Here is a 222,626-nt window from a genome sequence, read left to right as displayed (position 1 = left end):
GGCAGCACCAGCACCAGCATCCACATCAGGCCCCAGAGCGGGCGCAGCTTCCACAGCCAGGAGGCGTCGCGGTCCTGGATCGCCAGCGCGACGATGGTCAGGCCGGCGAACATCAGGATCAGCGGCCCCTTGATCAGGATGCCGACGGCGAGCGCGGTCCAGAAGATCGCGGGCCAGCTCCAGGGCGGATGCGTCTCGTCCTCGGCGCGCTGCCACGACAGATAGGCCCGCGCCATCGCGCCCATCGCGGCGGTCACGCAGAACAGCAGCATCGCGTCGGTCTTGGCGAGCCGCGCCTCGACGCCGAGCAGCACCGAGGCGCACATCAGGAGCGCCGCGAGCACCGCAGCGCGCCGCGTGACGAAGCCGAGCGCCGCCCAATAGGTCATGAGCACGGCGCCGATCGCCCCGATCAGCGAGGGCAGCCGATAGACCCAGATCCGCAACTCGGCCTTCGGCAGCTTGAGTGCCGCGGCGGTTTCGACCGCAGCGGATTGCAGCCAGTAGATGCCGACCGGCTTCTTGTAGCGGACGTCCTCCTGGAAGCGGATGTCGACATAGTCGCCGCTCTCCACCATCTGCTTGGTGGCCTGCGCAAAGCGCGCCTCGTCGCGGTCGACAGGCGGAATCGTGAAGAAGCCCGGCAGGAACAGCAGCAGCGCGCAAAGCACGAGAAAGGCCACCGCGCGGCCGTGGCTAGCCGTGACGACATCGAGCATCGACACCAGCCGGCTACCCGGATTTACGGGCGATTTCGGCTCGCGGGGGGCTCCAAAACGGGGGGTTGGGTAGGTCTCGGCCATTGGTTCCGCTTACGCTGAAACCGTCATTCCGACAACCGCTTAAGGCCGGGTCATTGAATTCGAATGACAACTGTGTCCGCGGCGCCAGTGGCATCGATCACGGTGAGCCGCGCAAAGCCCGGACCGGGCGGATCAATCAGCCGCTGGCGGCGCCCGTCGATCTCGCCGAGCGCCGTGCCGTTAACCATGACGGTCATGGGCAGAACGCCGCCGGCGACCTTGACCGGCATGGCGGCGGCCTCGGTGCCACCCGACCGGTCGACGTCGATCCGCGAGCCGTTCAGCGGGAACTGGATGTGCAGCGCCTGCTCGCCGCCGGTCCGCACCAGTTCCCCGACCGGGCGGAACCGTTTCAAGGGCAGCGGCAGTTTGGCGTTGCTGGCCACCAGGGTTCCCTTGGGCGGCTTCGGCAACGGGGCCAGCGTCTTGCCGGTCCGGGCGAACGCGTCGAACAGGATGGGCGCAGCGGCGACGCGCCCGATCAGGCCGGGAACCGGCGCGCCGTCGGGCCGGCCGACCCAGACGCCGATGGTCATGCGGCCATCGAAGCCGACCGACCAGGCGTCGCGATAGCCGTAGGAGGTGCCGGTCTTGAAGGCGATCCGGTTGTGGGCGGCATTTTCCGGCGGCGGCGTGCCCAGCAGCACGTTGCCGACCTGCCAGGCCGCGACCTGATCCAGCAGCCGCAGCGGCTCGCGGTCGTCTTTGGCAGCCACGACCTCGCGCAGCGGCTTGGTGGTGCCGAGCCGGGCGAAGCCCGCATAGAGCTGGGCGAGGTCCTGGAGCGTCACGCCGACGCCGCCGAGCCCCATGGCGAGCCCGGGCGCTTCGTCCTTGGGCAGGATGAGATTGCCGCCGGCCTGCCGCAGCCGCGACGCCAGCCGGTTCGCGCCGACGCGATCGAGCAGCACGATCGCCGGCACGTTCAGCGACAATTGCAGCGCCTTCTTAACCGGCACCGTGCCCTGGAACGTCATGTCGAAATTTTCCGGCGCGTAGGAGCCGAAGCGGACGGGCCGGTCGTCGATCAGGCTGTCGGGGTGGACGAAGCCGTCCTCGAAGGCGAGGCCGTAGATGAAGGGCTTGAGCGTCGATCCCGGCGAGCGAATGGCGCGCGTCATGTCGACCTGCCCTGCCCGGCTCTCGTCGAAATAATCCGCCGAGCCGACGCGCGCGAGTACGTCGCCGCTCTCGTTGTCGACCACGATGATGCCGACCGAGATGTTCGCACCCAGCGCAACGGCGCGGTCGCGCGCCAGCGGCTCCAGCACCTTCTGGAGATTGGCGTCCAGCGTCAGCTTGATGACGGGCGTATCCTTGACCGTCGCAAGCGCGGTGTCGGAAGCATGCGGCGCCAGGATCGGCATTGGCTTGCGCAGCTTCGGCACGGGCACGGCCTTGGCCTGCTTTGCGTCCTCGAGGCTGACCACATGCTCTTCGACCATGCGGTCGAGCACGCGGTCGCGGGCCTTGAGCGCCGCATCAGGATAGCGGTCGAGCCGGCGCGTCTCCGGCGATTGCGGCAGCGCAACCAGCAACGCCGCCTCGGCCAGCGACAGCCGCTTCGGCTCCTTGCCGAGATAGGCAATCGAAGCGGCGCGGATGCCTTCGAGATTGCCGCCATACGGCGCCAGCGCGAGATAGAGGTCGAGGATTTCGCTCTTGCTGAGGGTCCGCTCGATCTCGATCGCGCGCACCATCTGCCGCAGCTTTGCATAGAGCGAGCGCTGCCGCCGCGGCTCCATCAAACGTGCCAGCTGCATCGTGATGGTCGAGCCGCCGGACACGATGTGGCCGCGCGTCGAAAGCTGCAACGCGGCACGGCCCAGCGCCAGCGGATCGATGCCGTCATGGGCGTGGAAGCGCTGGTCCTCATAGGCGAGCAGCAGTTTGAGATAGATCGGATCGACGTTCGCTTTGGCGTCGACCGGAAGCCGCCAGCGCCCGTCCGCCATGGCATAGGCGCGCAGCAGCTTGCCGTTGCGGTCGACGATCGTGGTGGAGACCTGGCGGGACTCGTCGAGTGGGAGAGGACCGAGGGAGTAGACCCACGCGACGAAGCCGGTGATAGCGAGGATAAATGCGAGTGCTGCTGCCGAGACGATGTGGCGACTCCTGCCCAGCACTCCGTCATGGCCGGGCTTGTCCCGGCCATCCACGTTCTTGCCCGCGGCGCCAAAGTCCGTGGATGCCCGGGACAAGCCCGGGCATGACGACTGAGAATGTGGCGCCGCTTCGCTCATACAATTCCGCTTACGTTCGAGCCCATCTCACTTCGCCGCCCGCACCTCGACAGTGCCCGTCCCCGTCCGCCCATAGCGCGAGGGATTGTACATGTCCTCGACATAGGCCTGCGGCAATACGTATTTACCCGGCGAAACGGCGCGGACAACGTAGGCAACGGTGAACACCGACTTGGAGTCCGAGGCCCGGTCAACGGCCGCCGTGAAGCGGTCATCGCGGAACTCGGTATTCTCGGGCTCCTCGCCGTCCTCGATCCAGTCCAGCGTACCGCTGTCGCCGGACGAGACCAGCTTCGGATTGTCGATCTCCAGCCCCGCCGGCAGATAGTCGGACACCATGATGTGGCCGTACTCGGGCTTGGCCTCGGTGATCTTCAGCACCACCGCGAAGCGCTGGTTCTGCTTGACCTTGCTGATGTCGGCGGGCTTGCCGTCAAGCGTGAAGTAATTGCGCTCGATCTTGAAGCCGTTCGATGCCGCCGGCTCCGGCGTCACCGGCGAGCCCGACACCGAGACCACCGCCTGCACCGGCGCATCGCCGGTGTTGGTGATCTTCAGCGGCTTGCCGCTCAGCGTGTCCGCCTTGTAGCTGCGATAGAGCGCGGTCTTGACCGGCTGGCCGTCGACCTCGATCGAGAGGTTTTCCTTGGCGAGCGCCCGCGCCGCCAGCACCAGCCACGCGTTCTCCTGCGTGGAGGTGTAGGGCGTGAGCCCGCGCGCGGTCTCGACCCGCGACACCGCCTGCGTCAGCGTCGCCCTCGGCGCGTTGCCTTCGCTGGCCAGCGAGACCAGCGCCGCCGCATCGCGAAGCTGCGAGCCATAGTCAGTGCGGCCGAACTCCAGCACGGGCTTTGGCGCAAGCGAGTCGAGCGCGGCACCATAGACCCGCTCCGCACGGTTGCGGTCGCCAACCAGGGCCAGTGCCGCAGCAAGCTGCGACTTCGCGATCGGCGTCGCGAGGTTGGAGAGCTTGGTGTCGGCGAGATAGCGGAGGTCGCCGATCGGAGCTGCGCCATTGCGCGCGAGCACGTAGAGGCCATAGGCGAGATCGCGCCCGCCGTCCTTCTCCGGCTCGTTGCCGTTGACGACGGAGTTGCGGACGCGGTCGAGCGCGTTCTTGAACAGCACGTCCGGCACCGCAAACCCCTTTTCGCGGGCGCGGGTCAGGAAGTCCGTCACATACGCATCGAGCCAGGCGTCGTCGCCGCCGGCCGACCACAGGCCAAACGAGCCGTTCGAACCCTGGCGCGCCAAGAGCCGCTCGATCGCGTCGCGGATGCGCTGGTCGACCTCGGTGTCCATGGCCAGATGCGCGCCGGCCGCGAGCTCGTTGACATAGAGCAGCGGCATGGCACGGCTCGTGATCTGCTCCGAGCAGCCATAGGGATAGCGATCGAGCGCTTTGAGGATCGTCGCCGCATCGAGCGCGGTGGACAGGCTCGCCGAGACCGAGACGCTGCCGGTACCCGGCACGAGGTCGGAGAACATATCCGAGGTCAGCGTCAGGCTCTCGCCCTTCGCAAGCGTCCGGATCGAACGCCGCGCCAGCACCTGCGTGGCCGCCTTGACGTCGAGCGCATAGTGGCGTGCGAGGGCAAGCCCGTTCGGCCCCTTGATGTCGACGTCGAGCGTCGCCTGCCCCGCCGCGGTCGCATCGAGCGCGAGCGAGAACGAGTTGCGCTGCTTGGCGGCGAGCTTGACCGTGGTTGCGGGATTGCCGGTCATCTTCACCGGACCGCCCGTCTTCACGTTGATGACGTAGTCGCCGGCCTGGCCCTCGACATTGTCGATCTCCAGGTTGACCGTGCCGTGGTCGCCATTGAGCAGGAAGCGCGGCAGAGTCGTGGTCAGCACGACGGGATCACGGATCACGACGTCGGTGTTGGCGCGGCCAAGCTTGGTCGCGGTCCACGCCACCGCCATCACGCGCGCGGTGCCGGCGAACTCCGGAATGTCGAAGCTCACCTCGGCGGTGCCGTCGGCGGCGACCGTGACGATGCCGGAATAGAGCGCGAGCGGCTTTTGCGCGGGCGGCGAGCCCTGCAATTCGCCGGCTCCCGCGTCGCCGCCGGACTTGATCTGGCCGCGCGTGCCCGACATGCCGTCGATGAGCTGGCCGTAGAGATCGCGGATCTCCGCGCTCAGGCGGCGCTGGCCGAGATAGTAATCGTCCGGTGCCGGCGGCTTGTAATTGGTGAGGTTGAGGATGCCGACATCGACCGCGGCGATGACGACCTTGGCGTCCTCGCCGGGATTGAGCCCGTCGAGCCTGACCGGGATCTTCAGCATCGCATTCGGCCGGATCAGCGCCGGCGGCGTCAGCTTCACCTGAAGCGTGCGGGTCTGCTTGTCGATGCCGAACCATTTCAGGCCGATGGCGCGGCCCGGCATGCGCTGGGCGGCGGCATCGAGCGGACGGCGCAGCGTCGCCACGACATAGGCGCCGGTGCCCCAGTCCTTGCCGACCGGGAGCTTCACCTGCGCAGTGCCTTCTTTGACGTCGATGGTCTGCGTCGTCAGCAGGCGGTCGCCGAGCACGTTGATGGTGAGCTTGCCGGCGGTGCGCACGTTCACCGACACCGTCATGGTGTCGCCGGAGGCGTATTGCGCCTTGTCGATCGAGGTCTCCAGCAGGTCCGGCGTGTCGGCGCTGCCGTCGGAATACCAGCCGACGTCGAACTGCACCGAGGTCACCGGGCCGTCAGCGTCGTTCGACTTGACGTCGAGCCGGTAGCGGCCGGGCTGCGGGCTGAGTGAGACCCGCGACGGCTTGTCGGCGGCGATGGTGAGATCGCCGTCGGCGACGCGCGAGGTCGACTTGACCGGCTCGTACTCCCAGTAATTGTTCTGGCGATACCACTGATAGCGCGATTCCATCTTCAGGAGCTCGTAGCGCAGGCCGTCACGGCGCAGCCTCTCGCCCTCGGGCGAGACGAACACGACGTCGAATTCGGCCTTGTCGCCTTCGGCGACGTTCTTGTCGCCGAACAGCGGCTTGATGCCGATCATCGCGGTCGCGGGCGCGACCGGCAGCACGATCTTGCGCTCGACGGCGCGGCCGCCGGTCTCGACCATGCGGACGAAGATCTGCGCTTCCTGCGGGCGGGTCGAAGCCGGCTGCTTGTCCAGCGTCACCGGGAAGGTGGCAACGCCATTGGCGTCGGCCTCGGGCAGGTTCTCCAGCGGCGTGCGCTCGTTCGAGGTGGTCTCCTCGTCGGCAACGCCGAATTGATATCCGGGAAAACCAGGGCGCTCGGAAGCGGGCGCGATCAGCATGTCGCCTTCGAGCTGGAGGCCCGAGGCCGGTGCGCCGTAGAGGAAATGACCGTCGGCCTTAAGCTCCACTGGAGCGTTAGCTTTGATCAGCTTGTCCTTGGCGGACAAGTCGAATTCGATCCGGTCGGGGACGTAGTCCTCGACCATGAAGGTGGTTTCGCCCACTGAGGAGCCCTTCGGGTCGGTGAAGGCGCGCACCCGCCAGGTCCCGGTCGGCACAGCCGAGTTGAGCGGCAAGGACAGCGTGCGGCCGCCGGCGCCCTGGTCGGACAGCACGGCGCGGCGGTATTCGACGCCGTCAGGGCGCTCGACCACCAGGGTCATCGGCCCGCCGGTGATGGCATTCCCCTGCCCGTCGCGGAGCAGCGCGGTGAGATAGACGGTCTCGCTGGAGCGGTAGACGCCGCGCTCGGCATAGACGAAGGCGTCGGCGCCAACAGGCGCTGCGCGGCCCGCCACGCCACGGTCGGACAGATCGAAGGCGCTCGTCTTGAGGCTGAGGAAGGCGTAGTCGGCCTTCTCGCCCGTGACCGTCAGCATCGCCGGCGACAGGCCGCCCTCGCCGCGCGCAAGGCCGGCCTCGAACAGCACGTGACCGGATTCGTCGGTCTTGCGGGTGGCCAGGATCTCGTTGTTGCGCGCGACCAGCCGCACATCGGCTTTGCCGACTGGATCGGTCGAGGCCAGCGAGTTGATGAACACGTGGATGCCGTCATTGCCGGAATAGGCCGACACCCCGAGATCGGAGACGATGAACCATTGCGTGGCGAGCTGGGACTCGTCGTCCGAGCCCGGGCCCTTGGCCGCGGCGGTCATCACATAGACGCCCGGCTGAAGCTCGCCGAGCGCCTGGTCGACCGGGAACGCCGTGGTGACGTCCTGGTTCAGCGTCATCGCGGTCGCGAGCTCGCCGGACCAGACCTTGACGCCGCGCTCGGCGCCGAGATCCGAGAGCTGGTAGCGCGACAGCGTCTTCTGGAAATCGCTGTCGACCACCGTGTTGATCAGGTTGCGGTCGCCGATCCGGAAGACGTTGACGTTGACCGCGGGCGTGTTGACGCTGACCACGGGAATACCGCGCTGGCCGGTCTTCGGCAGCACATAGGCGCGGCTGGTGAAGCGCACGAAGGGCTTTCGGTCGCGCACATAGACGTTGAACTCGGCCGATTTCGGCAGCCCCTCCTTCACTGTGGACGGCAGGCCGGCGCGCAAGTTGATGTTGTAGCGCTCGCCGTGCTTCAGGCCGTCGACGCAGAGCTGCTTGCCTTCGGCCGACAGCGCCGGCTTGTCCTGGCCCGCCAGCGCGAGGAACGGCGCGAAATCGGTGCGCTTGGCGAGTTCTTCCGAGAACTGGAAGCAGGCCCGCGGACTGGCCGAATCCGAATCCACGGTATAGTCGAGCAGGCGGAAGCCGTGCTCGTCGCGCATCTTCTCGTATTGGCCGCGGACGTCGGCGACCTCGCGCATGTCCAGCGACAGCCGCAGCGCGTCCAGCGCCGGCCGCCACAGCTTGCGCTCGGCCAGCGACTTGCCAAGCACCGCAAGCGCGTCGGCCTCCTCGCCCGGATTGCCCGCGCGCATATAGGCGATGTAGGCGGCGGTCGAGGCGCGCTCCAGCAGGAACGTCTGCTCGCTCGAATTCTTGGGCAATATCTGGAAGATCACCTTGGCAAGCCGCAGCCAGTTGCCGGCATCCTCAGGCGTCGTGGCGGCGATCTGGCCGAGCACGGACAGGCCGGCACGGAAATCACTGCGCTTGAAAGCGGCGTCGGCGTCCGTGCGCAGCGTCGCGCCGGTCTTGGCGACCGGCCCCGCCTCGCTCTTGATCTGGGCCTCCAGCTTGATCGAGGAATCAGCGAGATCGTCGCGCTTGAAGGCCTTGTCAGCAGCTTGCGCGGCACTAAGGCCGAGCGCCAGCGCGGCGCAGAGTGTGACGGCGCGAACCAGACCGATCATGATGGACTCCCGGAAATCGCGGACGAACGCCGCGGCGGCAAATGAAGTGCGCGGAAAGGTGACGGACTCAAGGCGATGGAACCAGAGGTGCAAATCGTCGCATTCGCCATGACAAGGCAAGCCCAGAGGAGACCGATCAAGATATCACCGCGCACGCCGTCCTGATGGCGCAGCCATACCCGACCAATCGACCGGCGGCGGTGTCCCGGAAGCTGACCAGCGTTCCCGGCGATGTGATCCATCGTCCAGTCCGCTGCCGCTCAACCCGGCACCCTGACACCCCACCGTTCCGCTTTGTCGCGGCTTTGAGGAAAACGGTTCGGTTCAGGCTTGGCGAACGCGCGGATTTTTCATATCTGGCGTGATAGAAGACCGGCAGGCGGTAGCCGAGACCGGCCCAAGACCGGCCTCAAGACCCAGCCTCAAGACGGTCCCATAGCTCAACTGGATAGAGTAGCGGATTTCTACTCCGCGGGTTGCAGGTTCGAGTCCTGCTGGGATCGCCAGTTTTTCAACCCGTAAATCAATGACTTGCTGCCGTATTGACTTCATTCTCGATGCCAAACCGTGTTGCGCGGCGCTCCGGAGGCGGCCAATGACCGCGCGCATCGGGCTGATGATCGGGACGCTGCTCGGCATCGCGCGTCGAGATCTTTGTGCATGGGGCCGCCAGAGGCGTTAGGCGCAAACGCGAATCGGATCATCTGCGGATGGTGCGCACCATTCTGACAGGACAGCTCGCGGCAATGAACGAGGCGGGAGATGCGCGTGGCGTCGCTTACGTTGCCGGCCGGCTCACGTCGGTGCTCGAGACGATCGCCCGCGTTACTGGCGAACTGGGCTCGATGGCCCAAAGCATCAACATCGAGGACGCTGTCACCCTCGCTGGCCGCCTTCTCCGCAAGCTCGGCTGACTGCGCCGGGCCGCAGAGGTAGGTTGCCTTGGTTTCGTCCGGGACGTGCTTCGACCGATGGCGCCAGATCGCGTCACGATCTAGGCCGAACTTGTCGGCTAGAGCATCGAGAGACGCGCCGCCAGCACGCAATAGCTCGACGCGCCATCGTTCTGGATGGCGGCAAACTTGGCAACGGTGATTGGCGATACGTTCGCCCATGCGCAGTGCCTCCGTGTTGAACCCGGAAGCCCGCTGCCGCGCGATCCACGCGACCCATGAGCACATTGAAGCAAATCAATGATACGAATAAGCGCGATGAAACGTAGTGGTTCAAGCACTGCGATTACAAATCGGCTACAAGCGACGCAACACGGGCGCAACACGCTCTGCAATTGATAGAGTGCAGCGATTTTGCGACGTGCGGATACGATATCCGCTGCTCATGCCGAATGCTTACTGCACGACCGGCGCGAACCGCCGTCGCGCGAGCGGATTCGATTTGGCAAGCGGCCGCGCGATGGAAGATGGAAGATGGAAGAGACCCTGATCGAAATGAAAGTGCCTAGCCAACCGCAGGGGTGAGGTTGGCTAGGCGATCGTTCCGATGCATCCAGGGGGATCAATCCAAGAATGCGGGAATAGAATAGCAAAGCATATCAGAAGTTGAATATCTCTTTGGGGTTAGGAAATCGTGGCATACAGCTTCCGGTAGCGCGCGGCGGCGACCTGCCCTTGATCACGTTGTGGATGTCTCCGAGCACTGCAGGTTCGAGTCCTGCTGGGATCGCCAGTCTTGCTCTTCGAGCGGATTGGCTTCATTCGGGCTTGGCCGAGCCGACGGCAGAGCCGCAAATCATCCCGGCCCGCGATCTCCGTGGCAACGTGATTTGCAAATCTGTCACACTTCAAGAAAGCGTGCGCAGGCCTGTCCAGGCGACGAGAGAGTCCTATCTATCCGGCATGCCGAAATGGTGTCGAAGATTTCTGTGATGCCGTCATCTGAATGGACAGGAATGGCTATCGCGTCCGGAATTGCCGTCGCTGCAATGTCGTTCTTGGCGATCGATGCCGGCGTGGACTTGAACTCCGGCGAGATGGCAAAACACCTCGAGAAGGCACAAGCATCCATTATGAACGTCGCGGCGAGCCAGCATCAGCTGGCCTTCGCCGTTCGTTCGCTGGCGGGCGGGAGCGACCAGAACCGCCGTTCGGCGGATCGACCATGCATCCTGGACTACGTGCACCGGCCGAAACCGGTCGGCATCGATCGCGGCGTTTGACAGCAGCAGCCTGGAACGGGATCACGGTCAACACGTTGGCTGCAGCTCATGCAGCGCGAGGCGAGCAACGCTTGCGGTGGATCGAAGGCGAAAGGATTCGGCCGGCGATCGTCGGCTGAATCCGACTAGTCCGTCGGTTCATCGTCGCGCCGGTCGCGGGCCAGCTGATGCCAGGCAATGGCGAGCTCGATGAGTCTTTGCCGGTCCGGGCCTTCTGATGCCGCGGCGCGCTTCATTGCCGCCTCGGCTTCGTGCTGTGGATCGTACGTGTTACACATGGGGCGGATTCTAGCCGTCCGATCTGGACAAGTGCATGGCAATTTCGTCCGTATGAATGCGGATAACCAGCGTTGTCGCCAGCTATTTCAACACGCTGAAATTGTACACGATATGAAACTGCACCCGCGGTTTCAGAACGCCCACGCCGACCGTGCGACGCCCATACTGCACGAAACCGTGAGACCCGGCGTCATTCAGACGGATGTGAACTGCGTCACAGCCTGCGCCCGGCGTCTCGGCTAGAACATCTCAGTGCTCCCAAAGGCGGGAGAAAGCACGAGTGGTCTTGCGGTCATGACACGAGAAGCTGCAGCCGAAGCTCACGTCCCCACACAGCGGAAAAGGACCGACGTGTTCGGCGTCACCTTTCTTGCGACCATCGGCATCGTGATGCTGGCGTGGATCGCGGGCCTGGTCTGGGGCCTCATGGCGTTCATGACCTGGCTGGTGTCTTGAGGCGCGAGGCGATCAGTCATTCTGCCGCGACGCCAAGCCAAGACGACAAACCCGGACAAAAAAGAAGCGGGCCTTTCGCCCGCCTCTCCGTTCCAGAGCTGTCCGGAATCTCAGTAACACGCGCGGGGATCGGCCTGCACATACTGGCCGCTCGGATAGCGGTAGTAGCAATTGCCCTCGGCCAGATAGTAGCCGGGACGCGAGGCAGCGGTCGCACCGGCGATCGCGCCGGTAGCGCCGCCGATCACGGTGCCTGCGGCCGCGCCCGACGCGTTACCCGAGATCAGGCCGCCGAGCACACCGCCGACAATGGCACCGCCAAGCGCGCTCGCACCGGGATCGGCCGGCGGCGGCGGAGGCGGCGGTTCGTAGGCGACGGGCGGCGGGGCGTAGGCCACCGGCACGTCGTCGTAATACTCCTCCGAGATATAGCCGGGCGGACCGGCCATCCGCTGCGGATAATAATACCAGACGCCGCCGACGTCCCACCACCAGCCGGAGCGGCCGTTGTGGACCTCGTGGCGCCAGCGACCGCCATCCCAGGCAACATTACCGCGATAGGCGTGTCCGCCCCAGTCGCGCGCCGGTGCGGGACCCCTGGCGTAATTACGACCGGGCGGCGGACCGCCCGCATTGCGCGGGCCAGGAGCCGGACCGGCGGCTGGGCCGGCACCAGGACCCGCATGACCGGGTCCCGCATGGGGCTGGCCGCCGGGCTGCGGCGCAGGCCGGGCCGCCTGCTGCGGCGGCGGGCCCTTGCGCATGTTCTGATTGTTCTGGGGCGGTGCGCCCGCGGCTGGCCCTGCCGGCGATTGGCCGGGGTCCTTCGGCGGCCGGGCCTCCTGCGCCTGCGCCGAGAGCGCGAGCAGCGACATGGCCGAAACCAAGGGAATGATGATCTTCATGTGGCTGGACGCACTCATGCGTGCTTGACCCCCTACTCTTTCGATTGCCGTGGTCCCAGCGCGATAGACGATTCGCCGCGCGCTGGGCTGATGCCGGCTGACATAACTGACCTGCCTGATCGGCGAAGTCGCGTTACAAATGATTAAGATCACGGCATTTTTTGGCTCTACCGGACGTGTTTGAGCGCTGCTAGCGGGCCGGCTCGATCACGTTGCAATTGCTCCGCCCCGACATCAGGCAGTCCTGCATCTTGCTGGCGGCGGTGAGATCGCGGGCAAGCCACCAGCCGACGCCGAGGATCACGATCGCGATGATCAGGCCGGCGATCGCGCCGCGGCGGTTGTCACCGGATTGAGGTCCTGGCGCGGATCTGGGCTTTTCACCCGGTCCGGGGCTTGGCTTGGGATTGGACTCAGACTCGGGCTTGGTCATGACGGACTGATCGCGGGGGCGAGCCGGCTTTAACACCTCTGCGGCGTCGCGTCACATCGCAATCAGTTCCGGTTCAGCCGCGGGTCGCCCGGATCGCATCCTTGCGCGAGGTTTCGACGGCGGGGACCGCTTCACGAACGCGTGGTGCGCAGGTCGTGAGCACGAATGCGGTCTGGCTGCACTCCCAGCCGGCGCCGAGCACGGCGCTTTCGATCGGCCGCGGACGAGCGAGCAGCAGCGCGGCGGCGGCCACAGCGACCACCACGACGGTAATTGCAAGCGCCTTCAGGCCCAATCGGAAGGTAGTCATGCCCGTGCTCCGTCTTGCTGGCGCGGACGCTAGGCGCCGCTCCACATGCTCCCTTATGAGGGACATCACAATTCGGCAGTTTTTCCGGGCTACGAGAGATCGTCGGTGGGCGATTTTCGTCTACCTGATCGGCTGCGAATTGGGTGGCGTTGCGGCGCACGGCGATGTACACGCATGTGCGTCGCGTGGCGCCTGCTATGCCCAGCCGACGTACCAACACGCAGTGATGTAGGGTCGAAAGCGAGGAAGACAAGGCTCGTCGATGAGTGGATTCAGGGAACCCGGTTTTGCAGACCGGCAAAAGGCGGCGCAAGACGCCCGCAAAAATCTTTTGAACAAATTCAAATCCCAGCCCGGGCCAGATGATCCGTCGGTTGCGGCGAAGCGTGCCGAGCGCGAGGCGCTCGCGGCCAAGCGCGCCGAGGCAAAGGCTGCGCGCGAGGCCGAAAGGGCCGAGCAGAAGCGACTTGAGGAAGAAGCCAAGGCCGCCGAAGCCGCGCGGCTTGCGCGCGAGGCCGAGGAAGCGGCCGCCAACGCGGCTGCGCTCGAGGCCGAACAGAAGGCCAAGCGCGACGCCCGCTACGCCGCCCGCAAGGCCAAGCGCAAGTAACGTTCAAAAATCACGTTCAATTGAACTTGAACCGAGACATTGCTCCGGGGCGGTCCACCTGACCGCCCCGGACGTTCGAGAGCGCGCGTCTGCCTTGCACAAACGCCTCTCGCGACGACCGAAGATCAGTTCTTCTTCATCATCCCGTCGTCTTTCTTCATCCCGTCCTTCGACATGTGATCCTTCTTCATGCCGTCGTCCTTGGTCATGGCATCCTTCTTCATGCCGTCCTTGGACATGGTCTCCTTCTTCATCATACCGTCCTCCTTGCCCATCTTGTCCTGGGCAAAGGCGGCCGGCGACAGCGCCAGGCCAAGCGAGAGAGCGGCAGCCGAGACGCCGAGCGTGATGCGGGTGCGAATGGTCATGACTAGTCTTCCCTTCGAGATGGTGTTTGTCAGCGACGGACGCCGCTACTCAATCTCGACGGATTGCCACGCGACGTTGTTACGCGGTCGCTGATAAATTTCTGCGCGCCCGCCGCGGTCCGTCGTTCGGCATAGCCTGCGGGGATCGGAAGTGTGCAGCGCAGCACGGTCGACACTTGCCGCGGCATTCGGTCTCGAACTATCAGATGAGAGAACATCGGGCGAAAGACCGGATAGGATGGGCCTATGCGGCGGTCTCACAAGGCCCGACCCAAATCACACCAAACAAGAACCGTTCAAAGAAACGTTCAAGGGGATCACACCATGCTCACGCGCCGCCACCTGATCGCGACCGCCGTCGCCGCACCCGCCATTCTCCGCTTCGGCACCGGCACCGCGCATGCCGCCACCACGCTGAAGATCTCTCATCAATTCCCCGGCGGCACCATCGACAAGGGCGATTTCCGCGACCGGCTCTGCCGCATGTTCGCCGCCGAAGTCGCCAAGCGCAGCAATGGCGACATTGCCGCTGAGATCTATCCGAACTCCTCGCTGATCAAGACCAACGCGCAGTTCTCCGCGATGCGCAAGGGCGCGCTCGACATCAGCCTCTATCCGATGCCTTACGCCGGCGGCGAACTGCCGGAGACCAATATCGGCCTGATGCCGGGCCTCGTCACCACCTACGACCAGGGCATGCGCTGGAAGAAGGAGCCGGTCGGCAAGGCGCTCTCCGACTTCCTCGCCGACAAGGGCATCATCCTGCTCACCTGGGTGTGGCAGGCCGGCGGCCTCGCCAGCCGCTCCAAGCCGATCGTCGCGCCTGAAGACGCCAAGGGCATGAAGGTGCGCGGCGGCTCGCGCGAGATGGACATGGTGCTCCAGACCGCCGGCGCCTCGGTGCTGTCGGTGCCGTCGAACGAAATCTACGCGGCGATGCAGACCGGCGCGTGCGACGCCGCTCTCACCTCCTCCACCAGCCTGATCTCGTTCCGGCTCGAAGAGGTCGCGAAGTCGCTGACCTCGGGCGCGGGTGCCTCCTACTGGTTCATGCTCGAGCCCTTGATGATGTCGAAGGCGATCTTCGACAAGCTGCCGAAGAACCAGCAGGACGTGCTGCTCGCAGTCGGCGCCGAGCTCGAAGCCTTCGGCCGCAAGGGCGCGCAGGACGATGACGTCGAGGTCGCCAAGGTCTACGAGAAGGCCGGCGCCAAGGTCTCGGTGCTCGATGCCGCGACCGTCGGCAAGTGGCGCGACATCGCCCGCGACACCGCGTGGAAGGACTACGGCGCCAAGACCGCGACCGCCGCGAACCTGCTCAAGCTCGCCTCCGACGTCTCGGCATGAGCCACGGTCCGCTTCCGGATCGTGACGACCAGGCAAACGCTGCCGCAAGGACCGGCCTTGCGGCGGCGATCGATCGCGGTCTCGCCATCCTCAACAGCATCATCATCGTGTTCGCAGCGATCGCGCTGGTCGCGGCCTGCGCCATCCTGAGCTATAGCGTGCTGAGCCGCGCCTTGTTCAAGGCCGCCAACTACTGGCAGGACGAGGCCGCCGTGTTCCTGCTGGTCGGGGCGACCTTCATGACGGCCGCCTATGTGCAGCAGAACCGCGGTCATATCGGCATCGAGGCCTTCGTCGGCCTGCTCTCGCCGCTGGCGAACCGGATCCGGCTCTGGCTGGTCGATGCCGCGACATTCCTGTTCTGCGCCTTCTTCACCTGGAAGTCCTGGACGCTGGCCCATGAGGCCTATGTCGATGGTCAGGTCTCGAACTCGATGTGGTCGCCGCCGCTCGCCATTCCCTATTCGCTGATGGCGCTCGGCATGAGCCTGCTCTGCGTCCAGATTCTCGTGCAGCTTGCGCTGCCTTTCGCAGGAGCCAAGCGTCCATGAGCGTTTTCGGTATCGGCCTCGCCTACGCGATTGCGACGCTGCTGGTGATGTTCTCTGGCATGCCGATCGCCTTCGCGCTCGGCGCGGTCGCGGTCGTGTTCATGGGCATCTACATGCCATCGGCCTCGCTCGATACGGTGACGCAGAACGTCTACGAGGAAATGGCCTCGATCACGCTGCTGTCGATCCCACTCTTCATCCTGAAGGGCGCGGCGATCGGCAAGTCGCGCGCCGGCCAGGATCTGTACCTGGCCCTGCATGCCTGGCTGCACCGCGTCCCCGGCGGGCTCGGCGTCGCCAACGTGTTCGCCTGCGCGCTGTTCGCGGCGATGGCGGGCTCGAGCCCAGCGACCTGCTCGGCGATCGGCTCGGCCGGCATCCCCGAGATGCGCAAGCGCGGCTATTCCGGCGGCTTTGCCGCCGGAATCATCGCCGCCGGCGGCACGCTCGGCATCCTGCTGCCGCCCTCGATCACCATGATCTTGTTCGCGGTCGCGGCGGAAAAGTCCCTTGGGCGCTTGTTCCTTGCCGGCATCGGTCCGGGCCTGTTGCTCGTCAGCCTGTTCGGCGCCTATGCCGTGATCCGCTTCCGCCAGGAATATGCAGCCGCTGAAGTCATCTACAGGAATGGCGGACCGGAAGCGGCAATCCTCGCTCGCGACGACTACACACTGGCCGAACGCTTCAGCGTGCTGCCGCGCGTGATCCCGTTCGTGCTGCTGCTTACCGGCGTCATGATTGCGCTCTATGGCGGCTATGCCACGCCGTCGGAGACCGCCGGCCTCGGTGGCCTCCTGGCGCTGGCGCTGATCGCGGCGATCTACAGCGTGTGGCGGCCGAGCGACCTTGCGCCCATCATGAAGTCGACGATCCGGGAATCGACCATGCTGATGATGATCATCGGCATGTCGCTGCTCTACTCCTACGTGATGAGCTATCTGCACATCTCGCAGTCGGTCGCCGAATCCGTCGTCGCGATGCACCTGCCGCGCTGGGGCCTGTTGTTCGCGATCCTCGTCATGGTCGTCGTGCTCGGCTTCTTCCTGCCGCCGGTCTCGATCATCCTGATGACGGCGCCGATCATCCTGCCGCCCTTACGCGCCGCGAACTTCGACATCATCTGGTTCGGCGTGGTCATGACCATCGTGATGGAGATGGGGCTGATCCATCCACCTGTCGGCCTCAACATCTTCGTCATCCGCAACGTCGCGCCCGACATCCCCCTGAGCGAAGTGATCTGGGGCACGCTGCCGTTCGTGCTCCTGATGATGCTCGCGGTGCTGCTGCTCTGCTTCGTGCCGGGCATCTCGACCGCGCTGCCGGATCTCGTGATGGGACCGGACGGGAGCAGGTAGCGGCAATCGCAACTGCGGTAGGATGGGCAAAGCGTAGCGTGCCCACCAGAATATGCGACGCGTAGACGGTGGCACGGCGCTATGCGCCTTCGCCCACCCTACGAACGCTGCTCGCGCTTCTGCCGCGCACGCGGCGCGATCGCGCTGCCGGCCACCACCTGCAACAGATCCTTGCGCACGGCCTCGATGTGCCGTTCCAGGAAGCGGCAGGCCTCCTCGACTTTCTGCGCGCGGCAGAGCGCGATAAGGTGGGCGTGCTCTTTCTCGGCCGTCCCCATCGCCTTGGTGTTGGAGAGCTGGAGGCGTGTATAACGGTCGCTGGTCTGGAGCAGCGACAGCACGATTGCGCGCGTACGAGGTTGCGGCGCGTGCACATAGAGCGCCATGTGGAAGTCGGCGTTGAGCTGGCCCCATTCGCTGACGTTGCGCGCCTTGATTGCCTTCTCAAAACTCTTGTGGATGTCGTCCAGCCCCTCGAAGTCCTCCGCAGTAAAACGCGGCGCCGATTGCGCCAGGAGGCGCGGCTCGAGGATGCGGCGCAGGTCGAACACATCGTTGATCTCGTCCAGTGACAGCTCCGAGACGATGGCGCCCTTCTGCGGAACGATGCGCACCAGCCCCTCGGCCTCGAGCTGGAACAGCGCCTCGCGCACCGGAATGCGGCTGACGCCATAGGCATCGCCGAGCGCATCCTGGCGCAATTGCGATCCGGCCGGATAGGTGCCGTCGAGGATCGCCTGCCGGAGCTGGTCCACGATCGCAGCCGACAGAGTGCGATGCTTCAGAGGCTGTTTCATCTGACCTTCCGTCTTTCTTCGCGACTCGTCCGGCAGAAAGCGGTCCCTCTCTTGCATGTTGAGGCGGCCAGCAAAAGCCAGGCATCCCACAAAAGACAGGTGCCCAGCAAAGGCGCGTCCTGCCGCCGAAATGACCGCAATCTCCGTTTGACACCTCAAATGTATAAATTATACATTTTGCCTTGGCACGAGAAATCTTGCGGGGGGTTGGGGCCTTTGATGATCGAAGGGACGATGCCGGATGCGGGCGCGTTCAGCGCGCGGCGGATTGTGGTCAGGGCTTCCAGCGCCCTGCTCGCCGTCGAACGTCTCGCGCTGATGGGCCTGATGTACCTGCTCACCGGACTGATCCTGGTGAACGTCGTCACCCGCTATTCGCACTTCCCGATCTACTGGATCGATGAATCGGCTGTTTATTGCGTGGTCTGGCTGACCTTCATCGGGGCGTCCGCGATGACGCGGCTGCGGCTCGACTTCGCCGTCACGATGCTGACGGAGCGGCTTTCGCCGAGGCGCCAGAAGCTCGCCAAGGTCATCTCGACCGGCCTCGTCGTCGTGTTCGGCGTCGCCCTGATCATCACCTGCGTGCTCTGGATGGACCCGATTGGCCTCGCACGCGCCGGCTTCGACGGGCGCAAGCTCGCCGCCGAGACCTTCAACTTCCTCTACACCGAGCACACCCAGACGCTGAACTGGCCGACCTGGGTGCTCTATCTGACGCTGCCGATCTTCGCGGTGTCGATGACCATTCACGGCCTCGCCAATCTGCTCGAAGATCTCGAGCTGGTCCCGCGCACGCCACTGATCGGCTTTCAGCTCTCCGAGCTCGACGGGGTCAACTGATGATCACGTCTGCCGCCTTCGTCGCGATCATGCTGGTCGGCGTGCCGATCGGGCTCTGCCTGTGCCTCGCCGGCCTCGTCTATATCGCCGCATCAGGCAATCCGGTTCTGTTCCAGTCCTATCCGCTCCAGCTGTTCGGCGGCGTCGACAGTTACGGCCTGATCGCCATTCCGCTCTTCATCCTGATCGGCGAGATCATGAATGGCGGCGGCATCACCCGCCGCATCGTCGACATGGCGATGGCTTTCGTCGGCTCGCTGAAGGGCGGGCTCGCCTACGTCAACATCCTCGCCAACATGTTCATCTCCTCGATCCTGGGATCTGCGACCGCGCAGGTCGCGATCATGGCCCAGATCATGGTGCCGGAGATGGAGAAGAAGGGCTACGACAAGACTTTTGCGGCGGGACTGACCGCCTATGGCGGCATGCTCGGGCCGATCATCCCGCCCTCGGTGATGTTCGTGGTCTACAGCGTGCTCGCGCAGGTCTCGGTCAGCGACATGCTGATCGCCGGCATCGTGCCGGGCGTCATCCTCACCGTGATGTTCTGCCTCGTCATTGCGCTGATGGGATACATCTACAACTATCCCCGCGCCGACTATCAGACGCCGCGTCAGCGCGTCATGACGATCCTGCGGACATCGCCCACCCTGCTGATCCCGATCGTCATCGTCGGCACCATCCTCGGTGGCCTCGCCAACGCGACGGAATCCGCTGCCGTCGGCGCAGTCGCTGCGGCGCTGGTGGGAAAATACTGGACCAGGGAGTTCGAGTTCTCGCAGCTGCCGCAGATGATGCTGCGCAGTGCCATCTATTCGGCGATCGTGCTGTTCCTCGTCGCCGCCGCCGCCGTGTTCTCCTGGGTCCTGATCTTCGGCAAGGTGCCGCAGGAGACCGCCGGCTGGATCCAGTCGGCCGCCAAGGACCCGATCAGCTTCATGCTGATCTGCAACGTCATCCTGCTGGTGATCGGCACTGTGATCGACGGCATCCCCGGCCTGATCATGACGGTGCCGATCCTGCTGCCTGTTGCAACCGACGTCTACCACATCGACCCCCGTCACTTCGGCGTCGTCGTGGTGATCAACCTGGTGCTCGGCCTGTTGTCGCCGCCGGTCGGGCTCTGCTTCTTCGTCGCGGCTGCCGTCACCGGCGCCAAGCCCGGCAAGATGTTCATGGTGACGCTGCCCTTCTTCGTCATCTCCTGCGTCCTCCTGGTGCTGCTCTCGCTCTTCCCCTCGCTCTCGCTGATCCTCGTCAAATAGGCCCGTCCAAAAGGAGCCCGACCATGCCGCTTTCACGTCGCCGCTTTCTCGCCGCCAGCGCAGCCGCATCGGTGTTCGCGCCGTCGCTGGCGCTCGCCCAGGCCAAGGAATTCCGCCTCGGCCTGATCACGCCGAACGGTCATTCCTGGAACAAGGCCGCAATCAAATTCGGCGACGACCTCAAGGCCGCGACGAACGGCCGCCTGACATTGACCGTGTTCCACTCCGGCCAGCTCGGCAACGAGCCCGCGATGATGCAGCAATTGCAGTCCGGCGCACTCGACATGGGCTTCATCCAGGCCGCCGAGCTGGGCTCGCGCGTGCCGCACATTGCCGCGATCAACGCGCCCTACATCGTCCGCTCGACGCCGGCGGTCGCGAAATTCGTGCGGCATCCGGCGACGGTGAAGCTGTTCGACGTGCTGCCGCAGGAGACCGGCACGATCGGGCTCGGCTGGGGGATCACCGGCATGCGCGCGGTGTTCTCCTCCAAGGACCTGAATTCGCTCGCCGACATCAAGGGCATGAAGCTGCGAATCAACCCGACGCCGGTCTATCGCGATTTCTATTCGTCGCTGGGCGCGGCGCCGACGCCGATCCCGACGCCGCAGGTGTTCGACGCCATGGCCAACGGCCAGGTCGACGGCCTCGAGGCCGATCTCGAATTCTCCTGGAACCAGCGCTTCGACAAGGTCTCGAAGGTGATCCTCCAGATGAATGCCGTCTTCATGCCGATGGCAGCGGTGGTCTCGGGCCGGGTCTGGCAGACGCTGCCGGCCGCCGACCGCGAGCTGATCACCAAGACGATCAAAACCACACTCGACGCGCAGATCGACGAGCTCGCCGGCAACGAGCCGGCGCTGATCGAGAACTTCAAGAACGCGCCGATCCCGATCCGTCAGGTCCCGGCCGGCGACACCGAGGCCGTCATCGCCGAGTTCGACAAGATCTGGCTGCCCAAGGCTCCGGTCCTCGCCGAATTGCGCAAGGTCGGCGCCACGCTCTGATCCCACCCGCCATCCTCTTCACCACAGCCGGCGGCCCCAGCCCCCCGCCGGCCAATTCACACGCCATATTCGCTTGGAGTTAGACCATGAGCCGCCGCGTTTCCTGGGAAGGCGTCTTCCCGGCCGTCACCACGCAATTCCACGACGATCTCTCGCTCGACATCGATGCGACCGCGAAGGTGATGGACGGGCTGATCCGTGACGGCGTCTCCGGCCTGATCGTCTGCGGCTCCGTCGGCGAGAACACGTCGCTGGAGCGCAAGGAGAAGGTCGCGATCATGGAGACGGCCAAATCGGTCGCGGCCGGGCGCGTGCCCGTGCTGTGCGGCATCGCCGAGTTCACCACGGCCTTCGCGGTCGAGACAGCGAAGGAAGCCGCGCGCGTCGGTATCGACGGCGTCATGGTGATGCCGGCGCTGGTCTATTCGTCGAAGCCGCACGAGACCGCCGCGCATTTCCGCGCCGTCGCCACCGCGACGGACTTGCCCGTGATGCTCTACAACAATCCGCCGATCTACAAGAACGACGTCACCCCCGACATCCTGGCCTCGCTCGCCGACGTCGAGACCGTCGTTTGCTTCAAGGATTCCTCAGGCGATACCCGTCGCTTCATCGACACAAGGAACATGGTCGGCGACCGTTTCGTGCTGTTCGCAGGCCTCGACGACGTCATCGTCGAGAGTGTCGCCATGGGCGCGGTGGGCTGGGTCTCCGGCATGTCGAACGCCTTCCCGCGCGAGGGCGAGACGCTGTTTCGCCTGGCCAGGGCCGGTCGCTATGCCGAGGCGATGCCGCTCTACGAATGGTTCATGCCGCTCTTGCATCTCGACGCGCGCCCGGACCTCGTCCAGTGCATCAAGCTGTGCGAGCACATCATGGGCCGCGGCACCGCTCTGACCCGTCCGCCCCGGCTCGCACTGCTGCCGCAGGAGAAGGCCGAGGTCGAGGCCATGATGGTCCGCGCCCTCAAGAACCGGCCGCTCCTGCCGGACGTGGGCCTGAAGGCGGCCTGACCGCCTCCGTCGTCATTGCGAGGAGCCCTTGCGACGAAGCAATCCCAGACTTTCTCATCGGAAAGTTTCTGGATTGCTTCGCTGCGCTCGCAATGACGGAGGACTAGGAAGCGGCCCGCTTCCTCTTCGCGTTCAGCGCGGAAGCCACTCGGCTCACGGGCGGCTTGCCCAGCACGCCGCTCATCTCGTTCGTGGCCGCCAGCAGCTTCTCCATGTCGACGCCGGTGCTGATGCCCATGCCTTCGAGCATGTAGACGACATCTTCGGTCGCGACATTGCCTGTCGCGCCGGGGGCGTAGGGGCAGCCGCCGAGACCGCCGGCAGCCGCATCGATGACACGGACACCCTCCTCCAGCCCGGCGTAGAGATTGGCGAGCGCCTGGCCGTAGGTGTCATGGAAATGCATCGCCAGTTTGGCTGCGGGAACGTTGGCGCTGACCGCGCGCAGCATCTGCTTCGCCTTATCAGGCGTGCCGACGCCGATGGTGTCGCCGAGCGAGATCTCGTAACAGCCGAGGTCCCACAACGTCTTCGCAAGATCGGCAACGGCCTTCGGCTTAATCTCGCCGTCGAACGGACAGCCCAGCACGCAGGAGATATAGCCGCGCACCCTGATGCCGTCGGCCTTCGCGCGTTCCATCACCGGCTTGAAGCGCTCGATGGATTCCGCGACGGTGCAGTTGATGTTGGCCCGGGAAAAGCCCTCGGAGGCCGCCGCGAACACGGAGACCACTTTCGCGCCCGCGGCGCGCGCGGCGTCATAGCCCTTCTCGTTCGGCACCAGCACGTGGAATTCGGCGTCGGTCATGTGGGCAACGCCGCGCAGCACGGCGTCGGAGCTTGCCATCTGCGGGATCGCCTTGGGCGAGACGAAGGCGCCGACCTCCACCGTCTTGAGGCCGGCTCCGACCAGCGCCTCGACGAAGGCGATGCGGGCCTCGACGCTGACCGGAATCTTCTCGTTCTGGAGGCCGTCGCGCGGCCCCATTTCGATGATGCGGACCGGATCGCTCATCTCATTCTCCCGAAGGCTCGACCACGGCGAGCTCGACGCCTTCCTGCACGATGTCGCCGACCTTGCACTTGATCGACTTCAGCACGCCGGCATAGGGCGCACGCAGCGTCTGCTCCATCTTCATCACTTCGAGGGTGAGGATCGGCGCGCCCTTCTCCAGCGTTGCGCCCTCCTCGGCCAGCACGGCGACGACCGTGCCGGGCAAGGGTGCCGCGATCTTGTCCGCGCCGGCCTGCTCCTCGGTCTCGCCGCCGAACGGATCGACCCAATGCAGGTCGAAGCGGCCGTGGCGCGTGCGCAAATAGAGTTCATGGCCGTCGATGACGGCGGCGACGGACGATTTGACGCCATCGAGCGTGAGATCGAAGCCGCCATCCTTCGGTGCAATCGCGAATGCCAGCTCGCGGTCGCCGATCACAAGCGTCGACGGCCCGCTGCCGTAGTTGAGGGTGATCTTCTGCTCGGGCCCGTGTCCGACACGGAAGGCAAAATGACGTTGACGGCGGCCGACCGGCATCCAGCCAAACGTCTGCCACGGCGAATTCGCGTCCACTTGGGCCGCCTGCCGCTCGTCGTTGACAACAGCGGCGACCGCGGCGCAGAGCTCGAGCTCGCCGGGCGCCGGCGTAGCCTGCGTCAGCACCGCCAGTTCGCGCTCGATGAAGCCGGTGTCGATCGCATTCGCCCGCACTTTTTGATGCGTGATCAGCGCCGACAGGAACGGGATATTGGTGACGATGCCGCGGACGTCGGAGTCCTCCAGTCCGCGGTTCAGCCGCTCGATCGCGACATCCCGGGTCGGTGCCCACGCGATCATCTTGGCCAGCATCGCGTCGTAATAGGGCGAGACGCTGTCGCCTTCGCGATAGCCGGCGTCGATGCGGAGGCCGCCGGTCTCCGCGGGCAGCCGCCAGGTCGAGATCCTGCCGACCGACGGCATGAAGTTCTTGGTCGGATTCTCGGCGTAGACGCGCGCCTCGACCGCGTGGCCGTTGAGGCGGATCTCGTCCTGCCTGAGCGGCAGCGCCTCGCCGAAGGCGACGCGCAGCTGCCATTCGACGAGATCGATCCCGGTGATCAGCTCGGTCACGGGATGCTCGACCTGGAGACGTGTGTTCATCTCGATGAAGAACACGTCCTTGCCGTCGGAGACGAACTCGATGGTGCCGGCGCCGACATAATCCACCGCGCCCGCCGCCTTGCGCGCCGCGGCGCAGACCGTCTCGCGCTGTGCCGCATTGAGGGTTGGCGACGGCGCTTCCTCGATCACCTTCTGGTGGCGGCGCTGCAACGTGCATTCGCGCTCGAACAGCGAGAGCAGATTGCCGTGACTGTCGCCGATGATCTGCACCTCGATATGCCGGGGATTGTCGACATATTTCTCGATCAGCATGCGATCGTCGCCGAACGCGGCCTTGGCCTCGCGCTTGGCGCTGACGATCGCAGGGCCAAGCTCGGCGGCCGAGCGCACGATGCGCATGCCGCGGCCACCGCCGCCGGCGGATGCCTTGACCAGAATGGGAAAGCCAATCTTGTCGGCGGCCTTGGCCAGCGTCGCCTCGTCCTGGGCCTCGCCGTGATAGCCGGGCACCAGCGGCACGCCGGCCTTCTCCATCAGCGCTTTCGAGCCGGACTTCGAGCCCATCGCCGTCATCATTCCGGCCGTCGGCCCCACGAAGACCAGCCCCGCATCGAGGCAGGCATGCGCAAACTCGGCATTCTCCGACAGGAAGCCGTAGCCGGGATGCACCGCCTCGGCGCCGGTCTTGCGCGCCGCCTCGATCAGCCGCTCGACATTGAGATAGCTGTCGCGGGCCCGCGCCGGCCCCAGCAGCACGGCCTCGTCGGCGAGCGCGACATGCATCGCGTCGCGGTCGGCCTCGGAATAGACCGCGACCGTGCGCAGGCCCATGGCGCGCGCGGTGCGGATGACGCGGCAGGCGATCTCGCCGCGGTTGGCGATCAGGAGGGTGCGAAAACGCCGGTAGAGCTTTGAGCGGTCCATCGCATTACATCCTGAACAGGCCGAATTTGGTCGGCTCGATCGGCGCATTCGACGCCGCCGAGAGGCCGAGGCCGAGCACGAGGCGCGTGTCGGCCGGGTCGATCACGCCGTCGTCCCACAGACGCGCGGTCGCGTAATAGGGATGACCCTGGCTCTCATATTGGGCGCGGATCGGCTCGCGGAATTTATCTTCCTCGTCCTTGGACCAGCTATCGCCCCTGGCCTCGATATTGTCGCGCCGGACCTGGCTCAGCACCATCGAGGCCTGCTCGCCGCCCATCACCGAGATGCGCGCGTTCGGCCACATCCACAGGAAGCGCGGTGAGTAGGCGCGGCCGCACATGCCGTAGTTGCCGGCGCCGTAGGAGCCGCCGATCACCACGGTGAATTTCGGCACAGACGCCGTCGCGACCGCCGTCACCAGCTTGGCGCCGTCGCGCGCGATGCCGCCGGCCTCGTATTTCTTGCCGACCATGAAGCCGGTGATGTTCTGCAGGAACACCAGCGGAATGCCGCGCTGGCAGCACAGCTCGATGAAATGCGCCCCCTTCAGCGAGCTCTCGCTGAACAGGATGCCGTTGTTGGCGATGATGCCGACCGGATAGCCCCAGATATGGGCGAACCCGCACACCAGCGTCGTGCCGTAGAGCTTCTTGAACTCGTCGAATTCCGACCCGTCCACGACGCGGGCGATGATGTCGCGCACGTCGAACGGCTTGCGGCCATCGACCGGCACCACGCCGTAGATCTCCTCCGCCGCGAACAGCGGATCGCGCGGCGGATGCATGTTGAGGTTCGGCCGGCTCGACGGCTTCAAGGTGCCGACGATGCGCCGGGCGATGCCGATCGCATGCGCGTCGTTCTGGGCGTAGTGATCGGTCACGCCCGATTGCCGCGAATGCACGTCGGCGCCGCCGAGCTCCTCTGCGGTCACCACCTCGCCGGTCGCCGCCTTCACCAGCGGCGGGCCGCCGAGGAAGATGGTGCCCTGGTTGCGCACGATGATGCTCTCGTCCGACATCGCCGGCACATAGGCCCCGCCAGCGGTACAGGACCCCATCACGATCGCGACCTGCGGGATGCCTTGCGACGACATCTGCGCCTGGTTGTAGAAGATGCGGCCGAAATGGCGCTCGTCCGGAAAGATCTCGTCCTGGAGTGGCAGGAAGGCGCCGCCGGAATCCACCATGTAGACGCAGGGAAGATTGTTCTGCCGCGCGATGTCCTGCGCGCGCAGATGCTTCTTCACGGTCATCGGATAATAGGTGCCGCCCTTGATGGTGGCGTCGTTGGCGACGATCACGCATTCACGGCCCGAGATGCGCCCCACGCCTGTGACGACGCTCGCCGAATGCACGTCGCCGCCATAGAGGCCGTAGGCCGCCAGCGGCGACAGCTCCAGGAACGAGGTCCCGGGATCGACCAGCAGGTCAACGCGCTCGCGCGCCAGCATCTTGCCGCGCGAGGTGTGGCGGTTGCGCGAGATCTCGCCGCCGCCGCCGGCAACCTGGCTGAGCTTTTCGCGCAGGTCCGCGACAAGCGAGCGCATGGCCTCGGCATTGCGCGCAAAGTCTGATGAAGACGGATCGATGCTGGAATGGAGCGGCATGTTGTCCCGCGTTTCTGGTGATCTGGTGAGAGACCGCGGTCAGATGGGACCGCGGCAATTTCAAGTGCGCCGGACTTACGCCGTCTCGGCCATCAGCTCGCGGCCGATCAGCATGCGGCGGACCTCGGATGTGCCCGCGCCGATCTCGTAGAGCTTGGCGTCGCGCCACAGACGTCCGACCGGAAATTCGGATGTGTAGCCGACGCCGCCGAGCGCCTGAATCGCCTCGCCCGCCATCCACGTCGCCTTCTCGGCGGAATAGAGGATCGCCGCCGCGGCATCCTTGCGCAGGGTCCGCGCATGGTCGGCGCGGTCGCAGGCGCGCCCCACCGCATAGACATAGGCGCGCGTGGCCTGCCAGGTCGCATACATGTCGGCGAGCTTTCCCTGCATCAGCTGGAAGTCGCCGATCGGCTGGCCGAACTGCTTGCGCTCGTGCATGTAGGGCACCACCGCGTCCATGCAGGCCGCCATGATCCCGAGCGGGCCGCCCGACAGCACCGTGCGCTCATAGTCGAGGCCGGACATCAGCACCTTGACGCCCTCGCCCACCTTGCCGAGCACATTCTCTTCCGGCACCTCGCACTCGTCGAAGAACAAGGGATAGGTGTTGGAGCCGCGCATGCCGAGCTTGTCGAGATGCTGGCCGTGGGTGAACCCCTTGAAGCCCTTCTCGACCAGGAAGGCGGTCATGCCGCGCGGGCCGGCCTCCGGATCGGTCTTGGCGTAGACGACCAGCACGTCGGCATCGCCGCCATTGGTGATCCACATCTTGGAGCCGTTGAGCACGTAGCGGTCGCCGCGCTTGTCGGCGCGCAGCTTCATCGAGACGACGTCGGAGCCGGCGCCGGGCTCGGACATCGCGAGGGCGCCGACATACTCGCCGGAGATCAGTTTCGGCAGATAGCGCTGCCGCTGCGCGTCACTGCCGTTGCGGCGGATCTGGTTGACGCAGAGGTTGGAGTGGGCGCCGTAGGAGAGCCCCACGGCCGCCGAGCCGCGCGAAATCTCCTCCATGGCGACGATATGGGCGAGATAGCCCATGTTGGAGCCGCCATATTGCTCCGGTGCGGTCATGCCGAGCAGGCCGAGGTCGCCAAGGCGCTTCCAGAGGTCCGCCGGGAACAGATTGGCCTTCTCGATCTCGGCGGCGCGGGGGGCGATCTCCGCCTCCACGAAGGCGCGCAGCGTGTCGCGCAGCATGCTGATGTCTTCGCCCAGATCGAAATCGATGCTCGGGATGTTCAAGGCGATTCCTCCGTATTCTTGTCGGGTCCGAACCTACCCCCGCCCAGGCGTCCTGGCGGTCGAAAAGGTTGCATTTTCCGCCAAGTTTGGCGAGGATTTTTCATGCCGTTCCAAGCCGCAACCGCGACGCCCCGCCGCGCCATGACCCCAGCCGCCTTCGTCCGCGGCGTGGTTGCCGCTTATGCCCTTTATGGGCGGGATCCGGCCGAAGCGTTGGGCAAGGGGCAGGTCACCGAGGACCTCGTTCGATCCCAGGACGGACGGGTGACGGCGGCCCAGTTCGAGGCGCTGGCCGGCCACGCCATGCGCGAGCTCGACGACGAGGCGCTCGGCTGGTTCTCGCGCCGGCTGCCTTGGGGAACCTATGGCATGCTGTGCCGTGCCTCGATCACGGCCCCCAATCTCGAAGTCGCGCTAAAACGCTGGTGCCGGCATCATCGCCTGCTGACCGAGGATGTGCTGTTCGAGCTCTCGCTTGGTGATGAGACCGCGACCATCTCCCTTCGCGAACAGCGCGACCTCGGCCACTTGCGCGAATTCTGCCTCGTCACCCTGCTTCGCTATGTCCTCGGCTTCTCCTGCTGGGCCGTCGATTCCGCGATCGCGCTACGTGCGGCCGAGTTTCCCTATGCCGAGCCGGGTCACGTCTCGGTCTATCCGACGATCTTCTGCAGGCACTTGAGCTTTGATGCGAATGGCGCCCGCATCGCGTTCGACAAGCATTATCTCTCGCTGCCGCTGACGCGCAGCCCGGCCGATCTCGACAACATGCTCAAGGGCGCGCTGAGGCTGACCGTGCTGCCCTATCGGCGCGACCGGCTGCTGGTCGAGCGCGTGCGTCGCGTGCTGCGCAACGCGCGCGGACGCAGTCTCGGCGCCGAGGATGTCGCAAGCGAGCTGGCGCTCTCCACCCGCACCATGCACCGGCGCCTGCGCGAGGAGGCGACCTCGCTCCGCGATCTCAAGGAAGAAGCGAAGTTCGAGCTCGCCAAGCAGGAGCTGATGCGTGGCCGCACCCCGATCAAGCGGATCGCGGAGATCGCCGGCTTCCGCAACGAGAAGAGCTTCTCGCGCGCCTTCCGCAGCTGGACCGGCGCCTCGCCGCGTGAGTTTCGCGGAAGGTATCGCTGAGGCCTGCGCGAGGCCGCGGCCCGGCAGGACTTCCCAAATCACATGTCACAGTTAGGTGAGTTTTTAATGTGTTGGTATTCGGCTTTTGTGAAATCCCCGATCGATCCACGCAAGGAAGTCCCCTATCCTGCCGCCGCCGCGACCTCCTGCAACGGCAGCGGCACGTCCTTCGCGACGCCCAGCACCGGGAAGCTGCGGACGTTCTTGACATCAGGCATCGCGGCGAAGTGCAGCAGCTGCTGGCGCATGCTCTCGACGCTCGGCGCGACGCATTTCAGGAGATAGTCGGTGTCGCCCGAAATCCGCCAGCACTGCTGGATGCGCGGGATCGCGGCAATCGAGCCCTCGAACGCCTCCAGCACCGGCTGGGCCTGGCTGCCGAGCTGGATCGACACGAACGAGACCACCTCATAGCCGAGCAGCCGCTCGTCGATGACGGCACGCACCGCCCGGATCACGCCGCGGCTGAACAGCGACTTCAACCGCCGCAGGCAGTTGGGCGCGGACACGCCGACGCGCAGCGCCAGCTCGTTGTTGCGCACCCGCCCGTCCTGCTGCAGCTCGGATAATATCTTCAGATCGACGCCGTCGAGCTGGTCACGCCCGGCCATACCCCACCTCGCCCTGAGCCTGTCATGCCTAGTGGCAGCGAAGCATGGGGTGGAATTGCTGCCAAGGGCCTCGACGGCCGCAGCGGTCCGAAGGACGGCGTCGCTTCCGCTCGCCTATGTCCCGGCCATCCAGGTGGTTCACCCTCCCACCAAAACGGATGCCCGGGACAGGCCCGGGCATGACGACGTCTTGGACGAGAATGGCCTTTAATGCGTCCAGGGCTCGCCGCGCCGGAACGAGAAATTGTCGGCATAGGCAACCGGCCGGCGGATCGAATCCTGGGGCTCGATCACCTGGTAGGCGATGCCCTTGCGCTCGCAATAGGCGACCGCCTCTTCCTTGCTCTGGAAGCGCAGCGTGATCTGCTGCTTCATGTCGCCGGACGAGGTCCAGCCCATCAGCGGCTCGACCGCGCGCGGCTGCTCCGGCTCGTAGTCGAGCTGCCATTCCCGGGTCTTGGACCGGCCGGATTGCATCGCGTTCTTGGCGGGCTTGAAAATGCGTGCGGTCATGGGTCGTCCGGGCCTTTTCGTCTTTTCGTTCGATTTCGATGCGTCAGGGTGGCAGTTGGTGGAAACCTCAGGGATAGTATAGAGACACCGATCGGGAACTGATCGGTGATTCCGGCTCCCCGGTCGCCCTCACCGACGGTATAGTCATTATGCTGCACCGTGACAATTCCGTACCCGCCTTCCGCGCCGGGATTCTGCCCGGTCGCACTGCCTCGCCGACATCAGCATATCCGTCCCCTCCGAGAGCTCCCGTCGCATGGCCTTCCTGAACATCAACGCCACGCTCCCCGAAAAGGGTCGCGATCTCAGGCTCGACCTGTTTCGCGGCGTCGCCAACTGGGCGATCTTCCTCGACCACATCCCCGAGAACGTCGTGAACTGGATCACGACCCGCAACTACGGCTTTTCCGACGCGGCCGACCTGTTCGTCTTCATCTCCGGCTACACCGCCTCCTTCGTCTATGCGCGGATGATGCTGGACCGCGGCTTCATCGTCGGCGCCACGCGTCTGACCAAGCGGGTCTGGCAGCTCTACGTCGCCCACATCATCCTGTTCGTGATCTATATCGCCTCGATCAGCTATCTGGCGCTCCGCTTCGGCGATTCAGAGATGATCAACGAGTTCAACGTCGCCGGCCTTGTCGACAACGCCACCGAGACGCTGCGGCAGGGCCTGTTCCTGCGCTTCAAGCCGCTCAATCTCGACGTGCTGCCGCTCTACATCGTGCTGATGGGACTGTTTCCGCCGGTGCTCTGGTTCATGCTGCGCAAGCCGGACGTGACGATGGTGCTGTCGATCGTGCTGTGGCTCGCCGCGCGCCATTTCGGCTGGAATCTGACGGCCTATCCGGCCGGTCAGTGGTACTTCAACCCCTATTGCTGGCAGGTGCTGTTCGTGTTCGGCGCCTGGTGCGCGATGGGCGGGGCGCGGCGCTCGATGACGCTGATTAACGCGCCGATCACGCTGTGGCTCTGCCTTGGCTATCTCCTGTTCGCGCTGATCATGACCATGGCCGGCCGCTTCCCGACCTTCGGTGGCATGTTCCCGCAATGGCTGTTCTCGGCCTTCAACCCCAACGACAAGACCAACCTAGCGCCCTACCGCTTCATCCACTTCGTCGTGATCGTGATCCTTGTGATCCGCTTCGTGCCGAAAGACTGGCCGGGCCTGGAGTGGAAGGTGTTCGATCCGCTGATCGTATGCGGCCAGCAATCGCTCGCCGTGTTCTGCGTCGGCGTGTTCCTGTCTTTCGTCGGCCATTTCGAGCTGTCGATGAGCTCGGGCTCGCTGTTCGCGCAGCTCTTCGTCAGCATCGCCGGCATCGCGATCATGACGACGGTGGCCTATTACATCTCGTGGTCTAAGCGGCAGGACAAGCCGTTGAAGCCACCGCCGGCCAAGCCTGCGGCGGCGAAGGCCGCGTGAGCTCGGCGGCAGCGATGCCGCCTCAGGCCGCCTCTTCGCCGTCGAACTCGGTGAATTTCCTGTAGATCCAGTCGCGGCCGTCGTGCCGGCGCCAGACCTTGCCATAAACGAGCTGCCCATTGATCGAGCGGCGCGGCACGATCACGGTCCAGAGGTGCCAGATTTCGGTCCAGCTCGACTGCGGACTGACGGTTTTGAAGTTGCGATCGAAAGGCATGACGCAGAACTCACAGGATACGCGTGCCGCGACGAACTGTGATCTTGTGTGAGCACGGATTCCAGGCAGCCCATCGCGAGCCGGCACCAATCTGATAACAGCCGCCAAAGTGGCCGCAACAACCGCTCGCCCTTAACCTAACCCATCAACCTTACCTGTCGCGGACCGGTGGCCGGACTGGTTGAAAGCCGGCGCCGGTTTTTCTACAATGCAAGCGTGATTTCAGAACAAGCGCGCCGTTTTCGGGACGCGTGATGAATTTGAACTGACGACGCGTTTTTTTGAGAACCAGGACTTTTTGAAAAAGACTTACTGGGACGACCACAATGAAATTACAGTGTGCATGTCTGCGCTTGGCGGTGAGATCGACGCCGCCCGTCCCGGCCGTCAGGACGTCAGCTCATGAGCCGCCAAAGGCCGCCAACGACAACCAGACGGTCTGGCCGTTCGTGCCGTTTCCGTCCGGCTGGCACGCGTCGAGCTGATTGGCCAGTTCTGAAGAACGTGACGCCTGAAAAGCGCAACGCCGCGCAAGCGGAAAATCTTCGCTTGGCGGCGTCCGTTAGGTATTGGGCGCTGAAATCCCCAACATCCATATGTCTGTGGCGACAGCCAAAGGTTCGATGAATCTTTGGTAATTGCGCGCTGGCCCGCCCGCGCCAATGCCTTGAAAAATTGCGCGGAAGTCGAGCTGCGCAAAGAACGAGTGCCAAGGCTTCAGGCCGGGGTCAGGCGCAAGCTGAGCATGCATTTCAGCACGCATACGCTGCGGCGATCGAGCCCGGCTAGACGGCGGCGCTGACGCTGGACGTGCTGTCGGATGCGTTCGTGGCAGTGCCGAGCGATCCTTGCGCGTTGTAGGTCTGTCCAGACTGATTGCCTTACTGCCTTGCGCGCTCACGGACGTCTCGACCTCGGTCGTGCCGTCGGAATAGGTGGTCGTGGTGGCGCAGCGCGGTTGCGCGCCCTATCCGCTCCTTCAACGCGCCGGGCCTGCAAAGCAGGCGTCGGCAGCGTGAGAACGTTTGATCCGGCACGCATTTTCCGCGCCGGACGGCAGCAACCAATTGCCGCACGGCGCGTTGCAGCTTTTGCCCATCCGTCCGGGGCACCGGCGCGCGCCAACGATCGGCGCGCGTGCCGTGGATGGAAGGTCATCTCGTCTCACGTCCATGTGAGCTGGAGCGCGATCGGTGAATTTCGACGCGCGAGACGAGACCAATGAACAACGGGCCGCAAGACAGGGGGAGCTGTGAGCCAGATCGATACGACCGAGAAACTCCCGGAGGCGCCGGAGCCCGAAAGCTCGCTGTTCGCAATGTGCGGACTTGGCGTCGCGGGGATCGTCATGCTGGGCTGGATCTGCGCCCTCGCCTGGATCACCTGGCGCCTGGCCGATTGGCTGTTGTTCTGATCCGCGGCTGTGGCCTTGACGTACGCGATCCCCAATCGGTCCGACGCCGCTCATCCCCGTGCGCGCTTCCTGGCGCCCGGCATCATCGTTCTCTGTCTGGCCTGTTGCTACTTCGAATACTTCGTACACTATTATTCGACGGGCATTCGGTTGGTTGAACGGGCGCAAAACCAAGCGCTGATCCTGCTTCTTTTCGGCTCCGGCCTATCTGCTTCCTTACTGGTCCGAACCTACCGGAGTCCGCTGGAGCGGATGATTGCGCAGAGCGCGACCATCTCGTCGCTCAGCTCGGGACGCCTTCCCGTCGCCCTGGCTTGTCTTGTCGCAGCATTGCTTCTGCTTAGCAAAACGGCGTTCCTGGTCTACGCGGAAGGATCGAGCCTGTACCCGTACTGGCGGGAAACAGTCGGGCGGCACCGGCTTCTTACGACCAGCAGCGCTTCGGTCGTGACAGTGCCGAAGCATCGATGGACGCCGTCTCTGCTGCTGAGTGCCGACGTGATGGTGAATACGGGATGCATCGCCAGATATTTTGGCAAAGCCGAGCTGATCGTCGTTGAGCCCCCGGCAGATTGATCGCGCTGGCGGCGAACGATCAGGGCTGCGGCAGACGGCCTCGCCCACAGCATCTTCCCAATTCGAATTTGCCCGGGAAGGAAGGACGCTCCCGCTTTGCCGTAAGTGTTTGAAATAACTGGTCGGGGCAGCTGGATTCGAACCAACGACCTGCAGTACCCAAAACTGCCGCGCTACCAGGCTGCGCTATACCCCGAATGTCCGGCGAGCCCTGTCGATACACGCTTCCCAAAGCGCCAGCAAGCTTCCTAAGAGGCGCCAGCAAGGTGCAGGCAAGGCCTTCACGGATGGCTCTATTTGCTGCCGAACAGCGGGTGGCCGACGCGGTCGCCGGGGCGGATGCCGTATTTCTGCGCCGTTCCCGCCACCACCTCCAGAACCGCCCGCGCGGGGCCCTTGGACGAGATGATCTTGGTCGACAGCGGCTCGGTATTCTCGGCAATGCGCAGGATGCGGCCGTCGGCGCGGATGAAGATCATGTCGAGCGAGACATAGGTATTCTTCATCCACATCGAGACTTCCTGCTCGGGATTGAAGTCGAACAGCATGCCTTTGCCGTCGGCCAGCTCCTTGCGGTACATCAGGCCGGTCTGCTTCTCCTCCTCGGTCGTTGCCACCTCTACCGAGAACACCTGCACGCCGCTCTTGGTGACGATCTCGAGCGGCTGAAAGCTCGCGGCGCGGACGGATCCGCCCGCCACGACAACGCCGGCGACGACCAGGATGGCGGCAAGCCAGCCCCTCGCAACGGACCAGACAGCCTTTCGATCAAACTTCATGGGATGGCACTCAGGGCGTGGGAATGGAACAGTCCTACGCGGCGACCGCCCGAAAAGCCAGAGGCGCGCCGGTCAGCCGGCGCGCCTCTGCTCACGATTGCGGGAATTGGCGATCCTGCCGCCGCTAGTGCGACTGCAGTCCAGGTGATCCGGTCTCGGGATGGATCTCGGCCGCCATCATGCCCTTGGAGCCGGGCCCGAAGCGAACCAGCACATATTGGCCGGGGCGCAATTCGGTCATGCCGAAGCGACGCAGCGTCTCCATGTGCACGAAAATGTCGGGGGTGCCCTCGCCGCAGGTCAGGAAGCCGAAGCCGCGCAGCCGGTTGAACCATTTGACCTGGGCCCGTTCCAGCCCGCTGGTCGGGGTGACCGTGACGTGGGTGCGCGGCGGCAGCATCTGCGCCGGATGGATCGCGGTCGACTCGTCCATCGAGACGACACGGAACGCCTGGTAGCCCTTGGCGCGCTGGATGCACTCGACGACGATGCGGGCGCCCTCATAGGCGGTCTGGAAGCCGTCGCGCCTGAGCACGGTCACGTGCAGCAGCACGTCCGGCCAGCCATTGTCGGGAACGATGAAGCCGTAGCCCTTGGAAGCGTCGAACCATTTGATGACGCCGTGGACTTCGACGAGGTTGGCGCTGGCTTCGCCAAGGCCGGTGAACGGGCTGAGCCCGCTCTCGCGGCCGCTGCCGTGCTCGCCCGGCGTCATGCGCCCCGGCGAAGTGCCCTGTCCGGGAACTCCAAGCTTCTTGGACTCAAATCCGTCCGACGACCCCATAACCCCGGACCCCACACTGCCATGCAACCCGCCACATTGGCGGCGCTCGAATCACGCGTCTTAAGAGAATCTTCTCAATTCGACGCGACGCGAATCTTTCGACTCAAAAGATAACACTCCCGGTTGCGACGCATAGACAAAAAAGAGATTCGCCGGAACCTATGAACAGCTTGCACAGCCGCGAATCAAACTAACGCCTCAATTGCCGACAAAGGGTCCGAGCGTTTCGCCGATGTCGTGGCGGATGACGAGGTCGGCGATGTCGTCCTGCTCGGTCGGCTCGCGATTGATGATCACCAAACGTGCACCTGCGTTCTTCGCCATCATCGGAAAGCCCGCCGCCGGCCACACCACGAGCGAGGAACCGATCGCGATGAAGAGGTCGCAGGCGCGCGACAGCGCGGTTGCGCGCTGCATCTCCTCCTCCGGCATCATCTGGCCGAACGAGATCGTGGCGGTCTTCACCGGCTCGTCGCACACGGTGCAGTTGGGGGCGCCGTCCTCGATGAAACGGCGCTTCACCCAGTCGAGCTGATAGGCCTGCCCGCATCCGATACATCGCGCATAAGTAGTATTTCCGTGAAGTTCAATCACGTGCTCGGCGGCGAAGCCCGAGGCCTGGTGCAGATTGTCGATGTTCTGGGTGATGACCGCGGGGATCTTGCCGGCACGGTAGAGCGAAGCGAGCGCGCGATGGCCGCGGCCGGGCCGTGCCGCCGCAAAGATCTCCTCCATCGCGAAGCGTCGGCGCCAGGATTCGTCGCGCGCGTCCTGGCTCGCGACGAACTCGCCGAACTCTATCGGACGATAGCGCGTCCAAATTCCGCCCGGCGAGCGGAAGTCGGGGATGCCGCATTCGGTCGAGATGCCGGCACCGGTGAACGGTACGATGGTCTTCGCCTCGGCGATCATGTCGCCGAGACGCTCGACGCCGCTGCGAAGATCCGATGCAATCAATCGCACGCCTCCCGCTTTGGTCCTGCGCTAGCTGCAAGATGCGCAAGCGGCAAGATTGTTGACGCTGTTATCAACTGCGAACGCAATGCACTCGGCAATTTTTTCCGACCTTCGCATATCACAATCCTGCAATGCCTCCTCCCCATTGACGCCCCAATCAGAAGCGCCAATGCATGTATTGATACGACTCAAGGCCCGGTGCGGCGGCAGCGCTTGAGGACTCACGTCAACACAGCCCAGTAGGCACAGCCCAATAAACGCAACCCAATAAACGCAACCCAAGTAACATCGTCCAAGTGTGAACAGAGGGGATGGACATGACCGAAGACGAACAACGCAAGATCCGTGAACGCGAAGAGATCGCCGCCCGTGTCGCCGCCTTCCGTGCCACCCAGGAGAAATTCAAGCGCGAGCGGGAAGAGTATTTCGTCTCGACGCTCGAGAACGCCCGCAAGGTCGAGCGGCCCTCGCTCTGGCCGTAGCGCTCGCCTGATCGCCACGCATGAAAAAAGCCCGGAGCATCGCTCCGGGCTTTTCACTTAGCCCACCGTTACCAGTGACGGTAATAGTGGCGGCGATAATACGGTCCGTCGCCATAATAGGCGTACGGGCCAGGACCGTAGTAGGCCGGGCCGTCATAATAGCCGTAGCCCGGACCGTAATAGCCGTAGGGGTGGGACGCAGCGATCGCGCCCGCGGTGATCGCGCCGGCGGCTAGACCGAATGCGAGGCCCGGACCGATGCCGCGACCGCGCGCCTCGGCAGGCGCAGGCGCCGCCACCGCGGTCACGCCGACGGCTGCGACGGTGGCCAGAACTGCCAGTGTCTTCTTCATGAGCTCCTCCTTCGCGTCCAGGGGAGACAACGCGGAGGCTGTTTGATGGTTGCGCGCGGCGCGGAACCGAAGCCTGTCAAAAAAATGTCGATGCGGGCGGAACGAAATCGCCGCATGTCGGTTGGACCTGCAAGTGCGAAGCCTCCGCTATCCGGTGAAGGCCAGCACGAAAGCCCCGTCAGTATCCTCCGCGATGCTGGCGGGGTTTTTAGTTCCACGGGAGCAAATGGCAGCAGGGACAACACCTGCAACGGGCGGAGCGCCGAGGAGGAAAGATTGCCGATATCCGCTTTGCTGGCTCGTATCCGCAGGCTTGTTCCCAGATCCGGCGATCAGCATTACGACGAGATCGTCCGCAATTTCGGTGTCGGCACGCTGCGCCCGCCGCCGACGCCGATGAGCGACGGCGAACTGGCGCGGGCCATCGCCGTGTTCCTCAGGGAACAGCCCTCCTCCGAGTCCGTCGCAACCCTCGGCCGCCGGCTCGACCCCTCCTCCCGGCTCTAGGGCGGACTCCCTTTCAGCTTTTTGACGGATCTCTTTTCCGCGAGCCGGAACAAAGCGCCGCGTACGCAAGTTGAGGTTGTCTTCACGCAAGTGAGGTCCGACATGCCCGTGTGGCTTGAAGTCTTGCTCAACCTGTCCGGCTATGCCGGCTTCGTCGCGCTCGCGAGCCGCGGAACTGCGTGCCCGCGCGCGAGCGCCGACGACCGGATCTACGGTGACGAGCGCTAATTGGTGTGCGGCGCCTGGCCTGCCGTGCGCACCAGCCGGTCGGCCTTGACCGCGACGCGCGTGTCCTCGAGCTGCGGCCGCAGCGAAAAACTGATCACCACGAATGCGAGGCAGAACAGCGTGCCGACGATGGCAACGCGCCGGTAGGTGTGCCGGTCGCCTTGATAAAAGGACGGCTCTGAAAATGGTGTCATGGCAAAATGGCTTCTTGGCAAAGTCGCTTCTTGTCCTTGCCAGACACCTACTCCAACGCGCGGCAAGCGCAACGCGATTGAGCTTTTAACCTAACCGAATAGGGTTATCGCTTCCCGCGCAAGCTTTCGTTAGGAGTTGGCGCAGCGCCTTTTGAACCTCGGCGAGCCGCTTCAGCCGTTGCGCGAACGCCAAGGCCTGCGAACGCCAAGGCCTTCGAACGCCAAGGCCGGCCCGCCATCCACCGACCGGCTTTGTTCCAGCTTCGCCTGCATTTCGTTCTCAAAGAACGAATCGGAATCGAAGAAATCGGCGCGAAGCAACTCTTAACAAGCGGTGTGGATATTCCCGTCATGTCGCCTCACCGAAATCGAGCGCACCGATGGCTTGCCGCTGCGCGGCCTTGCGTATGACCTTGCGTGCCTGTCAGGCCAGAACACTGCTGCGATCTCGGCGAACCTCTCGATCAACCGGCACGCATCCATGTCGCTCTCCCGTCGCGAATGTCCTGCGCGGGAGACGAGAGCGGCACGGTGCGACACCTCACGCTGTCTCGTTCTGACACGCGCGTTCGGGTCGACGTCGAGGAGCGCAACTTGTTCTGCATCCGACTCCATTTCGTTCTCGAAGAACGAATCGGAGTCGAGAAAATCAGCGCGGAGCGATTCCTAACGATCGATGAAGCGGCGTGCCGCCACGTCTTCGCCGGCAGAAATCTTCGTCGGCGAAATCCTGGGCGGCGAAATTTCGCGACCACCGCAAACGCGGTGACGACCTCGTGCTCCATCGCGGCTGATGTCGGGCCGCGCTCTCATCAAGCCGCGCGCTTCTCTTTGCTCTTCTCGGAGAAGCATTCGAGGATCTGGATGCGCAGCTCTTCTGCCGCCGGGCCCTCGACCTTCCTGAGCTGGTTCCAGAGCCTGATCACTTCGCGCTGTTTTTCGACGGTCATGAGTCACCTCCCAAGAAATTCCAAAAGAGCGATTCCAAAAGATGATGGCCCATAGGAACAAAATGAGAACAAAATGTCCAGCCCCTCGCGCGCGATTTCCACGCACATCGTCTTGAACCTTTTGGGCGCGGCAAAGACCCATCAAGGCTGGGGATTTCAGCGCCCAGTCATACGGCAGCGCCGCCTGACGAAGATACTCCGTCACCGCGGCGCTGTTGCTTTTTGGATTTTCAACCCTAGGTTTGGACTACGGCTGACGGCCAGGCGCTGAAATCCCATCGCCGTCAGTTTGGAAAGCCCCGCGCGAAAGCGCGGGGTTTTTCTCTATCTCGTCTTCGGAGGCTGAACCTTTTGCAAGGCTCGCGCGTCTCATTCCTGAAGCTTCCCCCAGGCTTCACCCCCATCAGAAAGCCCCGCTTCCCCCAGGCGGGGTTTTCGCTTTTGCGGACGTCGCGCCGCCCAAGAAAACACAAAGAGAAAAAACCAAGAGACAAAAACAAAGAGCCCCGCTCCGACGTCATCGGAACGGGGCTCTGGGCGCAGAAGCGGTGCGCGATGGCCGGATCAGACAGCGTCCTTGGCGACCTTCAGCGGCGAGGCCTTCACCGACTTGCTGGCGGGCTTCGCCGCAAACTGCATCGGCTCCTTGGTGAAGGGATTGACGCCCATGCGGGCTTCGGTCGCCGGCTTGTTCACGACCGACATCTTCACGAAACCGGGAATGACGAACTCGCCGGACTCGTTGAGCTCCTTGTAGCCGACCGTCGCCATGTACTCGATGACCGACTTCACGTCGTTCTTCGCAAGCTGCGTGCCCTCGGCAATCGCATCGATCAATTGAGTCTTGGTCATCTTCGCCATGTCAAACGTCCTTCTGAATTGGGTGCGCGCGCGCTTTGAGGGTACCGTGCCGGGCACGCGACAAAGCCGCGCAGCGCGCTTTGTGTTCATGCCAGCGGTCAGGAAGTCACCGGGCTTAGAACCCATCGGGGCCGAAAACGCAAGCCGCAGTTTGACGTGAGTTCCGCCTCTTTCGGCGGGATAACAGCGCCTGTGTCGACACGCGACGATTCGAATTCAGCAATAACCGTAGAGGGTTCTGCCGGTTCGCCGCGAGGCAGCATCGATGCCCGTATCACCCGAAGTCGCGGAAGCCCCAGGCCAGGATTCCGAACACCAGGACAACAATGCCGGCCGAGCCGACGACGACAATGAGCACGACCCTGGTACCGGAGAGGCCTGCCTGCCTTGCCCCGGCGGCGGCATAGAACAGCAAGACGAACAGCAGCGGGCCGATGAACAGCAGCATTGCCTGCTCCCTGAGACGCGGAAAGATGAGTGATCCCAAGGCGGGTTCTCTTTCGAGAGCATTTGCTGCATAGTGCCGCCATGGCCAAAACAAAAGTGACGTTTAGAGCGGTCCGGATCGCCGATGGCGACTGGAAGATCCTGGCGGACTACCCCGACCACGAACAGCGCGAAATCACCGGATTCACCAGCAAGGCGGATGCCGACGACTGGATCAACGGCGATCGCAAGATCGCGTGGCTCCGTTCCCAGGGCTACGCCAAGTGACGTAGCTGTCGCGCGCGACCGCGGCGTTCACGGGCGGTCGCAAGATACCTCATCGTGAAACCTGTGGTTCAGACCGCGTTGTTGACACTTCAGTAACCCAACGCATCCAAGCTCCCCTTGGTATCGTTGCGTTGGAGTATCCCACAGTGCTGGATTTTCACGAGCTGCGTGAACTCGCGGCCGATGTTCGCGTGTTTGTTGATGTCGCCGAAGACAAGGCCGAGGCGCTCAAAGCCGTCATCGCGGCCTATGACGTCGTGTTGGCAATCTTCCCTTCCGAAGAGGGCATGGGCCTTCATGTCATCAAGGGCAAGGAGATCCTGGACACGATCGCAAGGTCGCGGACCCATGCGAGCTACAGCCACACGGCGATTGCGGTCCCCGACCTGCAGCATGCACAAGCGCTCAAGTACTTGACCGCGCCTGTCGAGCAGCGGATTGCAGCCTAGGACGGTGAACTCGTGTCCCGGACGCGCTGCAGCGTGCAACGCTGCCGCGCAGAGCCGGCACCAGCAAGCCACACACTGCACGGCCGATAGATAGGCCCCGGCTCTGCAGCGCACCGCGGAAGGCGCGCTGCGCTGCGTCCGGGGCAAGAACGCACAGCACGACGCACTGTCGCCGCACAGCTCCCATGGCGATGACGCCCAAGCCCGACTGGCGGGATGCCTCGGCTACTGTATGGTCGGGTGTTTCTCGCGAGGGGCTGATGAAAATTGCCATTGTTATTGCCGGCTTGATCATCGTTGCCGTTGCCGCCCTCGTGGCTATCCAGCCAGGCTTTTTGAAGCCTGCATCGCTGTCCCTGGTGAAAAAGTCCGACATCCTCGGCTTTTCCCCCGGGATGACATTCGACGAAGCAAACAAGGTCGTCACGCAACGCCGCTACCGCTGCCGCCAGCTTCGCGGGTCCTACACCCTCGAATGCGCTGTCGATGGCGCCAAGCTCACGATCGATGGCGACGACGTCGACGCCAAGCACCCCATCTGGCGCGTCCATGCGGTGCTGAGTAATCCGGGGCCGCAAGACGCCGCCGTCAAATCGATCTCCGACCAGTTCAACGCCCAGCCGACCGGGGACCCCCGAGAGGGATGGATCTGGACCGTCGGCCGCGGGCTGAAGCTTAGCTACGACGGCATCGCCTTGAAGCTCGTGGACGAGGCTGAGGAGGCCCGGCTCGGCAAAGAGGGATCAAAGCGCTAGGGACGCTGCGCTGGCGTCAATTAAGTGCACTGTCAACGTAACACTAGACTTACCCGATCACGCGTGCGCCACTGTCATTCAGCCTTGATGTTGGCGTCCTTGATGATCTGCTGATACTTCGCCATCTCGTCCTTGATGTAGGCGGCGAAATAATCCGGCGTGGAGCCGAGCGGTTCGAATCCGAGAAGCGCGAAGCGTTCCCTCACCTCCGGCCGCTGCACGATCCTGGCGACCTCGGCTTGAATTGTCGTGACGAGGTCAGCGGGCAAGCCCTTCGGGCCCCACAGGCCGTACCAGGAGCCGAAATCGAAACCCTTCATGCCGGACTCGGCCACGGTCGGAATCTCCGGAGCGATGTCGATGCGCTTGGTGCTGGTGATGGCCAGCGCCTTGATGCTTCCGGCTTTCGCCAGCGGCAGCGAGGACAGGATCGGATCGGCGATCAACTGCACCTGGCCGCTCATCAGGTCCGTCAGTGCCGGGCTTGCGCCCTTGTAGGGCACCACCAGGGTGTCGACACCGGCATCGCGCTTGAGCAGTTCGATCGCCATGTGCCCGGCCGAGCCGAAGCTCGATGTCGCGAAGGTGTATTTGTTGGGATCCTTGCGAACCAGGTCGAAGAAGTCCTTGAGAGTCTTGGCGGGCGTCTGCGCATTGGTGCTGACGATCAGCGGTCCGCTGGCCACCAGCGAAATCGGCGTGAAGTCGGTGACCACGTCGTAGGGAACGGCCTTGTGCAGGAACGGCGTCACCACATGGATCGACGCGGTCAGCATCAGCGTGTAGCCATCCGGTGCGGCCTTGGCGACATAGTTCGCCCCGACGATGCCGCCGGCGCCACCGGCGCGGTTCTCGACGATGAAACTCTGCCCGTACGACTCGGTCAGCTTTTGCGCGAGAAGGCGCGCGACGCCGTCGACTGATCCCCCGGCGGGATAGGGCACCACGACGGTCACCACCCGGCTCGGATAGGTCTCGGCCTCGACCGGCGCCGTGGCAAGCCCGAACAGGGCCGTGCCCAGCAGGGCAAGGACATCAAGTCGTTTCATCGAGGATCCTCTCAAACGTCGCGTTGGAAGATGCCCCGGGTCGCTTCCCCCGTCGAATATGTTTTGGCCGGAGACGAACCCGGCATGGAGCGGCGTATGGAGATGCCGAACCCCGCCCTGTGCAACAGCCTGAGTCCAATCAGCGAAGCCGTCAACACATGCGATGAAATAATTGTCAGCGACGGTACGCGGACATCAAAAGCCAGACAGCGCAGTGACGATCACGATTGAGGCTATAGCCGTCAGACCGAGAAGCAGCCCTATGACGACCTTCGCTGCTCGGCTCGGAATCTTAGCATCAAGCCAGGTCGCCAACTTCTGAAACAGCGCGAAGCCCCAGTCCGAAATGAAGGACCTCACAATTGGCGCCAGCAGATCGTGGACGACCTTTTCCATGCCGTTTGGTCGTCACCAAGCTGGTAGGGGTTCAAATGCCGCCAACCTAACCATTTCGGTTGGCAAGCTCTGAATTACGGTGACAGTGCACTAAATTGATTCACGATCGCCACCCTTCTGACTCCGGGGGCTTCGGCCGGCAGCTTGGCGGGAGCGCCAATTGAGTGCACTGTCACCGTAATTGCATCGCCCACCCGGCCGGCTCTGCGGGTTCAGTGCACGCTTGGCGGACAGCGCCAATTGAATGCACTTTCACCGTACTTCTTGCGGCATGGTTTGCGTGCCGTGCGACCGGCATGATAGCCAGACGGCCCAACCGAGACAATTCATGACACGCAAGAACGTCTATCCGTTCGTACTCGCAGTCCTGATGTTCGCAGGTTCGGCTCGCCTATCGGTGTTCGTCACGTGGCTGGGATTTCCCGACGGATTCATGTCTCAGCTGGACCGCGCCGAGCAGCAATTGGCTATCTGCCTGACCTGGTTCAGCCTCGCTTTCGGGATCGGATTCCTTGGCCTCGGCGCATGGTCATTCCGTGCAGATGTGAGGAAGCCGCTGACATATGCGAGTATCCTCGTCCTGCTCGTTGCTGCGGGCTCTGTCGCGCTTGATCTGCATTTTCGAAGCTACATGATGGACAGCGCCGGCGGCTGAACGTCCGTACGGTGTGAGCGAGGTATGGATCTTCGCACTACGGGAATTACGGAATTACGAGAATTGCGGTGACAGTGCACTAAATTGATTCACGATCGCCACCCTTCTGACTCCAGGGGGCTTCGGTCGGCAGGGGATAATTCACTCCCGCATGTCCCTGGTCGCGAAGTGGCATCCAAACGCCACCAGGGCCAGAGTAAACGATGAGCCGAGCAGAATTCGCAGAGCCAGTTCTGTCCCCTCGCTCACATACCTGACGTCGTGCCGGTGCGCGTAACGCTCGGGATGTGCGGCATCGGGCGCTTGAGGAGAGCTCGTCAAAAGCACAAGCCACGCGACGGTCCCGCAGATCGCTGCAACCCTCGCTATCTCTCCGATCCTTTGAAGCCAGCGTTTCATGCTGCCCTCAGCAGCTTCAAAACGCTGAGAATGGCGAAAGCACCGAGACCATAGGTCAGTGCATTCACGACCCAGGAAATAGCGATCCCTGCGAAGGCGCTGCCTCCGACCGCTCCCCAGAAAAAATAGGCTGCGGTGACGCCAGGCCACTCCAGCGAAAGAAAAGCGTAGTCGGTTAGCGGCTCCAGGACGAGCAGCCCTGACGAGATGAGCGCCCCGATGGCCAATGCGATGATGAGGTTCGCCTTCACGGAGGGCATCACAACCCCAGCAGGCCGGCGACAACAGGAATAAGGAAATAGGCGGCGATCCCGAGAACGCCGCCTACGACAAAGCGTGCGGCGCGGCCGTGAATCTTCGTATCGAGCCACGCACAAATAGCCACCGCAGCCTGTCTCAGCCAGCTACCGACGAGGCTTTTGATGAGATCAAACAGGAGTTCTGCAAGGATCGCGGCCATTGCGTTTAGTCGCCCCGCCTCCGGTGGGGTTCAACTGCCGAGGGTTCGGGCATTTTCGGTTGGCAAGCATCGGGGTACGGCGCAAGAGCGGAAATTTGGCGAGCTGGCAGCCACAAATTGAGCGCTTAGCGAAGGAGCTGCCTCAGCTTGGGATTGTGCGGTGACCGTGCATTGAGTGTATTCGCCGCCGCCGGCCATGGCTCTAGTTCAACGCTTTGCTGGTTGACCTCACAGCCCCATTTCACCCTCACGCGCATGTGCAAACGCCCCCTGCCCCTTGTCGCATTTTGCTGCTATTCATCGCCCCCGCCCGAAACCAAAAACCCTCCATCCGTTCAAGGGAGCAACAACCATGCGATATCTCCACACCATGCTGCGCGTGCGCAATCTCGATGTCGCGCTGAAGTTTTACCAGGATGCGCTGGGCTTGAAGGAGGTGCGGCGGATCGAGAACGACAAGGGGCGTTTCACGCTCGTCTTCCTGTGCTCGGCTGACGATCTCGAGGCGCTGAAGAAGCAGCCCTCGAGCCGCGGCGCGCCGCTGGTCGAGCTCACCTACAATTGGGACGAGGAGAAGTACGGCGAGGACCGCTTCTTCGGCCATCTCGCCTATGAGGTCGACGACATCTATGCCACTTGCGAGAAGCTGATGAAGGCCGGTGTCACCATCAATCGCCCGCCGCGCGACGGCAACATGGCCTTCGTCCGCTCGCCCGATCTGCACTCGATCGAGCTGCTCCAGAAGGGCGAGCCGAAAGCGCCGCAGGAGCCGTGGTCGTCGATGCCGAACACCGGCCACTGGTAGGGCCTTTTCCATAGGAACAAGCCCTCACCGCGCACGTTCACTCCTCGACAAATATGATTGGAGGAGGACGCAATGGGACGAGGATTGTTGTTGTGGATGCTGGGCGTGCCGATCCCGGTGATCATTCTGCTGTGGCTGTTCTTCGGCCACTGACGAACTGGTTCAACCTGCAATGAAAGCTCTGCCCATGGCGGAGCTTTTTGCATGAGGGGCGCGCCGCAATCGCCGTCGTCCGACACAGGAAATTCCGCTATCACCCGCACAACTGAGAACGCCGCGGGAGGAGCTTCATGCCTGACACCAAGCTGACGATCTGGGGCCGCGCCAATTCGGTCAACGTGCAGAAGGTGCTGTGGTGCCTCACCGAGCTCGGCCTGCCCTACGAGCGCATCGATGCTGGCATGCAATACGGCAAGACCCGCGAGGCCGAGTATCTCGCGATGAACCTGAATGCGCGGATCCCGACGCTGGTCGAGGGCGACTTCGTGCTGTGGGAATCGAATTCCATCATGCGCTATCTCTGCCTCGCGCATGGACGCGGCACGCCGATCTATCCGGAAGCGCCGAAGCTGCGCACGTCCGTCGACCGCTGGCTCGACTGGACGCTGTCGGCGGTGCAGCCGGTCGACCGCCCGGTGTTCTGGGGCATCGTGCGCACGGCACCCGCCGAGCGCGACATGATCCAGGTGCAGCGCGATGCCGATGCCGCCGCCGAGGTCTGGGCGATCGCCGACCGCCTGCTCTCCACGCGCCGCTTCATGGAGGGCGAGCAGTTCACGCTCGCCGATATCGCGATCGGCTCCTATGCGCGGCGCTGGCTCGGCGTCGAGGGCATCACCCGGCCGGCGCAGCCTAACCTGACGCGCTGGCTTGCCGAGCTCGGCAAACGCCCCGGATTTGCACAGTTTGTCGCGCCGCCTATGTCGTGAGCCGCTGATGCGGCTTAAGCTGCGATGAGCATGCGATGAATCGCCGTTTTGGCGCGGCCGGCCGGCGTCACGCCCGCACTTGACGGCTACTGTGCATGGGGTTGTTTTCGCATTTTTTTGTTTTGAGGGGGCGGCCTAGCCCCAGCCGCGCTCGACCAGCAGCACGCAGATGATCAGCACCAGCGTCACGACCGCGGTGGCGAGCCGCGCGGTCCAGCTCAGGCCGCGGCCGACCCACCACAGCAGCGCGCAATACATCAGCACGGGGACGACGATATCGAGGCGCAACAGATCCGGCGGCATGCGGCTCAACGCCGGACCGCGGCATCGCCGCGGATCGAGCCGCCGACCTTCACGCAGGTCCCGGTTGCCTCGATCATGGTGAAGCCAACTCCATACGAGGCGCAGGAATTCGCCTTCGCCGTCCCGCCCGTGCCCTTCAGCGGCAAGGTCTTGCCCGCCTGCGGCCGCTCGGCGGCCGGAAGGCGCGGGCGATCGGCCGCGGCCGCGGACGTGGCCAGCAACGAGATCAGGATGAGGAGCGGCGTGCGCATCCCGGCGTTCTAGCCCGGCGAGGCGGCGCGCGCCATGCGGCTAGCGCTGGCGCGATGTCAGATGAACTTGATCCCGGCCGACTTGCCGCGGCGCCAGACCACCTGGCAGTTCCGTCCGGTGCGGGCATCGCGCGCGAAGGCCAGCCGGATCACCCCCGGAAGCTGGCTCGCGTCCTCGTCCAGGGTGATCTTGGCACCCGAACTCGAGATGTCCTGGACCAGGCAATGCCGCGCCGCGAATCCGCCCTCGAGCGTGATCCAGGCGTGCTGCGACAGCAGCTTGCGGGCTGCGCGCTTCTTGGGCGGTGGCATTGGCGTGAAATCTCCCGCTCCAGCGCTATCTCAGAGCCCCCTAAGAAACCGTTGAAATCGGCTCCGAATCATCCCCTTGACGCGCTATCCACGGTTCCAAAAGACCGTTCCCGAACGGCTTGCCCACGGGCCGAAAGGCCACTATACGTTCGCCCGCTGCAAGCCGCCGGGCACGACTCGAGCGGCGGCGGCCGTGCCGTCAAAAGCGGCGGGGCTTAGCGTTTGCTCCCTTCGTCTATCGGTTAGGACGCCACCCTTTCACGGTGGAGAGAGCGGTTCGATTCCGCTAGGGAGCGCCATCCGCGCGACGGCGCGCGGCCGATGCGGCGACATTCACCGCCATACCCGTGAACTTCCCCGGCCCTCACCTCCGACCAACATCCGATCGGAACCGGTGCAGGCCCATGGAACAGCCCAAATCCCCCTCGGACGGCCAAGCCGGCGTTGCCTCGCCGGCGCCGCCGCCCTGGATGCATCGCGCGACGCCCTACGCACCGGACCGGCGCGCCAGGATGCTGGAGCACATGGCGCGGGCCAGGTCGCTTCCGCAGCGCCAGGCCGCGACCGCGCCGGAGCTCTCGCGCGCGAGCGGCAAGGACATTCTCGGCGACGCCTTCGGCAACGCGGTTCTGTTCGGGCTGATGGCCCTCCTCTTCATGTCGCGCATTCCGCTCTACCTCGGCGCCTTTCTCTTCTTCGCCGACGGTGAGCGCATCGAACGCGCGCTCGCAGCGATCGGCATCCGGTTCGAGCCCGGTGCGGTCGGACCCGACATCATCAAGAACTTCGCATACCTGTTCGGATGGTTCGCGCTGCTCGCATCCCTCAAAGACACTGTGCCGGCCTGGCTGGTGCCGTGGATACCCCCGGCCGAGTCATGGTCGTTCCTTGCCGGCATCGCCCTCGCGCTCGCCATCGTCGAAGCATTCGCAACGCGCGCGCTGCGGCGCGCATTGCCGTGGCTCGGATTGGAGATCGGTGCGGAGAGTCTGGCCTGGACGACGATCAGGCTCATCATTGCCGTGGCCTTGCTGGCTTGTCTCGTTCTGCTCGGATCTCTCTGAACGCTGCGGCCGCACCGTCGCTCTCGATGTTGTGAATTCGCGTGCCCGTAATCGGGACCTTATGCCGCTTGTCCAGGTGCACGACCGAGCCGCGCGTTTACCGGAAATTTACCCCCGCTCATGAGCGACGGTATCATTTGCTTAGACTTTGACCGCTACCGTTGAATTACGGAAATACTCCGCAACCCGATTGGCGCTGATGTCCGTCGCAGAATTCCTCAGGCAGCGTGCAGTGGAAGTCACCGTGAGCGGCAGCTACTCGCTGCCGCGCTGGTACGATTGCGAGGGTAAGCTCCGCACCTTCGCCTGCCGGACCAAGCGCGTCTCGCCGTTCCGCATGATCGTGGACGTGCCCGTCGTCGGCAAGATCGGCGAGCGCGTGACCTCCTATTTCCAGGATTTCGGCGAATTCCAGTGCACGATCAGCGCGACGCTGAAGTCGGGCTTCCTGATGGAACTCGACATGACGCGCGCGCGGCGCGCCTGGATGTCGGAGAAGCTGACCTGGCTGGAGAAAAAGCAGAAGGACGCCAACGTCCAGGAGCTGCGGAATGACGCCCGCTTCGTTCCGCAGGTCTCGCACACGTTCCTGACGCTCGCCGACGGCAGCATCCATCCCTGCTTCATCATCGACGTCTCCACGGCCGGCGTCGCCATATCCTGCGAATACGACCCACCGGTCGGAACCGCGCTTGCGGTCGGCGCCTGCGTCGGGCGCGTCATCCGCAAATTCGACAACGGCTTTGCGGTCAAATTCGCCGTGAAGCAGCAGCGGGACGACCTCGTCCGCCTGATCGTGCGCTCGCCCCTGCAACAGTCGGCCTGAGCCGGCCCGGCCTCATCTTAACTCTTTCTTAACTAAATACTGGAGGTTGCGACCCCTGCGCGATAGGGTGTGACCCAGTCCGTCCGCAATCATTGCGGGCCTAGCCTATTTGGAAGTCCCGAATGACTATCGCTGACGCTGAGTTCGTCCAGGCAGAGACCACTCAGAGCGCGCCCACCGCCGCCAAGCCGCAGCTTCCCCCCGGTGTCGTGACCGAGGGACCGCTCGTCAAAGCCAAGCTGCGCGAAAGCTATCTCCTCCTCGGCATCCTCTACGTCGGCGCGGTCGCGGGCATCGTCTGGGCCGTCACGCAGGGCATCGGCAAGGTGGAGCTGTTTACGTTTGCCTGGATGTTCGCGCTGACGACATTCGGCATCGGCGCCGGCATGCATCGCCTGTTCGTTCATCGCAGCTTCCGCACCGGCCCGATCATGCGCGTCTTCTTCTGCGCCATTGCCCAGATGGCGGTGCAGGGCTCGATCGCCAAATGGGTCGCCAACCACCGCCGCCATCATCTCTACGCCGACGACGTCGGCGATCCCCACAGCCCGCAATTCGACGGCTTCGGCAACCGCTATGTCAGCGCGTTCAAGGGCTTCCTGCACGCCCAGGGCAGCTGGGTGTTCGACCAGGCGACCACCGACAACGAATACTATGCCAAGGACATCCTGGCCGATCCGATCGCGATGTTCTTCGTGCGGACGCGCTGGGTCTGGTACGGGATGTCGGCCGTGTTCATCCCCGGCGTCATCGGCTACGTTTTCGGCGGCCTGCACGCCATGATCGGCTGCGTGCTGTTCTCCGGCCTGCTCCGCGCCTATCTCCTGATCCTCGTCAGCCAGCTCACCGGCTCGGTCTGCCACGCCTACGGCTATCGCCGCTTCGAGGTCGACGACGCCTCGACCAACGAGTTCGTGACCACGATCCTCACCTTCGGCGAGGGCCTGCACAACAACCATCACCGCTTCCCGCGGGACGCCTATCTCTCGCACGCCTGGTGGGAGATCGATCTCAACGGCCTGATCATCTTGGGCATGGAGAAGATCGGCCTCGTCCACGACGTCTTCCACGCCTCGCACCGCCAGCTTGAGCTGGCGTCCGAAGCGGAAGCGCAGGCAGCCACGACGACGCGCTGAACCGGCAGGCGGCGGCCGTCCTCCGGCCGTCTTGCCTCCGCATCGCTGCCCTATCGCGGCCCCATTGCGGGATCAGCTTTTGAGGGTCTGTGCCTCGCGCCGGACCTCATTTGCAGACTTGCGATCGGGGGACCGAATGGCAGTCGACAAGATCACCTGGGACAGGGTCGGCCGGGTTACCGAGCCCGGACGCTACATCTACACGTTCGGCTGGCTCACCATCACCGCCGGCGATCTCGAGATCTGGAAACGATATCCGCAGGCCGCGTTCACGCTGCTCGCGCAGCATGCCGAGCCGGACGAGTCCACCGGCGAGGAGTTTCACCTCGGCGCCTTCGACATCGCCCCCGAGGAGCCGCTGCCGTTCACGACGCACTGAAGGCTGCAAGCGGCCCCGACCGCCCTGCCGCCACGCGCCGATTCGAGCCCCCGCAAGCAGCGTCTGCTGGAAGGCGCGGCTGCACCGGACGCAGGCCACTGCGGGAACGCATGGCATGCACGTTGCTTAACAATCGCCATGATGCATGTCGCCGCCGTCGATCAAGCCTTCCTGCTGCTGCTGGTCGTGTTCTGCCTGGGCTCGTGCCTCGTGCGCGTCTTCTGGGAGCTCGAGCAGGTGCGGGCGCGCCGTACCGCCACATCGCCCCGCCGGCGCACAAGGAAGCATGACTAGGCCATCGACCCGGCCGCGCGTTGTCCCTGCGGACGCAACGCCGCCTGCCGGACCCGCCGTCGGAGACGTGCATCGTGAATCGAAGAAACCTGGGCATTTCCTTGATTTAACTTACCAATCGCAGCCCGATCCCGGACGTGCGATTGCAACCAACCATGACCGACACGCCCGGCAGGCAATAGATGGTACTTGCACTCGATCCCTGCGGTGGTGCGGATGAACGGGAGCTATCACGCGCGTTAAGCGAGGCGACAGCAAGCGCATGACACATGGTCGCAGCGGTAAATGTAGATAAGCGGATCAAGGGAACCTATTTTCGGCGCCGATGTATCTGATTGAAGCATTACCCACCGTTATCGGAACTGCTGCCATCGCCCCGGCGCTGCTGATGCTGTGGCTTGTCATTGCCGCCGAAGAGCGCCCGGGACCACCGGCCCAGGTCTGGACCGCGTTCCTGCTCGGCGCGGCCAGCATCTCCCTGTTGGGCCTCGCCCGCGCGCCCTTCGCCAAGATGGTCGCAGCCCCGGACAATCCCTGGGCGGCGCTGGCAATGCATTCGATCTTCGGCGTCGCGCTGCCCGAGGAAGCCGTCAAGGTGGTCGCCATCGTGCTGGTCTCCTCGACCAAACGGCGGACCTTCGCCAATCCGATGGACACCGTGGTCTATGGCGCCGCGGTCGGCCTCGGCTTCGCCGCCTACGAGAACCTCGCCTATCTCGTCCAGCATGCCGAGATGTGGCGCTCGCTGGCCGCCTTGCGCAGCGTGCTGACCGTGCCGTTCCACGGTGCGCTCGGCATCATCGCCGGCGCTTACCTGACGATCGCCCGTGCCGGCACGGCGCTGGGCGCGAACCGGCACCATCGCGACTGGGCTCGTCTCTCCAGCCGCCTGCTGATCTTCGCCGGCCCGCTCGCGCTGCATTCGGCCTTCGACTTCCCACTGCTCACCCTCCAGCGCATGCCGGATCTGGACCCGACGCTGCGGATGTGGCTGGGCGCCGCCAGCCTCCTGATCGGCTTCAGCTCGATCGCCTTCGCCATCCGCCTGGTGCGGCGGGTCGCGCGCCATCACGCGCCCCGAACGGACGTTGCGCGGGAGCGGCTCAGCCAGTTGCGCCGGATGTGGGCGCTGCTGCTCGCCGGCGGCGGCGTCGGCTTTCTCGGCCTCGCCTTCGTGCTGACCTCGATCCATCACTGGCTGATCAACCCCGAGCGCAATCTGACGTTGGCCCTGATCCCGATCGGCTTCGTCTCGATCCTGCTCGGGCTTGCGCTCCTGATCGTCACGATCGCGATCTACATTCTCGGCCGCAACCGCGTTCGCACCAGCGGCGAAGGTTTTTCGTCAGCGCACGGCGGCGGCTGAACCGCGGGATGGCAAGCGCGGCGTGCGCATACTAGATTGAGCATGCATCTTTCGATCTGGAGCCTGCCGATGCCATCGCCCGAGGATCTTTCACGGCTGCAATCCGCGATGAGCCGGACGGTGAAGGCGCATTGGAAGGCCTTCCTGTTCGAGGGCGTCCTGCTCGCCGTCCTCGGCGTCGCCGCACTGATCCTGCCGCCGCTCGCAAGCCTTGCCATCGCGATCTTCCTCGGCTGGATGTTCTTGATCAGCGGCATTGGTGGGCTGATCGTGACCTACTGGGCGCGCAGCACGCCGGGCTTCTGGTGGTCGCTGATCTCGGCCGCGCTGGCCGTGCTTGCCGGCATGCTGCTGCTGGCGCGGCCGATGCAGGCCGTGCTGACGTTGACCATCGTGCTCGGCGCCTATTTCCTCGCCGAGGGCGTCGCCACCATCATGTACGCGCTCGAGCACCGCCGCGAGCTGAGCGGCCGCTGGTCGTGGCTCCTGATCTCGGGCCTCGTCGACATCGCGATCTCGTTCATGGTGATCACGGGGCTGCCGAGCTCCGCGGAATGGGCGATCGGCGTGCTCGTCGGTATCAACCTGCTGTTCGGCGGCGCCACCCTGATCGGCATGGCGCTGGCGGCACGCGACAGCAACACCTGAGACGCCTCGTCGCGCCTGTGCCGTTTTGGGGGGTGACAACCCGCCAATGGCACGCTATATGGCCTTCCATGATCACCCTCGTCACCAGCTATTTTTGGTACTTTAGCTACGACAGCTCGCTGGCGGCAGGAGGATCGCGCTCAATCTGAAATATTGAAGCAAACGTCCGAACAGCCGCCAGACCTGGCGGCTTTTTTATTGGCCGGCAGGTTCAAACAAACAGGAGCCCGCCGTGCTGAGCACGACCGACGATCTTCGTATCCGCGAACTGAAAGAGCTGAGCACGCCCGATGAGGTGATGCGGGAGGTCCCGCGCACGCTCACCGCAACGCGTGTGGTGATGGCGGCGCGCAACGCCATCCACGCCATCCTCACCGGCCAGGACGACCGTCTGCTGGTCGTGGTCGGCCCCTGCTCGGTACATGATCCCAAGGCCGCGCTCGACTATGCCGAGCGCCTCGCCGCCCTGCGCGAAGACCTTGCCGACCAGCTCGAGATCGTGATGCGGGTCTATTTCGAGAAGCCGCGCACCACTGTCGGCTGGAAGGGCCTGATCAACGATCCCGATCTCGACGGCAGCTTCGACATCAACAAGGGCCTGCGGCTGGCGCGCAACGTGCTGTCGGCGGTGAACAATCTCGGCCTTCCGGCCGGCGCCGAATTCCTGGACATGACGACACCGCAATACATCGCCGACCTCGTGTCCTGGGCGGCGATCGGCGCGCGCACGACGGAGAGCCAGATCCATCGCGAGCTGGCCTCCGGGCTGTCCTGCCCGGTCGGCTTCAAGAACGGCACCGACGGCAACGTGCGGATTGCGGCTGACGCGGTGAAGTCGGCCTCGCATCCGCATCATTTCATGGCGGTGACCAAGCTCGGCCGCTCGGCGATCGCCTCCACCGCGGGCAACGAGGATTGCCACATCATCCTGCGCGGCGGCAGCACGCCGAACTACGACGCGGCAAGCGTCGCGGCGGCCTGCAACGAGCTGGCGAAATCCGGCGTCGCGCCGCTGGTGATGGTGGATGCGAGCCACGCCAATTCGAGCAAGAAGCCGGAGAACCAGCCGCTGGTCGTGGCCGACATTGCCGGCCAGATCTCCGGCGGCGAGAACCGCATCATGGGTGTAATGATCGAGAGCAATCTCGTCGCCGGCCGCCAGGACGTGGTTCCGGGCAAGCCGCTCACCTACGGCCAGAGCATCACCGACGGCTGTATCGACTGGGCGACCACGGCAACCGTGCTCGAGCAGCTCGCCGATGCGGTCGAAATCCGGCGCAACGCCCGGCGCGCGGGGCTGCACGAGCGCTCGGCGTAAGGTCGGGCAAATGCGGGCGGGGCGAGCTGTCGCGCCCTGCCCGCACCGACGCGGCCTAGCAGCCGCGGCAGATGCTCTTGATCTTCTTGTCGAGCGCCTGGTTTTCCTTGCTGAGGGGATCGTTCGGGTCGCTCAAATTCTTTTCGTTCGGCACGTCGCCGGCGCGCGGCTGCCGATGACCGACGGGTGCAGGCGGCAAAGAGCCCGCCGACTGTCCCGACGTGGTGGTCGATCCCTTGGAGCCGCCGGTCTGTGCAACCGCCGTGCCGCCAAGCAAGACCACGAGCGATGCTGCCACCATGATCTTCTTCATTTCCGCTCCTCCATTTTCAAACCGGCCTCCGCTCCAGCACCACTCACGTCTCGGGCGGATAGAGGTGAACGTCACCGCAATAGTCCACGATACGATACCGCGTTTCCGGCGCCGCTTCACGTGCGTCGGGTGCGGTATTTTGCACCGCCAACACGTAGTTCGGCCCCACCGGCGACTTGCCGGCGCCGCCGGGAATATCGATGACATAGTCAGGCTGACACAGTCCTGACACCCGTCCGCGCAGCTGCCGCATCAGCTCCTGCCCCTCCGCCAGGGTGGTGCGCAGATGCGCCGTGCCCGGCGCGAGATCGCCGTGATGCAGATAGTACGGCTTGATCCGGCATTCGACGAAAGCTCGCATCAAATCCGACAAAGCCGTGACGTTGTCATTGATGCCGCGCAAAAGCACCGACTGGCTGACCATGGGGACGCCGGCATCGACGAGCCGCGCGCAGGCGGCGCGCGCGGCCTCCGTCAGCTCGCGTGCATGGTTGGCATGCAGCGCAACCCAGGTGGTCGCACCCGTCACCTTCAGCGCTGCGACCATCTCGTCGCTGACGCGCGCGGGGTCGGCGACGGGCACGCGGGTGTGAAGGCGGATGATCTTGACGTGATCGATGCCGGCGAGATCGGCCATGATCTCGCTCATGCGACGCGGCGACAGCATCAGGGGATCGCCGCCGGTCAGGATCACCTCCCAGATCTCGTCGTGCGCGCGGATGTAATCAATGGCAGCACGATAAGCGCTGTCCGAGAGCGCGTTGTCCTTGCCGGGTCCGACCATCTCGCGGCGGAAGCAGAAGCGGCAATAGACCGCGCAGACGTGAACGAGCTTGAACAGCACGCGATCGGGATAGCGGTGCACGATGCCGGGCACCGGCGAGTGCGGATGATCCCCGATCGGATCGGCGCTCTCGCCCGGCTGCATCTCGAGCTCCGCGGGGGTCGGCACGAACTGGCGGGCGATGGGATCGTCGGGATCGGACGTGTCGATCAACTCGACCAGCGCCGGCGTGATCGCGACCGCATAGCGCGCGGCAACGCGCTCCAGCGCCGGCAGGGCCGCGGCAGGCGCGAGGTGCTCGGCCACGAGCTCGGCCGGCTCACGCAAGGTGCGTGCAAGATTGGTCTTCGTCATGTCTCACTTGGCGTTTCATTTGCAGGGGGTGTCCACACCACCTGATCAATCCGTGTTGCGCCGCTGGCCAGCATCACCAGGCGGTCGAGGCCGAGCGCGACGCCGCTCGCCTCCGGCATTGCGGCGACCGCGGCCAGAAAGTCCTCGTCCAGCGGATAGGCCTCGCCGTAGCGACGCTGCTTCTCCGCCATCGATTCCGTGAAGCGCCGACGCTGCTCTTCGGCATCGGTCAGTTCGCCAAAACCGTTGGCGAGTTCGACGCCGCAGGCATAGACCTCGAACCGTTCGGCGACCCTGGGATCGCCGGCCTTCACGCGCGCCAGTGCCGCCTCTGGAGATGGGTATTCGAACAGAATGGTCAAACGTCCCTGCCCCAGATGCGGCTCGACATGCTCGACCAGAACCTTGCTGAAGATGTCGGACCAGGTGTCGTCCCCGGCCACCCGGACCTTGCCGGCGGCCATTTGGGCGAGCGCTGCACGGTTACCCTCGTCACCCGAGATTGTCGACAGCAGGTCGATGCCGGCGAACCGTTGGAAGGCGCGTGCGACCGTCAGGAGCTCCGGCTCGGCGAAGGGGTCGGCGGTCCGGCCGCGGAAGGAGAAGGTCCCGATCCCGGTCGCCTGCGCCGCGCGGGCGATGACCACGACGGTGTCGGCCATGATGGCGTCATAGGGCGCACCGGCCCGGTACCATTCCAGCATGGTGAATTCGGGCAGATGCAGGTCGCCGCGCTCGCGGTCACGGAACACCCGGGCAAACTCGAAGATTCGGGGCTCGCCGGCCGCCAGCAGCTTCTTGCAGGCAAATTCCGGGGAGGTCCGCAAATAGCGGCTGGCCCGGCTGCCGTCGGGCCGCACGATCTCGGTTCGGGGGGCGTGCAGATGGGTCTCATTGCCCGGGGAGACCTGAAGAACGGAGGTTTCGACCTCCATGAAGCCCTGCTCGGCGAAAAACCCCCGTAAAGCCCCGGTCACGGCTCCCCTCGCCTGGAGGAACGGCCGCCGGTCGAGGTGCCGCTCGGGCGACCAGAACGGCGAAATCGGCTTGTCCCCAGCCATTAACCGACCACCCCAACCATCAGCAAAGTGCTGGCATCCAACGGCAAAATCAGTATGTTGCGGCCCCAAACGGGCGCCGAGGTCTGATTTGAGGCCCCAAGTCCCCCATCAATTTGACCACGTCCTGGCCGGAGCCGGGCCAAGCAAGCAGGAAATACAGCTTTGAGAGTCATCGCCAGTTCTATTCGCAAGGGCAACGTGATCGAGCAAGACGGCAAGCTCTATGTCGTCGTGAGCGCCGAGAACATCCATCCCGGCAAGGGCACCCCGGTCAGCCAGATCGAAATGCGCCGAATCTCGGACGGGGTAAAGATCTCCGAGCGTTACAAGACCACCGACCAGGTCGAAAAGGCCACTATCGAAGAGCGCAACTACACCTTCCTGTACGAAGATGGCGACGGCTACCACTTCATGAACCCGGAAACCTACGACCAGGTCCAGGTCTCCAAGGACGTCGTCGGCGACGCGTCCGCGTATCTCCAGGAGAGCATGACGGTCAAGCTGTCCCTGCACGGTACCAACCCGGTGTCGATCGCCCTGCCCCAGCGCGTGACGCTGGAAGTGGTGGACACCGAGCCCGTGACCAAGGGCCAGACCGCCTCGTCCTCCTACAAGCCCGCGGTGCTCTCCAACGGCGTGCGCACCACCGTGCCGCCGCACATCTCGGTCGGCACCCGTATCGTCGTGATGACCGAAGACGGCTCCTACTCCGAGCGCGCCAAGGACTAAGTCAGGGATCGAGGATCGGAACAGGTACCGCCGGGGGGCGAGACAGTGGGTAGGAAGAGGCTCCGCTTCGTCTCGCTTATTCTGGCGTCGCTTTCGCTCCTCGTTGCCGCTCCGCTGGCCGCGGATGAATTCCGCAGCCCCTCACTCACGGCCCTGCGCGTCGATTGGCGCGCAGCGTTCGACCAGCTCCGCACCGAGATCAACGGCCACCCCCGGGTTGCCAGCGATTTCATTTTCGTGCCTCGCCGTTCCGTGCCGCGCTACGATCCGCGCGCGATGCCGGCGCTGGTGCAGCTCAACGCGGTCTCCTCCCAGTTCTTCACCGGCATTGCCCGCAGCTCCGTGCCCGTGCTGCTGCCGTTCGACGCCGGCGCCTATCTCGAGGCCCAGCGCAACGGCGCACCGTCAAGCCTGTCGCTGTCGCGCTACCAGGCTGATTTCAACCCCGTCGACATGTTCGACGCCGGCCCCGCCGGATACAGCGCGAGCTTCTCGCTCGAGCCCGGCGCGGGCGCCGGTGACGGCATGCCGACGCGTGTCTTCGCAAGACCGGTCGAGGTGCAGATCACCGGCTCTGCGCTGCTCTATGACATCGCCGACCCCGCCGGCGGCAAGGGCGAGCCGGTCAAGCCGCTTGCTGCCCTCTATCCGGACCTGCGCAGGTTCATCCGGGAAGGCTACGTGCGCTACGCTTTCACCCGCTTCGGCGTCGCCTATGTCGTCTCCATCCAGTGCCTGGACAGCGTCGCAAAGCCGCGGCGGCTCGCCTGCAAGGAAGCCTATCCGGTTGCCGAACGTTTCCTGAAGGCGCTGCGCGTCGCCGGCGGCCAGCGCATGCGGCCGTTGATGGACGTTGCCTCCGACATCATCGATCGCCCCTCGGGGCGTTCGGCCGATTTCAGCTACCGGCCAAGCGGCGACATCATCCCGAACAGCGGCTACCGCAACAAGAGCGGCCATCCGGACGTGATGGCCTATGCGCAGATCCGCTTCCCGCTGGAGAAGGCGCCCGCTTTCGTGCGCTCGCAATCCTACGGCAAGCGCGACAAGAACGACGGTCCGACTGCCTATCCGTGGCGCGACAATTTCTGCGAGTCCCGCAGCTTCGAAGTCTGGCAATGCGGCGGCGGTTACGGCCACCAGGGCGAGGACATCCGCGCCGCCGAATGCCCGCCGCCCGGCGAGGGCCGCGCCCCCTGCGATCCCAAGCAGCGCGCCGTCGTTGCCGTGCGCGACGCCATCGTGATCCGCGCTTCCAAGGACCAGGCCGCGACGCTCGAGATCAACAGCCGCACCGAGCATATGCGCTTCCGCTACATGCACATGAACCCGCAGGCGATGAACGCCGACGGTTTGCTCAACGGCCGCATGGTGACCGAGGGCGAGAAGATCGGCGTGGTCTCGAACTATCTCGATCATCCCGCCGGCACGTCGATGCACCTGCATTTCGACGTCCAGGTGTTCACCCGCGACGGCTGGATCTGGGTCAGCCCCTACGTCACGCTGGTCTCCGCCTATGAACACCTGATCCGCGCCCGCGGCCGCGAAGTCGGCCCGGAGATCGCGGGCACTCCGCAGCCCGTGGCACATGCGCTGCCCGAGGATGTGATCAAGCCGGACCCGCGCGAGGGCTCGAGCAGCGAGGATAATTGAGGCAGCTCGCGCCTCACCGCTCGGCGCGCCTCGACGACGATCCCATTACGCCCCCTTTCGGCGCACGCGGTTTGACCGGATCGGCGTCCGGCTCTCCCCGAACGGCCTGGCCTTCTCTGGCCCCAGACTTGCTTGGCTTGCCGCAAGCAAACTGGAGAAAGGGAAGCACATGCGTTGTCTCACCGCGGCGGTCATTGCGGCCGTCGCATTCGCCGTGCCGGCTCAAGCGCAGGAATTGACCGGTACGCTGAAGAAGATCAAGGACACCGGCGCGATCACGCTCGGGGTGCGCGACAGTGCCGTGCCCTTCAGCTATATCGACGAAAAGCAGAAGACCGTCGGCTACGCCATCGACATCTGCATGAAGATCGTCGAGGAGATCAAGGCCGAGCTGAAGCTGGACAAGCTCGCGGTCAACGAGAACCTCGTGACGTCGTCCAACCGCATTCCGCTGATGGCGAACGGCACCATCGACCTCGAATGCGGCTCGACCACCAACAACGCCGACCGCCAGAAGCAGGTGTGGTTCACCAACACGCATTTCCTCACGGCGAGCCGCTTCGTGTCGAAGAAGGCTTCGAAGCTCGACCAGGTCGACGACCTCAAGGGCAAGGCCGTCGTCTCGGTCTCGGGCACCACCAACATCACCCAGCTCAACAAGGCCAACGCCGCCCGCTCGCTCGGCATCACCGTCATGAACGCAAAGGACGTCCCCGAGGCCTTCCTGATGGTCGAGACCGACCGCGCCGAGGCCTTCGTCATGGACGACATCCAGCTTGCGGCCATGATCGCTTCATCGAAGGACCCGTCGCTTTACGCGATCAGCTCCGGCGCCTTTTCCGATCCCGAGCCCTACGGCATCATGCTGCGCAAGGACGATACGGCGTTCAAGGCGGTGGTCGATCGCGCGACTGCAAGACTCTACAAGAGCCCGGAGATCGAGAAGATCTACAACAAATGGTTCATGGAGCCGGTGCCGCCGCGCGGCCTCAACTTCCACGTGCCGATGCCGGTGTCGATGAAGAAATCGTTCGAGCACCCGTCCGACAATCCCGATCCGGCGTCGTACGGGGGCTGATTAGATCGCAGAGCACCCCAATTGCGCAGCCCGGATGAGCGAAGCGACATCCGGGATTCTCACGACGACTGTCCCGGGTGTCGCGTCGCTCACCCGGGCTACGATCGCTACGAACTAATCCAGAAACGTCGTCAGCTGCGCGCCCTCGTCCGCCACGAACACCGCGATCAATTCCGCCGGCTCCGTGGCGCTGGCATTCGCCGACACCAGATGCGTCGCGCCGGGCGGCTCGAAGAAGGACTGGCCGACGCCAAACGTCTCGACCGGGCCGCCGCCGAGCTGGGAGCGGATCTCGCCCTTGGTGATGTAGGCGGTCACCGAGCCTGCGTGGCGATGTGGCCGCGTAAATCCGCCGGGTCCGTAGAAGACGCGCACGATGGTCACGCGCTTGCCCGGCACGTTCGGCAATGCGTAGGAGCCGATCGGCTCGACCTTGTCGAGCGGCGAGCTCTCGGCAGCGGTGGCGCAGAGCGGTGCCAGCGCGCCTGACACGGTCTCCATCGTCAGCGGTAGCGCCTTGCCGATCGCGAGTGCGCAGGCGAGCCCGCCGACAACGGCCAGCGCCGTTGATCGCGACGGCACCGGGCGTTGCGTGCTGGCCATACTCATTGCTGTCATGACAACCTCCCCTTGTTCCCTTATGGCAATCAGGATGCCACGGCATTCGTCGCGACCGGCCGCTTCGTCGGCGTCCAGCGATAGGCCGCGCCAAACCGGTTCCAGACGTTGATCGAGGCGACCGCCGAGGTCAGGTACATCAGCTCGGTCTCGGAGAATTCGCGCTGCACCTCGGCATAGACCTCATCGCCGAAGCCGTTCGGCAGCAGCGTCAGTGCTTCGGTCCAGGCTAATGCCGCACGCTCGCGCGCCGAGTAGATCGGTGCCTCGCGCCAGACCGCGACCAGATGGAGTTTGTCCATGGGCACGCCGAGCCGCTCCGAGAGCAGAATGTGATGCTGGACGCAGAAGGCGCAGCCGTTGATCTGCGAGGCGCGCAACTTGACCAGTTCGAGAAGCTGCTTGTCGAGGCCGGCCTTGGCCGCAACCTGGCCCAGCGCAAGCACCAGATCATAGGCATCGGGCGCGATCCGCTTGAAATCCTCGTATTCGCTGCGGGCGTGTGACATTGCCGTGCACCTCGTGTTATTGTAAGAATGCTTATATTGTATAAGAGCTCTTATATGACGCGCAAGGCCACTGACCTCACAAGATCGAAAGGCCCGCGGAAGGCCCCCGCCGCTTCCGACGGCGGCGCCGTTCGCGTGCCTGCCCCAGGGGAAGGCAAACGCGGCGAGGAAGGCTATCTTGGCTACCTGCTGCGCCAGGCCCATGCCGCGGTCCGCCTGACGATGGAACGGACGCTCGCCGATCTCGGCGTGACCTCGCCGCAATTTGCCGTACTGACGATGCTCAACGCCTATCCGGGCCTGTCAGGCGCCGACGTCGCCCGCCTCACCTTCCTCACGCCGCAGACGGTGGGCGTCATCATTCGCAACCTCGAACGCGACGGCGCGATTGCGATGACGCCCCATCCCGTCCATGGCCGCATCCAGCAATGGACGCTGACGCCGCGCGGCGCGACGCTGTTGAAGGCGTGCCGGGAGCGGGTGATTGCGCTGGAAAAGCGCCTCGCCCGGGATCTGGATAGCAAGGCGGAAACCTCGGTCCGGCGCTGGCTCGCCGGAATCGCGGCCGATTTGCAGGACGACTAGACCGCGCCGGGACTAACCCTAGTCGCCGCAGCCTCCGTCGCCGCCATCGGCATCCGAGAAGTCGCTGACGGCACCGTCGCCCTGAATGCCGCGGCCAAAGTTTTCCGCAATGATCATCAGGATCACGACGAACAGCCCTGCGCCTAACGGCCAGGGATTGGCACGGATGATGTCGAACAGCTCCTGCATGCGGGCATTTTGCAGGACAAGAGCGAACCGACCGTAAAGCGGCTGACCGAAAATGGGGGATTTGCCGCCGCGCGCCGAGGTGGCTTACCCATCCCTCAACGCTTTCTTAACCTCGCCGTCGGGCCAACTCTCGCCTGCGGCGATCACCCGGACGCGGCTCTGGTCCGTGGTGTTCACCAGCACATGCGAACTCACCCGATCGATGCTGCACTCCAGACGCAGATCGGTTTCGGGCTTCCAGCTCAGCGTGGTCGCGAGATCGCCGGGAAAGATCTGCCATTGCGATCCGTCATCGAGTTCGACGACGTGGCTTTCCGCATGCGCGCGTATCTTCATGACACCCCGAATTCTCGATGAAGTGAGTCCCGGCGCTCCAGCCGGGGCCCCGCTCCGTCAGTCGTTGTCGTGATGAATCACGGTCTTGCTGCGATTGCCGAATTCATATTCCTTCTTGATCACCATGGTTCTGCTCGATTGCGTGCAGGGGGAATGCGGGGTGCGCGGCTTTGTTCCGGGAACGCCGGGGCGATGACTGTTCCTCCTGTTCCAGGAACCGACTCACAGGAGCCTTGTTTCCCGCTACAATGTGTCCATGAAGCAAGCTGATTCCTCGGCCACGCCCACCCGCCGCGTCCTGCTGAAATCTGCGCTTGGCGCGGCAGCCTTCGTCGCATCACCCACATGCGCCCTCGCCGCACCGCCAGGCTTCGACGAGTGGCGCGAGAGCTTTCGCGCGCGCGCGATGGCGAAGGGCATTTCTGCCGCAACCTGGCAGCGCGCGATGGCGCGGGTCGAGCCTGACATGAGCGTGTTCAAGCAGATGCGCAACCAGCCCGAATTCCACGAGCAGGTCTGGCAATACATCAACCGCCGCGTCTCCGACTGGCGCATCATCAACGGCAAGATCGCGCTGAAGAACAACGAGGCCCTGCTCGCGCGCATCGAGCGCGACTTCGGCGTCGAGCGCGGCACGCTGCTGGCGCTGTGGGGCGTCGAGTCCGCCTATGGCGATCCGCTGGTGCAGCAGAACCACATGACGCCGGTGTTTCCCTCGCTCGCCGCGCTCGCCTGGAACGAGCCGCGCCGCAAGGCCTATTGGGAGACCGAGCTGATCAACGCGCTGCGCATCGTCGACAAGGGCTGGAGCACGCCGGAGGAGATGAAGGGCTCCTGGGCCGGCGCGATGGGGCATTCGCAATGGATGCCGGAAGTCTGGCTCAATGTCGGCATCGACTATGACGGCGACGGCAAGGTCTCGCCATTCGGCAAGCCCGACGACGCGCTGGGCTCGACGGCAAAGTACCTCGTCAATCGCGGCAAATGGCACCGCGGCGAGCATTGGGGCTACGAGGTGCGGGCATCAGGCGACATGAGCGGCAGCCGCACCTATGCGGCATGGCAGGCGGCCGGCGTCACCCGCGCCGACGGCCAGCCGTTTCCGCAAGCCTCCGCGACTGCGCAGATGTGGACGCCGGTCGCGGGCGGACCGACCTTTTTGCTCGGGCCGAATTTCTACTCAGTGAAGAGCTACAACCCCTCGATGAACTATGCGCTGGCGATCTGCCATCTCGGCGACCGCTGCCTGGGCGCACCGCCCTTCATCCAGCCCTTCCCCGGCTCCGAGCGCGCGCTGACGCTCGCCGAGGTGCAGGAGATGCAGACGCGGCTGACCAAGGCCGGGTTCGACACCGGCGGCACCGACGGCCGCGTCGGCAACGACACGATGAAGGCGATCAAGGATTTCCAGCAGCGCGCGGGGATCACGCCGGCGGACGGCTATGGCGGGTTGAAGGTGCTGGCGAGGCTGCGGCAGGGGTCGTAGCGCCCGCTCTCTCACTTTGTCATTCCGGGGCGCGCCACTTGGCGCGAGCCCGGAATCCATTGGTCCGCCTGGATTGCTGCGCGATGGATTCCGGGCTCGCGCTTCGCGCGCCCCGGAATGACGGCGGTTGGGGTCAGTGCCTGTACTGAGGCTCCTCAGCATCAAGCTGTCTACGAATTGCGGCCAGATGCAATCGCGCGGATTCGGAATCGCCCTCGCGCATCTGCTTGTAGGTCTCGGCCGCAATCGCGGGATCGACGGCCAGCACCTTGCGCCCCGTCGACATCGCCAGCACCTGCACCTCGGCGGCGCGTTCGAGATAATAGAGATCGTCCCAGGCTTCCGCGATGGTCGGCGCCAGCACCATCACGCCGTGATGCTTCATGAAGACGATGTCGGCATCGCCGACGGCGGACGCGATCCGCGCGCCTTCGCGGTTGTCGAGCGCAAGGCCGTTATAGTCGCGGTCGACCGCGGTGCGGCCGTAGAATTTCAGCGCGGTCTGGCCGGCCCAGATCAGCGGATCGCCCTCGGTCATCGACAGCGCCGTGGCGTAGGGCATGTGGGTATGGAAGGCGACCTTGGCGCGCGGCAGGCGCTTGTGCATCTCGGCGTGGATGTAGAACGCCGTCGCCTCGGGCACGCCCTCGCCGTCGAGCACGTTGCCGTGGAAGTCGCAGATCAGCAGCTTTGAAGCGGTCAGCTCGCGGAAGGCATAGCCATAGGGGTTGACGAGGAAGAGATCATCATGGCCCGGCACGACGGCCGAGAAATGGTTGCAGATGCCCTCCTCGAAACCGTTGCGCGCGGCCATGCGGAAGCAGGCGGCGAGGTCCTCGCGCGCGGTGCGGATCGCGTCGGAGGCGAGATCAGGCCGGTTCGAGCGGAATGGCGCTGGCGTGGATGACGAAGAGTGAAGGCTGTGCGCCATGGCGAAGGAAACCCCTGTCGGTCGGAAGCTCCTCGCCTTCTACAGGGCCGGCGCCTGCGCGTCAGCCCCTGCCGGCGCCACCCTGCCCTTCGCAGCCCGCGCGGCGGCCTATTGCCGCCGCGGCACGCCGCCGGCATTCATGCCGCCGTCGATCACGAGCTCGCTGCCGGTGACGTAGCGCGAGGCATCTGATGCCAGATACAAGACGCCGCTGGCGATCTCGGTGGCCTGCCCGGCGCGGCCGAGCGGCGTGACGACCCGGGCCCGTTCCTCCGGATCAATCGGCGCATTGCCCTGGTTGCCGGTCGCCCCCGTCGGGATCTTGCCCCAGATCGGGGTGTCGATGATGCCGGGATGAACGGAGTTGACGCGAATGCCGTCGCCCACAGCCGCGCACTCCATCGCGATCGATTTCGCAAACAGCCGCACGCCGCCCTTGGTGGCCGAATAGGCCGACAGCCCGGGCGAGCCGCGCAGGCCCGCCAGCGAGGACATCATGACGATCGAGCCGCCTCCGGTCTTGCGCATCAAGGGCAGGCAATGCTTGACCGAGAGAAACACGCCGTCGAGATTGATCGCGTTCTGCTTGCGCCAGTCACCGAGCGTCATGTCGACGATCGAGGGCACGGCAATGCCGATGCCAGCGTTGGAGACCATGATGTCGAGCCGGCCGTAGCGCTTCGCGATCTCGGCGACGATCTCGATCCACCGCTCCTCGCTGGTGACGTCCTGCTCCAGGAAGATCGCCTTGCCGCCGGCCTTGGTGATGCGCTTGGCGAGCTCGGGACCGCGCAGCTCGTCGATGTCGGTTGCAATGACCGTCGCACCCTCGCGCGCGAACAGCTCGACGATCGCCTCGCCGATGCCGGAGGCGCCGCCCGTCACCAGCGCGACCTTGCCCTCAACCTGCCCTGCCATGTTCACTCCCTTTTTTTGTTGTTTGAGGCCGCTACTTAATCACGGATGGCCCCTGGTCCGGTAGCGCCACGTCGATGACGCGGAACTGTACGCGCTCGGCGCCCTGATAGCGGTCGACCGACAACGATCCCGCGACGTGCAGTTGGTTGCCGCGATTGGCGACCAGCGCATTGCCGAGTTTTTGTCCGACCGAACGGAACGCGATGCCGTTGACGATGGCGCCGTCGCCCGACTTGAAGCGTAGACGCAGATGCGCCTGGCCGACCTCGTCGGCATAGACGAGCTGGTGCGCCGGAAGCGCCAGCACGGCTTCCGGATTGCCGCTGCCAAAGGGCCCTGCGCGGTTGAGCGTGGTCGCAAGCTCCGTCGTCACCGCGCGCGCGGAGACGGCGCCGTCGATATAGAGCTCGTTGACGTGGCGCGCCTCGGCGACGTCGCGCGCCAGCGCATTTTCGAGATAGGCGCGGAATTCGGCGAGCTTCTCCTTGCGCAGCGTCACGCCCGCGGCCATCGCGTGGCCGCCGCCTTTCAGCAAGATGCCGTCGGTGACCGCCTGCCGCACCGCCTTGCCGATGTCGACGCCGGCGATCGAGCGGCCCGAGCCGGTGCCGATGCCGCCGGGCTCGAGTGCGATCGCAAAGGCCGGCCGCGAAAACTTCTCCTTCAGGCGGGAGGCGACGAGGCCGACCACGCCGGGGTGCCAGCCTTCGGACGCCGTGACGATGACGCCGAGCTTGTCCTCCAGCCCGATCGAGGCCAGCGCCTCGGCCTCGGCCTGTGCCTCGGCGGCCTGCTCGATGACGCGACGTTCGGTGTTGAGGCGATCGAGCTCGGCGGCGATCCGCGCGGCTTCGACGCTGTCGCCTTCGAGCAAGAGCCGCACGCCGAGATCGGCGCGTCCGATGCGGCCGCCGGCATTGACGCGCGGCCCCAGCATGAAGCCGAGATGCCAGGCCTCGGGCGGGCCGTTGAGCCGCGCCACGTCCATCAGCGCGGTGTGGCCGACATGGTCGCGCCGCCGCATCGCGATCAGCCCCTTGGCGACGAAGGCGCGGTTGAGTCCGATCAGCGGCGCCACATCGGCGACCGTGCCGAGCGCGACGTGATGCAGCATGCCCAGGAGATCAGGCTCGGGCATCTCGGATGTCCAGAAGCCGCGTTGGCGCAATTCGCGATTGACCGCGACCAGCGTCACCAGCACCAGCCCAACGGCGGCGAGATGGCCAAGGCCGGAGAGATCGTCGAGCCGGTTCGGATTGACCAGTGCATCGACCTCGGGCAACTCCGTGCCGGCCTGGTGATGATCGATTACGACCACGGACATGCCGAGGCGCTTGGCTTCCGCCAGCGGCTCGATGCTGGTGGTGCCGCAATCGACGGTGACGAGCAGCGTGGCGCCCTTCGCCGCCAGCGCACGCACGGCTTCGACGTTCGGGCCGTAGCCCTCGAAAATCCGATCGGGAATGTGGATCAGCGGATCGAGCCCGCAATGGCGCAGGTGCCAGGCCAGCAGCGCCGCCGAGGTCGCGCCGTCGACGTCGTAGTCACCGAAGATCGCGACCTTCTCGCCCTTCTGTGCCGCATCCGCGATCCGCTTGGAGGCGGCCTCCATCTCCGTGACCGTGAAGGGGTCCGGCAGCAGCTTGCGGATGGTAGGGTCGAGGAAGTCGGGCACAGCGTCGATGTCGACCCCGCGTCCCGCCAGCACCCGCGCCAGCAGTTCCGGCAATTGGTGCCGCTGCACGATGGCGAGCGCCTGGGCCGCCCCGCGGGCGTCCAGCCGGTCGCGCCAGAGCTTGTCGGTGAGCGAGCGCGTCACCCCCAGGAACGCCTGGGGCGCTTCGACGGGCAAGGCGGTGGCAGGCGGCGTCATGACGAGCGGCTGTCTGTTGGGAACTCGAGGTTCGGGCGATCACGCTGGCGCCCGGTCACTGGCTTAAGGGGATTGGCCGGGAAACCCCGGCAATTTGCAACGGCCGGGCCGCACAAAGCGGTGGATGGCCGGCCGACAGGCCGGAGTGACTATCATTTGGGCATTCCGTCGAACAGCAAATTAAGCAGGCGTTAGGCGGAATCCTCGAAAAAGAATCGTATTCGATCTGTAAGCGATTGTTCCGGGTTCATTGCAGATCAGGCCTCATTGCCAAGGGAACTCCCCGATGTCTGCTGCGCTCGGTCTGAAAGCCAAGCCGACCACGTCCGAACCCGCTGACGACGATTCCGACATTTCCGCGCTGATCAACCGCCTCACCGCGGAGGTCAACCAGATCGCGGTCGACAAGACCAAGGCGATCCAGCAGATCACCAACCAGATGAAGATGCTGGCGCTGAACGCGCTGATCGAGAGCTCGCGCGCCGGTGCGCAGGGCGCGGGCTTCGCGGTGGTGGCGCAGGAGGTGCGCGGCGTCGGCCAGCAGGTCGAGACCATCGCGCGCGAGCTCGAGACCCAGCTGACGAAACGCACCGGCGATCTCGTCGCATCGATCGACCGCATGAGCCAGCGCTCGCGCGGCGAGCGCATGGTCGACCTGTCGCTCAATGCGGTCGAACTGATCGACCGCAACCTCTATGAACGCACCTGCGACGTGCGCTGGTGGGCGACCGACTCCGCCGTGGTGGATTGCGCGGCCTCGCCTGCTCCGGCCGCGGTCACCTATGCTTCGCAGCGCCTCGGCGTCATCCTCGGCGCCTACACCGTCTATCTCGACCTCTGGCTCTGCGACCTCGACGGCAACGTCATCGCCAACGGGCGCGCCGACCGCTTTCGCGTCGTCGGCCAGAACGTCGCCCACACCAAATGGTTTCGCGAAGCCCGGACCTTGCGCTCCGGCGACGACTATGTCGCCGGCGACGTCGAGAACCAGCCGCTGCTCGGCAACGCGCAGGTTGCGACCTATTGCGCCAGCGTCCGCGCCGGTGGCCAGGCCAACGGCGCGCCGATCGGCGTGCTCGCCATCCATTTCGACTGGGAGCCGCAGGCCCGCGCCATCGTCCAGGGCGTGCGCGTCGGCGACGGCGACAAGGCCCGCGTGCTGCTGGTCGACTCCAATTTCCGCGTCATCGCGTCCTCCGACGGCCAGGGCATTCTGAGCGAGCGCATCTCGCTGTCGCTGAACGGCCAGCGCTCCGGATTCTATCAGGACCGCTCCGGCACGATGGTGGCCTTCCATGCGACGCCGGGCTACGAGACCTATCGAGGGCTCGGCTGGTACGGCGTGATCATCTGCGGGGCCTGAGGCCAGCGTCCGCCTGCCCGATCAAAAACCGCGAAAACAACCCCATGCACAGTAGCCGGAGGGCTGTGTTCGCTGGTGTTTTGCGCGCGCCAACGCGCTTTGACATGATGCGGCGCGACTTACAGCCTATCCGAGATAACCAGACACTCCATCCCACAACAGCTTCAACGCCGTCACGGCCAGCAAGCCATGGCACGCTTGGTAGATCTGCCGCTGGTCCAGCTTTCCGTGCAGCCGCCAGCCGAGCCAGACGCCGCTGGGGATAGCAAAGAGGCACGCCGCCATCACGATCCAGACGTTGCCCGCCGGCCGCGCGAGCAACAGCCAAGGTACCGCCTTGATCGCGTTGCCGACGGTGAAGAACAGGCTCGTCGTTCCCGCGTAGACCTCCTTGCTGAGGCCCAGCGGCAGGAGGTACATCGCCAGGGGCGGTCCGCCGGAATGCGCGACCATGGTCGTGACACCCGAGGCAAGACCGGCAGCAACCGCCTTCGGCGAGGAGCGCGGACGAATGACCACCTTCGGATCACTCACGAGCCATATGCCAACGAAGCTCAACGTCACGACCGCAATCACGATCGCGACGGCGCGATGGTCCAATACACGGAACAAGAGATAGCCGAGGGCAATGCCGATCACGAGCCCGGGCAACAGCAGCACAAGGTCCGGCTTCGACCAAGTCGAGGGCTTCCAGTAGCGCAGCGCGAACAGGTCCATAGCGATGAAGAGCGGCGCGAGCAGGCCGCCCGCCGTGACCGGATCCATCACGCACGACAGCAACGGAATGCCGACGATGGAGAAGCCGCCGCCGAATGCGCCCTTCATGAAGCAGATTAGGAAGACGCCCGAAAAGGCGATGATCACTGTAGCGACCGTCACATCCATCTGCGCATCTCCATGACCGTCACGCTCGCACCTCGGCTCGCGTCACGCCGAAACATCGCGGGCGAGATTCGGCTCAGGTCGCCGTAACGTCGTCATCGGTTATTGTGGTGCCGGCGTCGGTCGACCTCGCTTGCGAGGTCCGAGGCGGCTCGGCCTTCCGCTGGAAAAAGAGGCCGGGCAGCACTGAAGGCAGGCCAAAGGTCATTCCGAGGAATGCCAGAAACACATCAAGATAATTCATAGTCATTCTGTTGCTCCGCTTTGTCGGGCGCGCCCCCTCTCGGTGCATTTTGATCGATGCGCCGCAATATGAACCGGCACAATTGTGAGTACAATAAGAACATTGATCTCGGTGCAATTCTGTCTCGCGACATGGCGCGCGCCGCCTCGTCACGCAGCAGGGCGCCCGGCCATCTCCGCCGCGAGCAGCAGCGCGGCGCGGCTGGCGCCGATCGATGCGATGCCCTGGCCTGCGATGTCGTAGGCGGTGCCGTGCGCGGGCGTGCAGATCGGGAATGGAAAGCCGCCGAGCAAGGTCACGCCGCGATCGAAGCCCATCAGCTTCATCGCGATCTGACCCTGGTCATGATACATCGTCAGCACCGCATCGAAGGCACCGCCCTTGGCGCGCAGGAACACGGTGTCGGCCGGGAACGGCCCCTCCGCGGCAATGCCCTCGCGCTGGCCGGCCGCGACCACCGGCGCAATCGTGTCGATCTCCTCGCGGCCGAAATTGCCGCCGTCGCCGGCGTGAGGATTGAGACCCGCAACCGCAATCCGCGGCCTGGCGAAGCCGGCGTTGCGCATGCAGGAATCGGTCAGCTTGAGCGCACGATGGATACGTTCCCTGGACAGTCGCGCGGCGACGTCTTTCAGCGGGATGTGGGACGTGACCCGTGCATTCCATAGCCGATCCAGCACGTTGAACTCGCTTGCCGCGGTCTTGAGGCCGACCACCTCCGCGGAAAACGCGATCTCGTCGTCGTACTCGGCGCGGGCAAGCCGCATCGCCTGCTTGTTGAAGGGGGTGAAGCAGACGGCATCGACGCGCCTGTCGCGGCCGAGTTCGAGCGCATGCCGGTAATTGGCCAGCGCGAATTTTCCGCCGGCGAGGGTCGCGGTCTTCGGCTCGACGTCCCTGGGATCGAGGTGGCGAAGATCGACAAACAGCGCGTCGCCCTGCTCCGATCGAAGGTCGGCCCCCTGCTCCACCATGGTCAGGTCCGGCTTGACGCCCGCGACTCGCGCGCCCTCGTCGAAGATGCGGCGGTCGCCGATCACCACGAGCCGGCTGCGGGCGCGGATGTCGTTCTCCGCCACGAGCTTCGCGGTCAGCTCCGGGCTGATGCCGGCGGGATCTCCCATCGCCAATGCAATGAGCGGCTTTGCGGTCATATGATCACCTTCTCCTGAGCTGTCGTCTCATTCCTGGCGGATGGCGTGGGCCTGCGCAGCAAACGCGCGAGCTGCAACGCGAGCGGAAGCAGCAGCAGCGCGATGCCGGCCACGATCAGGCACGTCACCAGCTTGTTCGCAAAGAAGATCCCGAGCGATCCCTTCGACATCAGCATCGACTGCCGGAACGCATCCTCGGCCTTGTCGCCGATGACGATCGCGAGCACCAGCGGCGCCAGCGGATAGAACAGCTTCTTGAAGAGATAGCCGACGATTCCGAAGCCGAGCATCATCACCACGTCGAGATAGGAGTTCGACACCGAATAGGCGCCGACGACGCAGATGATCACGATCAGGGGCGCGATGACCACGAACGGAATTCGCATCAGGGCGGCGAAGACCGGAACGGTCAGCAGCACCAGCGCAACCGCGACGATGTTGCCGACATACATCGAGGCGATCAGGCCCCAGACAAAATCCTTCTGGTCGACGAACAGCATCGGCCCGGGATTGAGGCCCCAGATCATGAGCCCGCCCATCATGACGGCCGCGGTCGCCGAGCCGGGAATGCCGAGCGAGAGCATCGGCAGCAGCGCGCTGGTGCCCGCGGCATGATCGGCCGTCTCCGGCGAGATGATGCCTTCGACCTCGCCGGTGCCGAAATATCGGCCGCGGCGCGAGAAGCGGCGGGCGATGCCGTAGCTCATGAAGGATGCGGCGGTCGGGCCGCCCGGCGTGATCCCCATCCAGCACCCGATCGCGGCGCTCCGCAGCAGCGCAACGCTATGCCGCGGCAGGCGGCCGACCGCACGAAACACCTCGCGCCAATCGATCTTCGAGGAGACGGCGCGGGCATGAAATTCCTCCTCGACGGCGACCAGCAGCTCGCCGATGCCGAACAGGCCCATCACCGCGACGACGAAGTTCACCCCCTTGACCAACTCGTCGATGCCCATGGTCAGGCGGACGCTGCCCGAGACCGTGTCGATGCCGATGGCGGCGATCGCAAAACCGATCGCCAGCGCCACGACGGTCTTGATCGGGGCCGCCCCGCCCATGCCGACGAAGCTCGCAAAGGCGAGGAAATAGACCGCAAAATATTCCGGCGGCCCGAAGGCGAGCGCGACCTGCGCCACCCAGGATGCGAGGAAGGTGATCAGGATGACGCCGACCAGCGCGCCGAACGCAGCCGAACCGAAGGCGGTCGCGAGCGCCGTCGTCGGCCGGCCGTCGCGCGCCATCGGATAGCCGTCGAAGGTGGTTGCAACTGAGGACGGCTCGCCGGGGATGTTGAACAGGATCGAGGTCACGGAGCCGCCGAACAGCGCGCCCCAATACATGCTGGAGAGCAGGATGATCGCCGACACCGGCTGCATGCCGAAGGTCAGCGGCAAGAGCAGCGACACCCCGTTCGGCGCGCCCAGCCCCGGCAGCACGCCGACGAGAATGCCGAGCAGCACGCCGACCGCCATCAGGAGCAGATGCGGCACGGTGATCGCGATGGTGAAGCCGTGCAGGAGTTCCTGGAGGTTATCCATCGGCCTCTCCGTCAGATGCCGAACGCGGCAGCGAGCGCGCCATGCGGCAGGCTGACCTGGAACATGCGCTCGAACACGACGTAGAGCGCCAGCGCCGTTGCCGCTGCCATCGCCAGCGCGCGTGGCACGGTCTGGTGCCTCGGGATCGCCAGCACCGCGAAGACGTACAGGCTTGAGGCGACGTACATCCCGACCAGCGGGATCGCGGCCACGAAGATCGCGGCCGGCACGAACAGGCCGGCAAGCCGGCGCAGCTCGATCGGTGTGATCGCGACGGGAACGCTTGCGAGCGTCGTCGCCGGCAGAAGGCCCCGCACCAGATTGTAGAGGCTTCCGAGCACGATGATGATGCCGGTCAGGAACGGGAACGTGCCGGCGTCCACCCCCGCGCTCGACCAGCCGATGCCGTTGTCGAGGCTGGACACGACGACAGCCACACCAAAGCTGCCGGTGAGGACGGCGGTCGCAAATTCAAGAACGCGGCGCGATATCATCGCGTGGTACCTCTGAGGGCTGGGCTATCACATGTGCAGTGGGGAGCCTGCCGAACGTGCGCGGCCTGCATGGTTCGAGACGCCCGCTTTGGCGGGCTCCTCACCATGAGGGTCTGATATCTCGCCGCAAAGCGCGACCTCATCCTGAGGGCCCGCCGCAGGCGGGCGTCTCGAAGGATGGCCGCAGGCGACCTTCCCGCCACGTTATTCGTCATCTGCATCCGCCCTGCCGCTGAAGGGGTTTGCCTGCCTCACTTGACCAGCCAGCCCTGCTCGCCCGCAACCTGCTTGACGTGCTCGAGGTCCTCCTTGATGAACCTGTCGAGCTCGGCGCCGGTCAGGAACGTGTCGACCTGCGAAGTCTTCTCGATGTAGTCCTTCCATTCCGGCGTCGCCTGCACCTTCTTCATGAGGTCGACATAGAACGCGGCCTGGTCCGGCGTGACCTTGCCGGGCAGCCACACCGTCCGCGGCTGCTCATATTGCTTGATGTCGAGCCCCTGCTCGGTGCAGGTCGGAACGTCGCTCCAGCCTTCGGTCGCGGTGACCTTGGGGCCCTGCGGCAGCCGCTTCGGGCTGAAAACGCAAAGCGGTCGCTGCGTGCCGCCACGCCATTGCCCGAGGCTCTCGCTGGGATTGTTGACGTGGGAGTCGAGATGTCCGCCGGCGAGCTGCACGGCGGTCTCGGCGCCGCTCTTGAAGGGGATGTAGGTTAGCTTGACCTTGCCGGCCTTCTCGATCATGCGGGTCAGCACCTCGTCGGTGTCCTTCGACTGCGCACCGCCCATCTTGAATTCGCCCGATGCGGCCGCCTTCAGATAGTCTCCCGCATTCTTGTAGGGCGCGTCCTGCTTGACCCAGAGCAGGAACTCGTCCTGCGCCATCGCCGCGATCGGGGTGAGATCGGTGTAGTTGAAGGCGACCTTGGAGACGAGCGGCTGCTGCCAGGCGTTCGACGTTCCGAAGATCACCTTGTAGGGATCGCCTGCGGACGCCTTGCCGTAGACATAGCCTTCGGCGCCGCTGCCGCCGCCCTTGTTGACGACGACGATGGGCTGCTCCGTCAGCTTGTACTTGGTGACAATGTTCTGCACCGCGCGGGCGAGATTGTCGGTGCCGCCGCCGGGCCCGGCGGTGGCCACGAACTCGATCGGCTTCTGCGGTTGCCAGGCTGCACACGCCGGGACTGTGCCGGCGAGCACGGCCGCGGCTGCGGAAAGCAGAAGTGTTGACGTCCGACCCATGATTTCCTCCAGCTTTTTATGTTCTGTTTTATTCGTTGTATCGACGTCCGGTCAGGCGACGCGTTCCTCGCGCCTCCCTGGTGCCAGGACGATTGCGCCTTCTTGTTCGAGCGCTTCGATCTGCTTCTGGTCGAACCCATGCTCGGCCAGCACCTCGCTTGTGTGCTCACCGTAGACCGGCGCACCGATGCGCACTTTGCCTGGGGTCTCCGAAAACTTGACCGGAAGCCCGATCGTCTTCACGGGACCGAGCGTGGAATGCTCGACCTCGACGACCATCTCGCGCGCCAGCGTCTGCGGATCGCTCAGCGCCTCCAGCATGTCGTGCACCGGGCCGCACGGCACGCCTTTCTCGTCCAGCGCCGCGAGCCAATGTGCCCGCGAACGGGTGCGGAAGCGTTCGCTCAGGACGGCCTCGAGCTCCTTCAGGTTCGCCATGCGGTCGGCCCCGGTGACGAAGCGCGGATCGGCGGCAAGCTCGCTTGCACCGAGCGCCTCGAGCATCAAGAGCCAATGCTTCTTGTTGGCGCCGCCGACCACCAGCCAGCCGTCCGAGGCCTCGAAGGCCTGATACGGCGCGTTGAGCGGATGCGCCGAGCCCATCGCGCGGGGCGCGGTGCCTGCGGCCAGCGCGATCGTGGACTGCCAGTAGGTCTGCACCAGGGCCGCCTCGTAAAGCGAGGTCTCGACCCACTGCCCTTCGCCGGTCTTGAGGCGATGCGTATAGGCGGCAAGGATGCCCATGCTCGCGAGCAGGCCGGCGGTGATGTCGGACAGTGGCGGGCCGCACTTCACCGGCGGCCCATCCGGACGCTCACCGGTGAAGCTCATGATGCCGCTCATCGCCTGCGCGACCAGATCGAAGCCGCGGCGGTGCTTGTAGGGGCCGGTGCGGCCGAACCCCGAGAGCGAGCAGTAGATCAACGTTGGATGCTGCTTGTGCAGTTCTTCGTAGCCGAAGCCGAGGCGTTCCATGGCGCCCGGCGCGAAATTCTCGACCAGCACGTCGGCGTCGGCGATCAGCCGCCGCAGCACTTTCTTGCCGCCATCGGTCTTGAGGTCCAGTACGATGCCGCGCTTGTTGCGGTTCATCATCAGGAAGGAGGCTGCCTCCTCGCCGATCTTCGGCGGCACCGAATGGCGGGTGTCGTCACCGTTCGGCCATTTCTCGATCTTGATGACGTCGGCGCCCATGTCGGCGAGCATCAACGTGCAGGTCGGGCCCGCCATGACATGGGTGAGATCGATGACCTTGAGGCCGGCAAGCGGTCCCGAACGGCGAGAGGTGGACTGCGATCGATCGCTTTGCATCGGCCCGTCCTATTGGCCGCGCCATTGCGGCGCGCGCTTGTTGAGGAAAGCGTCGAGCCCTTCGCGAAAATCCTGGCTCGTGTAGCACATCAGGATGAGGTCTTCGCCCTCGTCCCGCGTCAGCCGCTTTTGCAGGCGGGCCACCGCCTGCTTGGTCGCGGTCAGCGTCAGCGGCGCGTGGCCGGCCAGCAGCCGGGCGACCTCGTCGGCGCGCTTTTCGAGGGCGGCAAGATCCTCGACGACCTCGCCGAGCAGCCCGACGCTGGCGGCTTCGGTGGCGTCAATGAGGCGCGCGGTGAAGATCAGATCCTTGACGCGCGCGGCGCCGATGAGCGCGGTGAGACGGCTGACATTGGACATCGACAGGCAGTTGCCGAGTGTCCGGGCAATGGGAAATCCGATTTTGGCGCTTCTGGTGCCGATGCGCAGGTCGCAGGCCGCGGCGATGCCCGCCCCGCCGCCGGTACAGAACCCGTTGATCGCGGCGATCGTCGGCACGCGGCACTGTTCGAGCGTAGTGAGCACGCGATCGATCCGGTTCTCGTAGTCGATCGCGTCCTGCGGCGTCTTGAATTCGCGGAACTGGTTGATGTCGGTGCCCGAGGCGAAGGCCTTGTCGCCGGCCCCACGCAGCACGAGCACCTTGATCGATTGATCGCGGTTGGCCTCTTCGCAGATCGCCGCGAGGCGCTCGTACATGGCGAAGGTGAAGGCGTTGCGCGCCTCCGGGCGATTGAAGGTGATCCGCCCGATGCCGTCGTTGCATTCAAAAACGAGGTCGTCCGCCTCCGCAGCCAGGTCCATTTCCTCGATCCTCTTGTTTTTTACATTTTTGAATGCAAAATTTGGGATTAGCAAGCTGGAACTTCCAGATTTCGACCGATTACTTCGTTTTTGCATTCAAACAGGAGTCGCGTGCCATGCTTCACGAGGAGGTCGTCGGCCGCATCCGCGCCATCCTGCTCGACGGCGAGATCCCGCCGGGCGCGCGGATCCCCGAGCGCGAGCTGTGCGACCGGCTCCAGATCTCGCGCACGCCGCTGCGCGAAGCGCTCAAGGTGCTCGCGGCCGAAGGCCTCGTGCAGCTCCTGCCCCATCGCGGCTCGCGCGCGGCAAAGCTGACCGACAAGGACATGCGCGACCTGTTCGAGGTCTGCCAGGGCCTCGAAGCCCTCGCCGGCGAGCTCGCCTGCGAGCGCATCAACGACGCCGAGATCGGCGAGATCGCCGCCGCGCACGCGGACATGGTGCAGCGTTATCGCGAGGGCGACCTGATCCAGTACTATCGCGGCAACCGCGCCATTCACGAAGCCATCGTCGCCGCGGCGGGAAATCCCGCACTGACCGGCCTCTACGCCTCCGTGACCGCGCGCATTCGCCGCGCGCGCTACGTCACGCCGATGACACCGCAGCGCTGGGCGTTCGCCGTGAAGGAGCACGAGGCGATCCTGAACGCGCTGCAGCGGCGCGACGGTGCCGGCCTCTCGCACATCCTGCGAGCGCATCTGCGCCATAAGCGCGAAGAGGTCTTGCAGGCGGGCTTTGCCGAGACGGAAGCAAGCGACCTCGCGCTGCGGATCGCGTGAGGCGGGCTTGCCCGGCGAGCATTCGTTCGACCCATTCGGCGTCTGGCCTTCGCGCCGCTTCGCTGCGATAACCGCCTCGAAGATCGGTCATAAGATCAGGCGACGCCGCAATGAACAGACCGCTGCCCTCAGACCCCGTCGCTCGTGCGACCTCCGACAGCACGGGAAGCGCACCGCAAGGCGGCTTTGCCGATCTCGTTCCCGAACTCGGCGTTTCCAGCATTGAAGCCAGCCTGCCGTTCTGGCGCGACTTGCTCGGCTTCGAGCTCGCCTATGATCGCCCCGATGCGCGATTTGCGTATCTCGTCAGAGGACGCTTGCAAGTCATGCTCTGCGAATTGAATGGACGCTGGGAGACGGCCGAGATGCAGCGGCCATTCGGACGCGGCGTCAATTTCCAGATGGTCGTCGATCGCATTGATCCCATGCTGAGGGCGCTCGGCGATGCCAAATGGCCGCTCTACGAGCAGCCGAACGAAGCCTGGTATCGGGTCGGCGATCAGGAATTCGGCCAGCGTGAATTCCTCGTCCAGGATCCGGATGGTTACCTCGTGCGCTTCGTCGAACGCCTGGGCACGCGCACGCCATCCTGACGCAAAAAGATTCGTTCCTGCCGCATCGCGCGATCAGGAGACACAATCGCGACACAATCGTTGATTGCATTGCGATGGCGCGCGCAAAGTTGCGCAAAACAGAAGACAAAGGCGGAGGAAACGCATGACACTCGATGTCTCACGTCGATCCCTGTTCGCATTGGGGGCTGGCCTTGGCGCCAGCGCAATGCTCGGCGGCAGCGCGCTTGCCCGCGCTCCCAAACTCGGCACCCAGACTCCCTATTGGCACCGCTTCGTTCTCGGCGACGCCGAAGTGACCGTCGTCTCCGACGGACCGCTGCCGCTCGGCGATCCCTCCGGGACCTTCACCGGCGTTCCCAAGGAAGAGGTGAAGAAGATGCTGGCGGACAATTTCCTGTCGCCGGACAACGTCGTGCTCGAGCAGAACTCCCCGATCGTCAACACCGGCGACAAGCTTATCCTGTTCGACACCGGCATGGGCAGCTCCAAGATGTTCGGCGCCACCACCGGCCGCCAACAGAAGAGCATGGCGGAAGCCGGCATCAAGCCGGAGGACATCGATGCCGTGGTCTGCTCGCACGCGCATATCGACCACATCGGCGGCATCGTGGATGCCAACAACAAGCCGCTGTTTCCGAACGCGCAGATCTACATCTCCCAGACCGATTTCGACTTCTGGACCGACGAAGGCAAGCTCGGCAGCGCGGCCAAGGACTTCGTGGTTCACGCCCGCAAGAATCTGCTGCCGGTCCGCGACCGCATCGTGTTCTTCAAGGACGGCCAGGAATTTTTGCCGGGCGTGCAGGCGATCGCCGCGCCCGGTCACACCGTCGGCCACACCATCTTCCTGGTCAGCTCGGCCGGCAAGTCCTTCGCCTTCCTCGGCGACCTCTCGCACCATTCGGTGCTGCTGCTGGAGCGGCCGCGGATGGAATTCTCCTACGACACCGACCCGAAGCAGGCAGCCGAGTCGCGCGTCAAGCTGCTCACCATGCTGGCGGCCAACAAGACGCCCGTGATGTCCTATCACTTCGCCTGGCCCGGCTACGGCCACGTCGCCAAGGCCGGCGACGGCTTCCACTACTATCCCGAACCGATGCAGATGACGTTGTAGTCAGCGACATCAAGCCCGGGTCGCGCATGTGCGGCCCGGGCCGTTCGCTTGATCTGCCCGACAGAGGGGAATGATCCCTGACCGGTTCCCGTCGCGGCACAACGACCCTTCTGGAGCATTTTCCGGCAAGGCAGGCCCGTTCCAGGCAAGAGTTCGCCTCACTGCTCGGGTAAGAGTCCCTTGGCATCACTTTCATCGACGTGAGCGCGTGACGCCCTTTTGGTCTTGCGCCGCTCACGCTCGCAAAATGCTCAGGAGACATGCCATGAAGATCGTCGTGATCGGCGGCAGCGGACTGATCGGATCCAAGCTCGTTGCGAGGCTCAAGCAGCAAGGCCACGTGGTCGTCGCGGCATCCCCGAAAACAGGCGTGAACGCCGTGACCGGGGAAGGCCTCGCTGACGCGCTGGCGGGGGCGGATGTCGTGGTCGATGTCGCCAACGCGCCGTCCTGGGAGCCCGCCGCCGTGCTCGAATTCTTCCAGCGTTCGAGCCAAAACCTCGCCGCGACCGAGGCTGCAGCTTCCGTCAAGCATCATGTCGCGCTGTCGATCGTGGGAACCGATCGCTCGCCCGACATCGCCTATTTTCGTGCCAAGCTCGCGCAGGAGACCATCGTCAAGGCATCTCCGGTCCCCTACTCGATCGTTCGCGCCACGCAGTTTTTTGAATTCCTCGGCGCCATTGCCGAGACGGGCGCGGCCGACGGCCGGATCGTCGTGCCATCGGCGTTGTTTCAGCCGATCGCATCCGACGACGTGGTCGCTTCCCTCGCGGACGTCGCGACGGGACGTCCGCTCAACGGCACGATCGATATCGCGGGACCGGAAAAAGCTCCCTTCAACGAGTTCGTTGCGCGCCGCCTGAAAGCGTCCGGCGATAGCCGCCCGGTGGTGGGAGACGCCAAGGCTCCGTATTACGGTTCTCCCATCGCGGATACCTCGCTGGTCCCGCTCGGCGAGGCGCGGCTCGGGAAAACGCCGCTCGCAACATGGCTCGCGACGGCCTGACGTCCCAAGGTCGCTGCAACCACGGCAATGAAGGAACTCCCATGCGCAGATTGCTGATCGCAACGGCGGCTTACGCCGCATTCCTCCTCGCGGCCCATGCAGCCGAGACGCAGCCGGCCGCGAAGTCGGCCAAAGTGACCGTCGTGTTCGACCAGGTCCTGCCGAACGCCCCCGGCAAGAGCATGAAGGGCGTGCTGGTCGAGTATGGTCCCGGAGGCTCCTCACCGGCTCACACCCACGCGCGCTCCGCGTTCATCTATGCCACGGTGCTCGAGGGAGCGATACGAAGCCAGGTCAACGACGAGCCCGCCAAGGTGTTTCACAAGGGAGAGAACTTCTTCGAGAAGCCCGGCGATCGCCATGCCGTCAGCACCAACGCCAGCGATACCGAGCCGGCGAAGCTACTGGCCGTCTTCGTGGTGGACACAACCGACACCGAGCTGACGACGCCGATCGTGAAGTAGAGCGCGGGCCCAGGCGCCTCAGCGCTAGATATCAGCAGCCGAGCTTGTCGGCGATGCCGCCAAAATCCCTGGCGACGATGTCCCAGTTGCCGGTGGCTTCGAAGTCCACCTTCTGCAACGGCCCATACTCCGTCGGCCGCGCCACGAACGCGGTCTTGAGCCCGTTCTTCTGCGCGGCGGCGAGATCGCCGTTGTGGGCGGCGACCATCATCACCTCGCCCGGCTTGAGGCCGAGCAGGCGCGCAGCGCCGAGATAGGTCTCGGGATCGGGCTTGTAGTGCTCGAACAGCTCCGCGGACATGACGAGGTCCCACGGCAGGCCGGCGAACTTCGCCATGTTGGTGAGCAGCGCGACGTTGCCGTTCGACAGCGGCGAGATGACGAATTTCGACTTCAGCCGCGTCAGCCCCGCGACGCTGTCGGGCCAGGGATGCAGGCGATGCCAGCCCTTGGTGAGGTAATCGAGATCGGCCTCGGTGAGGCCCTTGATCGAGAATTGCGCGACCAGCTTTTCCAGCGAGCGGCGGTGCAGATCGTCGAGCATGACGTAGCCGCGCTCGGGATGTTTGCGCACGTCGTCCATCGAGGCCATGTACATGCCGCGCCAGCCGTCGACGAGGGCGGTCCAGTCGGCGCTGATGCCGCGCTGCTTGCTCCACCACATGAAGTCGGTGATCAGGCTGGTGCGCCAGTCGACCACGGTGCCGAACACGTCGAAGACCAGGGCTTTGACGGCGGTGAGATCGGACATGGGCGCTTCCCTGATTGTTCTTGTTGTCATTCGGGGGCGATGCGCAGCATCGAGCCCGGAATCCATTTCACCTCGGACTCTGCCGCCCGATGGATTCCGGGCTCTCGCTGCGCGAGCCCCGGAATGACGGCAGTCGTATTGCCTTGCTCAATCCAGGTGGAACTTCGCCAGCTCGCGGTGCTCGGCCTTGATGTAGCGCACGGTGCCGGTGACGGAGCGCATCACCACCGTCTCGGTCTCGATCACGCCGTCCTTGCGGAACTTGACGCCCGAGAGCAGCGAGCCCGTGGTGACGCCGGTGGCGGCGAACAGGCAGTCGCCGCGCGCCATGTCCTCGATGCCGTAGATCATCTTGGGATCGTTGACGCCCATCTTGGCGGCGCGCTCGCGCTTCTCGTCGGAATCGAGGATGAGGCGGCACTGCATCTGGCCGCCGATGCAGCGCAGCGCCACGGCCGCAAGCACGCCTTCCGGCGCACCGCCGGTGCCGAGATACATGTCGACGCCGGTGTTGTCGGGGTCGGCGCAATGGATCACGCCGGCGACGTCGCCGTCGGTGATGAGGCGCACGGCAGCACCCGTCGAGCGCACGCTCTCGATGATGCTGGCATGGCGCGGACGGTCGAGCACGAGAACGGTGATGCCGTCCGGTTGGACACCCTTGGCCTTGGCGAGGCGGCGGACGTTGTCAGCCGGCGTTGCATCGAGATCGACGATGCCCTTGTCGTAGCCCGGTCCGATCGCAAGCTTCTGCATGTAGACGTCGGGAGCGTGCAGCAGCGTGCCGCCGTCGGCCATCGCCATGGTGGCAATCGAGCCCGGCATGTTCTTGGCGCACAGCGTGGTGCCTTCGAGCGGGTCGACCGCGATGTCGACCTGCGGGCCGGCATTCATGCCAACCTTCTCGCCGATGAACAGCATCGGCGCCTCGTCGCGCTCGCCCTCGCCGATCACGATGGTGCCCTCGATCGGCAGCTTGTTGAGCTCGCGCCGCATCGCGTCCACGGCGGCCTGGTCGGCCGCCTTCTCGTTGCCGTGGCCGCGCAGCCGCGCCGAAGACACCGCCGCCCGCTCGGTCACCCGCACGATCTCCAGCGTGAGGATGCGCTCGAGCAACGCGTGCGGCGGGACTGAAATATGGGTCGACATCGGCTAACTCCTTCGAAACGGTTCTGGACGGAAATCTCCGCCCGCATCAACTCGTAACACCCACAGTTCGTTCGAACCGTGTCATTGCTTGAGCCTGCCCTTTCCGGAAAACCGCTTCACACTTTTGCGCTGGCGCGGCCCTCCGGGTCCGGAGCATGCTCAGTTCTTCTCGATCCGGATCACCTGCGGCCGTCCGCTGATCACCTTGTCGCGCTGCACGGCGGCGAGCGCGCGGCGCACGGCGTCCTCGTGCGTCGCATAGGTGATCAGGATGACGGGCACGGGGACCGCCTTGCCGTTCGCCGGCGCAGCGCCGCCATTGGGATGACGCTGCACGATCGACTCGATCGAAATCTTCTGTTCTGCCAGCCGGGTCGCGATCGCGGCCGCCGTGCCCGGGAAATCGCGCGCCAGCAGGCGGATGTAGTAGCCGCCCTCGTGGCGCTCCATCGGCGCCTTCTTGGTGTCGCGCAAATGCGAGATCGGCCGGCCGAACGGATTGGCGCGGATGCCGCGCGCGACATCGGCGATATCGGCGACGACGGCGGATGCGGTCGCAGCACCGCCCGCACCGGGGCCGACCAGCGTGATCGGCGGAATGCCCTCGCCATCGATCGTGACCGCATTGGTGACACCCATCACCTGCGCGATCGAGGAGGATTTTGGAACCATGGTCGGATGCACGCGCTGCTCGATGCCCTTGGCGGTGCGGACGGCAACGCCGAGCAGCTTGACGCGGTAGCCGAGATCGGCAGCCGCGCGAAGATCTTCCGGCGCGATGGAGGAGATACCTTCGACATACACCGCGCTTTGAGCAACTTTCGTGCCGAAAGCGAGGCTGGCGAGAATGGCGAGTTTTTGCGCGGTGTCGTGGCCGTCAACGTCGAAGGACGGATTGGCCTCGGCATAGCCGAGCCGCTGCGCATCCTTCAGGCACTCGGCAAAGGAGAGACCCTCCTGCTCCATCCGCGTCAGGATGTAATTGCAGGTGCCGTTGAGGATGCCGTAGACGCGGTTGATGCCGGTTCCCGCCAGGCCCTCGCGTAACGTTTTGATGACGGGGATCGCGGCGCCGACGGCTGCCTCGAAATTCAGCGCGCCGCCGTGCTTTTCGGCGGCCTTGGCGAGCTTCAGGCCGTGCTTGGCCAGCAGCGCCTTGTTGGCGGTGACGACGGACTTGCCGGCATTGAGCGCGGCCTCGACCGCGGAGAGCGCGGGATCGCCGGCGCCGCCCATCAGCTCGACGAAGCAGTCGACCTCCGGATGCGTGGCGAGCGCCATCGGATCCTTCACCCATTCGACGCCGCGCAGGTCGACAGCGCGCTTCTTGGCCTTCGAGCGCGCGGTGACGGCGACGACGCGAATGCCGCGGCCGCTGCGGCCCGCGAGCACGCGTCCCTGCGTTTCAATCAAACGGACGACTTCGGCACCCACGGTGCCGAGCCCCGCTATGCCCACTTTCAGGGGTGCGACCATGATGCTTATCGAAAACCTGTCGAAGAGAATTAGCGCCGGTTGGCGAGCGGAACGACGTTGTGCAACGTTTCGATGCCGCTTTCAAGGAAGCGGCGCACGCCGCGCGCGGCCTGCCTGATCCGTTGCTCGTTTTCCACCATGGCGATGCGGACATATCCTTCACCATGCTCGCCGAAGCCGACGCCGGGCGACACCGCGACGCCGGATTTCTCCACCATCAGGGTCGCGAACTGCATGCTGCCGACGCTGCGGAAGGCTTCCGGCAGCGGCACCCAGGCGAACATCGAGGCTTCCGGCGGCGGAATCTCCCAGCCGGCGCGGCCGAACGATTCCACCAGCGCATCACGGCGCTTGCGGTAGGTGTCGCGCATCTCCTTGATGCAATCGTCGGGGCCATTCAGCGCGGCGGTCGCGGCGACCTGCACCGGCGTGAAGGCGCCGTAATCGAGATAGGATTTGACGCGGGCGAGCGCCGCGATCACGCGCTCATTGCCGACCGCAAAGCCCATGCGCCAGCCGGCCATCGAATAGGTCTTCGACATCGAGGTGAACTCGACGGCGACGTCCATCGCGCCGGGCACCTGGAGCACCGAGGGCGGCGGGTTGTTCTCATCGAAATAGACCTCGGCATAGGCGAGATCGGACAGGATCAGGATCTCGTGCTTCTTCGCGAAGGCAACGAGGTCCTTGTAGAAGTCGAGGCTCGCGACATAGGCGGTCGGGTTCGAGGGATAGCAGACCACGAGCGCCAGCGGCTTCGGGATCGAATGTACGATCGCCCGTTCCACCGCCTCGAAAAACTGCGGCGTCGGCTCGGAAGGCACCGAGCGGATCACGCCGCCCGCCATCAAGAAGCCGAAGGCGTGAATCGGGTAGCTCGGGTTGGGGCAGAGGATGACGTCGCCCGGCGCGGTGATCGCCTGCGCCACGTTGGCAAAGCCCTCCTTCGAGCCCAGCGTCGCCACCACCTGGGTGTCGGGGTTGAGCTTCACGCCGAAGCGGCGGGCGTAGTAGCCGGCCTGGGCCCGGCGCAAGCCAGGGATGCCACGGGAGGCCGAGTAGCGGTCGGTGCGGGGCTTGCCGAGCGTCTCCTTGAGCTTCTCCAGCACGTGCGGCGGCGCCGGCAGGTCCGGATTGCCCATGCCGAGGTCGATGATGTCGGCACCAGCGTTCCGCGCGGCCGCCTTGGCCCGGTTGACCTGCTCGAACACGTAAGGCGGAAGGCGGCGGATGCGGTAAAACTCTTCCATGGCTCTCTGGGCTCCGGGCACCCGGTCAGGACAGAATCGACAAGCTAGGACGGCCGTTCGAAGACGAGCCGCCCCTTTCGCAAAAATTACTCCAAATCAAATGCTTAGAGCAATTTTCGACGACGAAGGCTGAAGTCGTTCGCCCTGACTCTCGGCTGAACAGAGGTCTTTTTAGCACGCCAAGGCGGTCGCGCCAGCGATTACCTTGCACCGCCTCATTTGGCGTCCTTGGCGGCGACCGCCTGGCGGTCGCGCGCGGCGGCAAGCTCGGCCTCGATCTTGGCGCGCTGGTCCGGCGGAATGACCGCCTGATCGCGCTCCGGCGGCAGATCATGCACCGGCAGATAGCTGCCGGGCTCCCGGGCATGCGCCTGCGCATCCGCAGGCGTCATATCCGCGAGCTGACTCGAACAGCCGCCCAGCGCGAACGCCACGCTCAGCAGCGCGCCACCGATCAGCAGCGACTTTTGCAGGTCCCTCAACGCCAACACTTGGGAAATTCCCCTACTCGTCCCAAAGCACGGCCCCGGGCAACCTTACCCAAGACCACGCCCAAGCTCAAACCATTGCTGCCCAAATGGTCCGAGCGAGAAAACAGCCCGGTGCTACCAAGCCGAGCGGTGCGGCTCGATTGTGACGGAACCAAGAAAATTTGTCGCAGTGCAACACATCTTCGAGAGTGTTTAACGTCAAAGATGCGAGCTTCGCGGTGACGAATACGGAATGAATCGTTACTGTTCTGCGCATGAGTATGGCCACGACCGACACGCCCAAACCCGAGACGAAGTTCGATGCGGAAGCCTTCGCGATGAATGTCGCGCGGGCGATGGAGAGCGGCGGCAAGGCGCTGGCCGCCTTCCTCAAGCCGCGCGAGAGCGGCGAGGTGCAGGACCGTCCGCCGGCCGAGCTCACCGAAGCCGTCAAGGCCTTCACATCGGTTGCCGAATACTGGCTGTCGGACACGTCCCGCTCCTCCGATCTCCAGACCAAGCTCGCCAAGGACTATCTCGACCTCTGGGGGTCGGCGGCGCGCCGCATGGCCGGTCAGGAGGCCCCGCCCGCAATCGCGCCCTCGCCGCGCGACAAGCGCTTTGCCGACCCGGAATGGAAGTCGAACCAGTTCTTCGATTTCGTGATGCAGCTCTATCTGCTCACCACCAGATGGGCGCAGGAGCTGGTGCGCGACGCTGAGGGGCTTGATCCGCAGACCCGCCGCAAGGCCGAGTTCTACGTCCAGCAGATCACCAACGCGCTGTCGCCCTCGAATTTCGTGCTGACCAATCCGGAAGTGCTGCGCGAGACGGTGGCGAGCAGCGGCGACAATCTCGCGCGCGGCCTGAAGATGCTGGCCGAGGACATCGCCGCCGGCAAGGGCATGCTGAAGATCCGCCAGTCCAACCCGGACAATCTCCTCGTCGGCGTCAACATGGCGACGACGCCGGGCAAGGTGATCTACCAGAACGAGATGATGCAGCTCATCCAGTATTCTCCGACCACGGAGAACGTGCTGCGCACCCCGCTCCTGATCGTGCCGCCCTGGATCAACAAGTTCTACATCCTCGATCTCAAGCCGGAGAAATCCTACATCAAGTGGTGCGTCGACCAGGGCATCACCGTGTTCGTGATCTCATGGGTCAATCCCGACAAGCGGCTCGGCAACAAGAGCTGGGAAGACTACATGAAGGAAGGCCCGCTCACGGCAATGGACGTGATCGAGAAGGTCACCGGCGAGATGAAGGTGCACACCGCCGGCTATTGTGTCGGCGGCACGATGCTCGCGACCACGCTGGCCTGGCTCGCCGAGAAACGCCGCCAGCGCGTGTCGTCCGCGACGTTCTTCGCGGCGCAGGTCGACTTCACTCATGCCGGCGATCTCCTTGTGTTCGTCGACGAGGAGCAGATCGCATCGCTCGAGCAGGACATGAGGGCCGCCGGCGTGCTCGAAGGCTCGAAGATGGCGATGGCCTTCAACATGCTGCGCTCCAACGATTTGATCTGGTCCTATGTCGTCAGCAACTATTTGAAAGGCCAGCAGCCGAGCGCGTTCGACCTGTTGCACTGGAATTCGGATGCGACGCGCATGACCGCGTCGAACCATTCCTATTACCTGCGCAATTGCTATCTGGAGAACCGGCTGTCGACCGGCACGATGGTGCTCGACAACACGCTGCTCGATCTCTCCAAGGTCAAGGTGCCCGTCTACAACCTCGCCACCCGCGAGGACCACATCGCGCCGGCCGAGTCGGTGCTGTACGGCTCGCAGTTCTTCGGCGGCCCGGTGAAATACGTGCTGTCCGGCTCGGGCCACATCGCCGGCGTGGTCAACCCACCCGCCTCGAACAAGTACCAGTACTGGACCAACGACAACATCAAGGACGTCAACGTCGCCGAGTGGATGAAGGGCGCGGTCGAGCACAAGGGCTCGTGGTGGCCGGACTGGCGGCAATGGCTGGGCGAGCTCGATCCCGAGGAAGTCCCGGCGCGCACAGTCGGCAGCGAGACGCTCCCCCCGATCGAGGATGCGCCCGGCAGCTATGTCAGGGTTCGCGCATAGCGGAATCTCCTGCGCTTGTATAAGCTCGCCTTTAGCACTGCGACGAGAGAGGGGACCGCACCATGACGCGCGAATTGTTCTGGCTGACACTGACGGTGATCCTGACCGGGATCCTCTGGATTCCCTACACCATCAACCGCTGCCAGGTTCGAGGTCTCAGTGGCGCGCTGGCCAATCCCTCGCGCGGCGACAAGCCGCAGTCGGAATGGGCGAACCGCCTGATGTTCGCGCATGACAACGCCGTCGAGAACCTCGTGCTGTTCGCGCCGCTGGTGCTGATCCTGAACGCCATCGACTATTCCACGAAATGGACCGTGCTCGCCTGCGCCGTCTACTTCTGGTCGCGCGTCGCACATCTGATCGTCTACGCCATGGGAATCCCGGTGTTCCGCACCCTGGCCTTTACCGTCGGCTTCCTCGCGCAGGCCGTGCTGGCGCTGGCGATCTTCAAGGTGGTTTGAAACAGCAGCGTCGAGGGTCGCTGGACGCTGCTGCAATCCAAAGATATCCTCGCACGGTAGCAACCGAAGCGGGGGAATCCCGATGCGGATCCTTTTGCCAGTCCTCGCGGTACTCGCGCTCGCCGGATCATGTCGCGAGGCCGGCGCGCAGGCGCCATGCCCTGAATTGCGAAGCCTGCGCAGCGAGGCTGTCGAAGCCTCAAAACCGACGACGCGCGCCTTGATGTCGGACCGCTGCGACGCCTATATCCGGGCCTCGCGCGCCTGGAGCGCCGCGGTCGATTATGCGAACGACCATCGGGACGTCTGCGAAATCTCCGACCGCTTGCTCGGCGACCTCGAGACGTATCGCCGCGAGGCCGTGGCGGCCCGCAAGAATGTTTGCGCCGGCCGCCCTGTTCGACCGTTTCCAGCCGACATTGTTTTGCAGTGAGTGACGGCGCGTTGCGCCAGGCCCCGGCTCTGCAGCGCATCACGCCGAAGAAGCGTTGCGCTGCGTCCGGGGCACGAGGCTGCCCTACTCCTCCGACAAGCCCAGCATCAGCCGCATGTTCTGCACGGCCGCACCCGAGGCGCCCTTGCCGAGATTGTCGAGCCGCGCGACCAGCACCGCCTGGTGATATTTGTCGCTGGCGAAGACGTGGAGCTCGAGCATGTTGGTCTCGTTGAGCGCCTCCGGCTCGAGCTTGCCGCCCTTGGTCGCCTCGTTCTGGAGCGGCATCACCGAGACGTATTTCGAGCCGGCGTAACGCTTGGCCAGCGCGGCCTGAAGGTCCGCACCGCTGGGCTTGCCCGGCAGCGTGTCGAGCTGGAGTGGCACCGAGACCAGCATGCCCTGCCGGTAGTTGGCGACCGAGGGAATGAAGATCGGCCGCCGCGTCAGGTTCGAATAGAGCTGCATCTCCGGCAGATGCTTGTGCTCGAAGCCGAGGCCGTAGAGCTCGAAGGACGGCGCGCTGCCGTCTTCAAAGCTCGCGATCATCGACTTGCCGCCGCCGGAATAACCACTCACCGCGTTGACGGTGACGGGATAATCGGGCGGCAACAGGCCGGCATCGACCATCGGCCGCAATAGCGCGATCGCACCGGTCGGATAGCAGCCGGGATTGGAGACCTTCTTCGCGGCCTTGATCTTGCTGGCCTGGTCCGGCGTCAGCTCCGGAAAGCCGTAGGCCCAGTCGGGCGCGACCCGGTACGCGGTGGAAGCGTCCAGCACCTTCGGCGCCGCCGTGCCCATGCTGTCGACCAGCGCCACTGTTTCCTTCGCGGCATCGTCGGGCAGGCAGAGGATGACGAGATCGACCTCCTCCATCAGCGCCTTCTTCGCCGCGGGATCCTTGCGCCTGTCGTCGGCGATCGTCTTCACGGTGACGTCGCTCTGGAGCTTCAGCCGCTCGTTGATGCCGAGCCCGGTGGTGCCGGAGCCGCCGTCGACGAAGACGGTGGCGGGCTTGGTCGCTGCGCCCGCCTTCGGGGCCTGTTTGGTCTCAGTAAGGCTCATGGCACGCTCCTTTCGAGCTTGTTGGTTTCGGCCGCGAAGGCTTCCGGCCTCACGTCCTGCATCAGTTGTGCAATCTCTCTGGCGTCGGCAGCGGGTTGCGCACCGAGCGCGTTGGCGATCGCGGTATAGTCGGCGTCCGATTTGTGCTGGTTGAGCTTGAAGCTGCCTTCGACCTCTTCAACCGTCATGACCAGACCCACGATTCCCTTCTTCAACGCTTCCAGCCGGCCTGCCGTCATCTTCGCCGATGTCCACGGCTTCTTCGGCAACAACCAGTTCTCGAACTTGTCGCTGAGCGTGTCGATCTGCACCGCCAGCTCGTCGTCCGACAACAGCTTCACCGGCCCGCTCAGATGCACCGACTGGTAGAGCCAGGTCGGCACCTGATCCGGCGAGACGTACCAGTCGGGCGATACATAGGCATCGGGGCCGTTGACCGCGAGCAGCCAGGAGGTTGCGCCATCCGCAAGCTTTAGCAGCGGATTGTGACGGGCAACATGAAAGGCGGCCTGCGGCGTGCCGTCGGCGGCATAGGTCAGGTAGAACGGCAGCGGCGAGGCGACCGGCTTGTGGCCGTCGAAGGCGCACATCGTGCCGAAGCCGCGCTCGCTTGCGAATTTCAGGCTCGCAGCGCGGTCCTGCTTGAAAAAGGGTGGCGTGTACATCGTGGTCTCCTGCTGGGCCTCCTCGGGGGGCCGCCGGATCAGATCGCGCTGACAGGAGAGAGAATGCCGCGGATCGGATCCAGCGGCAAAGACGATGATCTCAAACGCGATCGACCGCCCAAACCGCTAAAGAGCGGCGGCGGCGACGGGCGAACAGAATGGTCGCGGCGTTGATCATGGCGCGCGGCTATAAGGCCATATCGGCCGATCGTCAAGGTGCGGAACGATCGGGAGTGCCGCCCTCTACCATCGAGCGAGGCCGAGACGACCGAAGAGCGAGCCCCAGAAGGAACCGCCGCTGCGCGTCAGTTCGTAAAGATGAGCGCCTGCCTGCTCGTTTCCGCGATCGTACGCCTTGGTGTACCACTGGATTGCCTGCTGTGCGTCCTTCGGCACACCGGTACCACTCTCATAGGCCCAGCCCAGATTGTATTGAGCGGAGCTGTCGTTCTGCTCGGCGGCCATGCGCAGCAGGGATATGCCCTTGGCAAGGTCCTGCGGCACGCCCTGCCCTTTGATGTGCAACAGGCCGAGACTCATCTGCGCGTAGCTGTTGCCCTGCTCCGCCGCCCGCGAAAACAGATCGAAGGCCGCGGCAAGGTCCTGTGGAACACCGCGGCCGTCCCGGTACATGGCGGCAAGGCGCATCTGGCTGTAGGCCCTCCCCTGCTCCGCCGCCTTGGCGTACCAATCAGCCGCCTGCTTCACGTCGCGAACTTGCGCCGGCCCATCTTCCTGGAGGTAAGCAAGTTGCTCCTGGCTATAGGGATCGCCCTGCTCGGCGGCCAGGCGAAACCATTTGACCGCCTCCCCGGCATCACGCTTGGTTCCGCTTCCGTCCCGATACATCGCCCCCACATGGGCCTGCGCACGGGCGTTGCCGATTTCGGCGAGCGGCTTCAACCGCTCCATCGCGCGTTCGAAATCGTGAGCAAGGTAGGCGTTCGCCCCCTCGGTGTAGTCGGCGCTGGCTTCAACGACCGAGAACGCTCCCTTCGGGGTGAGGCCGATCGGCGCGTATTTGAACTCGTCGAGCTTGTCGAAGCCCTTCTCGATGATCGCGGCGAACTCCGCCGGACAGACCGGCGCGTCGAGCGTAAGGCGAAGGACGGCCTTGGAGCGGATGATCTTGCCATCGAGGTCGATGGTGCCGCGAACCTCGATCCGGCCGCGGACTGATCCGTAGCCCGTCCGGCCTTCGAATGTCTGCGAATAGTCGATCGGCGCGGGCTTCTCGTAAAAGAAGACGTTATCGGGAATCGTCAGTGACGCGGCCTCGCGGTATTCCATCGGCCGGCAGCTGAAAGGCCGACCATTGGACTGGCGCACGGCCAGCCGCAGCAGCGATCGCCTCGGATCGGTCAAAGGCAGCATCCTGACGCGGTTTGGCCGGTCGAGACCGACCGGCTTGGTAATCTGAAACGTGGACGTGATCGCGAACTCGTCGGTCAGTTCGCGCGGATTGGGATAGGTGTAGTCGCCATTGCCGGCCAGGCCGGCCTGCTCAATCAGATTCCTGGCGGTCATGCGCCGGTCCGTGTCGTCCAGTCCTTGCGCGAACACGCGTCCCAGTTGCGCGCCGATACCGGTGCCGGACAGGATCGACCGTGCCTCGCGCTTCCCGTCCCTGTCCAGGACGTAGTTCGTTTCCGCCGCCAGGACGAACCGTGCCGCCCCGATCAGGGGGATCCGCCCCATGGTGCCCTTGTCGACGTTGAGGACCGGCTTGCCCGCAAGCTCCGGCGGCAGCGCCCCGAAGGCGAAGAGGGAGGCTGTCGGATCGAGATACTGGTCAATCTCCGGGACGTAAGCGATCGCGTGGTCAAAATTCGGCGTCGCCACTTCGGTGAGCGTGTATCTCGCGCCCGCGTTCACCGCGACCAGATTGGCCTCTATGCCCTGCGCAGCAAGCAGCGCCTTGAACAGTGTCGCATGCGCCTTGCAATCGCCGTAGCGCGAGGCCAGCACGGCAGAGGCCGGCTGTGAGGTCCAGCCGCCGTCCTCCAGTCCAATTCCGACGTAGCGGATATTGCGGGCCACCCAATTGTAGATGCGTTCGACCTTCGCCCGCGAGCCCGTCGCCTCGCCGACGATCTCCCGCGAAAGTCGTGTGATCTTCTCGTCCGGTCGCGCCATGGGCGCGTTGCGGGCGTTCAGAGCCGCCGCGAAAGCCGCATAATCGGCAAACGTGCTCACCTCGAAACGCGCGGCGTATGAGAGAGTCTCATCGTCGATCTGGCCGGGCCTCGGCGTGTCCTGCCGGAAACGCGCGCGATGGACGATGCGATCGTTGCCCCTCTCTTCCGAGTGCTCGACATTGCGCTGTGCGATCCGCAACGGTCTCGATGCCGGTCCGTCCACGATCACTTCGAGCAATTCGGGCGGTTGGCTCGCGGGCTCGCTCCACACGCGCGCGAACTCGCCTGGAAATCTCGCCTGCTTCGCTCTGTAAACAAGACGACCGCGGATGCTGTCGCCGGGGGCAACATGCGGAAAGGCGATGATCCGGTTGCGGACTTCGTCAAAATAGGGCGAAGAGGAATCCGTCGAGGCCGGTTGATCGCGAATGGCACGCTCGTCGACCGCGATCACGCTGCCATCGGCCTTGAGGGTGGCAAGCTCCGTTGACGACAATTCGTCAAAATAGCTGTTGTACTGAAAACTCTGTTGCGCGATCGCCTCGGCGCCCTTCTCGTCGAGCGCCTTGATCTCGAACTCGAAGACCTCGTTGCTCAGCCCGGTCTCGTCGAATGTAACGGTATGACGGGCGACCGTTCGCCGCCAACCCGGGTCGATCCAGCCGGGCCTCGCATCCAGGCCCGATGATTCCGCGGCATCCGATTTCGTGCATGGCGACAGCAGCAGCAACGCCGCCAGGAAGGCTGAATAAATTCGTACGATCATCTGTTGAGCGCCCGGCCTGCCAATTCCGCAGCTCAACTAGCAAGCGAAAATTACCACCGACACTCTCAAAATGAACGACTTTTAAATTTCTCCGGCTCCGACGAGCCATATGGGTCGCGAACCAGGCTCAATCAGATCACCCGCCAGATCCATTCCATGATCTTGGCGATCACGTCGCCGAACAGCAGCAGCGCCGCCGACCAGACCAGCGCCGAGACGAAATTGGCGACCTGGAAGCTCCAATAGGGCATCTCGAAAATGCCCGCGGCGAGCGGCACGGAGGCGCGCAACGGGCCGAAGAACCGGCCGATGAAGATGCTGGGTACGCCCCAGCTGCGCACGAAGGCCTCGCCCTTGGGCAGGAGTTCCGGGTAACGCGAGAGCGGCCACATCTGCGCGACCTTCTCCTTGTAGCGGTAGCCGAACCAATAGGAGACCCAGTCGCCGAGCGCCGCGCCGATGCCGCCGGCAATCCACACCGGATAGAAGCTGATGCCGCTCACCCCGATGAGGGCGCCGATCGCCACCAGTGCGCCCCAGGCCGGGATCAGCAGCGAGATGAAGGCGAGCGACTCCCCGAACGCCAGCAGGAAGACGATCGGAGCCGCCCAAGCCTCGTGCGCGCGCACGAAGTCGGTCAGTGCGTGCGCAAACTGCTCCATGCCAGAATAGCCTTCCCGCCCCGTCTCAAGGTCCTGCTCAGTGAAAAAGACTGGTAAGCCAGGGACTTGTGTGACATCAAGTCACAAAGTCCGGCTGAGCGTGGACCTCGCTGTCAAATTGCCGGCAACTGAGCGACCCGCGGCGTAAAATCGCCGGGATTAGCCCCCAACCCCGGCGCCGGCTGGCCCTGCGGTGACCTTTCCGGGCCAGCCGTGTCATAGTCGCCCGAACCGATTCGCCGCCAGCGCGGCCCTCAAAACGCATCAAGATTCATGTCCAAACAGTTGAAGCCCAAAGCAAAAGACGACTTTTTCGGTGGCGACGAGCCCAAGCCCCGCGCTGCCAAGGCGGCGCCACGCGCGGGCGGCGCGGAAGCCGACTACACCGCGGCGGACATCGAGGTGCTCGAAGGCCTGGAACCGGTGCGGCGCCGGCCCGGCATGTATATCGGCGGAACCGACGAGAAGGCGCTGCATCACCTGTTCGCCGAAGTCATCGACAACTCGATGGACGAGGCGCTGGCCGGGCACGCGACCTTCATCGGCGTCGACCTCAGCGCGGACGGCTTTCTCACCGTCACCGACAACGGTCGCGGCATCCCGATCGATCCGCATCCGAAGTTTCCGAAGAAGTCGGCGCTCGAAGTCATCATGTGCACGCTGCATTCGGGCGGCAAGTTCGACAGCAAGGTCTACGAGACCTCGGGCGGCCTGCACGGCGTCGGCATCTCCGTGGTGAACGCCCTCTCCTCCCTTCTCGAGGTCGAGGTCGCGCGCAGCCAGAAACTCTACCGCATGACGTTCGAGCGCGGGCACCCCAAGGGCAAGCTCGAGGATCTCGGCAAGATCAACAACCGCCGCGGCACGCGCGTGCGCTTCAAGCCCGATACCGACATCTTCGGCGCCAAGGCCGCGTTCAAGCCGCAGCGCCTGTTCAAGATGACGCGGTCCAAGGCCTATCTGTTCGGCGGCGTCGAGATCCGCTGGAACTGCGCGCCCGAGCTGCTCAAGGGCGTCGAGGACGTGCCGGCGGAAGCGACGTTCCACTTCCCCGGCGGGTTGAAGGATTATCTCGCCGCCGCGATCCACGCCGACACGCTGGTGCATCCCGATATCTTCTCCGGCAAGTCGGGCCGCAACGGCGCGCATGGCGCCTGCGAATGGGCTGTCGCCTGGACCGCGGATGCCGACGGCTTCCTCTCGTCCTACACCAACACGGTGCCGACGCCCGATGGCGGCACGCATGAATCGGGCCTGCGCAGCGCGCTGCTGCGCGGCCTGAAGGATCACGCCGAGCGCGTCGGCCAGGGCAAGCGCGCGTCGTCCATTACGTCGGAAGACGTGATGGTCGGTGCGGCCGTGATGCTCTCGGTGTTCGTGCGCGAGCCTGAATTCCAGGGCCAGACCAAGGATCGCCTCGCCACGGCGGAAGCGCAGCGCATCGTCGAGCAGGCGATGAAGGATCCGTTCGACCACTGGCTCTCGGGCAATCCGAACCAGGCCAACAAGCTGCTCGACTTCGTGATCGACCGCGCCGAGGAGCGCCTGCGCCGCCGCCAGGAGAAGGAGACGGCGCGCAAGACCGCGGGCAAGAAACTCCGCCTGCCCGGCAAGCTCGCCGACTGCAGCGATGCCGGCACCGAAGGCTCAGAGCTCTTCATCGTCGAGGGCGACTCGGCCGGCGGCAGCGCCAAGCAGGCGCGCGATCGCAAGACCCAGGCCGTGCTGCCGCTGCGCGGCAAGATCCTCAACGTCGCCTCGGCCGGCAAGGACAAGCTGACGGCGAACGCCCAGCTCTCTGACCTCGTGCAGGCGATCGGCTGCGGCACGCTGGCGCAATATCGCGAAGAGGATCTGCGCTATCAGCGCATCATCATCATGACCGACGCCGACGTCGACGGCGCCCACATCGCTTCGCTGCTGATCACCTTCTTCTACCGGCAGATGCCGCGGCTGATCGACGAGGGCCATCTCTTCCTCGCGGTGCCACCGCTCTACAAGCTCACCCACGGCTCGAAGTCGGTCTACGCCCGCGACGACGCGCACAAGGAGGCGCTGATCAAGAGCGAGTTCAACGCCAACGCCAAGGTCGAGGTGAACCGCTTCAAAGGCCTCGGCGAGATGATGCCGGCGCAGCTCAAGGAGACCACCATGGATCCGGCCAAGCGGACCATGCTGAAGGTGGTCCTGCTGGCCGACGACCGCGACACCACGGCGGATTCGGTGGAGCGCCTGATGGGAACCAAGGCCGAGGCGCGCTTCGCGTTCATCTCGGACAAGGCCGAATTTGCCAATGAGGATCTGCTGGACGTCTGACCTGGTGCGCTCACGTCAAAAAGCCCCGGCTCAAGTCCGGGGCTTTTTCATTGGTGGAGACGATACCGCCCTGTCCCGGCGCTTGATGCGCCACGCCGCCGCGACTCGCCGCACGCCAGCCCGCGACTCGGCCAGCGACTCACAGGGGCCTGGGCTGAGGCAGGACTGCCTCCGTTTCGGACAAAGCTGCGCTCACTAACGAAACCTTACCCGAACCGAAGATTTTCAAATTCACGTAACAATCTGAAAACGCATATCTTTTTGCAATTCCGACATCCTCGCCCCCAGGCCCGGCCGATGGGCGTTTTCCGGCGAGTGTGCCTGCCCGGCAACAGCATTTCGGCGAGAACCGGCTATAGTCCGGGCATCAGACGACACGAACTCCAGTGCGCTCGCGCCTGCTACAGACCAAGGTTGGGGATTTTATCATGAAGAAGATTTTGCTGGCTCTGACCGCAGTTGCGGCGATGACCGGTTCGGCCTCGGCGGCTGACCTTGCGGCCCGCCCCTACGTGAAGGCCCCGGTGGCGGCGCCCGTCGCCAACTGGACCGGCTTCTACATCTTCGGTGGTGGCGGCGGTGGCCTCTCGAACGCTGACCAGAGCGTCGTTGATACGGTAACCGGCACGCCGTTGACGATCACCCAGCGCCAGGGTGGCTCGGGCTGGTTCGGCACCGTCGGTCTCGGCTACGACTGGCAGTTCAACAGCACCTGGGTCGCCGGTGTGTTCGCTGACGGTCAGTTCGGCAGCATCCGCGCCACCATTCAGGATCCGCTCTTCCAAATCACCGGCAGCCAGAAGCTGGAAGACTCTTGGGCCGCGGGCGTTCGTCTCGGCTGGCTGGTCGCCCCGAACGTTCTCTCCTACGTCAATGGCGGTTACTCCGGCGCTCACTTCGGCCAGACCAACTTCACGAACCTCGCAGGCGTGCCCGTCGGCGCTCATCTCGGCAGCTACAACCGCAACGGCTGGTTCGTCGGTGGCGGCGTCGAGAACAGCCTGAATATCTTCGGCATCACCTCGCCCGGCTGGTTCATGAAGACCGAATATCGCTCGGCCTTCTACAATGCCAAGACCCAGACCGAGCTGCTCGACGCCGGCAACGTTCCGCTGGTCAACAGCATCCGCGCCAACAGCTGGAATCAGACGGTTTCGACCTCGCTGGTCTACCGCTTCAACTGGACCGGCCCGGTCGTCGCGAAGTACTGATCCGAACGCAAGTTCAGACGTCAAAGCCCCGGCATCGTCCGGGGCTTTTTCGTTGTGCGAGGCTCTCGGGCCCTAGCGGCCGATGCTTGCCCTGAGCGTCCGGTAGGCCTCCCCGAGCTGATTCTCGATCCTCATCCAGTCGGCATCGGTGATCGCCTCACCCCGCGCATCGCGAAACGCCATGGCTTCCGCCCGGGCGATGCCGAACTGTCTGATGCCGGAATCATCGGCGGCCCTGCCGTATGTCAGCGCGGCCACGCGCGCGATGGTGAGGCCATAGTCGCGCGGAGCCACCGCTTCGCGGCGCGCCTGCCACCAGTCGAGTTCGAGACGGGCGGCCTCCTCGACGTCGAATGCCACAGGCGCGGCCGGCGCAAAGTTGCGGTAGTACGCTACGAGGGCCGGCAGGGCCGCATCGGCCTCCCGGCGCGACCGCGTCGGCTGGAACGTCCTGGCGGCCTCGGCCGCGCTGAACGCGACATGCAGGCTTTGAAGCGGAGAAAAGCCGAACTGCGTCCGCGTCGATTCGTAGAGATGGTAGAACAGCGCGCCATAGCGCTTGTCGTAATAGTCGCGCCACATCGCGGTCTCCAGCCGCGCCATTTCGGCCGGGTCGAACACCCGCAGATCCGCATGACGCGGAATGACGGCATAGGCCGCAACGAGCGCAGCCGCGGTCCCCAGGATCATCTTGCGCGCGAACATGCGTCCTCTCCCGGCAGTCTTGCATCCACGACCATTGTATCCGGACCGAAGCTACGGCTAGTCTGGCCGGAAGTTTTCGTGGCTGCGGCAAACGTTCATGTCCGTGGACGGCGACGAAGCAGACCAACGGGGAGGAACGCATGCGCAGATTTCTGCTGATCGCAGGCCTGTTTGTCCTCGCCGTCGGGCTGCTCTGGATCGGACAGGGCACGGGTACGGTTCCCTGGCCGCGATCGAGCTTCATGGTCAACCAGCTGCAATGGGCCGGCTATGGCGCAGCCATGGCCGGCTTCGGGCTGGTCCTGATCTGGCAAAGCAACCAATAGAAGAAATCAGGAAGTGAAAGCATGACATCCAGCCGGTTCGATCTGCGCGGCAAGGTCGCGATCGTCACAGGAGGCAATGGCGGCATCGGGCTCGGCCTGGCGCGCGGGCTCGCCGATGCCGGCGCCAATATCGCCGTTGTCGGACGCAACGAAACCAAGTCGGCCGCTGCAATCGCCGATCTCGGACAGCGCGGCGTGAAGGCGATCGCCGTCACCACCGACGTGACCGACCAGGCGGCGGTCGCAGCCATGATCGACCGCGTCGTCAAGGAGTTCGGCCGCATCGACATCCTCATCAACAATGCCGGCATGAGCATCCGCAAGCCGCCGCACGAGCTCGAGCTCGACGAGTGGAACAAGGTGATCGACACCAACCTCACCAGCGCCTTCGTGTGCTCGAAGCTGGCCTATCCGGCGCTGAAGGCGTCCGGCAACGGCAAGGTGATCAACATCGGCTCGATGATGTCGATCTTCGGCGCCAGCTTCGCGACGGCCTACGCGGCGAGCAAGGGCGGCATCGTGCAGTACACGCGCGCCTGCGCCAATGCCTGGGCGCCCGACAACATCCAGGTCAACGCCATCCTGCCCGGCTGGATCGACACCGACCTCACCCGCGGCGCGCGGCAGCAGGTGTCGGGACTGCACGAGCGCGTGCTGGCGCGCACGCCCGCGGGGCGCTGGGGCGACATCGACGACTTCGCCGGCATCGCGGTGTTCCTGTCCTCGCCCGCCTCGAACTTCGTCACGGGCACCGCGATCCCCGTCGACGGCGGATTCTCGGTCATGGCCTGAGACGCGCGCTCGCTGCACGCAAAAAAAGAAGCCCCGGCGATGCCGGGGCTTTGAATTTGTCGGTGATCGTCTTTTTGCTGCTTGGTCGTTCGTTGCTCAGTAGCGCGCGATGACCGGCGCGTCGAACTTGTAGCTCGCGCGCACGACGGCCCACTGGATGTCGCGCGGCTTGGCATCGAAGGTATAGTTGCCCGAGGTGCCGCCGAGCTGATAGGTCTGGCTGCCGAAGGCAGCGTAGTTGTATTCGAGGCCGACGATCCAGTTGCGGGTGACGCCGTATTCCCAGCCGGCACCGACGGTCCAGCCGTTGTGCCAATGGGTCTGGCCGCCGGAGCCCGTGGACGGGTTCGCAACGTTGTCGACCACCGAGAGACGGTTGTTCACGCCGGCATAGCCGCCCTTGAAGTAGAACAGGTTGTTCTGCACGGCAAAGCCCGCACGGCCGACGACGGTGGCGAGCACGTTGGCGCGCCAGCTGAATTGATCGTCGAGGCCGACACCAAACACGGTGTTCGTGAACGAGCCCTTGTTGTCGAGGCCGGAGATCGTGCCTTCCATGCCGAACACGTAGTTGTTGGCCTGCCAGTTGTAGCCGATCTGGGCGCCGCCCATGACGCCCGAGTTGCGCTGACGGAAGCCTTGGCCCGGCGAAAGATCCGCGAACGGCGCACCGTTCCCGGTGTTGATGAACTGCTCGTTGGTCCATGCGCCACCGACGTGGCCGCCGACATAGAAACCGGTCCAGTTGAACAGCGGCTCGGCATAGGCCGGCGCCTTCGTGTAACGCGCACCGAGATCGGCGGCGGACGCAGCGCCGGTCGAAACCAGAGCGGTCGTGCAGGCGAAGGCGGCAATCAATTTATTACGCATGGTACACCCCGTGTCCTTTGATGGGCGCAAGCTCACACGCAGGTCTTACTCAAATTTGAATCAACAGAGTTAAGATGCCGGATTGTCAGGTTGCTGTCCGTGAATCCGTTTGCGCTGTTGCACGCCCGCAACGCGCAGCGCGCGATTTAACACGACGTTATCCCTACCGAATTGCGAGCTACGATGCCGGCGCGGCCTTCGACTGTACGTGCTCGGGCCGCACGCCGAGCGCGAGCAGGCGCGCCGGAATGCCCTGGAGCCATGGCAGCGCGGTGATCAGGCGCACGATCAGCGGCACCTTCAGTGGCCGGTCGCCGCCCTGCAGGGCGCCGCTGATGATGTTGTTCTGCACGGTCACCTGCATGGCTTGCGTCATCTTCACCGGGAACTCGCGCCGGCGGCGCACGGCGTCGAGCTCATCCTCGGACGGACAGCCGTGCTGAAGCTTGTCCGCGAGCAGGTTGGCGGTCGCGACCGCATCCTGCACGGCGAGATTGACGCCGACGCCGCCGACCGGCGACATCGCATGCGCGGCGTCGCCGATGAGAAGCAGGCCCGGCCGCGTCCAGCGCGCCAGGCGGTTGATCGCGACGGTGAGCAGCTTGACGTCGTCGAAGCTCTTCACGTCGGCAATGCCGCTTCTGAGGATCGGCGCCATCCGCACGACGTCGTCGAGCAGCGCCTGCAGTCCCCTCGCCTTCACCGCATCGTGCTGCCCCTTGGCGATGACATAGGCGCATTGCCAGTAGTCGCCGCGGTCGAAGGTGATCATCATCTTGCCGGGCTCGACGCGCGCGAACACATTTTCCGTCTCGTCCGCCTTGCGGCCGGCGCGGAACCACAGCACGTCCATCGGTGCGCCGATTTCCTGGACCTCGAAACCGGCGCGCTCGCGCACCGTCGAATGCCGGCCGTCGCAGGCAATGGTGAGATCCGCCTCGATGTCGATCGGTCCCTCCGGCGTCGTCGCCCGCACGCCGGCGATCGTCTCGCCGCGACGGATCAGGTCGACGGCTTCCGTGTTCATCATCACCTTGAGCGAGGCGAAGCGCTTGCCGGCCTCGCGCAGGAAGTTCAGGAAATCCCATTGCGGCATGAAGGCGATGAACGGGTACTTCGTGTGCAGCCGGCTCAGATCGGCGATCCGCACCGGCGTACCGCCGAACAGGCCGTCCATCTTCTGCAAGCGCTGATGCGGCAGCTTCAGGAAGCCGTCGATCAGGCCGAGCTCGTCCATCACCTGGAGCGTCGAGGGATGCACGGTGTCGCCGCGAAAGTCGCGAAAGAAGTCCGCATGCTTCTCCAGCACCACGACGTCGATGCCGGCGCGCCCCAGGAGATAGCCGAGCATCATGCCGGCAGGTCCGCCGCCGACGATACAACACCGGACTTTCACGGAGGAACCCTGCGGTGGGTGCGATGAATCTGGTTCCACGGCAGAATCCCCGTTTACGACTTAAGTTTTCTGTGCGGTGCAACAAGCAGGTTTAAGTTGCCGCAGCTGTGAATGCCCGTTAGCGTCGCAGCGAATTTCGATTTCTTTCAGGAAATTGCAGTGCGGACGATCCTCATACTGCTCGGCGTCTGGATCCTGATCAACGTGCTTTTCGTCGTGATCATGATCCCGCCACGGAAGTCGCATCCGCGGCCAACCGGCGCGCTTGCACCGGTGCCGATCGACCAGAACGGCTATCCGTTCGAGGAGCAGGAGAAGCTCCTGCTTCGCCACGTCATCATCTCGATCGCGATGGGCGCGCTCTTCTCGCTGGCTCCGCCCTTGATCGAAGCCGTCGAGTCCTTCAAGCGCCTTATCAGGAAGCGCCGCGCGTAGCGGCGCCGCCCGCTCGGCACCTTAGTTGTTGCTGCGGTTCGCCGCGCGAAAACTCTTGATCTCCGACACGCTGCCGTCGCGATAGGTCAGCTCCACCGAGACGAACTGCGTGGCCGGAGCGAGCTTCATGTAGAGCGGCATGCCGGCGGTGATCGCGCTGGGGTCGCGCATGTCGCACCCCGGCATCTTCAGCACCTGGTTCGGTACCGCGGTGTCGATGCCGATGCGCACCTCGCGGATGGCGCAGCGGTAGGACACGAGGTGCGTGTAGTAGACGAGCAGCCCGTTGAACTCGCGGAATGACAGCCAGCTCGTCGCAGTCATGTCCAGGATCTTGCGCTGGTCGCGGATCAGCGCAGCCTCCGGATCGAACCTGATCGGGAACGGGCCCTGCATGTCGCCGGACTGATCGACATAGCGAACCTCGATGGTGCCGGCCGGCGCATCCGGCGGCAATTCGATCGACGGGTTCGGCATCCGCTTGCGCGTGCGCGGATCGAGCGTGTCGATGAATCCGGTCTCGCGGAAATCGCCATTGCCGGCCATGCGCCAGGAAATGCCGAGCGTCGGATCGGCGAAGGAGAACACCACGCTCCATCCGCCATTGTGGCGCGAGAAGCTCGCGATCGGCGCATTGGTGGTTTCCTCCTTCGGCACGCGCGGCACCGACACCGGCGGCAGGGCCGCAAGCTTCTGCGGCGGCGGATCGGCCGGGCGAGCAGCCGCGTCTTTCGCGACGCTGTTCAGGAAGACGTCGTCGACCATCTGGTCGAAATAGACCGGCACCTGCCTGTGCTTGACGGTGTCGGCCATTTCGCTGACGAGACGGCGGGTACGCTGCGCCACCTGCACGAGGTTCTCGCCGGGTTGCAGCAGCTCCTTGGCGAAGGTGCGCGTGAACACCGAATTGGGATTGGCGTCGTCGTTGGAGAGACGATCGAGCGCGGTCTGGCGGGGACCGGCCGAGAACACGGAGAATACGCCTTCGGGCAGCTGCGTCATCGGCGCGAGCCCGCCGGCGCCGGCGACCGCGCGAGTCCCCTTGCGTTCGAACGGATTGTTGCGGCAGGCATCGAACACCAGGATCGAGGTCCGCGCCTTCTTGTTCTGAAGGCGCTCGACGATGCGATCCGCCAGGATGGAGGCGTCGCGTACCAGCTCTTCCTGTCCTTCCGTCGCCGCCGGCACGTCGGTCGGCAGCAGATAGTTCTGGCCCGCGATCTCGAAACCGTGGCCGGCATAGAAGAAGAACGCGGTGTCGCCGGGCTCGATCGACCGGTCGAACGCGAGCAGCGTCTCGGAGAATTGCTGGCGGCTCTGGTTCTCCGCGACCATCACCGAGAAGCCGAGCTGCTTCAGCGTGTCGCCCATGGTGCGGGCGTCGTTGACCGCCTTGAGCAGTTTCGGGACGTTCCTGTAGTCGTTGTTGCCGACGACGAGCGCGACGCGCTTCTCGGCGTGGGCGGGAAGCGCAAAGCCGCCCAGGCTCGCCGCGAGGCCAAGGGTCGCCAGAATTCTGAAAAGCCGACGCGTCATCGAAAAATTCCCGTTGCAGGACGGCTTACCGCCGGCGCCCCTCGTACAGTCCATTGGCGACCTTCAGCCGTTGTTGTCATAGTCGGTCCAGCCATAGCGGCGGTTCAACCGGCATAGGCCACCGGTTCCATCGTCTGGGCCTATGGCAAGAGCAGCTGGAATCTGCTTTTTCTTAGGCGAAATTCCGTTCGGGGACGAGGGCTATCGTGAACCGCTGGTGTACCGACGAGGTCGAGCCGCATGACCGCTTCGACTATTGGCGCGAGGTGCGCGCCAAGGGCCTGTTCGGCGTCACCGCCGAACTCGAGCGCGAGCGGCGCGCCGACTTCTTCGGCGAATTCTCGCTGCGCCAGCTCGGCGGCGGCGGTCTCGTCGAGCTGAAGGCATCGCACTACACGGTCGAGCGCAGCACCTCCGACATCGCCTACGCGCCCGGCGACAGCATCTGCGTCTACCAGCAGCTCGGCAGCGGCGGCTGGTTCGGCGGCATACGCGGAAACGACTTCGCGATCGCCAATGGCAGCTTCGCCACCAGCCATACCGACCTGCCCTACCGCACCGCGCCGCTCGGCGCCGGGGGCTTCCACCTGCGCATCCTGAAGATCCCCGTCAACCACATCCCGGCGCAGGACAGGCGCATCCGCGAACTCGCGCCGAAGACCTTCAATGACCCCGCTCTGGCGCCCCTGCTCGCGGCCTGCTTTGCCGATCTCGGCGAGGCCGCCGCTGGCGATGACGGCGCGGCCGATGCGAGCTCCATGGTTCAGGCCTCCTTAGCTCAAACCTCCTTAGCTCAAGCCTCCTTGGTTCAGGCCTCCTTAGTTCAAGCCCTGGCCCATCTGGCGCTGATCGAGCGCGGCATCGTGCGCCCCGGCAGCCGGCTCGGACAGGCTGCGCTGCGGACCGCCCGTCTCTCGCAGGCGCGGCGCCTGATCGCGCGTCACCTGCAAAGCCCGGATCTGGCGCCGGCGATGGTGGCCGATCTGCTCGGCGTTTCCGTGCGTCACCTGCACATGCTGTTCGAGGCCGCCGAGAAGAGCTTCTCGCAGACCGTGACCGACGAGCGCCTCAAGCGAAGCCGCCGCCTGCTGCGCGAGACGCCGGAGCGGCTGATCGCCGACATCGCGACCTCCTGCGGCTTCGAGAGCCTGGCGACCTATTACCGGGTCTTCAACGCCGCCTATGGCATAGCCCCCGGCGACTTCCGGGCGCGGGGGGCCGAAGGGCATTAGGCGCTCCCACCGCTCGGCCAATGGCTGAGGCGGAAAACCCCAGCCAAGCCCGCTATTTGGGCAAAACCTCAGGGTTTTTAGGGTCTTCCCGCGCCTGCTCCATTGACTTTGGCCGATTCCCGCCTATGTTCCGGAGCGACGCGGCTCAGATCGAAGAGCGATTCTTGAGCCTTGCGCTTTGTTCGCGTGAGTCAGCACCCCCAGCTTCCTTGAGAGCGCGCCGTTTCGGGGTGGAACGCGACCAGCCTTATTACCCTCGATTCCGAACGGCGGTTTCGACCAGAGGCTCAATGTCCTTTTCAAATCTCGGACTATCCGAAAAAGTCCTCGCCGCAGTGGCGGCCACCGGTTACACCACCCCCACCCCCATTCAGGAACAGGCGATCCCCCACGTCCTCGCACGCAAGGACGTCCTCGGCATCGCCCAGACCGGCACCGGCAAGACCGCGGCCTTCGTGCTGCCGATGCTTACCATCCTCGAAAAGGGCAGAGCCCGGGCGCGCATGCCGCGCACCCTGATCCTGGAGCCGACCCGCGAGCTCGCGGCACAGGTCAAAGAGAATTTTGACCGCTACGGCGCCGGCCAGAAGCTTAACGTCGCGCTGCTGATCGGCGGCGTTTCGTTCGGCGACCAGGATGCCAAGCTGACGCGCGGCGTCGACGTGCTGATCGCAACCCCGGGCCGCCTGCTCGACCACACCGAGCGCGGCGGCCTCCTGCTCACCGGCGTCGAGCTGCTCGTCATCGACGAAGCCGACCGCATGCTGGACATGGGCTTCATTCCCGACATCGAGCGCATCTGCAAGCTCGTCCCGTTCACGCGGCAGACCCTGTTCTTCACCGCGACCATGCCGCCGGAAATCCGGCGCATCACCGAGACCTTCTTGCACAACCCGCAGAAGGTCGAAGTCTCCAAGCCCGCCACCACCGCCGTCACCGTCACGCAGTCCCAGGTCCCGGCCGGGCGCGAGGCTCATGAAAAGCGCGAATTGCTCCGCCGCCTGCTGCGCGAGGCCAAGGATCTCAAGAACGCGATCATCTTCTGCAATCGCAAGCGCGAAGTCGCGATCGTTCACAAATCGCTCCAGAAGCACGGCTTCAGCGTCGGTGCGCTGCACGGCGACATGGACCAGCCGGCCCGCATGGCCGCGCTCGAGCAGTTCCGCAAGGGTGAGCTGCCGTTGCTGGTTGCCTCCGACGTCGCTGCCCGCGGCCTCGACATTCCCGAGGTCAGTCACGTCTTCAATTTCGACGTCCCTCACCATCCCGACGACTATGTCCATCGCGTCGGCCGCACCGGCCGCGCCGGCCGCAGCGGTACGGCGATCTCGATCGTCACGCCGCTTGACCAGAAGTCGATGGTCGCGATCGAAAAGCTGATCGGCCAGAGCATTCCGCGCGCCGAGGGCGACTACGAAGTCCACGCAGAAGCCGGCGATGCGACCGACCGTCCGCGCGAGCAGCGCGGCCGCGAACGTTCACGCGGCGGGCGCGGCAAGCCGCAACGCGGCGGTCGCGACCGTGAGCGCAGCCACGAGCCGCGCGAGGCGCGTGGCGAGGCACGGCTTTCTGCCGAAGCGCGGCCCGCCCCCGAGCCGAGGCCCGCACGCGAGGCGAGGCCCGCACGCGAGGCAAGGCCCCCGCGCGAAGCCAGGCAATCATCCGAGCCGCGTCATGGCGCGCGCCCGCAACCCAATGCGTCGCATGTGCCGTCGATCGGCCGTCCCGAACCGCGCCGCCAGCGCGAGGCCGACACCGAGCCGGGCGATCATTCGCACCTTCCGGCATTTCTGTTGCGACCGGTCCGCTCCCCCGCCGGCGCCTGAAGCGCGACGCGCTTCAGGTCGATTGAGACAGACTGCCGCACACTTTTTCGGACGCATTCGTGAACGTATATTTACGGGGTGTTCACGATCGTCCGTTAGCCTACGAACATAATTTAAGTATTGCCGCGGTCGATTGCGCACCGACCGCTGTGGGGTATGTTCCGTGGTCAAGGTGCTCGACGAACACGAACGCACGATGGCGTTCGCCGAGGTGGCGCTCGGTCAGATCCGCTCGCTCCGCCAAACCGCAATTCCCCGCAATTACGAGATCTGGTACGTCTACGCCACCGGCTACAACGCGCCGCTCAACAAGATCATCAACGAGACGCTGGCCCGCCACGGCAAGCTGACCGAAGCCGATCTCGAGCAGATCTACGAAACCTATCTCTCCCACATCAAGACCACCGATCGCATCGATAAGGTCGGCGCGCGCGTCATCGGCGAGATCGACGACGTGATGAAGGTGCTGAGCGACGCGCTCGGCATGACCGGCTCCTATGACGCCAGCCTGTCGGGCGCGACCGAACGGCTGTCGTCGGCCAAGAGCCGCGAGCAGATCAAGGCGATCGTCGAGACGCTTATGCGTTCGACCAACGAGATGCGCGAGACCAACAAGGCGCTGGAAGACCGGCTGACACTGTCCAGGAGCGAGATCAGCAATCTCCAGCAGAGCCTGGAGGCGATCCGCGCCGAGAGCCTGACCGACCCGCTCACGGGCCTCGGCAACCGCAAATATTTCGACCGCATGATCGACATGGCCGTGCAGAGCGCGCTCGCATCAGGCGAGCCGCTGTCGCTGCTGCTGTTCGACATCGACCACTTCAAGTCGTTCAACGATTCCTACGGCCATCTCACCGGCGACCAGGTGCTGCGCCTGGTCGGCCTGTCCATGAAGCAGACCATCAAGGGGCAGGACATCACCGCGCGCTATGGCGGCGAGGAGTTCGCCGTGCTGCTGCCCAACACCGCCCTGCGCCAGGCCCTCACGGTCGCCGATCACATCCGCCGCGCCGTCATGGCGAAGGAATTGAAGAAGAAATCGACCGGCGAGATTCTCGGCCGCGTCACCATCTCCGTCGGCGTCTCCATGCTCAAGCCGGGCGACGACACCGACGCGCTGATCGAACGCGCCGATGCCTGCCTCTACGCCGCCAAGCGCAACGGCCGCAACCGCGTGATCTGCGAAGCCGATCCGGAATTTGCCATCGAGAGCCACAGTCGCGTGGCGTGACGCGGACACCGCGAGCAGAAGACCATGCGCGCTTGACATTCTCTCCCGACGAGCAACATCTTCCTCGCCGCCTTACGGTGCGAGCGTCCAGAGGACTTGTCGCCTTGGCCAATCCCCATGATTTTCACAGCCCGCAACCGTCCTACACCCGGGACGAGCTGCTGCGATCGAGCGAAGGCGGCTATTTCGGCCCCGGCAATGCGCAATTGCCGGCACCGCCGATGCTGATGATGGACCGCATCTCCGAGATCAGCCTGGACGGCGGCGCGTTCGGCAAGGGCCATATCGTCGGCGAGCTCGATATCGTACCGGGCCATTGGTTCTTCGATTGCCACTTTCGCGGCGATCCGATGATGCCGTCCTCTCTCGGGCTCGATGCCATGTGGCAGATGATCGGCTATTGGCTCGGCTGGTCGGGCTCACCGGGCAAGGGCCGCGCCATCGGCGTCGGCGAAGTCGAGTGCACGGGCACCATCACACCGGACGCGCAGCGCGTGCGCTACGAGGTCGCCATGCGCCAGGTCCGGCGCGGCAAGCTGGTGCTCGGCATTGCCGACGGCCGGGTGCTTGCCGACGGCACCTGCGTCTTCGTGGCCAAGGACATGAGGGTTGGTCTGACCAAGGCGGCGGACTGAGCTCAGCCCCTTCGCCTGGCGCGCTTGCGGACCGGGCTCTTCTTGCTCGCCTTGTTCGGCGCTTTCGCAGATTTGACCGCTTTCTTCGCCGGTTGGCTCGCCGCCTTCTTCGACGCCTTCTTACCCCTGGGCCGCTGCTTCACCTTGGCGCGCTGGGCGGCGGCAAGCGCCGCCCTCGCCCATTGCGCAAGCTCCTGGGAATCGTCGAACAGCCGCGCGGGCAGCTCCCAGTAGGAGTTGACGGTCACGGTCTTGGCGCGGGTCGAGTATTGGAACGGCTTTGAGCCTTCTGCCTCGAAGTCGGGGATGGTCAATTCGTCGGCGCGGAGGAACAGGCCGGCGCGCAAGGCGAGCGCGAAGTTGGTGCCGTCGGCGGAGATGCCGTGGCCGGAGAACATCTTGCGGATGGTGACAGGGCCGAAATCGGCGAACAGGTCGATCAGGAATTCGCGGTCCATGGGCGTGCTCTCTCCGCATGGTCGTCCTGGCGAAAGCCAGGACCCATTATCCCGGGGCGTAGTTTAGCCAAGACTGGACGTCACGCCACGCGGCCCGTCGAGAGATCACGCGGTATGGGGTCCTGGCTTTCGCCAGGACGACAGCTGTGGGATTGGCGCGAGCCGGGCTTACCCGTCGATCTTCGCCGGCCGCAGCTCGACCGATTCGCCGCAGCCGCAGGCGGAGACCTGGTTGGGGTTGTTGAAGACGAACTGGGCCTGCATCTTGTCGGCCTTGTAGTCCATCTCGGTGCCGAGCAGGAACAGCACGGCCTTGGGATCGACCAGGATCTTGACGCCCTTGTCCTCGACGACCTCGTCGGTCGGGCGGACATCATGGGCATACTCAACGGTATAGGACTGGCCGGCGCAGCCGCCGTTCTTCACACCGACGCGCAGGCCGACGATCTCGGAATCGGCGCGCTGGGTCAGCTCGCTGATGCGCTGGGCGGCGGCATCCGTCAGCCGCATCACCTGCGGGCGCGGCCGCCGCGGCTTCGGGGTGGAGGATGCTGGTGTTGCCTGTGTCATGTCAGTGATGTGGTCCGTTGCGGAGCAAATTCAATGCCAGGAATGAAAAGCAGAACGTACGCGTCACCACATGTTGAGCACGAGGCGGGCCTCGTCGCTCATGCGTTCGGGCGTCCACGGCGGCTCCCAGACGACCTTGACGTCGACCACGCCGACGCCGGGGACGCTGGCGACCGCATTTTCGACCATGGTCGGCAACTCGCCGGCGGCGGGGCAGTTCGGCGTCGTCAGCGTCATCTGCACGTCGACGGAACGGTCGTCCTTGATCTCGACCTTGTAAATCAGGCCGAGCTCGTAGATGTCGGCCGGAATCTCCGGATCGAACACGGTCTTGAGGCCCGCGATGATCTCGGTGGTCAGCCGCTCGGTTTCCTCCGGCGGCAGCGCCGACCGGGTTTCCATCGGATTGGCTTTGATTTCGGCCGTGTCACTCATGCGAACAAATCCCGCGCCTTCAACAGCGCCTGTGCCAGATGATCGACTTCTTCCCGCGTATTATACATGCCGAACGAGGCCCGGCATGTGGCCGTCACGTTGAACCGCTCTAAAAGCGGCATCACGCAATGGGTGCCGGCGCGCACCGCGATGCCCTGGCGGTCGATCACGGTGGCAACGTCGTGGGCGTGCGCGCCCTTGAGCTCGAAGGAGATCACCGGACCCTTGCCGCGCGCCGTCCCGATCAGCCGCAGCGAGTTGATCTCGCGCAGCCGGTCCTGGGCATAGGTGGTGAGATCGTGCTCGTGGGCGGCGATGCGTTCCTTGCCGATCGAGTTGACGTAGTCGATGGCGGCGCCAAGGCCCACGGCCTCGACGATCGCGGGTGTGCCGGCCTCGAACTTGTGCGGGGGATCGCCATAGGTGACGACTTCGCGCGAGACCTCGCGGATCATCTCGCCGCCGCCGTTATAGGGGCGCATCGCGACGAGATGGTCGTACTTGGCCCAGAGCACGCCGATGCCGGTCGGGCCGTACACCTTGTGGCCGGTGAAGACGTAGAAATCGCAGCCGAGGTCCTGGACGTCGACGGGCAGATGCACCGCACCCTGGCTGCCGTCGACCAGCACGGGAATGCCGCGGGCGTGAGCTATCTTCACCACGTCCTTGATCGGGACGATGGTGCCTAGCGCGTTCGACATCTGCGTGATCGCGACCAGCTTGGTCTTCGCGGTCAGGAGCTTCTCGAACTCGTCGATGAGGAAATTGCCCTCGTCGTCGACCGGCGCCCATTTGATCACGGCCCCCTGTCGTTCCCTGAGGAAATGCCAGGGCACGATGTTGGAGTGGTGCTCCATGATCGAGATGACGATCTCGTCGCCCTCTTTGATATTCGGCCCGCCCCAGGACGAGGCGACCAGGTTGATGGCCTCCGTCGCGTTGCGGGTGAAGATCACTTCTTCGGTCCGGGCAGCGTTGATGAACTGCGCCACCTTGGTGCGGCCGCCTTCATAGGCTTCGGTCGCGGCATTGGCGAGGTAATGCAGGCCGCGATGCACGTTGGCGTATTCGCTCGTATAGGCCTGCGTCATGCGGTCGAGCACGGCGCTCGGCTTCTGTGCCGAGGCGGCGTTGTCGAGATAGACCAGCGGCTTGCCGTAGACCTGCATGGCCAGCGCCGGGAAATCCTGGCGCACGCGTGCGACGTCGTAGGCACCGTTCTTGACTGCCGGATGCGTGCTCATGACCTCCGCTCCAGCCAGCGCTCGGCAATGCCGATCACGTGCTCGCGCAGGCCGTCGTCGGCGATCTGCTCGATCGCTTCGCCCACGAAGGCCTGGATCAGCAGCGCCTGGGCCTGCTTCTCGGGCAGGCCGCGCGCCTTCAGATAGAACAACAGGCTGTCGTCCAGCGCACCGGCAGTGGCGCCGTGGCCGCAGGAGACGTCGTCGGCGAAGATCTCGAGCTCGGGCTTGTTGTCGGCTTCCGCTTCGTCCGAGAGCAACAGCGCGCGGGTCATCATCTTGCCGTCGGTCTTCTGCGCGTCGGGACGGACGATGATGCGGCCCTGGAACACAGAATGGGCGCGATCGTCGATCACAGCGCGGAAGATCTCGCGGCTGACGCAGTTCGGCACGGCATGATCGACGACAAGCGTGGTGTCGCCATGCTCCGTCTTCTTCAGGAGATTCACGCCGTTGATCGCGAGCTCGCTGCCCTCGCCCGCCAGCGTGATGAAGCCCTGAAGGCGGCTCACAGCCGCGCCGGTGGTCATGTTGAAGAAGTTGACCTTGGTGTTGGCGCCGACGGTGACGAATTGCGAGGTGATGTTCACCGCGTCAGGCGCATCGTCCAACAGGCGGATATGCGCGACGTCGGCGTTGTCGCCGATGGTCACGATCACGGCGTCACTGACCTGGTAGGCCTTGGCGCCGGCTGCCACGAAGCTTTCGATGATGGTGGCGCGAGCGCCGTTCCCGACCGCGAGCTGCGAGCGGGTGAAGGCCGAAGCTGACGCAGCCATCGCGACGTGGATGATCTGGATCGGCGCAGACAGTTGCGCGCCATCGGCAATCGACAGCACGACGCCATCGGTCGCCATCGCCGCGTTCAGCTCGATCACGGCGTCGGTAGACACCGTCTTCAGGAGAGCGGCATCCTTCTCCAGCGTCTCCCGGAGCGTCTTGAGACCGACCTCGGAGACGAGCGCCTTGACGTCGGACAGATCAGCCACGAACACGCCATCGACCAGCACCAGCTTGCGCGCGCCAGCGATCGCATGGGCCTTCACGGCGTCCGCGGCGCGTTTCAGCGCGGCCGCATCGGGCGCGGCTGCCAGCGGCAGCACCTCGCCGACCAGCGCGCGCAGGTCGGTGTATTTCCATTCCTCGATCCGGCGATGCGGCAGGCCGAGACGCTCATAGGTCTCGAACGCCTCGCGGCGCGCCGCAATGACCGCCGGCGACCCCGGCAAGCGGCCTTCGGCGCTGGCGAAGAGATCGCTCACCGCGCGGCCGTTTCCCGTCTTTGCCACAGCAACGTTCATCCCAAATAATCCTTACGCGGCCTCGAACTGGGTGTAACCGGACGCTTCCAGCTCCAGCGCCAGCTCCTTGCCGCCGCTCTTCACGACACGGCCCTTCGACATCACGTGCACGACGTCGGGCACGATGTAGTTGAGGAGCCGCTGGTAATGGGTGATGACGACCATCGCGCGCTTCGGCGAACGCAGCGCGTTGACGCCGTCGGCCGCAATCCGCAGCGCGTCGATGTCGAGGCCGGAATCCATCTCGTCGAGGATGCACAGGCTCGGCTCGAACAGCGCCATCTGGAGCACTTCGTTGCGCTTCTTCTCGCCGCCGGAGAAGCCGACGTTGACGCCGCGCTTGAGCATGTCCTGCGGAATGTTCAGCGACTTCGAGACCTCGCGGACCTTCTTCAGGAAGTCAGGGGTCGAATACTCATCCTCGCCACGCGCCTTGCGCTGCGCGTTGAGCGCGGTGCGCAGGAAATTCATGGTGGCGACGCCGGGGATTTCCACCGGATACTGGAACGCCAGGAACACGCCCTTGGCGGCGCGCTCTTCGGGGGCCATCTCCAGGAGGTCCTCGCCCTTGAACAGGATCTGGCCGTCGGTGACTTCATAGCCGGGCTTGCCGGCGATGACGTGCGAGAGCGTCGACTTGCCGGAGCCGTTCGGCCCCATGATCGCGTGCACCTCGCCTTCGTTCACGGTCAGCGTCAGCCCGTGGAGGATCTCACGCTCCTCGACACGAACCTTCAGGTCTTTCACTTCAAGCAAAGCCATTTTGGTGTCCAGTCTATTCAAATGATGCATGGAGCGCCGAGGCGCACCGCGAGGGTCGGTGTTAACCGACCGACCCTTCGAGCGAAATCGAGATCAGCTTCTGCGCTTCCACCGCGAACTCCATCGGGAGCTGCTGGAGCACGTCCTTGACGAAGCCGTTGACGACGAGGCCGACGGCCTCTTCCTGCGAAAGACCGCGCTGGATGCAGTAGAACAGCACGTCCTCGGAGATCTTCGAGGTCGTCGCCTCGTGCTCGAACGTCGCCGAGGAGTTCTTGGCCTCGATGTACGGCACGGTGTGCGCGCCGCATTTGTCGCCGATCAGCAGCGAGTCGCAGGCGGTGAAGTTGCGCGCGCCGGTTGCCTTGCGATGCGCGGTCACGAGCCCACGATAGGTGTTCTGCGACTTGCCGGCCGCGATGCCCTTCGAGATGATCCGGCTCGACGTGTTCTTGCCGAGATGGATCATCTTGGTGCCCGAATCGACCTGCTGGTAGCCGTTCGAGATCGCGATCGAATAGAATTCGCCGCTCGAGTTATCGCCGCGCAGGATGCAGCTCGGATACTTCCAGGTGATGGCGGAGCCGGTCTCGACCTGGGTCCAGGAGATCTTGGAGCGGTCGCCGCGGCAGTCGCCACGCTTGGTGACGAAATTGTAGATGCCGCCCTTGCCTTCCGAGTTGCCCGGGTACCAGTTCTGCACCGTCGAATATTTGATCTCGGCGTCATCATGCGCCACGAGCTCGACCACGGCGGCATGCAGCTGGTTCTCGTCGCGCTGCGGCGCGGTGCAGCCTTCGAGATAGCTGACGTAGGAGCCCTTGTCCGCGATGATCAGCGTGCGTTCGAACTGGCCGGTGTTGCGCTCGTTGATGCGGAAATAGGTCGACAGCTCCATCGGGCAGCGCACGCCCGGCGGCACGTAGACGAACGAGCCGTCGGAGAACACCGCCGAGTTCAGCGTCGCGTAGAAATTGTCCGAGGTCGGTACCACGGAGCCGAGATATTTCTGCACCAGCTCGGGATGCTCGCGGATCGCCTCCGAGATCGGCATGAAGATCACGCCGGCCTTCTTCAGCTCCGCCTTGAAGGTGGTCGCAACCGAAACCGAGTCGAACACCGCGTCGACCGCGATCTTGCGGCGGGCCGGGTCTTCCTCGCCCACCTTGGGCTCGACACCTTCGAGCATGGCGACTTCCCGCAAGGGAATGCCGAGCTTCTCGTAGGTCTTCAGGATCTCCGGATCGATCTCGTCGAGCGAGCTGATCGTCTTCTTCGGCTTCGGCGCCGAATAGTAATAGAGGTCCTGGAAGTCGATCTTGGGATAGTCGACGCGCGCCCAGGTCGGCTCGGTCATGGTCAGCCAGCGCCGATAGGCCTCAAGCCGCCACTGGAGCATCCAGGCGGGTTCGTTCTTCTTCTCGGAAATGAACTTGACGGTCTCTTCCGACAGCCCCTTGGGGGCCTTGTCGGACTCGATCAGGGTCTCAAACCCATAACGATACTGATCGACGTCGATGCGCTTCACGCGCTCGACCGTCTCTTGCACGGCTGGCATTCTATCCTCCGCTCGCGGTTTCAAGGACCGCGGTGGATCAAAGTCGGACGACTATTACGATGTTTTCTGGCCGAAAGCACGCGCTTAGAACCGTTCAAGCCGTGTTTCGTCGCTTACTCTCTAAGTAGGGTATTACCAAGCTTTCGCCAAGCCTCTAACGCCCTATTGATGTCGTCCGGTTCCGTAGACCAGCCAAGACTGAGGCGCACCGCTCCCTGGGCGACCGCCGGGTCGAATCCCATGGCGGACAGCACGTGGGACGATTGGACCTTGCCCGAAGAACACGCCGAGCCGGAGGAGACCGCGATGCCTTCGAGGTCGAAGCCGATCACCGCCGTCTCGGCCTTCAGGCCGGGTGCGGTGAACAGGATGGTATTTGGCAACCGCTCAGTATTGTCAGAGAAGATCGTCGCTCCGGCGATCGCCCGGATGCCATTTTCCAAGCGATCTCTGAGGGTTGCCATCCGCTTTGCATCCTCCGGCAAAGCCTGAAGCGCGGCCCTTACCGCCGCGCCGAAGCCGGCAATGCCGGCGACATTCTCGGTTCCGGCCCGGCGGTTGAGCTCCTGCCCGCCCCCTCTGAGCAACGGTTCCACCCCGGAAACCCCCTCCGCCACGACCAGCGCGCCGATGCCCTTGGGCCCGCCGATCTTGTGTGCAGAAAAGGTCGCAAGGTCCGCGCCTACCGCGTTAATATTGAACGCAATTTTGCCAAGTGCCTGGATCGCGTCGACATGCAGGAGGCCCCCTGCGTCGTGAACGATCCCGGCGGCTTCCGCGGCCGGCTGGAGCGCGCCGGTTTCGTTGTTGGCCGCCATGATCGACACCAGCGTCGGTGGGCCGTCCTTCAGCAACGCCGTGAGATGGTCGAGATCGACCACGCCGGCACGCGTCACCCTGATATGACCGACCTTGTCCGCCGGGAACCGGCCGCCTGCCAGCACCGAGGCATGCTCGACGGCAGAGACCAGCAGGCGTTCGACGGGGCCGCCGGACGGTCCCCGCAGACCAGGCGACAGCGCCAGCGCATTGGCCTCGGTTCCGGCGGAGGTGAAGACGACATTCCGCGGCAGGGCGCCGACAGCGCTCGCCAAAGTGGAGCGCGCTTCCTCGACGAGGCGTCGCGCCTCCCGCCCCTCAGCATGGACCGAAGACGGATTGCCGACGAGGTCATAGGCCGCGACCATCGCCGCCCGCGCCTCGGAGCGCAGCGGCGTGGTCGCATTCCAGTCGAGATAGACGCGGGTCGGCATGTGGCCCTCTTAGCACCTTTTGCCATCGCGCCAATCGGAACCCGGCGCAGATCAGGCCGGCTGCTCTCGCGCGATCCCGGCCGCGGAACGGGTCTCCATCCGCAATCCGAACAGCGGACGCAGCCAGGCGATCCGGCGCGCAATCTCGTAGCTGGCGAAACAAGTGAGCGCGGTGCCGGCAATTACGATTGCGGCCTCGCTGCCGGCTGACAGTCCACTGTCCCGCAGCGCGTGCGCAATCACGATGATCGCGGTCTGATGCACGATGTAATAGGGAAAGATCGCATCGGTCAGATAGCGGCGCATGGGGCTATCGGCCGTCAAATGGCGTCGCGCAAAGCCGAGCACCGCCGCCATCGCCAGCCATTGGTAGCAGCCATAGACCGAGCCGGCGAACCATCTCAGCATCGACGACCGCGGGAACAAGCCGGCATAAACGAGGACGAAGGCGGCGAAGCAGGCGGCTGCAAGCGTCAGCGCCGCCCACCGATGCCGCTCGATGTCGCGCCAGATGCCGTCCTGCCGTGCGAGCAGGAAGCCGATCAGGAACGCGGTCGCATGGTCCGCGTGGTTGTACCAGTCGCCGAACAGCGCATGCGTCGACGGGAAGACCGGCGACAGAAACAGCCGCCAGGCTGCAAACAGCAGGCACGGCAGCACCAGCAGCCATGGCCCGGCGAGCACGGCCGCCACCCTCTCGCCGATCCAGTCCGCGGCCGCCGGCCACAGGGACAGCACGCCGACCAGGGCCATGGTGTAGACCCACAGATAGACCACGAACCAGAGATGGTTCCAGGTCGGCAGCACGATGCAGGGGTTCGGACAGAATTGCGAGCCGAACGCCAGGTAGTGGTGGATGTAGAAATCGACGAAGCCTTGGGGATAGCCGAGGCTCTCGACGATCTGGAGGTAGGATTGCGGCGGCACGATTACGAGCATGCCGAAGATCAGCGGGATCAAGAGCCGTGCCGACCGCGCGCGGGCGAAGGCGGCGAGCCCGTACTTTCCCAGCATGAAACGGCTGGCGACCCCGGAGACAAGGAACAGCAGCGACAGCCGCCATGGATTGAGCACCAGCATCACCGGCTCGAGCCAGGTCAGCCGGTGCACGCTCTTGATGTGAAACCCCCAGGACACGTAGAGCATGCCGACGTGGTAGAAGATCAGAAGCCCGAAGGCTAAGATCCGCACCCAGTCCAGATCGACGCGTCGTTCCGGGGGTGAGAGTTGCTGCGGTGTTGACATGGTTTTCTGCTCCTTGACGGGACGACAAACGCGGTTTTGGGGCCATGGCTGACACCGAAAATGCCCGACAAACGGAGCGCGTCGAGCCGGTTCGGGATCAGGATCGGACGCGAGGGGATGAGACGCCGCCGGCTGGGACGAGCGGCAGGCCTTTCGGGATCAGCGGCGGCGACTGGTCCATGTTCGTCGCGATTGCCGCCGTCGCTCTCGCGATCGGAATCGTCAACGCGCTCTCAGGGGCGCAGGACGCCGCCTGGCGCGGCGACGGCTATGACGTCGGCCGGCGGCTGTTCTGGGAGATGTCGAGCGTCGCCGTCATCCTGTTGCTGCTGCCGATACTGGTACTGGCGGTCCGCCGCATGCGCCGGACACCGGGCCTTTCCGCGCAGGTCGGAATCGGAGCGATCGCCCTGCTCGGCTTCTCCACCCTTCACGTCACCGGCATGGTCTGGATCCGGAAGCTCGCGCTCTGGCTCGCCGGGAGCACCTACGACTTCCACTTCTCGCTTGCGACGGTCCTGTACGAATTCCGCAAGGACGCCGTGGCCGTTGCCCTGATCGGCGGCACGCTCTGGCTGTTCGAAAGCCGGCGTGAGCTCAAGAATGCCGCATTCGCCGCTCTGTCCCGGCCGACCGCCTCGCAACAGCCGCTGTCCTCCGATCTGATCTGGCTGCGGGACGGCACCAGCCGCATTCGCGTTGCTCCGCGCGACATTCTCTGGGTCGCTTCTGCCGGCAACTACATCGAATACAGCCTCGCCGACGGCACCCACCACCTGATCCGGGGCACGCTCGCGGGCGCGGAAGGCGAGCTGGCGCGCTTCGCCATCGTTCGCGTACATCGGACCAAGCTTGCCAATCTCGAACGGGTGACCGGCGTGGACCTCAAGGCTTCGGGGGATTTCGAGCTCACCTTCGACACCGGGCAGACGCTCGGAGGCAGCCGGCGCTACCGCCCGGCTGTGGCTTCGCTCGGAGGCCGCATTGCGCCGGCGTAAATCGTTGCCGGGGATTGGCGCTCGATCCATAAATAATCATGATTCCAATCGGTTGAGCGGCACGCCGGGCGGCGCTTGTCGGCGCTTCGCTGGAGGCTGATTGCGGCCTGTCACCTGCGGCACGCTGCAGATAGCGCGGCGATGACCGGCTAAGCTCTTGAGTGCATTGGGAGATGTCGAAGAGGCTTGCTTTTTGACCCTTGCCTCGTGTTAGAAGGCGCGCGTCAGTTCAGCGCACTCGCGCATCATCCGAGGGCGCCTCTTCACCCATCATTCGTGCTTTCGTCGGCGAAAACGGCTGATGGAGCCACAATCGGTTGATTGTGCAGGGATCACCTCTAAGGGACTCAATCAGAGACCGTCATGCCTGAAGTCATTTTCGCCGGCCCCGCTGGCCGCCTCGAAGGCCGCTATCACCCGGCCAAGCAGAAGAACGCGCCGATCGCGATGATCCTGCATCCGCATCCGCAGTTTCACGGCACGATGAACCATCAGATCGTGTACCAGTGCTACTACGCCTTCGCGCATCGCGGCTTCTCCGTGCTGCGCTTCAATTTCCGCGGCGTCGGCCGCAGCCAGGGCTCGTTCGACCACGGCACCGGCGAATTGTCGGATGCGGCGGCCGCGCTCGACTGGGCGCAGACCATCAATCCCGAAGCGCGTGCCTGCTGGGTCGCCGGCTTCTCCTTCGGCGCCTGGATCGGCATGCAGCTTCTGATGCGCCGTCCCGAGGTCGAAGGCTTCATCTCGATCGCGCCGCCGGCCAACCTCTACGACTTCTCGTTCCTCGCGCCCTGCCCGTCGTCGGGCCTGATCGTGCATGGCGAGAAGGACGCGGTGGTGCCGCCCAAGGACGTCAACACGCTGGTCGAGAAGCTGAAGACGCAGAAGGGCATCGTGATCGACCAGCAGGTCATCCCCGGCGCCAACCACTTCTTCGACGCCAAGCTCGAGCCGCTGATGGAAACCATCACGGCGTATCTCGACATGCGCCTGGCCAACGTGCGCTGAGATTGACATGGCCGCGTTCGTAGCCCTGCTGCGCGCGGTCAATGTCGGAGGCACCGGCAAGCTGCCGATGACCGAGCTCAAGGCGATGTGCGAAGAGCTCGGCTTCGCCGCCGTGCGCACCTATATTGCGAGCGGCAACGTCGTCTTCACCAGCCGCAAATCAGAAGCCGCGATCAAGAGCGCACTCGAACAGCGCCTCCACGCCTACGCCAGTGCGCCGGTTGGCGTACTCGTGCGCAGCGCCGCCGCAATGGCGCAAGTCGCGGCCGACAATCCCTTTCCGAAAGCCGCGCCCAACCGCACGGTTGCGATCTTCCTCGACAAGGCCCCGCCCGCGGATGCGCTGTCCGGGATTCGCGGCCAGAAGAACGAGGAGCTGCGCCTCGGCCGCCGCGAGATCTACGTCCACTACGGCGAGGGCATGGGGACATCGAAGCTCGTCATCCCCGCCGCGAAAACCGGCACCGCGCGCAACATGAACACGATCGCGACGCTGGCGAAGATGGCCGCGGAGCTCTAACGCGTCTGGCGCGCCGGAGATCAATTCACGCCTGTGTTCTGGAGGACTTCTGTCCCGGGGTAGCTCAAGATGAAATTTGCCGTCGTCACATATGGCACCGAGGGCGATACGCGCCCTATGGCCTTGCTGTGTAGGGCCCTGGTGGATGCCGGCCACGAAGCCCATCTGCTCGCTGACGCCGCTACGTTGGGCTACGCTGCTGACTTGAATATCACCACCACAGCGCTCGCCGGCGACATACGCGCCATATTGCTCCAAGACGCAACGCGCGAAGCACGGCGCGGTGGTTTCACCGAGACCGCCAGAGCTTTTGCGCGTCTCGCCGCCACAAATTCCGAAGCTTGGCTCCGCACGACAACCGCAGTTGCGCAAGGGTGTGACGTCATTGTTCTTGGCGGGCTCGCAGCGTTTATCGGACTTTCCGCCGCGGAGGCGTTACGGGTGCCCGCAATCGGCACCGGCCTCATCCCAATCACGCCGACCAGCGCATTCGCTTCTCCCTTCCTGCGCCCCGGCGCCGTGCCTCGTTTCGTGAACAGAGCGAGCCACAAGCTGATCAATGCGTTGATCTGGCGCGCCTTCAAGCCATCCATCAACGCGGCCCGCGCCGCGGCGTGTGGTTTGCCTGCTCGCCGACATCTGTGGAACGAGCATCCGATGCTCTACGGAATCTCCCCCAGTCTCGTGCGGCCGCCCGCCGACTGGCCCCCAAACGCAACGGTCTGCGGTCAATGGCTTGCGCCCGTCGCCGAGTGGATCCCGCCGAAGGACTTGTCTGAATTCTTAGCTGCCGGCGAACCGCCTATCTATCTTGGCTTTGGAAGCATGGCGGCCCTGGGCGGGCCGAGCCTGATGACACAAGTGCTGGAGGCGCTTCGGGGGCGTCGGACGTTGCTGTACCCTGGTTGGGGCAATGTAGACGCGGCTGATTTGCCTGCGAATGTCCATCTATTGGCAGAAGCGCCACATGGCTGGCTGTTTCCCAAGACAAGCCTGATCATCCATCATGGTGGCGCAGGCACAGCACATGCCGCCGCCCGCGCCGGCGTTCCCTCCGTCGTCGTTCCGTTCGCTGGTGACCAATTCTTTTGGGCTGAGCGATTGCTGCGGGTGGGCGCCGCACCAGCGCCAGTTCCGGCCAAGGGACTGAGCGCTGACCGGCTGTCCCTCGCCATCTCCGAAGCAGGTAAGAGCGCCATGCGCGACAATGCGGCCGTACTCGGCGCATCAATTGCCAAAGAGGATGGATTGACGGCGGCCGTCGCGGCCATTGAGGCGTTGACGAAATCGGCGCTTACATCAGGTGGCGTATCTCGAGCTGACTATGTCTGAGATGGGTTGTGACCCTCACAGCGGTCTCGGCGACGCGTGGTGATTGGGCGCGAAGGATTCGGTGGCCTGGCCTGCGCCTTGCCGGCGCTCAAAAGCATAAGTGGCGCCAGACGATGCCGTAAGAAAAGTGCCGGCCGCACCGATGCCGGATGGCGACATCGGCATAGTCCCTAGGCGGCAAGCTTGAGCAGATGGGCGTCGTGGCGCACGAGGAAGGCGCGGAGCAATTGCGGATAGTCCGCGCCGACGGCGCTCCGCACGCTCGGACGCTTCGCAAGCTCGGCCCGCCACGCCCGCACCTTCGGCACATTCGTGAAGATGCCGTGCTCGGTCAGTTCGTCGAACAGGTCAAAATAGCGGAAGACGGGTGCGAAGACCGCGTCGACCAGGCTGAACCGTTCGCCGGCGAAGAACGGACCTGCGCTTAGCGCGACTTCCACACGTGCGAACTTCGCGACGAGCGCCTGACGCTTGCTCTCGAACGTCGCCGGATCCGTCGTCGTCTCCAGGCCCCAGAGATCGCCAAGGATCGCCGAGCCGAACTCCATCCAGGCGCGATGCTCGGCGCGCTTCAACGCATCCGTCGGATGCAGCTTGAGGCCTGCTTGCGTCTCCTCGATGTACTCGCAGATCACGTTGCTCTCGAACAGCGCGACCTCACCCTTGTCGGTCGTCACAACCAGCACCGGCACCTTGCCGAGCGGCGACAGCTTGAGAAACCAGTCGGGCTTGTTGGCGAGGTCGATGTCGACCCGCTCGAACGGCACGCCCTTCTCCTTCAGCGCGATCACGGCGCGCTGCACATAGGGGCAAAGCTTGTGGCTGATGAGTTTCAGTGAAGCGGTCATGGCGCGATCCTGGAGATTATATGCAACTGCGTCCAATATAGATGCACTTGCATTAATCCGTCAAGGTCGATGCATTTGCATGAACGCTCGAGATTAGCGAGGAAGCTTCGAGTTTGAGTTTGAGTTTGCGGGAGGCGAACAGTCCGCGTACCCCGGACAAGCGCAATCTTTGCAACTGCACCTCTCGCCTTCCAGATGGTGATACCCGATCGGATGTCCGCAATGGATACAGTCCCCCGGGGCCGTTGAAAGGCGCCGCAGGCGGGAATCTCCTCCAGAATCCTTCACTTCCGATCCCCCTTGCGGCCCGCCAGCGCTCGATCATCTCAGGGCCGCGCGATCACCCCGCCCGTCATCGGCATCGGCACGCCTGTGGTCGCCGGATAGGACAGCGGCAGGCCCTTCAAGCCGCGCGCGGCGAGGAAGCCGAAGGCTTGCGCCTCGATGGCGTCGGAGGCCCAGCCGAGCGCCTCGGCGGGCTCGACGGTGGCCGAGCCCACCCGCTCCCGCAGCATGCGCAGCATGGTGAGGTTGCGGGCGCCGCCGCCGCAGACGATCCAGCTGCGCGGCCGCCGCGGCAGCAGCGGGATGATGCGGGCGATCGCCGCCGCGGTGAAGGCGGTGAGCGTCGCCGCGCCGTCGGCCGGCGAGACATCGCCGAGCTTCAACGCGGCAAAGTCGTTGCGGTCGAGCGATTTCGGCGGCGGCGCCGCGAAGAACGGCAGCTCCAGCGCCCGCGCGATCCAGGCCTGGTCGGCCGTTCCGAGCGCGGCGAACTTGCCCTCCGCATCGAACGCCTGGTTCATGGTGCGGTACATGAAATCGTCGAGCAGCGCATTGCCTGGCCCGGTGTCGCAGGCGATCAGCGTGTCGTTGCCGTCGATATAGGTGATGTTGGAGACACCGCCGATATTGACCACGACGATCGGCCCTTCGCGCGCCAGCGAATGGGCCAGTGCCCGGTGGTAGACCGGCACGAAGGGTGCGCCCTGCCCGCCGGCCGCGACGTCGGCGGCGCGGAAGTCGTGCATCACGGGGATATGGATCGCCTTCGCCAGCGCCGGCGCATCGCCGATCTGCACCGTCAGCCGCTTCTCGGGCCGATGCAGCACGGTCTGGCCGTGGAAGCCGACGATGTCGATATCCTCCGCTTTCATCCGGTTCTGGGCGATGAAGGCGGCCACCGCCTCCGCGTGCGCCAGCGTCACCGCGCGCTCGGCCGCGGCCAAAATCCCGGGCCGGGCATCGCGCTGCGGCAGGTGCACGGCTTCGCTCAGCGCCTGACGCAGCAGGTTGCGCTCCGCCGGGCTGTAAGGCCGGTAGCCGGACGGTCCGAACCCCTTCACCAGCTTTCCGTCGGTTTCGATCAGCGCGACATCGACCCCGTCCAGCGAGGTGCCGCTCATCAAACCGAGTGCCGTCAACATCATGGATCAGCGTCCTCAATACCCCCCTCTGGCATGCCGATCTTGTGCCAGAGGGACACATCTTATAATGCCTCAGCGCCAAGTGGCGGGCGGCAATCGAGTTCCCACGGTAGATCCTTAAATTGCCCCCAAAACAGTAAACCAAGAATTGTCAGGCACGCCGACAAATGACTGCATTTAAATCGGATTTCCTCCACACCCTGCAGGAACGTGGATTTATCCACCAGTGCTCCGATTTCGAGGGGCTGGACGCGCTCGCCGCCAAGGGCGAGGCGACCACCTATGTCGGTTACGATTGTACCGCCCGCTCGCTGCATATCGGCAACTACCTGACCATGATGATGCTGCACTGGCTCCAGCAGTCCGGCAACAAGCCGATCACGCTGATGGGCGGCGGCACCACCATGGTCGGCGATCCCTCCGGCAAGGACGAGACCCGCGCGATGCGCACCGTCGCCGAGATCGAGGCCAACAAGGAATCTATTCGCGGCGTGTTCGCAAAGGTGCTGCGTTACGGCGAAGGCAAGAGCGACGCCGTCATGCTCGACAATGCGGAGTGGCTGACCAAGCTGAACTGGATCGAGATGCTGCGCGACGTCGGCCGGCACTTTTCGGTCAACCGCATGCTGACCATGGACTCCGTGCGGCTGCGCCTCGAGCGCGAGCAGGAGATGAGCTTCATCGAGTTCAACTACATGGTCTGCCAGGCCTACGACTTCGTCGAACTCGCCAAGCGCACCGGCTGCAAATTGCAGATGGGCGGCTCGGACCAATGGGGCAACATCATCATGGGCGTCGATCTCGGCCGCCGCATGGGCACCCACCAGCTGTTCGCACTGACGACGCCGCTGCTGACCACGGCCTCCGGCGCCAAGATGGGCAAGACCGCGCAAGGCGCGGTGTGGCTCAACGCCGACCAGTTCTCGCCGTACGACTTCTGGCAGTACTGGCGCAACACCGAGGATGCCGACGTCGGCAAATTCCTCAAGCTGTTCACGACGCTGCCGATGAGCGAGATCAAGAAGCTCGAGGCGCTCGGAGGCTCGGAGATCAACGAAGCCAAGAAGGTGCTTGCGACTGAGGCGACCGCGCTCTTGCACGGCCGCGACGCAGCGAATGAGGCGGCTGAAACCGCGCGCCGCACCTTCGAGGAAGGCGCGCTCGCCGAAAGCCTGCCGACGGTGGAAATTCCGCGCGGCGAACTCGACGCCGGCCTCGGCGTGCTCAACGCCTTCGTCAAGGCGGGCCTCGTCACCTCCAACGGTGAGGCGCGGCGCCAGATCAAGGGCGGCGGTCTGCGCGTCAACGACGAGCCCGTCACCGACGAGAAGATGGTGCTGTCACCAGCCCATCTGACGCCGGAGGGCGTGATCAAGCTGTCGTTCGGCAAGAAGAAGCACATCCTCATCAAGCCTGCATAGGCGTATGAGCTTTTCGCTGCTTGTCAGGGCGCGCCGAAGCGCGCTCCCTGACCGGCAATGGACCAGAACACGCCCAGGAAAACGACCGCGGAAACGTCCAAGAAGGATATCGCGGCGACGCCGGAAGGCGCCGTGCGCATCGCCCTCACCGTGCTCGCTCTGTGCTTCACACTGGCCGTGCTGGGCCGTGGGCTCGGCGACAGTTTTACGGTTTTCCTGAAGCCGATCTCGGAAAGTTTTGGCTGGGACCGCGCACAGATCGTCTCGGTCTATTCGCTCACCTGGCTCGCGAGCGGTCTCACCGCCCCCTTCGTCGGACGGCTATTCGATCATTCCGGACCGCGCATCGTCTATGCGCTCGGGCTATCGCTGCTGGGCGCGGCGTTCCTGATTGCAGCGCACGCACAGCATCTGTGGCAGTTCCAGCTCTCGATCGGCCTCTGCGTCGGCATCGGCGTCGCCTTCATCGGCATCGTGCCGAACTCGATCCTGCTCGGTCGCTGGTTCGGGCCGCGCCTGCCGACCGCGATGTCGGTGGTGTATTCGGCGATGGGCGGCGGCGTGCTGGCGCTGCTGCCGGCCTCGCAGCTCCTGATCGACCATCTCGGCTGGCGCGGCACCTATCAGCTGTTCGGCTTTGCAGCATTGGGGCTGCTGGTGCCGCTGCTGCTGCTGCCGTGGCGACTGTTCGCCTCGGGCTCGCCGCATGTGGTGAAGAAGACCGATCCTGATTTCGTCGACAACGGCTGGACGCTTCTCGGCGCGATGCGCCACCACGCCTTCTGGGCCCTGTTCTCGACCTTCTTCTTCACCGCCGTCGGCATGTATGCGATCGCCGCGCAGATCGTGGCCTATCTGATCGACGCCGGCTTTCCGCCGCTCCAGGCCGCGACGGCCTGGGGCTTCTCCGGCGTCGTGCTGGTGTTCGGCATGTTGGGCGTCTCCGCGCTCGACGGCCTGATCGGGCGCCGGCCGTCCGTGCTGTTGAGCTACGCGATCTCGATCCTCGGCATCGCCCTGCTCTGGCTGCTGCAATACCTCCCCAACATCCTGGTGCTCTCCGGCTTCGTCGTCTGCTTCGGCAGCATGATGGGCTCGCGCGGCCCGCTAATCAGCGCGACCGCGATGCGGATCTTTCAGGGCAAGCGGGTCGGCACCATCTACGGCACCATCTCGATCGGCAGTGGCCTTGGCTCGGCGTTCGGCTCCTGGAGCGGCGGCCTGATCCACGACGCGACCCACGGCTACAACGCGTTGCTCGCCTTCGCACTTGCGAGCGTGGTGCTCGGGATGATTCCATTCCTGGTTGTCCCTGCCTTGCGGCGGTAGGTATGTCCGAGGTAACCTGCACCCCTCCGCGCCACCGGGAAATTACGGGCGCGCGCGACATGGCCACTCGCGAATAATCCGAACTCGCCGGGCTCTGCGGCGTTTTGTCCGACATGACGAAAAAGTCAGCGCGGATTGCGCGCCTACGGCTTGCAGGGTGGAACCGAATGCGATTCAAGTCGCTTGGGAATTGTGGATGGAAGGGCGCAAATTATGAACTTCAACTATCTCTCTCGCTATCAACCGGCCCTGCTGAGCCTGTTTCGTTTCATCACCGGACTGCTGCTGTTCCAGTATGGCATCGCAAAACTGTTCAAGTTTCCGGCGCTTCCCTACTTCGCCGACATTCCGCCGCTGATCTACGCGGCCGGCACGCTTGAGCTGGTGCTCGGCGCGGCCCTGATGCTCGGCCTGTTCACGCGGCTCACGGCGTTCGTCCTGTCGGGCGAAATGGCCTTCGCCTACTTCATGGGCCACATGCTCAAGACCGGCTCGCCGGTGTTCCTGCCGCTGCTCAATGGCGGTACCGCCGCGATCCTGTTCTGCTTCGCCTGCCTCTATCTCTCGGCAGCCGGGGGCGGCTCGATCAGCGTCGATGCCGTCATAGGCAAGGAGAGCGACGCATCGGATGGCGCTTACGCCCGGCGCTGACGCGCCCGAGGATCGACCCGCAAGCAGGACGGCACCCGCAGATCTGCCGGTGCCGTCCTAGCGCGCCCCCAGCAAGTTCCAGATGAGAACGAGGGCCGCGACGAGCAGCACGGACATGATGATGCGATGAACGAATCGATTCATTGCAGGTCCAGTCAGGCTCTGTAGCCACCAAAGTCCAAGATCGATTTTCTCCGGCACATGAACCGGCGCCTCCCGGCGCACGGCGATTTGCCTGCACGGTTCCGCACAAGCCTGCGAACGCCGTTCGGCGCGGCAGGCCGCCGCATACCTCCATTCATGATTGGTAAGAACTTCATGCTACCGGTGCGAGCAATAATAACCATTCCGTAGAGGCTGCGATGAGGCTGCTGAGTCATCTGAAGATCCGCACCAAGCTGGCCAGCATGGTCTGCCTCGCGGCGCTCACGGTCACGGCCATCATCGGGGTATCGACCGTCCTCAGCAAGAGCCGCATGATGGAAGACCGCGTCCAGCTGATGCGGACCGCGGTGGAGCTCCTCTACAACTACGCGCAATCGCTCCAGGACGAGGTGACCGCCGGCAAGCTGACGCAAGCCGAGGCCAAGTCCCTGTTCCACCAGCGCGGCCGTCGCATGAGCTTCAATGGCGGCCAGGGCTATCCGGTGGTCTACAATCAGGACACGTCCCTGGTGGTGAACGGCGCCAATCAGCAGCTCGAAGGCAAGATCACGGGCACCAAGGACTCCAATGGCGTACTGATCGCCGACGCCATTCTCAAGGCCGCCGATCAGGCTGCGCCGGGCGGCGTGACCTCTTATCTCTATCCGCGCCCCGGCCAGACCGAACCGGTCCGCAAGACCGTGTTCGCGCGCAAATTCGCGCCCTGGAACGTGACCATCAGCTACGGGCTCTATGTCGACGACATCGACGCCGACGTGCGCGCACTGACGCTGGAGCTGGCCGTCATCGGCGTCGGCCTGATGCTGCTGATGGCGACGCTGTCCTGGCTGATCGCCCGCGACGTGCTCGGCGCGCTCGACCGCCAGAAGAACCGCATGCAGCAGATTTCCGAAGGCGCCATCGACAAGCCGGTCGAGGAGACCGACCGCGGCGACGAGATCGGCCGCATGGCCGAGACGCTGGAAGTATTCAGGCAGACGGCGCTCACGGCGCGCACGCTCGAGGCCGAGCAGGTCGCCGCCAAGACCCGCAGCGAGCAGGAGAAGCGCGATGCCCTGATCGCGCTGGCCGACCGCTTCGATGCCTCCGTCGGCCAGCTCGTCGGCCTGATGGCCTCGGGCTCCGGCGAGCTCGAGACCACCGCCAAGTCGATGTCGTCCACCGCGGAAGGCACCAACCACCGCGCCGCATTGGTCGGCTCGGCCGCCACCGAAGCCAGCCAGCGCGTCCAGACCGTCGCGGCGGCCGCCGAGGAGCTCTCCTCCTCGATCACCGAGATCAGCCGCCAGGTGGCGCAATCCGCCGAGGTGACGGGGCGCGCCGTTGACAGCGCCCGCCGCACCGACACCATCGTGCGCGCACTCTCTGATGGCGCCCAGCAGATCGAGCACGTCGCCGAGCTGATCTCCAGCATCGCGGCGCAGACCAATCTGCTTGCCCTCAACGCCACCATCGAGGCCGCGCGTGCCGGTGAAGCCGGCCGCGGCTTTGCCGTCGTTGCATCCGAGGTGAAGTCGCTCGCCAGCCAGACCGCGGAGGCCACCCGCGAGATCGGCGACAAGATCGCCCAGATCCAGGGCGCGACCAAGGAGGCCGTGGACGCCATCGGCGGCATCACCGCCACCATCGAGGAGGTCAGCCGCATCGCCACCTCGATCGGCGCGGCCATCGAGGAGCAAGGCGCCGCCACCGCCGAGATCGCGCGCAGCGTCTCGCAGACCGCGGAGGCGACCAGGGAGGTCACCACCAATATCGGCGGCGTCAGCACCGCAGCCAACGAGACCGGCAACGCCGCCGGCATGGTGCTCGCGGCAGCCAGCAGCCTCTCCAAGCAGGCCGAGCAGCTCTCCGGCGAGGTCGGCACGTTCCTCGCTGGCGTCCGCGCGGCGTAAACTGCACAGAAATTCTACGCGATCGTCGTCATGCCCGGGCTTGTCCCGGGCATCTACGTTCTTGGTGGGGCGTGGATGGCCGGGACAAGCCCGGCCATGACGCCGGAGAAAGAAACCTCGCGTCTACCGCCTCGCGAGGCTGCAACCGCTCGACAGCGGTCTTGCTGATCCGGTCGGGCTGTCGCCGGATTGTGCCGACGGCAACTGCTCGTCGAACGGCGTGTTCTGCTTGCCGGTGTTGAATTCGAAGATCTTGCGGAACAGGCCGGGCGCCATCGCCGAGATCGGATTGACGCGCATCACGGGCGCGGCCGGCGTGCCGACGACCTCATAGGTCACGCCGATCAATCCCTCGTTGTTGCCGCCGCCGAGGAAGATGCCGAACAACGGGATCTGGCCGAAGATGTTGTTGACGCCGTACACCGGCACGAAGGTACCGCTCATGCACACCTGGTTGCCGGGATAGTCGATCGAGCCTTCGATGGTGCCGCCGATCATCGGTCCCTTGACGACGCCGTCGCGGATCGTGAGCGCGCCGTTCTGCCGGGTGAACTCCGCTCGCAGCGCCGTGAAGGCCACGCCGCTCTGCGCGCCATTGGGACCGCCCGCCGCGACGCGATCGAGCTGATCCATTCCCTTGACCGTGAAGTCGCGCACATTGATCAGGCCTTCCCTGGTCGTAGGCTCCGACGTCGGCGGCTCCATCGCCACCACCATCTGGCCGCCGAAGACCTTGTTGGTGGTGTCGGTGAAGCGCAGCAGCGCGCCGGCATCGTTGGTCTGGAGATAGATCACCTCGCGGGCACCCTGGGCGCGGCCGCCGCGCAGATCGGCCGCCACCGGCGTATCGCGGCCGATCTTGCCGCTCAGCGTGAAGGCCTTGATGGCACCGCTCCGCCGCGACATCTTGGCATCGACACTGCGCATGGCCTCGCCGTTGAAGCCGGCGACGGCGCCGAGCTTCACGTCGATGTCGAAATCGACGTTCTTCATCTTGCTCTTGGCATCGTCCTTGGAATTGCCTGAGATCGCCGACTTCAGAAAACCGCGGCCGTCGAACACGTCGCCGCGCATCGTGCCGCGGACCACGCCGTCCTGGTTGCGCTCGACCTTCAACGACGCCTTGTCGCCGTCGGACGGCGCATAGACCGGGAAGTTCGCGTTCATGAGGTCGCCGTTCGGATCAACCTCGAGCGAGCCCTTGATCGAGGCGCCGCCGCCTTCGATGACGATGTCCTCGAAGCGGGTCGATTGCCCCGTCGGCACCACCTTGAAGCTGGCCTTGCCCGATTTGCCGGGCAGCTTGACCCAGCCCGGAAGGATGTTGTCGAGCTTGACCGAGGTCAGGTCGGCCTCGATCCCGAGCTTCGTGGTCTGGTCCGCGCCGCCCGCGATCTTGCCCGAGAGCTTGATCGGCAACGAGCCGCTGACGGCGGGGCTGAGATCGAAGCCGAGACGCGCGCGGCTCGCATCGTCCAGCGTCGCCTGCAAGCGGACATCGGCATCGCCCTCGGCCGGCTTGCGATAGTCGAGCGAGGCCGCCTGCCCGTTGATCTTGACGTCGCCCTTGACCTGGTAGCCCTGGTTGCTCGCGACGATCTTCAGGCTGTTGGCCTCCAGCTTCTGGTTCATCACCAGCTTGTCGGCGGCAAAGCCGTTGAGGTCGGCGGTGACGGCGTAGGTGGTGTCGGCCTTGGTCAGCTCGCCCTTGACCGGCAAGCCGAGCTGGATGTTCGCCGAGAACGTTCCCTTGCTGGTGTTGGGATCGACGACGGTCGCCGACAGATCGCTCAGCCGGTCATTGGCGAGCATTTCGGCCGCCGCAGGCACCGGTCCGTCGACGCGAAACCGGGTGCGCGACGGCGACGGTTTGGGCGCCATGTCCGGCACCTCGAAGACGAAGTCGGAGATCGTGACCTTGCGGCCGGCGGGCGTGTCGGCAATGCCCTGCCCGATGTTCACGGTGGCGGTGCGCCCGGTCACGCGCGCCTTCAAATCGGCATCGTGCACCACCGGCATGCCGTCCACCGGGCGGACCGCGACGCCGCTCGCCACGATGTTGACCGAGAGACCGTCGTCAGGAATGGGCGGGCCCTTGCGCGGAAGGTTCCTCGTCGGCGAATTGACGCCGATCTCGATGCGCTGGAGCGTGCCGCGTTCGATCCGATCGATCACCCATTCGCGCAACTCCGGAACGACGAGCGTCGGCCACATCCGCTTGAGCGCGGAGGCCGACATCGGCGTTCCCGCAAAGCCCAGCGTGAGCCGCGGCTCGCCCGAATAGTCGATGGCGCCGGTGCCGGCGACGCCGATCTCGCCGTTGCTGATATCGGCCTGCGTCAGCAGGAGGCGCTTGTGGTCGGTGTCGAAGCGGAAGCCGATCGCAATACGGTTGAAGACGAGCGGCGGCTCGTTGTCGATGCCGCCGAGCAGGATCGATCCGCCGCTGAAGCCGAGCTGCCAGTCGTTGACGTTGCCGTTGGGCGGCTCCAGATGCGCCAGCAGCGTCAGGCGGTTCGCGCCCGAGAGAATCTTGAACGGTGCGACCAGCACGCGCCGGTTGGCGTCCCACTCGACATTGATCTCGGCCGTGTCGATCGCCATCGGATAATCGGGCGTGTCGGTGTCGATGATGTTGCCCGCGCCGACCATGACCTTGCCGCGGAAGAAGGTCGGCACGCCGTCGCGGCCGAGCTCGCCCTTGAGCTCGCCGGTCAGCGGCAGGTCGGCGGTATAGGTGAGATCCTTGACCCGCAGCGCCAGCAGGATGTTGGCGGTGGATACCTTGTCGGCGCGGATGTCGACCGAGCGCACACCGTTCTCGGCGGGGCCAATCGTGGCACGCAGCGACCACGGGCGCGCGCCCTCCTCGCCGAGGCTGAGCGCGACGCCGCCACGGCTCGGCCGGCGCAGGCTGAGCGTGATGTTCTCGAACGACCATTTACTGCCGCGCTGCTGATCGTCGACGATCAGATTGCCGTTCTTCAGACCGATCTCGTTGAGGTTCTGGCCGTCGAGGCCGGTCATGCTCAGACTGTCGAGCCAATCGAGGCCCTGGAGAATGCCGCTCTGCGCAGTCGCCTGAGGCGCCGCCTGGGATGCGTCCGGGCTTGCCGGCGCGGTCGCGAACGGCGGCGGGGGCACGCCATTGCGCGGGAATGTCGGCGGCAGGCCCGCGTCCTTCTTGGAGGCCACGCCGGTGGCCAGCGGTTTTGCGGTGTCACCGGCCGAGACTGTGACGGTGCCGTCCGGCGCGATGCGGATCGCGAGTTCGGCATCAACGAGATTGAGGCTTTCCGCGCGCAGGTGCCCCATCAGCAGACCGGCACCCGACAGTTTCACCTCGGCCTTCGGCGCGGTGGCGACGATGGCATGGTCCTGGTCGCGCACGATGATGTCGCGGATGCGCACGGCGATACGGATTCGCCCGGCCCGCTCGATCTGGGTGCCGCCGACCTCGACCGTGTTGCCGTGACCGATGTTGTCCTCGATCGCCGCCGCAAGCCAGGGCGTCGCGATGTCGAGATTGATCGGGCCGGCGCCGAGCCGCCACCACAGCGCGCCGAAACAGCCGACGAAGATAACGACGAGGGCGCCGACGACGATGGCCATGCGCTTCAGCCAGCGACCGCCGCCCAGCCAGCTGCGCAGCGATCCGATCCCGTCGCCGAAGCGATGGAAGCCCGAATTGGAACGCGACAACAGCCGGCGCGCACGATGGCCCGCCGCTGCTTCCTGATCCGGGTCCCAGTCGGCGTCGTCCCATTCCTGCGGCTCCGAATGACCGCCGCGCCGATCGAAATCCCGATTGTAATCCTGGGGCGACTTATTCCTTGCCATTGCCTCTCGATACAGGCGCCCATCGTGGGATTGAGCGCCGCCGGGACCGCAGCCGTCGACGGGGAGCGAACGCCCCTGCGCCGGCATTGCCGCCATACCTCGAATGTTCCTGCTGTTCGTCATTTCGCCCCGGGAGCGCGTTCAACGAGCAGTGGGGTGGTGCGTGGAATTCCTTGTAACCATACTCCGGCGCCATCAAACTTGCCCAGCCGAGGGCGCGATTCCGGCACACTGGACGAGAGCTGCAATACCGCTTTGGTTGACCCGCCGAAAGCGTCGAAAGGAAGGCGTATGTCCAAGAAATCCCAAAAGAAATCGTCCAAGACGCCCTCCGGCATTGCAGCGGCTAAAAAGAAGGCTCCGAAAACCCGGGTAACGACTCAAACAAAGTCCGCGAAAACACAGCGGACACCGGCAAGCAAATCAACCGCGAGCATAGCAAAAGCAGCATCGCATGGCGCCGCATCGAAACAGTTAAATTCCTCCAGATCGGCCCCCGCGTCCGCGGCGAAGCCGGTCCTGACCGAGGGGCAGAAGGCCCCCGCCTTCCGCCTGCCCCGCGACGGCGGCGGCGCCGTCACGCTGTCGGATTATGCCGGCCGCAAGCTCGTTCTGTTCTTCTACCCCCGTGCCGACACGCCCGGCTGCACCAGGGAGGCCATCGACTTCACGCGCCTGGCCGACGCCTTCACCGCGGCCGGTACGGCGGTGATCGGGATTTCCGCGGATTCGTTAAAGGCCCAGGAGAAGTTCCGCGACAAGCACAGCCTCGGCGTTCCGCTCATCTCGGACGAGAAGCACGAGATGCTGGAAGCGTATGGCGCCTGGGGCGAAAAATCCATGTACGGCAAGAGCTTCCTCGGGATTCTTCGCACCACGGTGCTGGTCGGAAACGACGGCAAGGTGGCCAGGATCTGGCGTAACGTCCGGGTCGACGGCCATGCCGATCAGGTTCTGGAAGCGGCAAGAAGTCTTTAACCAGTCCTTTAAATACGACTGTTCCCATTTCCGGAAAATTAACCATGACCGGCCCAGATTGCTGCGGCAATTAGGCCGTACGGACTCATCCGACCGGCGCGGGAGTGCCGATGTCGAAAAGTTCTGCCCAATACTCGCAGTACCCCCAACATCATCCTCACGACCACGGACGGCCTCTGCATCGCCGTCCCGCCGCCGCCGCAGCGGCAATCGCGCTCCCCCTGCCCGCGACCGATGATGCCTACACCATCGTCCATGCCGGCAAGCAGGTGCGCTTCGGGCCCGTGGTGTTCTGGATCGTGGTTGGCACCGTCGTGCTGCTCGGGCTCTGGTCGGCCGCGACCGCCACGTACTTTGCCTTTCGCGACGACGTCCTGACCCGGCTGATCGCCCGCCAGGCCGAGATGCAGTACGCCTATGAGGACCGCATCGCCGAGCTGCGGGCCAAGGTCGATCGCACCACCAGCCGGCAGCTGCTCGACCAGGAACAGTTCGACCAGAAGCTCGACCAGATCATGAAGCGTCAGACGGCGCTGGAGTCTCGGGCCACGGCGCTCGGGGCCATGCCTGACGTGACAGGCTCGATTCCCCGTTCGACCCCGCAGCGTGGCGAGTCCGGCCAGAGCACAACGCAGGGCACGCCGAAGCCGTCGCCGATCAGCGACACCGTGATCTTCGTGGCGCCGCCGGATCGCGAAGCGCGGCTCGAGTCGCGCGCGCCGGCCGTCATGGCCCCACAGGCCAATCAGTTCGCCAAGAACCAGGGTTTTGACAATGTCCTGGTCCGCCTCACGACCTCTCTCGATCAGGTCGAGCGTCGCCAGATGGCGGCGCTCAGCGCCGTCGAGGAAGGCATGGATTCGCGCATGCGCCGGATGCGCGGCGTCGTCAGCGATCTCGGCCTGAACCTCGCCAGTCTCGAAGCCGCCGTTCCGCGGACCGCGATGGGCGGGCCGTTCGTGCCCGTCAAGCTGACGGCCAATGCCGGGCCGTTCGAGAAGCAGCTCAATCGCATCAACGTCAGCCGCGCCGAGATGGATCGCCTCAATCGCACGCTGGCGCTGGTGCCCTATCGCAAGCCCGTCATCGGCGAGGTCGAGTTCACCTCCGGTTTCGGCGTGCGCAGCGATCCGTTCCTGGGCCGGCCGGCGATGCATACCGGCCTCGACTTCCGCGCTGCCACGGGCGATCCGGTCCGCGTCACCGCCAACGGCAAGGTGATCTCGGCCGGCTGGTCCGGCGGCTATGGCCGCATGATCGAGGTCGATCACGGCAACGGACTTGCGACTCGCTACGGCCATCTCTCCGAGATCAACGTCAAGGTCGGCGAGGTCGTGAAGATCGGCCAGGTCGTCGGTCTCGTCGGCTCGACCGGCCGCTCCACCGGTCCGCATCTGCACTACGAAACCCGCATCGACGGCGAAGCGGTCGATCCGCAGAAGTTCCTGCGCGCGGGCGTGCGCCTCAGCGCGGGCTAGCCCGTTACGCCTGACTACTGGCTGCGCTCGTGGCCGACTTCGCCGGTGATGACGTCGCCGAACAGCTCCCAGGCCTGCCCGTTGAAGCGCATCAACTGCATCTGCTCGATCGGGAAGTAATCATCGGACGAGGTGTTGACCATGATGCCTGGCAGCATCAGGTCGGTGTGGAAATCCTTCAGGTTCGCGGCCTGCTTCATGACGTTCTCGCGGGTGAGATTGTCGCCGCACTGCTTGAGCACCTGCGCCATCGCCTCCGCCTGCACATAGCCATAGACGTTATTGGAGTTGGCCTTGTCGCCGTCTGGATAATACTTGTCCATGAACGCGCGCCATTCCACCACGGCCGGGTCCTTGTCCCAGGTCGGATCGGTCGGGTCTTTCAGATAGACGGTCGAGATGATGTCCTTGGCGTATTCGAGCCCGGCGGGCTTGAGCACCGAGGCAACCGAGGTTGCGGTGTTGGCGAGAAAGAACTTCGGCTTCCAGCCGAGCTCGCCGACTTTGCGGATTGCCTGCGCCGACCCTTTCGGCGCGGCCCACGAGAAGAAGATGTCGGCAGCGGAATCGTGCAGTGCGACGATCTGCGAGTCGATCGAGGGATCGCTGACCTCGTAGGACTTGTCGGCGATGATCATGCCGGCCTTGTCGCCGAGCCCGTCCTTCAGACCCTTGAACTGGTCCTTGCCGGCGTCATCGTTCTGCCAGAACACCGCGATCTTGCTGTCGGGGAAATGATCGCGGATGTATTTTGCGTAGATCCGCCCCTCGCTCTGGTAGTTGGGCTGGAAGCCCATGGTCCATGGAAAGTTCCTGGGGTCACCGAACTTGGTGCCGCCGGAGGCGACGAAGAGCTGCGGCACCTTCTTGGCGTTCATGTATTTCATGATTGCCGAGTTCGAGGGCGTGCCGAGCGGCTGGAAGATCAGCAAGACCTCGTCGCTCTCGATCAGCTTGCGCGCCTGCTCGATCGCCTTCGGCGGCGAATAGGCATCGTCATAGCTGATGAAGTTGATCTTGCGGCCATTGATGCCGCCCTGGTCGTTGATCATCCTGAAGAACGCGGCCTCGGTCTTTCCGATCACGCCATAGGACGAGGCCGGCCCGCTATAGGGCATGATGTTGCCGATCTTGATGTCGGTGTCGGTGGCGCCGGGGTCGTACTTCTTCTGCGCAAAGGCCGGTGCCGTGACCAGCACTCCGGCAGCGAGCATGGCGAGGGCAGCAAGGCTCCTGCGACGACCCGGCATCGTTCTCTCCCCTGTGTTTTGTAGTCTTGTTTTGCGGAGAGTGTCGCAAGCAGGCTTGCCGCTGGCAAGCGATACGATTTTCCGCGAGGTGAAACGGTGGAGCGAGACCTTACGCGACGCGCTGCAGCATCCTCAGAGCGCGCCCGTCGATCACAAGCAATGCGCTGCCGATGACGATGGCGCCCGCGATCTCGCGCGCGGAGATCGGCTCGCCCAGCACAAGCCATCCCAGCAGGATGGCGGTGACGGGAATGAGCAGCGTCACCAGCATGACATTGGTCGCGCCCGAACGCCGCAAGACCTGAAAGAAGACGATGTAGGCGAGCGCCGTTGAGAGCGCGGCAAGGCCGAGCACCGCGAGCCAGGTTGTGAGGCCCGGCATCGGCAGATGCCATGGCTGCTCCATGACGCCGGCGACAACCGCCATCATCACCGTTGAGGCCATCAGTTGGAACGTCGCCGTTCCAAGCGGAGCCGAGTCCTTCAACAGCCGCCGCGCCGCCAGCGCCGCAAAGCCGTAGCTGCACGCGCCACCGAGGCAGAGCAGAATGCCGAACCCCTGCCCCGGCCGCGTCTCGATGCCCCATCCGCGCAGGATGACCACGCCGACGACACCCAGAACCACACCGGCGACACGCCGCACCTGCAAGGCTTCCTCGCCTGCCATCGCCATGACGATCACCGTGAACAGCGGCGTGGTGGCATTCAGGATCGAAGCGAGGCCACTGGGAATGAAGGTCTGGCCGATCACGATCAGCGAGAACGGAATGACGTTGTTGAGCAGCCCGATCACGACGAACGGCTTCCAGCCGGCGGCGCCCTTGGGAAAGCCGATCCCATGCACGCGGAGCAGCGGCAGGAGAATTGCTGCCCCAAGCGCCACGCGCAGCAACACCAGGGTGAGCGGCGGCAATTCCCGCAAGCCCGCGCCGTTGAAGAAGAACGAGCCGCCCCAGAGGACCGAGAGCACGGCGAGCAGCGACCAGTCTCGCGCGTCGATCCTGTAATCGTTCGGGGGCATGGCGTCTCACATCGGCAGTTGACCTCGCCTAGTACGGCGCGACGCGTTTTGCCACCCGATTTCCGATGAGGTTTGGAATTCCCGTGTTCAGAAGCAACAGGGCGAACGAGGCTGCCCCATGTTGATGCGAGCGGCTAGGACGGCTTCTTCGGCCGCGACACCAGCTCGATCATCTTGCCTTCGTCGTCATCAGGCATCGCAGCCTTCGCGCGCGCGTAGGATTCGACTGCGGCGCGTGCCACCAGCGGCTTGTCTGCGAGCAGGCTCTCGGCAAGCTTCACGGCGTAGGCGGCATCCTTGTGCCGCAGCGCCGCCGTGAACGTCGCGCCGCCGAAGTTGCGGGCGACCATGCGCTTGGAATGACGCTGCACCTGCGGGCTTGCGGCAACGCCAGCCTGGATCGACTCCAGCACCAGGTTCATGTCGAGCCCGGCCTGCTCGGCGATCGCAAGGCCCTCGGCGAGCCCGGCGATCTGGATCGCGCCCATCAGATTGTTGATGAGCTTGTAGACCGTGCCGGAGCCGACCGCGCCGAAATGGCGGATGGTCGAGCCGATCGGTTCGAGATAGGGCCGCGCGCGTTCGAGATCGGCTGTATCTGCGCCGACCAAAAGCGTCAGCTTTCCGCTTGCTGCCGCATCCGGCAATCCCGTCACGGGGCAGTCGATATAGATGAGCCCGCGCGCATTCAGCTCGCGGCCCATCTCGCGCGCATGGTCATAGGAGACGGTGGAGCATTCGATCGCGATGATGCCGGCCTTGGCCGTCTTGGCCGCGCCCTTCGGCCCCAGCCAGACCGCGCGCGAGGCCTCGTCGTCGGCAACCATGGTCACGACCACGTCGGCATCGATCGCGGCATCCTCGGGCGAGGTCGCCCAATGCGCGCCGCGGACGATCAAATCCTCAGCCTTGGACTTGCTGCGATTCCACACCGTCACCGTGAAGCCGGCATCGAGATAGCGGCCGGCCATGCCATGGCCCATCCGTCCAAGCCCGATGAAGGCGACGCGGGGCATGGCTAATCCACGTCCTCGATGTCGGCGCCAGGGGTGCCGAAAGCGCGCTGCGCCAGCGTCGCGGCCATGAAGTCGTCGAGTTCGCCGTTGAGCACGCCCGACGTGTCGGAGGTCTGCACGCCCGTGCGCAGATCCTTCACCATCTGGTAGGGCTGCAGCACGTAGGAGCGGATCTGGTGGCCCCAGCCGATATCGGTCTTGGCGGCCTGGTCGGCGGCGGCCTTCTCCTCGCGCTTCTTCAGCTCGATTTCGTAAAGACGGGCACGCAGCATGTCCCAGGCCTGGGCCCGGTTCTTGTGCTGGGAGCGGCCGGCCTGGCAGACCACTGCGACACCGGTCGGGATATGCGTCAGCCGCACCGCGGATTCGGTCTTGTTGACGTGCTGGCCGCCGGCGCCGCCCGAGCGCATGGTGTCGGTGCGGACGTCGGATTCCTTGATGTCGATCTTGATGCTGTCGTCGATGACCGGAAACACCTGCACGCTCGAGAACGAGGTGTGCCGCCGTGCGTTGGAATCGAACGGCGAGATGCGCACCAGCCGGTGCACACCCGCTTCGGTCTTGAGCCAGCCATAGGCGTTGTGGCCGGAGACCTGGATGGTCGCGGACTTGATGCCGGCCTCTTCGCCTTCGGACTCTTCGAGGTACTCGACCTTGAAGCCGTGCGTCTCCGCCCAGCGCGTGTACATGCGCAGCAGCATCTGCGCCCAGTCCTGGCTTTCGGTGCCGCCGGCGCCGGCATGGACCTCGAGATAGGAATCGAAGCGGTCGGCTTCGCCCGACAGCAGCGCCTCGAGCTCGCGCCGCGCGACTTCCTTCTTGAGGGCCTTCAGCGCGGCTTCGGCCTCGGCGACGACGCCGTCATCGCCCTCGGCCTCGCCGAGCTCGATCATGCCGATGTCGTCCTCGAGCTCCTGCTCGACCTTGCCGATGCCCGAGAGCGAATCCTCAAGCGAGGTCCGCTCCTGCATCAGCTTCTGGGCCTTCTGGGGATCGTTCCAGAGGTTGGGATCTTCTGCGAGCTTGTTCAGCTCAGCGAGGCGCGCCGTCGATTTCTCGACGTCAAAGATGCCTCCTCAGCAGCCCGACTGACTGCTTGATCTCTTCTACCAACCGTTCGATTTCGGCGCGCATGTGGTTCTCTGGTCTCGCGGAATGGTCCGCGTGCGAAGGTGGGAGGGGATGTAGCGGCGGCTGCGCCAAAGCGCAACCGCCCGCCTCGCCCGTATCAGGCGTTATCCGCTACCACAGCCCGCCGGTGCCCGGCCGGATGAGGAAGCCCGAATCCGGCTGCTGCTGTGAAGAGGGCATGCCACCGCGCCCGTCGGCGTCGGCAACGCCGATCACCGAGTAATTGTCCGGCGGCGCCGTACCCGGCTTGAAGGCTTCGAGGATGGTCCCGCCGGTCTCGCCCGGGCCCGCACGCATGCCGCTCTTGGCGACGACGCGCACGAGCTTGATGCCGGCCGGCACCTTGAACGGAACCGCCGGCTTGTCGGCGAGTGCGAGCTTGAGGAAATCGCGCGCGATGGGAGCAGCCAGATGGCCGCCGGTCGCAGCGTTGCCTTTGCCGAGCGCGCGCGGCTTGTCGTAGCCCATATAGATGGCGACGGCGACGTCGGGCGAGAAGCCGACGAACCAGGCGTCCTTGGCCTCGTTGGTCGTACCGGTCTTGCCGGCGATCGGCTTGCCGACCTCCTTGACCACGGTCGCGGTACCGGCCTGGACCACGCCCTCCATCAGCTCGGTGATCTGATAGGCGGTCATGGAGTCGAGCACCTGCTCGCGGCGGTCGATCAGCTGCGGCTCGGCCTGGTTCTTCCAGCCGCCCGGCGCATCGCAGCCGCGGCATTCGCGCTGGTCGTGCTTGAAGATGGTGTGGCCGTAGCGATCCTGGATACGGTCGATCAGGGTCGGCTTCACCCGGCGACCGCCATTGGCGAGCATCGAATAGGCCGTGACCATGCGCATCGCCGTGGTCTCGCCGGCGCCGAGCGCGTAGGAGAGATAGTTCGGCAGCTCGTCATAGACGCCGAAGCGGCGGGCATATTCGCCGATCAGGGGCATGCCGATGTCCTGCGCGAGGCGCACCGTCACGGTGTTGAGCGACTGCCGCAGCGCGTTGCGCAGCGTCACCGGCCCCTGGAACTTGCCCGAGGAGAAGTTTTCCGGCCGCCACACGCCGGCGCCCTGGCCCTGGTCGATTTCGATCGGCGCGTCGAGCACCACGGTCGAGGGCGTATAGCCGTTGTCGAGCGCGGCCGAATAGACGATCGGCTTGAACGACGAACCCGGCTGCCGGTAGGCCTGGGTGGCGCGGTTGAACTGGCTCTGGTCGAACGAGAAGCCGCCGACCATCGCGAGCACGCGGCCGGTCCAGGGGTCCATCACCACCATCGCGCCCGACACTTCGGGGATCTGGCGCAGCCGGTACTGTCCCTCGACAGGGTTGCCGTCCTTGTAGAGCGGATCGGCATAGATCACGTCGCCGGGCTGGAGCACCTGCGACACCGCCGTTGCCGCCCTGCCCTTCGCAGCGCCGGTGGCCGCCTTTGCCCATTTGATGCCGTCGAGCGTGATCAGGCCGGTCTCGCGCTGCTTGCTGATGGCGCCGCCGAGCTCGCGGCTCGGCTGGAAGCCGATGCGCGCCGACTGGTCGCTGGTCTCCAGCACCACCGCCATGCGCCACGGCGAGATGTCGGAAAGCGACTTGATCTCGGCGAGCTTCACGCCCCAGTCGCCCGACGTATCGAGCTTGCTCATGGCGCCGCGATAGCCCTGCTGCTCGTCATAGTTCACGAGGCCCGCGACCATGGTCTTGCGCGCCATGACCTGGATCTTCGGATCGAGCGTGGTGCGGACGGACAGGCCGCCCTCGTACAGCTTCTTCTCGCCGTAGCGCTCGAAGATGTCGCGGCGGACTTCCTCGGCGAAATATTCGCCGGCGAAGGTGTGGGCGCCGTTGGAACGGTTGGTGACGGCCAGCGGCTCCTTGCGCGCCTTGTCGGCGTCGGCCTGCTTGATCCAGCCGTTCTCCAACAGGCGATCGACCACGTAGTTGCGGCGCTCGATGGCGCGGTCGCGGTTACGCACCGGATGCAGGGTCGCGGGCATCTTCGGCAGCGCCGCGAGATAGGACGCTTCCGCCACCGTGAGCTCGTTCACCGACTTGTCGAAATAGACCAGCGAAGCGGCTGCGATGCCGTAGGCACCGAGGCCCAGGTAGATTTCGTTCAGATACAGCTCGAGGATCTTGTCCTTCGAATAGGTCTTCTCGATCCGCATCGCCAGCAAGGCTTCCTTGATCTTGCGCGCGAAGGAGACCTCGTTGGTCAGAAGGAAGTTCTTGGCGACCTGCTGGGTGATGGTGGAGGCGCCCTGCGGACGCCGGTTGGAGCCGTAGTTCTGGATGTAGACCAGACCTGCGCGCGCCATGCCGGTGTAGTCGATGCCGCCATGCTCGTAGAAATTCTTGTCCTCGGCCGCGAGGAAGGCGTTGATCACGAGCTTCGGCACCGCCTGGATCGGCAGATACAACCGCCGCTCCTTGGCGTATTCGCCGAGCAGCGAACCGTCGACCGCGTGCACACGCGTCATCACCGGCGGCTCGTAATCCTGAAGCTGAGAGTAGTCCGGCAAGTCCTTGGAGAAATGCCAGATCAGGCCCGCCACGGCCCCGACACCGACAAGGAACACCACCGTTCCCGCGGCGAACAGGAAGCCCATGAACCGCACCAGCAAGCGCATTATCTGTTTATCCGTTCAAACTCTGGATCAGCCCCTTGGCACCCAAAACAGGCGCCAACCTCACGTCGCGAATTCACCGGCCTACTCAATTACGTCAGTGCCGGACCTAAAGACGCTCGCCGAACGGGATTCTCGCCGATTCCGGAACCCCCTGCGGCGTTTTTATAAATCGCCCGCTGTGGCCAAACTAGGGCTTTTGCGGCGAGACGGAAAAACCCTTCCTCAATTCTCTCAATTCGACGATCCCCCGGTCGTCAATTCGACGATCCGGCGGTCGCCAGCCGTTTGGCCAGGAACCCGTCGATGGCTTGCGCCATCGAGCCCACGGCGCGGGACCGCCAACCCTCGGAGACAAGATGCCCGAGATCGCCTTTATTGGAGACGTAACCGATCTCGACCAGCACAGACGGCACGTCGGGCGCCTTCAGCACCCGGAAACCGGCCGATTTCAGCGGATGCTTGTGCATCCGCACGGTCGACTTCATTTCGCTCATCAGCAAATGAGCAAAACGGTTTGAAAATGTGCGGGTTTCCCGCTGCGTCAGATCGATCAGGATATCGGCGACATCGGTCGGCTCCTCCGCGAGGTTGAAGCCGGCGATCGCGTCCGCGCGGTTTTCCGCATCAGCCAGACGCTGGGCCTCGGCGTCGGAGGCCTTGTCGGACAGCGTATAGATGGTGGCGCCCTGGGCATCCCCCTCGGTGCGCGGCAGCGCGTCGGCATGAATCGAGACGAACAGCGCCGCCTTGATGTTGCGGGCGACTTTGACCCGGTCATTGAGCGGGATGAACGTGTCGTCGTTCCGCGTCATCACGACACGGTATTTGCCGGCCTTTTCCAGCCGGTCGCGTAGCGCCAGACCGAAGGCCAGCACCAGGTTCTTCTCGCTTTCGCCGCTCGACTGCGTGCCGTTGTCGATGCCGCCGTGGCCGGGGTCGATCACGACGATCGGCCGGTCATCGGCCTTCTGCTGCGCCGTTTCCGGGGCTGCCGTCGCGGGCACCGTGGCGGGCGGCGCATCGGCGATCGCGGGCCGCAGCTCAGGGCGGTTTTCCGGGGCGAGCGATTGCACGAAGGCGGCGCGGTCGACCTCCTCCAGCTCGAGCACGAGCCGGGCCGGCTGGCCGTTGGCCGCCTCCAGCACGTAGGAATTGGCGATCTTGGCAGGCCCCGTCAGGTCGAACACGATTCGCGAGCCGCCGGGCATGACGAGCCCATAGCGGAAGGCCTTGACCAGCCCCCGCCCCCCGGAACCGGTGCCCGCGGGCAGCTGAAAATTGACCTGGGGCACGTCGACCACAACCCGGTACGGGTCGGCGAGCGTGACAGCGCGGAAGGTGACGGTCTGGTCGATGTCGAGGATGAAGCGAGTCTGCTTGCCATCGCCAGCCAGCCGGGCGGCCGAGGCGATTGGATAATTCGCTGCCGCAACAGCGGGTTGCGGCTGGCTTTCCGCAGCGCTCAGGCGGGAGGAATCAGCACATGGCAATGCTGCGGCGGACAGGAGCACGCATCCCAGCAAGACCCTTTGATTTGCGCGGCTCGCCACCGATTCCGTGCCTCCGAGCAGCTCTTTTAACGCAATAGAACCACAGGGTTAATCGATCCTTAATGACAGAAACGCGAAACTCGCTGACTGTGACCGCCGTGCGACGCTCCCTTGCACGGATGGCCCATTCCTCGTATGTACGGAATGCTGACGGCCGATATTTCCGGTTGTGTCGCATTCAGCCTCCCGGTGCAGCGCCGGAACTCTCAAGGTTTGGGAATTCCAGCGTTTTCCGTTCTCCTCTAAGACCAGCGCGGTGCGCGGCAGCGAGGTGGAACGGGCCAAGCTCCGGCGGCGGACGGTTCCCGGATACCACGTTTCCGGGGCGGTTCGGACAGCGACATAACCCATTGCCCGGTCCCTTGATCCCAAGGGAGCGGTTCGTGATCCCCAAGGCGAGCGCGCTCGCGCCATGCCTGGCCAGCAGCAACTGATTGAGGGGCGGCCTCGCCGCCCAATGTTTCATACGGGCCGACGCTTGATGCGCCAGACTGTGCCGACGAATTCTGAAGGATCATTCGCGACGCTGCGGAGTGATAATCCCGCGCGCCGCCGTGGTCCTGAAGCTTCCGGTCCGGCAAGGCGCGAGAGACGGCGTTTCGGCCTTCCCCTCACCCCCGAATCAGGTGGACCGTCGCGTCACCCGGCGGCGCGATACGCGCCCACGGTGTATCGCGCCCGCCGCCGCCAAGAGTTAAGACATGCCCAACAAGATGTTGATCGATGCCACCCACCCGGAGGAGACCCGGGTCGTCGTGGTCCGCGGCAATCGCGTCGAAGAGTTTGATTTCGAGACCGCGCAACGCAAGCAACTGCGCGGGAATATCTACCTCGCCAAGGTCACTAGGGTCGAACCCTCGCTCCAGGCCGCCTTCGTCGAATATGGCGGCAACCGCCACGGCTTCCTCGCCTTCAGCGAAATCCATCCCGACTACTACCAGATCCCGGTTGCCGACCGGCAGGCGCTGATTGAGGCCGAGGAACAGGCCCATCGCGAGGCCGAGGAAGAGAGCGAGAACCGCTCGCACGGCCGCCGCCGCTCGCGTCACCGTAATGCCCGCCGCCGCGGTCATGGCGAACGGGTCCGCAGCGACATCGTCGAAGGCCTCGACGCCGGCGCCGATCCCGCGGCCCAGCCGGTCGATGGCGGGCCGAGCGCCGCCAACGCCGAAGGCGGTCCGCATGAGGGCGAGCATCTGCACGCCGACGCGGAGCATCACGGCGAGCACGATGCCCATGATCACAACGAACATGATCATCACGATCATGATCACCATGAACACGGGCACGACGACCATCATCACGATCACGCTCACGATCATGACGACCATGGTCATGACGGCGGCCACGATCATCACGACCATGACCATGCCGACGAAACGCCCGCGCCTGTCGCGGCCGTTGGCGCCGAACCCGTGGTCGCTGCCGAACCGCAGGAGGCGACCTCCGAAGCGCACGCAGAAGCTCTGGCCGAAGCCGTAACCGCCGCCGCGGAACCGGCCGATGCCGTGTACGCTGCCGGCGAAAGCACGGAAGCTCCGCATCACGACGCTGAAGCGGCGACTGACGACGACGACGACGACGATGACGACGGCGAGGAAGCCGAAGAGGAAGTCGTCGAATCCGTTGGCGGCGACGATGTGATGGAGGAAGTGCCGGAGCGCACCTTCCGTCCGCGCCGCCAGTACAAGATCCAGGAAGTCATCAAGCGCCGCCAGGTGATGCTGGTGCAGGTCGTCAAGGAAGAGCGCGGCAACAAGGGTGCGGCGCTGACGACCTATCTCTCGCTCGCCGGCCGCTACGCCGTCTTGATGCCGAACACCGCGCGCGGCGGCGGCATCAGCCGCAAGATCACCAGCGCCCAGGACCGCTCGCGTCTGAAGGAAGTGGTGCAGGATCTCGACGTGCCCGAGGGCATGGGCATCATCCTGCGCACCGCCGGCGCCGCCCGCACCAAGCCCGAGATCAAGCGTGACTTCGAATATTTGATCCGGATGTGGGAGACGGTGCGCGACCTGACGCTGAAGTCGCAGGCCCCGACCCTCGTCTACGAGGAAGGCTCGCTGATCAAGCGCTCGCTGCGCGACCTCTACAACAAGGAGATCGACGAGATCTCGGTTGCCGGCGAATCCGGCTACCGTGAAGCACGCGACTTCATGAAGATGCTGATGCCCGCCAATGTCAGCGCGGTGAAGCAGTATCGCGACGGCCAGCCGCTGTTCTCGCGGATGGGCGTCGAAAGCCAGCTGGACGCGATGTTCTCGCCGACCGTGCAGCTGCGCTCCGGCGGCTACATCGTGATCAACCAGACCGAGGCGCTGGTCTCGATCGACGTCAACTCCGGCCGCTCGACGCGCGAGCACCATATCGAGGACACCGCGCTCAAGACCAATCTGGAGGCGGCCGAAGAGGTCGCCCGCCAGCTCCGCCTGCGCGACCTCGCCGGCCTGATCGTCATCGACTTCATCGACATGGACGAGAAGCGCAACAACCGTGCGGTCGAGCGCAAGCTGTCCGACTGCCTGCGGCAGGACCGCGCGCGCATCCAGGTCGGACGCATCTCGCATTTCGGCCTGCTCGAGATGTCGCGCCAGCGCATCCGTGCCAGCGTGCTGGAATCCTCGACCGATCCCTGCCCGCACTGCGGCGGCACCGGCCATGTCCGCTCGGTGTCCTCGGTTGCGCTCCAGCTTCTGCGCGGCCTCGAAGAGATCCTGATGAAGGGCGCGACCCACAATCTCGTGGTCCGCACCCGCACCGACGTCGCGCTCTACGTGCTGAACCACAAGCGCGGCCATCTGCGCGACCTCGAGAACGGCTTCAAGGTTACCCTGGCGGTCATCGCCGACCCGAGCGTCAGCGGACCGCAGGCCTACCTCATCGATCGCGGCGAGCAGGTGCATACGCTCGAAGCCGCCAAGGCGCTGCTCGCGGCCCAGGCCGCGGCAAGCCCGCCGCCGGTGCTTGAAGAGGCCTATGACGACGAGGAGTTCGATCCGGAGCTGGAATCCGAGATCGAGTCCGAGGAGACCGAAGGTCTCACCGAAGAGCAGGCTGCCGGCGAGGCAGCCCCCGAGCAGGACGGTCAGCGCCGCAAGCGCCGCCGTCGCCGGCGCGGCCGCGGTGGCCAGCGCGACGGCGAGCTGCGCGAGGATGGCGCCCCCGCTCTTCCCGAGTCGGCCGTGGCTGCCGGCGAAGGCGATGAGGACGCCGAGTCCGAGCAGGACGGCGAGGAAGGCGAGGAACAGGCAGTCCGTGGCGAGCAGCAGGGCGGCGGCGAGCGCCGACGCCGGCGTGGTCGCCGCGGCGGACGCCGTCGGCGTGGGGGCGGCGAGGAAGGTCTTGCCGGCTCCATCGGCGACGAACTCGGCACCCAGTCACCATCGGAAGCTGTCGAAGCGGTGGCCGATTTCGACGGCTTCGGCGGCGAGGCTGCACCCTCGATCGCGCAGGCCGAGCACACCGCCGAGCCGCAAGTCACCCAGCCAGAGCCGCGTGCCGACATGCAGGCAGAGGCGCCGGCCCAGCCGGAGCCAGCTCCTGCCGTCGCAACCGCAGAAGAAGAGCCCGCCGACGACAAGGCCGCGCGGCGTCGCTCCACGGTCCGGGAAAAGGTGAGCTTCCTGTCGAGCAGCCCGGGCGAGCCCGCAGTACCGGTTGTGCAGGCGACCGAACCAGTCGCGCCGCCCGCGCCGGCACCTGCGCCCGCACCGGAACCGGCAAGCGAGACGCCGGCCGCCCCGCGCCGCGCCGGCTGGTGGTCCCGCCGCTTCGGCGGCGGCGAGTAAAGTCGGACACAGAATAAAAAAACGCCCGGCTAGGCCGGGCGTTTTTCGTTTCACAGCTCGCCGAACCGCTATGGCGGCAGTTCGTCATCACCGAGCGGCGCCACGTCGCGCGAGGCGATCTGGCGCAGTTGGTCGTAGAGATCGGGCGCCTCGCTGGTGCACAGGCAGACGCCTTTTGCGGTAGCTGCCTCGCCGGCGTTGAGGTAGGCGTGGCCCATGGTGCTGTCGAGATAGATGCCGTCGCCCTCACCGAGGATCTCAGGCGCGTAGAACTCGGTGTGGACGGCGACGCGTCCGCTCGTCACCAGGAAATATTCCTCGCCGCCATGGCGCAGCAGCGGGCCGAACTCCTCCAGCGAGCGCGCACGAACCTCGGCCACGATCGGCACCATGCGTTTGCCGATCAGATCGGTGCACTGATAGGTGTAGGTGTAGAACCTGGTGGTGATCACCTGCCCCTGCCCGGCCCGGCTGATGCTCCGCCGCGCGGTGACCGGCCGGCCCTGCACAGGCGCCGCGACCGCCGGATTGAACAGCTCGGCGATCTCCATCTTCAGGCCCGAGGTGAGCTGGAGCAGCTTGTCGTAGGTCAGTGACATCAGGCCATTCTCGACCTTCGAGAGGGTCGAGAGCGCCATGCCGGTCCGCTCCGCCACCTGCTTGAGCGTAAGGCCGCGGGCCTGGCGGGCCGCCTTGAGGCATTGGCCGAGCTGGGAATTGGCACCTTCGGGCGTCGTTATCTCGCTCATGCAGCAACCCTATCACGGCGATGGAAAAATTGTTGGCCTATCCGTCTAATCTTTTCGGCCAAGACACCCCTTGAGCAGCCCATTTGGCGGCCCGTTGGGCAGCAGTGCCAGCATTTGTGCATGAAACGCCCCGGGTTGACGATTATTGGTGCGCCTCCCTCACTTTCCGATATGCTAAATCGTTTTCATAATCTGAAAGGGACTGGCATTGTCCGGACTTTGCGATTCCAGCGCCGTTGAGCTGCGCCGCCTGCTGGCCGCGCGGGCGATCTCACCCGTCGAGCTGCTGGACGCCTGCCTGTCGCGCATCGCCACCATCAATCCTGCCGTCAATGCCGTCGTGACATTGGACGAGCCCCGCGCGCGCATGGCGGCAGAGGCAGCCGAAGCCGCCATCCTGCGCGGCGAGGATCGCGGCGCGCTGCACGGCCTTCCGGTCCTGATCAAGGACACCCAGGACACCGCCGGGCTGCGCTCCACCTATGGCAGCCCCCTGTTGCGCGACAATGTCCCGGTCGCCGACCAGGGCTCGGTCGCGCGGCTGCGCGCAGCCGGCGCCATCATCTTCGGCAAGACCAACACGCCGGAATGGGCGGCCGGCGGCAACACCCGCAATCCCGTGTTCGGCGCGACCGGCAATCCCTTCGATCCCATGCGCTCGGCGGCCGGCTCCTCCGGCGGTTCGGCGGTGGCGCTCGCCTGCGGCATGGCCCCGCTCGCCTCGGGCTCGGACACCGGCGGCTCCTTGCGCAATCCGGCCGGCTTCTCCGGCATCGTCGGCATGCGTCCGTCCTACGGTCTCGTGGCCAGCGAGAAGCGCGCCTTCGGCTGGTCGAACCTGTCGACCGACGGACCGATGGCACGCAATGTCGCCGACACCGCGCTGATGCTGTCGGTGATGGCGAGCGACGATGTCCGCGATCCCTTGGCCTATACGCTGCCCGGCGAGCCCGTGCGCGGTCGCGCCGAACGCTGGGCCGCACCGCGTCCCGCGGACCTTGGCAAGCTGCGCCTCGCCGTCACGGAGGATTTTGGCTTCGCCCCGACCGAGCAGGCCATCCGCCGCGTGTTCCGCGATCGCGTGAGCAAGCTTGCGCCGCTGTTCGCCGACTGCCGCGAGGCGACGCCGGATTGCTCCGGCGCCGACGACGCGTTCGCGGTCCTGCGCGCCGGCTTGTTCCTGGCGATGCACGGCAAGAATTACAAAGAGCGCCCCGAAATGCTCGGCCCGAATGTCCGCGCCAATGTCGAGGAAGGCCTGAGCTACACGCTCGAGGACCATGGGCGCGCCGCAACGACGCAGACGCGGATCTATCGTGCCTACCAGACCTTCTTTGAGACTTGCGACGTGCTGATAAGCCCGACCATTACGCTGAGCCCGCGCCCCTGGTCGGAACTCTATCCCGCCGAGATCGACGGCGTGCCGACCAAATCCTATTTTCACTGGCTCGCGCTCGCCTATGCCGTCACGCTTCCCGGCCACCCCGCGATCAGCATTCCGCTCGGCCTTGATGAAGCCGGCCTGCCGTTCGGCCTTCAGATCGTCGGCCCGCGCGGCGGCGACGCGATCGTGCTCTCGGTCGCCGCAAGCATCGAGGCCGCGTTCGCAAGCGATGCGCAATTGTGCCGGCCGGTACCCGACCTGGCACGGCTCGCCGTAGCACCGCCACTGTCGGCCGCGCCCGGTTTCCTCACCTGGGAATGAGCCGACACCGGTCCTGGCTGCACCGCCCGCGCAACGGAGATGAGCATGACGGAACTGCCGAGGAAGACCAGCGTCATCGCCTTCGTCCTGCTCTACATCGCCTACTGCATCTCCTACATCGACCGCGCGGCAATCTCGCTGGCGCTGGCGCAGATCGGTAAGGACTTCAATCTCCAGGCCGCCGATCTCGGCATCGTCATCAGCGCGTTCTTCCTCGGCTACGCCGCGATGCAGGTGCCGGGCGGATGGCTCTCCGACCGCTTCGGCTCGAAATATGTCGTGATCGTCACCATCGTGATGTGGTCGCTGTTCACGGCGTTCACGAGCATCGCCTGGTCGCTGACCTCGCTGATCGCGATCCGCTTCATCTTCGGCATCGCCGAGGGCGGCTTTCCGCCGGCGAGCATCCGCGGCATCTCCGAAGTGTTCAAGAAGGATAGCCGGCCGAAGATGTCGGCGCTGCTGCTGTCCTCGAACTATGCCGGCAGCATGGTCGCGCCGCTGATCATGGCGCCGCTGATCCTCTGGCTCGGCTGGCGCCATGCCTTCAACGCCATCGGCATCGCGGGCATCGTCTTCGCGGTGGTCTATTTCGTCTTCGTCCCCTATCTGGGACGCCCGGGCAAGGCCGATGCAGGCGCACCGGCCAAGCCCGAGAACCGCGCACCGATGCGCGAACTCATGAAGAATCCGCTGCTGTGGCAGTTGATGGTGGTGTGGTTCGGCCTCAGCTGCGTCAACAAGGGGCTGGATTCCTGGATGCCGCTCTATCTGCTCCAGCACCGCGGGCTCGACCTCAAGACCGTCGGCGTGGTGGCGCCGATCCCGTTCGTGATGGCGACGATCGCGACCGCGATCGGCGGCTGGGTGATGACGACGTTCTTCTCCGAGCGCGAAAAATATCTGCTGATCGGCAGCTCCGCATTGACCGGCATCTTCCTCTACGCCATGTACAAGGCGGAGACGATCATGGTGCTGATCGTCTTCCAGTCGCTGGTCTACTTCTTCAAGTCCTTCGTGCTGGCCGCGGTGGTCGCGCTTCCGACCAAACTGCTCCGCGACGACCAGATCGGATCCGGCGTCGGCATGGTCAATCTCGGCGGTCAGAGCGCGGGCTTCGTCGCCCCCGTCGCCATCGGCTTCATCGTGACCGGAACCGGATCGTTCGACGCCGCCTTCGGTTTCCTGGTGGCGATGACGGCGTTGTCCGTCGTGGTCGCGACAACCATCAGCACGGCCCAGCCGAGGCTCGCACCGCAACCGGCCTGACAGGAGCATTCTGCCCATGCAAAGCGCGATCGTTCTCGGCGGCGGCATGATCGGCGTGAGCGCGGCGCTGCACCTCCAGCAGCGCGGCTGGTCCGTCACGCTGGTCGACCGCAGGGAGCCGGGCCGCGAGACCAGCTACGGCAATGCCGGGATGATCCAGGCGGAAGCCGTCCGCCCCTATCCGATGCCGCGCGACCTCGCCTCGCTCCTGAAGATCGCGACCGGGCGCACCAACGACGTGCGCTACAGCCTGTCGTCGCTGCATCTCCATATCGAGCCCCTGCTCCGCTACTGGTGGCATTCGGCGCCGAAGCGGCATCGTGAGGCGATCGACGCCTGGGCCCAACTGATCGCCTATGCGACAGCGGAGCACGACATTCTCATTCGCGAGGCCCATGCCGACAATCTGATCCGTCGCGCCGGTTACCGGGCGCTGTATCGCGACGCCGCTTCACTGGATCTCTCGATCAAGGCCGCCGAGGAAGACCAGCACGAGTTCGGCGTGAACTTTCGTGTGCTCTCGGGCAGCGAGCTCGCCAAGGCCGAGCCGGTCCTGCGCGACGATCTTCCGGGCGCGATCCATTGGCTCGACACCTGGACCGTGTCCGATCCCGGCGCGCTGGTAACAGCCTATGCCGAGCTGTTCGAGCGCCTCGGCGGCAGGATCGTGCTCGGTGATGCGCAGTCGCTGCGGCAGACCGCGAGCGGCTGGTCGGTCGACACCGATCAGGGGCGCATCGATGCCGCCCATGCCGTCGTGACACTCGGACCATGGTCGCCCGATCTGTTGTACAAATTCGGCTATCGCATCCCGCTGGTGCGCAAGCGCGGCTACCACATGCATTACAGTGGCGGCGCCTCGCTCGATCTGCCGCTTATCGACAAGGGCGGCGGCTATGCCATGGGCCCGATGGCCAAGGGCATCCGCATCACCACCGGCGCCGAGCTGACGGGTCCGGATGCGCTCGCAACACCCGTGCAACTCGCCAGCGCTGAAGCCTCCGCACGCGAGCTGATCGATCTCGGCAAACGCGTCGAGCCCGACCCGTGGTTCGGCACCCGCCCCTGCACGCCCGACATGCTGCCGGTGCTCGGCCCCGCCCCGCGTCACCCGGGCCTCTGGATGAATTTCGGCCACGGCCACCAGGGCTTTACGCTGGGCCCCGCGACCGGGCGCCTGCTCGCCGAGATGATGAGCGGCGAGACGCCGGCGATCGATCCGACGCCGTACCGGCCGGAGCGGTTCTAGACTTCACCGCTTGCTCGGCTGGCACCGCAAGAAAAAGGGCTGATCGAGGATCTCGACCAGCCCTGTTACTTCAGGCGCATTGCGCCGCAGCAGGCAATCGGCAGATCAGTCCGTCGTGATCGCCGTTTCCAGGTCGGTCGGATCGATCTGCTTGGCGAGATTGGCGTTGAGCTTGTCGCGATCGAGTTCACCTTCCCACCAGGCCACGATCACGCAGGCCACGCCGTTGCCGCACAGATTGGTCAGCGCGCGGCATTCGCTCATGAACTTGTCGATGCCGAGCACGATCGCCATGCCCGGCACCAGCCGCGGGTCGACCACGGCCAGGGTCGCCGCCAGCGTGATGAAGCCCGCTCCCGTGATGCCCGACGCGCCCTTAGAGGTCAGCATCGCCACGATCAGGATCGTGATCTGCTGGCTGAAGGAGAGATCGAAGCCGAGCGCCTGGGCGATGAACAGCGTCGCCAGCGTCATGTAGATGTTGGTGCCGTCGAGGTTGAACGAATAACCCGTGGGCACCACGAGGCCGACCACCGACTTGGAGCAGCCGAGCCGCTCCAGCTTCTCCATCAGGGATGGCAGCGCGCTTTCCGAGGACGAGGTGCCGAGCACGATCAGCAGCTCATCCTTGATGTAGGCCAGGAACTTGAAGATCGAGAACCCCGCCACCCGCGCGATGATGCCGAGCACGACGAACACGAACAGTGCCGCGGTCAGGTAGAAGGTGGCGATCAGCCCGATCAGATTGAGGATCGCCCCGGTGCCGAACTTGCCGATGGTGTAGGCCATCGCACCGAACGCACCGATCGGCGCCGCGCGCATCACGATGGAGATGACACCGAACACCGCATGCGCGGCATCGTCGATGAACGAGCGGATCGTGTGGCCGCGCTCGCCGAGTCCCATGATGGCGAAGCCGAACAGCACCGAGAACAGCAGCACCTGCAGGATCTCGCCCTGCGCAAACGCGCCGACCACTGTGTCCGGGATGATGTGCAGGACAAAGTCGACGCTCCTCTGCGCTTCCGCCTGCTTGGCGAAGCCCGCGACCGCCTGTGCGTTCGCCGCTGCATTGCCGAAGCCCGCGCCCGGCCGCACGATGTTGCCGACGAGCAAACCGATCACCAGGGCGAAGGTGGAGACGACCTCGAAATAGACCAGCGCTTTGACGCCGATGCGCCCGACCTTCTTGGCGTCCTGGATATGGGCGATGCCCGAGACCACGGTGCAGAAGATGATCGGGGCGATCACCATCTTGATCAGCTTGATGAAGCCGTCGCCGAGCGCCTTGATCCAGTCATTGGTGGCAACCGTCGGCCAAAGCCAGCCGACGATGGCGCCGAGCACAATGGCGATCAGCACCTGGACGTAGAGAACCTTGTACCACGGCTTGGCTGCGGCCGGCGCGACTGGCGCTCCCGCCATCGTTGTCGTTGTCATTGTTTCACTCCCCCTCAAAACGCCGAGCCAGCCAAGATCAACTTGGCCGGCCCTGTCAATTGGAACTGCTCGGAATGGCGCGCTTTACCCGCGGCGATCGACGATCCGGCGTACCGCCGGCATCAGCGTCGCGCCCAGCGCGTTCTTGACCAGCGAGGCCGCGATGAACGGCGCAAGGCCGACCTGCCAGGCCTTGCCCGCGCCAAGACCGAGGCCAAAGGCCAGCCAGCCGAACCCGGCGGCCAGGATGACGACGTGGCCGACGGCCATCGCGGCAAACAGCAGCACCACGCTGCGATCCCAGCCGCGCTCGGCGAGCCAGCCGGTCACGAAGGCCGCAGCGATGAAACCGAACAGATAGCCCGCGGTCGGGCCGACGAGCGGTGCAATTCCACCCACGGGACCTGCGAATACCGGCAGGCCGAGCGCGCCCTCGGTGAGGTAGGCGATCATGGTTGCGCTGCCAAGGCGCCAGCCATAGGCGGCGCCGATCATCAGCACCACCAGCGTCTGCAACGTCATGGGCACGTAAGGCAGCGGCAGGTTCACCTTGGCAGACAGCGCCAGCAGCGCTGTGCCGAGCGCGATCAGCACGAAGGCGCGGAAGCCGCCCACGGTTTCACCCGGCCGGGTCGGCCACATCAATGCGGCGAGAGGAGAATGCGGTGCAGCAGCGGACGGGACGGATCGGTCAGACAAGGTGAACTCCGGAGGTGGGGCGAAAACTGGCGGCTATTTAAGCCAGTGAGCTATCCGGTCAACTGCCTCCCGCATCTCTTCCGCCGAACGCGCGTAAGAGAAGCGGATGAACGAGCGGCCATGGATGGGATCGAAATCGAGGCCGGGCGTTGCCGCAACATTCGCCTGTTCCAGCATCTGCTTGGCGAACTCGAAACTGTCGGAGGTGAAGTCCGATACATCGGCATAGAGATAAAAGGCGCCGTCGGCCGGCAGGAACCTGGTGAGGCCGGCCTTGGGCAATCCTTCGATCAGGATGCGCCGGTTTTCCTGATAGCCGTGCTTGATCTCCTCCATCTCGGCCGCGCCGTCGAAGGCGGCCTCGGCCGCGATCTGCGACAGCGACGGCACCGAGATCGACAGGTTCTGCTGCAGCCGCTCGATCGGCCGCACCAGAATCTCCGGCACGACCATCCAGCCGACGCGCCAGCCCGTCATGCAAAAATACTTCGAGAACGAGTTGATCACGAGGGCGTGGTCCGACAATGCCGCCGCCGTCACCGCCGGAAGCGCATAGTCGAGCCCGTGATAGATCTCGTCCGAGATGAAGCGGATTTTGGCGTCTTCGGCCGCCGCGATCAGGCCGGACAGCGCCTCGCGGGACATCATCGTTCCCGTCGGATTGGCGGGGCTGCCGACCAGCACACCCTTCAGCGGCGCCTTGCGATGGGCGGCAAGCAGCGCCTCGCCGGTGAGCGCGTGGCGTGTCTCGTTGGTGGTCTCGATCAGCACCGGCTCGCAGCCGAGCGCGGTGAGGATATGACGGTACGGCGGATAGCCCGGCACCGTCACGGCGACGCGATCGCCAGGCTCGAACATCGACAGGAAGGCGAGGATGAAGCCGCCCGAGGAGCCCGTCGTCACCACGATCCGCTCGGCGCTGACCTCACAGCCATAGGCGTCGCGATAGTGCCGCGCGATCCGCTCACGCAAGGAGGGGATGCCGAGCGCGGAGGTATAGTCGATCCGCCCCGCCTCGAGCGCCGCGTGCGCGGCCGCAATCGCGGTCTTCGGCGCGCCGGCCGCGGGCTGGCCGACCTCCATATGGATGACATGCCCCCCGGCGGCCTCGATTCGGGCCGCCGCGGCCATCACGTCCATGACCATGAACGGGGGAACATCGCTACGGCGGGAGGGCTCGAGCCACTGTCCCAACCGGCTCCTCAATGTCGCATCGTGCATCGATTTCTGCTATTTCGCTGGCGGACCGGTCCGTCCGGTCCGGGGAACGGGGCGCTTGCGCCCCAGACTGGCCGCATTGTACGGCTCATAAGGGGTAAGGCTCATAGGCCATATCGCGTATCCGGTCTGCCGCCAATCGCCAAAACCAATCACAAAACTGCTTGCCAAGACTACTACTTGCCAACACCGTTTGACCAAGACCGCTTGATGTTGCTCCAGATTGCATTGCGCAAAAAGACCTCCGCCCTCACCGCCCTCGTCACGGCCGCGGCGATCGCCTTGCTGCCGCTCCCGGCGGCACGGGCGCAGCAGAAGGGCCCGCCGGTCCTGCGCGACACCGAGACCGAGCAGTTGCTGCGCGAATATACGCGCCCGATCCTGCGCGCCGCCGGTCTGGAAAAGCAGAACATCCAGATGGTGATCATCAACGACGGCTCGTTCAACGCGTTCGTCGCGGACGGCCGCCGCATCTTCGTCAATTACGGCGCGATCCTCCAATCGGAGACGCCGAACCAGATCATCGGGGTGCTCGCGCATGAGACCGGGCATCTGGCGGGCGGCCATCTGTCGAAGCTGCGCGAGCAGCTCGCCGCCGCCCAAACCCAGATGATCATCGCGATGCTGCTCGGCGCCGGCGCGATCGCCGCCGGCAGCACCCAGCGCAGCAGCACCGGCAACAACGGCCTCGCCAATGCGGGGGCGGCCGCCCTCGCCGGTCCACAGGAGATGATCCGCCGCACGCTGTTGTCTTACCAGCGCCAGCAGGAGGAGAATGCCGACCGTGCCGGCGTGAAATTCCTGACCGCGACGGGGCAGTCGCCGAAGGGCATGTACGAGACCTTCAAGCGCTTCACCAGCGAGAGCCTGTTCGCCGCGCGCGGCGCCGATCCCTATCTGCAGTCGCACCCGATGCCGGCCGAGCGTGTCGCCGCGCTGCAGGAGTTCGCAAGCTCCAGCCCCTATTGGGACAAGAAGGACGATCCCGCGCTCCAGCTCCGCCACGACATGGTGCGCGCCAAGATCTCCGCCTTCATGGAGCGGCCCGAGACCGTGTACCGTCGCTATCCCCAGACCAACGACAGCCTGCCGGCGCGCTACGCCCGCGCCATCAGCACCTATCTGCACGGCGATCTGCGCAGCGCGCTCGCCCAGATCGACGCGCTGATCCAGGTCCAGCCGAACAACCCGTACTTCTACGAGGTGCGCGGCCAGGCCTTGCTTGAGAGCGGCAAGCCCGCCGATGCGATCGCTCCCCTGCGCAAGGCTGTCGCGCTCTCGAACAACGCGCCCCTCATCGAGATGTTACTTGGGCAGGCTCTGGTTGGAACCGATAATAAGGCCTACACCGACGACGCCGTTCGGATTCTCCGCGCCGCGGTGGCACGGGAGCCCGAAGCGCCAATCGGCTTTACCCAGCTCGCGATGGCCTATGGCCGGAAGGGAGATTATGCCGAGGCGGATCTCGCGTCGGCGCAGGCCGCCTACTTGCGCGGCGACAACAAGACCGCCCGCGAGCTCGCCACGCGCGCGAAAACCCGTTTCGCCATCGGCACGCCCGGATGGGTCAAGGCCGACGACATCGTGGCGGCCAAGCCGCCGCGCAACTAGCTAGAACGACGCCAGACACCACGACGTCACGACACCGAGCTTTAAGTCCGCCGGGACGTTTTCCGAAACCTGCTTTGGATAAGAGGATTTGCCTATGCCTTCGCTGCGTCTGCTTGCTCCCGCGCTGTTTGCGCTCGCCATGTTCGGCGCAACCGCGCCCGCGTCGGCTGACAGCTTCTCCGATGCCCAGCGCACCGACATCGAGGCGATCATCAAGAACTACCTCGTCACCCATCCCGAGGTGCTCGAGGAGGCGATGACCGAGCTCAGCAAGCGCCAGGCCGCGGCCGAAACGCAGAAGCACGAGGCCAGCATCGCGCAGAATGCGGACGCGATCTTCAACTCGCCGCGCCAGGTCGTGCTCGGCAACAAGGAGGGCGACGTCACCTTCGTCGAGTTCTTCGACTACAATTGCGGCTACTGCAAACGCGCGATGACCGACATGCTCGACCTCATGAAGAGTGATCCGAAGCTGAAGGTCGTGCTGAAGGAGTTTCCGGTGCTGAGCCAGGGCTCCGTCGAGGCCGCCCAGGTCGCCGTCGCCGTGCGCATGCAGGATCCCACCGGCAAGAAATATCTCGACTTCCACCAGAAGCTGCTCGGCGGCCGCGGCGCGGCCGACAAGGCGCGCGCGCTACAAGCGGCCAAGGAGGCCGGTCTCGACACCGCGAAAATCGAGAAGGATCTCGCCGGCCCCGAGGTGCGCGCCACCATCGAGGAGAACTTCAAGCTCGCCGAGGCGATGGGCATGAACGGCACGCCGAGCTACGTGATCGGCAAGCAGATCGTGATCGGCGCCATCGGCCTCGAAGGCCTCAAGGAGAAGATCGGCGTTGCCCGCTGCGGCAAGGCGACCTGCTGATCACGCGCTTCACAATTCACGCATGCAACGAGGCCGGCTGAAAAGCCGGCCTTTTTGCTGGGTCAATCCGTGGCGCGATCCGGCACAATCATTCATCTGGCGTTCAACAAACAAATGCCGCGGAACCGCCGATGTTCCGGAACAACCGATATCTCCTTTCGTTGTTGGCGCGGGCAATGACGCAAATAGACACGTGAGGAGAAATTCAATGTTGAACCGCTTTATGATCTCGGCTGCCGCGCTCGCACTCGTCGCCGGCACCGGACTGGCGAACGCACAGGGCACCATGAACCGCGACAGCGGCGGCGCCGGTGCGCAGCCCGCGCAGCAAACACAGCCGTCGGGCGGTGCGGCCGAGCGCGGCGCCACGGGCAAGGACTCCATGACGAAGGAAAAGGGCACCGTCGGTCAGGCTGGCGGCGCCAGCACCGCGAAGCCGGGTGCGGCCGCGGAGGAGAAGTCGCCGGGTGCAATGAAGGATGAGCGCTCGGGCGGCGCGATGCACAAGAACGCCGCTGAGGACAAGGCCGGCGCGACCAAGGGCCAGCGCACCGACGAACGCGCGCAGGGTCAGATGGACAAGTCGCAGCAGGACAAGTCCAAGAGCATGAGCCAGGATACGACCAAGTCCGGCGCCAAGGACCACAAGGACATGAAGGCGGAGGACAACAAGGCCGGCACGTCCACCAAGAGCAACGCCGAGAACCGTCCGGCCTCGGGCACCTCGACCGACATGAAGGCCGAGGGCAAGAGCTCGACCTCGTCCTCAACGACGACGGTCGGCCAGGCCGGCGCCGCCGCCAAGCTCTCGACCGAGCAGCGGACCCAGATCACGTCGGTGATCCGCGAGGAGCGCGTGGCCCCCGTGACCAACGTGAACTTCGCGATCTCGGTCGGCACCCGCGTGCCGCGCGAGGGCATCGAACTGCACGCCCTGCCGTCCCGCGTCGTGACGATCTATCCGGAGTGGCGCAGCTACCGCTACGTGCTGGTCCGCGAGCAGATCGTGATCATCGATCCGAACACCTATGAGATCGTCGCGGTCCTCGACGTCTAAGGCCGGATGACGGCAACCTCAGGGGGCGGGCAGCAATGCCCGCCCCTTTGCGTTCCGCCGGCAGCCATGCTTTGGGCTGGTTAACAAGCAATTTCCGTAGCTTCCGCACAGGTTTTTGCACCCCGGATGAGGTGCCTGAAGGCCTCTGGGAGGTCCTTCAAGGCTTCCCCTAGGGCGCTTTGTTACCTATAACCCCCGCCACGCCGAAGCACCGATTACGGGATTGGAATGGCCGAACCTGCAACCGACACGATCCTTGTCCTCAACGGGCCGAACCTCAACATGCTGGGGACGCGCGAGCCCGAAAAGTATGGTCACGCGACCCTGGCCGACGTCGAGGCGCTGTGCCGGGAGACGGCGGCGTCGTTCGGTCTCAAGGCCGACTGCCGGCAATCCAACCGCGAGGGCGAGCTGATCGACTTCATCCACGAAGCGCATGCGCGCAAGATGAAGGGCATCATCATCAATGCCGGCGGCTATTCGCACACCTCGATCGCGCTGCACGACGCGCTGCTCGCGGTGCAGATTCCGACGGTCGAAGTGCACGTGACCAACATCCACGCCCGCGAGAGCTTCCGCCACCACTCCTACACCGCGCGCGCAGCCTTCGCCTCGCTCTGCGGTTTCGGCATCGAGGGCTACCGCCTCGCCATCCAGGGCCTTGCCGCCAAGCTCGGCCTCAAGCCCAAAGCCTGACGCTCCCTCATCACACAGAACATTCGGATCAAAGAACATGGCGCGCCAGCCAGACGACAAAGCAGCCGCAAAGTTTTCCAGTGAGGATTCCGCGCTCGTGCGCGAGCTCGCCCTGCTGCTCGATGAGACCAGCCTCACCGAGATCGAGATCGAACGCGCGGGCCTGCGCCTGCGCGTCGCCCGCAACATCAGCGTCGCCGCGACCATGCCGATGCCGATCGCTGCCGCTCCGGCCGGCCTGCCGGTGGCCGCCGCCGCGCCCGCTGCCGCCGCGGCCGATTTGTCGAAGCATCCCGGCGCCGTCACCTCGCCGATGGTCGGCACCGCCTACTGGGCGCCGGAGCCCGGCGCCAAGCCGTTCATCGAGGTCGGTACCAAGGTCTCGGTCGGCCAGACGCTGCTGATCATCGAAGCCATGAAGACCATGAATCAGATCCCCTCGTCGCGCGCCGGTACGGTGACGCAGATCCTGGTCGAGGACGGCCAGCCGGTCGAGTTCGGTGAGCCGCTCGTCATCATTGAGTAACGGCCAGGGCAGCTCAGCTGCCCCCATCGCATTTCGCGCGCCAGTCCCTTAAGGACACCATGTTCGACAAGATCCTCATAGCCAATCGCGGCGAGATCGCCCTTCGCATCCTCAGGGCCTGCAAGGAGCTCGGGATCGCGACCGTCGCCGTGCACTCCACCGCCGACGCCGACGCCATGCATGTGCGCCTGTCGGATGAGAGCGTGTGCATCGGACCGCCGCCGTCCAAGGACAGCTATCTCAACGTGCCCGCGCTGCTCGCGGCCTGCGAGATTACCGGGGCGGACGCCGTGCATCCCGGCTACGGCTTCCTGTCCGAGAATGCGCGCTTCGCGGAAATCCTTTCCGAGCACAATCTGCATTTCATCGGCCCCAAGGCCGAGCACATCCGCCTGATGGGCGACAAGATCGAGGCCAAGAAGACCGCCAAGAAGCTCGGCATCCCCGTGGTGCCCGGCTCCGACGGCGCGGTCGGTCCTGACGACGATGCGCTGGCGATCGCCAGGAAGATCGGCTTCCCGGTGCTGGTGAAGGCAGCGGCGGGCGGCGGTGGCCGCGGCATGAAGGTCGCGCACAGCGAGGCCGACCTCCTGATGGCGCTGTCGACGGCGGCGAACGAAGCCAAATCCGCCTTTGGCGATGCGTCCGTCTACCTCGAAAAATATCTCCAGAAGCCACGCCATATCGAGATCCAGATCCTCGGCGACGGCCGCGGCGGCGCGATCCATCTCGGCGAACGCGACTGCTCGCTGCAACGCCGCCACCAGAAGGTCTGGGAGGAAGGCCCCTCGCCCGTCCTCTCCGCCGCCGCGCGCGCCAAGATCGGCGAGACCTGTGCGAAGGCGATGCGCGAGATGAAATATCTCGGCGTCGGCACCATCGAGTTCCTGTTCGAGGACGGCGAGTTCTACTTCATCGAGATGAACACCCGCATCCAGGTCGAGCATCCCGTCACCGAGAGCATCACCGACATCGACCTCGTGCTGGAGCAGATCCGCATCGCCGCCGGCGGCGAGCTGCCGGCGAAGCAGGAGGAAGTCCAGGTCATCGGCCACGCGATCGAATGCCGCATCAACGCCGAAAATCCGGAGACCTTCCGCCCCTCGCCGGGCCGCATCCTGCAATACCATCAGCCCGGGGGCCTCGGCGTCCGGATCGATTCCGCCGTGTATCAGGGCTACACGATCCCGCCCTATTACGACTCCCTCGTCGGCAAGCTGATCGTGCACGGCAAGACGCGCGCCGAATGCCTGATGCGGCTGCGCCGGGCGCTGGACGAGATGGTGGTCGAAGGCATCGAGACCACGCTGCCGCTGTTCCGCGCGCTGGTGCGCGAGGACGACATCATCAACGGCGACTACCACATCCACTGGCTGGAACAGTACCTGGCCGGCAAGGCGGAACCCGCCGCGAAATAGCTCCCCGCCCCGTGGAACCCTTTCGCCCCAATCGCGTTTTGGACGGTTGGGCAGTTCCGAGGGGGCGTTTTGAACTCCACTGGCGCAACAGGGCGAAACCGTCGTGACGGCTGAGGCGCAGCGGCGGCGCGCATTTTGGCAGATCCTGCTGATCGCGGCGGGGCTCCTGGTGCTGACCGTGATCAGCGCCGGCTCGGTCTATCTCGTCAACAAGGCGCGGGAAGACAGCAAATGGGTCGTCCACACCATCGAGGTGGAGAACCAGATCAACGCCCTGCTGCTCGAAGTCCGACGCGCCGAGAGCAGCGCCCGCGGCTTTCTCCTGACGCAGGGCCCGGATTTCCAGTCGGATCACGAGAAAGCCGTCGCGGCGATCATTCCGGCGCTCGCCAAGCTCACGCGCCAGATCGGCGACGATCCGGCGCAACGCGATAGCATCGAGAAGCTGAGCGCGGCGATCGAGACCCGGCTCGACCAGTTCTCGCGCGAGATGGACTTCGTCAAGCAGGGTCAACCCGACAAGGCCGCGGCGCTCATCCGCGAGGCCGCCGCCGGCAACACCACGACCACGATCAGCAACCAGGCCAACGCGATGATCCGCGAAGAGGAACGGCTGTTCCGGATCCGCACCGCCAACTCCGACCGGAGCCAGACGCTGGCCGCCTCGATGACCGGCATCGGCTCCGGCCTCGTCGTGCTGCTGGCGCTGGTCTCGACCTGGCTGGTGCGGCGCTCGGCCCGCGCCCGTGACGAGGCCGAGGCGCGCCTGCGCGACGCCAACGTCAACCTGGAGACCATCGTCGACGAGCGCACGGCGGACCTGCGCGAGGCCAACGATGAGATTCAGCGCTTTGCCTATATCGTCAGCCACGATCTGCGCTCGCCACTCGTCAACATCATGGGCTTCACCAGCGAGCTCGAAGAACTCGGCGGTGACATCTTCCGCCGCATCAGCAGCCTCGCCCATGTCCCGGCCGACGGACCACCGCTGGCACCTGGCTCTTCCGGCGAGATCGCGCTCGAAGGCCCCGACAAGCAGCTCTCAACGGACTTTTCCGAGGCGCTCGACTTCATCAAGTCGTCGATCGCCAAGATGGACCGGCTGATCTCGGCGATCCTCAACCTCACCCGCGAGGGCCGGCGCGAATTCCAGCCGGAGAAGATCGACATCCGCGAATTCGTCGAGGCCATCGTGTCGACGCTGGCGCATCAGGCTGTGGAAGCGCAGGCCGAGATCCACGTCGGGTCCCTGCCCAATATCGTCAGCGACCGCCTTGCCCTGGAGCAGATCTTCTCCAATCTGATCGACAACGCGATCAAATATCTCAAGAGCGGGGTGCCCGGAGAGATCAGAATTCGCGGGCGCACCAAGCTCGGCTACGCTATCTTCGAGATCAGTGACAACGGCCGCGGCATCGATCCGAAGGATCATCAGCGGATATTCGACCTGTTCCGGCGCGCGGGAACCCAGGACAAGCCGGGACAGGGCATCGGTCTTGCACATGTGCGTGCACTTGTGCGCCGTCTCGGCGGCACCATGTCGGTATCGTCGGAACTGAATACGGGCAGCACGTTCACGATCACGCTGCCCGTCGCCTGGAACGCCAGCAACCGGAACGTAGATCGATGACGCAGCCTGTTACCATCATCATGATCGAGGACGACGAGGGGCACGCCCGGCTGATCGAGCGCAACATCCGCCGCTCCGGCGTCAACAACGAGATCGTTGCGTTCGGCAACGGCACCGATGCGATGAGACACCTGTTCGGCGCCGACGGCAGCGGGCTTTCCCAGAAGGGAAATGCCCTCCTGATCCTGCTCGACCTCAACCTGCCTGACATGAGCGGAATCGACATCCTGAAGCAGATCAAGGAAAACAGGTATCTCAAGGCATCGCCCGTGGTCGTGCTGACGACCACCGACGACTCCCAGGAGATCAAGCGCTGCTACGAACTCGGCTGCAACGTCTACATCACCAAACCCGTCAACTACGAGAATTTCGCCAACGCCATCCGGCAGCTCGGGCTGTTCTTCTCGGTCATCCAGGTTCCGCCCGCCGCCACATGAACCAGAGAACACCGACACTGCTGTATATCGACGACGACGACGCGCTCGCGCGCCTGGTCGACCGCGGCCTGACGCGGCGCGGCTACAGGGTCGTTCATGCCGCCAGCGGCGAGGAAGGCCTCGAGCACATCCGCCGCGCGGCTGCCCAAGACAGCATCGACGACAGCAACGACGGCGGCATCGACGTCGTTGCGCTCGACCAGTACATGCCGGGTCTCGACGGCCTCGATACGCTCGAGCAGATCATGGCGATCCCGGGCGCCCCTCCCGTGGTGTTCGTCACCGCGTCGCAGGATTCCAGCATCGCGGTCACCGCGCTGAAGGCGGGCGCGGCCGATTATCTCGTCAAGGACGTCAAGGGCGACTTCATCCCCCTGCTTCACGTCGCGGCCGAGGGCGCGCTGCGGCAGGCCGAATTGCAGAAGGCGCGCGAGGAAGCCGAAGCCGAGATCCATGCCTCGCGCGACCGCTATGCCGCGCTCGCCGCCGAGCGCGAGCTGCTGCTGCGCGAGGTCAATCACCGCGTCGGCAATTCGCTCCAGATCATCGCCTCGCTGTTGCATCTTCAGGCGAGCTCCGCCGGACAGGAAGAGGTCAAGGCCGCGCTGACCAACGCGATGGGCCGGGTTGCCGCGGTCGCACAGGTGCACCGCCGCCTCTACACCTCTCAGGACCTCAAGAGCGTCGTCCTGAGCCAGTACCTGGACGCGCTGCTCGAGGACCTGCGCCGCTCGGCCGAAGGTAACCGGATGTCGCGCCTGACGCTGAAGGCCGAGCCGATCGAGATCGATCCGGACCGTGCGGTCGCCATCGGCATCATCGTCAACGAGCTGGTGATGAACGCGGTGAAATACGCCTATCCCGACGGAGCCGGCCCGATCCATGTCGAGCTGACCCTGCAGGGCGAGAATCTCCTGCTGGCGATCGCCGACGACGGCGTCGGCGACAACGTCAAGGCCGATCCGCGCTCCACCGGCATGGGCCAGCGCATCGTCGCGGCGATGGCCACCAAGCTGGACGCCTCGGTCGAGCGCGACCCCGCCCATTCCGGAACCCGCATCCTGCTCAGGTTCCGCCGCGTGCCCGCGCCGCCCGGCAAGACCAGCACCGCCGCCGCGAGCTGACCCGCGCCCCCATCGCAACCGCATGGCGATCCTGCTATTGTTGCGCCATGACTTCGCGCGACTCCGCTTCGTCTGAAATTACGCCGGCCGTGCTGCTGCGCGCCTATGCCTGCGGCATCTTTCCGATGGCCGAGAGCGCCGACGATCCGACCCTGTTCTGGGTCGAGCCGGAATTGCGCGGCGTCATCCCGCTCGACGGATTCCGCGTGGCTTCGCGGCTCGCGCGCACCGTGCGTTCGGATGTGTTTCGCGTGACCGTCAACACCGCGTTCAAGGCCACGATTGCCGGCTGCGCCGCGCCGCAGGCCGGGCGCGAGGACACCTGGATCAACAAGCGCATCCGCGACCTCTATGGCGGCCTGTTCGAGCTCGGCCATTGCCACAGCGTCGAGGCCTGGCAGGGCGACGACCTCGTCGGCGGGCTCTACGGCGTGAGCCTGGGCCGCGCCTTCTTCGGCGAGAGCATGTTTCACACCGCGCGCGATGCCTCGAAGGTCGCGCTGGTGCACCTGGTCGCGCGACTCATTCATGGCGGCTTCGAGCTGCTCGACACGCAATATGTCACCGAGCATCTGAAGAGCTTCGGCGCGGTCGAGATTCCGCGGCGACGCTACACCGCGCTGCTCGACAGGGCGCTGGCGGGCGAGCCCGGCGATTTCCTCGAGCTCCCGGCCGGCGATGCGATCTCGGGCGCACGCGCACTCGAGATCATCGCCTCGCGGCAATAATCAAGGGCTGGGCTTAGCGGCCGAAGCCGGGGATCCCGAACAGACCTGGCCGCTGCTCCGGCGGCGGAGGTGGCGGCGCCGGTTGCGGTTGCTGCGGAGGCGGCAATGGCTGCGGCGGACGCTGCTGCACGGCCTGCTTGGGCGCGGCCTTCTTCTGCGCGGGCGGCGGCGGCGCAGCCGGCCTGGTCGCGGGATCCGGCGCAGCCGTCGCAATGGTCTGCTGCGGCTCTTTGCAGTCGGTCAGCCAAATGTCGTAGATCGGATGCTCGACGCCATGCAGGCCGGGGCTTGCCGCGTACATCCAGCCCGAGAAGATCCGCTTCACTTCGCCCTGCAAGGTGATCTCGTCGACCTCGACGAAGGCGTCGGTGTTGGCGGCTTCCGTCGCCGGCCGTGTGTAGCAGGCGTTGGTCTTGACGCGCAGCGCGCCGAACTGGACGGTCTCGCCGATTTCCTCGTCGAAATTGATGATACGGCCGGTGATCTTGTCGAGGCCGGAGAAGGTCGCCTTCTTGTTCACGATCTTCTGGGCCGGCGGCTCGGTCACGACCTCATCGCCCGGCTGGAGGCTCGCCGGCGTCTGCGGCACGGCACCGCCCGGCCCGCCCTTCTGCTGGGGCTGGCGCTGCCCGGGCGCGCCCGGCTGGGGGGCGCCTGGCGGCACGACCGCCACGGGCGGCGGCTGGTTCGGCGGCGCGGCGCTGGAGCCCGGCGGCGGCGCCAGAGGCTGGGTCTCCACCGGCCCGGGCATGACATTGCCCTGACGTCCGGGAGGCGGCGCCATCGGACGCGACGGCAGCACGCGGCCCTGCGGCGGCAGCTCGGGGACCTCCTCGTCGTCGTCCGGCACCTGCGGCTGCGGCTGTCCGCGCGGAATGCTGCCGGGCGGCCGCAGCGGCGGCGGATCGGAGAAGATCGTGCCGATCTGCGCCTGCGCGGGCGTCGCAGCCGTGAGCGCAGTGGCGGCCAGAAGCGCCGCAAGACCTGTCAGGGTAAGGGTTCGAACCATCTTCTCGCGCGGCTTCAACAGCGAATCGGGCTTGCTGGACATTCTACAGGGGATACCGCCGCTCGCAGGCCATCCGGTTAACACGCCGAATACGGCGGGGAAAGGGCGGCATTCCTGCCCAGCCCGGCGCCGGCTGGCCAGACCGCCGGCCGAATGGGATAGTCGGAGGACCCTTCCCTAGGGCCCGAGGCGGGCCCCGCCCCCGAACGCGCCGTCCAACGATAACTGGAAGCCCCAAGGTCGCCCCCATGCCCGTTGTGCTCGATCCCGATGCCGCCGCCGTCTACAAGGCATTCCAGGAGGCCGGCCGCCCCGCCTACGAGACCCTGACCGCGCCGGAGGCGCGCGCCTATTACGCGCAAGCGCGCTTTGCCACCAACCCCGAACCGCCGGAACTTGCACGTGTCGCGCCGCTGGCGATCCCGGCGCCGCACGGGGTGATCCCCGCCCGCATCTACGTGCCGAAGGACCCGCGCCGGCAGAACGGCCTGTCGCCGGCGCTGGTGTTCTTCCATGGCGGCGGCTGGGTGATCGGCGATCTTGACTCCCATGACGTCGTCTGCCGCCAGCTCGCGGTCGAAGCCGCGCTGATCGTGATCTCGGTCGACTATCGCCTCGCGCCCGAGCACAAGTTTCCCGCGGCCACCGAGGACGCCATCGCCGCGACCAAATGGGTCGCAGCGAACGCGCGCGAGCTTGGCATCGACGCCGCCCGTCTCTCGATCGGCGGCGACAGCGCCGGCGGCAATCTCACCGGGGTCGTGGCGCTCGCCGCGCGCGACGGCAACGGTCCCGCGATCGCGGGCCAGGTGTTGATCTATCCGGCGACCGATTTCGCCATGACGCACGGCTCCCACAGCGAACCCGAGACCAGCGTGCTGCTGACGCATTCGGTGATCCGCTGGTTTCGCGATCACTACCTCAGCGCCGCCGCCGACATCCACGACTGGCGTGCCTCGCCGGCGCGCGCGGAAAACCTTGCCGGCCTGCCGCCCGCCTATGTGCTGACCGCCGGCGCCGATCCGCTGCGCGATGAAGGCGACGAATATGCCGCGCGGCTGAAGCAGGCCGGCGTATCCGTCACGTATAAGCACTTTCCCGGCCAGTTCCACGGCTTCTTCACCATGGGCAAGCTGTTGCCACAGGCCAATGTCGCCGTCAGCGAGATCGGCGCGTGGTTGAAGGGATTGGGCTGACAACGCCGCTGCGCATGGCTTCCAATCTTCAAACCATCTACGCCACTCCCCTGCGCGGGCTGACCTGGCTCGGTGACCAGGGCACGCGCGCCGTTGCCGCGATCGCCTTCATCGCGGTTGCGGTGCCGCCGCTCGGTGCGCTGCTGCGCCCCTACGTCACCGAGGCGATCTTCTTTCTGCTCTGCATCTCCTTCATGCGGGTCGACCTGGCGGCGCTCTACGGCCATCTGCGCCGGCCGGCGCTGGTTGCGGCCGCCACCGCCTGGACCACGATCGGCGTGCCGCTGATCGTCGGGCTGATTGCTCATACAACCGGGCTCAGCGACAGCTCGCCCGGCCTTGCTCTCGCGCTGATGCTCCAGGGCATGGCCTCGCCGATGATGGCCGCGCCGGCGCTCGCAGCGCTAATGGGCCTCGATGCCACGCTGGTGCTGGTCACGCTGGTGACCTCGACCGCGCTCGTCCCCTTCACCGCCTCGTTGTTTGCCAGCCTGTTTCTCGGCGGCATGCTCAACATCTCGCCGCTCACGCTCGGCCTGAAGCTGCTCGGAATCCTCACGGCATCGCTGCTTGCGGCGACCGTCATCCGCCGCCTGTTCGGCAGCGAGGCGATCCAGCGCCACAAGCGTCCGATCGACGGCATCAACATCGTCATCCTGCTGGTGTTCGCCTCGGCGGTGATGGGCGACGTCGCGACCGACTTCCTCGCCGCCCCCCTGTTCACGATCGGCGTCGCGCTGCTCGCCTTTGCCGTCTATTTCACCCTGCTCGCCGTCACGACGCTGATCTTCCGCCGCGTCGGCCATGAGCGCGCCTTCGCGATCGGCCTGATGGTGTCACAGCGCAATCTCGGGCTGATGCTGGCCGCAACCGCAGGCGCGCTGCCGGCGACGACCTGGCTCTACTTCGCGCTGACGCAGTTTCCGATTCACCTTGCGCCCTACATGCTGATGCCGATCGCGCGGCGATTGACAGCACGTGCAAATGCTTCCAGCGGGGCAGCGGCAGGCAGCACATAGGGCGTAGGGTAAAGCGGAAGGGCGAGGAAGCATGCGACTTGTTCTGACTACGTTCAAATTTCTTGTCGCGATTGTGCTTCTCGGGATCTTGGGGTTCAGCGGCTGGCTGATCTTCAGCCCACCCGATGGGATGCTGTCCGCCTCGGCCTTTGCGGCAAAAATGGTTTGCTCGAACGTGTTCATTGCCAAACGCGACGCGGACGCGGTGATCGGAAGCGATGTGGCGCTTGCGCTTCCTCGCATCGTCAGCCGTCTGAAAATCAGGGTGGACGCCGCCAACCAGCGTGTCGAGGTGGCATTTCGAGGCCTGTTCGCCAAACGCTACGCCCAATATGAGGAGGGACGCGGTTGCACACTGGTCTCGAAGGACGCTGCCCCCTATGGCGCCGCGCCGCCTTCCCTGCCGGAAAAGTCCGATGCGCTCTGGCCGGCGGGCGAGAGGGCGCAATTGTCCGACGACAAGGCTTTGTTGGCGGCGCTGAACGATCCGACGCTCCAGGGGCCAGGCATGCGCGCGATCGTCGTCGTCCAGAACGGGCGCATCGTCGGTGAAACCTATGGCGAAGGCTTCAACGCTTCGACGCCCTTGCAAGGTTGGTCGATGACGAAGACCGTGAATGCCGCGCTGGCCGGCATGGCGATCAAGGACGGAAAGCTTTCGCTCGATCAGAAAAATCTATTTCCGCAATGGGCTGGCGACGCGCGCGCGGACATTTCGGTGGCCGATTTGATGGCCATGACAAGCGGTTTGAAATGGAGTGAAGATGGCGATTCTCCCGATCCCGACGGATTGGAGAATCTCGCAAAGGATGCGGCGGCATTCGCGAGAGACCGCCCCCTTGTCGCTCCGCCCGGAACGAAGTTCAACTATTCCGGCGGTTCGTCCGTCCTGCTGGCGCGGCTCTGGCAGAACGCGGTTGGAGCGGACGCGCGCGCTTATCCGCAGCAGCGATTGTTCAAGCCGTTGGGCATGACCAGCGCCGTTCTCGAATCCGACCCTTCAGGCACATTCCTTGGCGAAGGCTTTCTCTTCGCCAATGCGCATGATTGGGCGCGCTTCGGCGAATTCCTGCGCCTGAACGGAGAGTGGAACGGCGAACAGTTTTTGCCGATGGGCTTCGTCGACTACATGCGCTCGCCCGTGCCGGCATCCGACAAGGGACATGGTCCGGTCTACGGTCGCGGACAGCTTTGGTTAGGGCCGGGCCAGGGATTCACCCTCCCGGCCGACACATTCATGTTGCAAGGGCACCTCCGCCAGGTGATCGCGATCATCCCCTCGCGTAAATTGGTGATCCTGCGCATGGGTTTGACGCGGGAAGACATTGGGTACAGCACCGCGAAACTACTGTACGCGATTGTCGCGGCGCGCCGATCGAATAGTTGATGCGATGACTTGCGGGTTTGGCCCGCGGCGGACATCGGCTCATGCATCGTCGACGTCCGCTTGTGTGGCTAACGCGGACCTCGCCGCGTCCTACCCTGCCCGCGCCGCGCGTCGCAGCGCCTGCGGCGGCGGGCCGAACGGGCGCTGCCGGCGAGGACCATCAAATCGTAGGAGGCGGCTTACGCTCGCCGGTGCTCAAGCGGGGTACTCCCGAAAACTTGCGCCAATCCGCCACATAACCCCGGAGGATGATTCTCCCCGAGCGATCCGAACGCTATCTAACGTTGCTTGCGGCCTGGTCGTCGCGTGCCACCTAAAGGCGGGTTTGGAGGAGTCGTGTTCCGTCCCGACGCACATGGCATCGCACATTCTCAGCTCACTGCTTTCGGCCAATGGTGTGAGGCCCGAACGGGGCAGCAGCTGCGCGATCACGCTGCGATGGACCGCTTCTCGGTGGAGGATTTCCACAGCTTCTGGCGTCTCTTCCTTGAGTGGTCCGACGTGCCGCGGGACGGCGCAGCCGAGCCCGTCTGCGTCGGCGATGCCTGCGAGACCGCGCGCTTCTTCCCGGATATTCGTCTCAACTACGCCGAGTGCCTCCTCGCCGGCAGTCCCGGCCAGCCGGTCCTGACAGCCTGCCACGCTGACGGCAGCCGCGACCGGTTCACGCGTGGCGCGTTGCGCGGCGCGGTTGGTCGATTGGCGAGGTCGTTGCAGCGGCTCGGTGTGCGCCCAGGTGACCACGTCGTGGCAATCGCACGCAACAATGCCGCGGCGGTCATTGCCTGTCTGGCGACCGCCGCCATTGGCGCGACTTTTGCCAGCTGCGCGCCGGACATGGGCGTGCCCGCTATCCTGGCGCGGTTCGCCCCTCTCGAGCCCGTGGTGCTCTTCGGCTGCCTTCGAGCGGAGCGATGGGATGCGGGAATCCCCGTCGCCGAGCGCGTCCTCGAAACGGCGGCCGGCCTGCCGAGCCTCGCGGCGATCATTGCGCTGGACGATGGCTCGCTGGACGCCGACGAGAGGACGCCACCTCTGCACAGGCTTGCCGATCTGCTCGGTGATGATGGCGGCGAGATTGGGCCAGCCTGGCCCCGTCACCCATTCAACCATCTGCTGTTCACGATGTTCTCTTCGGGCACCACGGGCCCGCCGAAATGCATCCAGCACGGCGCCGGCGGCACCTTACTGGAGCATGTGAAGGAGCACCGGTTGCACTGTGATCTCAGGCACGGCGACAGGCTGTTCTTCCAAACCTCCTGCGGTTGGATGATGTGGAACTGGCAGCTCTCGGCGCTGGCGTCCGGCGTCGAGATTGTCCTCTACGACGGGCCGCTCGCAGCGGCGGACACGTTCTGGCGGATTGTTGCCGAGGAACGCGTCACCGTGTTTGGCACCAATCCCGCCTATCTGCATTTCTGCGCGGAGAAGGATTTCTCCCCCGGGCGGGTGTTCGACCTTTCCGCCCTGCGCAGCATGCTCTCGACCGGCTCGATCCTCTATCCCCGCCAGTACGACTGGGTCAGCAGCGAAGTGAAGTCGTCGATGCCGCTGCAGACGATCTCAGGCGGCACTGATATCATCGGCTGCTTCGTCCTTGGCAGTCCGAATCTGCCGGTCCATCCAGGCGAGGCACAGTGCCGCAGCCTCGGCCTCGATGTCCGCTCGCTGCCGCCGCCTGACGATCCGCAGGCGGTGATAGGCGAACTGGTCTGCGCCAACCCTTTTCCCTCGCGACCCCTCGGCTTTCATGGCGATGCGGACGGTGCCCGCTTCCACGCCGCCTACTTTGCTCAGAACCCCGGCTTTTGGACGCATGGCGATCTGATCGAGGCCACGCCTCATGGGGGCTGGCGCTTGCATGGTCGTTCAGACGGAGTCCTCAACGTGCGCGGCATCCGCATAGGGACCGCGGAGATCTACCGCATCCTCGATGACGTCGAGGAGATCGTTGAGGCGATGGCGGTCGAGCAACAAGCGGACGAGCCAGGCGGCACGCGCATGGTTTTGTTGCTCGTGTTGCGCGAAGGCGTGGTGCTCGACAGCGCTCTCGCCAAGCATATCCGCTCCGAGCTTGCACGCTGCGGCTCGCCGGCCTTCGTGCCGGCGCGTATCGCACAGGTCGACGCGTTTCCTGTCACCTTTAACGGCAAGCGGTCCGAAATCGCAGCGCGGGATTCGGTGAACGGCCGCCCTGTACGGAATCGCGACGCCCTGCAGAATGCCGAATGCCTTGAGGCCATTGCCAACCATCCGGTTCTGCGAGCGCCTCCGACCGCCAGTGCGCCTCGGGAGCCGACCCCGGTCTGTGGAGTGCTCCCAGACGTTGACCAGCTGCGGAAAGACCTGCAGGCGATCTGCGAGCGCGTGCTGGACGTGGCTCCCATCGGCTGGTCCGATAATCTTCTGGACTGCGGCGCAGACTCGCTGGCCGTAGTCAGCCTGCTCCTGGAGATCGAGAGCTATGCCGGGCATCCGATGCCCCTTTCGGCCTTTCTGCGGGCGCCGTCGATCGAAGGCCTGATCGCGGTCCTCTCCGGCGCGGAGGCAATGACGGCCCAGCAGCTTGGCCGGGCGGGCCTGCACGTCCGTGCCCTCGGTCCGGAGGACGTGGAACCGGTCTGCCGCTTTCTTGAGGAATCGTTTCGCGAGGCGGGCATCGATGCGACGAGATGGCGCCGTCTGTTCGATCATGGCTGGTCGGATCACACCCGCGGCTTCATACTTCTCGACGGCAACGCCTTGGTTGGATTCATCGGGGCAGTTGCTGCCCGGCGGCAGGTGAACGAGGAGGCAGTCCTCGTCTGCAATCTGTCCTCTTGGGTTGTACGCGCGCAGTACCGCGGCTGGGGTATGGCGCTGCTCGCCTCAATGCTGGATGACGCCAACGCCACATATACGTGCTTCACTCCGCAGCCGTCGTCTTGGGCCGCCCTTATCGCACAGCGTTTCAAACCGCTGGACTCGCAGCGCATCGCCATGCCGCCATTGCTTCAGGCCGAGACCTTGTTCGGCTCGACCCGGCCGGTGATCAGCTTCGATCCGGCCGTGGTCCGCGAGAGACTGACCAGCCACCAAAGGCAAATCTTCGACGATCACGCGGCGTATGATTGCCTGCAGCTCATCGTCGTCGACGGGCCTGATTACGCCTATCTCGTGGTGAAGCGCCGCGATCATCGTCTTGCAGCAAGTCGATTGGGACGACTGGCACGGTTTCAGCCGCTCAGAATCCCATATTCGGACATTCTGCATTGTAGTGCACCGGCTCTGCTGTTGCGGCATCTCGAGCGCGTCAAGCTGGCGATCTTGCGCCGGCAGCGAACGGCGGCGCTCGTCGCGGAGGCGCGAATCTTTCCGGTCCCACCACGAGGCATGATGCTCCCGATGATCACGTGTTTCCGTTCCCCGCTGATCGCCGACGACGAGCTCGACAGGCTATATTCGGAAATCGTGCTCCTGCCCATCTGAAGGCGGACATTCGCTTTGCGCATTGTCGACGTCCGCTTTCGTGGCAACGCAGACCTCGCGATCACGCACGCGCGCGGCACATTTACGAGCGCACCACCTACCCGGCCCGCGCCGCGCGCCGCAGTGCCTGGGGCGGCTGGCCGAAGGCGCGAATGAAGGCGCGCCGCATCCGCTCGGGGTCGCGGAATCCGGTCGCCTCCGCGACGAGCTCGATCGCCTCGCGCGAGGACTGCACGCGCTCACGCGCGACCTCGATCCGTAAGCGCTCGATCGCTTTCGACGGCGTCGTGCCGGTCTCGGCGGCAAAGGCACGGGCGAAGTGCCGCGCGCTCATGCCGGCGCGATCGGCGAGCTCCTCGACCGTAAGCGGCGCATCGAGATTTTCGCGGGCCCAGGACAAGAGCGCACCGAACCGGCCGTTCGGCGCCTTCAACTCCAGCAGCGATGAGAATTGCGACTGGCCGCCGCTGCGGCGATGATAGAGCACGAGCTGGCGCGCGGCCGCCTGCGCGATCTCCTCGCCATGGTCCTCCGTGACCATCGCCAGTGCAAGGTCGATACCCGCCGTGATACCTGCCGACGTCCAAACATTGTCGTCGCGGGTAAAGATCTGGTCGGGCTCGAACTTCACCTTGGGATAGCGCGCGACGAAATCGCGCGTGCGGCCCCAATGCGTGGTGGCGCGGCGACCGTCGAGCAGGCCTGCTTCGGCCAGCACATAGGCGCCCGAGCAGACGCTGGCGACCCGAACGCCGCGCCGCGCCAGCCGTTGCACGAAGGCGCGCGTCACCTCGCAGCGCGCGGCATCCGCCACCCCCGCGCCGCCCGCGATGACGAGCGTCGTGATGGCGTTCGCCGACTTGAAATCGCGCGCCACCATTTCGACGCCGGACGAGCTGCGCACCGGCCCCGCATTCACCGCCAGCACCCGCAGCGCGAGCGGCTTGCCGGCGCAGCGTGCTGCAACCTCGAACACCGAGATCGGGCCCGCCGCATCGAGCAACTGAAAATCCGGGAAGATCAGGATGCCGATCATGGTTATGTCCGAAATAGAGGGAATTACGCCATTTTGGACAGAAGGGCATCATGCCAGTTTGCCTGCGTCAAGCCCATGATTGGAGGATCTTCCGATGTCGTCCCCGCTCCAGATCGGACTTCTGGTGTTTCCGCGCGTCACCCAGCTCGACTTCACCGGCCCCTTGCAGGTGTTCTCCGCAGTTCCCGGCGCCAGGCTGCATTTGATCTGGAAGCGGATCGAGCCGGTGCCGAGCGATTCCGTGCTGACATTGACGCCGACCACGACATTCGCCGACTGCCCGCAGCTCGACGTGATCTGCGTGCCCGGCGGCGGCGGCACCAATGATCTGCTCAATGACGAGGAGGTGCTGGATTTCCTGCGCAAGCAAGCCGAAGGCGCCAAGTACGTCACCTCGGTCTGCACCGGGGCGCTGGCGCTCGGTGCAGCCGGCCTGTTGAAGGGCTACCGCGCCGCCACCCATTGGAGCGCGATGGAGATGCTCGGCCAGTTCGGCGCAACGCCGACCAAGACGCGTGTCTGCATCGACCGCAACCGCGTCACCGGCGGCGGCGTCACCGCCGGGATCGACTTCGCGCTGACGCTGGTGTCGATCCTGGTCAACCGCACCACGGCGGAAGCGATCCAGCTCCAGATCGAATACAACCCCGCCCCGCCGTTCACGTCCGGGTCGCCCGACACCGCGCCAGCCGAAGTGCTGGCCTTGCTGAGAGAGCGCGGGGCAGCAAATCAGGCGCGCCGCCTCGAGGCGGTCAAGCGCGCGGCAGGACGGGTGATGTAGGGCGGGTTGATCTCGTGCCCCGGACGCAGCGCAGCGCTTCTTCAGCGGTGCGCTGCAGAGCCGGGGCCCAGCAGCTCAAGCTTGGCAAGTAACTGGGTCCCGGCTCTGCGCCGCAACGCCTAGGAGCGTTGCAGCGCGTCCGGGACACGAAGAAAACTCGCACAACCCACAACAGAAAAAGGCCGCTCGGTTTCCCAAGCGGCCTTTCCTGTCTTACGGCGGCAGCACATTTCATCGGGCGATTTCGGACCTTCCAGACCGGGGGCCTATCTCCCGATCGAGTCCTGGTCGGCGGCCGCTGCATTTCGGGACAGTCGCGAACTGTTGCCCGAACCGAACGCGATGGTCTCCCATCTCCGTAAGATGGGACCATTGAGCCGCATCGCCGGCGCGAACACAATGCCCACGCAGCCGGCGTCCCCGCTGTTCCCGTTGTCCACAGCGGGATCAGTCGGATGCGCCTGCATCCAATCCGACGATGACGATTCGGCGGAGGCTGGAAGCCTAGCCGGGGGTCCAGGGCTGATAGTCGCCGGTCGCCTTCGGCCGCTTGCCGCTGGCGAGCGTCGAGCCCGAGGGGCGGTAGGCGTTGGCGGTGCCCGTGAGATTCGGCTGGTGCGGCTTTTCCCACTCGCGCGGCTGGTAGTTCTCCTGCGTCGGCGGCACGTCGACGACGTGATGGATCCAGCCGTGCCAGGACGGCGGGATCCGGCTCGCTTCCGCATAGCCGTTATAGATCACCCAGCGCCGCTCGAAGCCGAGCGTCGGATCGATCGCCCCGCCGCGCGTGCGATAATAGAGATTGCCCTGCTCGTCCTGGCCGACCAGCTCGCCGTAGCGCTTGGTCCAGAGTTGGGTGCCAAACGTCTGGCCACTCCACCAGGTGAAGAACTTGAGGAAGAACTGTTTCATGCGGCAAGGGCCCTGCTTCGTCGGGTCCTGATGCCATCCGGACGGCGAAATGTCCAGTTCGGCAGGTGCGGCCTTGCCACGCGCAAATCCGTGACCCGCCGCAAATCGGACGCGATCCGTTCATGCCGGGTACAGCGGCCCGGTGAGACGCTCGCTTCACGCGCACACCCGCGTGATCCAGGAACCTCCCCCCTTTGAAGGGGTTTGCTCCCTGGAAAAGGAGTTTGACCATGAGCAGTCTGAGAGTCTTGAGCGCGGCGGCAGCATTGGCGCTGGTCCTTCCGATGGCGACACCGAGCTTCGCGCAGGGCCATGGCGGCCGTGGCGGTGGCGGTGGCCCCCATATCGGCGGAGGCGGCGGTGCCCACATTGGCGGTGGCGGCGCCGCCCGAATGGGCGGTGGCAGCTTCAGCGCCGGTCCGCGGATCGGCGGTGGCGGCGGCAATTTTGCGGCTGGCGCAGCGGTGCGTCCCAGCTTTGCGGCTGGCGCAGCCATGCGTCCCAGCATCGGCACCGCACCGTCGGTTGTCGGTGGCGGCGGCCGCAGCTTCGCAGCCGCCGGCAGCAACTGGCAGGGCGGTGGCGGCAATTGGAACGGCGGCTGGCGTCATCACCATCGCGGCGGGTTCTGGCCCGGTTTCGCGGCAGGTGCTGCGATCGGCGGCCTCGGCTCATACGCCTATTATGGCGGCGGGTATTACAACGATCCCTACTACTATGGCGACGACAGCTACTACGACGAGCCGTCAGTGGCGGTGGTTCCCGACAGCGGCGGCGATTCCGCAGGCTACTGTGCGCAGCGCTACCGCTCCTACGACCCGGCGTCGGGCACCTATCTCGGCTACGACGGCCTGCGTCATCCCTGCCCGTAACCACATCTACAATGCTTGAAGGAAACGGCGTCGCAGCGATGCGGCGCCGTTTTCGCGTGTGCTCCGCTTTCACCAGTTTCGCGTGCAGCCGATTCCGTCCTTGCGAGATTATGTACAAGTCGATGCAAAGGGACCTTTATTCACCGCACCGTGCATATCTACCCTGATCCAATCCAAAATTGACCCGACCCACGATTCGCGGATATCACCAATGCGGGGACTTCGATCTACTGGGAAAGGTCATGCCGCGTATTCTCGTGGTAGATGACGATCCGATGGTCGGCGCGACCATCGAGGTCCTTCTCCAACGTCAGGGCTTCGACGTAACGCTGGCTGACGGCGGTGAAACGGGACTGGCTGCGCTGGAAGCGCAGACCTATCATGTGATGCTGGTCGACATCTTCATGCCGCATATGCGCGGCTTTGAATCCATCCGCATCTTTCACGAACGCGCGCCGGCGATCCCGCTGATCGCGATGTCCGGTTACGCCTTTGCATCGTCGGCCTCGCCCTCTCCCGATTTCCTCCGCATGGCGCTGGAGCTCGGCGCAACGCGTTGCCTGCGCAAGCCGTTCACGCCGGAAGCGCTGCTGACGACAATCCGGGAATGCCTCGCGGGCGAGAGCGCACAGCCGAAGGACAAGAAAGAAGCCCCTTGATCCCAACGCAGCGCGTCATTCTCGGTGCTGGACTTGCAATCCTCCTGATCATCACCGCCGCCTCGATCGGCCTCGACGTCAAGTCGCGGTCCGACACGGTGTGGGTCAGCCATGCCGTCCAGGTCCAGAAGAAGATCTCCGATCTGCGCGTCCTGTTGCGCCGGGCAGAGAGCGCCGCGCGCGGCTACGAGATCTATCGCAGCCCGGCCTTCAGCGACGAATTCCAGGCGGTGCATGCCCAGATCGCGCCGGCACTCGCCGACCTCAAGCGCGGCGTGCGCGACTACCCCGATCAGGTCGCGCTGCTGGAGGGCACCGAGCCGCTGGCGCTGCGCCGGGTCGAGATCGCCGCCGAGGCGATGCGCCTGCGCGCCGAGAGCGACCAGGCCGGCATTGCCGCGCTCCAGGGCAAGGCGGAAGGCCGCGGCCTGATGGACACCGTGATGGGCAATCTCGACCGTCTGAGCGCAGAGGAAGAACGATTGCTCGCCGCGCGCTCCCAGGATTCGCGCCGCACCGGCATCGTGCTGCTCGGCATCGATGTCGCCGGCGCGCTCGTGATCCTGCTGCTGGTCGTGATGGTGATGCGCGAGAGCCGGCGCACCGAGGGCGCGCTCAAGAGCACGCTTTTGGAGACCACGGCCGCCAAGGAGCAACTCGAGGCGGCGGTGGCCGAACGCACCGAACATCTGGTCACCGCGCATGACGAGCTCCGCCTGTCCGTCAACGTGCTCCAGAGCACCTTTCGCAGCATGGCGGAGGCGGTGCTGGTCATCGACGTCGACAGCAACGTTCTGCTGTCCAATCCGGCCGCGGAGCGCATGCTGCTGCACCGCGCCGGCATGAACCTGAGCAGTCTGCGGTCGCTGTCGGACGTCTTTCATGGCGACGGCGCCATGCCGATGAAGGCCGAGGAGCTGCCTTCGGTGCGCGTGCTGCGCGGCGAGGAGTTCGAAGACCTGGAAATGATCGTCCGCCCGCACAGCGGCAATCAGGTTCGCCACCTCATGATCAGCGGCCGTCCGATGCGGGACGGACAAGGCGACATCTCGGGCGCCGTGCTGGTCTATCACGATGCGACCACCTCGCGCGAGACCGAGCGGCAGTTGCAACAGTCGCAGAAGCTGGATGCGATCGGCAAGCTGACCGGCGGCGTCGCGCACGACTTCAACAACATGCTGACGGTGATCTCGGGCAATACCGAGACGCTGGTGGCGAGCCTGAAGGAGCAGCCCGCGCTCCAGCGCGTGGCGCGCCTGATCGACGATGCCGCCGAGCGCTGCGCCGAGCTGATCCAGCACCTGCTCGCCTTCGCACGCCGGCAGCCGCTCCAGCCGCGCAACGTCGAGATCAACGCCGCGATATCAGACATCGCAAAGCTCCTGCGCCCCACCCTCGGCGAGCAGATCCAGATCGAGACCGTGCTGGAACAGGGGCCGATGACCGCGCACATCGATCCGTCCCGGCTCACCAATGCCGTGCTCAACATGGCGATCAACGCCCGCGACGCCATGCCGAACGGCGGCAAGCTGCTGCTGGAGACCCACCGCGTCGTGCTCGACGAAGCCTATGCACAGGCCAATGCGGACGTGGTGTCCGGCCCCTACGTGATGCTCGCGGTCAGCGACAGCGGCACCGGCATGCCGCAGGACGTCCAGGAGAAGGCGTTCGAACCCTTCTTCACCACCAAGGAGGTCGGCAAGGGATCCGGCCTCGGCCTCTCCATGGTCTACGGCTTCGTCAAGCAGTCCGGCGGCCACATCAAGATCTACAGCGAGGAAGGCCACGGCACCACGATCAAGCTCTATCTGCCGCCGGGCGAAGGCGCGATAGAAGCGGCAGCTCCCGTCGCGCCGCAGGCCGAAGGCGGTGCCGAGACCATTTTCGTGGTCGAGGACGATCCGCTGGTGCGCAACTTCGTCACCGCGCAATTGCAGGGCCTCGGCTACCAGACAGTTGCCGCGCCCGACAGCCGCGCAGCGCTGCAATTGATCGAGGCCGGGCAGGTCTTCGATCTCCTCTTCACCGACGTCGTCATCCCCGGCGGCATGAGCGGGCGCGAGCTCGCCGAGGAAGTGGCGAAGCGGCGGCCGGGCCTGAAGGTGCTCTACACCTCCGGCTATACCGACAACGCCATCGTCCACCACGGCAAGCTCGACGACGGCGTGATGCTGCTGACCAAGCCGTATCGGAGAAACCAGCTCGCGGAGATGATCCGGAAGGCGCTGAATGGCAGCGGGATGGCGGCGGGCTAGCGCGTGGACTGCGGAAGGCGCGCTGCAGTCACGCATATATGTGGTCGAGCGCACTGGCTCAGGATGTGACTTCCGGTTGTCCTTTTGAGACGCCGTGGCTCGCCCGGATGCGCGCCGGAGGTGTTCCGAAACCGCGCGGTGCAACGAGTAAGGCCGTTTTGATTCCGATCGGGCCGGTCTCAAGCAAAAATCAAGCGCATCTCAAGGACAAATCGTCTCACCTGCCCAATCTCTGAGCATGCTCTCGGCGACAAATGTTGGAGCCGGCGTCGCGACAGTCCGCTTGCGGAGCGCGATACCGAGCGCAGTCACCAGACGTACAGCTAGGATCCTGGTCTGCGGCCGGAATTGACGGCGCAGCTTCGACAGGTGTTCGGATGAAAAGACGAGAGTTCATCTTGTTGATTGGCGGAGGACTGGCCTGGCCTGCGATCGCACGGGCGCAGGACGGAGCCAAGCTGCATCGTATCTTCTGGGTCTCGACCGCCTCCGAACCGGATCCCTTCCTGGACGGCTTTCGCGAGGGAATGCGCGCGCTGGGATACGTCGAGGGCAAGACCGTAACCTTCGAGACGCACTATGCCCCTGGAAATCCGCAGGCACTGCGCAAGATTGTCTCCGAGTTGCAACAGAGGGATATCGACCTTGTGGTCTCGAGCGGTCCGGCGACACGCGTCATGACCGCGGTCACCGACATCCCCGTGCTGTTTGCATTGAGCGGTGACCCCGTCGCTTTGGGTGTGGTGAAGAGCCTTGCTCACCCCGGCACCAATTTCACCGGCAGCACATTCCTGTCGCTCGAGCTGGCGGGAAAGCGCGTTGAGCTGCTCAAGGACATTTATCCAAAGCTGCGAAAACTGGCGGTCTTCTCGAACACGGATCATCCGGGAGAGCCACTGGAATGGCGTGCGACTTTGGAGTCGTGCCGGAATCTCGGCATTGAGGCAGCCTACGTTCCGTTCTGTGGCGCTCGCGAAATCGAGAATGGGTTGACGGCCGCCGGCAAAGTGGACGCGGATGCTCTCCTCGTGTTTCCCGATGCCGTGACGCTGGTGCATCGTGCAAAGATTGCGGAGCTTGCAATCGCGCACCGGCTGCCTTCGATGTTTGGCTGGTCTGAATATTGTGACGCTGGAGGTCTCTTGAGTTACGGCGCAAACCAGCGCACGACCTATTTTCGGCTTGCCACTTATGCCGATCGCATCCTGCGCGGGGAAAATCCGTCAGATCTTCCGGTGATGCGCCCCGAGAAGTTTGAACTGGCAGTCAATCTGAAGACAGCCAGGCTTCTGGGTATCGACCTGGATGTGTCGTCGATCCTGTTTCGCGCCAGCAAGGTGATCTCCTGAGAGCAGTTATGACGGACGGTGCTGCGCAGTCCTCTTCGTGTACGACGCCCCCGCGTCGCTCGCTGTTCTGCAAGTACTTCGCGACGTTGTTTGTCGCTGCGGTCGTGCCTCTGATACTCGGCGCGGCCGTCGAGGCGTCTTTCGGTTACCGAGACCAGCGCCGCCAGATCAGCGCTGTGCTGCAGGCCGATGCTCGCGCGGCGTCCGACCGGATCGAGGCATTCACCGACGGCATCCGGGATCAGCTGGGTTGGATGGTGCAGCTTCCCTGGTCTGCCGGAGACGATGCGCAACATAAGACCGACGCCTTGCGCCTCCTCCAGCAGGTGCCCGCAATCGTTTCGGTTTCGCTTCTGGATGAGACAGGCACTGAACGGGTCTTTGTTTCCAGGCTGCTTCTGAACAGGACCGGGCGCGGCATTGATATGTCCACGGATCCCGCTGTTCTGGGCGCACGCGCCAACAAGGTCTGGTACGGAGCGGTTCAGTACAAGCGAGATTCAGAGCCCTACATGAGGATCGCGGTTGCCGGGAGCCTGCCGGCCGCGGGGGTTGCGATCGCCGAAGTCAATCTGAAGCTGATCTGGGATGTCATCGCTGCCATTAGAATTGGCGAGACCGGCTACGCCATTGTTGTCGATGACTCCGGTCATCTGATCGCCCATCCCGACATCAGTCTGGTTCTGCGCGGCCGCGCCAGCTCGGGCAGTTTCAGCCGGATCAAGCATCTCGTTGGCGCGGCGAGCGGAGCGGCGGTGATAAATGGGGACCAAGGCAAGCCGGTGGTGGCGCTATCCGTTCAAGCCGCCGATGTGGGATGGACGGTGATCGCGATGCAGCCGGTCTCGGAAGCCTTTGCATCCATTCGCGCGGCGTTGTGGCGCTCGTCAATTCTGATTGCCTTTGGTGTTCTTATCGCGCTGGCGCTCGCCTATTGGCGCGCGCACAGAATGTCCGGCCCGATCAAGCAACTGGAAGAGGGCGTGGAGCGGATCAGAACCGGACAATTCGAGCATCGCATCAAAATCTTCAGCGGTGACGAGTTGCAGCAACTGGCGTTGCGCTTCAATGAAATGGCTTCTGAACTGGCGATCTCGCAGCAGAAATCTGCGCGGATCGAACGGCTGAAGCAGTTCCTGCCATCACAGGTCGCCGAATTGGTCGAGCATTCTCATGAACTGCTCGAAGGGCAGCGACGTGAAGTCGCTGTCATTTTCGGCGACTTGCGCGGCTTCACGGCGTTCTCCACGCGCAATGAACCTGATGTCATCATGGCCGTCATGCGCGAGTACTACGAGGCCGTTGGCGCCGTGACGACTCGTCACGAGGCAACGCTCATCGGCTTTGATGGCGACGGAGTCATGCTCCTCGTCAATGCCCCGGTCGCGTGCGAACAGCCGGCAACTCAAGCGGTCCGCCTCGCGATCGACCTGCAAATGACCGTGCAGTCCCTTGCCGGCAGATGGTACGATTCCGGCCACGCGATCGGCTTTGGTGTGGGCGTTGCGATGGGAGCGGCCACGGTAGGAACGGTTGGTTATAACGGTCGGCTGGACTACACGGCGATGGGAGCCGTGGTGAATTTGGCATCGCGGCTCTGCAATCTCGCGAAGGACGCGCAGATCCTGGCTGATCCCACTATCGCTGGACGGGTAAGGGACAGCGTTCCGTTGGCATCGCTCGGGCAGCGGAACATCAAAGGCTACGACCAGGCCCTCGAAGTCTTTGCTGTCGCACCTGCTGACCTGCCGTCGAAACCGCCGGGCTCGGGACAACGCCGGCGAGAGAAAGAGCCTCAGGACCACTGATACCCCGGCGTCCGGACGGCTAGCGCGTCGCCAGCACCACGGCTGCGAGCGTGAAGATCAGCGCGGCCATCTGTCCCGGCCCAAGCGGCTCGCCCAGCGCGAGCGCGGAGGCGACCACGCCGATGACAGGTACGGCCATGGTGCCGATCGCAGCGACCGAGGCCGGCAGGCGCGCTAACGCTGCGAACCAGCTGACATAGGCAATGCAGAACTGCACCACGGTGGAATAGACCAGCAGCCACCAGCCGACCGGCGTCACCAGCGAAAGGTGCGTGGTCTCGACCAAGAGGCCGATGATAGAGATCGGCAGGCAGCCGATCCCGATCTGCCAGGCCGCGGCCGTGATCGGCGGCAGGTGGATGGGGTACTTCTTCGAGAACACCGTGCCGACGGCAAAGCCGAGCGCGCCGCCGAGCGCCATGATGATGCCCGGCAGCTTCTCCACGCTCGCGGCAAAGCCATTGCCGCCCATGATCGAGGCGAGGCCCACGAAGGCCATCACCAGCCCCAGCGTGCGCAGCACGGTCGGCCGCTCGCCCAGCACCGGCCAGGCGATGATCGAGGCCCAGACCGGCATGGTGTAGGCGATCAGCGCCGCCTCGCTGGCCGGCAGCCAGAGCAGCGCCAGGCCCATCAGCACCATCCAGCCGGTGACGTTGAGGACGGCGGCGGTCAGTAAGCGCGGCCAGATCCCCGGCCCCACCTTGAGGCTCTGCCGGCGGATCAGCGCGAGGGCGGCGAGCAGCACCGCGCCCAGCACGCCGGTCACCCCGCGCAGCGTCAGCGGCGGCAGCTCGGCGAGCAGGCACTTGGTCACCGGCCAGTTGAAGCCCCAGCCTACCGAGGTGATGGCAAGGAACATCAGGCCGGCCGGGGCGATGCGCGGTCGCAAGCCCGGTCGCGTCGAATCAAGCATGTGGGGTACCCGGCGGAAACGGGGTCAGCTTGGCGCGGATTCGCTGGCCCCACCACCACCCCGGCGGGCATGCCTGCCCTCACCTTCCGTAAGGCTACGTGAGTCCTGCTGGCGCAACCCCGTTGCCCAAAAATATACCTGCCCTGTGAAGAGCGGGGTGAAGGGGCGCCATCACCACAAGATGAAAATTTTTTCAGTTGGGAATCCCTGAGGACTCACTGATACTTGCCTCCAGAACAGGCGCGGGCTTGCCCCCTGTTATCCCCCGCAGTCCACCATATTTAGTATTTGATTCAGGAACTCGCACTAGTTCTTGACGGGCGCTTTGGAGAGTCCTAGCTTTCGGACCGTTCGGCGCGAGTGAGTTTGCGTCCCGCCGGCACTCCCCCAAAGGGTCCGCAAAACTGCACTCCGCCAGGCCAGACGAAGGCAGCGGGAGAAGGGCTTGTCTGCCCGCGGGTAGTGGACTTTTCGGGCGCCAGAACGGGCCGGCAACAGGCTCGGATGGCATCGGTTGAAGAAGTGGCGTTGTGGGGCGTTGAACGCATGTCGCGCGCATCCCGTTGGGGCGGATGAGTGTGGACATGCCGGCGGGTGATCGATGCACGCATCGAGCAATCGCGCCGGGAGAAACTGGGCCGGATCCACCGGCTGAACTGCGAAGCCTTAAGGCCAGACGGCCCGGGAGGAATCGCGAATTGAAATGTCGACCGGGCGCCTGAACGGAGGCGGTTCGGTCAAAGATAAGGACGGGGCAAGACCATGCGGATTGAGCGGCGCCACACCACCACGGGACAGTCACCTTACGCCGGGATCGATTTCCGGCTGACCACGTCGGAGATTCGCAATCCCGACGGCTCGGTCGTGTTCAAGCTTGAGAATGTCGAGGTGCCGACCGAGTGGTCGCAGGTCGCCTCGGACGTCCTCGCCCAGAAATACTTCCGCAAGGCCGGCGTTGCCGCGCGCCTGAAGAAGGTCGAGGAGGAATCCGTCCCCTCCTTCCTGTGGCGCTCCGTGCCCGACACCGAAGCTCTCGCCGCCCTGCCTGAGAAAGAGCGCTATGTCAGCGAGCTCTCCGCCAAGCAGGTGTTCGACCGCCTCGCCGGCTGCTGGACCTATTGGGGCTGGAAGGGCGGCTACTTCACGTCGGACGAAGACGCCCAGACCTTCTATGACGAGCTTCGCTACATGCTCGCCATGCAGATGGTCGCGCCGAACTCGCCGCAATGGTTCAACACCGGCCTGCACTGGGCCTATGGCATCGACGGTCCCGGCCAGGGCCACTATTACGTCGACCCCTTCACCGGCAAGCTGACCAAGTCCAAGTCGGCCTACGAGCATCCGCAGCCGCATGCCTGCTTCATCCAGGGCGTCGGTGACGACCTCGTCAACGAGGGCGGCATCATGGACCTCTGGGTCCGCGAGGCGCGCCTGTTCAAATACGGCTCCGGCACCGGCTCCAACTTCTCGCGCCTGCGCGGCGAAGGCGAAAAGCTCTCCGGCGGCGGCCGCTCGTCCGGCCTGATGAGCTTCCTCAAGATCGGCGACCGCGCCGCCGGCGCGATCAAGTCGGGCGGCACGACGCGCCGCGCGGCCAAGATGGTCGTCGTCGACGTCGATCACCCCGACATCGAGACCTATATCGACTGGAAGGTGAAGGAGGAGCAGAAGGTCGCAGCCCTCGTCACCGGCTCCAAGATCAACCAGAAGCACCTCAAGGCCGTGCTCAAGGCCTGCGTCAACTGCGAAGGCTCGGGCGACGACTGCTTCGATCCCGAGAAGAACCCGGCGCTCCGCCGCGAGATCAAGCTCGCGCGCCGCAGCCTCGTGCCTGACAACTACATCAAGCGCGTCATCCAGTTTGCCAAACAAGGCTACAAGGACATCCAGTTCGACGTCTACGACACCGACTGGGATTCGGAAGCCTATCTCACGGTATCGGGCCAGAACTCCAACAACTCGGTTTCGCTCAGGGACGACTTCCTGCGCGCGGTCGAGACCGACGGCGACTGGAACCTGAACGCCCGCACCTCCAAGAAGGTGACGAAGACGCTGAAGGCGCGCGACCTCTGGGAGAAAATCGGCTACGCCGCCTGGGCGTCGGCCGACCCGGGCCTGCACTTCAACACCACCATGAACGACTGGCACACCTGCAAGGCGTCCGGCGACATCCGCGCGTCCAATCCGTGCTCGGAATACATGTTCCTGGACGACACGGCGTGCAACCTCGCCTCGGCGAACCTGCTGACGTTCTATAACGTCAGCACCAAGCACTTCGACGTCGAGGGCTACGAGCATCTCTGCCGGCTCTGGACCATCGTGCTCGAAATCTCGGTGATGATGGCGCAGTTCCCGTCCAAGGCGATCGCCGAGCTCTCCTACGAGTTCCGCACGCTTGGCCTCGGCTACGCCAACATCGGCGGCCTCCTGATGACCATGGGCCTGCCCTATGACTCCAAGGAAGGCCGTGCGATCGCCGGTGCGCTGACCGCGATCATGACCGGCATCACCTACAAGACGTCGGCGGAGATGGCGGCCGAGCTCGGCACCTTCCCCGGCTACAAGAAGAACGCCGCGCACATGCTGCGCGTGATCCGCAACCACCGCCGCGCCGCCCACGGCCAGTCCAACGGCTACGAGGCGCTCAGCGTCAACCCGGTGCCGATGGACCTCGTCTCCTGCCCGCAGGCTGATCTCGTCAGCCACGCGCAGGCGGCCTGGGATGCGGCGCTCGAGCTCGGCGAGAAGCACGGCTATCGCAACGCCCAGACCACGGTCATCGCGCCCACCGGCACGATCGGCCTGGTCATGGATTGCGACACCACCGGCATCGAGCCCGACTTCGCGCTGGTGAAGTTCAAGAAGCTCGCCGGCGGCGGCTACTTCAAGATCATCAACCGCGCGGTTCCCGCGGCGCTGCGCGCGCTCGGCTATCGCGAGAGCGAGATCGCGGAGATCGAGGCCTATGCCGTCGGCCACGGCTCCCTCTCCAACGCCCCCGGCATCAACGCCTCGACGCTGAAGGCCAAGGGCTTTACCGATGAGGCCATCGCCAAGGTCGAGAAGGCCCTGCCGACCGCCTTCGACATCAAGTTCGCCTTCAACAAGTGGACCTTTGGCGAGGATTTCATCCGCGACCAGCTCGGCATCGGCGCCGAGGCGATCGCGGCCCCCGGCTTCGACCTGCTCCAGGCCGTGGGCTTCACCAAGCGCGAGATCGAGGCGGCCAACGTCCACATCTGCGGCGCGATGACGGTGGAAGGTGCCCCGCACCTCAAGGCCGAGCACTATCCGGTGTTCGACTGCGCCAACCCCTGCGGCAAGATCGGCAAGCGCTATCTGTCGGTCGAGAGCCACATCCGCATGATGGCGGCGGCGCAGCCCTTCATCTCCGGCGCGATCTCCAAGACCATCAACATGCCGAACGACGCCACGGTGGAGGACTGCAAGTCCGCCTACATGCTGTCGTGGAAGCTCGCTCTGAAGGCCAACGCGCTCTATCGCGACGGCTCCAAGCTCAGCCAGCCGCTCAACTCGCAGCTCATCAGCGATGATGAGGACGAGGACGATGCGGTGGAGAGCCTCTACGAGAAGCCGATGGCCGCGCGTGCCACGCAGGTCTCGGAAAAGATCGTCGAGAAGCTGGTCGAGCGCATCATCGTGATGCGCGAGCGCGAGAAGATGCCGGACCGCCGCAAGGGCTACACCCAGAAGGCGGTCGTCGGCGGGCATAAGGTCTATCTCCGTACCGGCGAGTATGACGACGGCCGTCTGGGCGAGATCTTCATCGACATGCACAAGGAAGGCGCAGCGCTCCGCTCCTTCATCAACAACTTCGCCATCGCCGTGTCGCTGGGCCTCCAGTACGGCGTGCCGCTCGACGAATATGTCGACGCCTTCACCTTCACCCGCTTCGAGCCGGCGGGCCCCGTGCAGGGCAACGACAGCATCAAGTACGCGACCTCGATCCTCGACTACGTCTTCCGCGAGCTGGCGGTGAGCTACATGTCGCGCTTCGACCTCGCCCATGTCGATCCGACCGAGTCGAACTTCGACGCGCTCGGCAAGGGCGTCGAGGAAGGCAAGGAGCCGGACGACGCGGGCCACCACGCCTCCAAGCTGGTGTCGCGCGGCCTCACCCGCTCCCGCACCGACAACCTCGTCGTGATGCGCGGCGGCTCGACCGCGGTCGCGCAAGGCAACGACAGCGCCCCGACCGGCGGCAGCAAGGTCACGGCACTCGCCTCCCACAGCGCGAGCGCACGGGTCGGCGATGTCCTGGAAGGTGCGGTCGCGCTGAAGCAGGAAGCCCAGCACGACCTCTCGCCGACGGAGAAGCTCGAAGCCCTCCAGTGGAGCAAGGCCGGTACCGCGCAGACCCTGGTGCCTTCCAAGGCCGAGCGCCGCGCGGAAGCCAAGGCCAAGGGCTACGAGGGCGAGATGTGCTCGGAGTGCGGCAACTTCACGCTGGTGCGGAATGGGACGTGTATGAAGTGCGACACTTGCGGAAGCACGACGGGGTGTAGTTAAGCCCATTGGCTGCACCAACCGACCCGACCGAATTGCTGAGGCCGCTCCTGTTCGAGCGGCCTCTCGCATTGTGCGACGAGAGCAAGGCTGAACAGCTTGTCACGGGAGGAACACTGAAGTTACGGTGACAGTGCACTAAATCATTCGCTCCGTCTTGCCGGTCTGCGGCTTCGTAATCGTAGGTTGGTTCTAGCTTCGTTGCTCATCAACACCCCGCCGCCGAAATTGCCTTTCCCGTCGAGCCCTTCCCTCCTAAACTCCCGACACCACCGGCATGAGTTCCGACGGGCCCGGTAGAAGCGGAGTCAATTTATGCCCAAACCGGAAAGCTTCCCGATCGAGAAGATCTTCGTTCCCACGAAGCAGAAGAAAGCCATCAAGCCCGAGATCGTCGGGGAGATCGCGGAAAGTATTCTGGACATCGGACAACAGGCCCCCATATCCGTTCGGCTCGACGGAGACCGCCTCGTCCTGGTCGAGGGACTGCACCGGCTCGAAGCCTGCAAGGCGCTCGGCGAGACGACCATTCTCGGTGTCCTGGTCCCGGTCGAGCTTGCTCAACCTAAGCCGCTGCTGTCCGAGCGGCCCGAGGTCGAGGCAGAGCGCATCAAGATGGCGCGATTGAAACAGTTGCGCCTCGAGAAGGAAGCCGCAGAGGCATCGATTGCTGCCTTGAAGAGCGTCAGCGCAACGGAATCGCCGCGCACCCGTCCGACGAAAGCCGTCCGCGACAATCCGAAGGCATCACCGGGCCGGACTGCGAAATCAACACCGAAAACATTGTCGGACTGGATCACGCAGCAAAAGGGCAGCGGCGGCCGCTATTGACGGCCGGGTTTGCAGCGAGATTGAACCAAACGCCCCATCATAAATCGATCAGTTCGTCGTCGTCGTCCTGCGGGAGCGATAGCCGCAAGCCGCGGCTATCTCTCCTTGCATGACCGCGTTCGTCTTACGCCGCCTTCGCCTGCTCCGGCGATGCCGTCTCCATCGCGCGCATGTAGAGGTCGAGCAGGCTTTCGCGCTCGTCGCGCTCGTTCTTGTCTTCCTTGCGCAGCTTGATGATCTCCTTGAGGATCTTCACGTCGAAGCCTTCGCCCTTGGCTTCCGCGAAGACTTCCTTCTTCTGTTCGCTCAACTCCTGCATTTCGCTGTCGAGGTTCTCGATCCGCTCGACGAAGGAACGGATTTTGCCGCCGGGAATGGTGATGTCGGACATGGTGCCTCTTTGCTGACTAAGGTTGCGAAAATGACCGCAAAGAAATAACCAATGTGTTAACCTCGCCCAACCCTGTGGATATGCCGAGGGAGGCCGCTTCATGCCCGAGCTTCGCTTCGCTCTGCCCATCCTACGCGTCGTGGCTCAGACCGTCGCTTCCGACTCCGACGCCGACGTCTTCCCGCTCTCCTCGTTCGCGCGAGCGGCCCGGCTGCCGGCCATGAAGACGTCGTGCACGAGACCGAGCTTCCCCAATCCCAAAATGATCAGGCCGTTGATGTCGATCTCGTACCAGGCGTGCGACAGATAGGCGTCGCGCGGGAAGCGGTGGTGGTTGTTGTGCAGGCCCTCGCCGAAGGTGAGGAACGTGATTACGGTGACAGTGCACTTAACTGGCCTACCAATTTAGATTGAATGCACTGTCACCGCCACCAGGCCCGGCTCAACCGGTTACTCGGTGGCCGCTGCGCCAAGACCGGCTAGTAGCAAGGGGGGTAAGGTTCGTAGCCGCAGCGGCGATAGCCTCCGTAGGCTCCGTAAGCTCCGTAAGCAGCAGCACCGACCGCAGCAGCTCCGACGCCCACGGCAACTCCACGGCGCACGGCTGCACCACGATAGACGCCACCGCGATAGACACCGCCGTGATGAACACCAACGCGACCAACCCCAACGCCACCGCCTCTTCGATACGCGAAGGCGTCAGTCGAAACAGTCACGATGCAGGCGATGCCAATGATGGCGGATGCGGTGAGTGAAACGATGGTTCGGCGCGACATGACCACTCTCCTTCCTGGACTGGAACGGTTCGTCAGCGTAATTCCCCAATAAGCGGGTCTGTTGATTTAGAACAATGCGGGCCCCGCGACCTCGCTGCCGAGTTCATGACGGGACAGTGAAGCTGTCACGCTTACCGCATAGGCATCAGCGGGAGCCACACACCGATTTCGGCTATGTACCTGACGCGCGCGACGCAAGCGCTCAATCCATCCTACCCGCTCCCCACAAGACCCATGCCAAGAAAAAGCAACAGCCTCCTCCCTCGCCTTCGCGGCCTCCGGCGAAGTGCCCGTTGGGTGCGAAAGACGTTCGCGCGAGCGCCGCGCATGGTTCGGATCGCGGGCGGTGTGGCGATGCTGCTTGCGGCCATCGCGCTTCTGAACATCGCCTATCACGTCATCCGCAAGCCAACCGAACTCTTCGCCGTCGTCGGCAATTCCCTCGACAAGGAGCCGGCCGAGACCTGGCGCCAATACGGGCCGCTGTTCCGCACCTACTCCACCGCGACGATCACGCCCGAGTTGCTGGCCGCGCTGGCGCAGGTGGAGAGTTCGGGCAATCCGGTGGCACGCACCTACTGGCGCTGGCGGTGGAGCCTCAATCCCCTGGCGATCTACCGGCCCGCCTCCAGCGCCGTCGGCCTCTTCCAGATGACCGACCCGGCCTTCATTGAAGCCGCACGGTTCTGTGTCCGCGGCAATGCGGTCACGGAGACCGGATGCGGGTCTTCCTTCCTCTACATCCGCGCGATCCCGAGCCACGCCATCGAGCTGGCGTCGGTGTATCTGGACCGCCAGGTGGCCATGGTTCTCGGCCTCGCGGGCGATGTGAAGGCCAGCCGCGAGCAGAAGCAGGATCTGGCCGCCTTCATCCATCTCTGCGGCGCAGGTCCTGCCACGGCCTATGCGCGCCGCAAGTTTCAGATGATACCAGGGGAGCGCTGCGGCGATCATCTCGTCGCGGGCTATGTCGCCAGGGTCAACGCGATGAAGCGGCAGTTTCTGCGGCTGGCGGCGGATGACGACAATTGATCCGTAGGGTGGGTTAGCCCTGCAGATGCGCGAAGCGCGTCTGCTGGCGTAACCCACCTCTTTGGTTTCCGCGCAGGCAAAAGTGGTGGGTTACGCTTCGCGACCTGCGCTTCGCGCAGTCGCTACGCTAACCCACCCTACACACCGACCAATGCCGCATCCGCCAGTGGCCCTCACCACCAGTATGGCCACCGCCAGCCCTCATAGCGAACATATGACGGCACCAGCGGCGGGCCGAAGGGATCGACCCGGTCGTCTTCAGGGCGATAACGATAGCGTGGAACGACATTGTAATCCCACGGCGTTGGCCTGAGCACCGGCGCCGTGACGACAAGCCTCTCCTGTGGTGCACGGACGTGCGCCGTCCGCGGTCGGGCTTCAGCGCCTGAGATCCCGAGGTTGCACAGCACCAGCGCCGTTCCGAGAGCGCACGCGAGCGTCATTTTCTTCATGCGTTGGCCTCCTTGCGAAGAGAGTGCAAAAGGACTCAAGGCAAGGCAAGCTAATTCGGCGCATGACGGGTCGCCGGGGCCCAACCTATCCCACGTTCGACGTGCCGTTGGGTCCCGTCAGTGCATGGACTTCAGTCCCCTCCAGACTTCAGTACCCTTGCTTTGTGCCCGAGCCGGTGGTCGGCCTCGTGCTCGCGCCAGTCGTCTGACCTGGAGCGACGTTCGACGCGCCGGGGCTGGTGGTCTTCGGGGCCTTCGCGTGGTGCATCGCGTGATGCTTCTTATGTCCTGGAGCGTAGCTGGAAGCGCCCGGCTCGCCCTTCTTGGAGCCCATTTGCTGCATCTCCTGACCTGGCGCCTTGCTCGACGCACCCTGAGCAAACACGGCGGGTGCTGTCGCCATGACAACGGCAGCAGAGAGCGCAATGATCTTTGTTTTCATGTCGTCCTCCTGAATATGCCCTCCAATGCAACGAAATGAACCAACGCCCGTTCCCCTGAACGATCGTTCATAGTGACAACGGCCCTGCTCTTTCGCCGCCGCCGCGGGATGATGGGCCTTTCGAAGCGGATCATGCCGCGAGGCAAAACCGGATCACAACTGTTCGATCAGCATCGGTGAACCGAGCTCTTCGAAATGAAAGAGCTGAAAGACCCGCTGGCCGTTGAAGTCGAGCACTCTCAAATCATCGGTCTCGTGCAGATTGCTTTCGACCGCGTGAAAGTGCCCGCCGTAACGCTCCCTGGCGAGCGACAAGGGAACGTCGAACGCGACGAACTTGCCGATGCCCTTTTGCCTGAGCACCCCAAGAAGCTTTTGGTCGTTCAGGGACTGGTGCGAGGTGAGAATGAGCAGCGGGCCGCTCGCCGTGAGCAGCAGAAGCGATTTCATCGGATCCTCCTTTGCGCCCCGCCCTACCTGATCTTCGCCAGGCACTCCTTCAGGCGCTCCAGCTCCGTACGAACCTGCGCCTCCATGGCGTCTTGCAATGCGAGTATGCCCCTGCTCGACAATTCTGCTGAGGCCTTTTTGTCCAGATTCTGCTTCCAATCCCGGATCGCCTGCCTGGTCGCCCTTTGCGCCTCCGACGTCGTCTTGACGTACTCCTTCATGCAGGCGTCAGCCATTGAGCATGTCTGGCACTCCTGGGCGGCGGCCGGACTTGAAAGAAGCAGGGCGAGTATCGCGGTAGGAACCCTCATGGCGCTTCCTCCCACGACAGCATAGCACGTCGCAGGGATGCCCGGGGGAGCAGCGCCCGGCTGTTTCAGCAGCCGCAGCCCGCCATAATTTCTCCTTCGCACGCGCGTTGTGTTGGACAAATGTGAGGCCTATCCTTCCGACGATCGGACTGCCGCACTCCCATTAACGCCCGACTGGATGGAGCGCGCATCGGTGCCTGACGCGAACGAGCCCAAGCCTGATACCCAAAAGCCTGATTCCCAGAAGCCTGATGCCCACACGCCTGATGCCCACAAGCCGGGCGAGGTGCGCGCCGATGGCGGGCTGGCGCGGGCCTACGACCAGATCAAGAGCGCAGAGGAAGACCTGGCGCGGCTGGACCGGCTGGTTTCCGGAATGGAACGCGGCAGCGAAACCCCGCGGACCTCGCAAGCAAGCGCCGGTGCGGCGGCAGCCGAGCCTCCCAGGGACAAGGCGCCCGATAGCAAGGTTCGCGATCAAGGCCTGAGAGGAGATCGGACCATGCTGCGCGCTTTGGTTGGCCTCGTGCTGGCGATCGGCGTTCTCGGCGCCGCCTTCGCTTCGCAATATCGCGATGAGGCCAAGTCGATCAGCAAGTCGATCATGGCGCGATGGGCTCCGCCGGCCAGTCAGCCCACGCAAGCGTCCGCGGTCGAAAGTCCTGCGCAGCCGCCGGCACTGCACCTGGCTGCCGCGGATGGGCCAAGTCCGGTGCCCGCACCGCCGCCCAGCAAGGAAGCGCAAAGCGCTCCAACACCTGGTGCTTCAACACCTGGCGCTCCAAGTCCTGGCGCTCCAAGTCCTGGCGCTCCAAGTCCTGGCGTTCCAAGTCCTGGCGCCACACCGCCTGACCAGTCATCGTCCGATCTTGCGCAGTCGCTGAAGACCATCACGAACGAGCTTGCGAGCATCAGCGGAAAGCTCGAGCAACTGAAAAGCCGCAACGAGCAGTCGCTGCGCGAGCAGGCCGACACCATTCAACAGCTCAAGACGGCGCGGGAGAAGGATGCGGCGGACAATGCGCGCCTCGCCGCGCAGGTCCAGGCGCTGCAAACGCAACTGACGGCTTCGTCCGCGCCTGCATCCGCGAAACCCGTCGTGCGGAGCGTGACGAGCAACGAGACGGCGGCGCCTGCACGGCCGCACGTGCAAGCGGCCGCACCTCGGAGGCCAAGGCCGCCGCGAGGCCCCTGGATGCCGCCGCCCTATATGGGCGACCCCTACGGCGATCCGGATTGGTAAGCCGTTAGCGAGTGAGCGTAGCCCGGATGGAGCGGAGCGTAATCCGGGATCTTGCCCCAAGCTGCACCGGTCCCGGATTGCGCGCAGCCTGTCATCGGGCGGCGCTTTGCGCCGACCCGTTGGCTCCATCCGGGCTACAGGACTCCCGACGGCGCCGGGATTGGACTTTAAGCCCAGCTCGCAGGATGGGGGGAGCGCAAGCGCTCAACCCATCCTGCGAACGACGCTCTACATCAGCCTCACCGGGCCTCGCACACCGACACCTTGGCTGCGATCCCGGTCAGCTCGAGCTCTTCCGTCGCAAGCTCCTGATGGGGGGACTCGCCGACCGAGACGTCCTTCATTCGACGCTGGACCTCTTCGCAGGTCTTGCGGACGTCTTCCGTGAAGAGCGCGCATTCCTCGATGCGCCTGAAGATCTTCCGTCCCTCTTCACGATACCCCGCCGCCGTTTCGCGCATGAAGGCAATGGCATCGTGGACCTGGGCCGTCAGCGCCTCGCATTTTTGCGCGGCGTCGATCAACTCGGCGCCCATGGCCTCGATCTCTTTTGCAGCGGATTCATAGTCGCGAACGACCGCCTCCGCACTGAGCGCGCCGACGCGCGTGACCCCCTCGGTGTGCTCGACGTAATCAGGTAGTGCAATTGAAGCGATCGAGCTTCCCGTGCGAACCGATGCAATGTCCGCCTCGAGTTGGACCAGGTTCACACCTTCCCGTCTGCGCAATTGTTCAACACTTGCCATGATCGTCCCTCCCAATACATGACCCCGAACCCCAAACGGCGCCCAGTGTATTCCGTGGGTAAGCGGCGTCCTAACCCGATATGTCGTTGACAGCCTCAGCTCTGCCATTTTTTGCCAATTGCCGGCGCCGCACGCAGCGATGAGGGATGTCATCAGTGTTCAACCTCCCCTAGTTGCGGCGCGCGAAGCTGATAGGTTTCGCAAGAACCCGCCTCCTCCCGCAGCAAATGAGAGCAAGCCCATGACGACAGTGCACCGCATCGCCGCTTTCTCGGACGGCAACACCGGCGGCAATCCCGCCGGCGTCTGGATCGGCGACGCAATGCCGGATGCATCGCGGATGCAGGCGATCGCGGCGGAGGTCGGCTTCTCCGAGACGGCCTTTGCGGCGCCCGAAGGCGACGCCTGGCGCGTCCGGTACTTCTCGCCCGCGATGGAGGTGCCGTTCTGCGGCCACGCGACGATCGCCCTGGGCGCGGCCCTTGCGCACCGGCACGGCGACCGCAGCTTCGAGCTGCATCTGAACGATGCCGTCATCTCCGTGTCGGGCCGCCGCGACGGCAACACCATTGCGGCGGCGCTGCAATCACCGCCGACGCACAGCGCGCCGCTCGAGCCCAGGCTGCGGGATGCCCTGCTGGACCTGTTCGGCTATGCGTCCTCCGATCTCGACCCGAAAATTCCCCCTGCGAAAATTCACGGCGGCGCCGATCATGCCGTGCTTGCGCTGACATCGCGCGCGGCGCTCGCGCGCATGGCCTATGATTTCGAGCGGGGCCGCTCCCTCATGGAGAAGGCGGGGCTGGTCACCGTCGCGCTCGTGACCGTGGCGACGCCGCGACTGTTCGATGTCCGCAACGCCTTTGCCGCCGGCGGTGTCGTCGAGGATCCCGCGACCGGCGCGGCCGCCGCGGCATTTGCAGGATATCTGCGCGACATCGGCTGGCCGCATGGCGGCGCCATCGACATCGTCCAGGGCGAGGACATGGGCGCGCGGTCGCTGATCCGCGCGGAGATCGGCGCGACCAAAGGCAGCTCGATCCGGGTCTCGGGGACGGCGCGCTTCATGGATGCGTGAAGCGTGCGAGGCGGGCTACGACCCCCTTGGCCGTCGCACTCGCTCATCATGCCATAATACCCCTGTTTTGCCCGACGGGTCAAATTCGATTCGGTATTTCGGAACCCTTGAAATCCCTGGCGATTTCTACTGTGCATGGGGTGGTTTTCGACATTTCTGTTGGGCGCGCGCTCAATCGCCTCTCAGGCTCAGGATGTCGTTCGACAGCGCGTCGGCCTGCGGATAGGCTCAGCTCAACGCGCTCTGCACATCACCCTCTGGAAGGATCACCATGAACGGCAACCGCTTTTACGGCGTCCGCGTCGAGGGCGCGAAATACGGCGTCGGCTTCGGCTCGGCACTCGCCATCGCGATCTCCTACACCAACAACCATTCGATCCTGTGGGCGATCATCCACGGCATCCTGGGCTGGCTCTACGTGATCTTCGTCGCGCTGTTTCGGTGACATCGCACCGGCAGGCAACGGCCTGCCCGCGCAAGACCCAGCTTTCCCTTGCATTCCCCTGCTCTGCCCCTACGGTGCGCCGCGCAACGCCACCTGAGACGAGACCTGCCATGCCCGACGCCGTGAAATGCCCGAACTGCCAGTCGGAGCACGCCTATCAGGACCGCGATCTCTGGATCTGCCCGGAATGCGCCCATGAATGGAGCGCTGCGGCCGGCGCCGCTGCGGAAGTGCCGCAGGAGATGGGCGTGCGCGATGCCCATGGCAATGTGCTGACTGATGGCGACAGCGTCATCGTGATGAAGGACCTCAAGGTCAAGGGCTCCTCATCGGTCGTCAAGGGCGGCACCAAGGTCCGCAACATCCGCCTCCAGGACGCCACCGACGGCCACAACATCGCCTGCAAGATCGACGGCATCGGCGCGATGAATTTGAAGTCGGAGTTTGTGAAGAAGGCCTAGCGCTACGCGCCCATCAACGCGTCATATCCCGTCGCGCTGAACGCCAGCAGACAAAACCCGTGTCCGAACGGATCGGCCAGCATCGCGATCCGCCCATACGGCGCATCGCGCGCGGGCGCTTCGAGCACGGCGCCGGCGCGCAGCGCGCGCGCGACGGCGGCATCGACATCGTCGACGACGACGTCGACATGCAGCGGCGTCCAGTGCCGCTCGTAGCGGCGGCGGTCGCTGCCTGCACCCAACGTGCCGGCCTGCTTGGTCAGCAGATAAACCGGCGCCGGCCAACCCAGGAGCTCGACGAAATCGCTGCCGAAGCGACGGCCGACCGTCAGACCGAACGCGGCGGTGTAGAAGGTCGTGGCGGCGGCGACGTCGGGGACGTCGATGTTGAGGAGGAAGGTCATGGCGGGCTCGTCAAGTTGCGGGGTGCCCGGGAGCGTAGCCCGGATGGAGCGTCGCGCAATCCGGGATAGTGCCGCACATCCCGCCCCGGATTTCGCTTGCACTCCATCCAGGCGACGCAGATGCGTTCACCGCTGCCTTTGCGCCAGATAAAACCCGCACAGCACCGTCACGAGGCCCGCCGTCTGCAACATCGTCGGCGGCTCGCCGAGCAGCAGCCAGCCGGTGAGCAGCGTCAGTGCCGGCACGCAAGCGGGGAAGACTGCGGCGCGCGCGACGCCGAGGCGCTGGACGGAAACGGCAAAGAGATAGAGCGCGGCGGGACCTGCCAGCACGCCCTGCGCCAGCGCCTGGATCGCATTCTCGCTCACGCCGATCGCAGCGACGCGGGCGGGCCCGCCGGTCAGGAGATAGACCGGCAGCAACAGCAGCGACAGCACGTTGATGACGAGCGCGGCCGAGACGGCGGAGACGCGCCAGTGACGCAGCAGCGCGCCGAAGCCTGCGAACATCAATCCGGTCAGCACGAAGATCAGATCGCCCTGCACGCCGTCGGCGCCGAAATGGCCGATCGATTCGGCGCCAATCACGCCGAGGCCGCCGACGATGACGATGGCACCGGCAAGGCGCGAGGCGGAGATCTTCTCTTTGAGGAACATTGCGGCGAGCAGCAGGCCGCCGAGCGTCGCGGAGGACGGCTGGATCACGCTGCCGTGGCCGAGCGGCACGAACAGGAAGCCGGTGTAGGAGATCAGCGACATCACGGGGCCGCCAAGCACCATCAGCGCAAGGCCCCTGCCCCAGCCGATGCCGCAGAGATCGGAGATGCCGGCGCGGGCTACCAGCGGCAGGAACACGATGCCCGACCAGACGTAGCGATGCACCAGCAGATCGACCGGCGTGAAGCCGACCTTCAGCCCGTGCCGCGTGCCGGCAAAGCCGAGCGCCCAGAACAGCGCCGCCGACAGGCCGCAGACGACGCCGAGAAGCGCCGGCGCCGCATCGTTCTTCTGAATGAGAGCGTCAGCGCCGCTCGTCCGCTGATCCATCAGCAAGCCTTATGTCAGCGCGCTCATCCGCTCAACCCACGCGGTTGCAGGTCTGGCACGCGGCGGAGCGCGGAAGGCGATATCGATGTTCGAAAACATCCTGTGCATGGGCTGCGCGATGATGCGCCCGATTTGCCGCGACCCGACCATGTGATCCGTGTGATCGAGCGCGACCGCGGTGGCTCGGACTCGGTCATCCCGCAAGCCTTTCGCCCGCACAGACTTGCGCTATCATCCGGCCATGCTGAGCTTTGCGACCTGCAACGCCGCGCGCCTGCGCCGCTTCAACGCCGCGTTCGCCGAACGCTACGGCCGCTCGCCGTCAAGTTTGCGCGCGGTGCGCGAGCGGAGGCTCTCGTAGCCCGGCTATCAGAAAAACCCGGGGCTGAGATCGAGGCCATAGGTCAGGCTCAGCACGAACACGAACAACGCGGCGGCCGCGAACAGCGCAAGATGCCTGATGATGAACGCACGCGGCGAGGTGCTGGCAACAACGACTTTTTGCGCAACGGGCATAAACGGCCTCCAGTATGATTCCAGAATTGGCCGCTCAATATGCGGCGCGCGCATCAGGCGCCGCGATCTCCGAAACAAGTATTAAGGAGATCACATGCGTCTTGAACGGCCGTACACAACGAAGCCATCGCGCGATTCTTTTGTCGCGCCCGCTTCTCGATCCGCGCACGCACGATGAAATCGCGCGGGTTCCCGCAGGCAAAGAAAAACCGCGCTCCTGTCAGGAACGCGGTTCCAATGTGATGCTGAGAATTCCGAACCCGACGGTTGCGAATTCATGCAGGCGACAGCGGCACGACGCCTGCGCGCGGTGCCTGTCGCATGATGCTTAGCGGGCGCTGCCCGTGGTCACGGTCGCGGCCTTCACCTTGCGCGGCGACAGAACGCTGGCCTGAAGCGCCGTCACGCTGGCGGCGGGCGCTGCAGCCTGCTGCTCGACCTGCGCGGCACCGAGCACGCGAACCTGCAACGGGGAGACTGGGAAACCATAGGCCTCGTAGGCCGGCAGCTCGGAGGCGAAGGTGGCAGTCGAGCCCGCAAGAGTGAGGGCGGCGATCGCGATCGACAGAGTCTTCTTGTTCATTGGTGATGCTCCAGAAGGAAGTTTCGGAGCACATCTAAGCCTGATTTGCTGCATTGCGACATGCACTGTTGCATTGCAACAACGCATCCGGCGCATGGCGATATGTTTAATGCGTACAAGGCCTTGGCCGAATCGCCGCCGGCCGCGACATGACGCTTTTATAGGCGGCGCTCAGCCGCCGAGCACGTTGCCCCAGCCGTCGAAGACGTAGGCTTTCCAGGCCACGGTCCCATCGTCGCGCGCCTGGCTGGCACGCCGATAATCATCAGCCTGATCGGCGGTCCAGGTAATGATCCTGTCGGAGAGGAGATCGTGGAGGATGGCAGGCTCGGTGGGGTCGAAGGCGTCCATGGGACGAAGCGAGGAGTGGGTCATAGCCGCACCAACGCGCAAGCCGCTGCAAAGTTGCAGCGAGGCGTCGGGCAAAACACCGCATCCAGGGGGATGCGACGGATGCGCAGATCCCTCGCACAGATGCGCCGACCCGGCCCCGTCAGAGGCGCGATCATCACGGAACGCGGGCCGGAGGATAACTTACTTCAGCGCGGTCGCCAGCGATTGCAGCTTCGCAACGAGATTGGTGCCGAGCGCGTAGATGATCTCGATGATCGCAAGCGCGATCCCCGCTGCGATCAGGCCGTATTCGATCGCGGTGGCGCCGGATTCATCGGCGGCAAAGTCCGCCAACAGGCATTTCAATTTCACAACTCGTGTCCTTCCCAACGCTACCGGACGGTGCCGGTGCGAGAGAAATGCCAGACTGCAATCCAAGATTGAGTAAATGCAACCGGGCAAATTCGACGACAATGAACGCAGCATTTGCAGGGCTTTTTCCTTCTCCGAAGCCCGATGGAACCCGCGTTGCATCTTCGCAACACCTGCCTGAAAAGCCCGTTTTCGGCCATTTGCGCCATTGCGCCGCCACACCATCCTCCGAACAATCGACGCGCTGCGTGCCTTTCTGTGCAAGACTGTTCGACAAGACGTGTTCGAACAGAACCGTTTGGAGGCAGGGATCATGAACGATCGGCGGTCTCTTCTGGTGGCAGTCGCGTGCCCCTCGGCCGTCATGGCCGGCTGGCTGGCGCTTTCCTTGTCCGCCTATGCCCCTGCCCTCATCGAGAACAGCGGCGCCAATGCAGCCACCGTCTCGCGCGCGAAGGATCTCGGCCGCCTCGACCTCGCCGACGTTCCGCGCGCTGCGACCATCGAGGATGGCATCGCCCTGACTGCCGATATCGCGGCCGCGGTGGCTCAGGCCCCCGAGCCGGCAAGCGCTGAAGCAGCAGCGCCCGAGGTGCCCGCCCCCGTCATCAAGCTCGCCTCGGCCGATCCCGCGCTGATCTTGCCGAGCGAACCGCCTGCGCCGCAGATCCTGCCCGAGCCGGCGCCCGTCGTCGGCGAGGCCGCACCGGTGCAGGAGCCCGTCAAGCTCGCATCCGCCGATCCCACCGAGATCGTGACGACGGACGCGCTGTCGCCCGCGGCGATCGCGACCGGGCCGGCCGCAACCGAGAGCAAGGCATCACCGTCCGCCGACACCGTCGCGGTGCTCGACGAATGCTTCGTGATGGACGCCTGCATCGACCGCTATCTCTGGGCGCTCTACCAGCGCACGCCCAAGGAGGACTCGATCAAGGTCGAGGAGCGCCGCGCCGTCACCATCAAGCGCAGGGGCAAGATGGTCACGATGATGCGCAGCTTCACGAAACTGGTCGACGAGGATTTCGGCTGGAAGGATCCGAAGGCGGCCGAGCACGCCCGCATGTCGATGATGGATTACGTCATCGGCGGCATGGACAAGAGCTTCAAGCGGAAGCTGTTCCGCACGCTGCTCGCGGCGGAAGCCGCCGGCCTGTCGCCGGGCATCACCAGCGCGTTCCGCGACGACTATCGCCAGTCGATCGCGAGCGGCCTGAAGGCCGCCTCCGACCGCTCCTATCACGGCGGCAGCACGCGCGGCGGCTACGGTCACGGCATGGCCGCCGACATCGTCTCGACCGCCGGCAACAACCGCGCGCAGCGCTGGGTCTCAACCGAGATCCTGTGGAAATGGGTCGATGCCAACGGCAAGGCGCTCGGCATCGGCAGGCCCTATCTCGGCCGCGATCCGCCGCATGTCGGCCCGATCGACGGCGCGGAATATGTCTCGAAGCGCGGCACGGCGGACCGCAGGGAAGCCGCCAACGCCAGGCCGAAGAAGACGCGGGCCGTGGCCAGCGCCAGGTCGCCAAAGGCACAGGCCGCGCGCGAGCAGAAGGGCAAGCCGCAGAAGTCGGCGCAATCGGCCGGCAAGCGCGCGACCTGAACCGTTACGGCTTCCGCGTCGGCAGCGGCACGAGGCGCATCTCAGCGGATCCCGCCTCCTGCGTACGCACCAGCACGGCAAAGACGGTCTCGACCGCGAGCCGCACCGCCGCCTCCATCGCCTTGCCCTTGGCCAGATGCGCCGCGATCAGGCCGGTGAGGAGATCGCCGGTTCCATAGGGGCGGATTGGCAGGCGCGGTGTCGCAAAGCGCGACAATTGCCCGTCGGCGCAGAGGATCGTCTCCACCTGCCCGTCAGGCATATCCGTGAGCGTGCAGCCGGTGGCGACGACGTCGATGCGGCCGGTCCCCGCCAGCGCCGCGCACGCCGCGCGCAAATCCTGCGCGTCCGCGATCGTGATGCCCGAGAGCAGCTCGAGCTCGAACTGGTTCGGCGTGGTCAGGTTCGCGGCCGGCAGCAGGCGGTGCCGCAGCACGTCCAGAATGCCGTCGGCGACATAGACGCGGCCGTCGTCCCCGATCACGGGATCGCAGAGATAGACGAGCCTCGAATTGCGGTTCAAGGCGCGCTCGACGAAATCGGCGACGACGGCGGCGTTGCCGGGCGAGCCGAGATAGCCGGTGACGAGCACCGCGGCCTCGTCGACGAGATCGCGTTCCTCCACGCCCCGCAGAAGATCGGCGACGAGCTCGGTCTCCAGCACCCGCCCGCGCAGGCTCGGATAGCGCGGATGGTTCGACAGCAGGGTCGTCGGCACTGCCGCGACGTTCACGCCCTCCGCCTGCATGGCATAGGCCGCCGCGCTGTTGCCGACATGGCCGTGGACCACCTGGCTTTGAATGGAGATGACGAGCATGCAGAGGTCCGTAAGGTCAATTGTTGCGCGACGCAAGCGTAGCTGGCGTAGCCCGGATGGAGCGAAGCGTAATCCGGGCTACGGGATTTCATACCCAAGCCCCGGCCGCAGCGCCTGCATCTTCCGCGCCAGCCGGCGGTGGCCGCTCTCCGCCGACCGCGCCAGGTAGCCGGCGACCGCGACATGGTCCGCATCGCTCTTGTGCTGGTTGAGCTTCGCCTGCCCCTCGATTTGGTCGACCACGAGATCGATGACGCGGATCGCAGCCAGCATGCTCTCGCGCTTGTCCGGCTCCATCTGCGCGAGGTCCCAGGGCTGCTTCGGCAGCCGCGCCTCGGCGACCGCAAGCAGCGCATCGCCGTGCCCGCGGTTCTCGTCGAGCCCACGCAGATGCGCCACACCCGACAGGTGCACCGCCTCGTAGAGCCAGGTCGAGACGTTGTCTTGCGAGGCGTACCAGTCGTTGGAGATGTAGGCATCGTCGCCGGCAACGATCAGCAGGAAGCGCCGGGTGCCGTCCGCAAGCGGCACGAGTGGATTCCTGGCCGTGAGATGGATCTGCACGATGGCTTGCCCGTCGCGCCGGTCCAGCAGGAACGGTACGTGCGAGGCGCGCGGGCCGCGCTCGTCCGCCGCCACGATCACGCCGAAGCCGCGTTGCCTTGCGAATTCCAGCGCATGCTGCTCCTCGATGCGGAACTGGGGACGGAGGACATGCATGGCGCGGCGCTCGATGGCTGGATGAGGATGGCGCGAGGCTATCCCATGATCCGGCCAAATCCGAAACGATATTGGGCCGCAAGCGTGGATGTCAGGAATGATCTCGGCGTCGTGAGAGCTCGCCGAGATAGGCGCAAAACATGTCGGCGAGCCCGTCGGCATGGCGCACGATCTCCGCCTCGCTGCGCGGTGCCTCCGAGAAGTGCTTGCCGACCTCGCTCAGCGTCGTCTTGATCAGCTCCCCGGCAAGTTCGCGCGTCGCCTCCGAGGCTTTTGGTAATGCCTCTTGCATGAAGGCCGCGACGATGCCCTTGCCGGCGGCCCGCGCATCGTGTGCCTCGGGCGCATCGCGATAGAGCGGCGCGGCGTCGCTGAGCGCCGTGCGGATCGCCGCCTCCTCGCACTCGGAACGAATGAAAGCCTGGACCAGCGCGCGCAGCCGCGCCGGTGGCGGTTTCGCCCGGTCGGCAAGGATGCCGCGCAGCAGTTCGCTCGTGCGTTGCCACTCGTCGCTCTGGAGGCGGAACAGGATTGCCGCCTTGTTCGGAAAATACTGATAGAGCGATCCGACGCTCACCCCGGCCCGCTCGGCCACCCGCGCCGTCGTGAAACGCTGCGCGCCCTCCTTTGCCAAAACCTGAACGGCAGCATCCAAAATAGCCGCGACCAGCTCGTTGGAGCGGGCCTGTTGCGGCTGTTTTCGCGAGGAAACTGAACTACTTCGACGATCGGCCATGATGCGCTCGGGGTAATGCGAATAGGAAATGCGACGAATTAGTCGTATTTCAGTTCGCACGCAAGCCCGCGCATTGCCGCGAACTACGGAGACACCAAATGACTACCCCGACAATCACGTCGCTGGCGCCGCTGCTGGATCGCCTGTTCGACCAGGACGAAGCAGCACGCAGCGCAACGCGAGCCGCGTTCGCTCATCTCACCGACGCCGACCGGGCGCGAATGATGCGGAGCAAGACCGATTACGCCGACCTCTACGGACGCCTGAAGGACGTCCCGCTCGCGGTCTCCCGCGAGACCGGCGCGCTGCTCTACATGCTGGCGCGCAGCTCCCGCGCCAGAACGATCGTCGAGTTCGGCACCTCGTTCGGCATCTCGACCCTGCACCTTGCCGCAGGCCTGCGCGACAATGGTGGCGGGCGCCTCATCACCAGCGAGTTCGAGCCGTCCAAGGCGGCGCGGGCGCGCGACAACCTCTCGGCCGGCGGGCTGCTCGATCTCGTCGAAATCCGCGAAGGGGATGCGCTGAAGACGCTCAGCGCCGATCTGCCTGATACGATCGACCTCGTGCTGCTCGACGGCGCCAAGGCGCTCTACCCTGAGATCCTGGAGCTGGTCGAAGGCCATCTCAAGCCGGGCGCGATCATCGTGGCCGACAACGCCGACGACAGCCCCGACTATCTGGCGCGCGTGCGCATGCCCGGCAGCGGCTACATGTCCACGGCCTTTGCCGAGGACGTCGAGCTCTCCGTACGGATCAACTGACGCCACATCGAGCTGCCACGATCCCACGGAGCCGTCGCACGATTCATCGCGCGGCGGCTTCGCTTTGTCGGCGACAGATCGCGGAACATCAGGTCCTCAGCCCGTGTCGCAGCCTCGTCACTCACATGTGATAGCTGCTGCTGGCAAGAGCCGTCTTCCACGTGCTAAACATACCTACCGCGCGGTATCTTTCTTGCGCACCACGCCCGAGCCTGCCATGACCTCCGCCTTCAATGCCTACATCGCGCTTGCCCTTGCCATCGTCTTCGAGGTCATCGCGTCCGCCTTCCTGCAGCAGTCGGCGCAGTTCACGCGGCCGTGGCCGACGCTGGCCATGGTGCTGTTCTATGTCGCCTCGTTCTACGCGCTGTCGGTCGCGATCCGGGTGATCCCCCTGAGCATCGCCTATGCGATCTGGGGCGGGGTCGGCATCATCCTGACCGCCACGGTCTCGTTTGTGCTGTTCCGCCAGATGCTGGACGCCGCGGCCTTCGTCGGCATCGCGCTGATCGTGTCCGGCGTCGTCGTCATCAACCTGTTCTCGGAGACGACGGTGCACTGATGCCGGCCAGCGCCTATAGCCGCGCCAAGCAGCCGGAGCAGGTGCGGCGCGCCCTGCTCGACCACGCTGCGGCCATTGCCATGGACCATGGCGTCTCCGGCATCACGGTGCAGGCGGTGGCGGCGGCAGCCGGCGTCACCAAAGGCGGCCTGTTTCATCACTTCGGCAGCAAGCAGGCGTTGATCGAGGGCCTGTTCGCGGATCTGCTCGCCCGCGTCGATGCCGAGATCGACGCCGCAATCGAAGCTGATCCCAAACCGCGCGGCAGCTTTACGCGCGCCTATGTCAATGCGGTGTTCACAGGCAAGGCGTTCGGCTTCACCACGCCCTGGGCGGCACTGAGCATGGTCGTCGTCACCGATCCGTCACTGCGCCGGCTCTGGAACGACTGGATGAAGGCACGCCTGAAGCGGCATCGCGCAACCGACGGCACGCCCGAGCTCCATGTCGTGCGCCTCGCCGCCGACGGCGCCTGGCTGTCCTATGTCACGACGGGACAGACGCGCATGAATGCCGAGCTGCGCGCCGTGCATGGCCGGCTGATCGCGCAGACCTATCGGCGCGAATAGCGCCCTTGTCGCGCTGACTACTGGCTTGTCGCCGGCTTTGGCGGACGTGGCGCCGACCGGGATGATTTTGCGCCGGGCTTGGCCGCGGCCCGCGGCGGCGGCGCATCGACCGACACCAGATACGCGGCGAGCGACTTGGCGGAGTCGGAACTGGTCGCGTAATGGTCCTTCAGGAACCAGGACAGCGTCAGGCTGAAGCGCCCCTTGGCAAGACCGCGCGGGCTCCGATGGCAGGTCGCGCAACCATCGGCAAACAGCTTTTCGGGCGACTTGCCGGCATCGAGATTTTGCGCGAACGCGACCGTCGCCGTCAGTGCGACGGCGGCTGAAAGAGTCATCAGGAGCGCGATCAGCTCGCGCCCCGGCCGAAAGTACGAAGTCAAATGTCGTCCCCTAGCCCCGTCCTGCGGTCACGCCGCCAGCAATTGATCGAATTCGGGCGGCGCGTAGGCCTTGCCGTCCTGGTCGGTGATGACGACCCGCCATCCCTCGCTCGCCCACACCCTTGCCTTCGCCACGATGAGCAGTCGGCTCTCGCGGGCGAAACTGTACTTCTCATTGTCGCGTTCTGCGACCATTTTGTAGGCCAATACGCATCCCCTCGCGTTGCCCCCGCACCCGCTCCCCTCGTGGCAGCGGGCTTTGGCGGCAATTCGCCGAGAGCGTGGCAATTTGGTGCCATCCGCAGGCAGCATCGCACCGGCGCACCCGCAGCCGGGTGACCGGGATCGAGCGCGCCGCACTGGTAGCAGGGGCCCGGCCCGTCACATCAGCAACGGACCCGATCGCGCCTGCCCGAGCTCCGCTAATGGACGCGGATGATGTGCGGACGGCCGAGATCGATCAGCCCTTGCACCGCCGACAGGCGATCGTCCAGGGCCGCGATCGTGAGCAGCAGATTGTTGCGCCGTTCGTCGAGAGCACCCATCTCGGCGCCGGACAGTTTGGCGTTCGCCCGCTGCTTGCGGATGCCATCGAGCGATTCACGCAGTGTGGCGATCAAGCCGGTCAGCTGCTTGACCTCTTTTGTCATCGACCGCTTCGCGACATTTTGGCGGCGCGTCTCCGCCTGGTTCTGTCTCATCGTCATCCTCCCGTGCCCCGCTGCCCCGAGTGGATGCTTACAGCTTTGGATAGACATATTACGATCGATGAAATCTGCCCGCGAAGAACCTTTTTAAATTGTACGCGCATGGAACCCGGGTCGCTCCGAAAAGAAAGCCCGGCACGAGGGCCGGGCTTTCGCAACGATGTTAGCGCTTCTCGTGACCGCCGCCGGGACCACTGGCCGGCGCGCCGCCACGCGGAGCGGCGTTGATGTGCTGAGCACCGCCGCCCGGATGCGGCGTCGCAGGTGCTGCCGCGCGCGGCGCCGGCATCTGCGCATGGGCATTCATCGGCGAGCCGTGGCTGACGTTCGGCTGCGCCACATGCGGCGTCGCGGGCCGGGCCGCAGGCGCGGCCGATACGCGCGGAGCTTCATGCGCACGCGCCATCGGCTGAGTACGCGCCGTCGGCTGCGCATGCGTTGGCTGCGCATGCGTTGCGGCGCGGTTCGCCGCATGCTCGTGCACCATGCGCGCCTGCGCATCGCGCGGGTTGCGGTTCTGCTGCACGCTTGTCCGCGCGTTCACCAGGCGATCGTTTCGTCCGGCGCGAGTCCGATCCGCCGCAACCGCAGCGTCGCGCTTTGCCATCGCAGCGTCGCGCTTTGCGATGGCCGCGTCATGCCGTACCGTCGTCGCATCACGGCCGGAGATCGCGGGAGCGGCCTTAGCGTTCGCGCCGCCGCGTCCCAGTACGATCGCCGCGTCGCGCGTCGCCGCACGGCCGATACGGGCCGCGCGCGGATCGATCGTCATCCGCGTCGCGAAGCGCTCGTGCGAGGTCCAGTAATTATTCCAGTAGGCATGGCGGCGATACCAGGGTCGCCCCTGATAATAGTTCGACCAGTACGAGGTCAACACGAAGGGCGCGACGGGCACGTCGATCTCGTCGACATAGTCGGGAAGATAGACGTAGTGATTGCGGTAGAGATATTCGAGATATTGCGACGACACCCAGCCGCGATCGTCGGAGAAGCTCACGTCGCACCAGGCATTGCCGCGCAGACAGCCATGGATGTTGACGCGGGCGCCCTCGGGGATGCGATCGACCACGGGGAATCCCGAACCCGGCCCGGCGCGCAAGCCGGTCGAGACGGTGACGATGCCCGGCGCAGCCAGCGCGGCCGTGGGGGCGAGCAGTAATGCTGCAACCAAAATGCTTCTGAGTCTCATGGCGTGTTCCTCCTCTGCGAGTCCGAACGCGCGGGAGGAACGAGCGTTCCTCCTGGAGCAGCCGCATCAGCCGAAAGATTGAATGCGCGCGGAGTTCAGTATTCATCCGCCGTTCATCTGCACGACGTGCGCAACACCGCGAACGTCAGTTCACCGGCAGCATGAACCCGTCGAAGTACGACGCGAGCCCAGTAAAATCGTCGAGCGGCAGCACGTTCGCGACATATTGGTCCGGCCGCACCACGACCATGCAGCCGGCCTGCCGATCGATGCCGCGCATCGTGAAAACGTCGTGGCAGCTCTTGAGGTCCGGACAGAACATCTTTTCGTAGTCGAGCAGGCCATAGCGGCCTTTGCGCGGGAGCAGCAGCGACGGCATCGCCTCGACGGCGAGCTCGCGGTGATCCTGCTGGAAGACCGCCCGCAGGTCGATCACGGCGTCGACGTCGGCGCCTTCGGAGGTATATCGCCTCACCGGCGATTCCCTGGCCTCGGTGAGAAAGTTGCACAGCGCGCGAATGGCAGAGCCGACCGCCGCCGGATTCTCCGCACCGGAAAATGCATAGATGCGGAAGCGTCCGTCGGCCTGCGCGGCGTGGCCGAGATGAACGGGCTTTGCGTCCGCCAGCCGGATCACCGGCGCGGAATGGAAGCGCTTGCCGATGACGAGGCCTTGCGCGAGGTGCTGATGGGACGCAGCCCCCGTGAGGATCGACGGCCTGTAATGCGTCGCGGTGCCGGCCGTATAGCGGCCGTGCCGGACGAAATAGTCTTGCGTCCTTGCGGCATCGGCGCCACCGGCCTTGGCGGCAGACGCCAGAATCCCCGCCCATTCGCGGTCGAAGTCGATCAGCTCTTTCGCAACGGCCTGACGCTCCGCCGAATAGGAATGCAGCAGGCTTGGCGCACTCTGTTTGCGGAGCACGGCGGCGAGCTTCCAGCCGAGATTGAAGGCATCCTGCATCGAGACGTTCATGCCCTGCCCCGCCTTCGGGCTGTGGGTGTGGCAGGCATCGCCGGCGATGAAGATGCGCGGCAGGCGGGTCGCGATCTCGGCCTCCGGCACGTCGTCGAACTTGTCGGTCAGGCGCTGGCCGATCTCGTAGACCGACCACCAGGCGATCTCCTTCACCTCAAGCGTATGCGGCTTCAGGATCCGCTGTGCTTTCGCAATCACGTCATCGGCGGTGATGTTGCGGCTCGCGACGCGCTCGCCGACGTCAAGCTTGGCGAGTTCGACATAGATACGCACCATGTAGCCGCCTTCGCGCGGAATGATCAGCAGGCTGCCATCGCTCGCCGACTGGATCAGGGCCTTGAAGCGGATGTCCGGAAAATCGGTCACCGCCAGCACGTCCATCACGCCCCAGGCGTGGTTGGCGGAATCGCCATGCAGCTCGCGGCCGATCGATTTGCGCACGGTGCTGCGCGCGCCGTCGCAGCCGACGACATAGCGTGCCTTGATCGTCTCGACCCTGCCCTCGCTTCCGGCATCGACGCGTTCGAGGCGCACGGTCACGGCACGGTCGGCAGGTCCCGCGGCCGGATCGACCTGGAGGTCGAGCAGGCGGCGGCTGTAATGGGGCTCGAGCTTGGCCGGCGACTTGCGCATGAGGTCGAGAAAGCCGTCATGGATGCGCGCCTGGTTGAGGATGACGTGCGGGAATTCCGACAGACCGTCCTCGACGTCCTGCACCCGGCCGCTGCGGACGATGGTCTCGGGCCGCCGTTCGTCCGGCTTCCAGAACGTCGTCTCGTTGACCCAATAGGCCTCCTTCAGCACGCGCTCGCTGAAGCCATAGGCGTGGAACATCTCCATGGTACGGCAGGCGATGCCGTCGGCCTGGCCGACCGACAGCCGGCCCGGCTTCTGCTCGACGATGCAGGTCTTGATGTCGGGAAATTGCGCAAGCTGGGCCGCGAGCGTGAGGCCCGCGGGCCCGCAGCCGACGATGAGGACGTCGACCTCCTCGGGCACGGCGCCCGCCGCGCCGGGAGCCTGAACGCGTTCGGCGGGATCGGCGATTTCAGGGTCGCCCGGCTGAAATCCATTGAGATGGAATTGCATGAGCACCTCTCCCGTCAACGTCTTCTTCGATATTGCTCAGTATGCTGACTATCAGTATACTTGTCACGCACTGTCGCTGCGGCCGAGGAGAATTCGGTGAAAGACAACAACGACATGCCCGGTCATCTGGCGCGCCGGTTCCAGCAGATCGCGGTCGCGGTCTTCCTGGCCGAGGTCGGCGATGCCGGCTTCGACCTCACGCCGGTGCAATACGCCGCGCTCGCGACCATCAAGGCCAATCCGGGGCTCGACCAGGTGACGCTCGCGGGATTGATCGCCTACGACCGCACCACCATCACCGGCGTGATCGATCGCCTCGTGCAGAAGGGGCTCGCAGAGCGTCGCGCCTCGAGCCGCGACCGCCGCGCCCGCGAACTCGAGATCACCGACGAGGGCCGGCGCACGCTGCGCAAGATCACGCCGGTGGTCGAGTCCGCACAGCGCATCATGCTGCGCGGCCTCAACGCCAGGGAGGGCGAGGAGCTGATGCGCCTGTTGCGCAAGGCCATCGCTGCCGGCAACGAGCTCAGCCGCGCCCCGCTCCGCGATGTGCAGGCTTAAGCCGCATCCATGTCCGTAATTGTCGCAGTGCCGCGAAACCAGGAACTAACCTTCGGCTGCTACGGTCGGCCCCATTCGGCGCTTAACGCGCGATTAACTTTGCGGCCCGGGAGTTTCGGATGTTCAGGTTCCTCATTGCGGCCGCGGCCATCGCGTTCTCGACCGGTCATGCGCTCGCAAACGGACATGGCGGCGGCGATGCGCCTCCTCCGCCGAAGCCCGAGGCGACGACCGCGCCGGCGAAGGTGGTCATCACCAAGCAGGGTCCCAAGCTCGTCGATCTCAAGGGCATGACGCTCTACTATTACGAGCGCGACACCACCGGCAAGACGTCGAACTGCAACGGGAAGTGCGCCGAAAGCTGGGTTCCGCTCGCCGCGACGGCCGACGCCAGGGCCGTCGGCGACTTCACCGTGATCAGCCGCAACGACGGTAGCAAGATGTGGGCATACCGCTACCGCCCGCTCTACACCTCACCCGCCGACAAGGCGCCGGGCGATGCCAACGGCAACGCCACGACGCTGCAATGGCGCGTCGCACGGCCCGGCGAGTAGGACCCGAGCGGCGGTCCGATCAGTGCCGTGACGCGCTCGTCACCTTCGCATGGGTCGCTGGACCGGCCGAGGCATAATTCACCTCCGGATTCCAATGCAGCGCCATATACACGGCCATTCCAGCCAGGATCGATCCATAAAATGCAACGGTCACCAGCCGCCACTTGCGGACGACCCGGCGATCGCTTTCGGTCAATTGATCAATGAATTTTTGCATGATGCCTCCAATGGCAACCGGCCATCGAGGCATAGCGCAAGGCGAGCGGATCGCCTGTGAACCAGTTCACCCTTGCGGAATCGCAGATCCCGCGCGCATTCACGCGTGAGTGAGCGCCCTCCTCACCCGCGCCAGTTCGTGCCCGTCTCGGCCTGCGCGTTCTGCCCGGGCGGCAGCACCACGACCATCGAATTGAGCTTCACCCGGTCGTAGAGATCAATCACGTCCTCGTTGCGCATCCGGATGCAGCCCGACGAGATCGCCTGCCCGATATATTCGGGCTGGTTGGTGCCGTGGATGCGGTAGAGCGTGTCCTTGTTGCCGACGAAGAGATAGATACCGCGCGCGCCCAGTGGATTGGCGGGACCACCGGCGACGCGCGCCGGATACGGTCCAAGCCGCGCCTGGATGTCCGCAGTCGGAACCCAATCGGGCCATTCCGCCAAGCGGCCCACGCGCGCGACGCCCGAGAAGGCCATGGCCTCCTCGCCGACCGCGACGCCGTAGCGGATCGCCTTGCCCTCGGGTAGCACGAAATAAAGGTAGCGCGCATTGGTATCGACCAGGATCGTGCCCGGCTGCTCCTTGCGCGGATAATCGACGATATGACGGAGATATTGCTCGGGCACGTTCGCCTGCGCGTATGGCGTATGTGCGAGCAACTGACGGTCGCGCGGCGTCATGCTCGCATCCGTCGATGGCGAAAGCGTCGTCTGCATGCAGCCGCCGAGCGGCAGCAGGGCAGCAACGAAAAGAGCGAGAACAGATCTTGGCACCGCCGGCCCCCCCTATAGCGGATCGCAGCACCCCCAGCAGCGTCAGATATTGCCAAAATCGTGCTGAAAACAAGGCAATGCGGAACACGACCGCGTGTTTTTCCGGCGGAGTTCCATCACCACAAACGGCAGAAGACCGTCGCATCATCTCCATCCCCTCGCCTTGCTTTGGTCAAACCCGGCTGGACTCGTGCGTCATCAGACTTGGGATGGGGCTCACCTCAACAGATCGGCTCGCGCCAATGCGGACGACGAAGGCTTCAAAGGAGCTGCGATGCTCGCGATGCTGAACAGCAAGCAAATCGTCGATGAGATCGTGAAGGACACGGTCAAGGACAATGATCCGCACGACGCGGTTCAGATCTCGCCGGACATCGTTCTGGCCTCGCGCCCCATCAGCGTTGCCCCCGCGCTGGCGCCTGACGTCACGTCCCGTCCGGAGCCGAAATTCGCGCCGGGGCCCAGGAGCAATCCGGAGCCGAAGTTCAGTCCTGTCGTGGAGCCGCAGCCGGCGGCGCCCTCGGTCGACACCGCGGTGCGCGTAACTGCAGGCGATGGTCGCGGCCGGCGGAAGCGATCCTCCGTCGGCAAGTGGCTGCGCGGCGCGTTCCTCACGTTTCTGTTCGCGGGCGGCAGCGCCGCTGCCACCATCGCCTGGGAGAAACACGGCGACGTGGCGAGGCAGATGTTCGCCGACTGGAAACCCGTATTGGCATCGCTGATGCCTTCGTCGCTGACGCCTTCGACGTCACAACAGACGGCGCCGGTCGCGGCCGCGCAGGCCGCGCCGCCCGCGGCGGAAGCGGCAACCGATCAAACAGCCGACCCATCCCCGACGCCGGCTGCGGCTCAGTCTGCGGCCGTGCCCGCAGCAACGCCGCCCGAAGCAGTTCAGTCGGTGCAATCGATGACGCGCGATCTCACCGCGATGGCGCAGCAGATCGAGCAGCTCAAGGCCAACATCGCCGAGTTGAAGGCCGGACAGGAACAGATGGCGCGCGAGATGGCGAAGCCGTCCGCCCCGAAGCCGATGGCTGAGACGCGGCCGATCGATCCGCGCCTCGATCCGCGCGCGCGCGTTTCCGCGCTACCGCCGCGGCCCCAAGCTCCGCCGGTTCGCAAGCCGAAGCCGGCCGTGTCGCAGACCTACATGCCGGCGTATTCGCCCGCACCGGTCGCATCACCGCCGCCGCCTTCGCAGGCTGCCGCGGTCCCGCCGCAGGTCGCGCCGGTCACCACGACACAAGCCGTTGCCGATGACGACGGACCTGTCGTGCGTCCGCCAATGCCGCTGCGCTAGACCAATGCAAGGCGATGCACGGCATCGCTCACGCAGCGTCACTGCAAGCTGTCCGACTCGATGTGATGCGTTGAGTCCGGGCGACTACGGAGATCGATGTTTCGATCGTCTTCCGACAAACGAATCGCCAAGAGAAAAGGCCGTCGGGATCTATGCCGACGGCCTTCTGTTGCAACTGCCGGTTCCCGGAGCCCGGTTCTGTTGCAATTCCATGCCTCATGATCACGCTGACATATTTAATAAAATCTTAACGCGCTTGCACGCTGCACATGATTTCTGCGCCATACGCACAGAGATTGCGCGCTTCGCTCGTTCGATAAAGATCGACTCAGTGGTACTATCCGACATGTGTTGAGACTTCCGTTGCAGACTTGTTTTCCAGACTTGTCGTCGAGACTTGGGTCGTCACAGCGGGGAATTCGGATGCCTTACTACTACTTCGATCTCGTGGTTGGTGAAGAGTTCAAGAACCAGGGCGGAATCATCCTCGAAGACATCGAGGTCGCCTCGGATCGCGCCCACCAGCTGGCCACCGAGCTGTCGCAGGTGAAGCCGGAGCTTCAGCAAAAGGGCTGCGCGGTGCGCGTCACCGACCGCGATCACAACGAGCTCTATCGCACGCCGCTCGATCCCGTGCCGGCCTGGCAACGCTAAGCTACTCCAGCACCGGCGCGTCGAACCAGTTCGTCAGCGACAATCCGCCGTCGACGACGAAGGCTGCGCCGGTGACGTAAGCTGACAGCGTGTTCGACAATACGGTCAGCGCCATCGGCGCAAGGTCCTTGGCCTCGCCGAGACGCCCCAGCGGGATGTGTCGCGCCAACGAGGCGTCCGCGACGAAACCGCCGGCCGCGATCGCACCGGGCACCAGCGCGTTGACGCGGATGCCGTGGCGCCCGAACGTCTTGGCGAGCTCCTTCACCAACATCGCCATCCCCGCCTTCGCCGTCGAGTAATGCGGCAGGTTGCGCGGCGTGCCCGCATGCAGCGAGGTGAGGAACAGGAACGAGCCGGGCCGCTTCGCCGCGATCAGCCGCTTGGCGATCTCGCGCGCTAGGTGAAAACCTGCATCGAGATTGACGGCGTGCATCTCCTGCCAGGTCCGTCGATCGACCGCGAGCGCGTGATCGGCCTCGCGTCGCGGCGGCGAGGCGCTGTGCACGAAGTGCGTCACCTGCCCCAGCGCGGCATGTGACGCGGCAAGCAGCGCATCGCAGGCGTCCAGCTCGGCGAGATCGCCGACCCAGGGCACCGCGCGTTCTGGCCGCTCGCTCGCGCCGATCGCGGCACTCACCCGTTCCGCACTCACATCGGCGAACACGGTCCGCACGCCCTCGCCGACCAGGGCCTGCGCGATCGCGCGACCGATGCCGTTGCCCGCGCCGGTGACGAGCGCCGTGTCGCGCTGGGGATCGAACGGCGTGCTGAACAGGCTCATGGCGTTCTCCGGGTCCGGGAGCAGCCAATTTAACGCACCGCACGCAGACGCGACAATTGCGTCCCGGCACCATTGCGGAGCGGCGCGCCGGACGCTAGCCTCCCAAAAAAATCGAGGAGGTACCAAGGATGCGCTATGGTTTTCTGATGGCAGGCCTGTTGCTGATCGCCGCGCCGGCCCGGGCGGAGGATCATCCACGCTCGGCCTATGTGACGATGGTCTTGCAGGCCTTCGCCGCCAGGGTCGAGTGCCCCAACACGGATCTCGTCTATCAGGACCTCGTGCAGAAGGCACAGCAGATGCAGCTGCCCGACGGCACCACCGAGAAGGTGCGCAAGGCGATCGCCTGGATGCATACCGGCGGCAAGATGGGCGAGAAGCAGGACGACGACCTGATGGCCGAGGTCGCGGTCGCGACGCAGGCGACCGATATGGACCAGCGCCGTCTCGGCATGCCCGGCTGGTGCGAGGCCCAGAAGACCAACCTCGCCGGCCTGATCCGCAGCAAGGGCGGCTAACCGGTTTTCCCTGGCGTTAAGCCCACAGCTGCGGAACCGCCGCCACGGCCAATATTCGTCACAATCCTCGCCAGCATGCGGGCCTCTTCGAATTCGAACAGGAGCCGCTCATGCGGATGATCCATTTCGTCTTCGCCGGCACGCTCGCGGCCGTCACGGCGCTGACCGCCCCCGTGCTGGCGAAGAATTCAGACACCGAGAAAGCCGAGGGCAAATCGCCCTCCTCCACCTGCAGCGCGTATCAGCAGGCATCGGATGGTACCTGGGAACAGCTTCCCTGCAAGGAAACCGGCGATCGCAGTCAGCCGCGAACCCAACGGTCCCAGTCGCAGGGACCCGAGCACGAGGACCGCTGAGGCGTTTCCTGTCCGGCGATCAGCTGTGGTGCGGTCCACGCATGATCTTCATGGCATCCTCGATGTGACGCCACTCCTTGGCCTCATCGGCCTCGCCGCGGCCCTCGCAGGCCTGGGCCTGCTCGGCGGCCTTCGCAATCGCAGCGAAGCCGTGCCGTTCGAGCATCTGGCGTGCGATGGTGTGGATTTGGAGCTCCGATATCATGGGCGCTCTCCCGTTTGATGAAACCGCGGTGCACGCTGGGTGGGTCCGCGAATTTCCTACAACGATCAAGTCGCAGGTCTCGTTCCGATCACCCGCAGCGACGACAAAAGGCGGCCCGCCATGCCCGACGGACCGCCTTCTCACCCACCCCAAAACCTGAAATCGTCGGCCGCGTCCCCTACGCGACCGCCACGCGCTTGCGCTCGAAATCGTTGGGCACCTCGATATCGACCTCCAGGGTCGACACCTCGTCGCCGCGCTCGAGCCGAACGATGACCTTGGTCGGATCCAGCGTGACGTGCCTGGACACGACAGCGAGGATTTCCTCACGCAGCACACCGAGCAGATCGGGCTGGCCGCGCATTCCGCGTTCATGGGCAAGCAGGATCTGCAACCGTTCGCGTGCGACGGGTGCCGAGGCCTTCTTGCCGCGGAGAAGTCGAAGCAGACCCATGCTCATGCAGCCCTCCGTCGCAGCAGACGATCCATCAGACCTCTGCGCTCGGCGGGAACGTGCATCGTGACGTTCTCGCCGCAGAGGCGCTTGGCGGCGTCCATATAGGCCCGCGCCGGCGCGCCGTCCGCGTTCGACAGAGTCACCGGCGTGCCGACGTTGGACGCCTTCAACACGTCCTGGCTCTCGGGAATGATGCCGAGCAAGGGCGTGGCAAGGATCTCGAGGATGTCGTCGATGGTCAGCATCTCGCCGCGCGCCGCGCGGGAGGCATCATAGCGGGTGATGAGAATGTGCTTCTCGACCCGCTCGCCCTTCTCGGCCCGCACCGTCTTGGAATCGAGCATGCCGATGATGCGGTCGGAATCGCGCACCGAGGAGACTTCCGGATTGGTGACGATCACGGCCTCGTCGGCAAAGCGCATCGCCATGGAGGCGCCGCGCTCGATGCCGGCCGGGCTGTCGCAGATCACCCAGTCGAAACGTCCCCGCAGATCGTCGATGACCTTGCCCACGCCCTCTTCCGTCAGCGCGTCCTTGTCGCGGGTTTGCGAGGCCGGCAGCAGCCACAGATTCTCCAGCCGCTTGTCGCGGATCAGCGCCTGCGGCAGCTTTGCGACGCCCTGCACCACGTTGATGAGGTCGAACACCACGCGGCGTTCGGCGCCCATCACGAGATCGAGGTTGCGCAGGCCGACGTCGAAATCGACGACGACGACCTTGTCGCCGCGCTGCGCGAGCGCAGCTCCCAGCGCGGCGGTCGTCGTGGTCTTACCGACGCCGCCCTTTCCTGATGTCACGACCAGTACCTTACTCATCTGAAATGTCTCCTTTGCTGGTCAGTTCAGCGCTGTAATTCGCATGGTATTCCCCTGCAGCCAGGCCTGCGCCGGCTTGCCGCGCAAGGCGGCGTCGATGTCGTCCGCAGTCTGGTAAAACCCGTCGATTGCAAGCAGTTCAGCCTCGATCTTCTGGCAGTAGATGCGCGCGCTCGTGTGACCGTTCACGCCCGCCATGGCGCGGCCGCGCAGCGCGCCATAGATGTGGATGGAGCCGCCGGCGACGACCTCGGCGCCGGAGCCGACCGAGCCGAGGATGGTGACGTCGCCTTCGGGGAAGATCACGGTCTGGCCCGAGCGCACGGGAGCCTCGAGCAGCAGCGAGGTTGGCTTGGCCTCGGCCTTCGCTTCGGCCTTTTTCGGCGCGCTCGGCTCGACCACGCAGCTGCGCCCGCCCGAGAGCAGCGGCGGCATCATGGGGGTCAGCCGGCCCTCCTCCACGCCCTCGATCCCGAGCACGCGGATGTTGCGATCCTGAAGGCTGGTGAGCAGATGATTGATGCCGGACTGGCTGAGATCGACCGAGGACAGGTCGATCACCACGGGCCGGCCGGCGAAGAAGCCCGGCGAACGCGCGATGGTGGTGTCGATCTCCTGGAGCCAGTCCTGGATCGGAACCGTCGGCACGAACACGAAGGCCACGTAGGAGCGCCCGCGCAGGCGCACCATTTGGCGTTGGACTTTTGCTGCAGCCTCCATGGCGGCCGACTCGTTCCCTGTTATTGAATGGTTAACGATGCGGCGGATATGGTTAACGGCAGGTTAATTTCTCCCTGGGCTACGTGAGTTGGACTGGCGGTCGGCCCTTGAGCGGCCGGACCTTCGGCAGGCGCTCCCGCCCAGCACATAGCCGTCATCGCCCGCGCAGGCGGGCGATCCAGTACTCCGAGACGGGAGTGGGTCAGTCGATAGGCTGCGGCGTACTGGATGCCCCGCCGGAGCCTGTCATCGGGCTCGCCGAAGGCGAGACCCGGTGGCGGGGCATGACACCGGTATGGGACGCGAGCGCTTCCGCCTGTAGCCCCCCTACTTCTTCACCTTGCTCGCATCCATCTTGATGGCGGGATCCAGCATCCTGGTCGTGAACGCCGTCGTCACGTCGAACGGCTTCTCCATGCCGAGATAGGTCTGGACCAGATCGTAGTCCTTCTTCATGCGCTCGCCGTCGATCCAGCCGAGGCTCTTCGTCGTCGTGAACTCGTCCGTCATCAGGAACTTGATGCGCTCCCACTGGCGCTCCTGGCTCGCCCTGTCGAGGCCGGAGACCTGGTCGAGCAGCGCCTTCAGGCACGGGGTGACGTCGGCGACGCAGGCCGCGAAGGCCTTCTGCGTGACGCGCACGAACTCCTCGACCAGCTTCGGGTTCTTCTGGAGATAGGCGCCATTGACGATCAGCGAATTGCCGTAAGGGTTGAGGCCGATGTCCTTCCAGTTGACGTAGCCGAGATCGGGTCCGAACTCGATCACCTTGCGGTCGTGCTCGTTGTAGAAGTCGCTGATGATGTCGACGGTATGGCTCTTCAGCGCTGCGATCTTCGCAGTCGGCCCGACATTGACGAAGCCGACCGCATCCGGCGCAAGGCCTGCGGCCTTGGCGAAGGCCGGCCACATCACGCGCGAGGCGTCCCCGGGCGGATTGCCGATCTTGTGGCCGGCGAAATCCTTGACGCCGTTCACGCCGTAGCTCTTCAGCCAGTAGAAGGTCTGGCCGGTGTTGGCGTAGACGCTCATCACCGCGACGGTGTCGGCGCCCTTGCTCTTGGCCACCAGCATGGTGGCGAGATCGGCGACGCCGAACGGCGAGCCGCCGGAGCCGACCTTGGCGGCGGAGACGCCGGAGCCCTTGCCGGTCTCGATGGTGAGGTCGATGCCGGCCTTCTCGTACCAGCCTTGCGCCTTCGCGTAATAATAGGGCGAATGGTCGGCCGTCGGCGTCCAGTTCAGGATCATGTTGACCGCCTCGCCCGCGTTCGCGGGCACGCCCGGCAAACCGAGCATCAGGGTCACAACCGCCGCCTGCAAACGCTTCATCGCATGTCTCCTCAATGCCGCGACCCGGCTTGTCGCTCTCCCCTTGTGAGGATACCAATGCAACAAGTCCGCCTTCCACTTGTCAACTGTTTGGTTGGAAATGCCCGCAAAACGATCTGGCGACACCGTGCCGCAGCGGCGCGACCCCGTCGCCACCCGCAAGAAGCTGCTCACCGCGGCGCGCCTGGAGTTCGCCCGGCACGGCCTTGCGGGCGCCCGCGTCGACGAGATCGCCGAGCGCGCCGGCGTCAACAAGCAGCTCGTCTACCACTATTTCGGCGACAAGGACGCGCTCTACCTCGCCGTGCTCGAATGGGTCTATGAGGACATCCGCGAGCAGGAGCGCAGGCTCAATCTGGAGGGCCTGCCGCCCGACAAGGCGATCCGCCGGCTGATAGAAGCCTCGTTCGACCACCTTGCGGCAAACCCTGATTTCATCGTGCTTCTGAACGACGAGAACCGCGGCGGCGCCCGCCATGTCCGCGGATCCACGCGGCTGGAGGCGATGCATTCCCCGCTGGTGAAGAGCGTCTCCCACATCCTCCAGGAGGGCGTGCGCAGCGGACTTTTCCGCAAAGGGATCGACCCCGTCCAGCTCTACATCTCCATTGCGGGCCTCAGCTATTTCTTCTTCTCCAACACGCCGACGCTGTCGGCGATCTTCGGCAAGGACCTGTCGAGCCGCGCCCAGCGCCGCGCCCGCCGCAGGCATGTCGTCGACCTCGTGCTCCAGTCGCTCCGCCCATAATCAACCAACTGGTTGAAACTTGCCCCGGGGACGGTTAGGCTTGCCGTCGCGGCGGAGAGGCCGCGAGCAACGGGGAGCAACAGGTGGCAGGTGACGGAGCAGGCCCGGCCCGCAACTTTGCGATCATCCTGATCGTGCACCTCGCCGTGCTCGTGCTGTGGCAGGTCGCGGTCGATGCCTTCCATGTGCCGAAATTCATCCTGCCCTCTCCGCTTGCGACCGTGCAGACGCTGGGAACCGCGAGCTACGCCTGGGGCGCCAATACGCTGGTGACGGCGATCGAGATCCTCGGCGGCTTTGCGCTCGGCGCATTCGTCGGCGTCACCCTCGCGGTGATCTTCAGCTGGGCGCCGCTGCTGAGCCTCGTGCTGCTGCCGCTGTTCGTGACGCTGAACATGATCCCGAAGGTCGCGCTCGGCCCGCTTCTGATCGTCTGGTTCTCCTACGGCATCGTGCCGAATATCCTGATCGCCTTCAGCATCTGCTTCTTCCCGATCCTGCTCACCACCGCCCGCGGCTTGCGCGAGGTCGAGCCGGATCTGCTCGATCTCGTCAAATCGCTGCGCGGCTCGCGCTGGACGCTGTTCCGCAAGATCCAGCTGCCGGGATCGCTGCCTTACGTGTTCTCCGGCATGAAGGTCGGCGCCATCCTGGCGGTCGCCGGCGCCATCGTCGGCGAGTTCATCGCCTCCGAGCGCGGGCTCGGCTACCTCATGATCCAGGTGCAGTCGTCGCTCGACACGCCCGCGATGGTGATGGCCGTCGTGCTGCTGACGCTGCTCGGCGTCGCCCTCTACGGCCTCGTGCTCGCCCTCGAACGCATGTTCGTCGTGGGCGACGCCCGGCAGACTTAGCTAAAGGAACGATCCATGCTCCTCACCCGCCAGACGCTGCCGAAGACCATTCCGGATATCGCAGCCCTCGACGATCTCCTGTGCCGGCCGACCCAGGCACTGATCGACGACCTCGCCAAAGTCGAGGGCGACATCATGATCCTCGGCGTCGCCGGCAAGATGGGCCCGACGCTGGCGGGGCTCGCCAAAGCGGCCGCACCGGATCGCCGCGTCATCGGCGTGGCGCGCTTCAGCGAGGCGGGCGTCAAGGACTGGCTGCATGGGCGCGGTGTCGAGACGATCAACTGCGACCTGCTCGAGGAGGCCGCGATCAAGGCGCTGCCGAAGGCGCCCAACATCGTCTTCATGGCCGGCCGCAAGTTCGGCGCCGAGGGCGATCTGTCGCTGACCTGGGCGATGAACGC

225 protein-coding genes and 3 tRNA genes (2 of these 228 running past the window's edge) are annotated in these 222,626 nt (G+C 65.0%); 112 read left to right on the top strand and 116 right to left on the bottom strand.

Annotation, left to right across the window (positions count from 1 at the left end):
* The 3 genes from E4K65_RS08205 to E4K65_RS08195 form a co-directional block, all read right to left on the bottom strand.
* A protein-coding gene (locus tag E4K65_RS08205) for an ArnT family glycosyltransferase (RefSeq protein ID WP_135173683.1) crosses the window boundary here: on the bottom strand, positions 1-803 show its start. 940 nt of this gene lie to the left of the window's left edge; only the first 803 of its 1,743 coding nucleotides appear in the window; the start codon lies at positions 801-803; its stop codon lies beyond the left edge, outside the window.
* A 50-nt stretch (positions 804-853) separates the two neighbouring features.
* Entirely contained in the window at positions 854-2,962 is a 2,109-nt protein-coding gene (gene pbpC / locus E4K65_RS08200; RefSeq protein WP_135173682.1) for a penicillin-binding protein 1C, read from the bottom strand.
* Positions 2,963-3,073: 111 nt separating this feature from the next.
* A complete protein-coding gene (locus E4K65_RS08195; RefSeq protein WP_135173681.1) occupies positions 3,074-8,278 on the bottom strand; it encodes an alpha-2-macroglobulin family protein in 5,205 nt (1,734 codons plus the stop codon).
* Positions 8,279-8,707: 429 nt separating this feature from the next.
* Between E4K65_RS08195 and E4K65_RS08190 the strand changes: the two genes are divergently transcribed.
* From E4K65_RS08190 to E4K65_RS08175, 4 genes are all read left to right on the top strand, one after another.
* A tRNA-Arg gene (locus E4K65_RS08190) sits at positions 8,708-8,784 on the top strand.
* A gap of 204 nt (positions 8,785-8,988) precedes the next feature.
* On the top strand, positions 8,989-9,192 hold the full coding sequence (locus tag E4K65_RS08185; RefSeq protein ID WP_135173680.1) for a hypothetical protein: 204 nt from the start codon (positions 8,989-8,991) through the stop codon (positions 9,190-9,192).
* Between the two features lie 950 nt (positions 9,193-10,142).
* Complete coding sequence (locus E4K65_RS48565; protein WP_235885524.1) at positions 10,143-10,454, top strand: hypothetical protein; 312 nt, start codon at positions 10,143-10,145, stop codon at positions 10,452-10,454.
* A 573-nt stretch (positions 10,455-11,027) separates the two neighbouring features.
* Complete coding sequence (locus tag E4K65_RS08175) at positions 11,028-11,189, top strand: hypothetical protein (RefSeq protein WP_135173679.1); 162 nt, start codon at positions 11,028-11,030, stop codon at positions 11,187-11,189.
* Between the two features lie 110 nt (positions 11,190-11,299).
* On the opposite strand, the gene E4K65_RS08170 is transcribed toward E4K65_RS08175, so the two are convergent.
* The 3 genes from E4K65_RS08170 to E4K65_RS08160 all read right to left on the bottom strand — a co-directional run bounded on the left by E4K65_RS08170 (position 11,300) and on the right by E4K65_RS08160 (position 12,837).
* Positions 11,300-12,112 carry a hypothetical protein gene (locus E4K65_RS08170; protein WP_135173678.1) on the bottom strand — a complete coding sequence of 271 codons (813 nt, stop codon included), beginning with the start codon at positions 12,110-12,112 and terminating at the stop codon, positions 11,300-11,302.
* A 172-nt stretch (positions 12,113-12,284) separates the two neighbouring features.
* Positions 12,285-12,527, bottom strand: a complete 243-nt coding sequence (locus E4K65_RS08165) for a hypothetical protein (protein ID WP_167770618.1) — start codon at positions 12,525-12,527, stop codon at positions 12,285-12,287.
* A gap of 73 nt (positions 12,528-12,600) precedes the next feature.
* Positions 12,601-12,837, bottom strand: coding sequence for a hypothetical protein (locus E4K65_RS08160; protein WP_167770617.1), 237 nt, complete (start codon positions 12,835-12,837; stop codon positions 12,601-12,603).
* Positions 12,838-13,099: 262 nt separating this feature from the next.
* On the opposite strand from E4K65_RS08160, the gene E4K65_RS08155 reads away from it, so the two are divergent.
* Positions 13,100-13,447 carry a DUF6481 family protein gene (locus E4K65_RS08155; RefSeq protein WP_135173675.1) on the top strand — a complete coding sequence of 116 codons (348 nt, stop codon included), beginning with the start codon at positions 13,100-13,102 and terminating at the stop codon, positions 13,445-13,447.
* A 125-nt stretch (positions 13,448-13,572) separates the two neighbouring features.
* On the opposite strand, the gene E4K65_RS08150 is transcribed toward E4K65_RS08155, so the two are convergent.
* Positions 13,573-13,815, bottom strand: a complete 243-nt coding sequence (locus E4K65_RS08150; RefSeq protein WP_135173674.1) for a pentapeptide MXKDX repeat protein — start codon at positions 13,813-13,815, stop codon at positions 13,573-13,575.
* A 324-nt stretch (positions 13,816-14,139) separates the two neighbouring features.
* On the opposite strand from E4K65_RS08150, the gene E4K65_RS08145 reads away from it, so the two are divergent.
* Genes E4K65_RS08145 through E4K65_RS08135 form a run of 3 tightly spaced genes read left to right on the top strand, consistent with a single transcriptional unit; the run spans position 14,140 to position 17,068 of the window.
* Positions 14,140-15,162, top strand: coding sequence for a TRAP transporter substrate-binding protein (locus tag E4K65_RS08145; RefSeq protein WP_135173673.1), 1,023 nt, complete (start codon positions 14,140-14,142; stop codon positions 15,160-15,162).
* Complete coding sequence (locus E4K65_RS08140) at positions 15,159-15,713, top strand: TRAP transporter small permease (protein WP_135173672.1); 555 nt, start codon at positions 15,159-15,161, stop codon at positions 15,711-15,713. The genes E4K65_RS08145 and E4K65_RS08140 overlap by 4 nt, the downstream gene beginning before the upstream one ends.
* Complete coding sequence (locus E4K65_RS08135) at positions 15,710-17,068, top strand: TRAP transporter large permease (protein ID WP_135173671.1); 1,359 nt, start codon at positions 15,710-15,712, stop codon at positions 17,066-17,068. Before E4K65_RS08140 ends, E4K65_RS08135 begins: the two co-directional genes overlap by 4 nt.
* 98 nt (positions 17,069-17,166) lie before the next feature.
* Here the strand turns inward: E4K65_RS08135 and E4K65_RS08130 are convergent, their stop codons facing one another.
* Positions 17,167-17,865, bottom strand: a complete 699-nt coding sequence (locus E4K65_RS08130; RefSeq protein WP_167770616.1) for a GntR family transcriptional regulator — start codon at positions 17,863-17,865, stop codon at positions 17,167-17,169.
* A 234-nt stretch (positions 17,866-18,099) separates the two neighbouring features.
* On the opposite strand from E4K65_RS08130, the gene E4K65_RS08125 reads away from it, so the two are divergent.
* The 4 genes from E4K65_RS08125 (at position 18,100) to E4K65_RS08110 (ending at position 21,993) form a co-directional block, all read left to right on the top strand.
* Positions 18,100-18,708 (top strand): TRAP transporter small permease, encoded by a 609-nt coding sequence (locus E4K65_RS08125; RefSeq protein WP_167770653.1) that lies wholly within the window; start codon positions 18,100-18,102, stop codon positions 18,706-18,708.
* The gene (locus E4K65_RS08120; protein ID WP_135173668.1) at positions 18,708-19,973 is read left to right on the top strand and encodes a TRAP transporter large permease; all 1,266 of its coding nucleotides are present in this window, start codon (positions 18,708-18,710) and stop codon (positions 19,971-19,973) included. Before E4K65_RS08125 ends, E4K65_RS08120 begins: the two co-directional genes overlap by 1 nt.
* A 23-nt stretch (positions 19,974-19,996) precedes the next feature.
* Positions 19,997-20,980, top strand: coding sequence for a TRAP transporter substrate-binding protein (locus E4K65_RS08115; RefSeq protein WP_135173667.1), 984 nt, complete (start codon positions 19,997-19,999; stop codon positions 20,978-20,980).
* Between the two features lie 86 nt (positions 20,981-21,066).
* The gene (locus E4K65_RS08110) at positions 21,067-21,993 is read left to right on the top strand and encodes a dihydrodipicolinate synthase family protein (protein WP_027542701.1); all 927 of its coding nucleotides are present in this window, start codon (positions 21,067-21,069) and stop codon (positions 21,991-21,993) included.
* 103 nt (positions 21,994-22,096) lie between these two features.
* Here E4K65_RS08110 and E4K65_RS08105 read toward each other — a convergent pair whose 3' ends face one another.
* The 4 genes from E4K65_RS08105 to E4K65_RS08090 form a co-directional block, all read right to left on the bottom strand.
* Complete coding sequence (locus tag E4K65_RS08105; protein WP_135173666.1) at positions 22,097-23,008, bottom strand: hydroxymethylglutaryl-CoA lyase; 912 nt, start codon at positions 23,006-23,008, stop codon at positions 22,097-22,099.
* A gap of 1 nt (position 23,009) precedes the next feature.
* Entirely contained in the window at positions 23,010-25,013 is a 2,004-nt protein-coding gene (locus tag E4K65_RS08100) for an acetyl/propionyl/methylcrotonyl-CoA carboxylase subunit alpha (protein ID WP_167770615.1), read from the bottom strand.
* 4 nt (positions 25,014-25,017) lie between these two features.
* Positions 25,018-26,622, bottom strand: coding sequence for a carboxyl transferase domain-containing protein (locus E4K65_RS08095; protein ID WP_135173664.1), 1,605 nt, complete (start codon positions 26,620-26,622; stop codon positions 25,018-25,020).
* 75 nt (positions 26,623-26,697) lie between these two features.
* A complete protein-coding gene (locus tag E4K65_RS08090) occupies positions 26,698-27,825 on the bottom strand; it encodes an isovaleryl-CoA dehydrogenase (protein WP_135173792.1) in 1,128 nt (375 codons plus the stop codon).
* A 147-nt stretch (positions 27,826-27,972) separates the two neighbouring features.
* On the opposite strand from E4K65_RS08090, the gene E4K65_RS08085 reads away from it, so the two are divergent.
* Positions 27,973-29,001, top strand: a complete 1,029-nt coding sequence (locus tag E4K65_RS08085; protein WP_135173663.1) for an AraC family transcriptional regulator — start codon at positions 27,973-27,975, stop codon at positions 28,999-29,001.
* A gap of 122 nt (positions 29,002-29,123) precedes the next feature.
* Here E4K65_RS08085 and E4K65_RS08080 read toward each other — a convergent pair whose 3' ends face one another.
* Positions 29,124-29,612: an Lrp/AsnC family transcriptional regulator gene (locus tag E4K65_RS08080; protein WP_027542695.1), complete on the bottom strand. Its 489-nt coding sequence runs from the start codon at positions 29,610-29,612 to the stop codon at positions 29,124-29,126.
* A 207-nt stretch (positions 29,613-29,819) separates the two neighbouring features.
* Positions 29,820-30,125 carry an ETC complex I subunit gene (locus E4K65_RS08075; protein WP_092182237.1) on the bottom strand — a complete coding sequence of 102 codons (306 nt, stop codon included), beginning with the start codon at positions 30,123-30,125 and terminating at the stop codon, positions 29,820-29,822.
* A 256-nt stretch (positions 30,126-30,381) separates the two neighbouring features.
* Here E4K65_RS08075 and E4K65_RS08070 point away from each other — a divergent pair, with 256 nt between their 5' ends.
* Positions 30,382-31,551 (top strand): OpgC domain-containing protein, encoded by a 1,170-nt coding sequence (locus E4K65_RS08070; RefSeq protein WP_135173662.1) that lies wholly within the window; start codon positions 30,382-30,384, stop codon positions 31,549-31,551.
* Between the two features lie 22 nt (positions 31,552-31,573).
* Here the strand turns inward: E4K65_RS08070 and E4K65_RS08065 are convergent, their stop codons facing one another.
* Positions 31,574-31,768 (bottom strand): hypothetical protein, encoded by a 195-nt coding sequence (locus tag E4K65_RS08065; protein ID WP_027542692.1) that lies wholly within the window; start codon positions 31,766-31,768, stop codon positions 31,574-31,576.
* Between the two features lie 1,252 nt (positions 31,769-33,020).
* On the opposite strand from E4K65_RS08065, the gene E4K65_RS08060 reads away from it, so the two are divergent.
* Positions 33,021-33,182 (top strand): RNA-binding protein, encoded by a 162-nt coding sequence (locus tag E4K65_RS08060; protein ID WP_135173661.1) that lies wholly within the window; start codon positions 33,021-33,023, stop codon positions 33,180-33,182.
* A 15-nt stretch (positions 33,183-33,197) separates the two neighbouring features.
* On the top strand, positions 33,198-33,758 hold the full coding sequence (locus E4K65_RS08055) for a hypothetical protein (RefSeq protein WP_135173660.1): 561 nt from the start codon (positions 33,198-33,200) through the stop codon (positions 33,756-33,758).
* Between the two features lie 119 nt (positions 33,759-33,877).
* Here E4K65_RS08055 and E4K65_RS08050 read toward each other — a convergent pair.
* The 4 genes from E4K65_RS08050 to E4K65_RS08035 form a co-directional block, all read right to left on the bottom strand.
* Positions 33,878-33,954, bottom strand: a tRNA-Pro gene (locus E4K65_RS08050).
* 97 nt (positions 33,955-34,051) lie between these two features.
* Positions 34,052-34,537: a DUF192 domain-containing protein gene (locus E4K65_RS08045; protein ID WP_135173659.1), complete on the bottom strand. Its 486-nt coding sequence runs from the start codon at positions 34,535-34,537 to the stop codon at positions 34,052-34,054.
* A 124-nt stretch (positions 34,538-34,661) separates the two neighbouring features.
* Positions 34,662-35,321, bottom strand: coding sequence for a cold-shock protein (locus E4K65_RS08040; RefSeq protein WP_027542689.1), 660 nt, complete (start codon positions 35,319-35,321; stop codon positions 34,662-34,664).
* A 198-nt stretch (positions 35,322-35,519) separates the two neighbouring features.
* The gene (locus E4K65_RS08035; RefSeq protein ID WP_167770613.1) at positions 35,520-36,278 is read right to left on the bottom strand and encodes an SIR2 family NAD-dependent protein deacylase; all 759 of its coding nucleotides are present in this window, start codon (positions 36,276-36,278) and stop codon (positions 35,520-35,522) included.
* 317 nt (positions 36,279-36,595) lie between these two features.
* On the opposite strand from E4K65_RS08035, the gene E4K65_RS47055 reads away from it, so the two are divergent.
* Positions 36,596-36,760: a hypothetical protein gene (locus E4K65_RS47055; RefSeq protein ID WP_164933808.1), complete on the top strand. Its 165-nt coding sequence runs from the start codon at positions 36,596-36,598 to the stop codon at positions 36,758-36,760.
* Between the two features lie 68 nt (positions 36,761-36,828).
* On the opposite strand, the gene E4K65_RS08030 is transcribed toward E4K65_RS47055, so the two are convergent.
* Complete coding sequence (locus E4K65_RS08030) at positions 36,829-37,113, bottom strand: hypothetical protein (protein ID WP_027542687.1); 285 nt, start codon at positions 37,111-37,113, stop codon at positions 36,829-36,831.
* Between the two features lie 276 nt (positions 37,114-37,389).
* Between E4K65_RS08030 and E4K65_RS08025 the strand changes: the two genes are divergently transcribed.
* Both E4K65_RS08025 and E4K65_RS49465 read left to right on the top strand, forming a co-directional pair.
* Positions 37,390-37,620, top strand: a complete 231-nt coding sequence (locus E4K65_RS08025; protein WP_135173657.1) for a hypothetical protein — start codon at positions 37,390-37,392, stop codon at positions 37,618-37,620.
* Between the two features lie 102 nt (positions 37,621-37,722).
* On the top strand, positions 37,723-37,848 hold the full coding sequence (locus E4K65_RS49465; protein ID WP_135173656.1) for a hypothetical protein: 126 nt from the start codon (positions 37,723-37,725) through the stop codon (positions 37,846-37,848).
* Here E4K65_RS49465 and E4K65_RS08015 read toward each other — a convergent pair.
* The 4 genes from E4K65_RS08015 to E4K65_RS47045 all read right to left on the bottom strand — a co-directional run bounded on the left by E4K65_RS08015 (position 37,845) and on the right by E4K65_RS47045 (position 40,301).
* On the bottom strand, positions 37,845-38,042 hold the full coding sequence (locus E4K65_RS08015) for a hypothetical protein (protein ID WP_027542685.1): 198 nt from the start codon (positions 38,040-38,042) through the stop codon (positions 37,845-37,847). The genes E4K65_RS49465 and E4K65_RS08015 overlap by 4 nt on opposite strands.
* 812 nt (positions 38,043-38,854) lie before the next feature.
* Entirely contained in the window at positions 38,855-38,992 is a 138-nt protein-coding gene (locus tag E4K65_RS47050) for a hypothetical protein (RefSeq protein WP_167770612.1), read from the bottom strand.
* Between the two features lie 564 nt (positions 38,993-39,556).
* Positions 39,557-39,853 (bottom strand): HU family DNA-binding protein, encoded by a 297-nt coding sequence (locus E4K65_RS08005; protein ID WP_027542683.1) that lies wholly within the window; start codon positions 39,851-39,853, stop codon positions 39,557-39,559.
* 274 nt (positions 39,854-40,127) lie between these two features.
* Complete coding sequence (locus tag E4K65_RS47045; RefSeq protein WP_167770611.1) at positions 40,128-40,301, bottom strand: hypothetical protein; 174 nt, start codon at positions 40,299-40,301, stop codon at positions 40,128-40,130.
* 80 nt (positions 40,302-40,381) lie between these two features.
* Here E4K65_RS47045 and E4K65_RS08000 point away from each other — a divergent pair, with 80 nt between their 5' ends.
* The 3 genes from E4K65_RS08000 (at position 40,382) to E4K65_RS07990 (ending at position 41,771) form a co-directional block, all read left to right on the top strand.
* Positions 40,382-40,567 (top strand): hypothetical protein, encoded by a 186-nt coding sequence (locus tag E4K65_RS08000; RefSeq protein WP_027542681.1) that lies wholly within the window; start codon positions 40,382-40,384, stop codon positions 40,565-40,567.
* Between the two features lie 146 nt (positions 40,568-40,713).
* Positions 40,714-41,016: a hypothetical protein gene (locus E4K65_RS07995; protein WP_027542680.1), complete on the top strand. Its 303-nt coding sequence runs from the start codon at positions 40,714-40,716 to the stop codon at positions 41,014-41,016.
* A 260-nt stretch (positions 41,017-41,276) separates the two neighbouring features.
* Complete coding sequence (locus tag E4K65_RS07990; RefSeq protein WP_135173655.1) at positions 41,277-41,771, top strand: hypothetical protein; 495 nt, start codon at positions 41,277-41,279, stop codon at positions 41,769-41,771.
* A gap of 74 nt (positions 41,772-41,845) precedes the next feature.
* On the opposite strand, the gene E4K65_RS07985 is transcribed toward E4K65_RS07990, so the two are convergent.
* The gene (locus E4K65_RS07985; protein WP_135173654.1) at positions 41,846-42,820 is read right to left on the bottom strand and encodes a Bug family tripartite tricarboxylate transporter substrate binding protein; all 975 of its coding nucleotides are present in this window, start codon (positions 42,818-42,820) and stop codon (positions 41,846-41,848) included.
* Between the two features lie 195 nt (positions 42,821-43,015).
* A complete protein-coding gene (locus E4K65_RS07980; protein WP_135173653.1) occupies positions 43,016-43,216 on the bottom strand; it encodes a hypothetical protein in 201 nt (66 codons plus the stop codon).
* A 328-nt stretch (positions 43,217-43,544) separates the two neighbouring features.
* Between E4K65_RS07980 and E4K65_RS07975 the strand changes: the two genes are divergently transcribed.
* A complete protein-coding gene (locus E4K65_RS07975; protein WP_135173652.1) occupies positions 43,545-43,871 on the top strand; it encodes a hypothetical protein in 327 nt (108 codons plus the stop codon).
* A 395-nt stretch (positions 43,872-44,266) separates the two neighbouring features.
* Here E4K65_RS07975 and E4K65_RS07965 read toward each other — a convergent pair whose 3' ends face one another.
* Positions 44,267-44,530, bottom strand: a complete 264-nt coding sequence (locus E4K65_RS07965) for a hypothetical protein (protein ID WP_135173650.1) — start codon at positions 44,528-44,530, stop codon at positions 44,267-44,269.
* Positions 44,530-44,730, bottom strand: a complete 201-nt coding sequence (locus tag E4K65_RS07960; protein ID WP_135173649.1) for a hypothetical protein — start codon at positions 44,728-44,730, stop codon at positions 44,530-44,532. Before E4K65_RS07960 ends, E4K65_RS07965 begins: the two co-directional genes overlap by 1 nt.
* A 352-nt stretch (positions 44,731-45,082) precedes the next feature.
* Between E4K65_RS07960 and E4K65_RS07955 the strand changes: the two genes are divergently transcribed.
* Positions 45,083-45,535 carry a VOC family protein gene (locus E4K65_RS07955; RefSeq protein ID WP_027542672.1) on the top strand — a complete coding sequence of 151 codons (453 nt, stop codon included), beginning with the start codon at positions 45,083-45,085 and terminating at the stop codon, positions 45,533-45,535.
* Between the two features lie 290 nt (positions 45,536-45,825).
* Complete coding sequence (locus E4K65_RS07950) at positions 45,826-46,464, top strand: glutathione S-transferase family protein (RefSeq protein ID WP_135173648.1); 639 nt, start codon at positions 45,826-45,828, stop codon at positions 46,462-46,464.
* Positions 46,465-46,599: 135 nt separating this feature from the next.
* Here E4K65_RS07950 and E4K65_RS07945 read toward each other — a convergent pair whose 3' ends face one another.
* From E4K65_RS07945 to E4K65_RS07935, 3 genes are read right to left on the bottom strand one after another with little or no spacing between them, the layout of a single operon-like run.
* Positions 46,600-46,767: a hypothetical protein gene (locus E4K65_RS07945; protein ID WP_135173647.1), complete on the bottom strand. Its 168-nt coding sequence runs from the start codon at positions 46,765-46,767 to the stop codon at positions 46,600-46,602.
* 5 nt (positions 46,768-46,772) lie between these two features.
* Positions 46,773-47,018 (bottom strand): porin, encoded by a 246-nt coding sequence (locus E4K65_RS07940; protein WP_135173646.1) that lies wholly within the window; start codon positions 47,016-47,018, stop codon positions 46,773-46,775.
* A 57-nt stretch (positions 47,019-47,075) separates the two neighbouring features.
* Positions 47,076-47,330, bottom strand: a complete 255-nt coding sequence (locus E4K65_RS07935) for a PilZ domain-containing protein (RefSeq protein WP_027542669.1) — start codon at positions 47,328-47,330, stop codon at positions 47,076-47,078.
* Positions 47,331-47,554: 224 nt separating this feature from the next.
* Between E4K65_RS07935 and E4K65_RS07930 the strand changes: the two genes are divergently transcribed.
* From E4K65_RS07930 to E4K65_RS07895, 9 genes are all read left to right on the top strand, one after another.
* Positions 47,555-47,629: transfer RNA gene (locus tag E4K65_RS07930), tRNA-Glu, on the top strand.
* A gap of 105 nt (positions 47,630-47,734) precedes the next feature.
* On the top strand, positions 47,735-48,394 hold the full coding sequence (locus E4K65_RS07925; protein WP_167770610.1) for a hypothetical protein: 660 nt from the start codon (positions 47,735-47,737) through the stop codon (positions 48,392-48,394).
* A 199-nt stretch (positions 48,395-48,593) separates the two neighbouring features.
* On the top strand, positions 48,594-49,220 hold the full coding sequence (locus E4K65_RS07920; RefSeq protein ID WP_027542667.1) for a pilus assembly protein PilZ: 627 nt from the start codon (positions 48,594-48,596) through the stop codon (positions 49,218-49,220).
* A gap of 122 nt (positions 49,221-49,342) precedes the next feature.
* Positions 49,343-50,356, top strand: coding sequence for an acyl-CoA desaturase (locus E4K65_RS07915; RefSeq protein ID WP_135173644.1), 1,014 nt, complete (start codon positions 49,343-49,345; stop codon positions 50,354-50,356).
* A 136-nt stretch (positions 50,357-50,492) separates the two neighbouring features.
* A complete protein-coding gene (locus E4K65_RS47040; protein ID WP_167770609.1) occupies positions 50,493-50,735 on the top strand; it encodes a hypothetical protein in 243 nt (80 codons plus the stop codon).
* 138 nt (positions 50,736-50,873) lie between these two features.
* Positions 50,874-51,029 carry a hypothetical protein gene (locus tag E4K65_RS47035; protein ID WP_167770608.1) on the top strand — a complete coding sequence of 52 codons (156 nt, stop codon included), beginning with the start codon at positions 50,874-50,876 and terminating at the stop codon, positions 51,027-51,029.
* Positions 51,030-51,354: 325 nt separating this feature from the next.
* Positions 51,355-52,395: a PrsW family glutamic-type intramembrane protease gene (locus E4K65_RS07905; protein WP_027542664.1), complete on the top strand. Its 1,041-nt coding sequence runs from the start codon at positions 51,355-51,357 to the stop codon at positions 52,393-52,395.
* A 69-nt stretch (positions 52,396-52,464) separates the two neighbouring features.
* Positions 52,465-53,043, top strand: a complete 579-nt coding sequence (locus tag E4K65_RS07900) for an HdeD family acid-resistance protein (protein ID WP_135173643.1) — start codon at positions 52,465-52,467, stop codon at positions 53,041-53,043.
* A gap of 232 nt (positions 53,044-53,275) precedes the next feature.
* Positions 53,276-54,361, top strand: a complete 1,086-nt coding sequence (locus E4K65_RS07895; RefSeq protein WP_135173642.1) for a 3-deoxy-7-phosphoheptulonate synthase — start codon at positions 53,276-53,278, stop codon at positions 54,359-54,361.
* Between the two features lie 55 nt (positions 54,362-54,416).
* On the opposite strand, the gene E4K65_RS07890 is transcribed toward E4K65_RS07895, so the two are convergent.
* The 3 genes from E4K65_RS07890 to epmA are packed head-to-tail and all read right to left on the bottom strand — an operon-like array spanning position 54,417 to position 56,873.
* Positions 54,417-54,674, bottom strand: coding sequence for a hypothetical protein (locus tag E4K65_RS07890; RefSeq protein ID WP_135173641.1), 258 nt, complete (start codon positions 54,672-54,674; stop codon positions 54,417-54,419).
* A gap of 43 nt (positions 54,675-54,717) precedes the next feature.
* Positions 54,718-55,812, bottom strand: a complete 1,095-nt coding sequence (locus E4K65_RS07885; RefSeq protein ID WP_135173640.1) for a lysine-2,3-aminomutase-like protein — start codon at positions 55,810-55,812, stop codon at positions 54,718-54,720.
* Positions 55,809-56,873, bottom strand: coding sequence for an EF-P lysine aminoacylase EpmA (gene epmA / locus E4K65_RS07880; RefSeq protein ID WP_135173639.1), 1,065 nt, complete (start codon positions 56,871-56,873; stop codon positions 55,809-55,811). The genes E4K65_RS07885 and epmA overlap by 4 nt, the downstream gene beginning before the upstream one ends.
* A 162-nt stretch (positions 56,874-57,035) precedes the next feature.
* Here epmA and efp point away from each other — a divergent pair, with 162 nt between their 5' ends.
* The 3 genes from efp (at position 57,036) to E4K65_RS07865 (ending at position 60,333) form a co-directional block, all read left to right on the top strand.
* Positions 57,036-57,602 carry an elongation factor P gene (efp, locus tag E4K65_RS07875; RefSeq protein ID WP_135173638.1) on the top strand — a complete coding sequence of 189 codons (567 nt, stop codon included), beginning with the start codon at positions 57,036-57,038 and terminating at the stop codon, positions 57,600-57,602.
* Between the two features lie 45 nt (positions 57,603-57,647).
* Positions 57,648-59,255: a M23 family metallopeptidase gene (locus tag E4K65_RS07870; RefSeq protein ID WP_135173637.1), complete on the top strand. Its 1,608-nt coding sequence runs from the start codon at positions 57,648-57,650 to the stop codon at positions 59,253-59,255.
* A gap of 169 nt (positions 59,256-59,424) precedes the next feature.
* Positions 59,425-60,333: an amino acid ABC transporter substrate-binding protein gene (locus E4K65_RS07865; RefSeq protein ID WP_135173636.1), complete on the top strand. Its 909-nt coding sequence runs from the start codon at positions 59,425-59,427 to the stop codon at positions 60,331-60,333.
* A gap of 114 nt (positions 60,334-60,447) precedes the next feature.
* Here the strand turns inward: E4K65_RS07865 and E4K65_RS07860 are convergent, their stop codons facing one another.
* Entirely contained in the window at positions 60,448-60,951 is a 504-nt protein-coding gene (locus tag E4K65_RS07860) for a cupin domain-containing protein (RefSeq protein ID WP_135173635.1), read from the bottom strand.
* Positions 60,952-60,980: 29 nt separating this feature from the next.
* Positions 60,981-61,460, bottom strand: a complete 480-nt coding sequence (locus E4K65_RS07855; RefSeq protein ID WP_135173634.1) for a carboxymuconolactone decarboxylase family protein — start codon at positions 61,458-61,460, stop codon at positions 60,981-60,983.
* Between the two features lie 54 nt (positions 61,461-61,514).
* Here E4K65_RS07855 and E4K65_RS07850 point away from each other — a divergent pair, with 54 nt between their 5' ends.
* Positions 61,515-62,045: a MarR family winged helix-turn-helix transcriptional regulator gene (locus E4K65_RS07850; RefSeq protein WP_135173633.1), complete on the top strand. Its 531-nt coding sequence runs from the start codon at positions 61,515-61,517 to the stop codon at positions 62,043-62,045.
* An 18-nt stretch (positions 62,046-62,063) separates the two neighbouring features.
* On the opposite strand, the gene E4K65_RS47030 is transcribed toward E4K65_RS07850, so the two are convergent.
* Both E4K65_RS47030 and E4K65_RS07845 read right to left on the bottom strand, forming a co-directional pair.
* Positions 62,064-62,234 (bottom strand): hypothetical protein, encoded by a 171-nt coding sequence (locus tag E4K65_RS47030; protein WP_167770607.1) that lies wholly within the window; start codon positions 62,232-62,234, stop codon positions 62,064-62,066.
* Between the two features lie 84 nt (positions 62,235-62,318).
* Positions 62,319-62,570, bottom strand: coding sequence for a hypothetical protein (locus E4K65_RS07845; RefSeq protein WP_135173632.1), 252 nt, complete (start codon positions 62,568-62,570; stop codon positions 62,319-62,321).
* A gap of 256 nt (positions 62,571-62,826) precedes the next feature.
* On the opposite strand from E4K65_RS07845, the gene E4K65_RS07840 reads away from it, so the two are divergent.
* Positions 62,827-64,056, top strand: a complete 1,230-nt coding sequence (locus tag E4K65_RS07840; protein WP_135173631.1) for a lytic murein transglycosylase — start codon at positions 62,827-62,829, stop codon at positions 64,054-64,056.
* A 133-nt stretch (positions 64,057-64,189) separates the two neighbouring features.
* Here E4K65_RS07840 and E4K65_RS07835 read toward each other — a convergent pair whose 3' ends face one another.
* From E4K65_RS07835 to recJ, 3 genes are all read right to left on the bottom strand, one after another.
* On the bottom strand, positions 64,190-64,987 hold the full coding sequence (locus E4K65_RS07835; protein ID WP_135173630.1) for an aldolase: 798 nt from the start codon (positions 64,985-64,987) through the stop codon (positions 64,190-64,192).
* 108 nt (positions 64,988-65,095) lie between these two features.
* Entirely contained in the window at positions 65,096-65,905 is an 810-nt protein-coding gene (locus E4K65_RS07830) for an SDR family NAD(P)-dependent oxidoreductase (RefSeq protein ID WP_167770606.1), read from the bottom strand.
* 31 nt (positions 65,906-65,936) lie between these two features.
* Positions 65,937-67,778 (bottom strand): single-stranded-DNA-specific exonuclease RecJ, encoded by a 1,842-nt coding sequence (gene recJ / locus E4K65_RS07825; RefSeq protein ID WP_135173628.1) that lies wholly within the window; start codon positions 67,776-67,778, stop codon positions 65,937-65,939.
* A gap of 286 nt (positions 67,779-68,064) precedes the next feature.
* Here recJ and E4K65_RS07820 point away from each other — a divergent pair, with 286 nt between their 5' ends.
* Positions 68,065-69,141 (top strand): methyl-accepting chemotaxis protein, encoded by a 1,077-nt coding sequence (locus E4K65_RS07820; RefSeq protein WP_135173627.1) that lies wholly within the window; start codon positions 68,065-68,067, stop codon positions 69,139-69,141.
* A 126-nt stretch (positions 69,142-69,267) separates the two neighbouring features.
* Here the strand turns inward: E4K65_RS07820 and E4K65_RS07815 are convergent, their stop codons facing one another.
* The 8 genes from E4K65_RS07815 to E4K65_RS07785 all read right to left on the bottom strand — a co-directional run bounded on the left by E4K65_RS07815 (position 69,268) and on the right by E4K65_RS07785 (position 76,812).
* Complete coding sequence (locus E4K65_RS07815) at positions 69,268-70,026, bottom strand: sulfite exporter TauE/SafE family protein (protein ID WP_135173626.1); 759 nt, start codon at positions 70,024-70,026, stop codon at positions 69,268-69,270.
* 73 nt (positions 70,027-70,099) lie between these two features.
* A complete protein-coding gene (locus E4K65_RS47025; RefSeq protein WP_167770605.1) occupies positions 70,100-70,273 on the bottom strand; it encodes a hypothetical protein in 174 nt (57 codons plus the stop codon).
* Positions 70,274-70,416: 143 nt separating this feature from the next.
* On the bottom strand, positions 70,417-71,421 hold the full coding sequence (locus E4K65_RS07810) for a 4-hydroxythreonine-4-phosphate dehydrogenase PdxA (protein ID WP_135173625.1): 1,005 nt from the start codon (positions 71,419-71,421) through the stop codon (positions 70,417-70,419).
* Positions 71,418-72,959, bottom strand: a complete 1,542-nt coding sequence (locus E4K65_RS07805; RefSeq protein ID WP_135173624.1) for a tripartite tricarboxylate transporter permease — start codon at positions 72,957-72,959, stop codon at positions 71,418-71,420. The genes E4K65_RS07810 and E4K65_RS07805 overlap by 4 nt, the downstream gene beginning before the upstream one ends.
* Before the next feature lie 11 nt (positions 72,960-72,970).
* A complete protein-coding gene (locus E4K65_RS07800; protein WP_135173623.1) occupies positions 72,971-73,453 on the bottom strand; it encodes a tripartite tricarboxylate transporter TctB family protein in 483 nt (160 codons plus the stop codon).
* A 251-nt stretch (positions 73,454-73,704) separates the two neighbouring features.
* Positions 73,705-74,697, bottom strand: coding sequence for a Bug family tripartite tricarboxylate transporter substrate binding protein (locus E4K65_RS07795; protein ID WP_135173622.1), 993 nt, complete (start codon positions 74,695-74,697; stop codon positions 73,705-73,707).
* 51 nt (positions 74,698-74,748) lie between these two features.
* Positions 74,749-76,008 carry a CaiB/BaiF CoA transferase family protein gene (locus E4K65_RS07790; RefSeq protein ID WP_135173621.1) on the bottom strand — a complete coding sequence of 420 codons (1,260 nt, stop codon included), beginning with the start codon at positions 76,006-76,008 and terminating at the stop codon, positions 74,749-74,751.
* A gap of 9 nt (positions 76,009-76,017) precedes the next feature.
* Positions 76,018-76,812, bottom strand: a complete 795-nt coding sequence (locus tag E4K65_RS07785; RefSeq protein WP_135173620.1) for an enoyl-CoA hydratase/isomerase family protein — start codon at positions 76,810-76,812, stop codon at positions 76,018-76,020.
* A gap of 116 nt (positions 76,813-76,928) precedes the next feature.
* Between E4K65_RS07785 and E4K65_RS07780 the strand changes: the two genes are divergently transcribed.
* The 5 genes from E4K65_RS07780 to E4K65_RS07760 all read left to right on the top strand — a co-directional run bounded on the left by E4K65_RS07780 (position 76,929) and on the right by E4K65_RS07760 (position 80,756).
* Complete coding sequence (locus E4K65_RS07780) at positions 76,929-77,594, top strand: GntR family transcriptional regulator (RefSeq protein ID WP_167770604.1); 666 nt, start codon at positions 76,929-76,931, stop codon at positions 77,592-77,594.
* A gap of 110 nt (positions 77,595-77,704) precedes the next feature.
* On the top strand, positions 77,705-78,187 hold the full coding sequence (locus E4K65_RS07775) for a bleomycin resistance protein (RefSeq protein ID WP_135173618.1): 483 nt from the start codon (positions 77,705-77,707) through the stop codon (positions 78,185-78,187).
* Positions 78,188-78,311: 124 nt separating this feature from the next.
* Positions 78,312-79,283, top strand: coding sequence for an MBL fold metallo-hydrolase (locus tag E4K65_RS07770; RefSeq protein WP_135173617.1), 972 nt, complete (start codon positions 78,312-78,314; stop codon positions 79,281-79,283).
* Positions 79,284-79,548: 265 nt separating this feature from the next.
* Positions 79,549-80,292: an SDR family oxidoreductase gene (locus E4K65_RS07765; RefSeq protein WP_135173616.1), complete on the top strand. Its 744-nt coding sequence runs from the start codon at positions 79,549-79,551 to the stop codon at positions 80,290-80,292.
* 41 nt (positions 80,293-80,333) lie between these two features.
* Positions 80,334-80,756 carry a cupin domain-containing protein gene (locus E4K65_RS07760; protein ID WP_135173615.1) on the top strand — a complete coding sequence of 141 codons (423 nt, stop codon included), beginning with the start codon at positions 80,334-80,336 and terminating at the stop codon, positions 80,754-80,756.
* Positions 80,757-80,787: 31 nt separating this feature from the next.
* On the opposite strand, the gene E4K65_RS07755 is transcribed toward E4K65_RS07760, so the two are convergent.
* The 5 genes from E4K65_RS07755 to E4K65_RS07735 all read right to left on the bottom strand — a co-directional run bounded on the left by E4K65_RS07755 (position 80,788) and on the right by E4K65_RS07735 (position 85,873).
* Positions 80,788-81,507 (bottom strand): haloacid dehalogenase type II, encoded by a 720-nt coding sequence (locus E4K65_RS07755; RefSeq protein ID WP_135173614.1) that lies wholly within the window; start codon positions 81,505-81,507, stop codon positions 80,788-80,790.
* Positions 81,508-81,654: 147 nt separating this feature from the next.
* Positions 81,655-82,656, bottom strand: coding sequence for a class II fructose-bisphosphatase (gene glpX / locus E4K65_RS07750; protein ID WP_135173613.1), 1,002 nt, complete (start codon positions 82,654-82,656; stop codon positions 81,655-81,657).
* A gap of 159 nt (positions 82,657-82,815) precedes the next feature.
* The gene (locus E4K65_RS07745; RefSeq protein WP_027542636.1) at positions 82,816-84,132 is read right to left on the bottom strand and encodes a homoserine dehydrogenase; all 1,317 of its coding nucleotides are present in this window, start codon (positions 84,130-84,132) and stop codon (positions 82,816-82,818) included.
* Between the two features lie 29 nt (positions 84,133-84,161).
* The gene (locus tag E4K65_RS07740; RefSeq protein ID WP_135173612.1) at positions 84,162-85,382 is read right to left on the bottom strand and encodes an LL-diaminopimelate aminotransferase; all 1,221 of its coding nucleotides are present in this window, start codon (positions 85,380-85,382) and stop codon (positions 84,162-84,164) included.
* 215 nt (positions 85,383-85,597) lie between these two features.
* Positions 85,598-85,873, bottom strand: coding sequence for a hypothetical protein (locus E4K65_RS07735; RefSeq protein ID WP_092182391.1), 276 nt, complete (start codon positions 85,871-85,873; stop codon positions 85,598-85,600).
* 254 nt (positions 85,874-86,127) lie between these two features.
* Between E4K65_RS07735 and E4K65_RS07730 the strand changes: the two genes are divergently transcribed.
* From E4K65_RS07730 to E4K65_RS07720, 3 genes are all read left to right on the top strand, one after another.
* Positions 86,128-87,936 (top strand): PHA/PHB synthase family protein, encoded by a 1,809-nt coding sequence (locus E4K65_RS07730; protein ID WP_167770603.1) that lies wholly within the window; start codon positions 86,128-86,130, stop codon positions 87,934-87,936.
* A gap of 62 nt (positions 87,937-87,998) precedes the next feature.
* Positions 87,999-88,397: an MAPEG family protein gene (locus tag E4K65_RS07725; protein WP_092182395.1), complete on the top strand. Its 399-nt coding sequence runs from the start codon at positions 87,999-88,001 to the stop codon at positions 88,395-88,397.
* A gap of 82 nt (positions 88,398-88,479) precedes the next feature.
* Complete coding sequence (locus E4K65_RS07720) at positions 88,480-88,830, top strand: hypothetical protein (RefSeq protein WP_135173611.1); 351 nt, start codon at positions 88,480-88,482, stop codon at positions 88,828-88,830.
* Between the two features lie 84 nt (positions 88,831-88,914).
* Here E4K65_RS07720 and argC read toward each other — a convergent pair whose 3' ends face one another.
* The 4 genes from argC to E4K65_RS07700 form a co-directional block, all read right to left on the bottom strand.
* Positions 88,915-89,898: an N-acetyl-gamma-glutamyl-phosphate reductase gene (argC, locus tag E4K65_RS07715; protein WP_135173610.1), complete on the bottom strand. Its 984-nt coding sequence runs from the start codon at positions 89,896-89,898 to the stop codon at positions 88,915-88,917.
* Positions 89,895-90,563 (bottom strand): FMN-binding negative transcriptional regulator, encoded by a 669-nt coding sequence (locus tag E4K65_RS07710; protein WP_027542629.1) that lies wholly within the window; start codon positions 90,561-90,563, stop codon positions 89,895-89,897. The genes argC and E4K65_RS07710 overlap by 4 nt, the downstream gene beginning before the upstream one ends.
* A 243-nt stretch (positions 90,564-90,806) precedes the next feature.
* A complete protein-coding gene (locus E4K65_RS07705) occupies positions 90,807-93,467 on the bottom strand; it encodes a DUF3857 domain-containing protein (protein ID WP_135173609.1) in 2,661 nt (886 codons plus the stop codon).
* Positions 93,468-93,598: 131 nt separating this feature from the next.
* Entirely contained in the window at positions 93,599-94,129 is a 531-nt protein-coding gene (locus tag E4K65_RS07700) for a DedA family protein (protein ID WP_135173608.1), read from the bottom strand.
* A gap of 273 nt (positions 94,130-94,402) precedes the next feature.
* On the opposite strand from E4K65_RS07700, the gene parE reads away from it, so the two are divergent.
* Both parE and E4K65_RS07690 read left to right on the top strand, forming a co-directional pair.
* Positions 94,403-96,445 (top strand): DNA topoisomerase IV subunit B, encoded by a 2,043-nt coding sequence (parE, locus tag E4K65_RS07695; RefSeq protein WP_135173607.1) that lies wholly within the window; start codon positions 94,403-94,405, stop codon positions 96,443-96,445.
* A 428-nt stretch (positions 96,446-96,873) separates the two neighbouring features.
* Positions 96,874-97,656, top strand: a complete 783-nt coding sequence (locus tag E4K65_RS07690; protein WP_135173606.1) for an outer membrane protein — start codon at positions 96,874-96,876, stop codon at positions 97,654-97,656.
* Between the two features lie 72 nt (positions 97,657-97,728).
* Here the strand turns inward: E4K65_RS07690 and E4K65_RS07685 are convergent, their stop codons facing one another.
* Positions 97,729-98,361, bottom strand: coding sequence for a hypothetical protein (locus E4K65_RS07685; RefSeq protein WP_135173605.1), 633 nt, complete (start codon positions 98,359-98,361; stop codon positions 97,729-97,731).
* Between the two features lie 140 nt (positions 98,362-98,501).
* On the opposite strand from E4K65_RS07685, the gene E4K65_RS07680 reads away from it, so the two are divergent.
* The gene (locus E4K65_RS07680; protein WP_027542625.1) at positions 98,502-98,687 is read left to right on the top strand and encodes a hypothetical protein; all 186 of its coding nucleotides are present in this window, start codon (positions 98,502-98,504) and stop codon (positions 98,685-98,687) included.
* 21 nt (positions 98,688-98,708) lie between these two features.
* Positions 98,709-99,479 (top strand): SDR family NAD(P)-dependent oxidoreductase, encoded by a 771-nt coding sequence (locus E4K65_RS07675; protein WP_135173604.1) that lies wholly within the window; start codon positions 98,709-98,711, stop codon positions 99,477-99,479.
* 96 nt (positions 99,480-99,575) lie between these two features.
* Here E4K65_RS07675 and E4K65_RS07670 read toward each other — a convergent pair whose 3' ends face one another.
* Together E4K65_RS07670 and E4K65_RS07665 are read right to left on the bottom strand one after the other, a co-directional pair.
* The gene (locus tag E4K65_RS07670; protein ID WP_135173603.1) at positions 99,576-100,349 is read right to left on the bottom strand and encodes an outer membrane protein; all 774 of its coding nucleotides are present in this window, start codon (positions 100,347-100,349) and stop codon (positions 99,576-99,578) included.
* A 178-nt stretch (positions 100,350-100,527) separates the two neighbouring features.
* Positions 100,528-101,784 carry an FAD-dependent oxidoreductase gene (locus E4K65_RS07665; protein WP_135173602.1) on the bottom strand — a complete coding sequence of 419 codons (1,257 nt, stop codon included), beginning with the start codon at positions 101,782-101,784 and terminating at the stop codon, positions 100,528-100,530.
* Positions 101,785-101,904: 120 nt separating this feature from the next.
* On the opposite strand from E4K65_RS07665, the gene E4K65_RS07660 reads away from it, so the two are divergent.
* Positions 101,905-102,180: a hypothetical protein gene (locus E4K65_RS07660; RefSeq protein WP_135173601.1), complete on the top strand. Its 276-nt coding sequence runs from the start codon at positions 101,905-101,907 to the stop codon at positions 102,178-102,180.
* A gap of 21 nt (positions 102,181-102,201) precedes the next feature.
* Here E4K65_RS07660 and E4K65_RS07655 read toward each other — a convergent pair whose 3' ends face one another.
* A complete protein-coding gene (locus tag E4K65_RS07655; protein WP_167770602.1) occupies positions 102,202-103,716 on the bottom strand; it encodes a caspase family protein in 1,515 nt (504 codons plus the stop codon).
* Positions 103,717-103,922: 206 nt separating this feature from the next.
* Between E4K65_RS07655 and E4K65_RS07650 the strand changes: the two genes are divergently transcribed.
* From E4K65_RS07650 to fabA, 4 genes are all read left to right on the top strand, one after another.
* Complete coding sequence (locus E4K65_RS07650) at positions 103,923-104,948, top strand: helix-turn-helix domain-containing protein (RefSeq protein WP_135173599.1); 1,026 nt, start codon at positions 103,923-103,925, stop codon at positions 104,946-104,948.
* 290 nt (positions 104,949-105,238) lie between these two features.
* The gene (locus tag E4K65_RS07645; protein WP_135173598.1) at positions 105,239-106,774 is read left to right on the top strand and encodes a DEAD/DEAH box helicase; all 1,536 of its coding nucleotides are present in this window, start codon (positions 105,239-105,241) and stop codon (positions 106,772-106,774) included.
* A gap of 163 nt (positions 106,775-106,937) precedes the next feature.
* Entirely contained in the window at positions 106,938-108,005 is a 1,068-nt protein-coding gene (locus E4K65_RS07640) for a GGDEF domain-containing protein (protein WP_027542617.1), read from the top strand.
* Positions 108,006-108,109: 104 nt separating this feature from the next.
* Positions 108,110-108,640 (top strand): bifunctional 3-hydroxydecanoyl-ACP dehydratase/trans-2-decenoyl-ACP isomerase, encoded by a 531-nt coding sequence (gene fabA / locus E4K65_RS07635; protein ID WP_135173597.1) that lies wholly within the window; start codon positions 108,110-108,112, stop codon positions 108,638-108,640.
* A 2-nt stretch (positions 108,641-108,642) separates the two neighbouring features.
* Here the strand turns inward: fabA and E4K65_RS07630 are convergent, their stop codons facing one another.
* From E4K65_RS07630 to E4K65_RS07585, 9 genes are all read right to left on the bottom strand, one after another.
* Positions 108,643-109,098 (bottom strand): TfoX/Sxy family protein, encoded by a 456-nt coding sequence (locus tag E4K65_RS07630; protein ID WP_135173596.1) that lies wholly within the window; start codon positions 109,096-109,098, stop codon positions 108,643-108,645.
* A gap of 168 nt (positions 109,099-109,266) precedes the next feature.
* Positions 109,267-109,608 (bottom strand): HesB/IscA family protein, encoded by a 342-nt coding sequence (locus tag E4K65_RS07620; protein WP_014495548.1) that lies wholly within the window; start codon positions 109,606-109,608, stop codon positions 109,267-109,269.
* 123 nt (positions 109,609-109,731) lie between these two features.
* Positions 109,732-110,103, bottom strand: a complete 372-nt coding sequence (locus E4K65_RS07615) for an SUF system Fe-S cluster assembly protein (RefSeq protein WP_011087115.1) — start codon at positions 110,101-110,103, stop codon at positions 109,732-109,734.
* Entirely contained in the window at positions 110,100-111,347 is a 1,248-nt protein-coding gene (locus E4K65_RS07610; RefSeq protein WP_135173595.1) for a cysteine desulfurase, read from the bottom strand. The genes E4K65_RS07615 and E4K65_RS07610 overlap by 4 nt, the downstream gene beginning before the upstream one ends.
* Positions 111,344-112,648, bottom strand: coding sequence for a Fe-S cluster assembly protein SufD (gene sufD, locus E4K65_RS07605; protein ID WP_135173594.1), 1,305 nt, complete (start codon positions 112,646-112,648; stop codon positions 111,344-111,346). The genes E4K65_RS07610 and sufD overlap by 4 nt, the downstream gene beginning before the upstream one ends.
* Positions 112,649-112,660: 12 nt before the next feature.
* Positions 112,661-113,410 carry a Fe-S cluster assembly ATPase SufC gene (gene sufC, locus E4K65_RS07600; RefSeq protein ID WP_167770601.1) on the bottom strand — a complete coding sequence of 250 codons (750 nt, stop codon included), beginning with the start codon at positions 113,408-113,410 and terminating at the stop codon, positions 112,661-112,663.
* A gap of 61 nt (positions 113,411-113,471) precedes the next feature.
* Positions 113,472-114,968 (bottom strand): Fe-S cluster assembly protein SufB, encoded by a 1,497-nt coding sequence (gene sufB, locus E4K65_RS07595; protein WP_027542611.1) that lies wholly within the window; start codon positions 114,966-114,968, stop codon positions 113,472-113,474.
* 113 nt (positions 114,969-115,081) lie between these two features.
* Positions 115,082-116,221, bottom strand: coding sequence for a cysteine desulfurase family protein (locus tag E4K65_RS07590; protein ID WP_135173592.1), 1,140 nt, complete (start codon positions 116,219-116,221; stop codon positions 115,082-115,084).
* A 51-nt stretch (positions 116,222-116,272) separates the two neighbouring features.
* Entirely contained in the window at positions 116,273-117,466 is a 1,194-nt protein-coding gene (locus tag E4K65_RS07585) for an acyltransferase family protein (protein WP_135173591.1), read from the bottom strand.
* A 179-nt stretch (positions 117,467-117,645) separates the two neighbouring features.
* On the opposite strand from E4K65_RS07585, the gene E4K65_RS07580 reads away from it, so the two are divergent.
* The 4 genes from E4K65_RS07580 to E4K65_RS07565 all read left to right on the top strand — a co-directional run bounded on the left by E4K65_RS07580 (position 117,646) and on the right by E4K65_RS07565 (position 121,327).
* Positions 117,646-118,464: a LytTR family DNA-binding domain-containing protein gene (locus E4K65_RS07580; protein ID WP_235885523.1), complete on the top strand. Its 819-nt coding sequence runs from the start codon at positions 117,646-117,648 to the stop codon at positions 118,462-118,464.
* 363 nt (positions 118,465-118,827) lie between these two features.
* Positions 118,828-119,475 carry an alpha/beta hydrolase gene (locus E4K65_RS07575; RefSeq protein WP_008143006.1) on the top strand — a complete coding sequence of 216 codons (648 nt, stop codon included), beginning with the start codon at positions 118,828-118,830 and terminating at the stop codon, positions 119,473-119,475.
* 7 nt (positions 119,476-119,482) lie between these two features.
* Positions 119,483-119,995: a DUF1697 domain-containing protein gene (locus E4K65_RS07570; protein WP_135173589.1), complete on the top strand. Its 513-nt coding sequence runs from the start codon at positions 119,483-119,485 to the stop codon at positions 119,993-119,995.
* Between the two features lie 69 nt (positions 119,996-120,064).
* Positions 120,065-121,327: a glycosyltransferase gene (locus E4K65_RS07565; RefSeq protein WP_135173588.1), complete on the top strand. Its 1,263-nt coding sequence runs from the start codon at positions 120,065-120,067 to the stop codon at positions 121,325-121,327.
* Between the two features lie 170 nt (positions 121,328-121,497).
* On the opposite strand, the gene E4K65_RS07560 is transcribed toward E4K65_RS07565, so the two are convergent.
* A complete protein-coding gene (locus E4K65_RS07560) occupies positions 121,498-122,175 on the bottom strand; it encodes a glutathione S-transferase family protein (protein WP_135173587.1) in 678 nt (225 codons plus the stop codon).
* A 326-nt stretch (positions 122,176-122,501) separates the two neighbouring features.
* The gene (locus tag E4K65_RS07555) at positions 122,502-123,605 is read right to left on the bottom strand and encodes an anhydro-N-acetylmuramic acid kinase (RefSeq protein WP_135173586.1); all 1,104 of its coding nucleotides are present in this window, start codon (positions 123,603-123,605) and stop codon (positions 122,502-122,504) included.
* A gap of 164 nt (positions 123,606-123,769) precedes the next feature.
* Between E4K65_RS07555 and tyrS the strand changes: the two genes are divergently transcribed.
* From tyrS to E4K65_RS07535, 4 genes are all read left to right on the top strand, one after another.
* On the top strand, positions 123,770-125,023 hold the full coding sequence (tyrS, locus tag E4K65_RS07550) for a tyrosine--tRNA ligase (RefSeq protein ID WP_135173585.1): 1,254 nt from the start codon (positions 123,770-123,772) through the stop codon (positions 125,021-125,023).
* Between the two features lie 57 nt (positions 125,024-125,080).
* The gene (locus tag E4K65_RS07545; protein WP_135173584.1) at positions 125,081-126,352 is read left to right on the top strand and encodes an MFS transporter; all 1,272 of its coding nucleotides are present in this window, start codon (positions 125,081-125,083) and stop codon (positions 126,350-126,352) included.
* Between the two features lie 213 nt (positions 126,353-126,565).
* Positions 126,566-127,003, top strand: coding sequence for a DoxX family protein (locus E4K65_RS07540; RefSeq protein WP_135173583.1), 438 nt, complete (start codon positions 126,566-126,568; stop codon positions 127,001-127,003).
* A gap of 362 nt (positions 127,004-127,365) precedes the next feature.
* Positions 127,366-129,060: a methyl-accepting chemotaxis protein gene (locus tag E4K65_RS07535; RefSeq protein ID WP_135173582.1), complete on the top strand. Its 1,695-nt coding sequence runs from the start codon at positions 127,366-127,368 to the stop codon at positions 129,058-129,060.
* A gap of 123 nt (positions 129,061-129,183) precedes the next feature.
* On the opposite strand, the gene E4K65_RS07530 is transcribed toward E4K65_RS07535, so the two are convergent.
* Positions 129,184-132,987 (bottom strand): DUF3971 domain-containing protein, encoded by a 3,804-nt coding sequence (locus tag E4K65_RS07530; protein WP_167770651.1) that lies wholly within the window; start codon positions 132,985-132,987, stop codon positions 129,184-129,186.
* Positions 132,988-133,191: 204 nt separating this feature from the next.
* Here E4K65_RS07530 and E4K65_RS07525 point away from each other — a divergent pair, with 204 nt between their 5' ends.
* Positions 133,192-133,878 carry a peroxiredoxin gene (locus E4K65_RS07525; protein ID WP_135173580.1) on the top strand — a complete coding sequence of 229 codons (687 nt, stop codon included), beginning with the start codon at positions 133,192-133,194 and terminating at the stop codon, positions 133,876-133,878.
* Between the two features lie 110 nt (positions 133,879-133,988).
* Complete coding sequence (locus E4K65_RS07520; RefSeq protein WP_209312044.1) at positions 133,989-135,356, top strand: M23 family metallopeptidase; 1,368 nt, start codon at positions 133,989-133,991, stop codon at positions 135,354-135,356.
* Positions 135,357-135,370: 14 nt separating this feature from the next.
* On the opposite strand, the gene E4K65_RS07515 is transcribed toward E4K65_RS07520, so the two are convergent.
* From E4K65_RS07515 to E4K65_RS07490, 6 genes are all read right to left on the bottom strand, one after another.
* Positions 135,371-136,606 carry an ABC transporter substrate-binding protein gene (locus E4K65_RS07515; RefSeq protein WP_135173578.1) on the bottom strand — a complete coding sequence of 412 codons (1,236 nt, stop codon included), beginning with the start codon at positions 136,604-136,606 and terminating at the stop codon, positions 135,371-135,373.
* Positions 136,607-136,715: 109 nt separating this feature from the next.
* Entirely contained in the window at positions 136,716-137,627 is a 912-nt protein-coding gene (locus tag E4K65_RS07510) for a DMT family transporter (RefSeq protein ID WP_135173577.1), read from the bottom strand.
* A 134-nt stretch (positions 137,628-137,761) separates the two neighbouring features.
* The gene (locus E4K65_RS07505; protein WP_135173576.1) at positions 137,762-138,643 is read right to left on the bottom strand and encodes an NAD(P)-dependent oxidoreductase; all 882 of its coding nucleotides are present in this window, start codon (positions 138,641-138,643) and stop codon (positions 137,762-137,764) included.
* A gap of 2 nt (positions 138,644-138,645) precedes the next feature.
* Positions 138,646-139,777, bottom strand: a protein-coding gene (gene prfB / locus E4K65_RS07500) for a peptide chain release factor 2 (RefSeq protein WP_135173575.1) whose coding sequence is annotated in 2 segments (ribosomal slippage) — positions 138,646-139,707 and positions 139,709-139,777 — 1,131 coding nt in all. Because the reading frame shifts where the segments join, the coding sequence is not laid out codon by codon here.
* 108 nt (positions 139,778-139,885) lie between these two features.
* On the bottom strand, positions 139,886-142,390 hold the full coding sequence (locus tag E4K65_RS07495) for a penicillin-binding protein 1A (protein WP_135173574.1): 2,505 nt from the start codon (positions 142,388-142,390) through the stop codon (positions 139,886-139,888).
* A 254-nt stretch (positions 142,391-142,644) separates the two neighbouring features.
* On the bottom strand, positions 142,645-143,940 hold the full coding sequence (locus E4K65_RS07490; RefSeq protein ID WP_135173573.1) for an N-acetylmuramoyl-L-alanine amidase: 1,296 nt from the start codon (positions 143,938-143,940) through the stop codon (positions 142,645-142,647).
* Between the two features lie 701 nt (positions 143,941-144,641).
* Between E4K65_RS07490 and E4K65_RS07485 the strand changes: the two genes are divergently transcribed.
* Positions 144,642-147,728 (top strand): Rne/Rng family ribonuclease, encoded by a 3,087-nt coding sequence (locus E4K65_RS07485; RefSeq protein ID WP_135173572.1) that lies wholly within the window; start codon positions 144,642-144,644, stop codon positions 147,726-147,728.
* 68 nt (positions 147,729-147,796) lie between these two features.
* On the opposite strand, the gene E4K65_RS07480 is transcribed toward E4K65_RS07485, so the two are convergent.
* The gene (locus E4K65_RS07480; RefSeq protein ID WP_135173571.1) at positions 147,797-148,477 is read right to left on the bottom strand and encodes a helix-turn-helix domain-containing protein; all 681 of its coding nucleotides are present in this window, start codon (positions 148,475-148,477) and stop codon (positions 147,797-147,799) included.
* Between the two features lie 208 nt (positions 148,478-148,685).
* Here E4K65_RS07480 and E4K65_RS07475 point away from each other — a divergent pair, with 208 nt between their 5' ends.
* From E4K65_RS07475 to E4K65_RS07465, 3 genes are read left to right on the top strand one after another with little or no spacing between them, the layout of a single operon-like run.
* Entirely contained in the window at positions 148,686-150,182 is a 1,497-nt protein-coding gene (locus E4K65_RS07475) for an amidase (protein WP_135173570.1), read from the top strand.
* Between the two features lie 45 nt (positions 150,183-150,227).
* Positions 150,228-151,451, top strand: coding sequence for an MFS transporter (locus E4K65_RS07470; protein ID WP_135173569.1), 1,224 nt, complete (start codon positions 150,228-150,230; stop codon positions 151,449-151,451).
* Positions 151,452-151,467: 16 nt separating this feature from the next.
* Entirely contained in the window at positions 151,468-152,700 is a 1,233-nt protein-coding gene (locus tag E4K65_RS07465; protein ID WP_135173568.1) for an NAD(P)/FAD-dependent oxidoreductase, read from the top strand.
* Positions 152,701-152,805: 105 nt separating this feature from the next.
* Here E4K65_RS07465 and E4K65_RS07460 read toward each other — a convergent pair whose 3' ends face one another.
* From E4K65_RS07460 to E4K65_RS07450, 3 genes are all read right to left on the bottom strand, one after another.
* Positions 152,806-154,140, bottom strand: coding sequence for a dicarboxylate/amino acid:cation symporter (locus E4K65_RS07460; protein ID WP_135173567.1), 1,335 nt, complete (start codon positions 154,138-154,140; stop codon positions 152,806-152,808).
* 84 nt (positions 154,141-154,224) lie between these two features.
* On the bottom strand, positions 154,225-154,782 hold the full coding sequence (locus E4K65_RS07455) for a biotin transporter BioY (protein WP_135173790.1): 558 nt from the start codon (positions 154,780-154,782) through the stop codon (positions 154,225-154,227).
* Between the two features lie 90 nt (positions 154,783-154,872).
* On the bottom strand, positions 154,873-156,060 hold the full coding sequence (locus E4K65_RS07450) for a pyridoxal phosphate-dependent aminotransferase (protein WP_135173566.1): 1,188 nt from the start codon (positions 156,058-156,060) through the stop codon (positions 154,873-154,875).
* 207 nt (positions 156,061-156,267) lie between these two features.
* On the opposite strand from E4K65_RS07450, the gene E4K65_RS07445 reads away from it, so the two are divergent.
* The 10 genes from E4K65_RS07445 (at position 156,268) to aat (ending at position 166,146) form a co-directional block, all read left to right on the top strand.
* Entirely contained in the window at positions 156,268-157,668 is a 1,401-nt protein-coding gene (locus tag E4K65_RS07445; RefSeq protein WP_135173565.1) for a M48 family metalloprotease, read from the top strand.
* A 94-nt stretch (positions 157,669-157,762) separates the two neighbouring features.
* Positions 157,763-158,530 carry a DsbA family protein gene (locus E4K65_RS07440; protein WP_027542582.1) on the top strand — a complete coding sequence of 256 codons (768 nt, stop codon included), beginning with the start codon at positions 157,763-157,765 and terminating at the stop codon, positions 158,528-158,530.
* 208 nt (positions 158,531-158,738) lie between these two features.
* Positions 158,739-159,587, top strand: coding sequence for a DUF1236 domain-containing protein (locus tag E4K65_RS07435; RefSeq protein ID WP_135173564.1), 849 nt, complete (start codon positions 158,739-158,741; stop codon positions 159,585-159,587).
* Positions 159,588-159,815: 228 nt separating this feature from the next.
* A complete protein-coding gene (gene aroQ, locus E4K65_RS07430) occupies positions 159,816-160,283 on the top strand; it encodes a type II 3-dehydroquinate dehydratase (protein WP_011087065.1) in 468 nt (155 codons plus the stop codon).
* Between the two features lie 37 nt (positions 160,284-160,320).
* Positions 160,321-160,809: an acetyl-CoA carboxylase biotin carboxyl carrier protein gene (gene accB, locus E4K65_RS07425; RefSeq protein ID WP_135173563.1), complete on the top strand. Its 489-nt coding sequence runs from the start codon at positions 160,321-160,323 to the stop codon at positions 160,807-160,809.
* 59 nt (positions 160,810-160,868) lie between these two features.
* A complete protein-coding gene (accC, locus tag E4K65_RS07420) occupies positions 160,869-162,227 on the top strand; it encodes an acetyl-CoA carboxylase biotin carboxylase subunit (RefSeq protein ID WP_027542578.1) in 1,359 nt (452 codons plus the stop codon).
* Between the two features lie 103 nt (positions 162,228-162,330).
* The gene (locus tag E4K65_RS07415; RefSeq protein WP_135173562.1) at positions 162,331-163,857 is read left to right on the top strand and encodes a sensor histidine kinase; all 1,527 of its coding nucleotides are present in this window, start codon (positions 162,331-162,333) and stop codon (positions 163,855-163,857) included.
* Positions 163,854-164,294 (top strand): response regulator, encoded by a 441-nt coding sequence (locus E4K65_RS07410; protein ID WP_135173561.1) that lies wholly within the window; start codon positions 163,854-163,856, stop codon positions 164,292-164,294. The genes E4K65_RS07415 and E4K65_RS07410 overlap by 4 nt, the downstream gene beginning before the upstream one ends.
* Positions 164,291-165,418 (top strand): sensor histidine kinase, encoded by a 1,128-nt coding sequence (locus E4K65_RS07405; RefSeq protein ID WP_135173560.1) that lies wholly within the window; start codon positions 164,291-164,293, stop codon positions 165,416-165,418. The genes E4K65_RS07410 and E4K65_RS07405 overlap by 4 nt, the downstream gene beginning before the upstream one ends.
* Positions 165,419-165,465: 47 nt before the next feature.
* Complete coding sequence (gene aat / locus E4K65_RS07400) at positions 165,466-166,146, top strand: leucyl/phenylalanyl-tRNA--protein transferase (protein WP_135173559.1); 681 nt, start codon at positions 165,466-165,468, stop codon at positions 166,144-166,146.
* A 13-nt stretch (positions 166,147-166,159) separates the two neighbouring features.
* On the opposite strand, the gene E4K65_RS07395 is transcribed toward aat, so the two are convergent.
* A complete protein-coding gene (locus tag E4K65_RS07395) occupies positions 166,160-167,197 on the bottom strand; it encodes a DUF2155 domain-containing protein (protein ID WP_167770600.1) in 1,038 nt (345 codons plus the stop codon).
* 206 nt (positions 167,198-167,403) lie between these two features.
* On the opposite strand from E4K65_RS07395, the gene E4K65_RS07390 reads away from it, so the two are divergent.
* The 4 genes from E4K65_RS07390 (at position 167,404) to E4K65_RS07370 (ending at position 174,225) form a co-directional block, all read left to right on the top strand.
* Positions 167,404-168,351 carry an alpha/beta hydrolase gene (locus E4K65_RS07390; protein ID WP_135173557.1) on the top strand — a complete coding sequence of 316 codons (948 nt, stop codon included), beginning with the start codon at positions 167,404-167,406 and terminating at the stop codon, positions 168,349-168,351.
* A gap of 14 nt (positions 168,352-168,365) precedes the next feature.
* Positions 168,366-169,370, top strand: coding sequence for a Na+-dependent transporter (locus E4K65_RS07385; protein ID WP_167770650.1), 1,005 nt, complete (start codon positions 168,366-168,368; stop codon positions 169,368-169,370).
* 31 nt (positions 169,371-169,401) lie between these two features.
* Positions 169,402-170,757 (top strand): serine hydrolase domain-containing protein, encoded by a 1,356-nt coding sequence (locus E4K65_RS07380; protein WP_135173555.1) that lies wholly within the window; start codon positions 169,402-169,404, stop codon positions 170,755-170,757.
* A 336-nt stretch (positions 170,758-171,093) separates the two neighbouring features.
* The gene (locus tag E4K65_RS07370) at positions 171,094-174,225 is read left to right on the top strand and encodes an acetoacetate--CoA ligase (RefSeq protein WP_167770599.1); all 3,132 of its coding nucleotides are present in this window, start codon (positions 171,094-171,096) and stop codon (positions 174,223-174,225) included.
* Between the two features lie 97 nt (positions 174,226-174,322).
* Here the strand turns inward: E4K65_RS07370 and E4K65_RS07365 are convergent, their stop codons facing one another.
* Positions 174,323-175,261 (bottom strand): GlxA family transcriptional regulator, encoded by a 939-nt coding sequence (locus E4K65_RS07365; RefSeq protein ID WP_135173553.1) that lies wholly within the window; start codon positions 175,259-175,261, stop codon positions 174,323-174,325.
* Between the two features lie 94 nt (positions 175,262-175,355).
* Between E4K65_RS07365 and E4K65_RS07360 the strand changes: the two genes are divergently transcribed.
* Positions 175,356-176,042 carry a DJ-1/PfpI family protein gene (locus tag E4K65_RS07360; RefSeq protein WP_135173552.1) on the top strand — a complete coding sequence of 229 codons (687 nt, stop codon included), beginning with the start codon at positions 175,356-175,358 and terminating at the stop codon, positions 176,040-176,042.
* Between the two features lie 504 nt (positions 176,043-176,546).
* On the opposite strand, the gene E4K65_RS07355 is transcribed toward E4K65_RS07360, so the two are convergent.
* Positions 176,547-176,954, bottom strand: coding sequence for an NADH:ubiquinone oxidoreductase subunit NDUFA12 (locus E4K65_RS07355; RefSeq protein ID WP_135173551.1), 408 nt, complete (start codon positions 176,952-176,954; stop codon positions 176,547-176,549).
* A gap of 230 nt (positions 176,955-177,184) precedes the next feature.
* Between E4K65_RS07355 and E4K65_RS07350 the strand changes: the two genes are divergently transcribed.
* The 5 genes from E4K65_RS07350 to E4K65_RS07330 all read left to right on the top strand — a co-directional run bounded on the left by E4K65_RS07350 (position 177,185) and on the right by E4K65_RS07330 (position 183,897).
* Positions 177,185-177,826 carry a BA14K family protein gene (locus tag E4K65_RS07350; RefSeq protein ID WP_135173550.1) on the top strand — a complete coding sequence of 214 codons (642 nt, stop codon included), beginning with the start codon at positions 177,185-177,187 and terminating at the stop codon, positions 177,824-177,826.
* A 242-nt stretch (positions 177,827-178,068) separates the two neighbouring features.
* Positions 178,069-178,485: a response regulator gene (locus E4K65_RS07345; protein WP_025575669.1), complete on the top strand. Its 417-nt coding sequence runs from the start codon at positions 178,069-178,071 to the stop codon at positions 178,483-178,485.
* The gene (locus E4K65_RS07340; protein ID WP_167770598.1) at positions 178,482-180,740 is read left to right on the top strand and encodes a CHASE3 domain-containing protein; all 2,259 of its coding nucleotides are present in this window, start codon (positions 178,482-178,484) and stop codon (positions 180,738-180,740) included. The genes E4K65_RS07345 and E4K65_RS07340 overlap by 4 nt, the downstream gene beginning before the upstream one ends.
* Before the next feature lie 377 nt (positions 180,741-181,117).
* Positions 181,118-182,089 (top strand): ABC transporter substrate-binding protein, encoded by a 972-nt coding sequence (locus tag E4K65_RS07335; protein WP_135173549.1) that lies wholly within the window; start codon positions 181,118-181,120, stop codon positions 182,087-182,089.
* Between the two features lie 8 nt (positions 182,090-182,097).
* Positions 182,098-183,897, top strand: coding sequence for a cache domain-containing protein (locus E4K65_RS07330; protein ID WP_135173548.1), 1,800 nt, complete (start codon positions 182,098-182,100; stop codon positions 183,895-183,897).
* Positions 183,898-183,916: 19 nt separating this feature from the next.
* Here the strand turns inward: E4K65_RS07330 and E4K65_RS07325 are convergent, their stop codons facing one another.
* Positions 183,917-184,813, bottom strand: coding sequence for a DMT family transporter (locus E4K65_RS07325; RefSeq protein WP_135173547.1), 897 nt, complete (start codon positions 184,811-184,813; stop codon positions 183,917-183,919).
* A 762-nt stretch (positions 184,814-185,575) separates the two neighbouring features.
* Here E4K65_RS07325 and E4K65_RS07315 point away from each other — a divergent pair.
* Both E4K65_RS07315 and E4K65_RS07310 read left to right on the top strand, forming a co-directional pair.
* The gene (locus tag E4K65_RS07315; RefSeq protein WP_135173546.1) at positions 185,576-189,343 is read left to right on the top strand and encodes a vitamin B12-dependent ribonucleotide reductase; all 3,768 of its coding nucleotides are present in this window, start codon (positions 185,576-185,578) and stop codon (positions 189,341-189,343) included.
* A 312-nt stretch (positions 189,344-189,655) separates the two neighbouring features.
* Entirely contained in the window at positions 189,656-190,171 is a 516-nt protein-coding gene (locus E4K65_RS07310; protein WP_135173545.1) for a ParB N-terminal domain-containing protein, read from the top strand.
* A 124-nt stretch (positions 190,172-190,295) separates the two neighbouring features.
* On the opposite strand, the gene E4K65_RS07305 is transcribed toward E4K65_RS07310, so the two are convergent.
* A complete protein-coding gene (locus tag E4K65_RS07305) occupies positions 190,296-190,562 on the bottom strand; it encodes a DUF2312 domain-containing protein (protein ID WP_025575662.1) in 267 nt (88 codons plus the stop codon).
* Between the two features lie 231 nt (positions 190,563-190,793).
* On the opposite strand from E4K65_RS07305, the gene E4K65_RS50000 reads away from it, so the two are divergent.
* Entirely contained in the window at positions 190,794-190,976 is a 183-nt protein-coding gene (locus E4K65_RS50000) for a hypothetical protein (protein WP_209312043.1), read from the top strand.
* Between the two features lie 596 nt (positions 190,977-191,572).
* Positions 191,573-192,370 (top strand): transglycosylase SLT domain-containing protein, encoded by a 798-nt coding sequence (locus E4K65_RS07290; protein WP_135173543.1) that lies wholly within the window; start codon positions 191,573-191,575, stop codon positions 192,368-192,370.
* Between the two features lie 173 nt (positions 192,371-192,543).
* Here the strand turns inward: E4K65_RS07290 and E4K65_RS07285 are convergent, their stop codons facing one another.
* The 4 genes from E4K65_RS07285 to E4K65_RS07270 form a co-directional block, all read right to left on the bottom strand.
* Positions 192,544-192,822 (bottom strand): hypothetical protein, encoded by a 279-nt coding sequence (locus E4K65_RS07285; protein ID WP_025575658.1) that lies wholly within the window; start codon positions 192,820-192,822, stop codon positions 192,544-192,546.
* Positions 192,823-192,970: 148 nt separating this feature from the next.
* Positions 192,971-193,264, bottom strand: coding sequence for a hypothetical protein (locus tag E4K65_RS07280; RefSeq protein WP_135173542.1), 294 nt, complete (start codon positions 193,262-193,264; stop codon positions 192,971-192,973).
* Positions 193,265-193,417: 153 nt separating this feature from the next.
* Positions 193,418-193,714 carry a hypothetical protein gene (locus E4K65_RS07275; protein WP_025575655.1) on the bottom strand — a complete coding sequence of 99 codons (297 nt, stop codon included), beginning with the start codon at positions 193,712-193,714 and terminating at the stop codon, positions 193,418-193,420.
* A gap of 23 nt (positions 193,715-193,737) precedes the next feature.
* Complete coding sequence (locus E4K65_RS07270) at positions 193,738-193,935, bottom strand: hypothetical protein (RefSeq protein ID WP_235885521.1); 198 nt, start codon at positions 193,933-193,935, stop codon at positions 193,738-193,740.
* 268 nt (positions 193,936-194,203) lie between these two features.
* Between E4K65_RS07270 and E4K65_RS07265 the strand changes: the two genes are divergently transcribed.
* Complete coding sequence (locus E4K65_RS07265; RefSeq protein WP_135173541.1) at positions 194,204-195,268, top strand: hypothetical protein; 1,065 nt, start codon at positions 194,204-194,206, stop codon at positions 195,266-195,268.
* A 239-nt stretch (positions 195,269-195,507) separates the two neighbouring features.
* Here the strand turns inward: E4K65_RS07265 and E4K65_RS07260 are convergent, their stop codons facing one another.
* Positions 195,508-196,029, bottom strand: coding sequence for a hypothetical protein (locus E4K65_RS07260; protein WP_235885519.1), 522 nt, complete (start codon positions 196,027-196,029; stop codon positions 195,508-195,510).
* Positions 196,030-196,255: 226 nt separating this feature from the next.
* Between E4K65_RS07260 and E4K65_RS07255 the strand changes: the two genes are divergently transcribed.
* From E4K65_RS07255 to E4K65_RS07250, 3 genes are all read left to right on the top strand, one after another.
* Positions 196,256-197,092: a PhzF family phenazine biosynthesis protein gene (locus E4K65_RS07255; protein ID WP_025575648.1), complete on the top strand. Its 837-nt coding sequence runs from the start codon at positions 196,256-196,258 to the stop codon at positions 197,090-197,092.
* Between the two features lie 271 nt (positions 197,093-197,363).
* Positions 197,364-197,537: a hypothetical protein gene (locus E4K65_RS47020; RefSeq protein WP_167770597.1), complete on the top strand. Its 174-nt coding sequence runs from the start codon at positions 197,364-197,366 to the stop codon at positions 197,535-197,537.
* A gap of 110 nt (positions 197,538-197,647) precedes the next feature.
* Positions 197,648-197,998 (top strand): zinc ribbon domain-containing protein YjdM, encoded by a 351-nt coding sequence (locus E4K65_RS07250; RefSeq protein WP_167770596.1) that lies wholly within the window; start codon positions 197,648-197,650, stop codon positions 197,996-197,998.
* 2 nt (positions 197,999-198,000) lie between these two features.
* Here E4K65_RS07250 and E4K65_RS07245 read toward each other — a convergent pair whose 3' ends face one another.
* The 6 genes from E4K65_RS07245 to E4K65_RS07220 form a co-directional block, all read right to left on the bottom strand.
* Positions 198,001-198,402 (bottom strand): VOC family protein, encoded by a 402-nt coding sequence (locus E4K65_RS07245; RefSeq protein WP_135173539.1) that lies wholly within the window; start codon positions 198,400-198,402, stop codon positions 198,001-198,003.
* Positions 198,403-198,528: 126 nt separating this feature from the next.
* A complete protein-coding gene (locus tag E4K65_RS07240) occupies positions 198,529-199,449 on the bottom strand; it encodes a DMT family transporter (RefSeq protein WP_135173538.1) in 921 nt (306 codons plus the stop codon).
* Positions 199,450-199,818: 369 nt separating this feature from the next.
* Positions 199,819-199,965 (bottom strand): hypothetical protein, encoded by a 147-nt coding sequence (locus tag E4K65_RS47015; protein ID WP_167770595.1) that lies wholly within the window; start codon positions 199,963-199,965, stop codon positions 199,819-199,821.
* Between the two features lie 328 nt (positions 199,966-200,293).
* Positions 200,294-200,548 (bottom strand): hypothetical protein, encoded by a 255-nt coding sequence (locus E4K65_RS07230; protein WP_135173537.1) that lies wholly within the window; start codon positions 200,546-200,548, stop codon positions 200,294-200,296.
* A gap of 171 nt (positions 200,549-200,719) precedes the next feature.
* On the bottom strand, positions 200,720-200,899 hold the full coding sequence (locus tag E4K65_RS07225; RefSeq protein WP_235885518.1) for a hypothetical protein: 180 nt from the start codon (positions 200,897-200,899) through the stop codon (positions 200,720-200,722).
* A gap of 183 nt (positions 200,900-201,082) precedes the next feature.
* The gene (locus E4K65_RS07220; protein ID WP_027542544.1) at positions 201,083-201,247 is read right to left on the bottom strand and encodes a Flp family type IVb pilin; all 165 of its coding nucleotides are present in this window, start codon (positions 201,245-201,247) and stop codon (positions 201,083-201,085) included.
* Between the two features lie 319 nt (positions 201,248-201,566).
* On the opposite strand from E4K65_RS07220, the gene E4K65_RS07215 reads away from it, so the two are divergent.
* Positions 201,567-202,856 carry a hypothetical protein gene (locus E4K65_RS07215; RefSeq protein WP_135173536.1) on the top strand — a complete coding sequence of 430 codons (1,290 nt, stop codon included), beginning with the start codon at positions 201,567-201,569 and terminating at the stop codon, positions 202,854-202,856.
* 4 nt (positions 202,857-202,860) lie between these two features.
* On the opposite strand, the gene pdxY is transcribed toward E4K65_RS07215, so the two are convergent.
* From pdxY to E4K65_RS07200, 3 genes are all read right to left on the bottom strand, one after another.
* Entirely contained in the window at positions 202,861-203,673 is an 813-nt protein-coding gene (gene pdxY, locus E4K65_RS07210; RefSeq protein ID WP_135173535.1) for a pyridoxal kinase, read from the bottom strand.
* 78 nt (positions 203,674-203,751) lie between these two features.
* Entirely contained in the window at positions 203,752-204,393 is a 642-nt protein-coding gene (locus E4K65_RS07205) for an FMN-binding negative transcriptional regulator (RefSeq protein WP_135173534.1), read from the bottom strand.
* 91 nt (positions 204,394-204,484) lie between these two features.
* Positions 204,485-205,129: a TetR/AcrR family transcriptional regulator gene (locus tag E4K65_RS07200; RefSeq protein WP_135173533.1), complete on the bottom strand. Its 645-nt coding sequence runs from the start codon at positions 205,127-205,129 to the stop codon at positions 204,485-204,487.
* A gap of 98 nt (positions 205,130-205,227) precedes the next feature.
* Between E4K65_RS07200 and E4K65_RS07195 the strand changes: the two genes are divergently transcribed.
* The 3 genes from E4K65_RS07195 to E4K65_RS07185 all read left to right on the top strand — a co-directional run bounded on the left by E4K65_RS07195 (position 205,228) and on the right by E4K65_RS07185 (position 207,024).
* Entirely contained in the window at positions 205,228-205,893 is a 666-nt protein-coding gene (locus tag E4K65_RS07195; RefSeq protein ID WP_135173532.1) for an O-methyltransferase, read from the top strand.
* Positions 205,894-206,110: 217 nt separating this feature from the next.
* On the top strand, positions 206,111-206,455 hold the full coding sequence (locus tag E4K65_RS07190) for a DMT family transporter (RefSeq protein WP_027542538.1): 345 nt from the start codon (positions 206,111-206,113) through the stop codon (positions 206,453-206,455).
* Positions 206,455-207,024, top strand: coding sequence for a TetR/AcrR family transcriptional regulator (locus E4K65_RS07185; RefSeq protein WP_027542537.1), 570 nt, complete (start codon positions 206,455-206,457; stop codon positions 207,022-207,024). The genes E4K65_RS07190 and E4K65_RS07185 overlap by 1 nt, the downstream gene beginning before the upstream one ends.
* Before the next feature lie 17 nt (positions 207,025-207,041).
* Here the strand turns inward: E4K65_RS07185 and E4K65_RS07180 are convergent, their stop codons facing one another.
* The 5 genes from E4K65_RS07180 to E4K65_RS07160 form a co-directional block, all read right to left on the bottom strand.
* Positions 207,042-207,362, bottom strand: a complete 321-nt coding sequence (locus E4K65_RS07180; protein WP_135173787.1) for a hypothetical protein — start codon at positions 207,360-207,362, stop codon at positions 207,042-207,044.
* Between the two features lie 72 nt (positions 207,363-207,434).
* Complete coding sequence (locus tag E4K65_RS07175) at positions 207,435-207,614, bottom strand: hypothetical protein (protein ID WP_027542535.1); 180 nt, start codon at positions 207,612-207,614, stop codon at positions 207,435-207,437.
* Between the two features lie 215 nt (positions 207,615-207,829).
* A complete protein-coding gene (locus tag E4K65_RS07170) occupies positions 207,830-208,108 on the bottom strand; it encodes a hypothetical protein (RefSeq protein WP_167770594.1) in 279 nt (92 codons plus the stop codon).
* A 169-nt stretch (positions 208,109-208,277) separates the two neighbouring features.
* Positions 208,278-209,303 carry an SH3 domain-containing protein gene (locus E4K65_RS07165; protein ID WP_135173530.1) on the bottom strand — a complete coding sequence of 342 codons (1,026 nt, stop codon included), beginning with the start codon at positions 209,301-209,303 and terminating at the stop codon, positions 208,278-208,280.
* 145 nt (positions 209,304-209,448) lie between these two features.
* Positions 209,449-211,371, bottom strand: coding sequence for an FAD-binding monooxygenase (locus E4K65_RS07160; protein WP_167770593.1), 1,923 nt, complete (start codon positions 211,369-211,371; stop codon positions 209,449-209,451).
* A 96-nt stretch (positions 211,372-211,467) separates the two neighbouring features.
* Between E4K65_RS07160 and E4K65_RS07155 the strand changes: the two genes are divergently transcribed.
* Both E4K65_RS07155 and E4K65_RS07150 read left to right on the top strand, forming a co-directional pair.
* Positions 211,468-211,932 carry a MarR family winged helix-turn-helix transcriptional regulator gene (locus E4K65_RS07155; protein ID WP_135173528.1) on the top strand — a complete coding sequence of 155 codons (465 nt, stop codon included), beginning with the start codon at positions 211,468-211,470 and terminating at the stop codon, positions 211,930-211,932.
* 119 nt (positions 211,933-212,051) lie between these two features.
* Positions 212,052-212,486: a COG4315 family predicted lipoprotein gene (locus tag E4K65_RS07150; protein ID WP_135173527.1), complete on the top strand. Its 435-nt coding sequence runs from the start codon at positions 212,052-212,054 to the stop codon at positions 212,484-212,486.
* A 19-nt stretch (positions 212,487-212,505) separates the two neighbouring features.
* On the opposite strand, the gene E4K65_RS07145 is transcribed toward E4K65_RS07150, so the two are convergent.
* The gene (locus E4K65_RS07145; RefSeq protein ID WP_135173526.1) at positions 212,506-212,703 is read right to left on the bottom strand and encodes a hypothetical protein; all 198 of its coding nucleotides are present in this window, start codon (positions 212,701-212,703) and stop codon (positions 212,506-212,508) included.
* Between the two features lie 122 nt (positions 212,704-212,825).
* Complete coding sequence (locus E4K65_RS07140; RefSeq protein ID WP_135173525.1) at positions 212,826-213,479, bottom strand: L,D-transpeptidase; 654 nt, start codon at positions 213,477-213,479, stop codon at positions 212,826-212,828.
* Between the two features lie 274 nt (positions 213,480-213,753).
* On the opposite strand from E4K65_RS07140, the gene E4K65_RS07135 reads away from it, so the two are divergent.
* Complete coding sequence (locus tag E4K65_RS07135; RefSeq protein ID WP_167770592.1) at positions 213,754-214,779, top strand: hypothetical protein; 1,026 nt, start codon at positions 213,754-213,756, stop codon at positions 214,777-214,779.
* Positions 214,780-215,202: 423 nt separating this feature from the next.
* Positions 215,203-215,433, top strand: coding sequence for a DUF6894 family protein (locus E4K65_RS07130; protein ID WP_025575367.1), 231 nt, complete (start codon positions 215,203-215,205; stop codon positions 215,431-215,433).
* Position 215,434: 1 nt separating this feature from the next.
* On the opposite strand, the gene E4K65_RS07125 is transcribed toward E4K65_RS07130, so the two are convergent.
* Positions 215,435-216,217, bottom strand: coding sequence for an SDR family NAD(P)-dependent oxidoreductase (locus tag E4K65_RS07125; protein WP_167770591.1), 783 nt, complete (start codon positions 216,215-216,217; stop codon positions 215,435-215,437).
* Positions 216,218-216,345: 128 nt separating this feature from the next.
* Here E4K65_RS07125 and E4K65_RS07120 point away from each other — a divergent pair, with 128 nt between their 5' ends.
* Positions 216,346-216,735, top strand: coding sequence for a hypothetical protein (locus E4K65_RS07120; RefSeq protein ID WP_025575372.1), 390 nt, complete (start codon positions 216,346-216,348; stop codon positions 216,733-216,735).
* A gap of 110 nt (positions 216,736-216,845) precedes the next feature.
* Positions 216,846-217,091, top strand: a complete 246-nt coding sequence (locus tag E4K65_RS07115; RefSeq protein WP_135173522.1) for a hypothetical protein — start codon at positions 216,846-216,848, stop codon at positions 217,089-217,091.
* 19 nt (positions 217,092-217,110) lie between these two features.
* Here the strand turns inward: E4K65_RS07115 and E4K65_RS47010 are convergent, their stop codons facing one another.
* The 5 genes from E4K65_RS47010 to E4K65_RS07090 all read right to left on the bottom strand — a co-directional run bounded on the left by E4K65_RS47010 (position 217,111) and on the right by E4K65_RS07090 (position 220,620).
* Entirely contained in the window at positions 217,111-217,296 is a 186-nt protein-coding gene (locus E4K65_RS47010; protein ID WP_025575377.1) for a hypothetical protein, read from the bottom strand.
* Between the two features lie 178 nt (positions 217,297-217,474).
* Entirely contained in the window at positions 217,475-217,756 is a 282-nt protein-coding gene (gene minE / locus E4K65_RS07105) for a cell division topological specificity factor MinE (RefSeq protein WP_025575378.1), read from the bottom strand.
* On the bottom strand, positions 217,753-218,568 hold the full coding sequence (gene minD, locus E4K65_RS07100; protein WP_025575380.1) for a septum site-determining protein MinD: 816 nt from the start codon (positions 218,566-218,568) through the stop codon (positions 217,753-217,755). Before minD ends, minE begins: the two co-directional genes overlap by 4 nt.
* Positions 218,569-218,589: 21 nt before the next feature.
* Positions 218,590-219,288: a septum site-determining protein MinC gene (gene minC / locus E4K65_RS07095; RefSeq protein WP_025575382.1), complete on the bottom strand. Its 699-nt coding sequence runs from the start codon at positions 219,286-219,288 to the stop codon at positions 218,590-218,592.
* 327 nt (positions 219,289-219,615) lie between these two features.
* Positions 219,616-220,620 carry an ABC transporter substrate-binding protein gene (locus tag E4K65_RS07090; protein ID WP_135173520.1) on the bottom strand — a complete coding sequence of 335 codons (1,005 nt, stop codon included), beginning with the start codon at positions 220,618-220,620 and terminating at the stop codon, positions 219,616-219,618.
* Positions 220,621-220,720: 100 nt separating this feature from the next.
* On the opposite strand from E4K65_RS07090, the gene E4K65_RS07085 reads away from it, so the two are divergent.
* The 3 genes from E4K65_RS07085 to E4K65_RS07075 all read left to right on the top strand — a co-directional run.
* A complete protein-coding gene (locus E4K65_RS07085; RefSeq protein ID WP_025575385.1) occupies positions 220,721-221,368 on the top strand; it encodes a TetR/AcrR family transcriptional regulator in 648 nt (215 codons plus the stop codon).
* 83 nt (positions 221,369-221,451) lie between these two features.
* Positions 221,452-222,222: an ABC transporter permease gene (locus E4K65_RS07080; RefSeq protein WP_025575387.1), complete on the top strand. Its 771-nt coding sequence runs from the start codon at positions 221,452-221,454 to the stop codon at positions 222,220-222,222.
* Positions 222,223-222,237: 15 nt separating this feature from the next.
* Positions 222,238-222,626: the 5' portion of an NAD-dependent epimerase/dehydratase family protein gene (locus tag E4K65_RS07075; protein ID WP_135173519.1), read on the top strand. It continues 649 nt past the right edge of the window; only the first 389 of its 1,038 coding nucleotides appear in the window; the start codon lies at positions 222,238-222,240; its stop codon lies off the right edge, out of view.

Origin of the sequence: Bradyrhizobium niftali, assembly GCF_004571025.1 — a bacterium.
In the GTDB taxonomy this organism is placed as follows: Bacteria; Pseudomonadota; Alphaproteobacteria; order Rhizobiales; family Xanthobacteraceae; genus Bradyrhizobium; species Bradyrhizobium niftali.
Note: the sequence above shows the minus strand (reverse complement) of the source record. Positions and strands in the feature narration are given on the sequence as shown.

Bases quoted from the DNA above. Each gene is read 5' to 3' on its own strand.
- E4K65_RS08195 (WP_135173681.1), bottom strand. From the start codon at position 8,278: ATGATCGGTCTGGTTCGCGCCGTCACACTCTGCGCCGCGCTGGCGCTC.
- E4K65_RS08185 (WP_135173680.1), top strand. From the start codon at position 8,989: ATGGTGCGCACCATTCTGACAGGACAGCTCGCGGCAATGAACGAGGCG.
- E4K65_RS48565 (WP_235885524.1), top strand. From the start codon at position 10,143: ATGGTGTCGAAGATTTCTGTGATGCCGTCATCTGAATGGACAGGAATG.
- E4K65_RS08175 (WP_135173679.1), top strand. From the start codon at position 11,028: ATGACACGAGAAGCTGCAGCCGAAGCTCACGTCCCCACACAGCGGAAA.
- E4K65_RS08170 (WP_135173678.1), bottom strand. From the start codon at position 12,112: ATGAGTGCGTCCAGCCACATGAAGATCATCATTCCCTTGGTTTCGGCC.
- E4K65_RS08165 (WP_167770618.1), bottom strand. From the start codon at position 12,527: ATGACCAAGCCCGAGTCTGAGTCCAATCCCAAGCCAAGCCCCGGACCG.
- E4K65_RS08160 (WP_167770617.1), bottom strand. From the start codon at position 12,837: ATGACTACCTTCCGATTGGGCCTGAAGGCGCTTGCAATTACCGTCGTG.
- E4K65_RS08155 (WP_135173675.1), top strand. From the start codon at position 13,100: ATGAGTGGATTCAGGGAACCCGGTTTTGCAGACCGGCAAAAGGCGGCG.
- E4K65_RS08150 (WP_135173674.1), bottom strand. From the start codon at position 13,815: ATGACCATTCGCACCCGCATCACGCTCGGCGTCTCGGCTGCCGCTCTC.
- E4K65_RS08145 (WP_135173673.1), top strand. From the start codon at position 14,140: ATGCTCACGCGCCGCCACCTGATCGCGACCGCCGTCGCCGCACCCGCC.
- E4K65_RS08140 (WP_135173672.1), top strand. From the start codon at position 15,159: ATGAGCCACGGTCCGCTTCCGGATCGTGACGACCAGGCAAACGCTGCC.
- E4K65_RS08135 (WP_135173671.1), top strand. From the start codon at position 15,710: ATGAGCGTTTTCGGTATCGGCCTCGCCTACGCGATTGCGACGCTGCTG.
- E4K65_RS08130 (WP_167770616.1), bottom strand. From the start codon at position 17,865: ATGAAACAGCCTCTGAAGCATCGCACTCTGTCGGCTGCGATCGTGGAC.
- E4K65_RS08125 (WP_167770653.1), top strand. From the start codon at position 18,100: ATGCCGGATGCGGGCGCGTTCAGCGCGCGGCGGATTGTGGTCAGGGCT.
- E4K65_RS08120 (WP_135173668.1), top strand. From the start codon at position 18,708: ATGATCACGTCTGCCGCCTTCGTCGCGATCATGCTGGTCGGCGTGCCG.
- E4K65_RS08115 (WP_135173667.1), top strand. From the start codon at position 19,997: ATGCCGCTTTCACGTCGCCGCTTTCTCGCCGCCAGCGCAGCCGCATCG.
- E4K65_RS08110 (WP_027542701.1), top strand. From the start codon at position 21,067: ATGAGCCGCCGCGTTTCCTGGGAAGGCGTCTTCCCGGCCGTCACCACG.
- E4K65_RS08105 (WP_135173666.1), bottom strand. From the start codon at position 23,008: ATGAGCGATCCGGTCCGCATCATCGAAATGGGGCCGCGCGACGGCCTC.
- E4K65_RS08100 (WP_167770615.1), bottom strand. From the start codon at position 25,013: ATGGACCGCTCAAAGCTCTACCGGCGTTTTCGCACCCTCCTGATCGCC.
- E4K65_RS08095 (WP_135173664.1), bottom strand. From the start codon at position 26,622: ATGCCGCTCCATTCCAGCATCGATCCGTCTTCATCAGACTTTGCGCGC.
- E4K65_RS08090 (WP_135173792.1), bottom strand. From the start codon at position 27,825: ATGCTGCGCGACACGCTGCGCGCCTTCGTGGAGGCGGAGATCGCCCCC.
- E4K65_RS08085 (WP_135173663.1), top strand. From the start codon at position 27,973: ATGCCGTTCCAAGCCGCAACCGCGACGCCCCGCCGCGCCATGACCCCA.
- E4K65_RS08080 (WP_027542695.1), bottom strand. From the start codon at position 29,612: ATGGCCGGGCGTGACCAGCTCGACGGCGTCGATCTGAAGATATTATCC.
- E4K65_RS08075 (WP_092182237.1), bottom strand. From the start codon at position 30,125: ATGACCGCACGCATTTTCAAGCCCGCCAAGAACGCGATGCAATCCGGC.
- E4K65_RS08070 (WP_135173662.1), top strand. From the start codon at position 30,382: ATGGCCTTCCTGAACATCAACGCCACGCTCCCCGAAAAGGGTCGCGAT.
- E4K65_RS08065 (WP_027542692.1), bottom strand. From the start codon at position 31,768: ATGCCTTTCGATCGCAACTTCAAAACCGTCAGTCCGCAGTCGAGCTGG.
- E4K65_RS08045 (WP_135173659.1), bottom strand. From the start codon at position 34,537: ATGAAGTTTGATCGAAAGGCTGTCTGGTCCGTTGCGAGGGGCTGGCTT.
- E4K65_RS08040 (WP_027542689.1), bottom strand. From the start codon at position 35,321: ATGGGGTCGTCGGACGGATTTGAGTCCAAGAAGCTTGGAGTTCCCGGA.
- E4K65_RS47055 (WP_164933808.1), top strand. From the start codon at position 36,596: ATGACCGAAGACGAACAACGCAAGATCCGTGAACGCGAAGAGATCGCC.
- E4K65_RS08030 (WP_027542687.1), bottom strand. From the start codon at position 37,113: ATGAAGAAGACACTGGCAGTTCTGGCCACCGTCGCAGCCGTCGGCGTG.
- E4K65_RS49465 (WP_135173656.1), top strand. From the start codon at position 37,723: ATGCCCGTGTGGCTTGAAGTCTTGCTCAACCTGTCCGGCTATGCCGGC.
- E4K65_RS08015 (WP_027542685.1), bottom strand. From the start codon at position 38,042: ATGACACCATTTTCAGAGCCGTCCTTTTATCAAGGCGACCGGCACACC.
- E4K65_RS47050 (WP_167770612.1), bottom strand. From the start codon at position 38,992: ATGACCGTCGAAAAACAGCGCGAAGTGATCAGGCTCTGGAACCAGCTC.
- E4K65_RS08005 (WP_027542683.1), bottom strand. From the start codon at position 39,853: ATGGCGAAGATGACCAAGACTCAATTGATCGATGCGATTGCCGAGGGC.
- E4K65_RS47045 (WP_167770611.1), bottom strand. From the start codon at position 40,301: ATGCTGCTGTTCATCGGCCCGCTGCTGTTCGTCTTGCTGTTCTATGCC.
- E4K65_RS08000 (WP_027542681.1), top strand. From the start codon at position 40,382: ATGGCCAAAACAAAAGTGACGTTTAGAGCGGTCCGGATCGCCGATGGC.
- E4K65_RS07990 (WP_135173655.1), top strand. From the start codon at position 41,277: ATGAAAATTGCCATTGTTATTGCCGGCTTGATCATCGTTGCCGTTGCC.
- E4K65_RS07985 (WP_135173654.1), bottom strand. From the start codon at position 42,820: ATGAAACGACTTGATGTCCTTGCCCTGCTGGGCACGGCCCTGTTCGGG.
- E4K65_RS07980 (WP_135173653.1), bottom strand. From the start codon at position 43,216: ATGGAAAAGGTCGTCCACGATCTGCTGGCGCCAATTGTGAGGTCCTTC.
- E4K65_RS07975 (WP_135173652.1), top strand. From the start codon at position 43,545: ATGACACGCAAGAACGTCTATCCGTTCGTACTCGCAGTCCTGATGTTC.
- E4K65_RS07965 (WP_135173650.1), bottom strand. From the start codon at position 44,530: ATGCCCTCCGTGAAGGCGAACCTCATCATCGCATTGGCCATCGGGGCG.
- E4K65_RS07960 (WP_135173649.1), bottom strand. From the start codon at position 44,730: ATGGCCGCGATCCTTGCAGAACTCCTGTTTGATCTCATCAAAAGCCTC.
- E4K65_RS07955 (WP_027542672.1), top strand. From the start codon at position 45,083: ATGCGATATCTCCACACCATGCTGCGCGTGCGCAATCTCGATGTCGCG.
- E4K65_RS07950 (WP_135173648.1), top strand. From the start codon at position 45,826: ATGCCTGACACCAAGCTGACGATCTGGGGCCGCGCCAATTCGGTCAAC.
- E4K65_RS07945 (WP_135173647.1), bottom strand. From the start codon at position 46,767: ATGCCGCCGGATCTGTTGCGCCTCGATATCGTCGTCCCCGTGCTGATG.
- E4K65_RS07940 (WP_135173646.1), bottom strand. From the start codon at position 47,018: ATGCGCACGCCGCTCCTCATCCTGATCTCGTTGCTGGCCACGTCCGCG.
- E4K65_RS07935 (WP_027542669.1), bottom strand. From the start codon at position 47,330: ATGCCACCGCCCAAGAAGCGCGCAGCCCGCAAGCTGCTGTCGCAGCAC.
- E4K65_RS07925 (WP_167770610.1), top strand. From the start codon at position 47,735: ATGGAACAGCCCAAATCCCCCTCGGACGGCCAAGCCGGCGTTGCCTCG.
- E4K65_RS07920 (WP_027542667.1), top strand. From the start codon at position 48,594: ATGTCCGTCGCAGAATTCCTCAGGCAGCGTGCAGTGGAAGTCACCGTG.
- E4K65_RS07915 (WP_135173644.1), top strand. From the start codon at position 49,343: ATGACTATCGCTGACGCTGAGTTCGTCCAGGCAGAGACCACTCAGAGC.
- E4K65_RS47040 (WP_167770609.1), top strand. From the start codon at position 50,493: ATGGCAGTCGACAAGATCACCTGGGACAGGGTCGGCCGGGTTACCGAG.
- E4K65_RS47035 (WP_167770608.1), top strand. From the start codon at position 50,874: ATGATGCATGTCGCCGCCGTCGATCAAGCCTTCCTGCTGCTGCTGGTC.
- E4K65_RS07905 (WP_027542664.1), top strand. From the start codon at position 51,355: ATGTATCTGATTGAAGCATTACCCACCGTTATCGGAACTGCTGCCATC.
- E4K65_RS07900 (WP_135173643.1), top strand. From the start codon at position 52,465: ATGCCATCGCCCGAGGATCTTTCACGGCTGCAATCCGCGATGAGCCGG.
- E4K65_RS07890 (WP_135173641.1), bottom strand. From the start codon at position 54,674: ATGAAGAAGATCATGGTGGCAGCATCGCTCGTGGTCTTGCTTGGCGGC.
- E4K65_RS07885 (WP_135173640.1), bottom strand. From the start codon at position 55,812: ATGACGAAGACCAATCTTGCACGCACCTTGCGTGAGCCGGCCGAGCTC.
- epmA (WP_135173639.1), bottom strand. From the start codon at position 56,873: ATGGCTGGGGACAAGCCGATTTCGCCGTTCTGGTCGCCCGAGCGGCAC.
- E4K65_RS07865 (WP_135173636.1), top strand. From the start codon at position 59,425: ATGCGTTGTCTCACCGCGGCGGTCATTGCGGCCGTCGCATTCGCCGTG.
- E4K65_RS07860 (WP_135173635.1), bottom strand. From the start codon at position 60,951: ATGACAGCAATGAGTATGGCCAGCACGCAACGCCCGGTGCCGTCGCGA.
- E4K65_RS07855 (WP_135173634.1), bottom strand. From the start codon at position 61,460: ATGTCACACGCCCGCAGCGAATACGAGGATTTCAAGCGGATCGCGCCC.
- E4K65_RS07850 (WP_135173633.1), top strand. From the start codon at position 61,515: ATGACGCGCAAGGCCACTGACCTCACAAGATCGAAAGGCCCGCGGAAG.
- E4K65_RS47030 (WP_167770607.1), bottom strand. From the start codon at position 62,234: ATGCAGGAGCTGTTCGACATCATCCGTGCCAATCCCTGGCCGTTAGGC.
- E4K65_RS07845 (WP_135173632.1), bottom strand. From the start codon at position 62,570: ATGAAGATACGCGCGCATGCGGAAAGCCACGTCGTCGAACTCGATGAC.
- E4K65_RS07840 (WP_135173631.1), top strand. From the start codon at position 62,827: ATGAAGCAAGCTGATTCCTCGGCCACGCCCACCCGCCGCGTCCTGCTG.
- E4K65_RS07835 (WP_135173630.1), bottom strand. From the start codon at position 64,987: ATGGCGCACAGCCTTCACTCTTCGTCATCCACGCCAGCGCCATTCCGC.
- E4K65_RS07830 (WP_167770606.1), bottom strand. From the start codon at position 65,905: ATGGCAGGGCAGGTTGAGGGCAAGGTCGCGCTGGTGACGGGCGGCGCC.
- recJ (WP_135173628.1), bottom strand. From the start codon at position 67,778: ATGACGCCGCCTGCCACCGCCTTGCCCGTCGAAGCGCCCCAGGCGTTC.
- E4K65_RS07820 (WP_135173627.1), top strand. From the start codon at position 68,065: ATGTCTGCTGCGCTCGGTCTGAAAGCCAAGCCGACCACGTCCGAACCC.
- E4K65_RS07815 (WP_135173626.1), bottom strand. From the start codon at position 70,026: ATGGATGTGACGGTCGCTACAGTGATCATCGCCTTTTCGGGCGTCTTC.
- E4K65_RS47025 (WP_167770605.1), bottom strand. From the start codon at position 70,273: ATGACTATGAATTATCTTGATGTGTTTCTGGCATTCCTCGGAATGACC.
- E4K65_RS07810 (WP_135173625.1), bottom strand. From the start codon at position 71,421: ATGACCGCAAAGCCGCTCATTGCATTGGCGATGGGAGATCCCGCCGGC.
- E4K65_RS07805 (WP_135173624.1), bottom strand. From the start codon at position 72,959: ATGGATAACCTCCAGGAACTCCTGCACGGCTTCACCATCGCGATCACC.
- E4K65_RS07800 (WP_135173623.1), bottom strand. From the start codon at position 73,453: ATGATATCGCGCCGCGTTCTTGAATTTGCGACCGCCGTCCTCACCGGC.
- E4K65_RS07795 (WP_135173622.1), bottom strand. From the start codon at position 74,697: ATGGGTCGGACGTCAACACTTCTGCTTTCCGCAGCCGCGGCCGTGCTC.
- E4K65_RS07790 (WP_135173621.1), bottom strand. From the start codon at position 76,008: ATGCAAAGCGATCGATCGCAGTCCACCTCTCGCCGTTCGGGACCGCTT.
- E4K65_RS07785 (WP_135173620.1), bottom strand. From the start codon at position 76,812: ATGGACCTGGCTGCGGAGGCGGACGACCTCGTTTTTGAATGCAACGAC.
- E4K65_RS07780 (WP_167770604.1), top strand. From the start codon at position 76,929: ATGCTTCACGAGGAGGTCGTCGGCCGCATCCGCGCCATCCTGCTCGAC.
- E4K65_RS07775 (WP_135173618.1), top strand. From the start codon at position 77,705: ATGAACAGACCGCTGCCCTCAGACCCCGTCGCTCGTGCGACCTCCGAC.
- E4K65_RS07770 (WP_135173617.1), top strand. From the start codon at position 78,312: ATGACACTCGATGTCTCACGTCGATCCCTGTTCGCATTGGGGGCTGGC.
- E4K65_RS07765 (WP_135173616.1), top strand. From the start codon at position 79,549: ATGAAGATCGTCGTGATCGGCGGCAGCGGACTGATCGGATCCAAGCTC.
- E4K65_RS07760 (WP_135173615.1), top strand. From the start codon at position 80,334: ATGCGCAGATTGCTGATCGCAACGGCGGCTTACGCCGCATTCCTCCTC.
- E4K65_RS07755 (WP_135173614.1), bottom strand. From the start codon at position 81,507: ATGTCCGATCTCACCGCCGTCAAAGCCCTGGTCTTCGACGTGTTCGGC.
- glpX (WP_135173613.1), bottom strand. From the start codon at position 82,656: ATGTCGACCCATATTTCAGTCCCGCCGCACGCGTTGCTCGAGCGCATC.
- E4K65_RS07745 (WP_027542636.1), bottom strand. From the start codon at position 84,132: ATGGTCGCACCCCTGAAAGTGGGCATAGCGGGGCTCGGCACCGTGGGT.
- E4K65_RS07740 (WP_135173612.1), bottom strand. From the start codon at position 85,382: ATGGAAGAGTTTTACCGCATCCGCCGCCTTCCGCCTTACGTGTTCGAG.
- E4K65_RS07730 (WP_167770603.1), top strand. From the start codon at position 86,128: ATGAGTATGGCCACGACCGACACGCCCAAACCCGAGACGAAGTTCGAT.
- E4K65_RS07725 (WP_092182395.1), top strand. From the start codon at position 87,999: ATGACGCGCGAATTGTTCTGGCTGACACTGACGGTGATCCTGACCGGG.
- E4K65_RS07720 (WP_135173611.1), top strand. From the start codon at position 88,480: ATGCGGATCCTTTTGCCAGTCCTCGCGGTACTCGCGCTCGCCGGATCA.
- argC (WP_135173610.1), bottom strand. From the start codon at position 89,898: ATGAGCCTTACTGAGACCAAACAGGCCCCGAAGGCGGGCGCAGCGACC.
- E4K65_RS07710 (WP_027542629.1), bottom strand. From the start codon at position 90,563: ATGTACACGCCACCCTTTTTCAAGCAGGACCGCGCTGCGAGCCTGAAA.
- E4K65_RS07705 (WP_135173609.1), bottom strand. From the start codon at position 93,467: ATGATCGTACGAATTTATTCAGCCTTCCTGGCGGCGTTGCTGCTGCTG.
- E4K65_RS07700 (WP_135173608.1), bottom strand. From the start codon at position 94,129: ATGGAGCAGTTTGCGCACGCACTGACCGACTTCGTGCGCGCGCACGAG.
- parE (WP_135173607.1), top strand. From the start codon at position 94,403: ATGTCCAAACAGTTGAAGCCCAAAGCAAAAGACGACTTTTTCGGTGGC.
- E4K65_RS07690 (WP_135173606.1), top strand. From the start codon at position 96,874: ATGAAGAAGATTTTGCTGGCTCTGACCGCAGTTGCGGCGATGACCGGT.
- E4K65_RS07685 (WP_135173605.1), bottom strand. From the start codon at position 98,361: ATGTTCGCGCGCAAGATGATCCTGGGGACCGCGGCTGCGCTCGTTGCG.
- E4K65_RS07680 (WP_027542625.1), top strand. From the start codon at position 98,502: ATGCGCAGATTTCTGCTGATCGCAGGCCTGTTTGTCCTCGCCGTCGGG.
- E4K65_RS07675 (WP_135173604.1), top strand. From the start codon at position 98,709: ATGACATCCAGCCGGTTCGATCTGCGCGGCAAGGTCGCGATCGTCACA.
- E4K65_RS07670 (WP_135173603.1), bottom strand. From the start codon at position 100,349: ATGCGTAATAAATTGATTGCCGCCTTCGCCTGCACGACCGCTCTGGTT.
- E4K65_RS07655 (WP_167770602.1), bottom strand. From the start codon at position 103,716: ATGACGCGTCGGCTTTTCAGAATTCTGGCGACCCTTGGCCTCGCGGCG.
- E4K65_RS07645 (WP_135173598.1), top strand. From the start codon at position 105,239: ATGTCCTTTTCAAATCTCGGACTATCCGAAAAAGTCCTCGCCGCAGTG.
- E4K65_RS07630 (WP_135173596.1), bottom strand. From the start codon at position 109,098: ATGGACCGCGAATTCCTGATCGACCTGTTCGCCGATTTCGGCCCTGTC.
- E4K65_RS07620 (WP_014495548.1), bottom strand. From the start codon at position 109,608: ATGCGGCTGACGGATGCCGCCGCCCAGCGCATCAGCGAGCTGACCCAG.
- E4K65_RS07615 (WP_011087115.1), bottom strand. From the start codon at position 110,103: ATGAGTGACACGGCCGAAATCAAAGCCAATCCGATGGAAACCCGGTCG.
- E4K65_RS07610 (WP_135173595.1), bottom strand. From the start codon at position 111,347: ATGAGCACGCATCCGGCAGTCAAGAACGGTGCCTACGACGTCGCACGC.
- sufD (WP_135173594.1), bottom strand. From the start codon at position 112,648: ATGAACGTTGCTGTGGCAAAGACGGGAAACGGCCGCGCGGTGAGCGAT.
- sufC (WP_167770601.1), bottom strand. From the start codon at position 113,410: ATGGCTTTGCTTGAAGTGAAAGACCTGAAGGTTCGTGTCGAGGAGCGT.
- sufB (WP_027542611.1), bottom strand. From the start codon at position 114,968: ATGCCAGCCGTGCAAGAGACGGTCGAGCGCGTGAAGCGCATCGACGTC.
- E4K65_RS07590 (WP_135173592.1), bottom strand. From the start codon at position 116,221: ATGCCGACCCGCGTCTATCTCGACTGGAATGCGACCACGCCGCTGCGC.
- E4K65_RS07585 (WP_135173591.1), bottom strand. From the start codon at position 117,466: ATGTCAACACCGCAGCAACTCTCACCCCCGGAACGACGCGTCGATCTG.
- E4K65_RS07580 (WP_235885523.1), top strand. From the start codon at position 117,646: ATGTTCGTCGCGATTGCCGCCGTCGCTCTCGCGATCGGAATCGTCAAC.
- E4K65_RS07575 (WP_008143006.1), top strand. From the start codon at position 118,828: ATGCCTGAAGTCATTTTCGCCGGCCCCGCTGGCCGCCTCGAAGGCCGC.
- E4K65_RS07570 (WP_135173589.1), top strand. From the start codon at position 119,483: ATGGCCGCGTTCGTAGCCCTGCTGCGCGCGGTCAATGTCGGAGGCACC.
- E4K65_RS07565 (WP_135173588.1), top strand. From the start codon at position 120,065: ATGAAATTTGCCGTCGTCACATATGGCACCGAGGGCGATACGCGCCCT.
- E4K65_RS07560 (WP_135173587.1), bottom strand. From the start codon at position 122,175: ATGACCGCTTCACTGAAACTCATCAGCCACAAGCTTTGCCCCTATGTG.
- E4K65_RS07555 (WP_135173586.1), bottom strand. From the start codon at position 123,605: ATGATGTTGACGGCACTCGGTTTGATGAGCGGCACCTCGCTGGACGGG.
- tyrS (WP_135173585.1), top strand. From the start codon at position 123,770: ATGACTGCATTTAAATCGGATTTCCTCCACACCCTGCAGGAACGTGGA.
- E4K65_RS07545 (WP_135173584.1), top strand. From the start codon at position 125,081: ATGGACCAGAACACGCCCAGGAAAACGACCGCGGAAACGTCCAAGAAG.
- E4K65_RS07540 (WP_135173583.1), top strand. From the start codon at position 126,566: ATGAACTTCAACTATCTCTCTCGCTATCAACCGGCCCTGCTGAGCCTG.
- E4K65_RS07535 (WP_135173582.1), top strand. From the start codon at position 127,366: ATGAGGCTGCTGAGTCATCTGAAGATCCGCACCAAGCTGGCCAGCATG.
- E4K65_RS07530 (WP_167770651.1), bottom strand. From the start codon at position 132,987: ATGCCGGCGCAGGGGCGTTCGCTCCCCGTCGACGGCTGCGGTCCCGGC.
- E4K65_RS07525 (WP_135173580.1), top strand. From the start codon at position 133,192: ATGTCCAAGAAATCCCAAAAGAAATCGTCCAAGACGCCCTCCGGCATT.
- E4K65_RS07520 (WP_209312044.1), top strand. From the start codon at position 133,989: ATGTCGAAAAGTTCTGCCCAATACTCGCAGTACCCCCAACATCATCCT.
- E4K65_RS07515 (WP_135173578.1), bottom strand. From the start codon at position 136,606: ATGCCGGGTCGTCGCAGGAGCCTTGCTGCCCTCGCCATGCTCGCTGCC.
- E4K65_RS07510 (WP_135173577.1), bottom strand. From the start codon at position 137,627: ATGCCCCCGAACGATTACAGGATCGACGCGCGAGACTGGTCGCTGCTC.
- E4K65_RS07505 (WP_135173576.1), bottom strand. From the start codon at position 138,643: ATGCCCCGCGTCGCCTTCATCGGGCTTGGACGGATGGGCCATGGCATG.
- E4K65_RS07495 (WP_135173574.1), bottom strand. From the start codon at position 142,390: ATGCGCTTGCTGGTGCGGTTCATGGGCTTCCTGTTCGCCGCGGGAACG.
- E4K65_RS07485 (WP_135173572.1), top strand. From the start codon at position 144,642: ATGCCCAACAAGATGTTGATCGATGCCACCCACCCGGAGGAGACCCGG.
- E4K65_RS07480 (WP_135173571.1), bottom strand. From the start codon at position 148,477: ATGAGCGAGATAACGACGCCCGAAGGTGCCAATTCCCAGCTCGGCCAA.
- E4K65_RS07470 (WP_135173569.1), top strand. From the start codon at position 150,228: ATGACGGAACTGCCGAGGAAGACCAGCGTCATCGCCTTCGTCCTGCTC.
- E4K65_RS07465 (WP_135173568.1), top strand. From the start codon at position 151,468: ATGCAAAGCGCGATCGTTCTCGGCGGCGGCATGATCGGCGTGAGCGCG.
- E4K65_RS07460 (WP_135173567.1), bottom strand. From the start codon at position 154,140: ATGACAACGACAACGATGGCGGGAGCGCCAGTCGCGCCGGCCGCAGCC.
- E4K65_RS07455 (WP_135173790.1), bottom strand. From the start codon at position 154,782: ATGTGGCCGACCCGGCCGGGTGAAACCGTGGGCGGCTTCCGCGCCTTC.
- E4K65_RS07450 (WP_135173566.1), bottom strand. From the start codon at position 156,060: ATGCACGATGCGACATTGAGGAGCCGGTTGGGACAGTGGCTCGAGCCC.
- E4K65_RS07445 (WP_135173565.1), top strand. From the start codon at position 156,268: ATGTTGCTCCAGATTGCATTGCGCAAAAAGACCTCCGCCCTCACCGCC.
- E4K65_RS07440 (WP_027542582.1), top strand. From the start codon at position 157,763: ATGCCTTCGCTGCGTCTGCTTGCTCCCGCGCTGTTTGCGCTCGCCATG.
- E4K65_RS07435 (WP_135173564.1), top strand. From the start codon at position 158,739: ATGTTGAACCGCTTTATGATCTCGGCTGCCGCGCTCGCACTCGTCGCC.
- aroQ (WP_011087065.1), top strand. From the start codon at position 159,816: ATGGCCGAACCTGCAACCGACACGATCCTTGTCCTCAACGGGCCGAAC.
- accB (WP_135173563.1), top strand. From the start codon at position 160,321: ATGGCGCGCCAGCCAGACGACAAAGCAGCCGCAAAGTTTTCCAGTGAG.
- accC (WP_027542578.1), top strand. From the start codon at position 160,869: ATGTTCGACAAGATCCTCATAGCCAATCGCGGCGAGATCGCCCTTCGC.
- E4K65_RS07410 (WP_135173561.1), top strand. From the start codon at position 163,854: ATGACGCAGCCTGTTACCATCATCATGATCGAGGACGACGAGGGGCAC.
- E4K65_RS07405 (WP_135173560.1), top strand. From the start codon at position 164,291: ATGAACCAGAGAACACCGACACTGCTGTATATCGACGACGACGACGCG.
- aat (WP_135173559.1), top strand. From the start codon at position 165,466: ATGACTTCGCGCGACTCCGCTTCGTCTGAAATTACGCCGGCCGTGCTG.
- E4K65_RS07395 (WP_167770600.1), bottom strand. From the start codon at position 167,197: ATGTCCAGCAAGCCCGATTCGCTGTTGAAGCCGCGCGAGAAGATGGTT.
- E4K65_RS07390 (WP_135173557.1), top strand. From the start codon at position 167,404: ATGCCCGTTGTGCTCGATCCCGATGCCGCCGCCGTCTACAAGGCATTC.
- E4K65_RS07385 (WP_167770650.1), top strand. From the start codon at position 168,366: ATGGCTTCCAATCTTCAAACCATCTACGCCACTCCCCTGCGCGGGCTG.
- E4K65_RS07380 (WP_135173555.1), top strand. From the start codon at position 169,402: ATGCGACTTGTTCTGACTACGTTCAAATTTCTTGTCGCGATTGTGCTT.
- E4K65_RS07365 (WP_135173553.1), bottom strand. From the start codon at position 175,261: ATGATCGGCATCCTGATCTTCCCGGATTTTCAGTTGCTCGATGCGGCG.
- E4K65_RS07360 (WP_135173552.1), top strand. From the start codon at position 175,356: ATGTCGTCCCCGCTCCAGATCGGACTTCTGGTGTTTCCGCGCGTCACC.
- E4K65_RS07355 (WP_135173551.1), bottom strand. From the start codon at position 176,954: ATGAAACAGTTCTTCCTCAAGTTCTTCACCTGGTGGAGTGGCCAGACG.
- E4K65_RS07350 (WP_135173550.1), top strand. From the start codon at position 177,185: ATGAGCAGTCTGAGAGTCTTGAGCGCGGCGGCAGCATTGGCGCTGGTC.
- E4K65_RS07345 (WP_025575669.1), top strand. From the start codon at position 178,069: ATGCCGCGTATTCTCGTGGTAGATGACGATCCGATGGTCGGCGCGACC.
- E4K65_RS07335 (WP_135173549.1), top strand. From the start codon at position 181,118: ATGAAAAGACGAGAGTTCATCTTGTTGATTGGCGGAGGACTGGCCTGG.
- E4K65_RS07330 (WP_135173548.1), top strand. From the start codon at position 182,098: ATGACGGACGGTGCTGCGCAGTCCTCTTCGTGTACGACGCCCCCGCGT.
- E4K65_RS07325 (WP_135173547.1), bottom strand. From the start codon at position 184,813: ATGCTTGATTCGACGCGACCGGGCTTGCGACCGCGCATCGCCCCGGCC.
- E4K65_RS07315 (WP_135173546.1), top strand. From the start codon at position 185,576: ATGCGGATTGAGCGGCGCCACACCACCACGGGACAGTCACCTTACGCC.
- E4K65_RS07310 (WP_135173545.1), top strand. From the start codon at position 189,656: ATGCCCAAACCGGAAAGCTTCCCGATCGAGAAGATCTTCGTTCCCACG.
- E4K65_RS07305 (WP_025575662.1), bottom strand. From the start codon at position 190,562: ATGTCCGACATCACCATTCCCGGCGGCAAAATCCGTTCCTTCGTCGAG.
- E4K65_RS07290 (WP_135173543.1), top strand. From the start codon at position 191,573: ATGCCAAGAAAAAGCAACAGCCTCCTCCCTCGCCTTCGCGGCCTCCGG.
- E4K65_RS07285 (WP_025575658.1), bottom strand. From the start codon at position 192,822: ATGAAGAAAATGACGCTCGCGTGCGCTCTCGGAACGGCGCTGGTGCTG.
- E4K65_RS07280 (WP_135173542.1), bottom strand. From the start codon at position 193,264: ATGAAAACAAAGATCATTGCGCTCTCTGCTGCCGTTGTCATGGCGACA.
- E4K65_RS07275 (WP_025575655.1), bottom strand. From the start codon at position 193,714: ATGAAATCGCTTCTGCTGCTCACGGCGAGCGGCCCGCTGCTCATTCTC.
- E4K65_RS07270 (WP_235885521.1), bottom strand. From the start codon at position 193,935: ATGAAGGAGTACGTCAAGACGACGTCGGAGGCGCAAAGGGCGACCAGG.
- E4K65_RS07265 (WP_135173541.1), top strand. From the start codon at position 194,204: ATGGAGCGCGCATCGGTGCCTGACGCGAACGAGCCCAAGCCTGATACC.
- E4K65_RS07255 (WP_025575648.1), top strand. From the start codon at position 196,256: ATGACGACAGTGCACCGCATCGCCGCTTTCTCGGACGGCAACACCGGC.
- E4K65_RS47020 (WP_167770597.1), top strand. From the start codon at position 197,364: ATGAACGGCAACCGCTTTTACGGCGTCCGCGTCGAGGGCGCGAAATAC.
- E4K65_RS07250 (WP_167770596.1), top strand. From the start codon at position 197,648: ATGCCCGACGCCGTGAAATGCCCGAACTGCCAGTCGGAGCACGCCTAT.
- E4K65_RS07245 (WP_135173539.1), bottom strand. From the start codon at position 198,402: ATGACCTTCCTCCTCAACATCGACGTCCCCGACGTCGCCGCCGCCACG.
- E4K65_RS07240 (WP_135173538.1), bottom strand. From the start codon at position 199,449: ATGGATCAGCGGACGAGCGGCGCTGACGCTCTCATTCAGAAGAACGAT.
- E4K65_RS47015 (WP_167770595.1), bottom strand. From the start codon at position 199,965: ATGCCCGTTGCGCAAAAAGTCGTTGTTGCCAGCACCTCGCCGCGTGCG.
- E4K65_RS07230 (WP_135173537.1), bottom strand. From the start codon at position 200,548: ATGAACAAGAAGACTCTGTCGATCGCGATCGCCGCCCTCACTCTTGCG.
- E4K65_RS07225 (WP_235885518.1), bottom strand. From the start codon at position 200,899: ATGGACGCCTTCGACCCCACCGAGCCTGCCATCCTCCACGATCTCCTC.
- E4K65_RS07215 (WP_135173536.1), top strand. From the start codon at position 201,567: ATGAACGATCGGCGGTCTCTTCTGGTGGCAGTCGCGTGCCCCTCGGCC.
- pdxY (WP_135173535.1), bottom strand. From the start codon at position 203,673: ATGCTCGTCATCTCCATTCAAAGCCAGGTGGTCCACGGCCATGTCGGC.
- E4K65_RS07205 (WP_135173534.1), bottom strand. From the start codon at position 204,393: ATGCATGTCCTCCGTCCCCAGTTCCGCATCGAGGAGCAGCATGCGCTG.
- E4K65_RS07200 (WP_135173533.1), bottom strand. From the start codon at position 205,129: ATGGCCGATCGTCGAAGTAGTTCAGTTTCCTCGCGAAAACAGCCGCAA.
- E4K65_RS07195 (WP_135173532.1), top strand. From the start codon at position 205,228: ATGACTACCCCGACAATCACGTCGCTGGCGCCGCTGCTGGATCGCCTG.
- E4K65_RS07190 (WP_027542538.1), top strand. From the start codon at position 206,111: ATGACCTCCGCCTTCAATGCCTACATCGCGCTTGCCCTTGCCATCGTC.
- E4K65_RS07185 (WP_027542537.1), top strand. From the start codon at position 206,455: ATGCCGGCCAGCGCCTATAGCCGCGCCAAGCAGCCGGAGCAGGTGCGG.
- E4K65_RS07180 (WP_135173787.1), bottom strand. From the start codon at position 207,362: ATGACTCTTTCAGCCGCCGTCGCACTGACGGCGACGGTCGCGTTCGCG.
- E4K65_RS07170 (WP_167770594.1), bottom strand. From the start codon at position 208,108: ATGAGACAGAACCAGGCGGAGACGCGCCGCCAAAATGTCGCGAAGCGG.
- E4K65_RS07165 (WP_135173530.1), bottom strand. From the start codon at position 209,303: ATGAGACTCAGAAGCATTTTGGTTGCAGCATTACTGCTCGCCCCCACG.
- E4K65_RS07160 (WP_167770593.1), bottom strand. From the start codon at position 211,371: ATGCAATTCCATCTCAATGGATTTCAGCCGGGCGACCCTGAAATCGCC.
- E4K65_RS07150 (WP_135173527.1), top strand. From the start codon at position 212,052: ATGTTCAGGTTCCTCATTGCGGCCGCGGCCATCGCGTTCTCGACCGGT.
- E4K65_RS07145 (WP_135173526.1), bottom strand. From the start codon at position 212,703: ATGCAAAAATTCATTGATCAATTGACCGAAAGCGATCGCCGGGTCGTC.
- E4K65_RS07135 (WP_167770592.1), top strand. From the start codon at position 213,754: ATGCTCGCGATGCTGAACAGCAAGCAAATCGTCGATGAGATCGTGAAG.
- E4K65_RS07130 (WP_025575367.1), top strand. From the start codon at position 215,203: ATGCCTTACTACTACTTCGATCTCGTGGTTGGTGAAGAGTTCAAGAAC.
- E4K65_RS07125 (WP_167770591.1), bottom strand. From the start codon at position 216,217: ATGAGCCTGTTCAGCACGCCGTTCGATCCCCAGCGCGACACGGCGCTC.
- E4K65_RS07120 (WP_025575372.1), top strand. From the start codon at position 216,346: ATGCGCTATGGTTTTCTGATGGCAGGCCTGTTGCTGATCGCCGCGCCG.
- E4K65_RS07115 (WP_135173522.1), top strand. From the start codon at position 216,846: ATGCGGATGATCCATTTCGTCTTCGCCGGCACGCTCGCGGCCGTCACG.
- E4K65_RS47010 (WP_025575377.1), bottom strand. From the start codon at position 217,296: ATGATATCGGAGCTCCAAATCCACACCATCGCACGCCAGATGCTCGAA.
- minE (WP_025575378.1), bottom strand. From the start codon at position 217,756: ATGAGCATGGGTCTGCTTCGACTTCTCCGCGGCAAGAAGGCCTCGGCA.
- minD (WP_025575380.1), bottom strand. From the start codon at position 218,568: ATGAGTAAGGTACTGGTCGTGACATCAGGAAAGGGCGGCGTCGGTAAG.
- minC (WP_025575382.1), bottom strand. From the start codon at position 219,288: ATGGAGGCTGCAGCAAAAGTCCAACGCCAAATGGTGCGCCTGCGCGGG.
- E4K65_RS07090 (WP_135173520.1), bottom strand. From the start codon at position 220,620: ATGAAGCGTTTGCAGGCGGCGGTTGTGACCCTGATGCTCGGTTTGCCG.
- E4K65_RS07085 (WP_025575385.1), top strand. From the start codon at position 220,721: ATGCCCGCAAAACGATCTGGCGACACCGTGCCGCAGCGGCGCGACCCC.